Raw genomic sequence first — 223,615 nt, forward strand, 5'->3', positions numbered from 1 at the left:
ATGGCGGCTCGAGCGTCAGCAGCGAGTACTTCTCGGTCAGGTCGAAGGCCGCCGTGTGCGCCTTTGGCTCCGGCATGCCGAGTTCTTCTCGGCTCATCAAATGCAGGATCTGGCGACCGAAGCGCTTGTCGCGGAGCAGGGCGCTCACATCCTTGAAGCCGGCGAAGCACCAGTGGCCGTAATTCTCCCAGAAGAAGGCCGGGGAGGTGGCATGGACCGCGTCGTAGAAGGCGTAGGGATCGCGGTAGAAGGCAGCCTCGCGCGGCTTTGCCTCGGCGTGCCGGGTCTCGGGGGTCAGTCGGAAAGCGGTGGTAATGGGAGTCGTCCTCAGCAGGCCACGTCGTGCGGTGGAAGACCGCCGGTCATCCTTGCCCTACTGCCTGCCGGAGGTAAAGTCCGGCCCCAAGCGGCGGTTTGGCACTTGTCCGGCCGCAAAATCCGGGTAGTGCATAGCGCCGACGATTTCCAACGGAGCGGACCAGTGGCCGACCTGACGCTGAACGAAGCCATCGAGAACATCTATGCCTCGCTCAAGGCCAACAATGCCGATATCGACGAGCACATCGCAGGGCTGAAGGCGGCCATGGCGCGCGAGGGCGTCAAGGAGGCAACCTTCGATCCCGGCAAGCTGGCGCAGAACAACCGCCAGGGCCGCAAGATGATGCAGGCCTACTTCCGCCAGCGCGGAGTTTCGATCGGATTCTCGGGCTGAGCAGCGGCCTCCCCATCCGGGTAGCTTCCGCGACTCCACGGGATTGCGCGAAACTGTGAGTATTGCGGCCTGCCACACTGGTGCCTATCTGTCGCTTTACCCGCCCTTAACGGGGCATCGCCTGAAGTCGGCCGCGAAGCGCTGATTCTTCCTACATTCCCAGGGGCAAATCTCGAAATGAGAGATCCGGTCGATACCTTCACCAACTACCTTGTGCCCACGGTCATCGAGCAGACCAACCGTGGCGAACGCGCGTTCGACATCTATTCGCGCCTGCTCAAGGAACGCATCATCTTCGTGACCGGTCAGGTCGAGGACACCATGGCCTCCCTGATCGTGGCGCAGCTTCTCTTCCTCGAGTCCGAGAACCCGAAGAAAGAGATCTCGATGTACATCAATTCGCCGGGCGGCGTGGTGACGTCGGGCCTTGCGATCTACGACACCATGCAGTTCATCCGTCCGCCGGTTGCGACGCTCTGCACCGGGCAGGCCGCCTCGATGGGCTCGCTCCTGCTCGCCGGCGGCGCCGCGGGCATGCGCGGCTCACTGCCCAATTCCTCGATCATGGTTCATCAGCCTTCCGGCGGCTACCAGGGCCAGGCGACGGACATCCTGATCCACGCCCAGTTCACCGAGAAGCTGAAGCGCCGTCTCAACGAGATCTACGTCAAGCACACCGGCAAGGACTACGAGGCCATTCACAACGCGCTTGAGCGTGACCGCTTCCTGAGCCCTGAAGAGGCTAAGGAATTCGGCATCATCGACTCCATCTTCGAGAAGCGCTCTGAACCTGAAGCGTCGTGAGCCTTTTACGCATTAACGTGAACGGCAAAGCCACGCTTCAGTGTGACACTTGTGTGATTGTGTGGGTCCCGGCTGGCCGCTAAGGTCGGTCGGGCTTACATTTTGTTTAGCTATGCGGGGCTAGCGTTCTACTCTAGCCGGGCATGGGAGCCCACCCTCCCAGGAGTGACAGGATGTCCAAGGACACGACCAGCGGCGAATCCAGCAAGAACACGCTTTACTGCTCGTTCTGTGGAAAGTCGCAGCACGAGGTCAGGAAGCTGATCGCGGGCCCCACGGTATTCATCTGTGATGAATGCGTGGAGCTGTGCATGGACATCATCCGCGAGGAAAACAAAACCTCGATGGTGAAGTCCTCGGACGGCGTCCCGACGCCTGCCGAAATCTGCAAGGTGCTGGATGACTATGTCATCGGCCAGTTCCGCGCCAAGCGCGTGCTGTCGGTCGCCGTGCATAACCACTACAAGCGCCTGCACCACGCCACCAAGAACCAGGACATCGAGCTCTCGAAGTCCAATATCCTGCTGATCGGTCCGACCGGTACCGGCAAGACGCTGCTCGCGCAGACGCTGGCCCGTATCCTCGACGTGCCGTTCACCATGGCCGACGCGACGACGCTGACCGAAGCCGGTTACGTCGGCGAGGACGTCGAGAACATCATCCTCAAGCTGTTGCAGGCCGCCGACTACAACGTCGAGAAGGCCCAGCGCGGCATCGTCTACATCGACGAAGTCGACAAGATCAGCCGCAAGTCGGACAACCCGTCCATAACCCGCGACGTGTCGGGCGAGGGCGTGCAGCAGGCTCTGCTGAAGATCATGGAAGGCACCGTGGCTTCGGTTCCGCCGCAGGGCGGCCGCAAGCACCCGCAGCAGGAATTCCTGCAGGTGGACACGACCAACATCCTGTTCATCTGCGGTGGTGCCTTTGCCGGCCTCGAGAAGATCATCGCCGCGCGCTCGGAAGGCTCGGGCATCGGCTTTGCGGCAACCGTGAAGGATCCCAAGGATCGTCGCGTCGGTGACCTCCTGAAGGAAGTCGCGCCGGAAGACCTGGTGAGGTTCGGTCTTATCCCCGAGTTCATTGGCCGTCTGCCGATCCTCGCCACGCTCGAGGACCTCGACGAGGCGGCCCTGATCCAGATCCTCACCGAGCCCAAGAACGCCCTGGTGCGCCAGTACCAGCGTCTGTTCTCGATGGAAGAGGTCGAACTGACCTTCCACGAGGACGCGCTCAAGGCGATCGTCCGGCATGCCATCGAGCGCAAGACCGGCGCCCGCGGCCTCCGTTCGATCATGGAGGGCATCCTGCTCGACACCATGTACGACCTCCCGTCGCTCGACGGCGTGGAAGAAGTGGTGATCAGCGAGGAAGTGGTGAACGGCAAGGACGCGCGTCCGCTGTACATCTACGCCGAGCGCAAGAAGGAAGAGGCGCCGGCCAGCGCCTGATCCTCGCATCAGCGACGAGACACGAAGGCCCTGCCATCCGGCGGGGCCTTTGCTTTGGTGGGGCCGCCATCGCATAAACGGGATCGACCAGGAGAGACGGCATATGCGGATTGGGGTGGCTTTGGGCAGCGGCGCGGCGCGCGGGCTTGCGCACATCCCCTATATCGAGGCCATGGACGAACTCGGCCTCAGCCCTTCGGTGATCGCCGGCTCGTCGATCGGCGCCCTGATCGGTTCGGGCTGGGCGAACGGCATGACTGGCGCGGAGCTGAGGGAGCACGCCTATTCGGTGCTCGGCAGCCTCAAGCAGATCGCCAACACGCTGTGGACCCGCAACCGGCCCGACTTCAAGCAGGTGCTTGCGACGGGACTATCGGTGCAGGTGCGGTCCGAGGGCATCGCCAATGCCTTCCTTCCCGAGGGTTTCCCGGACGATTTCGCTGAGCTGAAGGTGCCCTTCCTTGTCGCCGCGACCGATTTCTATGGCTGGAGCGAAGTGATGTTCGAATCCGGCCCGCTCCGCTCGGCAATCGCAGCTTCGATGGCGATCCCGAGCCTCTTCCGGCCGGTTCTGATCGATGGCAGCTACTACATCGACGGCGGCGTCACCAATCCGCTGCCGCTGGGCTACATCCAGGATCGCTGCGATGTTCTGATCGGCATCGACGTTCATCGCACCCCGGACCCGACGCTGGAGCGGACGGAGCCCAGCATCGTCGACGCCGCGGTTATTTCGACCGAGATCATGTCTCAGAAGCTCGTCGACGCGACCGTGCTGCGCTATCCGCCCGATGTCTATGTTCGCGCCGAAGTTGGCCCGTTCGGCGGGCGCGAGTTCTGGCGGGTGCGGGAGATCGTCGAGAACGCGACGGCGGACAAGGATCGGTTCAAGCGCGCCGTGAGCGACGCGCTCCTCGCCAACAGCCTCAAGCGGGCGGCCCGGTGAGCGACCTGCCGCGTGCCCTGGCGGAAGCGATCCGCCGTCTCGCCGACGAGCGCGGCCGCAAGGGCCTCGCCGAAAGCGCGTCGCAGATGTCGGCGCACTATCGCCAGCGCGGCACCTCGCGGCAGGTGATCGGCGCCGCCGGCGACGCGCTCGCCTATGCCCTGAGCCGGATGCCGGCGACCTACGCCGCCGTCTCTGCAGTGCTGGAGGAACTGCAGCGCCGGGCACCGAACTTCGCCCCGGGCAGCGTTCTAGATGTCGGGTGCGGACCGGGGACGGCGTCCTGGGCGGCCGCGGAGGCCTATCCCGGCGCGGCGCTGACTCTGGTCGACCACAACCGGGAGTTCCTGACGCTCGCCGAGGCCCTCGCGGCAGACGGCGCGGCCGGACCGGTGGATCTGAGGCTCGGCGACCTCGCCGGCCTCGATCTAGGCAAGCCGAGCGACGTCGTGGTCTGCGCCTACGCCCTCACGGAACTGGCGGATACCCAGCTGACGCAGGCCGTGGAGCGGCTGTGGCGCCACTGTGCGGGTGTGCTGGTGATCGTCGAGCCGGGGCGGCCGCGGGACTACCAGCGGCTGATGCAGGTGCGGCGACACCTGATCGAGGCCGGGGGCAGGGTGCTGGCGCCCTGTCCGCATGAACGCGAGTGCCCGCTGGTTGAGCCCGACTGGTGCCATTTCTCGGTGCGCCTCAGCCGCTCGCGCGATCATATCCGCATGAAGGGCGCCTCGCTGGGCTACGAGGACGAGAAGTACAGCTATCTCGTCATGGCGCGGCCCGGCATCGGAGCCGCCGCCCCCGGCCGAATCCTGCGGCGGCCGGAGGAGAACAAGTTCTCGGTCACGCTCTCGGTCTGCGGGGAGGCCGGGCTCGAGACCCGCGTTGTCGCCAGCCGCGACAAGCCGGCCTTCAAGGCCGCGCGGAAACTGGAATGGGGCAACCCGGTCGAGAACTGAGTCATATGCTGAATTCTGCACCATAGGTTCACTTGTCGCCTCGTGAGCCCGGGAGTACCTTTTGCGCCCAGCGGGGTACACAGAGGACGAACCATGAAGTTCAACGACATACTCGGCACGATCGGCAACACGCCCATCGTTCGGATCAACAAGCTGGGTCCGAAGAATGTGAAGCTCTACGTCAAGATCGAGGCCTTCAACCCGTTGGGGTCGGTCAAGGACCGTCTCGCCCTGGGCGTGATCGAGGCCGCCGAGCGCTCGGGCCAGTTGAAGCCGGGCCAGACCGTCATCGAGGCGACCAGCGGCAACACGGGCATCGGCCTCGCCATGGTCTGCGCGGCGAAGGGCTACCCGCTCGTCGTCACCATGGCCGAGAGCTTCTCGGTCGAGCGGCGCAAGCTGATGCGCTTCCTCGGCGCCAAGGTCGTGCTGACGCCTGCCTCCGAGCGTGCCAACGGCATGATCCGCAAGGCGGAATCGCTGGCGGCGGCCAATGGCTGGTTCCAGACCCGCCAGTTCGAGAACGAGGCCAATCCCGACATACACTCAAAGACGACCGCCCAGGAGATCCTGCGCGACTTCGCCGACGAGAAGCTCGACTACTGGGTCACCGGATTCGGCACCGGCGGCACGCTGACCGGCGTAGGCCGCGTGCTGCGCGACAAGAGCCCGAACACCAAGGTCATCGTGGCGGAGCCCGAGGGCGCGCCGATGTTGACGAGCGGCGAAGGACAGGAACGTCGCGCAGACCATGCGGCTACAGGCAGCCATTCTGCCTGGAAGCCACACCCGTTCCAGGGCTGGAGCCCGGACTTCATTCCGTGGATCACCGACGAAGCGGTGCGTGAGAAGCTGTTCGACCAGGTGCTGACCGTTGCGCCGCCGGACGCGATGAAGGGCTCGATGGAGCTGGCGCAGAAGGAAGGCATCTTCGTCGGCATCACCGCAGGCGCCACCTTTGCCGCCGCGCTCAAGGTGGCCGAGACGGCGCCGGATGGCTCGACGATCCTCGCCATGCTGCCGGATACGGGCGAGCGCTACCTCTCGACCCCGCTCTTCGCCGACGTGCCGGCCGACATGACGCAGGAGGAAGAGGCAATCTCCGCCTCGACGCCGGGCCAGCAGCTACCCCCGAAGGTAGCCGCCTGACAAAAAAAGGCCCCGGCAAGTGCGGGGCCTTCTCATTTTCGGCGATCACCGGCGTCGAGACGCGCCTAGGCGGCCTTGCGCGGCATCGGCCCGACATAGCGCGACTTCGGCCGGATCAGTCGCCCTTGACCCGCCTCCTTGGCATGGGCGATCCAGCCTCCGACACGGCCGGCGGCGAACACCGCGGTGAAGGCGTCGCGCGGGAACCCCAGCGCCTCGAGGAGAAGCGCGGTATAGAACTCCACATTGGTATCGAGCTGCCGATCCGGCTTGTGGCGCCGCAGGGCCGCGAGCGCCGTGGTCTCGACCGCGTCGGCAAGTGCCATTCGATCGGCATTGACGGCACCGACCTTGTGGATGCGACCGAGCGCTGCCTTCAGGGCGTCGGCACGCGGATCGCGGACGCGATAGATGCGGTGACCGAAGCCCATGAGCCGACCACCGCGAGCCAATTCTGCGTCGATCCAGCTCTCGGCATTCGACGGAGCGCCGATGGCATCGAGCATGTCGAGCACGGGCCCGGGCGCGCCGCCGTGGAGGGCGCCTTTGAGCGCGCCAAGGGCGCCGAGTACGGCGGAGTTCAGCCCGGCCTGGGTCGAGGCGATGACCCGTGCCGCAAAGGTCGAGGCATTGAGGCCATGGTCGGCCACGGTGACGAGATACGTGTCCAACGCGGCTGCCGCCTCAGGCCGGGGTACAACGCCGGTCGCCATCCGTAACATATCGGTTGCATGTCCGAGGGCGGCGTCCGGGGCGATTGGAGCGGCTCCAGCCCTGAGACGGGGCAGGGCGGGCAGGAGCACGGCAGGCGCCGCGGCAAGAAGCAGGGCGCTGTCCAGGTCCGTCTCGTCGGGCAGCCGCGCTATCAGGGCCCGCATGCCGTCATAGACGGGACGATCGGCCAGCAGGGGCAATTCGCGCTCGGTGAGCGCGTAGACGCGCTGACGAGCCTCCCCGAGAGGGAGGGAGAGATCAGCTGGCAGTGCTGGAAAGAAGCCATCCCAGAGCAGCGACAGCACCTGCGCGTAGGTGCTGTGTCCTGCCAGCGCCTCGAGTGGCTGACCACGGACAATCAGCCTGCCTGCCAATCCATCGACATCGGAAAGCACGGTTTCGGCGGCGACGACGTCTTCGAGACCATCGGTCATTTGAGCCTCCTTGGCTGTTCCCTGCAGAAGGTAGGCGCGCTAACATTGACGTCAATCTTGATCATTTCGATCAATGTGAGGCTCAACATGTGGCTCAGTGCGACGGAGGCGCTTGCCCGGCTCGGCAGCAAGCCGCAGTCGCTCTACGCAAATGTCAGCCGCGGCCGCATCAGGGCCAAGCCGGACCCTGCCGACAGCCGCCGCAGCCTCTATCGCGAGGACGATGTCGATCGCGTCGCTGCGCGTTCTCGCGGTCGGCGGAGTGTTGCGGCCACCGCTTCAGAGGCGATCAGTTGGGGCGAGCCCGTGCTGACCTCGTCCATTTCGACGGTTGCCCGGGGCCACCTGATCTACCGAGGTGTGGACGTGGCCACACTGGCGGCAACGGCCACACTTGAGGATATTGCGGCCCTGTTGTGGGATGGGTCGGTCAGCACGCCTGCCTCCTTCGAGCCTGTCGCCAATCCCTCGGTTGGCGCGGCCCTCGCTGCCCTGGCCGGGCGTGCTGCAGTCGATCCACCCAGCGCCGGACGAGGAGCCGCGGCGTTACGGATCGAGGCCGCGGAGGTCCACGCGAGGATAGGGGAATCGCTTGTTGGCGGGGGCGATGGGCAGCTCCACGAGCGGCTGGCCCAGTCGTTCGGCCGACCCGATGCAGCAGACGCGCTGCGACGTGCCCTCGTCGTCCTCGCAGACCACGAACTCAACGCCTCGACTTTCGCCGCCCGCGTGGCTGTATCGACCGGTGCCTCGCTGGCCGCAGGCGCCTTGGCCGGTCTGGCGACGCTCGGTGGCCCGCGGCATGGCAATGCCGCACCCGCCGTCCTGGCTCTCGCCGAGGATATCGGCTCCGGTCACGATGCGCTCGAAGCTCTGCGCGACTGGCTCGGGGAGGGAAGGGCGGTCCCGGGCTTCGGTCATCCCCTCTACCCGCGCGGCGATGTCCGTTGTCCTATCCTGCTCGCTGCGTTCGAGATCCCGCCAGCCTTCGCCCGGCTCCAGCAAGCCGGCGAGATCATGCTGGACGAGGCGCCCAATATCGACTTCGCCCTTGCGGCGCTGACGTCGGCCTATGGCTTGCCGCGGCATGCGCCGGCCACCATCTTTGCCCTGGCGCGTTCGGTGGGCTGGCTCGCGCACGGGATCGAGCAGGCGACCTCGGGACAGCTCATCCGCCCACGGGCGCGCTACGTCGGGCCTCCGCTCCAAACCGCACCCTGATGCACCCGCAGCACACACTGGTGCCGCATTGCAGGCATACCCACCATAACGGGCAGGTAGACTTGCCCTTTGATGCTGAGGCCCTATGTAATCAGCAGAATCAGGCTTGCCGCCCGTCTCGGGGGCTAGTCCGGTTGCTAGACGGACGCGGGCTCGCAAAAACTCCTCCCAGAGCCCGGCGTCCAGGAAAGGACCAAATATGTCGGATACGACCCAAGGTAGCGCCGGTTTCGATCGCGATCGGGTTTACCCGGTGCTGCCGCTCCGCGATATCGTTGTCTTTCCGGGCATGATCGTGCCCCTCTTCGTCGGCCGCGAGAAATCGGTGAAGGCCCTCGAGGAGGTGATGCGCGACGACAAGCACATTCTCGTCGTCACGCAGAAGAATGCCCAGGACGACGATCCGTCGCCTGACGAGATCTATTCCACCGGCACCATCGCTTCGGTGCTGCAGCTGCTCAAGCTCCCCGATGGCACCGTGAAGGTGCTGGTCGAGGGCCTGCGCCGCGCCAAGATCGACAAGTACCTGCAGACCGTCGACTACTTCGAAGCCGAGGCGAGCAACCTCGACGAGCCGAAGGAAGACGAGACCGAGCTCGAGGCCCTGGCCCGCTCGGCGCAGAGCGAGTTCGAGAACTACGTCAAGCTCAACAAGAAGATTTCGGCTGAGGTGGTCAACGCCGTCAGCCAGATCACGCATTACTCCAAGCTCGCCGACACCATTGCGAGCCACCTGGTGATCAAGATCGAGCAGAAGGAAGACCTGCTGGCGACCGTGTCGGTCAGCGAGCGGCTCCAGAAGATCCTCGGCCTCATGGAGGGCGAGATCGGTGTTCTGCAGGTCGAAAAGCGCATCCGCTCGCGCGTCAAGCGCCAGATGGAGAAGACACAGCGCGAGTACTATCTCAACGAGCAGATGAAGGCGATCCAGCGCGAGCTGGGCGACGGCGAGGAAGGCTCGAACGAGCTGACCGAGCTCGAAGAGAAGATCAAGAAGACCAGGCTTTCCAAGGAAGCCCGCATCAAGGCTGATGCTGAGCTCAAGAAGCTCAAGACGATGAGCCCGATGTCGGCGGAAGCGACGGTTGTCCGCAACTATCTGGACTGGCTGCTGACGCTCCCCTGGGGCAAGAAGAGCAAGGTCAAGCGCGACCTGGTCTACGCCGAACAGGTGCTGGACGAGGATCACTATGGCCTCGAGAAGGTCAAGGAGCGCATCCTCGAGTACCTCGCGGTGCAGTCGCGCACCGGTAAGCTCAAGGGCCCGATCCTCTGCCTCGTCGGCCCTCCGGGCGTCGGCAAGACCTCGCTCGGCAAGTCGATCGCCAAGGCGACCGGCCGTGAGTTCGTGCGCATGGCGCTCGGCGGCGTCCGTGACGAAGCCGAGATCCGCGGCCACCGCCGGACCTATATCGGCTCCATGCCGGGCAAGGTGATCCAGTCGCTCAAGAAGGCGGGCAAGTCCAATCCGCTCTTCCTGCTCGATGAGATCGACAAGATGGGCCAGGACTTCCGTGGCGATCCGTCTTCGGCGCTGCTCGAAGTGCTGGATCCGGAGCAGAACGCGACGTTCAACGATCACTACCTCGAGGTCGACTATGACCTCTCGGACGTGATGTTCGTGACCACCTCGAACACGCTGAACATCCCGGCGCCGCTGATGGACCGCATGGAGATCATCCGTCTGTCGGGTTACACCGAGGACGAGAAGTTCGAGATCGCGCGTCGTCACCTGATCCCGGAGACGCTTAAGGAAAACGGCCTCCAGGCTAAGGAATTCGTCCTTGGCGACGAGGAACTGCGTTCGGTCGTCCGCGACTACACGCGGGAAGCCGGCGTCCGTAACCTCAAGCGCGAGATTTCCAAGCTGATGCGCAAGGCGGTTCGCGACATCATGACCAAGAAGGTCCTGAAGGTCGAAATCACGCCCGAGCTGATCGAGGAGTATCTCGGCCCGGCATTCTTCCGGAACGACAAGATCGACGCCGAGCCGCAGATCGGCGCGGTGACGGGCCTCGCCTGGACTTCGGTCGGCGGCGAGATCCTGACGATCGAAGGCGTGATGACGCACGGCAAGGGCCGTATGACGGTGACCGGCAACCTCAAGGAAGTGATGAAGGAATCCATCACTGCCGCCTCGGGTTACGTCCGCTCGCAGGCCGTCGAACTCGGCATCAAGCCGCCGCTGTTCGACACCCGCGACATCCACCTGCACGTGCCGGAAGGCGCGACGCCGAAGGATGGTCCGTCCGCTGGTATCGCCATGGCCACCGCCATTGTCTCGCTGATGACGGGTATTCCGGTCCGCAACGACGTCGCCATGACTGGTGAAGTCACGCTGCGGGGCAGGGTGCTGCCGATCGGCGGCCTCAAGGAGAAGCTGCTCGCGGCCCTCCGTTCTGGCATCAAGACGGTGCTCATTCCCGAGGAGAACACCCGCGATCTCAAGGAGATTCCGGAGAACGTGACCCAGGGGATGGAGATCATCCCGGTGAGCCGGATGAACGAGGTGCTTAGCCGCGCCCTGGTGCGCCAGCCCGAGCCGATCGAGTGGCAGTTCGACGACGACAAGCCGGCGGCGCCGGCCACGGCGATCGAAACGCCGGAAGGCGACGAGGCGGGCGCAAGCCTGCCGCACTGACCGGTCGACGCAAACTGAACTAGGAAACGGCGCCTTCGGGCGCCGTTTTCTTTTCGAGCGTCTCTGGTGACCGCCGTGGGCGCCTCCCATCTGGGTTTTTCGCGTTTGCTTCCTGGCATGGGAACGAATATAGAACGCGTCCCGCGTAAAGCCGGCCGGAGGGAACCGACTTGAACCGTGCACTTGCCGTAATACTGGCCGCCGTGACGCTTGATGCGATCGGCATCGGCCTCATCTTTCCGATCCTGCCGCGCCTGCTCGAGGATGTGAGCCACTCCCACGAGGTGGCGACGCTCATGGGACTGATGCTGGCCATCTATTCGGCCATGCAATTCCTGTTCTCGCCAATTCTGGGCGTGCTCAGCGATCGCTTCGGACGCCGGCCGGTACTGCTCATCTCGCTTGCCGGCGCGGCCATCGACTACGTGGTCATGGCGTTCGCGCCCGAACTCTGGATGCTCGTCGTCGGCCGCGCCATCGCCGGCATCACCAGCGCCAACATGGCCGTGGCGACTGCATACATCACCGACATCTCGGCTGAGGAAGAGCGCGCCAAGCGCTTCGGCTACTTCCACGCCATGTTCGGCATCGGCTTCATCATCGGCCCGGTGCTGGGAGGGATCATCGGCGACATCTGGGTGCGCGCTCCGTTCCTCGTCGCCGCTGCCCTCAACGCGCTCAACTTCGCCCTCGCGCTGTTCGTGCTGCCCGAGTCGCGGCGCGGCGATGCGGGCACGCGCTTCAGCTTCGATACGCTCAATCCCTTCAAGCCGCTGGGCTGGGCGCTGTCATTCGCCTCCCTGCTGCCGCTGATGGTCATCTTCGTCATCATGAACTTCGTGGGCACTATGTACGGCACCGTGTGGGCGCTGTTCGGCCAGGACACGTTCGAGTGGAACGGCCTGATGATCGGCCTGTCGCTGGGCGCGTTCGGCCTTTTCCACGCCGGAGCACAGGCGCTCCTGACGGGACCGGCCGCGGCGCGGCTCGGGGAACGATGGGCGCTCGTCGTCGGCATGGCCTGCGAACTGACCGCACTGGTGATTCTCGGATTCGCAACGCAGGGCTGGATACTCTTCGCCCTCGCGCCGCTCTTCGCCCTTGGCGGAATCGGCATGCCGGCGCTGCAATCGCTCACCACCCGGCAGGTCGATGCCGACAACCAGGGCAAGCTGCAGGGCGTGCTCGCGAGTCTTGTCAGCCTGTCGGCCATATTCGGCCCGATCTTCTTCTCCTGGGTCTATTTTGTGCTGAAACCGACCTGGCCCGGCCTGGTGTGGATCGTCGGCGGAGCCGTGTATTTGCTGGCTTTACCGCTGCTTTTGGGGATTCGCAGAACACGTTCCGCCACAGTCGTGCCCGACGTCGGCCAAAGTTGAGCCAAAATTGAGGGTTCATTAACAAAATTGCTGTGCCTCACCTCTGGAGAAGCCCGGAATTCCTTGCGTTTCGGTCAGAATCGAAGAAGGGTCACGGCGTTTTGGTTCGCCACCGCAGGCGGGCATCCCACAGTGAGGAAACGCTATGTCTAATAAGAACGATCTGATCGGCGTGGTCGCCGACAAGGCGGAACTGACCAAGGCCCAGGCCGGGGAGGCCGTTGATGCCGTGTTTGAGGCGATCACTGCTTCCCTGAAGAAGGGTGAAGAGGTCCGTCTCGTTGGCTTCGGCACCTTCGCCGTGTCCAAGCGTAAGGCTTCCATCGGCCGCAATCCGGCCACCGGCGCCGAGATCAAGATTCCGGCCTCAAACCAGGCCAAGTTCAAGCCCGGCAAGGGCCTCAAGGACGCCATCAACTAAGACCGGCTTCCAGGTCGGCTCGACCACAATGGCCCCGCGCGCCTGTCGCCGGGGCCATTGTTGTTCCCAGGTGGGGCAGGGCGTTCCGCAACGGGTTGACGCGTCCGGGCCGAAATCCTAGTTAGTGCGCCTCATCGGGCGCACGACGCCCGGCGGGCGGTTAGCTCAGTTGGTAGAGCATCTCGTTTACACCGAGAGGGTCGGCGGTTCGAGACCGTCACCGCCCACCAGCCTTCACAAGCGGAGCGCCGCGAAGGCTGCAGCCTACGCGCTCCCCGGGGCTGTGCCCCAACATCATCCCCCTGTAGGATAGCCCCGCTACGCTGACGGTTCGTCGGACCAAGGCCAGGGAGGGCTTGATGTCGATTGCCGAGGTAAGTCGCTTCGATCTGCCCGGTTTTTCCGGCACTCTCATTCACCCGAGTCACGCCGACTATGACGACGCGCGCCGCGTCTACAACGGTATGATCGACCGCCGGCCGGCGGTTATCGCCCGCTGCAGCAGCGCCGACGACGTGGTGCTGGCGCTCGGCCTCGCCCGCCGCGAGGGGCTTCCGGTCTCGGTATTCGGCGGTGGCCACTCTGTCACCGGGTCCGCCGTTTGCGAGGACGGGGTGTGCATCGACCTGCGCGGCATGAAGGCCATGCGAATCGACCCGGCTGCGCGGACCTGTCGCGCTGAAGCCGGGCTCAACTGGGGCGAGTTCGACGCAGCGACGGGCGCGCACGGGCTTGTGCTCACCGGTGGTCGCAACCCCACCACGGGAATCGCCGGCCTGTCGCTCGGCAGCGGTAGTGGCTGGCTGGAGCGCAAATACGGCTATGTCTGCGACAACCTGATCTCGGCCGAGGTGGTCACAGCCGACGGCCGCAAGGTGATTGCCTCCGAAAGCGAGAATCCCGACCTGTTCTGGGGCCTGCGCGGCGGCGGCGGCAATTTCGGCATCGTCACGGCGTTTCATTTCCAGCTGCACCGGCTGGGCCCGATCGTCCTCGGCGGCGCGCTGATGTACCCCGCTCCGATGGCGGGGGCGGTGATGCGCAACATGCGCGACTTCATCCGCACGGCGCCCGACGAGGTCGGAACCGGCATGGTTTTCACCGTCGCCCCCGACGCGCCGTTCGTGCCGGAGCCCGCGCGCGGCAAGCCTGTCGTTCTCGTGCAGTTGGTCTATGCCGGCGACATGGAGGAGGGGGCCCGGGTACTGGCGCCGTTCCGCGCCTTCGGCCCGCCGGTGGCCGACCTGGTGCAGCCGATGCCCTACACCGAGTTCCAGAAGATGGGCGGCAACTTCCCGGGCTCGCAGAACTACTGGACCGCCGACTTCCTCGACGAGCTGCCCGACGAGGCGATCGATGCCTACGCGGCGCTGGCGCTGACGCCGCTGTCCCCGCAATCGGCGCTCATCATGGTGCCGGGTGGCGGTGCGCCGTCGCGTGTCGATGAAGAGGCTACGGCCTTCGGCATGCGCACTGCGCCGTGGAACGTCCACTACATTTGCGGCTGGACCGACCCGGCCGACAACGATGCCAACATCGCCCGGGTGAAGCAGATCGCCTCGGTGCTGAAGCCGTGGTCGACCGGCCGAGTCTATCTCAACTACATCGGCAACGAGGGGCAGGAACGTGTCGATGCAGCGTTCGGCGCCACGAAGCTCGCGCGGCTGCGGGCCCTCAAGGCCAAGTGGGACCCCGACAACGTGTTTCGGCACAACCACAACATCCGTCCGGCAGTTGTGGACGGATAAGCGGGCCGTCCGCGCACGGGAAAAAACGCCAGTCCGCAAAGGCATTTGCAGGCGGACGTGGAAAAGTCGGAAGAAAGTATGCCGGCGACGCGCTTTCGACGCTTGACACTCTCCGACCCGCCCTCTAAACGGACGCCACGTTGCGCGGACGACTTGTTCGCCAAGCGCTGCGGGAGTAGCTCAGTTGGTTAGAGCGCCGGCCTGTCACGCCGGAGGTCGCGGGTTCGAGCCCCGTCTCTCGCGCCACCCTTCCCTTTGATATCATTGGTAGATTACGGGTGGCGCGTGTCGCTTCGAGCGACGTTCGCATTGCTGTAGCCGACGTGTTCGAGCTCTGCGCCGATGGCAGCAGTTGCTGCCACCAACGCGTGCTTGTGTCCTACTTCTCTTCTTCGGAAACCGGAGTTTTCGTCTTGGACAGACGGGCAGCCGGAAGCCCGTTGATCCGGCGTTCGATGGCGCTGGCAGCGCCGATGGCGAACTCCCTGGAGCGGTAGGGGCCCCATTCCACCTGCTGCCCATTTACATAGGCGTAAAAGTACCATTTCCCGTCCCGTTGGTCGGGTCCGAATATCTGCTGAGTCAAGGCAATGCCCTCCGTAACCAAACCCGGTAGGAGATTCGCCGGCAGGTGGGCGTTCAACTTTGGCATAGGATCGACGGAATGCTTGTCCGTGGTGGCCTTCCGGCATCTCCGCAGAGGGCTGGCTGCGGAGCAACCCTGCAGTCGACGAGCCGTTCCATCAAATGCTGTGGAACAGACGGGCGAGCCCGAGGAAGCATCGCATTCGCGGCGTTCCTGTCAGCCCTCGTTCAGGAAGAGCCAGGTACCCTCACCATGTGGCGGTCTTGCATCAATGTGCTAGATTGCACATCTCAGACTGGCGCGAGGCGGAACTGTCGGCGCTGACTGTACATTGGGACGCTGGGAGGCGACCCCGGAGAAGCTGCATGCGGATGTCACGACGTCTGCTGATCGTCGGAATTGTGCTGGCTTGCGGGACCGGCGCCGGAATGGCGTCGGACCTGATGTCCGTGCCTGTGCAATCGAGCGCGGTGGCCATCCCGGTGGGCGGCGAAGGCTACAACTGGAACGGCTTCTACGCCGGCCTGTACGGTGTGGTGCAATCTAGCGCCGAGCGCGATGTCGAAACGGGCGTCGGCGTCGAGGCCGGCGTCAACGCCCAGTTCGACTTCTTCCTCGTCGGCGGCGAGGTCGCCCTGCAGGGGCTGACCGGCGACACCATCGACACCGCCTACGGACAGGTGACCGGCCGCGGCGGTGTGCTCATTACCAATGACCTCCTGGCATATGCCTCGGCCGGCTATGGCATGGAACTGACCGGAACCGGCGAAAGCGACCTGCTGGCCGGCGGCGGCATCGAGTACGCGATCAACGACGCCCTCTCGGTCAATGCCGAGTACACCCGCAGCTTCTCGATCGAAGGCGACAACGACAAGAACCAGTTCACGCTGGGCGCGCGTTTCCACTTCTGATCCGGTTCTTCGACGTTCTCCACCGGTGGCGTTGCGAGGCATCAAATGCCAGGCCCGGGCAGGGTGCTCGAACAGCCTTGCGCGCCGGGCCTCTCAGGTACAAAACGCGCACTAACTTGAGCGTAATAATCAACATTAGTTTTCCTTGAAACGGGTCAAGGCGTGGGCTAAGCCCGTGCCACAAGAATTCGCGTCGTCTCGCGGGCCCAAAATCGCCCGCTTGGCCGCGCGGAGGGCCGGCACCTCCCGCCGGCGTGACCATTAGGCTGCACAATGAACGAGTTGCTCAGCAACTACCTGCCGATCCTCATCTTCGTCGGCCTGGCTGCCGTCATCGGCCTGGCTCTCATGATTGCCCCCTTCGTTATCGCCTACAAGAAGCCGGATCCCGAGAAGGTGTCCGCTTTCGAGGCGGGATTCGACGCCTTCGACGATGCGCGCATGAAGTTCGACGTCCGGTTCTACCTGGTGTCGATCCTCTTCATCGTGTTCGACCTCGAAGTGGCGCTGCTGTTCCCGTGGGCTGTGGCATTCCGTGAAGTCGGGTGGTTCGGCTTCTGGTCGGTCATGATCTTCCTCGGGGTTCTGACCATCGGCTTCATCTATGAATGGAAGAAAGGCGCGCTGGAATGGGATTGACCGAAGGCACGCTCGTCGCACCGCAGCCCAAGGGCGTCATCGATCCGCGCACCAACAAGCTGGTCGGCGCCGACGATCCGTTCATGGCGGACGTCAACGCCGAACTCGCGGACAAGGGCTTCCTCGCGACCACGGCCTCCCAGCTCATCACCTGGGCTCGCACCGGCTCCCTGATGTGGATGCAGACGGGTCTCGCCTGCTGCGCCGTCGAAATGATCCAGATGTCGATGCCCCGCTACGACATCGAGCGATTCGGCACCGCCCCGCGCGCCTCGCCGCGCCAGGCCGACGTGCTGATCGTCGCCGGCACGCTGACCAACAAGATGGCTCCCGCGCTCCGCAAGGTCTACGACCAGATGCCGGAGCCTCGTTACGTCATCTCGATGGGCAGCTGCGCCAACGGCGGCGGCTACTATCACTACTCCTATTCGGTGGTGCGCGGTTGCGACCGCGTCATGCCGGTGGACATCTACGTCCCCGGTTGCCCGCCCACGGCTGAGGCGCTGTTGTACGGAATTCTGCTGCTGCAGAAGAAGATCCGCCGCACCGGCACGATCGAACGTTAGGACCGGCCATGACCGACGGCCCCACTCCTTCACCGCTTGCGGCGCTTGCCGAACGTGCGCGCAACGCACTCGGCGACAAGATCATCGACCATGTGTTCGCCTTCGATGAGCTGACGCTGCTGGTCGAGCGCGAGGCCATCGTCGATGTCGCGACGTTCCTGCACGACCACGAAGCGTTCATCTCGATCACCAGCGTGTGTGGTGCCGACTATCCGGATCGCGAGCAGCGCTTCGACGTCGTCTACCAGCTGCTGAGCCCGCGCCAGAACCTGCGTGTGCGGCTCAAGGTGAGGACCGACGAAGAGACGCCGGTTGCCTCGATCACGGGCATCTACCCCGGCGCCGACTGGTTCGAGCGCGAGACCTACGACCTGTTCGGCATCCTGTTCACCGGGCATCCGGATCTGCGTCGCCTGCTGACCGACTACGGCTTCGACGGCTACCCGCTGCGCAAGGACTTCCCGACCACGGGCTATGTCCAGGTGCGCTACGACGAGGAGCGCAAGCGTGTCGTCTACGAGCCGGTGAAGCTCGTGCAGGAATTCCGCCAGTTTGACTACCTGTCGCCCTGGGAAGGCACCGACTACGTGCTGCCCGGCGACGAGAAAGCGAAGAACTGATGTCCGAAGTCGACGTAAGAAACTTCACGATCAACTTCGGGCCGATCCACCCCTCCGCGCACGGCGTGCTGCGGCTCATCCTCGAGCTCGACGGCGAGGTGGTGGAACGTGTCGATCCGCATATCGGCCTGCTGCACCGCGGCACCGAGAAGCTGATTGAGACCAAGACCTACCTGCAGGCGATCCCATACTTCGACCGGCTCGACTACGTGTCGCCGATGAACCAGGAGCACGCGTTTTGCCTCGCGGTGGAAAAGCTGCTCGGGCTGGAAGTGCCGATGCGCGGCCAGTTGATCCGCGTGCTCTATGCCGAGATCGGTCGCCTGCTGTCGCACATCCTCAACGCCACGACGCAGGCCATGGACGTGGGCGCGCTGACGCCGCCGCTCTGGGGCTTCGACGAGCGCGAAAAGCTCATGATCTTCTACGAGCGCGCCTCGGGCAGCCGCATGCATGCGGCCTATTTCCGTCCCGGCGGCGTGCATCAGGACCTGCCGCAGGCTCTGGTCAACGACATCGAGGCCTTCTGTGACCCGTTCCTCAAGGTTCTCGACGACCTCGAGAAGCTCCTGACCGGAAACCGCATCTATATGCAGCGCAACGCCGATATCGGCGTGGTGACCGAAGCGGAAGCGTGGAAGTGGGGCTTTTCGGGCGTAATGGTGCGTGGTTCGGGCGCCGCTTGGGACCTGCGCAAGGCGCAGCCCTACGAGTGCTACGACCGCTTCGATTTCGACGTGCCCGTCGGCAAGAACGGCGACTGCTACGACCGCTACCTCGTCCGCATGGATGAGATGCGTCAGTCGATCCGCATCATGAAGCAGGCGATCGCCTTGCTGAATTCGCCGGAAGGGCAGGGCCCCGTGTCGTCGACCGACGGCAAGGTGGTGCCGCCCAAGCGGGGCGAGATGAAGCAGTCGATGGAAGCGCTGATCCATCACTTCAAGCTCTACACCGAAGGCTACAAGGTGCCCGCCGGCGAGGTCTACGCCGCGGTCGAGGCGCCCAAGGGCGAGTTCGGCGTCTACCTCGTGAGCGACGGCACCAACAAGCCGTACCGCTGCTACATCCGCGCTCCTGGCTTCGCACACCTGCAGGCTATGGATTTCCTTTGCCGGGGGCACATGCTGGCTGACGTCGCCGCCATCCTCGGTTCGCTCGATATCGTGTTCGGTGAGGTCGATCGGTAATGTCCGTCCGCCGTCTAGCAGATGAGGCCCTCCAGCCGGCTACCTTCGCCTTCACGAAGGAAAACCAGGCCTGGGCCGAGAAGAAGATGGCGGAGTACCCGCCTGGCCGGCAGCAGTCCGCCGTGATTCCCGTGCTCTTCCGCGCGCAGCAGCAGCAGGGCTGGGTCAGCCGTGCCGCGATCGAGACTGTCGCGCGGCTCCTCGACATGCCGTACATCCGCGTTCTCGAGGTCGCGACCTTCTACACGCAGTTCCTGCTGAGGCCCGTCGGCACGGTCGCCCACATCCAGGTGTGCGGCACGACCCCCTGCATGCTGCGTGGCGCCGAGGACCTTCGCCACGTCTGCGAGCGCCGCATCAATCATGAGGCGTTCGAGACCAACGCGGACGGCACGCTGAGCTGGGAAGAGGTCGAGTGCCTCGGCGCTTGCGTGAACGCGCCGCTCGTCATGATCGGCAGCGACACCTACGAGGACCTGACCCCCGAGAGCTTCGAGGCCATCCTCGAGGAGTTCGCGGCGGGCAAGGGCTCCAGCGTGAAGCCGGGCCCGCAGATCGTGCGCCAGTTCGCCGCGGCCGAGGGCGGCCAGACGACGCTGCTCGAGAAGCCGACCGCCACGCGCACCTACAAGCCGTTCCCGCCGCCGCCGGCCCCGGCCGATGCGCCGGCTGCTGCTCCGGCTCCCGCCGCGGCGCCGGCCGCCGCCAAGGTCGAGGAAGCTGCTCCGACCAAGCCGGGCCGCAAGCGCGGTGACGTGCCTGAGGAAGCCGCGCCGGCTCTCAAGGAGCCCAGGCTTGCGCCCAAGGCCTCGGTCGAAAAGGCTGAGTCCGAGCGATCGAAGGCGGACGCCGAGGCCAAGGCCGACGGCAAACCGAACAAGGCCATGCGCGACGACGCCACCGGGGCTGAATCCCCGGCCGGCAAGATCGATGCAGGCAAGGCGCCGGGCAAGCCGCGCGGCAAGAAGGGCAGTGTGTGATGCTCGAAGACAAAGACCGCATCTTCACCAATCTCTACGGCAACGGCGACTGGGGCCTCGAAGGCGCCCGGGCCCGCGGCGGCTGGGTGGACACCAAGAAGTTCATCGACAACGGTCGCGACTGGATCGTCAACGAGGTCAAGGGCTCTGGCCTGCGTGGCCGCGGCGGCGCCGGTTTCCCGACCGCGCTGAAGTGGACGTTCATGCCCAAGGAAGGCGTCAATGACGGCCGTCCGAGCCAGCTCCTCGTCAACGCCGACGAGTCCGAGCCCGGCACCTGCAAGGACCGCGAGATCCTGCGCCACGATCCGCACCACCTGATCGAGGGGTGCCTGCTCGCCGGCCGCGCCATGGGCGCTCACATCGCCTACGTTTACATCCGCGGCGAGTTCATCCGCGAGCGGCAGAACTTCGAAGCCGCCGTCCAGCAGGCTTATGACGCCAGGCTGATCGGCAAGAACAACGTCCACGGCTGGGACTTCGAGATCGTCGTCCACCACGGCGCCGGCGCCTACATCTGCGGCGAAGAGACCGCGCTGATGGAGTCGCTCGAGGGCAAGAAGGGCCAGCCGCGCCTGAAGCCGCCGTTCCCGGCGGCGATGGGCGTCTACGGCAACCCGACGACCGTCAACAACGTCGAGTCGATCGCGGTCGTCCCGGAAATCCTGCGTCGTGGCGGCGCCTGGTTCGCCGGCATCGGCCGCCCCAACAACACCGGCACCAAGCTGTTCATGGCCTCGGGCCACGTCAACAGGCCGGCCGTGTTCGAGGACGCGCTCGGCTGCACCTTCGAAGAACTGATCGAGAAGCATTGCGGTGGCATCCGTGGCGGCTGGGACAACCTGCTTGCCGTGATCCCGGGTGGGGCCTCGTGCCCCGTCGTGCGCGGTGAAGACATACGGACCGCCATCATGGATTTCGACGGGCTGCGCGAGAAGAAATCCTCGTTCGGCACGGGCGGCATGATCGTGCTCGACAAGTCGACCGACATCATCAAGGCGATCTGGCGCATCGCGGCTTTCTTCAAGCATGAGAGCTGCGGCCAGTGCACGCCGTGCCGCGAAGGCACCGGCTGGATGATGCGCGTCATGGAACGCATGGTGCAGGGCCGCGCCCAGAAGCGCGAGATCGACATGCTGTTCGAAGTGACCAAGCAGATCGAGGGTCACACCATCTGCGCCCTGGGCGATGCGGCCGCCTGGCCGATCCAGGGCCTGATCCGCAACTTCCGCGACGTCATCGAGGCGCGCATCGACCAATATACCTGGTCGTCGACCTCGGAAGGCGCCGTTCCCTCGATCGCGGCAGAGTAAGGCAAATGGCGAATATCAAAGTCGACGGCCAACTCGTCGAGGTCCCGGACTACTACACGCTGATGCAGGCCGCCGAGGCCGCCGGCGCCGAGATCCCGCGCTTCTGCTACCACGAGCGCCTGAGCGTGGCCGGCAACTGCCGCATGTGCCTCGTCGAGGTGAAGGGCGGGCCGCCGAAGCCTCAGGCCAGCTGCGCCATGGGCGTCAAGGACCTGCGTCCCGGCCCGAACGGCGAGCCGCCCGAGATCTTCACCAACACGCCGATGGTCAAGAAGGCCCGCGAAGGCGTGATGGAGTTCCTGCTGATCAACCACCCGCTGGATTGCCCGATCTGCGATCAGGGCGGCGAGTGCGACCTGCAGGACCAGGCCATGGCGTACGGCGTGGACAAGAACCGCTTCGCCGAGAACAAGCGCGCCGTCGAGGACAAGTACCTCGGGCCGCTCGTGAAGACGTCGATGAACCGCTGCATTCACTGCACGCGCTGCGTCCGCTTCACCACCGAAGTCGCGGGCATCACCGAGATGGGCCTCACCGGCCGCGGCGAGGATGCCGAGATCACCTCCTATCTCGAGCGCGCGCTCTCGAGCGAGCTGCAGGGCAACGTCATCGACCTCTGCCCGGTCGGCGCGCTCACCTCCAAGCCCTATGCCTTCCACGCCCGCCCGTGGGAACTGGTCAAGACCGAGACCATCGACGTTATGGACGCCGTCGGCTCCAACATCCGCGTCGACAGCCGTGGTCGCGAAGTGATGCGCATCCTGCCGCGCGTCAACGAGGCCATCAACGAGGAGTGGATCAGTGACAAGACCCGCTTCATCTGGGACGGACTCAAGTCGCAGCGCCTCGATCGCCCCTATGTCCGCTCCGGCGGCAAGCTGAAGCCGGCTTCGTGGGACGAGGCCTTCTCGGCCATCGCCAAGGCGATCAAGGCCTCGGGCGGCGGCAACAGGGTCGGTGCCATCGCCGGTGATCTCGCCTCGGTCGAGGACATGTATGCGCTCAAGGCGCTGATGACCTCACTGGGCTCGGGCATGACCGACAGCCGTCCCGCCATGTCGGGCATCGACCCCTCGATGCCGCGCTCGGCCTACATCTTCAACCCGACCATTGCCGGGATCGAGGAAGCCGACGCCATCCTCATCGTGGGCGCCAACCCGCGCAAGGAAGCGGCGCTCGTCAACGCCCGCATCCGCAAGGCCTGGCGCGCCAAGTCGACCCCGATCGCCGTGATCGGCGACCAGGCCGACCTGACGTACGATTACGAGTACCTGGGCAACGGCTTTGCCACGCTCGCCGACCTCGCGACCGGCAAGGGCGCCTTCGCCGAAGTCCTCGCCAAGGCCACCAAGCCGCTGATCATCGTGGGCGAGGGGGCCGTGTCGCACGGCGCCGCCAAGTCCAAGCAGATCGGCCGCGACACCATCGCGCTCGCTGCCAGGCTCGCGACCGGCGCGAACGTCGCCGAAGGCTGGAACGGCTTTGCGCTGCTCCACAACGCCGCCGGCCGCGTCGGCGGCCTCGACATCGGCTTCGTGCCGCACAATGGCGGCGTCTGCTCGGCCGATCAGATCGGTCTCGCCGGAGACGGCAAGCTCGACGTGCTGTTCCTCTTGGGCGCCGACGAGTACGACATGTCGGCCATGGGCAAGGCGTTCGTTGTCTATGTCGGCACGCATGGCGATGCCGGTGCCCACCGCGCCGACGTCATCCTGCCGTCGGCCACCTACACCGAGAAGTCCGGCACCTACGTCAACACCGAGGGTCGCGTGCAGATGGCCGAGCGGGCCGTATTCCCGCCGGGCGATGCCAAGGAAGACTGGGCCATTTTCCGGGCCCTGTCGTCCGTCCTCGCCAGGCCGCTGCCGTTCAACTCGCTGAGCCAGCTCCGCGCCGCGATCTACGCCGAGTTCCCGCACCTGGGCCGGATCGACCAGATCGCCGCGCGCTCGGTCGACGACGTTAGGAAGCTGGCGGGCGCCACGGTCAAGACCAAGACCGCGACCTTCGCCTCGCCGGTCAGCGACTTCTACCTCACCAATCCCATCGCCCGCGCTTCCGCGACGATGGGTGAATGCGCCGCGCTGCAGGCCGGTCTCCGGCAGGCAGCAGAGTAAGGGGCCCAGATGGATTTCGTCGTTTCAGCGCTGGACTACCTGCTCGGTATCCCGATCTTCGGATGGGGTACGCAGGTGGGCTTCATCTACAAGGGGTTGCTGCTCCTCGTCGCGCTGCTGATCTTCACCGCCTATATCCTCCTGGCCGACCGCAAGATCTGGGCGGCTGTGCAGGTCCGTCGCGGCCCCAACGTGGTCGGCCCCTTCGGCCTGCTGCAGAGCTTTGCCGACCTGCTCAAGTTCGTGTTCAAGGAGCCGGTGATCCCGGCGAGTTCGGACAAGGTCCTGTTCCTGCTCGCGCCGCTCGTCACCTCGATCCTGGCGCTCTCGGCTTACGCTGTCATCCCGTTCGACAAGGGCTGGGCGCTCGCCGACATCAATATCGGCGTGCTCTACATCTTCGCCATCTCGTCGCTTGGCGTGTACGGCGTGATCATCGGTGGCTGGTCGTCCAACAGCAAGTACGCCTTCCTCGGCGCGCTGCGTTCGGCCGCGCAGATGGTCTCGTATGAAGTCTCGATCGGCCTCGTGATCATCACGGTGCTGCTGGTCGCGGGCTCGCTGAACCTCACCGACATCGTCACCGCGCAGCAATCGGGCGGCATTGCCCACATGCTGGGCGTCCCTTGGCTCAGCATCCTCAACTGGTACTGGCTGCCGCTCTTCCCGATGTTCGTAGTGTTCTACATCTCGGCTCTCGCGGAAACCAACCGCCCGCCGTTCGACCTGCCGGAAGGCGAGTCCGAGCTCGTGGCTGGCTACATGGTCGAGTATTCCTCGACCCCGTACCTGCTGTTCATGCTGGGTGAGTACATCGCCATCATCCTGATGTGCTCGATGACCACGATCCTGTTCCTCGGGGGCTGGGCGTCGCCGCTCGACATCGCGCCGTTCAACTGGATTCCCGGCGTCGTCTGGTTCGGGCTCAAGCTGTGCCTGGTGTTCTTCATGTTCGCGATGGCCAAGGCCATGGTGCCGCGCTACCGCTACGACCAGCTGATGCGCATCGGCTGGAAGGTCTTCCTGCCGATCTCCCTCGCCATGGTGGTCATCGTCGCGTTTGTTCTCCAGCTCACCGGCTGGGGCTGGCACGGAGGTGCTGTCTGATGCGGTTCACCCAGTTCCTCAACGGCCTGTTCCTGCGGGAGTTCGTGGGCGCCTTCTTCCTGGCGATGAAGTACTTCTTCGCCCCCAAGAAGACGATCAACTACCCGTTCGAGAAGATCCCGTACTCGCCGCGCTTCCGAGGGGAGCACGCGCTGCGCCGCTATCCCAACGGGGAAGAGCGCTGCATCGCCTGCAAGCTGTGCGAAGCGATCTGCCCGGCCCAGGCCATCACCATCGAGGCCGGCCCGCGCCAGAACGACGGCACCCGCCGTACGGTCCGCTACGACATCGACATGGTGAAGTGCATCTATTGCGGCTTCTGCCAGGAAGCGTGCCCGGTCGACGCCATCGTCGAGGGGCCGAACTTCGAATTCGCGACCGAAACCCGCGAGGAGCTCTATTTCTCGAAAGAGAAGCTGCTCGCCAACGGTGATCGTTGGGAGCGCGAGATCGCGGCCAACCTCGCCGCTGACGCGCCTTACCGCTAAGGGGCCACCATGACCCTCCCGCTTTTCTTCTTCTACGTGTTCTCGGTCATCACCGTCGCTTCGGCGCTCATGGTGATTGCGGCGCGTAACCCGGTCCACTCGGTCCTGTTCCTGATCCTCGCGTTCGTGAACTCGGCTGGCCTGTTCATGCTGGCCGGCGCCGAGTTCCTCGCGCTGATCCTGATCGTCGTCTATGTCGGCGCGGTCGCGGTGCTGTTCCTGTTCGTCACCATGATGCTCGACGTCGATTTCGCGTCGCTGCGCCAGGGGATGCTCCAGTATGCCCCCGTGGGCGTGGTGGTCGGCGTGATCCTCCTGCTGGAACTCCTGCTGGTGGGCGGCAGCTTCGTGCTCCCGACAGGCGTCGAGGCGACGGCCATGGTGCCGATCGAGCAGGGTGTCCAGAACACCAAGGCAATCGGCCAGCTGCTCTACACGCGCTACGTCTTCCTGTTCCAGGGAGCCGCCGGGATCCTCTTGGTCGCCATGATCGGCGCCATCGTCCTGACGCTGCGCCACAAGTCGAACGTCAAGCGACAGGACGTGTTCCGCCAGACCGGGCGCAAGCGCTCGGAAGGCGTCGAACTGGTCAAGGTCAAATCGGGGCAGGGGCTCTAAATGCTGGCAGCAACAGGCATCGGCATCGGCCACTATCTCGCAGTTGGCGCGATCCTCTTCACGCTGGGCGTGTTCGGTATCTTCCTCAACCGCAAGAACATCATCGTCATCCTGATGTCCGTCGAGCTCATCCTGCTCGCCGTCAACATCAACTTCGTGGCGTTCTCGGCGCAACTGGGGGATCTCGCCGGGCAGATCTTTGCCCTCCTGATCCTCACCGTCGCCGCCGCGGAGGCCGCCATCGGCCTCGCCATTCTCGTTATCTTCTACCGCAACCGCGGCACGATCGCCGTGGAAGACGTCAACCAGCTGAAGGGCTGATCGCAAGTGATCCAGGCGATTGTATTTCTCCCGCTGGTCGGGGCGTTGATTGCAGGCCTGCTCGGCCGTGTGATCGGTCACAGGACCAGCGAGTACATCACGACCGGTCTGCTGATCATTGCCGCGGTCCTGAGCTGGGTCGTCTTCGCGCAGTATTGGCTGGCGCCGGCTGCGGCCGAGGGTGCCCATGGGGCCGCCACCAAGGTCGAAGTCTTCCGCTGGATTACCTCGGGCGCGCTCGACCTGCGCTGGGTGCTGCGCGTCGACACGCTGACTGCGGTGATGCTGGTCGTGGTGACGACGGTCTCGAGCCTCGTTCACGTCTACTCGATCGGCTACATGTCGGACGATCCGCACCGGGCGCGCTTCTTCAGCTACCTGTCGCTCTTCACCTTCGCCATGCTGATGCTGGTGACCGCCGACAACTTCCTGCAGATGTTCTTCGGCTGGGAAGGCGTGGGCCTGGCCTCGTACCTGCTGATCGGCTTCTGGTACAAGAAGCCCTCGGCCAATGCGGCCGCCATGAAGGCATTCGTGGTCAACCGCGTCGGCGATTTCGGCTTCGTGCTCGGTATCTTCGCCGCCTTCATGGTGCTGGGGCAGCTCGATTTCGACAGCGCCTTCCACGCTGTGCCCGAGCACGCCGACGCGACGATGCGGTTCCTCAGCTGGGACCTGCATGCCATGACCGTGGTGTGCCTGTTGCTGTTCATGGGCGCCATGGGCAAGTCGGCCCAGTTCCTGCTCCACACCTGGTTGCCGGACGCCATGGAAGGCCCGACACCGGTTTCCGCGCTGATCCACGCCGCCACCATGGTGACCGCGGGCGTCTTCATGGTCGCGCGCCTGTCTCCGCTGTTCGAGGCTTCGGACATCGCGATGATGGTGGTGATGCTGGTTGGCGCGATGACGGCGTTCTTCGCCGCCACGGTCGGCCTCGTGCAGAACGACATCAAGCGCGTCATCGCCTACTCGACCTGTTCGCAGCTCGGCTACATGTTCGTGGCGCTGGGGGCGGGGGCTTACTCGGTGGGCATCTTCCACCTGTTCACCCACGCCTTCTTCAAGGCGCTGCTGTTCCTTGGCGCCGGCTCGGTCATCCATGCGATGCACCATGAGCAGGACATGCGGAACATGGGTGGGCTCCGGCACAAGATCCCGGTCACCTACTGGATGATGATCATCGGCACGCTGGCGCTCACCGGCGTCGGTATCCCGGGCACGCCGCTTGGCTTCGCCGGATTCTTCTCCAAGGACGGCATCATCGAAGTCGCTTACGCGGCGGGCGCCTCCACCGGCTACATCGCCTTCTGGGCACTCGTCATCTCGGCCATGTTCACGAGCTTTTACTCGTGGCGCCTGATCCACCTGACGTTCCACGGCAAGCCGCGCGAGGCTAACCACGGCCACGACGCGCATGCCGCCCACGATGACCACGGTCATGGCCACGGCAGTGCTTACGACAACGCCCACGAGAGCCCCAACGTGATGCTGGTGCCGCTCTACATCCTCGCGGCTGGCGCCGTGCTGGCGGGCGTCGTCTTCAACGACGTGTTCTTTGGCCACGCCGAGCATATCGAGCACTTCTTCCAGGGTTCGCTCGTCGTCTCGGCGGATCTGCTCGACGCGGCGCATCACGTGCCGTGGCAGGTGAAGTGGTCGGCCACCGGTGCGATGCTGATTGGCTTCGTTGCGGCGTTCCAGATGTACATCCGGGATACGGAGGCGCCCAGGCGCCTGGCTCACGCCAATCCGGGCCTGTACCTCTTCCTGCTCAACAAGTGGTACTTCGACGAGCTCTATGACCGCATCTTCGTCAAGCCGGCCCTGTGGCTCGGCAACGCGCTCTGGAAGGGTTTTGACGACCAGTTGATCGACAAGGCCCTGACTGAAGGCCTCGGCGCGCGGGTCAAGGCAATCACCGGCCGGGTGGTCAAGCTCCAGTCCGGCTACCTCTATCACTACGCATTCGCCATGCTGATCGGCATTGCGGCGCTGCTCACCTGGGCCATCGCCGCCGGGGGACTTCTGGGATGATCTTCAGCGACCACCTTCTGACGGTCATTACCTTCCTGCCGACGCTGGGCGCGCTCGTGCTGCTGTTCGTCGGCGGCCGGGACGAAGCGTCGGAGAACCTCTCACGCTGGATCGCGCTCGGCTTCACGCTGGCGACGGCGGGGCTCAGCCTCTGGCTGTGGGCTCTGTTCGACCCGGCTAACACCGGGTTCCAGTTCGTTGAGGACTACAACTGGATCGGCGACTCCATCGGCTACCGCATGGGCGTCGACGGCATCTCGGTGCTGTTTATCCCGCTGACGGCGGTGCTGATGCCGGCAGTGGTGCTGACGAGCTGGGGCTCGATCACCAAGCGGGTCAAGGAATACCTGATCGTCTTCCTCGTCCTCGAGACGTTCATGATCGGCGCCTTCGCGACGCTCGATCTCGCCATGTTCTACGTCTTCTTCGAAGGCACCCTGATCCCGATGTTCCTGATCATCGGCATCTGGGGCGGTTCGCGGCGCATCCAGGCGACCTACAAGTTCTTCTTTTACAGCTTCACCGGCACCGTGCTGATGCTCATCGCCATCATGGCGATGTTCTGGCAGGCCGGCACGCTCGACATCAAGCAGCTGCTGACGTTCAAGTTCCCGCCGGAAGTGCAGACCTGGCTGTGGATCGCGTTCTTCGCCTCGTTCGCGGTGAAGATGCCGATGTGGCCGTTCCACCGCTGGCTGCCGGAAGCACACGTCGAGGCGCCGACCGGTGGCTCGGTGATCCTGGCTGCGATCCTGCTCAAGCTTGGCGGCTACGGTTTCATCCGCTTCTCGATCTCGATGTTCCCCGATGCCTCGCACCAGTTCGCGAACTTCGTGTTCGTGCTGTCGATCGCGGCGATCATCATCACCTCGCTGATCGCTCTGGTGCAGACCGACATCAAGAAGCTGATCGCCTATTCGTCGGTGGCCCACATGGGCTTCGTGACCATGGGCATCTTCGCCGGCAACATCTACGGCATCCACGGCGCGATCTTCCAGATGATCTCGCACGGCATCGTCTCGGCCGCGCTCTTCCTCTGCGTGGGCGTGATCTACGACCGGATGCATACGCGTGACATCGAGGCCTATGGCGGTCTCGTCGAGCGCATGCCGCGCTATGCCGTGGCCTTCATGGTCTTCACCATGGCCAATGTCGGCCTGCCGGGGACGTCCGGGTTCGTGGGCGAGTTCCTCACCATGTTCTCGGTGTTCCAGGTCAACACCTGGGTGGCCTTCTTCGCCGCCTTCGGCGTGATCCTGTCGGCGGCCTATGCGCTGTGGCTCTATCGCCGCGTGATCTTCGGGGCGCTGACCAAGGAGTCCCTCAAGGGCATCCTCGATCTCGACAAGCGCGAGGCCTTCGTGCTGGTCCCGCTGATCATCCTCACGATCCTGTTCGGGTTCTATCCGGCGCCGATCCTCGATGCGACAGCCGCATCGGCGAACGTCGTCGCTGAAAACTTCGCCAACGCCATCGGCGCCGCCCCCGCGGCTGTTGCCGCGGCGACCGGCCACTAGGAGACGGGCATGCAGTCCGACGTCACGAGCTTCGCTTCGCTCGCCCCCGCCTATCCCGAGCTCCTGATGGCCGTTGGAGCGGTCGTGGTGCTGCTGCTGGCCCTGTTCTGGAAGAACGTGCGCCCCGGCGTCATCGCGGTCGTCGCGATCGTCCTGCTGCTCGCCACCCTGGCGGTCCTTGTGCTGCAGCCGGCTTCGGGCGTGCTGTTCAACGGCATCGTCATCGTCGATGGCTTCGCTCGCTACATGAAGGCGCTCGTCCTCGGCGCCGCTGCGGCAACCGTGATGATCTCGCTGTCGAACAGCAAGGAGCACGGCATCGACAAGTTCGAGTACTCGGTGCTCGTACTGCTCGCGACGCTCGGCATGATGATCATGGTCTCGGCCAATGATCTCATGAGCCTCTACATCGGCCTCGAACTGCAGAGCCTTGCGCTCTACGTCGTCGCCGCCATGAAGCGCGAGGACCCACGGGCAGCGGAAGCCGGCATCAAGTACTTCGTGCTCGGTGCGCTGAGCTCGGGCATGCTGCTTTACGGCGCCTCCCTGGTCTACGGCTTCACCGGCACGACCCAGCTCGACCAGATCGTCGCCGCCATCACGCTCGAGACCCGCTCGATCGGGCTGATCTTCGGCATGGTGTTCCTCCTCGCCGGTATTGCCTTCAAGATTTCGGCCGTGCCGTTCCACATGTGGACGCCGGACGTCTACGAGGGCGCGCCAACCCCGGTCACCGCCTTCTTCGCGGCCGCCCCGAAGGTCGCCGCCATGGCGCTCTTCATTCGCGTGACGACGGTAAGCTTTGGTCCGATCACCAAGGACTGGCAGCAGATCGTCATCTTCCTCTCGATCGCGTCGATGGTGCTCGCCTCGTTCGCTGCCATCGGGCAGGACAACCTCAAGCGCCTCCTCGCCTATTCGTCGATCGGCCATGTCGGCTTCGCCCTGGTGGGGCTCTCGGCCGGTACGGCAGTGGGTGTCGAAGGCGTTGCCGTCTACATGGCGATCTACGTCGCCATGACCGTCGGCATCTTCGCCTGCGTGCTCGCGCTGAGGACCGAGGATGGCCGTCCGGTCGAGACGATCACGGCACTGGCGGGGCTCGCCCAGCGCAAGCCCTTCGTCGCCGCAATCATCGCGATCCTGATGTTCTCGCTGATCGGCCTGCCGCCGCTGGCCGGGTTCTTCGCCAAGTGGCAGGTGTTCCTCGCCGCGGTGGAGCAGAACCTCTTCGTCCTTGCGGTGATCGGCGTCCTCGCCTCCGCGGTGAGCGCGTTCTATTACTTGCGCATCATCAAGGTGATGTACTTCGACGAGCCGGTGGCCAAGTTCGCCGCCGTGCCCGGCGAGCTCACTGCCGTGATGGCCGGTGTCGGCTTCCTTATCGTCACCTATTTCTTCACGGTGGCCCGGCCGCTGACCGACGCCGCCCACGCCGCGGCCGGAAGCCTGTTCTAGTGGCCAACTTCTGGCTCGGGCCGAAGGCAACATCACGCGGTTACCGCCTCCACGGCTTCGATAGCGTTGGCTCCACCTCGAACGAGGCGGCCAACGCTGCCCAGTCCGGGGATGTCGGCGATGTCTGGTTCTGCGCATTGCAGCAGACGGCCGGACGGGGCCGCCGCGGCCGCCACTGGGCGACCGCCCATGGCAACATGGCGGCAAGCCTGCTGATCGTGCCTGAAGCCGATCCGGCGATCTCGGCCACGCTCGGCTTCGTTGCCGGCGTTGCGCTCAACCGCGCGCTCGCCACCGTGGTCCCCGAAGCGCAGCTCAAGACCGGCATCGACGGGGCGGATACCGCCAACGGCAGGATTGCGCTCAAGTGGCCCAATGACGTCCTCGCGGACGGCGCCAAGCTCGCCGGCATCCTGCTCGAGGCACAGAAGCGCCCGGATGGCGGCATGGCCGTCGTCATCGGCTTCGGCGTCAACGTCGTCGCCGCCCCGGAAGGCCTGCCGTACCCGGCCACCTGCCTGCGCGACCTCGGCCTCGATACCAGCGCCGAGACTGTTTTCGGGGCGCTGTCCGACGCCTGGGTCGACGCGGTTGAAACATGGGATCGGGGCAGGGGCGTCAGCTCTATCCTCGAACAGTGGCGTCATGCCGCAGCGGGAATCGGCGCAGAAGTGGCAGTGAACCGCGATGGCGACGTGGTGCGCGGCATCTTCGAAACCATCGACGAAGCCGGACGCTTGATCGTCCGCGCCAACGACAATAGCCGCATCGCCATTACCGCCGGCGACGTTCATTTTGGTACAACTGCGAGCGTCAGGAGCTGACCATGGCCAAACCAGGACTCGACGAACTGGTCTTCGTGCCGCTTGGCGGCGTCGGCGAGATCGGCATGAACATGGCTGCGTACGGCTTCGGCCCGGCGCGCAGCCGCAAATGGATCGTCGTCGATTGCGGCGTTACCTTCGCCGGCCCCCAGGAGCCGGGCGTCGAGCTGATCCTGCCGGATCCCGCCTTCCTCGAGGAGAACGCCGACGACATCCTGGCGCTGATCCTCACGCACAGCCACGAAGACCACTACGGTGCGGTGCTCGACCTGTGGCCGGCCTTCGATCGACCGGTCTATGCCACCGATTTCACGACATTGATGCTGAGCGCCAAGCGCGAGTCCGAGGGCATCGTCGAGAGCGTCGACGTGAAGCGCATGGTGGTCGGCAAGCCCTTTGCCGTCGGGCCGTTCACCATCGAGGCCATCAACGTCACGCACTCCATTCCCGAAAGCTGCGCGCTGCTGATCACGACTTCGGCCGGCCGCGTCATCCATACCGGCGACTGGAAGCTCGATCCGCATCCGGTGGGCGGGGCTCCGACCGACCTCGCGCGCTTTGCGAAGATCGGCGAGGACCGTTCGGGCCCGATCGCGCTCATCTGCGACTCCACCAACGCCATGAAGGACGGCACCAGCCCGTCCGAAGACGAGGTCGCTTCAACGCTGGAAGCGCTCATCGCCGAGGCGCCGCATCGCGTCGCCATAACCACCTTCGCCTCCAATGTCGGCCGCGTGATCTCGGTTGCACGGGCCGCGCAAAAGGCCGGTCGCAAGGTGGTGATGTCGGGCAGGGCGCTCCACCGCATCACGGGCATCGCGCGCGAACTCGGCATGCTCGAGGGGATCGAGCCTTTCCTCGATCAGAACGAGTACAAGACGCTGCCGCGCAAGGATGTCGTGCTGCTCTGCACCGGCAGCCAGGGCGAGGCCCGCGCCGCCATCGCGCGCATCGCCCGCGAGGAGCATCCCGAGATCTCGCTCAATGCCGGCGACCGCATGATCTTCTCGTCCTGGGCCATCCCGGGCAACGAGCGCGAAGTCATCGACATCCAGAACCTGCTGATCGATCGCGGTATCGAAGTCATCACCCGCGACCATGCCATGGTCCACACCACCGGCCATCCGCGTCGCGAGGAGCTCAAGCAGCTCTATGACCTGGTGAAGCCGGATGTCCTGGTGCCTGTTCATGGCGAGGCCGCCCATCTCGAGGCCCACGCGCTGCTCGGCCGCCAGCACGGCATCGACACGGTCGTTCATGCCCGCAACGGCGACATGGTCCGCCTGTTCCCGGAAACGACCCAGTTCCCCGGCGAAGTCCGCGTCGGCCAGCTCTATCTCGATGGCAACGTGCTCTGCACGCCCGAGGAGAGCGGTGTGAAGGGCCGCCGCCGGCTGAGCTTTGGTGGCCACATCGTCGTCAGCCTCTGCGTGAACTCGAGCGGGCAGATCATGGCCGGGCCGGAACTCGTCATCGAGGGCCTGCCGGATGTCGAGGACGACGAGGAGTCGCTGCCCGACGTAGTGCGGCGCGCCGTCACCGGCACGCTGAAGTCGATCCCGCCCAAGCGCCGGAGCGACTCCGAGATGGTGAACAACGCGCTTCATCGTGCAGTGCGCAGCGAGGTCACGTCCTACTGGGGCCGCAAACCTAACGTAACCATCTTCGTCCACCGCGTCTGAGTTGGGGCCATGCAAGTCGGTACCTACATCGCCATCTACTTCATCGTCTGGTGGCTCTGCCTCTTCGTCGTCCTGCCCTTCAAGGTCCGCAACCAGATCGACGAGGGCAAGTGGCAGGAAGGTACCGAGCGCGGCGCCCCGGCCGGGGTCTTCCGCTTCTGGCCCAAGCTGCTGATCACCACGGTGCTTGCCGCCGTGGTCACCGCGCTGCTGCTCTGGCTGCTGAGCAACCCGGCACTGCAGGAATACTGGCGCTAGTCAGCCCGTTATGTCGGGAGCGGTCCGCAATCACCGCGCCCGCTTGGCCACCGCATGCGCGTGCGCCATCTCCAGCGCGGCGCGCAGTTCAGCTTCATCGGCCCGATCCAGTTCGACGGTGGTCCACCCCTGCCGGCCCCAGGCATTGTCGATACGGTGGAAGACCTCGGGCGCCATCATCGTCTTGAACTCCTGCTCGTCGGGCGTGAGCTTGAGGTTCGCGCTGACACCGTCCGCCGCAAGCGTGGCGTAGATGCGGACAACCTTGAAGGCGTGACGGTCGAAATGCGGCGCCTCGGTCGTGCCGGCGAGTGAGAGTGCAATTGCCCTGAACTCAGAACTATTTGTCATCGTTTCTTCACCCGCAAATGAAAAAAGCAGGGCCAAGGGCCCTGCTTGATGAGTTTCTCGACAATACGCTGGTCTTAGGCACACGGTTAGGTGGCTGCCAACGCTCCTCCCTTGACGTTGTCGACGTCCGGCAACTTGCGGTTGCCTGTGTTCTTATGGCGTCGGAAACTAACAACAGTTTCTGAGGCTGCCAAGCGGATTCTGCATGGCAGGCCTCGCAATCTTGCATAGTATTCAAGTCATCAATTGGTAGCGCCCCAGGGCTGCGCAAAAGCGCCGCAGAGCCAAGCGTTTGCCTAAGTTTCGCGCGCTTTTGCGGGCTCCACTTTGCCGCGCTTTGCGCTATAGGGATCGCAATCCGAATCCGGCGCCATCGAGGACCGTCCATGCGTTTGAGCCGCTACTTCCTGCCCCTCCTGAAGGAGACGCCGAAAGAAGCTGAGATCGTCTCGCACCAGCTGATGCTGCGTGCGGGCATGATCAAGCAGCAGGCTGCGGGGAGCTATTCCTGGCTGCCGCTCGGCTTCAAGGTCCTCAACAAGATCATCCGGATCATCGAGGAAGAGCAGAACCGCTCGGGTGCGATCCAGCTGCTCATGCCGACCATCCAGTCGGCCGACCTCTGGAAAGAGTCGGGCCGCTACGACGCGTACGGCAAGGAGATGCTCCGCATCGAGGACCGGCACGAGCGCGACATGCTGTTCGGTCCGACCAACGAGGAGGTGATCACCGACATCTTCCGGACCTACGTGAAGTCCTACAAGGAACTGCCGCTGAACCTCTACCACATCCAGTGGAAGTTCCGTGACGAGGTACGTCCGCGCTTCGGCACCATGCGTTCGCGCGAGTTCCTGATGAAGGACGCCTATTCGTTCGATCTCGACGAGGCCGGCGCCATCCAGGCCTTCTATCGCATGTTCGTCGCCTACCTCCGCACCTTCCACCGCATGGGCCTCGTCGGTGTGCCGATGCGCGCCGACACCGGCCCGATTGGTGGCGACCTGAGCTACGAGTTCCACGTCTTGGCCGATACCGGCGAGAGCGGCGTGTTCCTCGACAAGCGCCTCGTCGACAAGCCGATTCCGGCAATCGACACCGACTATCGCAGCGACCTCACGGCCATCTTCAAGGACTGGACCTCGCTCTTCGCCGCCACCGACGAGATGACCGACGAGGAAAAGTTCAAGGCCGCCGTCGAGCCTGAGCACCAGCTCGCGGCCCGAGGCATCGAGGTCGGCCACATCTTCTACTTCGGTACCAGGTACTCCAAGCCCATGAAGGCCACCGTCACCGCTCCCCAGGGGCAGGTGGAAGTGCACATGGGCAGCTACGGCATCGGCCCGACCCGCCTCGTGCCGGCCATCATCGAGGCCAGCCACGACGACGCCGGCATCATCTGGCCGGTGAGCGTCGCCCCGTTCGAGGCCGTGGTGATCAACCTCAAGGTCGGCGACGCTGAGAGCGATGCGGCCGCCGAGCGCCTCTATGATGAGCTGACCGGTGAGGGCATCGACGTCGCCTACGACGATCGCGACCAGCCGGCCGGCGCCAAGTTCGCCGCCGCCGACCTGATCGGTATCCCGTACCAGTTGATCGTCGGCCCCCGTGGCCTCAAGGAAGGCACGGTTGAGATCAAGCACCGCAAGTCCGGCGAGCGCGAAGCGCTGTCGGTCGACGAAGCTGTCGGCCGCCTCAAGGGCCTGATCGTTCCGCAGCGTCGGGACACCGTTTGAGCGACACAGCGCCCATCGCCGCCAAGGCTCCGGGCCCGTTCTCGCGCTTCGAGTTCCTCGTCGCCGGGCGCTACCTGCGCGCCCGGCGCAAGGAGCGGTTCGTTTCGGTGATCGCCGTCCTCACGCTCGTGGGCGTTGTCCTCGGTGTCGCGACGCTCATCGTCGTGATGTCCGTGATGAACGGCTTCCGCACCGAACTGCTTGGCAAGATCCTCGGCCTCAACGGGCACTTCGTGGTCCAGCCGGTCAATGGCGGCTTTGCCGACTACAACGATGCAGCGGTACGGCTCGAAAGCGTCGACGGCGTGCTCTACGCCATCCCCTATGTCGAGGGCCAGGCGCTCGCCTCGGGCACGTCGAGCGCCACCGGCGTCGTGGTGCGCGGCATCAACGAGGCCTCCCTTGCCAAGCTCGAGTCCCTGCGTGACGCAGCCGTGCTTGGCGGCTGGGACCAGTGGGACGTGGGGCAGGGGCTTGCCATCGGCCAGCGCCTCGCCAACCGGCTCGGCGTGACCATCGGCGACAACGTCACCATCATCAACCCGAACGGCACCATGACGCCCTTCGGCCGAACCCCGGCCGAACGGACCATGCCGGTCAACGTCATCTTCGATCTCGGCATGCCCGAATATGACAGCTTCTACGTCTACCTGCCGATGCAGGAGGCCCAGGTCTACTTCAAGCTCTACGAGGACCGCCTGAAGCCGGGCCTCGAGATGCCCAGCGTGATGGCCACCGATGAAGAGATCGACGCCGCCTACGAGCGCGCCTACCAGGCCTCGGGTGTCGAGGTGTTCGTGCGCGATCCCGACGACATCGGCGGCATGCGCGATCGGCTCCAGGCTTCCCTGGACCGCCCCTTCACGATCACCGACTGGCAGCAGCGCAACGCCACCTTCTTCTCGGCCCTGCAGGTCGAGCGCGTGGTGATGTTCGTCATCCTGTCGCTGATCATCCTCGTCGCCGCCTTCAACATCATCGCCAGCCTCGTGATGCTGGTGAAGGACAAGGGCCCCGATATCGCGATCCTCCGCACCATGGGCGCGACCAGCGGCTCGATCCTGCGCATCTTTTCGATGACCGGCTTCGCCATCGGTCTCGTGGGTACGCTGCTCGGGCTGGGGCTGGGGCTGCTCGTCGCGACCTATGTGGAGCCCATTCGCGCCACGGTGTCGGGCCTGCTCAACATCCCGATCTTTCCGCCCGAACTGTTCCTGATGGCCGGCCTGCCGTCCCGCATCGACCCGTCCGAGGTGACACTCGTCGTCCTCCTGTCTCTCGGACTCACGTTCCTCGCCACGCTCTACCCGGCCTGGCGCGCGGCACGGCTCGACCCGATCGAGGGCCTGCATCAATGAGTACCCAGCAGCCGGCGGCCGATCCCGGACCGTTTTCCCGCTTCGAGTTCCTGGTGGCCTGGCGCTACCTGCGCGCCCGCCGCCGCGATCGCTTCGTCTCGGTGATCGCCGGGCTGACCCTCACCGGCATCGCGCTCGGTGTCGCGGCGCTGATCGTCGTGACCTCGGTGATGAACGGCTTCAACTCGGAGATCGTCTCCAAGCTCCTCGGGCTCAACGGCCATTTCTCGGCCTATCCGATCGAGGCGCGCTTCACCGACTACGAGAAGTCGGCACAGCAAATCCAGGGCGTCGACGGCGTCGTGGCGGCCATTCCCTTTGTCGAAGGGCAGGCGCTCGCCTCGGGCGTGCGGGCCGACGCGACCGGCGTCATCGTACGCGGCGTGTCGCTGGCTTCGATCGAAAAGCTGAAGCTGCTGCATGACGGCGCGATTCTCGGCCACTGGGATGGCTGGGACGCCGGCAACGGTGTCGCCATCGGCCGTCGGCTGGCCGAAAAGCTCAAGGTCAACATCGGCGATTCCGTCACGCTGCTGAGCCCCGACCCTGCGGGCATGCAAGGCGATACAAGGCCGCGGACGCGCTCCTTCCCGGTCCAGGTGATCTTCGACTTGGGGATGACCGAGTTCGACAGCTTCTACCTCTACATGCCGCTGCAGCCCGCCCAGGACTATCTCGACATGTTCGACCGGGTGCTCAAACCCGGGGCCTCGGTACCGCCGCTAGATGCCACGGAGGACGTCCGCGAGGCGGCCTATGACCGGATCTATCGGGCCACCGCCGTCGAAGTCTTCATCGACGACCCCAACGCCGTCGATGCGATGCGGCTCAAGATCGGCCAGGAGATCGAGCGGCCGCTGATCCTCTCGGACTGGCGCCAGCAGCACCAGAACTTCTTCGATGCCCTGCAGACGCAGGGCTCCGTGATGTTCGTGATCCTCTCGATGATCATCGTCGTGGCGGCCTTCAACATCATCTCCAGCCTCATCATGCTGGTGAAGGACAAGGGCACCGACATCGCCGTGCTCCGCACCATGGGGGCGACGCGTGGCTCGATCATGCGCATCTTCGGCATCGCCGGCGTCGCCATCGGCGTGGGCGGAACGCTGATCGGGCTGGTGCTCGGGCTGATTATCGCCGCCAATGCCGAGCCCATCCGGGCCTTCCTGTCCAGCCTCCTCGGCGTCACGATCTTCCCGCCCGAGGTGTTCTTCCTTTCCTCGCTGCCCAGCCGGACCAACCCGTCGGAGGTCGCGGCCATCGTCGCGGTGGCGATGGGCCTGAGCTTCCTCGCGACGCTCTATCCGGCCTGGCGCGCCGCCCAGTACGATCCCGTCGAGGCTCTCCGCTATGAGTGACGTCCACCTGCAACTCTCCAAGGTGCATCGCCACTTCGGCGAAGGAGAGACGCGCGTCCGGGTGCTCGAGGCGGCCGACCTCGAGGTGCGCGGCGGTGAACTCGTCGCCATCGTCGCCCCGTCGGGCGCCGGCAAGTCGACGCTGCTGCACATTTCCGGCCTGCTCGAGCGGCCCCAGGGCGGTGAGGTGACGATCACAGGCACCCCGACCAGCAAGCTCAGCGAGCGCGGCCGCACTCTCCTGCGCCGCAACACGATCGGCTACGTCTACCAGTTCCACCATCTGCTGCCGGAGTTCTCGGCGCTCGAGAACGTGGCCATGCCGCAGCTCATCTCCGGTCACGACCAGGCGGCAGCCGACAAGCGCGCCATGATGCTACTCGACCTGCTCGGCGTCGGGCCACGAGCCCATCACCGGCCGGCGGAGCTCTCCGGCGGCGAGCAGCAGCGCGTCGCCATTGCCCGCGCCGCGGCCAACAATCCGCGCATCATCCTCGCCGACGAGCCGACCGGCAATCTCGACCCCACGACCAGCGACGTGGTGTTCGAGGCCCTCGCCAACCTGATCCGCGAGGAAGGGGCCGCCGCACTGATCGCGACGCACAATTTCGACCTCGCACGCCGAGCCAACCGCATCGTCACGCTGCGCAACGGCCTCATCGAGGATACGACGCTCTAGGTGTCGAAGCGGTAGACGCTGAACAGCTCCGTCTGCGTCGTCAGCACGTGAGCGGCCCGGCTGAAGCCGGCCTCGTGGCCGAGGCGATGCCAGGTCTCCGTCGTCTCCGGATAGTCGGCCGCATGGACATGGCCGGTGACGGTGTCCCACTCCGGCTCGCTGAAGGCCGTCCAGCTCGGTCGCTGCTCGTCCCAGCGGCGCATCCAGCCGTCGCGATCCTCGTCCGGACGCAGTGAGTTCTCGTAGATGAGGAAACTGCCGCCGGGCGCGAGGGCCGACCGGACATGGCGCATGAACGCGAGCTTGTCGGGCTGCTGCAGGTGGTGGAGCGAGAGCCCCATCCAGACGACATCGGCGATGTCCCGCCGGTTCGGCACAAGATCGAGGAAATCGCCTTCCTCCAGCACCACGTGGCAACCGAGCCCGGCGAGCGCCGCGGCCGCCAGTTCCAGGGCCTGCGTCGAGAAGTCCATGCCGCGATAGTGCGCGACGGCCGTGCCCTGCAACGCATCGGCACTGGCCGTGGCGTCGCCGCAGGCAATGTCGAGGAAGCGGAAGGGGGATCGACCGCGGCCGGTCAGCGCGTCGTGGAGCGCGCCATAGGCTTCGCGGTGGCAGAGGTAGTTGTTCTCGACGACCTTGCGATACAGCGTCCAGGTGTCCTGGAACACCGCCACCGTGGATGCATCCGCAGCAGGATGCGCCGCCGGACCGGATTTCCGTGTCGCCATGTGCAAGACCTCGATCCGTTGTTCGAGACTGCCGCCCGCAGCCACAGAATAACACGGAGCGAATACTGCCGACAGGCGGCAATCAACTGTCCGAAGTGCTGTCTTCGGTCTCGGCCTGCTGCCGTCGCTGCCGTTCGCGCTCGGTCAGCGTGTTGACGCGAGTGCGCAGCGCCTTGATCTGGCGCTCCTGCCGCTCGGTGGTAGCCTTGAGCTGGCGGATGCGGGCCTCGGCCGCATCCTGATGATTGATGTCCCACTCCCGTACGCGCTGGACGACGACCTTGGGCGCGGCGCGCTCGGCGAGCAGTTCGTCCCAGTTGAGCCCCAGCGTTTCGACCAGCTTGTGGGCGGCAAGCGCCGCCGACGCCCGCTCCCCGGGCTGGTCGGAGCCGAGGAGCTTCAGGATGCGGGTGAGCTTGGCGCGGTTACGGGCGGAGAGTGACATCGAGGAGGCCTGACCGTGGAGTGGGGCGAATTGCAGCTCAGTTCCGCCCGCGCATGTACGGGTTGACCTCGGCCGTGGTCATGATGTCGTTGAGGTAGGTCAGTGTGCCGGGGCCGAGCACCTCTGCGGCCGCGTTGCGCAACCCAGTGAGGGCGGCGCGGGCAAAAGAACCGCCGGCACTGACGCGCTGCACGCCGGCTGCCGCCAGATCGGGGATCGTGTAGGGCGAGCGCTTCTGCCACAGCACGACATTGAGCGGCTTGCTGACCGCGGCGACCACCTTTCGGATGGCCTCGAGATTGGGCAGCCCTGGTGCGAACAGCACGTCCGCCCCGGCGGCCTCGAAAGCCTGGAGCCTGCGGATCGTGTCATCCAGATCCGGCCGGCCGTGGAGGTAGTTCTCGGCCCGCGCCACGAAGGTGAAGGGGAAGGGCAGGGCGTGCGCCGCCTGGGCCGCGGCTGCCACCCGTTCGACGGCAAGTTCGAGTTCGTAGATCGGTTGATCCGGGTTGCCCGTCGCGTCCTCGATCGAACCACCGACCAGTCCCGCCTCGCCGGCGAGCCGGATGGTCTCGGCGGCGTGGTCGGGGGCATCCCCATAGCCGTTCTCCAGGTCGCCGCTGACCGGCACATCGACCGCGGCCGCGATCGCCGCCGCGTTCTGCAGCGCCTCATCGCGCGTTACCGCCCCGTCCTTGCGCCCCATGGTCCAGGCGAACCCGGCACTCGTGGTCGCCAGCGCCTTGAAGCCCATTCCCCCCAGAATTCGGGCACTTCCGACGTCCCAGGGATTGGGCATGACGAAGAGCGGTCCACGGTGCAGTTCGCGGAAGCGCTCGCCCTTCTGCTGCTGGTTCATCATGTGTTCTCCTCTGGGTCCGGATTCTGAAATTAACCAACGATTCACTGCCAGGCGACCTGTAGTAGACAGGAACGAAATAGGAACATATAAGAACATAACCGAAACCGGAGGTTCTGATGCTCATTTTCGTCAAAGATCTGCTCGCCTTTGTCACCATCTGCGGCTTCTTCGTGGCGTCGCTCACCTGGATGGATATCGCCTCCCGACTCGTGTGACGAGTTTGTGGATAGAGCACCTGCCGGGTGGCCGCGGCGCCGTCGCGGCGTTAGGAACGACTTATGGCTGGTCCAGGCTTCATCCACCTTCACGTTCACTCCGCATATTCCCTGCTCGAGGGAGCGCTGCCGCTCGGTAAGCTGCTCGATCTTGCCAAGGCGGACAAGCAGCCCGCCCTGGGTATCGCAGATACGAACAACCTGTTCGGCGCTCTCGAGTTCTCCGAGAAGGCGGCAGGCAAGGGAATCCAGCCGCTTGTCGGCGTAGAACTGGCCGTCGACTTCTCCGCCGTTGAGGACAGCCAGGACCGCATGCAGGAGCGTGGCCACGACCGTGGCCGCCTCGGCAAGAGCGCCGTAGTCCTCCTTGCCGCCACCTCCGAAGGGTTCTCCAACCTATCCACCCTCGTAAGCCGCGCCCACATCGAAGGCGAGAACGGCCGCGCCGCGGCCAAGCTGGCCTGGATGGAGCGTGAGCGCCTCGAAGGGATCATCTGCCTCACCGGCGGCCCGGAAGGGGCGATCGACCCGCTCTTCGGTAACAACATGGATACGCTTGCGCTGGCCAGGTTGGACCGGCTGCGCGACATGTTTGGCGACCGGTTCTATGTCGAGCTGCAGCGCCACGGCCGCCCGCAGGAGGCTGCCAACGAAGCCCGGCTGATCGACTACGCCTACGAGCACGGGGTGCCGCTGGTCGCAACCAACGAGCCCTTCTATCCCGCGCCGGCCGACTACGAGGCGCATGATGCGCTTCTCGCCATCGCCGGTGGCACCGTGCTGGCCCAGACCGAGCGGCGCAAACTCAGCGACCAGCACTACTTCAAGACCCGCGAGGAGATGCAGGCGCTCTTCGCCGATCTGCCCGAAGCGATCGAGAACACGGTCGAGATCGCGCAACGCATCAGTTACCGGCCCAGGAAGCGCAACCCGGTGCTGCCTACCTTCGCGGCCACGCCCGACCAGACGCCGGAAGACGCCGTCGCAGCCGAAGCCCAGGCTCTCGCGCACATGGCGCGCACCGGGCTCGACGAGCGACTGAAGACCGTCGGCATCGCGGCCGGCAAGACCGAAGAGATCTATCGCGAGCGCCTCGAGTACGAGCTCGGCATCATCGAGCGCATGAAGTACCCCGGCTACTTCCTCATCGTGGCCGACTTCATCCAGTGGGCCAAGGCGCACGACATTCCGGTCGGGCCGGGCCGCGGTTCGGGCGCCGGCTCGCTGGTCGCCTACGCGACCACCATCACCGACCTCGATCCGCTCCGCTACAACCTGCTGTTCGAGCGCTTCCTCAACCCCGAACGTGTTTCGATGCCGGACTTCGACATCGACTTCTGCCAGGACCGGCGCGAGGAAGTGATCCGCTACGTCCAGCAGAAGTATGGCGAGGCCCAGGTCGCCCAGATCATCACCTTCGGTACGCTCCAGGCGCGCGCCGTGCTGCGCGACGTCGGCCGCGTGCTGCAGATGCCCTATGGCCAGGTCGACCGCCTCGCCAAGCTCGTGCCGGCCAACCCGGCCGACCCCTGGACCCTCGAGCGCTCGCTCAAGGAAGTGCCGCAGCTCCAGCAGATGGCCGACGAGGACGAGCAGGTTCGCGAGCTTCTCGCCATCGGCCAGAAGCTCGAGGGGCTCTATCGCCACGCCTCGACCCACGCCGCCGGTATCGTCATCGGCGACCGGCCACTACAGGAACTCGCGCCGCTCTACCGAGACCCGCGCTCGGACATGCCGGTCAGCCAGTACAACATGAAGTGGTCGGAAACGGCCGGGCTGGTGAAGTTCGACTTCCTTGGCCTCAAGACGCTGACCACCATCAAGCGCGCCGTCGACATGATCAATCGCGGTGGCGACGGCACATTCCGCATCGAAGACATCCCGATCGACGACGAGAAGACCTACAAGCTCTACTCGATCGGCGACACCGCCGGGGTGTTTCAGGTGGAAGGCGCCGGCATGCGCCGGGCCCTGGTCGACATGAAGCCCGACCGCTTCGAAGACATCATCGCGCTCGTCGCGCTCTATCGCCCGGGCCCGATGGAGAACATCCCGCTGTTCAACGCCCGCAAGCGCGGCGACGAGGACATCGAATATCCGCATGACGCACTGAGCGAAGTGCTCGACGAGACTTACGGCATCATCGTCTACCAGGAACAGGTGATGCAGATCGCGCAGATCCTCAGCGGGTACTCGCTGGGTGAAGCCGACATGCTGCGCCGCGCCATGGGCAAGAAGATCAAGGCCGAGATGGACGCGCAGCGAGCGCGCTTCCAGGAAGGCGCGATCAAGTACGGCCTGAAGAAGGGCCTCGCCGACACCATCTTCGACCTGCTCGCCAAGTTCGCAAACTACGGCTTCAACAAGTCGCACGCCGCGACCTACGCTCTGGTCAGCTACCAGACGGCCTATCTCAAGGCGCATTACCCGCACGAGTTCTTCGCGGCGACCATGACGCTCGACATGGGCAACACCGACAAGCTCAACGAATTCCGCCAGGACGCCAAGAAGCACGGCATCGAGATCGTGCCGCCCTGCGTCAACCGCTCGGACGCGGTGTTCAACACTCACGACGGCAAGGTGTTCTACGCCATCGGCGCGGTGAAGGGCGTCGGGCAGGCGGTGGCCGAGCACATCATGGAAGCGCGCGGCAACCAGCCCTTCTCCGACCTGGGCGACTTTGCCTCGCGCGTCGATGCGAGGATCATCAACCGGCGGACGCTGGAAGCGCTGATCAACGCCGGCGCTTTCGACCAGCTCGTGCCGCGTCGAGAGCAAGCCTTCGCGGCCATCGATGCGATCGTCGCCACGGCGCAGCGCACCAATGCGAATGCCGCCGACGGCATCATGGACATGTTCGCGGCCGATCGGCCCGAGCCGATCCTGCTCAATCAAAGCGTAACGAACTGGCTTCCGGCAGAGCGGCTGTCCAGAGAGCACAGCGCCATCGGTTTCCACCTCAGCGGCCACCCGCTCGACCAGTATGCCGAGCTGTTCGACCGCCTGCGCGTGACGCCCTATGCCGATTTCGAGCGGGCGGTGAAGGAAGCCGACGCGCGGGCAGGGCGCCTCGCCGGCACCATCGCAACCCGTAACGACCGGCGCACCAAAAAGGGCACGCCGATGGCGATCATCTCGCTGTCCGATGCCAGCGGCGGCTATGAGGTGATCGCCTTCTCCGAGCAGGTCAGCCAGTTTTCCGAGGTCCTTCAGCCCGGCAAGTCGGTCGTCCTCACCATCGAGGCCGATGAACGCCCGGATGGCATCAGCATCAGGCTCATCAAAGCTGAACCGATCGAGGGACTGGCCGAAAAGATCGGGCGCCGCCTCACCGTTTTCGCCGGGTCGGAGAAATGCCTCGCTCCGATCCACTCGCAGCTCAAGCCCGGCGGCGAGGGGCAGGTGAGCTTCATCGTCATCCGCGACGCCGGGGCGAAGGAATACGAGATCGAACTCAAGGGCGGCTACCGGCTGAGTGCCGAACTCGCCGGCAGCATCAAGGCGATGGAAGGCGTGGTGGACGTACGGCTGAACTAGGGCCGCTGCGTCACCTCAGCGCCTCCGCCGGATCAGGCCGGCGGGATATTGTGGTTGAGGTGGAAGACGTTCTGCGGATCGTATGCGCGCTTGACCTTCGCCAGCCTCTGGATGTGGTCTTCGCCAAAGCCTGATACGACGCGCTCGGTGCCCTCATCCCCGATGAAGTTGAGGTAGACGTTCCCGCTCGACCACGGCTCGAGGTCGGCCACGATGCTCTGGGCCCACTTTCGCCCGCGCGCGTCATCGCCCTGATTGGACCATAGGCCGAACGGGTGGGCACACCACGGGGCACTGCGCCACGGCACCGGCCAGTCAGCTGATGACCGGGAGACCTGTCCTCCGGCGGGGAACAGCACGTGCTGCGAGGCCGAGGGGACGATCATGTCGCCGGCGCGTGCGCAGAACAGGTCGACCGCTTCGTCGGGGAGGGATCTGAGGTGCTGCGCCGACCAGTAATTGCGATAGCCCGGAGGATCGTCGAGCATGCACTGGAACTCGGCATAGGGCATCTCGGCGATCATGCCGCCGGCATGGCCCAGCGACAGCATAGGCGCAATGGCCTGCCGGGCCTCGGTCTCTCCGCCGGCGAACACGATGAGGGTGGCGAAAGCCAGCTTGCCGACCAGCGGCTCCGGGACGAACTCCGCTTCTGGCCCCGTCAGGTAGATCACGCCACCGCCCACATCGTCGGGGGCACCTGCAATGAAGTCGCGGAATATCCTGACGATCCCCGGGCCACGCTCCGGCGGCCACAAGAGTAACGCAGCGGTTACGGAAGCCAGCGGGTAGAGGCGGAGCGTGAGCGACGTCACCACCCCGAAATTGCCTCCTCCGCCATGCAGGGCCCAGAACAGGTCGCTGTTCTCGGTCTCGGACGCAACGAGCCGGCTGCCATCGGCCGTGATGATGTCCACCGACAGCAGGTTGTCACAGGCAAGGCCGAACTTGCGGTCGAGCCAGCCCGTGCCGCCACCCAGCGTGAAGCCGCCGACACCCGTCGTCGAGACGCGCCCACCGGTCGTGGCCAGCCCGAACGGCTGGGTCGCCCGATCGAGGTGGCTCATGGTAGCGCCCCCGCCGACGCGGGCCGTCTTGCGGTCCGGGTCGACCGATACGGAGTTCATCCGCCTCAGGTCGATGACCAGCCCGCCGTCGGTCACTCCCTTGCCGGCGACACTGTGCCCGCCACCTCGGACCGCGATCTCCAGGGCGTTCCGTCGCGCGAATTCCAGTGCCGCAACAACGTCTTCGGGCGACGCGCATTGGGCGAGGGCTGCCGGGCGCCGGTCGATCATGGCGTTGAAAACGGCGCGAGCGTCCTCGTAGGACGCACTTGCCGGGGTCACGACATCCCCTGCGAAGCGGTCGCGCAGGGGTTCGAAAGCCTGTTCAGGAAGTAAGCTCATGCCAAGCCTCACCAGAAGTGGTGCGCCGAGCGTCGAGGGTCCGTTGCCCATCGAAGCGATCGGCATAGACAGAGCGGAGGAACTTACAGCCGGGGAAGCATGCAGTCGAGGTCAGGCAGCCCTCGGAGGACAGAGCGAACCCGTACCGGCTTTGAAGGCGCTTGGATGGACGGCGCTGCCAGTGGGCATGGCAGAGCGCGTGATTGCGGGCTAGTCGGTGATGAGTGCGCCCACCCTTGCCTATGACGCCAAAACCCCCTATATGCGCGACGCGTCCGGACAACCGGGCGTAATTCACACGCGAAGCGCGGCCGTCCCAAAATGACTTGGGCGTCCATCCGGTGGCAGGTTTCCTGCCAACATCCTTCGCGGAGGCAATAACCGGTAAAGGAAGCCTTCCATGGCATTGCCCGAATTTTCTATGCGCCAGCTGCTCGAAGCAGGTGTTCACTTCGGCCACCAGAAGCACCGCTGGAACCCGAAGATGGAACGCCACATCTTCGGCGTGCGCAACGACATCCACATTCTCGATCTGTCGCAGACCGTCCCGGCCCTGCAGCGCGCCCTCCAGCTGATCTCGGACACCGTCGCTGACGGCGGCCGCGTCCTGCTCGTCGGCACCAAGCGCCAGGCCGCTCCGGTCGTCGCCGAGGCTGCCCGTCAGTCCGCGCAGTATTACGTGAACTCCCGCTGGCTCGGCGGCACGCTGACCAACTGGCAGACGATCTCGAACTCGATCAACCGCCTGCGTGAGCTCGACTCCCAGCTCGGCGAAGGCGCTACTGGCCTCACCAAGAAGGAAGCGCTGCTTCTTTCGCGTGAGAAGGAGCGTCTCGAGCGCGACCTCGGCGGTATCAAGGACATGGGCAACCTGCCCAACCTGCTGTTCGTGATCGACACTAACAAGGAAGCGAACGCCATCAAGGAAGCCAAGCGTCTTGGTATTCCGGTGATCGCGATCGTCGACTCCAACTCGGATCCGGATCTGGTCGACTACGCCATTCCGGGCAACGACGACGCCGCCCGCGCGCTCGAGCTCTACTGCTCGCTGGTGTCGAGGGCCGCGATCGACGGCATCGGTCGTTCGGCCGCAGGGCGTGGCGCCGACCTTGGCGCGTCTGCTGAGGCTCCCGAGGAGCCGGCGCTGGGCGCCGAAGGCGCCGACGAGACGTCCGCCGCCAACTAATCCGGCTCGTCCGGGTTTTCCTTCCGAACAAAGGCGCGGCTCCCAGGTGGGGCCGCGGAAAGGTGATATCAAATGGCTGTTTCCGCTCAGCAGGTTAAAGAGCTCCGCGAACTTACCGGCGTGGGGATGATGGACTGCAAGAAGGCGCTCGAGGAGACCGGCGGCGACATGGAAGCCGCCATCGACTGGCTGCGCACTCGTGGTCTCGCCAAGGCTGCCAAGAAGGCTGGCCGCATCGCGGCTGAAGGCCTCGTCGGCGTTGCCATCGACGGCACCCGCGCTGCCATCGTCGAGGTCAACTCCGAGACCGACTTCGTTGCCCGCAACGAGCAGTTCCAGACGATCGTCGACAACGCTGCCAAGCTGGCGCTCGATGCCGGCGGCGATGTGGGCAAGCTCTCCGAGATGCCGTATCCCGGCACCGGCCGTTCGGTTTCGGCCGAGCTGACCGACGCGATCGCCAAGATCGGCGAGAACATGAACCTGCGCCGCACCGGCACCCTGTCGGTAAACGACGGCGTCATCGGCACCTACGTGCACAACTCGGTCAAGCCGGGCCTGGGCAAGCTGGGCGTCATCGTCGGCCTCGAGTCGACCGGTGACAAGGCCGCGCTCACCGCGCTGGGCAAGCAGCTCGCCATGCACATCGCCAACACCAAGCCCCTGAGCGTGTCGCCCGACGACATCGACCAGGAAGTGGTGGCTCGCGAGCGTGTCATCTTCGCCGAGCAGGCCAAGGAATCCGGCAAGCCGGCTGAGATCGTCGAGAAGATGGTCGAGGGCCGTGTGCGCAAGTTCTACGAGGAAGTCACGCTCCTTTCGCAGGTGTTCGTGATCGACGGCGAGACCAAGGTCGCCGACGTCGTCAAGAACGCCGAAAAGGAAGTCGGCGCTCCGATCAAGGTGACGGGTTTCGTCGCCTACTCGCTCGGCGAGGGCATCGAGAAGCAGGAAACTGACTTCGCGGCCGAAGTTGCTGCCACTGCCGGCGTCAACTAAGACCTCGGGATAATTCCTGGACGGGCTGGTCACCAGCCCGTCCAAATATGCCATAACCGCCCGCGGTGCCTGAGAATCGGCGCCGCGTTGCGCACTTTCGGGGAGACTGACGGATGGCCAAATCCGCCTACAAACGGATTCTGCTCAAAGTCTCTGGCGAGGTGCTCGCAGGCGACCAGTCCTTCGGCATCGAGCCGAAATTCCTGCATGCCATGGCCGATCAGATCGCCGAGGTCGCCAGGAGCGGCGTCCAGGTGGCGATCGTCATCGGTGCCGGCAACATCTTCCGCGGCATGGCTGTGGCCGCCAAAGGCGGCGATCGCGTCACCAGCGACCTGATGGGCATGCTGGGTACCGTGATCAATTCCCTCGCGCTTGGCGATGCGATCGAGCAGAAGGGCCTCAAGGTCAAGGTCTACTCAAACGTGCCGATGGAGACCGTGGCCGACACTTTCACGGCCCGCGACGCCAACCTGGCGCTGGCCGATGGCTACGTCGTCGTTTGTGCCGGCGGTACCGGCAGCCCGTTCTTCACCACCGACACCGCTGCGGCCCTCAAGGCGATCGAGCTGCGCTGCGACGTGCTGCTCAAGGGCACCAAGGTGGACGGGGTCTACTCCGAGGATCCCAAGAAGAACCCCAAGGCCCAGCGTTACGAGACCATCACCCACGAAGAGGTCCTCGCACGTGACCTCCGGGTCATGGACACGGCGGCCTTCGCGCTTGCCCGCGACAACGGCTTGCCCATAATTGTCTATGCGCTCGACGACAAGGAAGGCCTCAAGGGCGTTCTTGCCGGCAAGGCGCGGAGTACCCGCGTCGGTTAGGACGCGGCATTACAAGGAGAAGTCCCATGGCCGAGGCGTTTTCGCTCCCCGCCCTCAAGGAACGCATGCAGAAGTCGATCGCGTCGCTGCGCGATGAACTGGCGGGTCTGAGGACCGGCCGTGCCAGCGCCAGCCTTCTGGAGCCGGTCCAGGTCGAGGCCTATGGTGGGCGCATGCCGCTCAACCAGGTGGCGACGGTGACGGTCCCCGAGTCACGCATGCTCAGCGTCCAGGTCTGGGACCGGACGCTTGCCGGCGCCGTCGAGAAGGCCATCCGCAACTCGGGCCTGGGCCTCAATCCTGCCGCCGAAGGCCAGGTAATCCGCGTGCCGCTTCCCGAGCTGAACGAGGAACGCCGGCGCGATCTGACCAAGGTGGCGCACAACTATGCCGAGCAGGCGCGCGTGGCCGTTCGGCACATCCGCCGCGACGGCATGGACCTGCTCAAGAAGCTTGAGAAGGACGGCGACATCAGCCAGGACGACAGCCGCAAGCAGAGCGATCTGGTGCAGCAGGCGACCGACGCCGCGGTTGCTGATATCGACAAGGTTCTTGCCGTCAAGGAACAGGAAATCATGCAGGTCTAGGATAGACCTGCTTCGCATCGCCCCTGGAGGGCTCAATGTCCGTCGATACCGCCGTCGCAACTGCGCCCAGCATCCGGTCGGGGCTGAAGATTCCCGACCATCTGGCGGTGATCATGGACGGCAACGGCCGCTGGGCCCAGGCCCGCGGCAAGGTGCGGACCGAAGGCCATGTCGAGGGCGTCAAGGCCCTCCGCCGGCTCGTCGACCTCGCTATACGCTACGGCGTCAAGCACCTGACGGTCTTCAGCTTTTCGTCGGAGAACTGGCGGCGGCCGCGCGACGAGGTCAACTTCATCTTCGGGCTGCTGCATCGTTTCGTGGCCTCGGATCTGGCGACGCTGATTCAGAACAACGTGCGCGTGCGCATCATCGGCACCCGCGATGGCCTCGATGACCCCATGAGCCGTCTCATCGAGGATGTGCAGAAGAAGACCGCTGCAAACACGGGCCTCGAGCTGATCGTGGCGTTCAACTACGGCGGCAAGAGCGAGATCACTGATGCCGCCCGGCGCATCGCCGCGAGGGTTGCCGCCGGCAAGCTCAGCGTCGAGGACATCACCGAGGAGACGCTCGAGCGCGAGCTCTATACCTTCGGCATCCCCGATCCGGACCTGATCCTGCGCACCAGCGGCGAGCAGCGCGTGTCCAACTTCCTCCTCTGGCAGGGTGCCTACTCGGAACTGGTGTTCGTCGAAGAGAACTGGCCGGATTTTGGCGAGCAGGTCTTCCTGAAGGCCCTCGCTGAGTATTCCGCCCGCTCCAGACGCTTCGGCGGCATCGAGTCGAGAAGCAAGTGAGCACGCCCGAGGGCCCGCGTCCCCAGTTTGACCCGTTCGCCAAAAGGTCATGGACTGACCTCGGCCCTCGTGTTGCTTCCGCCATCGTCCTCCTGCTGATGGCGGCCTTCGGCCTCTACTTCGGTAGCTATGTGTTCGCTGCCCTGGTCGGCGCCGTATTCGCCGGCTGCTACCGCGAATGGGAGCGGATGGTGACGCTCAGGCCGCTGACCACCACCGGCGGCATCCTCATCGGCATCCTTGCCGTGTCTGCCCTGATCTTTCCTGCCCTGGGCGCACTGGCCTCGCTCGCGCTCGTCGCGGTGGGCGCCCTTGTCGCCGGGGTCACCGGCGCGCCGGAAGCGCGGGCGTGGAGGGCAGGGGGGATGCTGTTCTACGGCATCGTGATCGTGCTTCTCCTCATGATCCGGGGGGACGCGACCTGGAACGTTCCTGGCGCATTCGACACCGGCCTCTGGGCCGGCCTGATCCTCGGTTGCGTCATCTGGGCGACTGATACGGGAGCCTATTTCACTGGCCGTCAGGTGGGCGGAGAAAAGCTCGCGCCCGATATCTCGCCGGGCAAGACATGGTCCGGCGCCATTGGCGGCTTCGCTTTCGGCACCCTGGTCGGCCTCGTCCTGTGGCTGCTCGTCGTGCCGCAGTCACCCTGGTGGATCGGCCTCGTGCTCGCGGCAACGCTGAGCATCGTGGGGCAGGTGGGTGATCTGGCCGAGAGCGCCATCAAGCGCCGGTTCCGCATCAAGGATTCGGGCGACATCATTCCCGGGCACGGTGGCCTCATGGATCGGCTCGACAGCCTCACCTTCGGGACGATCTTCGTCTTTCTCGTCGGGGCCCTGCACTCCGGTCTAGGCAGCGTGGCCGCAGGCTTCCTATATTGGTAAGTATGGCCACTAGGCCATATCGCAATCTCAACGCATTCCGCTCCTAGGCTCAACGAGTTAGGGGCGCCACGGAACCGACGACATGGACTTCTTGCTCTGGCTGCTTTCCTACGTGGTTCCGTTCCTCGTAGTGCTGACGATCATCGTGTTTGTGCACGAGATGGGGCACTACCTCGTCGCCCGCTGGAACGGCATCGCCGTCCAGGCCTTCTCCATCGGCTTCGGGCCCGAGCTCATCGGTTTCAACGATCGCAGCGGCACCCGCTGGCGCCTCTCGGCGATTCCCCTGGGCGGCTACGTCCGCTTCGTCGGCGACATGAACGCCGCCAGCGTTCCCGATCCCGAGGTCATCGAGCGGGCAGGGCCAGAGCTGCGCGAGCAGCTCTTCGTCAACAAGAACGTCTGGCAGCGTATCGCCGTCGTCGTGGCCGGGCCGATCGCCAACATCATCTTCACCCTGCTCGTGCTCTACGCGCTGCTTCTGGGCTATGGCCGCTACACGTTGCCGCCCGTCGTGGGGAATATCGGCCCGTGGTCCCCGGCCATGGCCGCCGGTCTCTCGGAGGGTGATCGCATCCTCTCCGTCGACGGCTACAAGGTTCGCGGCTTCGAGGATTTCCAGCGTCTCGTGGCCACCGCGCCGGAGCGCACGATATCGATCGTGCTGGATCGCGATGGCGAGACCCGATCCATCGCCGCAACCCCTGATGCCGTCGAATCGACCGACCGCTTCGGCAACACCCACCGCATCGGCCGGCTTGGGGTGACCAACCAGGTCGGCCAGCAGGATGTCGAGCTCTACCGCCCCGATCCGGTCGAGGCCATCGGCATGACCTTCGAGGAAGTCCGGTTCATCATCGATCGCACCGTGGCGTTCCTCGGCGATTTCTTCGTCGGCCGCGGCGACGTTGAGCAGCTCGGCGGCCCGATCAAGGTCGCGACCGTCTCGCAGCAGGTGGCGACGCTCGGAATCATCCCGTTGATCAACCTGATGGCGCTGCTGTCGCTCAACATCGGCATCTTCAACCTGTTGCCGATCCCGATGCTGGATGGCGGGCACCTCGTCTACTATCTGGCCGAGGCCATCCGCGGGCGGCCGCTGCCGCAGCGGGTTCAGGACATCGGCTACCGGTTCGGACTCGCGATCGTCTTCACGCTCATGATTTTCACGATCATCAACGACCTGTTCTGAGCGATTCCACGCGACAAACGTCTGTGGACAGCCCGGTGGCGCCATATTAGCGCCCCCGCTGCGCCCCATTTTGAATACCGAGCATTCTGGGTGTTAACCCTTGGATAAGCTTGGTTTTCTAGGTGTTGCAGGAATGCACGGCGGCCAATCTTTCGCTAACCTCGAGGGGTGTCGCGGCTTGTCCGTGGTTAAAAATCCAGTAAAAGCACTCAATGGAGTGAACTGGGGTGCTGTGCATGGCGATTCCCCGGCTTAGGTCGCAAGAGGCAACAAGAATCATGACGAACCCGAAAAAGCTGATGCGCGGTATGTATCTGGCGCTCGCCCTCGCGGTAGCGGCCCCACTCGCCGGCATCGGTGTCTCCTTCATCGGGGTCGACGCTGTTCAGGCCCAGCAAGCACGGCTGGTTTCTGCCGTGCTGTTCGAGGGCAATAGCGGCTTCTCGGATTCCCAGCTCCTCGCGATGGTCAACGTCGGCGCGCAAAGCACGTTCACCGAGAGCAGCCTCGCGTCCGACGCCGAGTCCATCCGCCTGGCCTATGTGGGCAAGGGCTACACGGGAGTGACCGTTGCCCCCCGCGTCGAGCAATCCGAGAATGGTCGCGCCCGCGTCACCTTCGTGGTGAATGAGGGGCAGCGCACTGGCATTGCCGCGATCAACTTCACCGGCAATAATTCGATTGGCGCCGGTACGCTGAAGTCGGTCATCCGCACCCGTGAGACGGGCCTGCTCAGCTGGCTGTTCCGCGACGACGCGTTCAGCGAGGACATGCTGCAGATCGATAAGGGTCTGATCGAGCTCTATTACATGAACCACGGCTACCCGGACGCGCAGGTTACCTCCGCCGTCGGCGAGTTTGATGCGGCTCGCAACGCGTATTTCGTGAACTTCACCATCAGCGAGGGCGAGCGCTACCGCTTCGGCGAGATCGGCGTCGAGACCTCGATTGCAGGCCTTAATCCCAACGCACTGAATGCCAGCATCCGCACCGGCAAGGGCGGCATCTACTCGCTGGCAGATCTGCAGAAGACGCAGGAAGCGATGGCCTTCGAGGCCACGGCCCAGGGTTACGCCTTCGCCGACGTGCGTCCGCGTGTCGATCGCGACGTCACCAACAGCACGTTCAACGTGACTTACCTGGTGGACGAGGGCGCGCGCATCTATGTCGAGCGCATCAACATCGCTGGTAACACCAAGACCCGCGACGCCGTGATCCGCCGCGAGCTGGATTTTGGTGAAGGCGACCCCTTCAACCGTTCGATGATGACGCGCGGCAAGGCCAATATCGAGCGGCTCGGCTTCTTCAAGCTGGTCAATATCGACCTGCAGCCCGGCAGTGCACCCGACAAGGTCACGATCAACATCCTCGTCGAGGAGCAGTCGACCGGTGACTATGGTCTCACCGCTGGCTACGACTCGAGCGCCGGTATCCTGGGCGAAGTGTCGATCACCGAGCGCAACTTCCTCGGTCGCGGCCAGTATGTCCGCGCTGCCGTGAGCGCCTCGCAGAACGGCCAGAGCTACGACTTCTCGTTCACCGAGCCCCGCTTCATGGGCCTGCGCGTGTCGTCCGGCTTCGACGTCTATCATCGCGTCGTCAATGAGACCGACAGCAACGTCTATGGTTCGACTGCAACCGGTGGCCAGGTTCGCTTCGGCGCCCCGATCACCACTGACCTGTCGGCCTCGGTGTTTACCGGTCTCGAGACCAAGAAGATCGAAGACGCGAAGGGCGACCCTTCGGTGATCGTTGTGGATGGCCAAGATTACAACAAGGCTTGGCTCGGTTACTCGTTGGTTTACAACACCCTCGACGACACGAAGCGTCCGAGCGAGGGCTTCTACGGCACGTTCAGTCAGCAGTATATCGGCTGGGACTTCAACCTTCTGAAGACGGAGGTCAAGGGCCGGTACTTCATGCCCCTCCTCTCCGACTGGAATGTCATCGGCAGCGTGAAGGGTCAGGCTGGCTATATTACCTCGCTTGACGATGATGCGGTGTTCCCGCTCGAGGCGTTCCGTAGCGCTGGTTCGCTGGTGCGCGGCTTCCAGAGCGGCGGGATGGGCCCGAGGGCGAACACTGCTTCCGATGAACTGCTCGGCTACACAACCTATGCGGGCCTGTCGGCCGAAATCGAGTTCCCGATCCCGATCCTGCCGGAGACCTACGGCGTGCGCGGCGCGGTCTGGGCGGATGCAGCCTGGATCGATGGCAGCGGCAACAGCACCCCGGCCGTTCCGATCGCCCCGGGCAGCATCGACGAGAACTTCAAGTCGTCGGTTGGTGCGTCGATCATCTGGGACAGCCCGTTTGGCCCGCTGCGTGGCGACTTCGCCCACGTGCTGAGCAAGGCGACGGACGACGAGACCCAGGTCTTCACGCTCACCCTGCAGCAGCTGCTGTAATCAGTCGGGCCGGCGGAAACGCCGGCCCTTTCCTTTGCGCCAAGGCCGCGGGGCGGTTGCCCAGCGGCCTTGTTGTTTGTAAACACACGCCCATGGTCGATACGCGTTTCCATTCTTCGTCGGAGCCGATCTCGCTTGGTGTCGTGCTCTCGACACTCGGCCGCGACACGGGCTACGACAGCAGCCGGGCAGCCGGCATGATGATTTCCGGCGCCGAGGAGCTGCATCTCGCGGGGAGCGACCACATCGCCTTCGCCGCTCAGGCCGAGTATCGCCCGGTGCTCGCTGAAACCAAGGCAGGGGCTGTCATCGTCCACCCGTCGCTGGCTGCCGACGTCCCGTCAGGTAGCTTCGCCATCGTGGATGTCCGGCCGCATGACCTGTTCGTGGATCTGCTCGACCGGCTCTACCCGATGGGCACCCGCGATGTCGCCAAGGGCTTGCTCGAGATCGGTGGCCCCGCGCCTTACCTCGAGGAGGGTGTGCGCCTCGGCGCCAACGTCGTGCTCGGCCCCGGCGTCGAGATCGGGCGCAACACCATCATCGGCCCCAACACGGTGATCGGCCGCGGCGTCGCCATCGGGCGCAACGCCGTCATCGGGCCCAACGTCACCATCGAGTGCGCCTATCTTGGCAACAATGTCGTGGTCCACACCGGCGCCCGCATAGGCACCGAGGGATTCGGCTGGCTCGGCCATGGCCGCACCAACCGCAAGGTTCCCCAGCTCGGCCGTGCCATCATCCAGGATGGCGTCGAGATCGGCGCCAATACTACGATCGACAGGGGCGCTCTGGGCGATACGGTGATCGGTGAAGGCACCAAGATCGACAATCTCGTGCAGATTGGCCACAATTGTCACATTGGACGCTATTGCCTGATCGCCGCGCATTGCGGTCTCTCGGGATCGACGGTACTTGAGGATTCCGTCCTAATGGGCGGCCGGGCCTCGACTGTTGGTCATCTGACAGTAGGCAAGGGCACCGTGATCATGGGGGCAGGGGTCGCTACCAAGGACATCCCTCCCGGCTCCAAGGTGGGCGGCTATCCGGCTCAGGACGTGCGAAAATGGTGGCGCGAGGTCGCCACGTTGCGGCGACTGAATCAAAGGGGACTAGAGTGACGGTTACGAATGAGGCACCAGCGACCGAGACGAGGGAACTTTCCTCGATGGATATCCAGGATATCCTCAGGGTCCTGCCGCACCGCTACCCGTTCCTGTTGATCGACAAGATCATTGACGTGGATGCGGACAATTCCGGCATCGGCATCAAGAACGTGACGTTCAACGAGCCGATCTTCCAGGGGCACTTCCCGGGTGAGCCAGTGTTCCCCGGCGTGCTCATCATCGAGGGAATGGCGCAGACCGCCGGCGCGATGGCCATTGCAGCCGGCGCGGCCGCTGGCGTCGATCACATCGTCTATTTGCTGACGGTCGACAAATGCAAGTTCCGCAAGCCGGCCAAGCCGGGTGACCGGATCGAATACCACATCAGGAAGTTGCGCCGGCGCATGAGCATGGGCTGGTTTGAAGCCAAGGCCATCGTCGACGGCGTGGTCATCGCCGAGGCCGAGGTCGGCGCCATGGTCAGCCCCAGCGAGAAGTAACTTGCCAGCATCCGTTCATCCCTCGGCCATCGTCGAACCGGGTGCCCAACTCGCCGACGGCGTAAAGGTCGGCCCGTTCTGCCACGTCGGTGCGAATGTCCAGCTTGGCGCCAATGTCGAGCTCATCTCGCATGTCGTGGTGGCTGGCCATACCAGCATCGGTGCCGACACCCGGGTCTATCCGTTCGCCTCGCTTGGCCAGCCACCGCAGGACCTCAAGTACCACGGCGAGCAGAGCCGCCTCATCATCGGCGAGCGGTGCCAGATCCGCGAGAGCGCGACGGTCCATCTCGGCACCGAGGGTGGCGGCATGGAAACCCGCATCGGCGATGACTGCCTTCTGATGACGGCGTGTCACATCGCGCACGATTGCATCGTCGGCAACAACGTCATCATCGCAGCGTATGTCGGGCTCGCCGGCCACTGTCACATCGGCAACTACGTGGCCTTCGGCGGCATGACCGGTGTCCACCAGTTCGTTCGCATCGGCGACCACGCCTTCATCGGCGGCTATTCCATGATCCACGCCGACGTGATCCCCTACGGCATGGCGCTGGGCAACCGGGCACGGCTCGCCGGCCTGAACCTCGTCGGCCTCAAGCGCCGCAAGTTCGACCGCGAAGCCATCCACGCCCTCCGCGCCGCCTATCGCATGATCTTTGCTTCCGAGGGCACCCTGAAGGAGCGCGTCGAGGACGCCGCCGAGCTCTTTGCCAATGAGCCGCTCGTCCAGGACGTCGTTTCCTTCATCACCGCCGCCAACGACAGGCCGATCTGTCTGCCGGCCGACGTCGCGACCGAAGAGTAATGTCGCGCCGGCTGGCGATCATTGCTGGCGCCGGCGTGCTTGCTCCGGCGGTTGCCAGAGCCGCGCTCGCGACCGGGGACACGGTGCAGATCGTCGCCCTTGCCGACATCGACGCCCCCGAAGGGGCCGTTGCAATCAGGGCAACGCTGGCGGAGCCGCAACTGGTCATCGGGGCGGTCCGGCAGTTCGGCGCTTCGCACCTCGTCCTCGCCGGCGCCGTCAGTCTCGATGATGCCGCGCGCGTGCGCCTCGCAGGCGCGCTTGGCAGCGCCGACGGGGAAGGGCGCGGCGACGCTGCCCTCTCGGGCCTCGCAGGCCAGCTCGAGAAGCTGACCGGCGCTAAGCTGATCGGTGCGCATGAGGTGGTGGGCAGCCTGCTCGCGCCGGAAGGCCTGATAGCCGGTCCTGACCTCTCCGCCGAGACGACTGGGACGGCCCGCCTCGCCCTCGAAGCGGCGCGCGCCATTGGCCGGCTCGACCTCGGCCAAGCCGCTGTCGCACAAGGCCGCCGGATCCTCGCCGCGGAAGATGCAGCCGGCACCGACGAGCTCATCGCGCGGATCGCCACCTATCGCCAGCGCGGGCTCATTGCCGGCACCGCTCCACTGGTCCTCGCCAAGGCCAGCAAGCCCGACCAGCCACTACAGATCGATCTGCCCGCCATTGGCCCCACCACGGTAGCCAACGCGGCCGCCGCCGGCATCGCGGTTATCGCCGTGGAAGCCGGACGTACCCTCGTCCTCGATCGTGCCGACCTTGAACAAGCTGCTATCGCCGCCGGCGTGACGGTCATCGGCCTCGCCACCAATGGCTGAACCGCTACGCCTGTTCATCCTCTCCGGCGAAGCGTCGGGCGACATCATCGGTGCCGACCTGATCCGGCGGCTACGCACCCGCACCGAGCTGGAACTCGTGGGTGTCGGCGGCCAGGAGATGCAGGGCGAGGGTCTCCGCAGTCTCTACCCGATGGAGAACCTGTCGGTGATGGGCTGGAGCGACGTTCTGAAGCGCCTGCCGCTCCTCCTGTGGCGGGTCCGACAGACAGCCGCCGCCATTCTCCGCATGCGGCCGGACGCGGTCGTCCTCGTCGATTCCCAGGTCTTTGCCAAGGCGGTGGCCGAACGCGTGCGGCGCGTCGCGCCCGACCTGCCCATGGTGCTCTACGTCTCCCCGACCGTGTGGGCATGGAAACCAGAGCGGGCCGCCGAACTCAGGCCGATCTTCAACGAAGTCCTGGCCATCCTGCCCTTCGAACCCAGGGTAATGGCGGATCTCGGTGGTCCGCCGACCTCGTTCGTCGGGCATCCTGCGCTCGGCCGCTATACCACGCGCGCCACCCAGCCGGAGCGCGGTCCGCTGCTCCTGCTGCCCGGCAGCCGTATCGGCGAAGTCCGCCGCCACCTCGGCCTGATGCGGCAAGCCGCCGAGAGCCTCCGATCGCACCCGCGGATAAGCGGCTTCGTCATCCCAACGTTGCCCTCGCTGATGGATCGGCTGAAGCGCGAAACGGCCACCTGGAGCGTTCCAGTCGAGATCGTGACCGGCCCTGCGCGCCGTACGGCCTTCGAAACTGCCTATGCGGCCTTTGCCGTCAGCGGTACGATCACCCTCGAGCTGGCGCTATCCGGTGTGCCGATGGTCGCCGCCTACGTGGCCGACCCCCACCAGGCCAAACGCGCCAAGAAGCTCCCGCATCCGATCGTGATGAGCCTGCCTAACCTGATCCTGGGCCAGCCGGCCGTGCCCGAGCTGCAGTTCGCCGATCCCGATGCCCCGCGCTCCATCGAGCCGCTGGTCCAACTGCTCGACGATTCTTCGGCAGTCGCCGCTCAGTTGGCGGCCTTCCGCGAGATGCGCACCCTGATGCAAAAAGGGGCGCCCGAGGCGCCCCTTGTCGATCCCGCCGAGCGGGTCTTGGCCGTTGCCGATCAGCGGTTGGCGATCGGCTCGTAATCGCGGACCGGCGCGCCATTGTAGAGCTGGCGCGGGCGTCCGATCTTCTTCTGCGGATCGCCGATCATCTCTTTCCACTGCGCGATCCAGCCCACGGTGCGGCTGAGCGCGAAGATGGCGGTGAACATCGAGGTCGGGAAGCCGATCGCGTCGAGGATGATGCCCGAGTAGAAGTCGACGTTCGGGTAGAGCTTGCGATCGATGAAGTACTGGTCCGAGAGCGCGATCCGCTCCAGTTCCTTGGCCACCTGCAGCGTCGGCGACAGGTTGTCGGCGCCGAGCTGGGCCAGCACCTCGTTGGCCGCCTGCTGCATCACCTTGGCGCGCGGATCGTAGTTCTTGTAGACGCGGTGGCCGAAGCCCATCAGGCGGAAGCCCGAGTTCTTGTCCTTGGCCTTCTCGATGAACTCCGGGATCCGATCCACGGTGCCGATCTGCTTGAGCATGTTCAGCGCCGCTTCGTTGGCGCCGCCATGGGCCGGGCCCCAAAGGCATGCAACGCCCGCTGCGATACAGGCAAACGGGTTCGCATCGGACGAGCCGGCGAGGCGCACGGTCGAGGTCGAGGCGTTCTGCTCGTGGTCGGCGTGCAGCGTGAAGATCAGGTCCATGGCGCGCGCCACGACCGGGTTCACGACATAGTCCTCGGCCGGGACCGAGAAGCACATGCGCAGGAAGTTCGAGGCGTAGTCGAGGTCGTTCCGCGGGTACACGAAGGGCTGGCCCACCGAGTATTTGTAGGCCATCGCAACGATGGTCGGGATCTTGGCGATCATGCGGATCGAGGCGATCTCGCGCTGCTGCGGATCGTTGATGTCGATCGAGTCGTGGTAGAACGCCGCCATGGCGCCGACGACGCCGCAGACGATCGCCATCGGGTGCGCGTCGCGCCGGAAGCCACGATAGAAATAGTGCATCTGCTCATGCACCATCGTGTGGCGGGTAACGCGCTGCTCGAAATCGGCCATCTGCGCCTTGTTGGGCAGCTCGCCGTACAGCAGCAGGTAGCACACCTCGAGATAGTTCGATTTCTCGGCCAGCTGCTCGATCGGGTAGCCCCGATACATCAGCTCGCCCTTGTCACCGTCGATATAGGTGATCGAGCTGTCCGTCGCCGCGGTGGAGGTGAAGCCCGGGTCATAAGTAAACATGCCGGTCTTGGCATAGAGCGATCGGATATCGATGACGTCCGGCCCAACCGAACCCGAGAGCACCGGGAACTCGTAAGTCTGGTCCCCGATGGTAAGTTTGGCGACGGTATCGCTCATGTATCGCTCTCCTTTTGGGCCGTTTGCGCCCGCGCGTAGGAAAGGAGCGGGCAGGCCGGATCGTCGTTAAGGGGCAGTTCGGTGTGGGGTATCCCATATACCCCACACCACGCAACAGGTGGGTGAATAGGGCTGACCTAATTACAGAACCCAATACATATCAGGCCACCTGGTCCCCCAGGCGGGCCAGGGTTTCCTCGCGTCCGATCAGCACCATAACCTCGAAAATGCCGGGCGAGACCGTCCGGCCGGTGAGCGCGGCGCGCAGCGGCTGGGCCACCTTGCCGAGCTTCAGCCCCCTGGCTTCGGCGAAGGCGCGGGCAGCGGCGTCGATCGCATCCACGGACCAGTCGTTGAGCCCTTTCAGGATCTCGGCGAAGGCGCCGACATTGGCCCGCGCATCCGTGGTGAGCTGGTCCGCGGCGGCCTGGTCGATGGCCAGCGGACGCACCGCGTAGATGAACTGCGCGAGGTCGATGAGCTCGAGCACGGTCTTGGCGCGCGGCTGCAGCTCGGGCAGGGCGGCCAGCACCGTGTCCTTGTTGGCGGCAAGGCCGGTGGCGTCGATGTCGCGGCCGACTTCGGCCGCCGTCGACAGCATCACGTCATACAGCCGCTCGGGCCTGGCCTCGCGGATGTAGTGGCCGTTGATGCTCTCGAGCTTGACGAAATCGAAGCGCGCGGCGCCCTTGTTGAGCGCGTCGAGGCTGAACCACTCGACCATCTGCTCGGTCGAGAAGATCTCGTCGTCGCCATGGCTCCAGCCGAGGCGCGCCAGGTAGTTGCGTAGCGCCTCCGGCAGGTAGCCCATCTGCCGGTAGGCCTCGACGCCGAGCGCCCCGTGGCGCTTGCTCAGCTTCGCCCCGTCGGGCCCATGGATCAGCGGGATATGGGACATTTCCGGCACGGACCAGCCCATGCCGTTGTAGATGACGATCTGCCGGGCCGCGTTGGTCAGGTGGTCGTCGCCGCGAATGATATGGGTGACGTCCATGTCGTGGTCATCGACGACGACCGCCAGCATGTAGGTCGGCGTGCCGTCCGAGCGCAGGATGATGAAGTCGTCGAGGTTCTCGGCCTTAAACACGACCTCGCCCTGCACGTGATCCTGCACGCGGATCTCGCCCGATTGCGGCGCCTTGATGCGGATCACGGGAGCGACGCCCTGCGGCGCCTCGGACGGGTCGCGATCGCGCCAGTAGCCGTTGTAGCGCGGCGGCAGGCCATTGGCCCGGGCGGTCTCCCGCATCTCTGCAAGTTCCTCGGGCGAGCAGTAACAGTAGTACGCCTGGCCGCGCTTCAGCAGCTCATTGGCCACCTCAGCATGGCGAGCGGCGCGCGAGAACTGCATGACGGGCTCGCCGTCCCAGTCCAGTCCGAGCCACTTGAGCCCGTCGAAGATGGCTTGCACCGCAGCTTCGGTCGAACGTTCGCGATCGGTGTCCTCGATGCGCAGCAGCATCTTGCCGCCGGTGTGGCGCGCGAATGCCCAGTTGAACAGGGCAGTGCGCGCTCCACCGATATGCAGGTAGCCGGTGGGCGAGGGGGCGAAACGGGTGACGACAGGGGTGCTGGCCATGGGTCGATGAAATGTCCCGGTGTATTGGCGTTTCGCGGTGTGTAAGCACCCCCGCACCCGAACGCAAGGGCGGCGGTTGGCAGGCTCGTCCGGCCCCGCTAGCATCGCAAGGATCACGCGAGGGTTGGGGGCTCTCCGCATGTCCGTGACGGCTGACGAGACGACAGTCGAGACGCGACCGCCAGCGGTCGTGGCTAAGCTGCCTGCACCCGTGCTGCCGCCGCCCCGGCGTGCCACGCGCAGCTGGGCGTCCGGCCTCGCCCAGGGCCTGCAGACTGCCCTCGATCACCGCCGCACATTCCTGCTCTGGCCCTATGCCATGGTCGCCGGCCTCATCGCCTGGGCCGCCAGCCCGTTCGAGCCGGACTGGCTTGCCCTGGTCGCGGCCGGCGCCCTTCTTGCCCTGATTGCCCTGCTATCCGTGCACAGGCTCGGCCGTCTTCGCTTGGTCGGGATCGCCATCGCGTTCTGGCTCGGCCTCGCCCTGTTGCCACTTCACTCGGCACTCTTCGGTACACCCATGCTCGCCCGTGCCACCTACGGCACTTATGAGATGCGCGTCGACGAGATCCTGTCGGAGGTCGAAAGTGGCCTGAGGGTCATCGTCTCCGCCATCGCACCGCAGGGGCAGGCTCGTGATCCCGGCGTGCGGCGAGCCCGGCTGGTGGTCGCGGATGCAGGTGATCTCGCGCCGGGCGATATCGTGCGCGCGCCAGTCCGTTTCTATCCTGTGCCCGGACCGGTGGTGCCCAACGGCCATGACACGCAGTTCCATGCCTTCTTCGACGGCATCGGCGCCTACGGCAACACGACCGACACGGTCGAGCGCGTCGCCACCGGAGCAGCGGGTGCCCCAGATCGCGTGATCGACGGCATACGCCGCGGCATCGCCGATCGCATTGAGACCCATCTCCAGCCGCCGGCGGCCGGGATCGCCCGCGCGCTGATCACCGGCGACCAGAGCGCGGTGCCCGAACAGGCCCGTGAGACCATGGCGACGGCCGGGCTGGCGCATGTGCTCTCCGTCTCGGGGCTGCACCTCACCATCGTGGCCGGGCTGGTACTGGTCACCCTTCGCGTCGGGCTGGCGCCATTCTCCGCTCTCCACGGCATCGTGTCGGTGAAGCGGATCGCCGCTGCAGGCGCAGTTCTCGCCGCACTGGCATACTTTGCCATCTCGGGTGGCAATGTCGCGGCGCTGCGTTCGACCATCATGCTGGTGCTCATCCTCGGCGCCGTCATCTTCGGCCGCCGCGCCCTCACCATGCGGAACGTCGCCATCGCAGCGCTCATTGTCATCTCAACCGATCCGGCGAGCGTCTTCCGGCCGAGCTTCCAGCTCTCCTTCGCCGCCGTCGTCGCGCTGATCGCCGCGTGGGAGCTGATGCGCCCGCCCGACGACGGCAAGCGGTCGATCCCAAGCAGGATCCTCGGCTACCTCTGGGGCATCGTGCTCACGAGCCTGGTCGCCGGCGCCGCCACCCTTCTGTTCTCGATCTACCACTTCCAGCAGACATCGCCGCTCGGCGTGCTCGGCAACCTGTTCTCGCTCCCGCTGGTCGGCTTCGTGATGATGCCGGCCGCAGTGATCGGCACGCTGCTCATGCCGCTTGGTTGGGAGGGCCCGGCGCTCGCCGTGATGGGGTGGTCGATCGACCGGATGCTCGACCTCGGCCAACTGGTCGCCGGCTGGAGCGGCGGGCTCGACTACAGCCCGCTGCTGGCCCCATTGGCCCTCGGCATCGGGCTAATCGCGTTCGCCTGGTTCACCTTCGTTCCAACCTGGCACCGGCTGCTCGCGCCCGCGCTGGCGATCCCAGCCGTCCTGCTGCTCGCCCTCGATCACCCGCCTGACGTGCTGATCGCGGACACGACACAGGCCGTGGCCATGCGAACGGACAACGGCCTCGCCCTGGTCGCGGGAAAGAGCGACAGCTTCGCCGTCGACGTCTGGCGGGAGACCTATTCGGACCCGATCGAGGCCGGCTCGCCGATGCGCTGCGACAGCCTCGGCTGCTTCGGTGGCAGCCCACGCGGCTTCACCGTCGCCATCGTGCGCGACACCGCTGCGTTCCACGAAGATTGCGCCGCTGCCGACCTCGTCATCATGCGAGCTCGAGCGCCCGGCACCTGTGCCGCGACGGCCATCGACGCCGACACCCTGACCGCTGGCGGTGTACATTGGCTCCGCTGGGATGCGGGCAGGGCGGACTTCGAAGTCCGCCCCGCAATCCCCGCTGTCAGGCGTCCGTGGCGAGCAGAGCCACCGTGACGCCCGCAGGCCCGATCTGCGCGCCGCCGAGGACATAGCCCTTCTCGTCCTGCGCCGGGGCGAGGTTTGCCGCAGTGTCGCCGTAATTGAAGTAAACGCGCCATTTACCACGCACCCGGCAACGCACGCCGGCGGGCAGGTCGAGCGTCGGGACGTCGGCCTCCTCGATCAGGTGGTCGATGACACGCTGCATCAGCGCCCGGTCGCCGCTCGCCGCGAGATAGTTCAACTTGCCCTGCGCCACGAGCACCGGAAAGTCCTCCTCGTCCTCGAGGACGACCTGCGCCCGGGTGTCGAGCCGTTCGCGCCAGTGGCCGACCGCGCCGCCACCCTTCACCGAAACCGCGCGACGCGGATCGGTGCTGTCGACGCGCGTGACCTTGGCATCGAGCAGGTTCTGAGGGAGGTCCGGCCCAAGGGCTTGCGGGATCGAGAAGTTCTCCGTCTTCGATCCCGATCGCGGGCCGATCAGCAGGTGCCCCTCGAAGTTGGCGATCGCCGTCCGCAGCGCATCGTTCCACGAGAACAGCGCCGGGATGATCACCAGGTCGTAGCCCGGGAAATCGGTCGTCGACGGCGGCAGGATGTCGACATCCACACCGCGCTTGCGCAGCGGCACGTAGCAGTTGCGCACATGCTGGTGGTGCGAGAAGCCCTTGGCCTGCGGCTGGATCTGCCACGCCCATTCGCTCAGATAGTCATAGACGATGGCCACACGGCCCTTCCGCGCCGCGCCACCGATGCCCAGTTCCTTGAGCTCGCGCGCCACCTGCGAGGCCTCGTGATAAGCCGGTGCGGGCTCGCTGTCCGGCCGCAGAAGACCGGCATGCATCTGCTCCTGCGAAAACGGCGCCTGGCGCCAGCGGAAGTAGCTCACCACCTCGGCCCCGTGGGCAAATGCCTCCCAGGCCCAGAGCCGGGCCATGCCGGGCAGCGGATCGGGGTTGTACTCGGCCCAGTTCACCGGACCGGGCTGCTGCTCCATGATCCACCAGCGGCCGTGCCCGACGGCGCGGTAGATATCGTGCTGCAGGCCCTGCGCATCCGGCTCGCCCTGCCGGAAGTAGGTCGCCTTGACCTCGTCGCTCTCGTTGGAAACGGCGAGGTGACCGATCGGGTAGGAATCCCAGCTCGCCACATCGAGTGTCCTGGCGACGTCGTAGTGATCGAAGTCGGTGAAGCGCCCCATGAAATTGTGGATCACCGGCAGGTCCGGCCGGGCCGCCTTCATCAGGTCGAACTGCACCTTGTTGAAGGCCGCCACCTGGTCCGAGGAATAGCGCCGGAAGTCGAGCCAATGGGCTGGCGCCGCTTCCGTGACCGTGAGGTTGGGCAGGTCGATCTGGTCGAAGCGGTTGTAGTCCATCGACCAGAACACGGCGCCCCAGGCCTCGTTGAGCGCCTCGATCGTGCCGTATCGCGCCTCGAGCCACTTGCGGAAACCCTGCCGCGCCGCCTCGGAGTACGACAGGATCGTGTCGTGGCAGCCGTACTCATTGTCGGTCTGCCAGCCGGCGAGGGCAGGGTGCTTGCCGATCTTCTCGATCAGCAGCCGCGTGATGCGCGCGCATTCCTCGCGATAGCCGAGGTGCGAGAAATCGTAGTGCCGGCGTGAGCCGAAGCCGCGGGCCTGCCCGTGCTTGTCGACCGCCAGCATGTCCGGGTGCTTGTCGATCATCCACCGCGGCGGCGTCGCCGTGGGCGTGCCGACGATGACCTTGAGCCCGTGCCGGCCCAGCGTGTCCATGGATTGGACCAGCCAGTCGAAGCGGAGGTCACCCGGCGAGGGCTCTAGCCGCGACCAGGCGAACTCGCCGATCCGGACATACTGGATGCCGACCTCGGCCATCCGGTGGGCGTCTTCTTCCCACCATTCGACCGGCCAGTGTTCAGGGTAGTAGCAGACGCCGACAGCGGGAAAAGGCACGAGCCGATACTCACAGCTTGAGGAAGGGTTCCGCGAGGCCGGGAACGTCGACATCGATGGCGAAGACGCTGCCCGCATGGGGCTCGCGCTCTGCCTCCTCGTCCGTCATGCCCTCCCGGGCAGTGGTGAGGAAGAGCGTCTTGTAGTCCTTGCCGCCAAAGGCCGGGCAGCTCACGCGGGTGACGCCCGGCACCTCGATCACGCGGTCGAGCTTCCCGTCGGGCGAGATGCGGATCACCTTGCTTCCGCCCCAGCGGGCATTCCAGACAAAGCCCTCGGAGTCGACGACCGACCCGTCGGCGCCGCCCGGTCCGTCCATGGTGAAGAAGTCCTCCCACGGGGTGATCGGCAGCCCCGTCTCGGGATCGAGGCTGCATTTCACGATCATCCGGCCGGAATCCGTGAAGTAGGCAGTGCGGCCATCCGGAGAGAAGCAGATCGAATTGGGTATGCGGATATTCTCGATCACCTTGGTGACCTTGCCGGCCCGGTACTGGTAGACGCCACCGACGCCGGGCTCAGCCTTCCGCCCCATCGTGCCGATCCAGAACCCGCCTGAGCGGTCGACGCGGCTGTCGTTGGTGCGATTGCCGGGCACGTCATCCTCGATACCGACGATGGTCGTCGAACTGTCGGAGGCGAGATCGTAGCGGAGCAGGGCGCCGGACTGGGCGACGGCAAGCGTGTCCTTGTCGATGACGGCCGCGGCACTGACCGTGTCCTTGAACACGATGCGGTCGACGATGTGCCCGTCGTCGCCCGCGCTCAGCATGGTGCGGTTCAGGATGTCGAACCAGAACAGGCGCCCGAGCAGCGGATGCCAGAACGGCCCTTCGCCGAGTTCACAGCGGCTGTCGGCGAAGAGTTCGGCTTTCTGGTTCATTCAGACTTTCCCTGATCATAGGCGGACACGGCGGTAGCAGCCCGCTGCGCGACCTCGTTGACGCTCATGCCGGGCTTGTAGATGTACGTGCCCAGCCCGAACCCGGCGCAGCCGGCGGCGAAGTACTCCCCGAAATTGTCCGGGTTTGCGCCCCCGACCGCATAAAGCGGAATGGTCGGCGGCAGCACCGCCTTCATTGCCTTGATACCCTTGGGGCCCAGCACCTCGGCCGGGAAGAATTTGAGCCCGGTCGCGCCCGAACGGATGGCAGTGAACGCCTCGCTCGGCGAGAACACACCGGGATACGACGCGAGCCCACGCTCGACGGTGGCCTCGATGACCTCAGGATTGGCATCCGGCGAGACGATGAACTTGCCGCCGGCATCGGCAACCTCATCCACGTCAGAGCGCGAGAGGACGGTGCCGGCGCCGATCATGGCCTGCCCATCGAACGCCCTCGCCGCGTCGCCGATCGAACGCAGCGGTTCCGGCGAGTTGAGCGGCACTTCGATCATGGTGATGCCGGCCGAGATCAGCGCCTCGCAGACGGCAATGGTCTCGGGAGGGGTGATCCCGCGCAGGATTGCGATGATATGGCGATGGTTCATGGTCTTACCCCTGTCTTGCCGCCTTGAGGCCGGCCAGCGTTGCGTCCGTCGCGTCGACGACGCGGGTCAGCGCACCAAGCCGGTTGAAGGCGATCTGATACAATCCACATAGTCCGACGCTGCCGATCAGCGGGATCTCGGCATTGCCGATCCAGTCGCGCTGGCCGCCGATCTCGGCACCGATCAAGAGCCCCGAGAGGAAGCCGGCGCACCACGGTGCGCTCCGGCCCGAGAGCAGCGAACCTGCCCGAACCTTGAACAGCGTCGCCGTGAGGCGTTCCGGGTGCTCCAGCCCCTGGTCGAGGCCGGCATCGAACCCGAGATCGCGATCCTCGCCCTCGAGTTCGCCGCCCAGCGAATGGCGCAGCACCGAATGAGTGCGCAGGAGTTCGAACACCTCGCCGGTCATGGCGCTGGAGAAACGCGTGAGCCGAGTTCCGTCGAGCAGGGCCCACTTGCTGTGGGTACCCGGCATGACGACGAGGCCCGAGAAGCCTGGGATCATCGCTGAGAGACCGAGGAGCTGGGTCTCTTCGCCGCGCATCACATCTTCTGCACCGACGTCGCGCAGGCAGACGCCCGGCAGGATGCGCGGATCGAGTGGACCCGGCATCTCCGGTGTCACGGCGCCCGCTGCAAGGCGGCCGAGTTCGGCCGGGGCATCCAGATAGGGCGCCTCCATCCAGCCTTGTCGCGCGCCCGCCATCCCGCAGATCAGCACATCGCTGACCTCGTCGGCGACGCCGCTCAGCAGGGCCGTCAGCACATCGGGGTACTGCTCGCGGCTCAGCCGCCCCATCCCGTCGGGTGAGGAACGCGCGAACGCGACGTCCCCCTCGGAATCGATGCCCCAGGCGCGCAGATTGGACGTGCCCCAATCGACGGCGACCCACTCGACCTGTCCTGCCAACATTCTCTCCCGGGGCCGCGAGCCCGCATACTAACCACGCCGCCTAGAGCGCAAACGGAAAGGTTGTCCACTCTTCCAGTACGATCCAAGTGCCGGAAACGCCGCAGCTATTGCGCCGCTGCACATCGGCGGCGCGGACCCTACCGTCTTTGCAGCACGCGCCCTAGAGCAAATTGCCGCGGGCGGACTCCGGTTTCATAAGAAAAAGGGCCGGCGCAATGCCGGCCCAGGGACCCGATTGGCAACAGGTCGGAGGTCAGTACTTGCGGAGCAGGCCGACGAGGCGACCCTGCACCTTCACCCGGTCGGGTGGGAAGATCCGTGTCTCGTACGCGGGATTGGCGGCCTCGAGGGCCACCGAATTACCCCGGCGGCGCAGCCGCTTGAGCGTCGCTTCCTCATCGTCGACCAGCGCAACCACGATTTCGCCGGTCGAAGCCGCGTCCTGCTTTTTGATCAGCACGGTATCGCCATCGAAGATACCTGCCTCGATCATCGAGTCGCCGCGGACCTCGAGGGCGAAGTGCTCGCCTGGCCCGAGCATCTCGGGCGGCACGCTGATGGTGTGGCTGTGCGACTGGATGGCCTCGATCGGCGTGCCCGCAGCAATACGGCCCATCACAGGCACTGTCACCGAGCGCGACGAGTCGATGCTGGATACCGTCGCCGACCGGGCAGGGGGCGCCGCCACCTTGCCGAGATTGCCCTCGATGACGGACGGCTCGAAGCGCGCCTTGCGGCCGCCGAGCGACGGATTCATCGAGTCTGGCAGCTTGATCACTTCGAGCGCCCGCGCTCGGTTGGGCAGGCGGCGGATGAAGCCGCGCTCCTCCAGCGCCGTGATCAGCCGGTGGATGCCGGATTTGCTCCGTAGGTCGAGCGCATCCTTCATCTCGTCGAACGACGGCGGGATGCCGGATTCCTTCATCCGTTCGTGGATGAACATCAGCAGTTCGTGTTGCTTGCGCGTCAGCATGGCCGTCCCCATGAGAATCGGAACAAAGACTGAACGTTCTTGTATCCGTTCCAGTTATGTTCTGCAACATCCGGGTAAAGATCGGGTTATCACCCGTGCCGGCGGGGGAGGAGCGACGATGCATCGATCACATCCCGCCCTGTGCCAACGATTGGATTTAGCTAAAATTGCGCGGAAATTGGAGCAATCACCGCAAGCGACAGCTGGAATGATGCCCCCAGGTCCAGGACGGGACCGTTTGGGGGCTGGAAAATGAACAAGGCCGGTTTTCTCTGCGCGATTGCTCTGGTGGCTGGCGGTGTGACGTTCGGCGCACCTGCCCTGGCCGAGGCGTCGGCGTCGCTGTCGCCTCTCGGGTTCAAGGTCTTCTGCATCCGCAATCCCAACCAGTGCACCGGCGGCGGAGCGGCTTCCATCAACCTCGATGACGCCGGCCTCAGCAAGCTCAAGCGGGTCAACTCGGAGGTCAATCGGTCGATTCGCCCGCGGAACGACGCGAAGCGCGACACCTGGACGCTGAACCCAGCCTCCGGCGATTGCGAGGACTACGTCGTGACCAAGCGTGCGCGCCTGATAAAGATGGGCTTTCCGCCCAGCGCCCTGCGGATTGCCTCCGCCAAGACACGCTCGGGCGTCGGGCACGCGGTCCTGATCGTTCGCACGTCGGAGGGGAATTTCGTGCTCGACAACCTGACCAACGCCATCAAGCCGATGGCGCAGGCGAACCTGCGCTTCCTGGCGATGTCCGGCGCAAACCCGAAGAGCTGGTCGGCGATCTGAGTACGGCTCAGGCGTCGCTGGCCGGTGTCACCACGATCGCGGCGGTCCCGCCGATATCGCAGTCGGTGATCTGCTCGCCGATCAGGATGTACTCGGCCTTGATCACTTCCTCGAAGACGCCGCCGGCCGCCGTCGCAATGGCAAGCGGCAGCTCGGTCTCCCTAATCTTGCACTGGTCGTCATCGCGATAAAGCTCGGCGAGAGCTGCGACCAGTTCGCCGATGAGCGGATCGGCGCTCGGGCCAACTGCACCGACGACGGCGAGGAAGCCCTCGACTGCACCTACGCACTCAAGCCAGCGGGGCAGGGGATCCTCACTGCTCTCGTACTGCTCGGCGATCACCGAGGTACACACGGCCATGGTGTCGTCGACAGCCGAAGACTGCGCAAAAGCATTGGTGCTCGCCATCATGGAGAGCGCCACCGCGCCTGCTACGATCCATCTCATATCGCGTACCCCTGCTAACCTTTTGTTAATCCTACAACTGGTGGGGCGACGGAGTCAATCGAGACTGTCTCAGAATGACACGCAACTAAAGTAAGCGTCCAAGAATATCGTCGCCGATCATGGGCGTGTGTCTCGGAGGCCGCGTGATCTATTGGCCATGCGGCGGTGAAAAACGAGTAAATCGGCTGAACGCGACAGCACGACAGCTCGTGTGAGGTTGCACGGAGGAGCAAACCAGGTCAGTTGTTCTGCAGGCGTGATGGCCCGTTCGGGTGTTGCGTCCATGTTACTCTTGAACGAACGGGTGTTCACACGGAACGTGGAATCGCAAAATCCTGTTGGCGCGTCATTAACTTGATGTTAATTATCACACTGCGGTAACAACTCACGATGGCCACCCGTGAGAGTCGACCACTCACGGTGGAACAATGAGCATCGAATTCGCATCCGGAGGTCGCGCTGCCGCTCATTCGCGGTCCGGATTGCCTCGTTCGAGGCTCCTCCCGACAGTCCCGTCGCCCGACGCTGTCGTTTCCGTCAGCGGTCTTTCGCTGGCTTTCCGCGACGGCGTGCCCGACGTTTCGAAGGTGCGGCCCGGTTCGGCTTACCGCGTCAAGCGAGCAGTGGATATCGTCGTTGCCACGGCGGCGATCGTGGCCCTCTCGCCGCTTCTGGTCGGCGTCGCGCTCGCCATCAAGCTGACGAGCAGGGGGCCTGTCCTGTTTCGCCAGTCGCGCGTCGGCTTCCGTGGCGTCCCGTTCGATATCCTCAAGTTCCGCAGCCTGCGGGTGGATCAATGCGATGCTTCAGGCGTCGACCAGGTGAGGGAGCGCGACGACCGGTGCACCCCCGTTGGGCGCTTCCTGCGTCAATCGAGTCTCGATGAGCTCCCGCAGCTGATCAACATCCTTCGTGGCGACATGTCGCTCGTCGGTCCGCGGCCGCACGTGCCGGGCCAGCTGGCGGCCGGTGCGCCCTACGAGGAGCTCGTGCCCTACTATGGCCTGCGCACCCTGGTGCGCCCAGGCCTCACCGGCTGGGCCCAGGCGAACGCGCTGCGGGGACCGACCAGGGACGCCGACAAGGCGACCGCCCGGATCCAGCACGACCTCGCCTACCTGCAGAACATGTCGCTGGCGCTCGACCTGAGGATCATCCTCAAGACGGTCCGCCAGGAAGCCCTGCGCCGAACCGGCTCCTGATCGGAGCTACCCCCGTCAACGGGGTTTCCGCGCGTCCATCGCCCCCAGTCCAACGATCAGCAGGAACAGGATGGTGTTGGCCTGGATCTCGAGGCTGAAGTCGACGAGCGAGTGGACTGCCGCAACGATGATCACGCCCAGTGCCGCGGCACGCGCCGGCCACTCGGCCCGTGCCTTGGCCAGCCGCGACAGCACGCGGACGAGAGCCAGACCAAGTAACACCAGCACCGCGCCCCCTGCCACCACGCCGAGTTCGGCGAACAGCGCCAGATAGCTGTTGTGTGCCCTGTCCCAGACGAGGTCCGGGCTCACCGGCAACTGGTGGAACAGCGGATAGGCGAGCTCGAAGCTGCCGCCGCCATAACCGATCCATGGACGCGCCATGATCATCTCGATCACCTGCGCGTAGAGGTCGAGCCGCACGTCCGCGCTCGATTCCAGCGAGCCGAGCCGGTCGACGAGGTTCTGCCCGAAGACGTAGACGGCGAGCCCGAGCACCCCGACGAGCAGCGGCAGCAGCAACAGCGCCCGCGCCCACAAGCCGCGCATGCGGCTGATACCTGTCAGCGCCACCACGACGCATCCTACCGTTGCCGCGAACGTTCCCATGCGTGATTGCGTCGCGAGCAGGGCGGCCACGATGGCCGCGAGCGCCACGAGATAGAGAAGCACCACCGGGTCGAACCGGCGCCCCGAGAGGCTGCCTGTCTCATCGGTGCGGCTCACGAAGCTGCCGCAGATCAGCGACACCGCGACCACAGCGCCGAAGGCGAGGAAAGTCGCGAAGGAGTTGCGGTTGACGAAGGTTGCCGTTGCCGATCCCTCGTAGGTCCACTTCTTCAGCCCCAGGATCGTATCCCCGAACTGCAGCAGCGAGCCGAGCCCGAACATGGCGTAGAACGTCGCGATCGCCAGTACCGCATGGAGGATGAGTTCGCGCCGCCGCTCGTTGCTCGCGATCTGCAGCACGAGAAAATAGAACATGCCGTAGGTTGCCCAGCGCAGCAGCATCAGCAGCGTCGCGTCGGGTGCGACGCTGATCGACCCGACTGCGATCGATGCCCCGGAACGAGTGACCACGGCGAGATAGGGTCTCACCCCATCGGCAAGTGGACCAAGGATGCCGGCTGGAAGGGCCTGGATCACCAGCCACAGTCCGATGCCGACATAGAGCACCGCCGACGGCCAGTACGACGCAAGGCGCCGATGCGGCTGCTCGCCTAGCCGCCCAAGCCGCCACAGGTAGATCGACCCGATCGCTCCTACGATCGCGGCGTTCACGGCCCAGAAGAACGGGCGGTGGCTGCCGAAGGGCACCGGCGCCAGCGCGACGAAGACGATCAGCGCATAGGCCAGTACGTTGTTCAGCTGCGATTGCCGGCTCCACGCCCGCGGGCTGGGGGTGCTCGAAATGGCCGGCCGCGTCTCTACCAGGATGGTCATCTAGGCACCTGCAGCGCGCTGCACGTTGGAAAGGAACCGCTGCTGGGACCGCTGCGGCATCTGCTCGACGATCGTCGTGATGCGGTCGCGGAAGTCCGGGTCGCGGACATAGCGGGCCGCAATCGCCCGCACGCCGCGATCGCTGGCCACGAGCAGCGCAAGATCCCGATCGTGCTGCGTCCTCACATCGACCGGCAGGTCGGCCAGGTAGGTCTCGGCAAGGCCGACGCGGAGCTCGGCGATCCATTGTTCGGTGGGGCCCGTGACCTGCGACTGGCGCAGCCGGTCGACGACTCCCTTGGTGTCGCCCAGCCGCGACGCGGCCACCGCCCCGACATACCAGGCGTAGGAATAGGCCGGGGTCCGCGCGACGATCTCGTCGACGACGCTCCGGCACTCCTCGGCGACCCTGTCCCGCTTCTCCGGCGGCTGCGTGCGCGCGTGGACGGCAACCACCCCGTCCAGACAATTGTCCAGCACCAGCCGCTTGGACGTCGTCGACATGCCGATGGTCTGGGTTCCCTTCGCCAGCGCTTCGAAGCGCTCAAGCGGCAGGTCGCCGCCCGAGAAGTAGGACTTCGCTTCGACATAGGCAATCCAGACGCCTGCCAGCAGAAGCACCAGCGACAACAGTAGAGCGATGCGTGGTGGCGAGCGAAATGCGGCCATTCAACAATTCCACCAAGTCATCGGTGGTTCCCCCAACCCCTGAACTGCCGCGTTGCAACCCTGACAGGCCGGTATCCAATAGGCAAGCCTGGTCGCCTGCGCCAGTCTCCGGCGGCACCATTCGCATTTACCTTGCCCCCTAACCTTAACGCACGGAAGTAACTCTGCTGCCGGATCAGCGCGTAACTCCGGCGTCCCGGTTGTGCTAGGCGTCGTCCGTTCATTTGAGGGGAATACTCATGGCCGGGGCGTTGCGATCTCTCATGCTGGTGGCAGCAATGATGTTGCCGACGGTTCTCCCGGCCACCGCGGCGGATGCTCGTTCGCAGACCTATGAGCGGGCCGACGACGCACCGGCCGCGACGAGCGAGGCATATCTCGAGCGCCGCGCCACACTCCTGCTTCTGAGAGCGCGGTTCGACGTCATTTCGGACGAGGACGTCCCGCGCATGTTGGCGGCCGACGCCGCTACACTCTCCACGCGGGGCCCGAGCGACGAAGCGCTCGATGCACTGGCAAGCGATTTGCTGGCCGAGGGCAGCTACTACATCGTGTCCCTGCGCTATCTGATCGAGAGCGGCGGCTCGCTGTGGCCCGCGGACAAGGCGGAGACCACCTACGTCAACGATGCGCTGTCCAGCCTGCGCGCCCTGCAGGTGGAGTTACAGGAGGTCGTGGCCGGTGCTGGCGATCCGCTCCCCATCTTCGTCCGCGTCGACAGGATCAACGCCTGGACCGAGGGCTTCGCCGAGTCCCCCGCCGAGCTCGACCACTTCCGCGATCGCGATGCCCTGGTCGAGGCGGCATTGGCCGGGGCCGCGCCGGTCTCCCTCTAGGAGAAAGCCTGTTCCGGCGCAGAGTTGACGAAAACTAGGCCAGTATCTGCCGCAAAAGCCGCGTGAGCCGTTAAGCGCCGGCTTGGAAGCGCGGCTCTACTGTGCGCAGCAGACGGCGGGGCGGACTGTGCCGTCCATCAGGTCCTCACCACCGGCGGTATCCGCCGGTGACCATCCAGCGAGCCTTGGCTCGGTGCGTTCGGGAGGACAAGCAATGCGCAACCTACGGTCGATGATTGCCGTCGCTGCAGCGATAGCCTTGCCGGTGACCTATTTCGAGGTCCCCAGGTTCTATTCCTACGCCCAGGAGGTAGCGGCGGTTCCCCCTCCTTCCGCGCCGGATGAGGATGCGGCCGAGCCGGCGGCGCTGACCGAGGAGCAGCTTCAGGAACTGGTGGCGCCCATCGCGCTCTATCCGGACGAGCTGCTCGCGCTGATCGGCGCGGCCTCCCTCTTTCCGCTGCAGGTCGTCGAGGCCGAGCGCTTCCTCGAAAAGAAGAAGAGCGACAGCAGTCTGGAGCCGGACAAGGATTGGGATGGCAGCGTCATCGCGCTGCTCAACTATCCCGAAATCGTCAAGATGATGAGCGACGACCTCGAGTGGACCCAGAACCTGGGTACCGCGCTCGCCTACCAGCAGAAGGACGTGCTCGTCGCCATCCAGCAGCTGCGCGACGAGGCGGTGGCGGACAACGTCCTCAAGTCAGACGACAAGATGACGGTGAGCGAGAAGGGCGACAATGTCGTGATCGAGCCGGCCAGCTCGAGCGTGATCTACATCCCGCAGTATCCACCCGAGATGCTTTACGAGCCCGACTACGCCGCGGTTCCGATCACCTACTACGAGGACCCGTACCCCTACTACTACGACTATGACGACGCTCCCTACTTCCCCGGCTTCTGGACCGGCGCGTTCTGGGGGGCGGTCATCGACTGGAACGACTGGGGCATCTGGGGCGGCGACATCAACAGCGGCATCGACATCGACTGCAACCGCTGCATGAACGACATCGACATCAACGGAAAGGTCGACATTGGCGACATCGACTGGCGCAACGTCGACCGCGACAAGATCAGTCACTTCGACCGCAACCAGTTCAGCGCGATCGAGAACAGCAACATCCGCAACAACATCATGGACAACAACGCGAATAACATTCGCGACCGGGCCCAGGGCGTCAAACGCAACGAAATGTCCAAGGTCGACCGCGCGGCCAAGGCCAAGGACGTACGAGCTGGTGGCGAGGGCAGGGGAGCGGCCGCCGCAGCGGGTATTGCCGCAGGCGGCGCTGCCGCTGGGGCAGCCAAGCTGGCCGGATCAAGGGCTGCAGGAGCCAACCCCAAGGCAACAGCGGCCAGGGCCAAGGCCGCAGGGGCCAACCCCAAGGCCACCGCAGCGAAGTCGAAGGCAGCAGCTGCCAAGGGCAGCGGAACCAAGGCAAAGGCGAAGGCCAAGGCGGGAAAGCCAAAGGCCGGGAAGCCCAAGGCCAGTACCCGCAGCAAGAAGCCGTCGAGCCTGGGCGAAGTGAGGGGCGGCAAGTCCTCCAAGGTCTATTCGAACCGCGGCAAGAAATCGATGAGCCGTAGCGGCGGATCGAACCGCTCGTACAGCCGCGGCGGCGGTGGCCGCTCCATGAGCCGTGGCGGCGGTGGTCGCGGTGGTGGTGGCCGCGGCGGTGGTGGCCGTGGTGGCGGGCGTCGCTGAAGAGAGGAGCAGACAAATGAGCACGACAAACCGGATGACGTTCACCTGCTCCCTCCTCGGAGCCAGCCTGCTGGCGCTCGCCCTGGCGAGCCCCGGCCTCGCCCAGACCGACCAGCCCGCCCAGACCGACCAGACGGGATCGACCGACCAGTCTGGACCGGCCGACCAGCCCGGACTGGCCGACTTCGCGGCCGACGAGGATCCACCGGCATTCGATCAGCCCGCGCAGGCCGTCGATGCCTTCAAGGCGGCCCTTGCCAGCAACGATTTCGACGGGTTGGCAAAGCTGCTGGGTCTCGATGCGGCGAAGCTTCGGACCCAGGACGGGGCAATGGACACCTTCAACCAGATGCGCGACGCGGCAGCCAAGCGCGTCCATGTCGACGATAAGCCCAACCTGCAGATCATCGAGCTCGGCAAGCAGCTCTGGCCGCTGCCCTTCCCGCTGGTGAAGGGTGATGACGGCAAGTGGGCCTTCGACACCTATGCCGGCATCGACGAGATCATCGACCGGCGCGTCGGCGAGAACGAGATCGAGACCGTTGCCACGCTCCGCGCCCTCGCCGATGCCGAGGATGAGTACATGACGCTCGATCGCGACGGCGACGGTGTCCTCGAATATGCCCAGAAGCTCATCAGTACCCCGGGAACGATGGACGGCCTCTACTGGCCCGAGGATCAGGGTGACGGCGAGAGCCCGGCCGCCGAGATCCCGGATGAGTCGGAGATGGCGAAGGCCCGCAATGACGAGGGCTATTACGGCTATCGCTACCGCATCCTGACCGGGCAGGGCGCCAACATCATCGGCGGCAAGCAGGACTATCTCGTCAACGGCAACCTGACGGGCGGCTTCGCCATCGTCGCCTGGCCGGTCACCTATGCCGAGACCGGCGTCAGCACCTTCCTCGTCAACAAGGACGGCATCGTCTACGAGACCGACCTCGGGCCTCAGACGGCGGAGAAGGTCAAGGGCATCAATGACTTCAACCCCGACGACACCTGGGAACTGGCCAAGGACTGAGCCTCAGCTCCAGTTGAGGGGAATGACCTCGACGATCTCGCCCGGTGGCACACCGGGCGAGTCCTCCGGCAGCACAATCAGGGCATCGGCCAGTGCCAGCGACATCGAGTGGCTCGAATCCGTCTCGAACATCGGCGTCACCTGCAGGAAGCCGATATCGTTGCGGGTGAGCGTCGCGCGCATGTAGTGACGCCGCGGCCCGTTCGCCGGCAGCCCGAGCAGTGTCGGCGCCCCGATCCGCGGCCAGAAGGGATCGGCAAAGCCGGTCATGGCCCTCAGGGTCGGCTTGAGGATGATCGTGGCGGTGACCAGCGCCGAGACCGGGTTTCCCGGCAGCCCGAAAACGAGCGTGCGCCCGCGTGTTCCGAACATCAGCGGCTTGCCCGGCCGCATCCTGAGCTTCCAGAAGTCGAGTTCCACGCCCAGGTCGCGCAGCACTTCCTGCACGTAGTCGCGCTCGCCGACGCTTGCGCCGCCGGTCGTCACCAGCATGTCGACGCCCTGGTCGAACGCCGACAGCAGGGCGGCCTCGATCCGCGGCTTGTCGTCCGGCACGATGCCGAGGTCGAGGACTTCGGCTGCATAGGGAGCGAACAAAGGCACGAGGCCATAGGAATTGGAGGCTATGATCTGGTCCGGCCCCAACGTCGACCCGGGGGGAACCAGTTCGTCCCCGGTCGCGATCACGGCAATCCGTGGGCGCTTCGTGACCACCAGTTCCGGCCGGTTCGCCGACGCCGCGAGGTTCAGCATCGCCGGCGTGAGTCCGACACCGGCGGGCAGCAACTCGGTGCCGCGCAGGAACTCGAAACCCTGCTTGCGCACGCTCTGGCCGGTCGGCGGCGTCTTCTCGAAGCTGATCTGGTTGCCCTTGGCCGTCGCCTCTTCCTGCATGATCACCGCATCGGCCCCGATCGGCATTGGGGCGCCGGTGAAGATGCGCACGCACTGGCCGTGCTCCATCATGCCCACGAAACGGGCGCCGGCCTGCGAGGTGCCCGCAAGCTTCAGCGGGCGGCCGGGGACGACCTCCGCCGCGCGCACGGCATAGCCGTCCATCGCGCTGGCGTCGAACGGCGGCTGGCTATGGGTGGCGACGAGCGGCTTTGCCAGCACGCGGCCATGAGCAGCGGTGAGCGGCACGGTCTCGCTGCCAAGCGCCGGCAGCTTGCGGAATATGCGATCAATCGCCTCGTCGACCGGCATCATCGGTGGAAATCACCCGATTTCCCGCCCGACTTCTCCTCGAGCTGCACCGAGGCGATCCGCACCGCCCGGTCGTGCGACTTGGCCATGTCGTAGAGTGTCAGGGCGGCCACCGATGCGGCCGTCATAGCTTCCATCTCGACGCCGGTCTGGGCCGTCGTTTCGGCCGTGGCGGTGATGAGCAGGGCAGGGCCATCGCCCGCGATCTCGACGCTAACCTTGGTGAGCGGGATCGGGTGGCAAAGCGGAATGAGTTCGGCCGTCTTCTTGGCCGCCATGATCCCGGCGACGCGGGCCACAGCGAGCGCATCGCCCTTCTTGAGCTCGCCGCCGAGGATGAGCGCCACCGTCTCGGGCTTGGCCTCGAGGCGCGCCGTCGCCACGGCGCGGCGTCGGGTCACCGCCTTGTCGCCGATATCGACGATATGCGCTTCCCCACGCTGGTTGAGGTGGGTGAGAGCCATCGTCAACCCCTGAGGAGCTTGGTCGTGGCGCCGGTCACGTCGTCCTGCCGCATCAGGCTCTCGCCGACGAGGAACGTGCCGATGCCCGCCTGCTCGAGCTTCAGCAGGTCGGCGTGCGTGTTGACACCGCTCTCGGACACGAGGTGCACGCCCTGCGGCACGCCGCCGGCCAGCTGGACCGACGTGGTGAGCGTCGTTTCGAACGTCCTGAGGTTGCGGTTGTTGATACCGATGAACTCGGCACTGAGACCAAGCGCCCGATCGAGCTCGATTTGGTCGTGGACCTCGACCAGTGCATCCATCCGCCACTCCTCGGCGGCATCGAGCAGGTACCGGGCCGTGTCGTCGCTCACCGCGGCAAGGATGATGAGGATGCAGTCGGCACCCCAGGCGCGGCTTTCGGCGACCTGGTAGGTCTCGAACAGGAAGTCCTTCCGCAGCACCGGCAGCTGCGTGGCGTTGCGGGCCTCGATCAGGTAGCCCGGCGCGCCCTGGAAACTCGGCCGATCCGTGAGGACCGACAGGCAGGCCGCTCCACCCATCTCGTAGGCTCGCGCGATCTCGGCCGGGTTGAAGTCCTCCCGGATCACGCCCTTGGACGGGCTCGCCTTCTTGACCTCGGCGATGAGCGCGAACTGCTGCTCGGCCCGCTTCTTCTTCAGCGCCGACAGGAAGCGGCGCACCGGCGGGGCATCATGCGCCTCCGCCACCACCTCGTTCCAGGGCCGCAAGGTCTTCGCCGCAGCGATCTCTTCGCGCTTGTAGGTTTCGATCTTGGACAGGATGTCGGACATGGTCACCGTAGGATTTCGACGAGGAGTACCCAGCCATTGAGCAGGGCCGCGATCATACAGAAGATCACCGCTGTGGCGACCCAATAGAGCCCGGAGGCGTCGCCCGCAATGAGGAAGACCGCGCCGACCAGCATGGGCAGCGTCGCGACCGCCACCAGCGTCAGCGGCGTCAGCGTCCAGGTCAGCGGCTCACCGCGTTTCAGGCCCGCGAGGGCGCGCGGCAGATGAACCAGCCCGGAGGCGCCGATCGCCCCTCCGACGGCAAGGACCTCCCAGCCAAACACCCAGAGCGGCTGCCCGGGAAACAGCGCAAAGCTGGAGATGACGAGCGCGCCGCCAATGACGATCAGCGTCTGCGCGGCGCGCCGCGGCAGGCTCGGCGTCGCGAGGATTCGCTCGATGTTGATCGACATGGCCACGACCAGCAGGCCGGCAAGCGCTCCGGCGGCGCCCAGTTCACCAAGGAAGAAGTCCGACCACGCTTCCACGACCGGACCGGGCTGCTCAGGAGTTGCTGATTGCGATCAGTCGGTCGAGTGTCGCCCTGGCGCGGCCGGAATCGATCTCCCGTGCCGCCATCTCCACACCGAGCTTCAGCGTATCGGCCCGGCCCGCCACGATGAACGCCGCCGCCGAGTTGAACAGCACGATGTCGCGGTAGGGATCTTTCACCCCGTCCAGCAGTCCGCGCAGGCGCGAGGCATTGTAGGCCGGGTCGGCGCCCTTGAGGTCCGCCATGGTGGCGCGAGGCAGGCCGGCGTCTTCCGGCGTGATCTCGAAGCTGCGCAGATCCCCGCCCTTGATCGAGGCGACGAAGTTCGTGCCGGTGGTCGAGAGTTCGTCGATCCCGTCGGCGCCGTGCACGACCCAGGCCGAGATGGCGCGGTTGGCGAGCAGCGCCGCCGCGACCGGTTCAACCCATTTCTTGTCGTAGACGCCCAGCATATAGCGGCGCGCGCCGGCCGGGTTCGACTGGGGACCGAGCAGGTTGAACATCGTGCGCGTGCCCATCTCCATGCGGGTGGGCCCGACATGCTTCATCGCCGGATGGTGCGCCGGGGCGAACATGAAGCCGATCCCCGCTTCTCGGATGCACTGGCTGATCTTGTCCGGCCCGATGTCGATCTTGATGCCGAGCGCCTGGAGCACGTCCGAGGCGCCGGATTTCGAGCTCAGTGCGCGATTGCCATGCTTTGCCACGGGGATACCCGCTGCAGCGGTGACGAAGGCCGTCGTTGTCGAGATATTGAGCGTTTCTGCCCCATCGCCACCCGTGCCCACGATGTCGATCACGCTGTCCGGCGCGTCGACCTCGACCGGCACCATCTTCAGGCGCAGGATCGACACCGCCGCGGCGATCTCGCCCACGGTCTCACCCTTGACACGCATGCCCATGAGGAAGGCCCCGATCTGGCTCGGCGTCGCGCCGCCATCCATGATCGTGGTCATCACCGACCGCATCTCTTCGCCGGTGAGGTCCTGGCGCGAAGCGATCTTGTTGAGTGCCCCCTTGATGTCCATCACGCGGCCGTCCTGAGGTTGAAGTCACGGGCAAGGTTCAGGAAATTCTGCAGGAGCGCGTGGCCGTTCTCGGACGCGATGCTCTCGGGATGGAACTGCACCCCGTGGCTTGGGTAGCGGCGGTGCTGCATGCCCATGATCAGCCCGTCGTCGGTGGACGCCGTCACCTCCAGCACGTCCGGCAGCGTATCCTGCTTGACGATCAGCGAGTGGTACCGCGTCGCCTCGAAGCCGGAATTGAGGCCACGGAACAGGCCGCGATTGGTGTGGTTGATCTTGCTGGTCTTGCCGTGCATCAGCTCCGGCGCCCGGATCACCTCGCCGCCCATCGCCTGTCCAAGCGCCTGGTGCCCGAGGCAGACCCCCAGGATCGGCGTCGTCGGCGCGAACCGGTCGATCAGCGTGAGGCAGATACCGGCCGTATCGGGCGTCGCCGGGCCCGGCGACAGCACGATGGCCTCGGGGGCCATGCTGGCGATTTCGTCCAGGGTGATCTTGTCGTTGCGCCGGACATCGGAGTCGGCGCCGAGTTCGCCCAGGAAGTGGACGAGGTTGTAGGTAAAGCTGTCGTAGTTATCGATGACGAGGAGACGCATGTCTGAGGTTCCCAGCTCGGAAAGCTTTGTAACACCGGGCCATTCCCGCAAAAGCGGGAATCACTGTTTCAGAGCCAGCGTCGCCATCGTCTCGTCATGCTCATTGTCCGACCCTGGCTTCGCCCGCATAACGTAGAGCTTCTTCGGCCGCGCTGAAAAGGGCGCGAGCCTTGTTCTCGCACTCGAGCTGCTCGAGCTCCGCCTTGCTGTCGGCGACGATGCCGGCGCCCGACTGCACGTAGATCTTGCCGTTCGACACGATCGCCGTGCGCAGCACGATACAGGTATCCATCACCCCGTCGGCGCCGAAATAGCCCACGCAGCCGCCATAGATGCCGCGGCGCGATTTCTCGAGTTCGTCGATGATCTCCATCGCCCGCACCTTCGGCGCGCCCGACACGGTGCCGGCCGGGAAACCGGCGGCAAGCGCATCGACGAAATCGTTCTTCGGATCGAGCTCGCCCACCACGTTCGAGACGATGTGCATGACGTGCGAGTAGTACTCGAGGAAGAACTTGTCCGTAACCTTGACGCTACCGATCTTGGCCACCCGGCCCACGTCGTTGCGGCCAAGGTCGAGCAGCATCAGGTGCTCGGCGAGTTCCTTGGGATCGCTCAGCAGCTCGTCGGCCAGTTCCTTGTCGCGCGTCGGCGTCGCGCCGCGCTTGCGGGTGCCGGCGATCGGCCGGATCGTGACCTGGCCCTTCTCGACCTTGACGAGGATTTCCGGGCTCGAGCCCGCAACGGCGAAGTCGCCGAAATCCAGCATGTACATGTAGGGCGAGGGATTGGTGCGGCGGAGCGCCCGGTAGAGCGCCGTCGGCGGTAGCGTGAAGTCGGCCTCGAAACGCTGGCTCAGCACTACCTGGAAGATGTCGCCCGCCCGGATGTACTCCTTGGCGTCCTCGACCATGCGGGCATATTCCGCCTTGGTCGTGTTCGACCGAACCTCGATCTTGTCCAGTTCCGGTGGTGCCGCCGTGTAGGGCAGGGTGCGCCCCAGTCGGGCCACGGCATCGTCGATGCGCGACTGCGCCGCTTCCCATGCCTGCCGGGCGGTGACACCCTCGCGCACGTAGACCGGCGCCGTCAGATAGAGCTCGTCCTTGAGCGTATCGAACACGGCCAGGACGGTTGGCCGCATCAGGATCGATTCCGGGAACCCCAGCGGGTCCTCGTGCCGATCCGGCAGCACTTCCATCAGCCGGACCATGTCGTAGCCGAGATAGCCGTAGATGCCCGCCGCCGTGGACGGCAGCCCCGGCGGCACGTCCGCCTGGCTCTCCGCCACCAGCGCGCGCAGCGCCTCGAGTGGCGGCTGCTCGACGGGGGAGTAGGCCTCGGGTGTCAGTCCGGCATTGCGATTGATGCTCGCCTTGCCCTTCTCGATCTTGAGGATGACGTCGGGATCGAACCCGATCATCGAGTAGCGGCCGCGGGTTGCTCCGTCCTGCACACTCTCGAGCAGGAAGGTATTCTTCCGGCCTTCGGCAAGCTTCAGGTAGGCGCCGATCGGCGTCTCGAGGTCGGCGACGACGCGGCGGAAAACAATCTGCGCGCGTCCGCCCTCGTAGCCGGCGGCAAAGCTGCCAAACTGATCGTCGGTTGTCATTGCAGCGCGCCGGTTTCCAGCAGCTGCGTCAGGACCTGCTGGTTGACGCGCAACGCGGCCTCGCCCTTCAGCCCCTGCAGCAGGTCGGAATAGACGCTCTCGCGCGTCCCATCCTCGACATACTGCTTGGCCTGCGGAGTGGCGTCGGCTGCGGCCTCGTTCACCTCGGCCACCTGGAAGACCACGTGATCCCCGTCGCCATTGACCGCCGAACCGAAATGCCCCGGCCCGCCGTTGAAGACCTCGTTGGCCACCGCCTGGTTGAGGACGGTGGAACCGTCGCCCGACCGCTTCAGCGGCTGGCTGAGATTGGGGAACTGGCCGTTCGCGGCAGCGACATCGGCGAAAGGCTTGCCGGCCTTGAGCTCGTCGGTGATCCGCGTCACTTCCGCCGCCAGGGCTTCCTGCGTCTTGGCGTCTGTCCACGCGGTCACGACAGCGTCGCGAACCTCATCCAGCGTCTGGTCGCGCGCCGGCTCCACCTTCGTGAGGTCGAAGAACACGTTGCGGTTCGACGCGAGGCCGACCGTCGGCGACAGCTCGCCCTGCGTGGCGTTGAAGACCGCCGTGCCGATCCGCGTGACTTCCTCGGGCGTGACTTCGGGCGAGCTCAGTTCCGGCGCGCCGGGCGTGAGCGCCACGGTCGCGACATTGAGCCCGAACCGCTCGCCGATCTGCTTGAGCGGCTGGAAGGCGGCCCGCAGCTCTTCCACCTGGTCGAGAATGTCGCCGTACTCGTTGCGGGCCTGAGCCATCGCAAGCTGCTGCCGGATGGTTTCCTTGGACTCTTCGAGGCTGATCTGGCCGCCGGGTTCGATCGCGCTCACCGTGATGGCGCGCTTGGAGCCGATCCCCGGGATAATCGCGAAGTCGTTGAGCGCGAGGCCGAAGGCCGTGTCGGCGAGCGTGGAATCGGTCACCTCGGACTTGGCGAGGTTGCCCAGGTCCTGCACCGTCGCGCCGGTCGAGGCGATCAGGTCGGCGATCGGCGTGCCTGCCGCCTTGCCGTCGGTGAAGGCCTTCTCCATCTCGGGCGTCGTCAGCGCGATCTGCTTGATCGTGCGCCGCTCGATCTTCACCCGGCTATCTTTGGTCCGCTCGTATTCGGCCGCGACCTCGTCGTCGGAAATCGTCTTGGTGGCGGCAATCGCTTCGGGCGAAAGCCCCAGCAGGTCGATCGTCCGCGTCTCCTTTGTCCGGAAGTCGGACTGCCGCTCCTTGAGATAGGCGGTCAGGTCCTCTTCCGTCGGCTCTGCAACCGGCGGCAGTGTCTGAGCATTCAGCACGAAGTAGTCGATGGTGCGGGTGTCGCCCGCATAGCGATTGATCAGCTCGACTGCGGTCGAGGAAACCGGAACGCCACCAAGCAGGCCGCTGATCAGTTGCTGACGGCGTGCTGCATTGGTCTGGAGGTCGAAATACTCAGCTTCGGTGAAACCGCTCTGCTGCAGGATCCGCACGAAGTTGTCGCGGTCGAATCCGCCCAGCGCCGTCGCGAAGGTCGGGTCCTCGCGCACCAGGCGGCCGAGCCGGTCCTCCGACACGCCGAGCCCCATGTCCTTGCCCAGTTTGTTGACCGCAGCCTCGCCGGCGAGCCGGTCGAGCACGGCACCGGGCACGCCCAGGGCGATCGCCTCTTCCTGCGTCGGCAGGCGTCCGAACTGCTGGGCCAGCGCATTGACCTGCGAGTTGTAGGCCCGCTGGAAGTCGCGCACCGAGATGTCCTGTCCGGCCGCTGTGGCCACCGTGTTGGTACCGAACTGGAAGATCACGTTCGAAATACCGAACCCGGCCAGGCCGATCAGGAGCAGAACGCCCATGATCTTGCCGAACCAGGTCTTGGAGAGGTTGCGAAAACCTTCGAGCATCGAGACAAATCCAACAACGTCCGCCAACCCGGCGGGCGGCGGATACTAGACAGGGTCGAGTTTGTGCCGCAAGGCACATCGGGACGGGGGTTATGGGAAACTCCCGCAATAGGCAAGTAGAAGGAGCGTCAAGTGACGGCAGAGATCACGCCGCTGATCGCGGGAAACTGGAAGATGAACGGCACCAGCGTGGCGTTGGCTGAAGTCCGGAACCTCGCCGCCAGGCTCGCTGAAGGCGGGCCGCCCCGCTGCACCATCGTCATCTGCCCGCCCGCGACCCTGCTCGAGCGCCTCAGCGAGTTCGCCGCTCCCGCCGGCATCGTCACCGGCGGCCAGGATTGCCACCCGGCCCTGAGTGGCGCCCATACCGGCGATATCAGCGCCCAGATGCTGGCCGATGCCGGTGCCCAGTACACCATCGTCGGCCATTCCGAACGGCGCACGAACCATCGGGAAACCGACGAACTCGTGCGCCTGAAAGCACTTGCGGCCATGGCGGCGAACCTCATCCCGATCATCTGCGTCGGCGAAACCGAGGCCGATCGTGACGCCGGCCGGGCGGAAAGCGTCGTCGCCAGCCAGCTCGCCGGCTCGATACCCGACGAGTGGGCAGGGCAGGGGATCGTCATCGCCTATGAGCCCGTCTGGGCCATCGGCACCGGCCGCACGCCTACTGCCGCCGACATCGAACAAATGCACAATGCCATCCGGCGCGACCTCGTTACCCGCTTCGGCGATCGCGGCGCCGCCACGCGGATTCTTTACGGTGGCTCGATGAAGCCGTCCAATGCCGCCGAGATCCTGCGCATCGAGAACGTCAATGGCGGGCTGGTCGGGGGCGCAAGCCTCTTGGCAAATGACTTCCACGCCATTATCTCGGCGGTCTGAAAGACGCTTCCGCTGCCATGCGAATGGTGGCGGATGGCGCTGGCATTTGTGTTTGGGCGCGTGTAGAAGCGCGCCAAACCGAAATCGAAAGCCTAGGGTTCCATGGCCAACGTACTGATCGTCGCCTACCTCCTGATCGTGCTCGCGCTGATAGCAGTCATCCTGCTCCAGCGGTCCGAGGGCGGCGGGCTTGGCATGGGTAGCTCGAACTCGAACGGCCTGATCTCCGTCCGCGGTTCGGCCAACCTCCTGACCCGGACGACGGCTATTCTCGCCGCGCTTTTCTTCGCCTCGGCCATCGGCCTCACCATCCTGTCCGAACTCGACCGCGGTACGAGCTCCATCCTCGATCGCGCGAGCCAGGGCGGCCAGACTCCGACCACGGTGCTCGATGCCATCCAGCAGATGCAGCAGCAGTCGGGTGGGGACCTGCCGGTCCCCGGCGCCGAGACCACGACGCCTGCCGCTCCCGCCACCACCGATGGCGCAGCGACTCCCGCAGCGCCCGCTGGTTCGGATCTCCCGGTCCCGCAGCAGACGGCTCCGGCGGCACCCGCCACCGAAGCGCCCGCGGCCGATGCTCCGGCAACGACAGAACAGCCTGCGGCGCCCGCCAACTGAGGCCGCCGCGACAGCGAACCGGGGAAGGGGATGGCAACATCCCCTTCTTCTTTTTGTGTGGGGGCGTGCCTGATCGTGATCGGTGACGCCCTTGAGAATCAGAACTTCGACCGAATAGGATAAAGGCCCATGGCTCGGTACGTTTTCATCACCGGTGGCGTGGTATCCTCTTTGGGTAAAGGCCTTGCATCCGCTGCTCTCGGCGCGGTTCTGCAGGCACGCGGATACAAGGTCCGCCTGAGGAAGCTCGACCCCTACCTCAACGTTGATCCGGGCACGATGTCGCCCACCCAGCACGGCGAGGTGTTCGTCACCGACGACGGCGCTGAGACGGACCTCGACCTCGGTCACTATGAGCGCTTCACCGGCCGTCACGCCAACAAGCGCGACAACATCACCACCGGCCGCATCTATTCCGACCTGATCGCCAAGGAACGCAAGGGCGAGTTCCTGGGCGCCACCGTCCAGGTCATCCCGCACGTGACGGATGCCATCAAGGACTTCATCCGCGAGGGCAACGAGGACTTCGACTTCGTTCTCGTCGAGGTCGGCGGCACCGTCGGTGACATCGAGGGCCTGCCGTTCTTCGAGGCCATCCGCCAGTTCGGCAACGACCTGCCGCGCGGCCACGCGGTCTACATGCACCTGACGCTGATGCCCTTCATCCCGTCGGCGGGCGAGCTGAAGACCAAGCCGACCCAGCACTCGGTCGCGACCCTGCGCTCGATCGGCATCTCGCCCGACATCCTGCTGGTCCGCTGTGACCGCCCGATCCCGCAGTCCGAGCGCAAGAAGCTCGCCCTGTTCTGCAACGTGCGCGAAAGCGCCGTGATTCAGGGCCTCGACGTCAGCTCGATCTACGACGTGCCGCTCGCCTACCACAAGGAAGGGCTGGATACCGAGGTTCTCGCCGCCTTCGGCATCACCGATGCGCCCGTGCCGGACCTGAGCTCGTGGGAGGAGGTTTCGACGCGCCTCCACAACCCCGAGGGCGAGGTCAACATCGCCATCGTGGGCAAGTACACAGGCCTCAAGGACGCCTACAAGTCGCTCTCGGAAGCGCTCGTCCATGGCGGTATCGCCAACCGGGTGAAGGTCAATCTCAACTGGATCGACAGCGAGATATTCGAGCGCGAGGACCCCGCGCCCTATCTCGAGCACATCCACGGCATCCTCGTCCCCGGCGGCTTCGGCGAACGCGGTTCGGCCGGCAAGATCCAGGCGGCGCGCTTCGCCCGCATCAAGGACGTGCCCTATTTCGGCATCTGCTTCGGCATGCAGATGGCCTGCATCGAGGCCGCGCGGAACACCGCCGGCATCAAGAACGCCAATTCCACCGAGTTCGGCCCGACCAAGGAACCGATCGTCGGCATCATGACCGAGTGGACCAAGGGCAATGATCGGGAAACCCGCTCGTCCGAGGGTGATCTCGGCGGCACCATGCGCCTCGGCTCCTATCCGGCCCAGCTCAGCAAGGGCAGCCGCGTCGCCGACATCTACGGCACCACCCGCATCAGCGAGCGGCACCGCCATCGCTACGAAGTGAACATGAACTACCGCAAGGTGCTCGAGGCCAACGGCTTGCTCTTCTCCGGCGTCTCGCCCGACGGCAAGCTGCCCGAGATCGTCGAGCGCACCGACCACCCGTGGTTCATCGGCGTCCAGTTCCACCCGGAACTCAAATCCAAGCCCTTCGAACCGCATCCGCTCTTCGCCAGCTTCATCGAAGCCGCGAAAGCCCAAAGCCGGCTCGTGTAGTGGAGCTGCGCACGGCGCGACTGGTGTTGCGCCGCGCCCGCCCGGGCGACCTTGACGACGTCCACGCGATCCTGTCGGACCCGCGCGCCATGCGCTACTGGTCCACGCTGCCCCACGAAACGCTCGCAGAATCCGCTGCCTATCTCGACGACATGCTCGTTGCCGCAACCGATCGCGACCTCTTCATCGTCGAGCAGGCGGGCAGGGTCATCGGCCGCGTCGGCATGTGGAAGCAACCGGAGGTCGGGTTCATCCTCCACCCCGACAGCTGGGGCAGAGGCTTCGGCTACGAGGCGATGCAGGCCTTCATCGCGCACGCCTTCGCCACTCATGACATTCCGGAACTGACGGCGGACGCCGATCCCCGCAACGAGGCCTCGCTGGGCCTCCTGCGCAAGCTCGGCTTCGTCGAAACCGGCCGCGCCGAACGCACCTTCTTGATCGGCGGGGAGTGGTTTGACAGTGTCTACCTGGCGCTCCGGCGCCCCAGCTAGCGAGGAAGCCGTGGCCGAAATCCTGTCCTTCTCCAAGGCCCGCAAGGCCAAGGCGCGCGCCGACAAGGAACAGCTTGCGGCGGAGAATCGCGTCAAGTTCGGCCGCACCAAGTCCGACAAGCAGCGCGAAACGGCGCAGCAGGCGCTCGACGCCAGGAAGATCGACGCCCATCTCAGGGACACGGACGACACCGGCAAATAGCCGTCGGGCCCTACGGTTACACACCTGACCCTTGAAACGGCGGCTGGCCCGCTCAAGCTATGACGAACAGGGGCAGCGATATTGCCCAGGCTGGAGCCCCGCTTTGACCACGCTCTTTGATTTTTCCGCGCCGCTCATCGACGGCCGCGAGCAACCACTTTCCACGTACCGCGATCAGGTCGTGCTGTCGGTGAACGTCGCCAGCAAGTGCGGCTTCACCCCGCAATACACCGGGCTCGAGAAGCTCTACGAGACCTACAAGGACCGCGGCTTCATCATCCTCGGCTTCCCCTGCAACCAGTTCGGCGAGCAGGAACCGGGCACGGAAGCCGAGATCGCAGCCTTCTGCGACCTCAACTACAACGTCACGTTCCCGCTCTTCGCCAAGGTCAGCGTCAACGGCCGCGGTTCGCTGCCGCTCTACAGCTGGCTGAAGCGCAAGGCACCGGGGCTGCTCGGCGTGCAGCTCATCCCGTGGAATTTCACCAAGTTCCTCGTCGATCGTACCGGCACCAGGGTCAAGCGCTTCGGCTCGTCGGTCGAGCCGGCGGACCTCGCATCCGAGATCGAGAAGCTGCTCTAGCTCTTGTGGTGCAACCGGCGGCGCTCGCCGCGCGTCTCATGCCGTTCCTCGCGGTCGATGATCCTGCCGCGCCAGAACAGCGACGCGCCCCATAACGCGAACCCGAGCAGCACGATGACGCCGAACCATACCCCTAGGTGCATCTGACCCTCCTCAAGGGCTGACGACGCAGTCTAGTCCTGTTGCGGGCGCCTATCCAGCCGCAGCGAAGGCCAGAATCAAAACGACCCGGAAGCGCCGGCCACCGGGTCGTCTCGTCATAAATGCAGTCGCAGCGCCTATTCCGGCTGCAGTTCCTTGCCCGTGTAGACATCGTCGACCCGGTACTGGTCGCGACGCCAGAAGCCGTTGAACGGCGTCAGCGAGGCCTGGGTGTAGGCCCCCATCAGGCCGAACTCGACCCAGTCGTCCTCATCCACGTCCGAGGGCAGGGTGAAGATCTGCGGCAGCACGTCGTAGCTGTCGCAGGTCGGGCCCCAGACGGTGAACTCGGAGAACTCGCCGTTGTTGTCGTGCAGCCGCGGGCCGCGCCAGACGCGCGACGGCGGGGTGAAGTGCATGAACTTCACTTCCATCAGCGAGCCATAGGCGCCGTCGTTGAGATAGACCGACTGCCCGCCGCGCTGGTGCTTGACGCGCAGCAGCAGCGAGGTCGAGGACGTCACCAGCGCCCGGCCCGGCTCGATGATGAGCTCGGGTTTGTGGCCGCCGAAATTGTCCTTCACCGCCTGGCCGATGGTCTCGAAATAGTAGTCCATCGGCGGTGCTTCGCTGGTCGGGTAGGGGGCCGGATAGCCACCGCCGATATTGAGGCGCTTCAGCGTGATGCCGCTCTCCTCGGCGATCTTTGCCGCCGCCGCGATATGCCGCTCGTAGGCGTACACGTCCTCGCACTGCGAACCGACGTGGAAGCAGAGCGACGGCGTGTAGCCCATCTGCTGGACCAGCTTCACGATCTCGGCCGCGCCGTCCTGCATCACGCCGAACTTGATGCCGAAATCGTAGGATTTCAGCGCCTTGCCGGCCTTGAAGCGGGTCGTCACCTCGATGTCGCGGCTGGGCGACACCACGGCTGCCAGCTGGTCGAGCTGCTGCGGATGGTCGATCGTGAACGAGCGGACCCCGAACTCCTCGTAGGCGCGCTCGATCTCGCGCTTGTTCTTGATCGGGTTGTTGTAGTGCATCACCGCGCCCGGAGCGTGGTCGCGGACGAGTTCCATCTCCATGTTGGAGGCGACGTCGAAGGCCTTCAGCCCTTCGTCGTGCAACTGCTTGATGATGTGCGGCGAAGGATTGCACTTCACCGCGTAGGTCAGCAGGCCGTCGAACCCCTTCTTGAACACCTTCACGGACCGGTGCAGCTCCTTTGTGGAGAACAGGAAGCTCGGAAAATCCGGCTCCTCGGCCGCAATCAGTGCGCTGGTGTTACTGTAGACCGTGGTCGGCTCAGTCATTGGCGGCTAACCTTTCAGGGGGTCTGAGGGGATGAAACCTCGGTGCGTTGAAAAACGCGCTGCATATAGGGGCGATTGCCCCTTGGGGCAACGTCATAATTCGAGATTGCCAAAGCGTAATGCAGGCACCAAAAAGACGCCGGATTCACGGAGTTTCTCGCCAACTCGACAGGTACGATTCTCACCAGGGAAAGAGGATGTCGAAGCAGAACTGGTTTTTGGCGCTCGGAGCCTTCGCCGCGGGAGCCGCACTGATCGTCGGCTATGCCGAAATATCGAGCCGCACGGCGACCCCGACCCCGCGGGTCGCGGCCGCCATCACACCCGCGCCGGTCGAGACCCGGACCCCGCCCACATCGCGCGCCGAGCTGCAGATGAGCTATGCGCCGATCGTGAAGCAGGTGACGCCCTCGGTGGTCAACGTCTACGCCACCACCATCAGCCAGAACTCGAGGTCGCCCTTCGTCGGCGATCCCTTCTTCCGCCGCTTCTTCGGCGACGGCCCCTTCATGGACAGTCGCCCGCGGACGTCGCAGTCGCTCGGGTCGGGCGTCATCGTCGATGCCGCCGGCGTGGTGCTGACTAACCATCACGTCATCGAAGGCGCCACCGACATTCGCATCTCGACCACCGACGGGCAGGAGTACCCGGTCGACCTGGTCCTCGACGATCCCAAGACCGATCTCGCCGTCCTCAAGGTCAGGGATCCCAAGGGCACCTCGTTCCCGGCCCTCCAGTTCGCCGATTCCGACCAGCTCGAGGTCGGCGACCTCGTCCTCGCCATCGGCAACCCGTTCGGCGTCGGCCAGACCGTCACCTCCGGCATCGTCTCGGCGCTCGCGCGGACAGGCGTCGAGAGCGACAACTACGAATTCTTCATCCAGACCGATGCCGCCATCAACCCGGGCAATTCCGGCGGCGCCCTCGTCGATATCGAGGGCCGGCTGATAGGCATCAATACCGCCATCGTCTCGCGCTCGGGCGGCTCGGTGGGCATCGGCTTCGCCATTCCCGCCAACATGGCCAAGCTGGTCGCCGAGACCGGCATCGCCGGTGGCGCGCTCGTGCGGCCATGGTTCGGCGCCCGCCTGCAGTCGGTGACGACCGATCTCGCCGACAGCCTCGGCCTCGGCCATGCCCGCGGCGCGCTGATCAGCGACATCGCGCCCGGCGGTCCCGCCGAAAAGACCGGGTTCCGCGACGGCGACGTTATCCTTTCGGTCGACGGCTTCGCCATCGAGCAGCCCAGTGCCTTCGACTTCCGGCTCGCCACCAAGCCCGTCGGGGCCACGGCCGAGATCGAGTATTTCCGCGGCGGCAAGTCCGAGAAGAAGGTCGTCAGCCTCGAGGCGCCGCCCCAGGCCGGCGCCCCGGTCACCGTTTCGGGCAACACCCGGTTCTCCGGCACTACGGTCGAGACCATTACCCCCGCCGTGGCGCAGGAACTGGGCCTGTCCTACACCGCCAAGGGCGTTCTGGTGCGCACCGTCGAGCGCGACTCGCCCGCCGACGACATGGGCCTCAGGGCCGGCGATCTCATCCTCAACCTCAACGGCCGGGACATCGCCGACGCCGAAACCTTCGGCAAGGTCGCCAATGATCGCCCACGCAGCTGGCGCGTCGTGCTACAGCGGGGCGGCCGGATCTTCCGCGCCGAGGTCGGTGGTTGAATGCAGTCCTTGTTCGATGAAGCGGCGCCGCGCCCGCTCGCCGAGGCCCTGAGGCCGCAGCGCCTGTCCGAGGTCATCGGGCAGGACCACCTGCTCGGGCCCAACGGCCCGATCGGCCGCATGGTCGCCGCTGGCCGCGTCTCGTCCTTCATCCTCTGGGGCCCGCCGGGCGTGGGCAAGACGACCATCGCACGCCTTGTCGCCAAGGAAGTCGGCCTCGATTTCGTGCAGCTCTCCGCCGTGCTCTCAGGCGTCGCCGACCTCCGCAAGGTCGTGGCCGACGCCAAGGCGTTGCGGGCCGGGGCAGGGCGGCAGACGGTGATGTTCGTCGACGAACTCCACCGCTTCAACCGCACCACGCAGGACGCGCTGCTGCCCCATGTCGAGGATGGTACCGTCATCCTCATCGGCGCTACCACAGAGAACCCGAGCTTCTCGATGGTCGCGGCGCTGCTCTCGCGGACCAAGGTCTACACCCTCCGCCGCTTCGAGAAGGCCGACCTCGCCATCCTCGCCGATCGGGCCGAGGCCCATGTCGGCAGGAAGCTCCCGGTCACCGACGAGGCCCGCGATGCCCTGCTCGATATGGCCGACGGCGATGGCCGTTACCTGATCGGGCTCTGCGAGGAACTGCTCGCCCTGCCGGAGGGCACGGCGCTCGACGTCGCCGGCCTCGCCGAGACGGTCCAGAAGCGCGCTCCCGTCTACGACAAGGGGCAGGAGGAGCACTACAACCTGCTCAGCTGCTTCCATAAGAGCCTGCGCGGATCCGACGTGCAGGCCGCCATGTACTGGGCTCAGCGCATGCTGGTCGGCGGCGAGCATCCAGACACCATCTTCCGCCGCCTCGCCTGCGCCGCCTCCGAGGATGTCGGCATGGCCGACCCGCAGGCCATGGTTCAGGTCATCACCGCCTGGAACGCCTTCGAGCGCACCGGCCTGCCCGAGGGCGAGCTGTTCATGGCCCAGGCCATCGCCTACGTCGCGACTGCGCCCAAGTCGAACGCCGCCCATGTCGGCTTCAACAACGCCAAGGCGCTGGCGATGCAGACCGGCTCGCTGCCGCCGCCCAAGCACATCCTCAACGCCCCGACGCGGCTCATGAAGGAACTCGGCTACAACAAGGGCTACCGTTACGACCACGATTGGCCCGATGCCTTCTCCGGCCAGGAGTTCTTCCCGGACGAAATGGCCGGCGACAGGCGGCCTGAGTTCTATCAGCCCAATGAGCGTGGCTTCGAACGCGAAGTGAAAAAGCGTCTCGAATTCTGGGCCGGCCGCCGCGAAATGCGACGGCAAGAGGAAGACGACAGCTAGAGACTGGCCGTTGCTTGGTCGATCCGTCGACCGCCAGTATTAGCGCAATGACCAGGAGCACGAGGAAGGGCACCCGGCCGACGGAGAACCAGGTGAGGACCTGGGAGAACGGGCCGACTTCGGCTCCGCTCAACTCTGGGGCCGTCATGCTGGCGATCGGAGCGATCGAGCTGTTGTCGCAGCTTGCTGCCGGTTGCCCCGAAGGTGGCCCACTGCACGGCGTAGCCGCAGATGGAGAAGGCGGTCAGCGAGGCGAAGCAGGGTCAGCCTGCCGAATCCAAGATGCCGCCCTCCGCGGCCGCAGCCAGGCCCCGCTGATCGACGCGCTCCTCGCTGAACTCGGCCTCAAGGGCGGCTCGCTCAACGGCCTCGTCTCGTCCGCCGTGGCTCCCGCCCTCGACATCGACGAGGGTGAGGTTGACGGCGTCGCGGTGTCGCCCGCCGCCCGGTAGCCGATCCAGCCTTCGTCCCTTCCCGCCGATGGTGGAGGGGACCGATGCTGCGGGGGCTAGCGCAACCAGGGCCCGCCCCGTATTACACGCCGATGCAAGCTTATCTCCTTGTCGGTATTGGCGGCGCCATTGGCGCCATGGCGCGCTACGGCGCGCAGGTGCTGATCGGCTCCCTGCCGAACGGCTTTCCGGTCTCGACCTTCCTCATCAACATCGTTGGATCGATCGCCATGGGTGTCCTCGTGGGCGTGCTCGCCAAGTACACGCCGAACTACCAGAACGAGATCCGGCTGTTCGTCGCCGTCGGTATCTTCGGCGGCTTCACCACCTTCTCGAGCTTCTCGCTCGACGCCATTGCGCTGATCGAGCGCGGCGACGTCCTCCTCGCCGGCGTCTACATCGTCGGCTCGGTGCTGCTCTCGATCGCCGGGCTGTGGATGGGCATGCTGGCCATGCGGGTGATCGCATGAGCGGGGTACGTCAGCAGGTCGTCGCCCGCGACGAGGACGGCATGCGGCTCGACCGCTGGTTCCAGACGCATTTCCCTCAGGTGACCTTCGGGCACCTCCAGAAGCTCCTGCGATCAGGCCAGGTGCGCGTCGATTCCGGCCGCGTGAAGACCAATACCCGCCTCGCGACCGGCCAGGTCGTGCGCGTCCCGCCCATCGAGGCCGCGCCGGACAAGCCCGAAGGCGCCGTGAACAGCAAGGACGCCGAGTTCCTCCGCTCGATCATCCTCTACGAGGACGACGACCTTTACGTCTTCAACAAGCCGCACGGCCTCGCTTCGCAAGGCGGCAGCGGCACCAAGCGGCACATGGATGGGCTCCTGAAGAGCCTGCCCAACAAGAAGGGCGAGGCCCCGCGCCTGGTCCACCGCCTCGACCGCGACACCTCCGGCTGCCTCGTCGTCGCCAAGACCAAGGCCGCGGCCACGCATTTCGGGACGGTGTTTTCCTCGCGCCAGGCCCGCAAGATCTACTGGGCCGTCGTCTGGGGCAACCCGCACCCCAAGCAGGGCTCCATCTCGTGCTTCCTCGCCAAGCAGGCGACGACCGACGGCGAGCAGATGGTCGTCGTCCCGCAGGGCACGCCCCACGCCCAGCACTCGATGAGCTACTATTCCACCACCGACACCGCTGCCCGGCGCTTCGCCTGGGTGACGCTGAAGCCGGTGACCGGCCGCACGCACCAGTTGCGCGTCCACATGGCTCAGCTCGGCAACCCCATCATGGGCGATCCGCGCTACTTCAACATCCAGAACTGGGAAGCGCCCGAGCAGATTTCGAAGGGCCTTCACCTCCACGCCCGCCGCATCCGCCTGCCGCTCCGCAACGGCCAGTTCCTCGATATCTCGGCGCCGCTGCCCCCGCACATGCAGGCAACCTTCGACGTGCTCGGCTTCGATGCCGATCGCTACGACGCGCAGGATCAGGACCCCGAGGACGCCTGATCAAAACCGCGCGAGCGGCGGACGTATTCGCGTTGTCACGTGTTCCTCTCCTGGCGCCCGTGGTGGGCCCATAGGGAGATGACAATGCACACGTTCGTATTCGCCGCCGCCACCGCGGTCGGCCTCGCATTTGCCGCCGCACCCGCACTTGCCCAGGATGCCTCCACTATGACGTTCTTCGTCACCTCGGTCGGGGCCGGTGACGGGGCCAATCTCGGCGGCCTCGCGGGCGCCGATGCCCACTGCCAGAAGTTGGCCGAGGCAGCCGGCTCCACCGGCAAGACCTGGCACGCCTACCTCAGCGCCGAAGGCACGAACGCCAAGGACCGCATCGGCGCCGGACCCTGGCAGAACTTCAAGGGCGAGGTGATCGCCACCGACGTCGCCAACCTCCACTCCGCCGACAACAAGCTCACCAAGGCCACTGCGCTCGATGAGAAGGGCATGGAGATCAAGGGCCGCGGCGACCAGCCCAACCAGCACGACATCCTCACCGGCTCCAATCCGGATGGCACCCTCGCTGCCGGGCAGACCTGCGGCGACTGGACGCTCAACGGCGAAGGCAGCGCCATCGTCGGCCATTCCGACCGCATGGGCCTCGACGATTCCGACGCCGCCAAGTCGTGGAACTCCTCGCACCCGTCGCGCGGCTGCGGTCAGGAAGCCCTCGTCGGAACCGGCGGGGCGGGCCTGTTGTACTGCTTCGCCGCGATGTAGAATCGCCCCACGGCGCGGGGCGTGTCACGCCCCGCGACCTGTGGCTCTCAACGGGCCGGAGAAGGGATCATCCCGTGCGGCTCATCGTCTTCGACATGGACGGAACTCTGATCGACACCGAGGCGCTCATCTCCGAGCACATGGGGTCGGCATTCGCCTCGCTCGACCTGCCGGCGCCCACGCCGGCCGAGGTCCGCCAGATCATCGGCCTCTCGCTCCCCGTCGCCGTCGGCCAGCTGGCCCGCACCGACGACATCGACCTGATCGAGGGGATCGTCGGCCAGTACAAGCAGTTCTACCGGGCCTCGCTGGCCGACGACATCGATCGCGAGCCGCTCTATCCCGGCGCCCGCGACGCGCTCGACCGGCTACGCGCCCAGCGCGGCACCATTCTCGGTGTCGCGACAGGCAAGGGCCTCACCGGCGTCGCCCGCATTCTCGGCAAGCACGGCATTGCCGGCCATTTCGTCACGCTGCAGACGCCGGACCACAATCCGAGCAAGCCGCACCCCGGCATGCTGTTAAGCGCCATGGCCGAGACCGGCGCGCCGCCGGAGCAGACCGTGATGATCGGCGATTCCGTCTACGACATGGAGCTCGCCCGCGCCGCCAACGTTCGCGCCATCGGCGTCACCTGGGGCTACCACGACGCCGCCGACCTCCTGAAAGCCGGGGCAGGGGCCCTGATCCACAACTATTCCGAGCTCGAAGCCGCGATCGAGCGGGTCCTGGAGTAGCACCACGTCGGTGCAACTCCTCGCGAATGAGCTATGCCTTTGCAGGGCGTGACACATCGGGGAAATTGTGGTTCTGAGCGGGCCTAACAGGAGTTCTCCCGATGCGGCTCGTCGTCTTCGATCTCGATGGTACCCTGATCAATTCCGAAGCGCTCATCATCGAGACGGTCCGCGAGTCCTTCGCCTCGGTGGGCCAGGCGATCCCCACCGACGACGCCATCCGCTCCATCTCCGGCATCACCGCGCGCGACGCCATGGGCATCCTCGCGCCCGGTGTCGACAGCGACCGGATCGACGTGATTCTCAACGCCTACCGCGCTACGTACCTGCAGAAGGCCGGTCTCGCTCGCGAGCCCATGTTCGACGGCGCCCTCGAGGCCCTCGATCGCCTGCAGGCCGATCCCGAAACGATCCTCGCCGTGGCCACGGGCAAGGGCCACGCCGGCGCCATCACGCTGCTCGAGCGCCACGAGATCATCGGCCGCTTCAGCTCGATCCAGACACCCGCTCACAACCGGGGCAAGCCCGATCCGCAGATGATCGAGACGGCGATGGACAAGGCCGGCATCGGCCGCGAAGCCACCGTAATGATCGGCGACACTTCCCACGACATGAAGATGGCCCGAAACGCCGGCGTCAAAGCCCTTGGCGTCAGCTGGGGCTATCACTCGGTAGCCGATCTCGAGGCCGCAGGCGCCCACCTCGTCATCCATCGGATGGAAGAACTGGTCGACGCCGTCGACAAGCTGCTGGAGGCCTGATGCGCGAGTTCCTCGAAGACGCCGACAAGCACCGCGACGACGGCTACGGCCGGGCGCAACACCTCAACAAGGTCGAGCTGCCCAAGCGCTTCTATAAGGAAGTTGGCGTCGGCTCCGCCAGCGGTGGCTTCGCGGTCACTCTCGACGGCAAGACGCCGCGCACCCCTTCGCAGAAGCCGGTGGTGGTGCCGCACCAACCTGTGGCCGCCGCCATGGCCGAGGAGTGGGCGGCGCAGCAGGAATTCATCGATCCCAAGACCATGCCAGTGGTCCGCCTGATCAACTCGGCGGTCGAGGCCGGCGACGAGCGCCTCGAGGCGCTGCGCGAGGAGATCGTCAAATACTCCGGCAACGACCTGCTGCTCTATCGCGCCGATACGCCGCGCGAGCTGGTCGCCGAACAGGAACGGGTTTGGGACGCGGTGCTGGTGAAGCTCGCCCGCCATTTCGAGATCGGCTTCCAGCCCACCACCGGCATCCTGCACCAGCCACAGCCCGCCCCGACTCTGGAGCGCCTCCGCGCTTCGCTGGCCGACGCTGCACTGATCGAGGCCGTAGCGCTGAACTCGCTCACCGGCATCACCGGCTCGGGCCTCCTCAGCATCGCGCTTCGCGAAAGCCTGCTGACCCCGGAAGAAGTCTGGACCGCCGCCCACGTCGACGAAGACCACAACATCCGCCTCTGGGGCGAAGTTGAAGAAGCCACCGAACGCCGCACGAAGCGCCGGCTGGATTTCGACGCCGCTGTGCGCGTGCTGGAGATGGTGAGGGGCTAGAGGCATGCGCCCCTCTCCCCCTGAGGGGAGAGGGTAGTGCAGCTAGGACCTTCAGGTCCGCAGCGAAACTAGGGTGAGGGGCTCAGCTTCTCGGCGAGCGCGTGTTGTGTGCGCCGGCAGTCGTAGTCGGGTGTTCTTCTCCCCGTCGGGGAGAAGGTGGACCGGCGAAGCCGGGACGGGTGAGGGGCGCAGGCCCGTGAACAACGAAATCTAGGTGCATGCGGCGGCCGAGCGGATGGCGGCCCCTAGGTGCCGGTCGCACGCCCCACAATCCACTCCGCCACCTCGGGCGCAATCTCCCGCAGCGGCTCCAGCACGAAATCGCGTTCATGCGCATACCGGTGCGGCACGTGCAGGCGCTCCTCGTCGAGCTCCAGTCGCTCATAGGCCACAACGTCGATATCGATCCGCCGCGGGCCCCAGCGGATGTCGCGCACCCGGCCCATCCCGCGCTCGATGCCGAGACACGCGTCCAGCAGCTCAAGCGGTGCGAGGCTGGTTTCGACCTCTACCACCATGTTCGAAAAGTCCGGCTGGTCCGTCTTGCCCCACGGCTTGGTCAGCAACATCCCGGATTGCCGGACGACCCGGATGCCGGGCCACCTGTCCAGCCGCTCGACCGCCTCACGCACCTGCGCCGGCGGATCGCCGATATTGGCCCCCAGCCCAAGCCACGCGCGCGCCATCAGCGGTCGTCCCGGTGACGGTGCAGCTCGATCGCCGCCTCGCCCGAAGCCATGGGAATCGGCGCCGAGGGCTTCCGCACCCTGATCTGGATCCACTGGATCGGCCCGAAAGCCTCGAACAGGCGATCGACGACATGCTGCGCCACGGCCTCGATCAGCTTGAACCGCCGCCCCTCGAAGGCTGCCTTCGCCACCTCGTAGATCTCGGCATAGGAGACGCTGGCGGAAAGCTCGTCGGTCCGCCCGGCCGCCAGGAGGTCGATTCCACACACGAGATCGACATGGAACCGCTGGCCGAGCACGGCCTCCTCGGGCATCACCCCGTGATAGGCGTAGAACCCCAGATCGCTGAGGGTGATGCGGTCGCCGGCAAAGTCTCTGGTCACGTCAAAGTCCTGGTTGCGCGGGCCCATACAGGGCCGCTTCGGCCACGCGCAGGGCGTCGCGGTTGGGCCGCACGTCATGCACGCGAAAAATCTGGGCGCCCGCGGCATAGCCGAGCACCGACGTCGCCACGGTTCCCGCCACGCGCTGGTCCGCCGGCACATCCAGCAACCGCCCGATCATCGACTTCCGCGACGTCCCGACGAGCACCGGAAAGCCCAGCGCCACCAGCTCCGGCAGTCGCCGCAGCAGCTCGTAGTTCTCCTCGAGCGACTTGGCGAACCCGAAGCCCGGATCGAGCGCGATCTGGCTCCGCACCACGCCGGCATCTTCCGCGATCCCGAGCGTGCGCTCGAAATAGCGGCGCATCTCATCGATGAGATCGCGGCTGCTGTCCCGGTCCTTGTCCCAGTGCATCGCGATGATCGGGGCACCGCGATCCGCTGCAACCGTCGCCAGCTCAGGGTCGCGCTGCAGCCCGTAGACGTCGTTGACGATGTCGGCGCCCGCATCGAGCGCCCGTGCCGCAACGGCGGCCTTGTAGCTGTCGATCGAGATCGGCAGCTGCACGCCATCGCCCCGCAGCGCCTCGATCACCGGGAGGACGCGGCCGATCTCATCGTCCGCCCCCACCTCGTCGGCGCCCGGCCTTGTGCTCTCGCCGCCCACGTCGATGATATCTGCGCCTTCCGCGGCCAGCACCTGGGCATGAGATCGCGCCGCCGGCACGGCATCGAACCGGCCGCCATCGGAAAAGCTGTCCGGCGTCACATTGAGGATGCCCATCACCCGGGCGGTCCGCCCGAGCGCCATGGTGCCGCCGCCGGGCAGCGTCAGCACATGCTCACGATGGAGAAGCATCACTTCGACGCGGTGACCGCGGCCTTCTGCTCGTCCCGGGCAGCAACGTCCGCCGGCACGCCGAAGAGGTCGTACTCGTCCGAATCCGTCACGGTCACCGACACCATGTCGCCCGGCTTGATGCCGTCGGCTTCGTGGATGATCACCGTGCCGTCGATCTCGGGCGCATCCCACTGGCTGCGGCCGATAGCGCGGCCCATCTCGGGCTGCACGTCGTCCACCAGCACGTCGATGGTGCGGCCGACCTTCTTGGACAGCACATGCGCCGAAATGTCCTGCGCCACTTCCATCAGCCGCTCGTAGCGCTCGCGCTTCAGCTCATCGGGCACAATGCCCTCGATGTCGTTGGCGGGCGCGCCCGTCACCGGCTCGTATTCGAAGCAGCCGATCCGGTCGATCTCGGCCTCTTCCAGCCAGTCGAGCAGGAACTCGAAGTCCTCCTCGGTCTCGCCCGGGAAGCCGACGATGAAGTTGGAGCGGATCGCGAGGTCCGGCGCCACTGCACGCCAGGCCTTGATCCGGTCGAGCGTCTTCACCTGGTTGGCCGGGCGGCGCATCGACTTCAGCACCGACGGCGCGGCGTGCTGGAACGGGATATCGAGATAGGGGAGGATCTTGCCCTCGGCCATCAGCGGGATGACGCTGTCGACGTGGGGGTAGGGATAGACGTAGTGGAGCCGGGTCCACACGTCCATCTTGCCCAGTTCCTCAGCCAGCGTCTGGAAGCGCGCCTCGACGTCGCGGCCGCGGAACTTCGAACTCTGGTACTTGATATCGAGCCCGTAGGCCGAGGTGTCCTGGGAGATCACCATGATCTCCTTGACGCCCGTCGCCACCAGCCGCTCCGCCTCGTACAGCACCGACGCGATCGGGCGCGACACCAGGTCGCCGCGGATCTGCGGGATGATGCAGAAGGTGCAGCGGTTGTTGCAGCCCTCGGAAATCTTCATGTACGCGTAGTGCCGCGGCGTCAGCTTCAGGCCGGCTTCCGGCACCAGGTCGACGAACTTGTTCGGCACCGGCGGCACATGGGTGTTCACCGCGTTGACCACATCCTCGTACTGGTGCGGGCCGGTGACGGCGAGCACGCTCGGATGCGTGGCGCGGATCATCTCTTCCTCGACGCCAAGGCAGCCGGTGACGATGACGCGCCCGTTGGCGCCGACGGCTTCGCCGATCGCCTCGAGGCTTTCCTTCTTGGCGCTGTCGAGGAAGCCGCAGGTGTTCACCAGCACGACGTCCGCGCCCTCGTAGTCGCGCGAGAACGAGTAACCCTGCGAGCGCAGGGTCGTCATGATGCGTTCGGAGTCGACGAGCGCCTTGGGGCAGCCGAGGCTGACCAGGCCAATCTTTGGAGCTTGTGTCATTGGCGCGCGGATATAAGCCAAACTGTGGAAAAAGCAATGATCGGCACTCTGCGATAGAAGCAGGGCAGCCCTGATCACGCCCGATCACTAACCGTTTAGTTGACCAGAATCTTGATAGCGGGGCTCTCCTTTCGGGCGCCCACCTCCCAGGGCGTCAACTGAAAGACCACTTATGAACTTCGACTCCCTCTCCAGGTACCGTCCTCAGGCTCTCGCAGTGCTCCGCATCGTCACGGCATTGCTCTTCATCGCGCATGGCACGCAGAAGCTGTTCGCCCTCCCGGCCGGCGGCATGCCGGGCCCGGTCGACTATTTCTCGCTGATGGGGCTCGCGGGCTTCCTCGAAGCCTTCGGCGGCCTTGCGATCCTCGTGGGTATCTTCACCCGCCCGGTGGCCTTCGTGCTCTCCGGCCTGATGGCCGCCGCCTACTGGATGGCGCACGCTCCGAACAGCATCTTCCCGGTGAACAACGGTGGCGACGCCGCCATCATGTTCTGCTTCGCCTTCCTCTACCTCGTCTTCTCCGGCCCCGGGGCCTGGAGCATCGACGAAGCGCGCGCCAGGAGCGCCTGATCCGCGAGACCTCCCCTGCAACGCGGGGGAGGATCCTCCTCCCGACCCTGCAACCGGCACCACGGGCAGGACAGTCCCGGATCACGGGCAATCACAAACATGTCAGGTACGAAACCTTCAGTTGCTCCGAATCTTGAGCGTTGTCCTCTTCAATTGCGCCCACATCCGAGGCGTCAGCAGGACAACACCGATGAATTTCGAGGCCACACTCAACAGATACCAGCCCTATGCGCTGGCGGTACTTCGCATCGTTACAGCTCTCTGCTTCATGACTCACGGCACGCAGAAGATGTTCGGCTTTCCCGCCTCGCAGGGTGGCGGCGGCGGTTTCGAGCTCTTCAGCCTGATGGGTCTTGCCGCCATCCTAGAAGTCTTCGGCGGCCTCGCCATCCTTCTTGGCCTCTTCACCCGTCCCGTCGCCTTCGTGCTGGCTGGGCAGATGGCCTACGCCTTCTGGTTCGTCCACGTGCCGTTGATGGGGCAGGGCAACATCATCCCGATCGCCAACGGCGGCGAAAGTGCAGTGCTCTTCTGCTTCATCTTCCTGTTTCTCGTCTTCGCCGGCCCCGGTGCCTGGAGCGTCGATGGAGCGCTCAAGTCCCGCAGCCGCGTCACTGCTTGATCGGGTGGGCGACAAAAACCCAGCCCGGAAACGAAAAGGCCGCCCCAGGGCGGCCTTCTTGCTTTCAGATGTCCGGCTTGCTGCTTGGCGGCGACCGTCGCGCCGTGCGGCGCGGTGTCGTGGGGGCAGGGGGCACAACCTCTTCGCTGGTCTCGATGTCCTCGTCGGGCGCATCCTCGGCGATATCGTGGATGGCGTCCCGAACCTCGTCGATCAGCGACGTCGGCACGCGGCTGAGGCTCACCGCGCGCGTCACGCCCTCGTTGGCCTTGAAGAAGACCAGGAGAACCTCGCACACCACGCGCAGCACGATCAGGAACAGCGCGCCGTACACCGCGATCTCGAGCAGGCCCCAGAGCCCGTCCCCGAAATTGCGACCGAAGCTCGCGAACAGGTGGCCCACCGACCACAGCAGCAGGGCCGCAAGGCCCGTCACATACAGCACCGGCACCAGCCGCGGCGACAGGATCGTCTCCAGCCGGAACAGGGTGGGCGAAAGGAAGATTTTCTTGAGATCGTCCAGCGTCATGGCCAAAGCCCCAGAACGGAATCGGTCAGGCGTGAAAATGGCGATATCAGGCCGCCGAAACAAGTGCTTCCGGCGCCAGGTCCTTGGCCGCGCCGAACCTCCGCTCGAAAGCGGCGCGCAGGGCACCGTCCACCTCCGCCATGGAAACGATCTGGCCGAGGTCCTCGAAGCTGGTCACACCCTGGTCGGTGATCCCGCACGGCACGATGCCGTCGAAATGGCCGAGCGTGGGAGACACGTTGATGGCGATGCCGTGGAAGGTCACCCACCGGCTGACCCGCACGCCGATCGCCGCGATCTTGTCCTCGCGACCCGGCCCCTTGTCCGGCCGCGCCACCCAGACACCGATCCGCCCGTCACGCCGCTCGCCCTTGATGTTGAAGGCGGCCAGCGTGTCGATCACCAGCCCCTCCAGCCCCTGCACGAGGCAGCGCACGTCGCGCCCGCGCTGGCGCAGGTCGAGCATGAAGTAGACCACCCGCTGTCCCGGCCCGTGATAGGTGTACTGCCCGCCTCGCCCGGCGTCGTAGACGGGGAATCGGTTGGGCGCCAAGAGGTCATCGGGCGCCGCCGACGTGCCGGCCGTATAGAGCGGCGGATGCTCCAGCAACCACACCTGCTCGCCGGCCGTACCCTCTGCGATGGCCGCAGCACGGGCGCGCATCGCCTCGAGCGCCGCAGGGTAGGCCACGAGCTCGTCCGAGATTCGCCATTCGACCGGCAGCCCATCGGCACGCATCAGTTTGGCGCCGGTGTCGCAAATTGGCTCAGTCGTTAACGCTTCGGTAAGCAAGGGCATCGGATGCTCCGATCCATCGGGCCCGGCATGATTCAGGCGGGCGGTCGTTCGTGGTCTATGTATGAACACTCTAGACACAATTGAAGTCGATATCACGGTGGAACTGGGTGCGGCGACCATGCCCATCCATCACCTGCTGCGCATGGGCCGTGGCGCAGTGATCGAACTCGACACGACCGAGAACGACCCGTTCCGCGTCTATGCCAACAACACCCTCATCGCCCGTGGCGAAGTGAAGGTGGAAGACGGCCGTCTCAGCGTCGAGCTGACCGAAAAGGTCCGCCGCCCCGCCTGATCGGGGGCTGCGCACGGCTTCCAACCGGCTATTCCCCGGACCACTTTCCCACTTGTGGCAAAAGCGGAATTAATCGCTTGCACCATCCGCCGGGCGTTGCTACACGCTGCCTCGCTTCGCCGAAAGGTGTTGCTTCTACCTCGGCGTGCGGTCGTGGCGGAATTGGTAGACGCGCAGCGTTGAGGTCGCTGTGCCGCAAGGCGTGGAAGTTCGAGTCTTCTCGACCGCACCAGGGTCCCTCCCGATCCTGCAGTCCAAAACAAGCGGCTCCCCTTGGGGAGCCGTTGTTGTTTCGGCGCCCGGTTTCCTCGCGCAACAACTCACCCGCCGCCAGCCCAAGCGCGCACCACTCGAAATCTGCCTATTGACCCGACTCAATGCCGCAGACACTGCGCCCGGCTCGGTCTCGCCCCGGTGTTCGCCGAGACCGAGAACCCGTTCCCCTGGATGAGCGAGGCGATGAACCTCAGGAAAGAGAAGAACTTCTTCGAAACCCGCGTCATCGAATATCAGAACGGCGGCGCCCTGAACTGGGACTGAGGCTTGAGATACCATTCACCGGCAAGCAAGCGGCTCCTCAGGCGAGCCGCCGCCCCCGCGCCAGGCGATCGAGTCAATCCGCTGAAATTCGGGCGATACTGCACCGAGAGTGGCAGAAGTCGTTGACTGAAATCACAATTTCAGTATCGCCGAAATGTGAGAATGTGGTTGTTGTTTTACGACTTTCACGGCCAGAAATATCGGTGGTAATTTAAGCTTCCTCTGCTGAACGACCTTACGTCGTTGCCCGGCGCCAATCCCGCCGGACGCAGGAACGTTGTTTGCTTGAAGTTCGCCAGGGGCGCACGGGAGAAATCCCTCTCCGTGCGAACAAGGGAGGAGTACCAAATGAAGCTCAAGCTCATCGCAGCAACGATAGTTCTCAGTGCCGCTTCTCTCGCCGCCGGGCCGGCGTTCGCCCAGCAACAGGCCACAAACGCAACGGCTCCGGTTGCGCAGGGACAGTCGCAGGCGGCGGCGCCCACCAACCGGGGAGGCTTCGGCAATTTCGGTTCGACATCGCTGATGTGCCTCGAGTGGCATTGCCAGGGAAGTGAATGCATCTGCATCCGCTTCACGACCGCGCAGGTCGTCCAGAACTAGACTTCCCAAACCGGTCTGACCGGAACGCGAGGGGGGGCAATGCGGTCGGCGCTCCGCCCCTTCGGTCGAAATGTCCCCTTGGTATCGTCGCCGTCCCGGCCTACATACCTTTAGTCACTAGAGGAATGTCGGACGGATTGGCGATGAATCTCCCCATTGGCGAACTGGCGCGGCGCACCGGCGTGAAGGTGCCAACCATCCGGTTCTACGAGCAGATCGGCTTGCTGCCGCAGCCCCCGCGCACCGAGGGCAACCAGCGCCGCTACGGCAAGGCCGAGGTCAACCGGCTGAACTTCATCCGCCACTCGCGCGAACTCGGCTTCGACGTCGACGACATTCGCGGGCTGCTCGAAATGTCATCCCAGCCGCAGGCCTCGTGCCATCAGGCCGACAGCATCGCCCGCAACCACCTGGCCGAGATCGACCGCCGCATCGCCAGCCTCAGGGCGCTGCGCGGCGAACTCTCCCGCATGGTCGAGGAATGCACCCACGGCCGCATCTGCGATTGCCGGATCATCGAGGTGCTGGCCGATCACAGCCAGTGCAAGGCCGAGCACGCCCACTAGAGGTCGGGGTATTTCCTCTTGGCATAGGTGAGGAAGATGCCGGCGATCACGCCGAACACGATCCCGGCAAGGAGCAGGGCGATCCCCGGAACGACAGCCCCGATGACACTCGCCGGCGTCGCCCCCGGCGCCATTATCGACATCACCGGCATCAGGATGGTCGCCAGCACGCCGAACACCATCAGCAGAATGGCCACCAGCAGCAGCTTGCTGCCAACATCGATCGAGAACGGTTCGTGTGTCGTAGCCAAGTGTCGCCCCCTCAAGCGCCCGCCCGCCGACACGCCGGCGGACGATTGCCGTGAGTCTGGCAGGGCTTAACCGCTAGCGCAACCCGCTACACCACCTCGGCGAGGTGGAAGTTCCGCGCAACCGCATGGTCGCGCAGCCCGAACGCCGGCAGCCGCCCCGGCACCAGCGCATCGGCCACCGCGTCCTTGTCCGCCGCCTCCGTGGCATCGACCACCACGCGGACGAACGGCTCCGCCATCCCGAGCCGCACCTTCTCCTGCAGCTCGAACAGCAGCACCCGCACATTCCCGCGGCTCTCGCACGCGATGCACTCCGTTCCCGGCGCATGCGCATGCAGCGGCGGATCAAGCTTGACCACCGCCGTATCCCGCCCCCCGAACCGCGCAAGCGCCGCCTTGTCGGTGACCACGATCACCGGCACGGAGCGATCGCGGCGCGCAAAGGGGGCAGGGGAGGTCACCGTGGGATCCCCCCGTGGCGCTGCCGGTGCAGAACGCGTCCCCTCGCCCCTCCGGGGAGAGGGCTGGGGTGAGGGGCAGCCAGGTGAACCAGACGAGCCATCACCCCTCCCCACCGGAGCTCGGCGTGTAGTTGAGGATCGGCCCGAGCCAGCGCTCGACCTCGCGGATGGCCATGCCCTTGCGCCGGGCATAGTCCTCGACCTGGTCGCGCTCCACCTTGGCGACGCCGAAATAGAAGCTCTCCGGGTGGCTCAGGTAGATGCCCGACACCGACGAGCCCGGCCACATGGCATAGCTCTCCGTCAGCTCCACCCCGATCCGCTGCTTGGCGTTGAGCAGGTGGAACAGCGTCGTCTTCTCGGTATGGTCCGGCTGCGCCGGATAGCCCGGGGCAGGGCGGATGCCCGCGTAGGGCTCGCCGACCAGCTCGGTCGGGGCGAAGGTTTCGGAGGCGCCATAGCCCCAGAACTCCTTGCGCACCCGCTCGTGCATCAGCTCGGCGAACGCCTCGGCGAAGCGATCGGCCAGCGCCTTGATCAGGATCGACGAATAGTCGTCGTTCCGCCGCTCGAAGCGCTCGGCGATCACGTTCTCCTCGAGTCCCGCAGTCACGACAAAGCCGCCGAGATAGTCCGGCGTGCCCTCCGGCGCCACGAAGTCGGCCAGCGCCATGTGCGGCTTGCCGCCGGTCTTCGACAACTGCTGGCGCAGCGTGAAGAACGTCGCGAGCTGGTCCTTCCGGTCCTCGTCCGTATAGAGCCGGATATCGTCGCCGACCTGGTTGGCGTGCCAGAACCCGACCACCGCCTTGGGTCGGAACCAGTTCTTCTGGATCACTTCCTTCAGCATCTTCTGGGCATCGTCCCACAGCTGCCGCGCCGCCGGCCCCTGCGCGGGATCATCCAGCACCGCCGGGAAGCGGCCCTTGAGCTCCCAGGCCTGGAAGAACGGCGTCCAGTCGATGTACTTGGCGATCTCGGCCAGGTCGTAGCTCTCGAACACCCGCGTGCCGAGGAAGGACGGCTTGGGCGGCACATAGCCGTCCCAGTTCGGCTTGAACCGGTTGGCGCGCGCCGCTGCCAGCGAGGTCCGCTGCTTCTCGGCCTCCGATTGCCGGTGCTTCTCCGCCAGCCGCTCGTACTCGGCGCGGACATCCGCCACATAGGTCGGGCGCTGTTCGTTCGAGAGCAGCGACGACACCACGCCCACGGCACGGCTCGCGTCATGCACATGCACGGTTGGCCCGCCATGATACTGCGGGTGGATCTTCACCGCCGTGTGCACGCGCGATGTCGTCGCTCCGCCGATCAGCAGCGGCAAGGTGAAGCCCTCGCGCTCCATCTCGGAGGCGACGTGCACCATCTCGTCGAGCGACGGCGTGATGAGGCCGCTCAGCCCGATCACGTCCACGTTCTCCGCCTTGGCCGTCTCGAGGATCTTTGCCGTCGGCACCATCACGCCGAGGTCGATGATCTCATAGTTGTTGCAGCTCAAAACCACGCCGACGATGTTCTTGCCGATGTCGTGCACATCGCCCTTCACCGTCGCCATCAGGATCTTGCCGGCTGACTTGCGGCCCGCCGCCTCGCCGTTGGCCTCTTTCTCGGCCTCCATGTAGGGCAGGAGATGCGCCACCGCCTGCTTCATCACGCGGGCGGATTTCACCACCTGCGGCAGGAACATCTTGCCCGAGCCGAACAGGTCGCCGACCACGCTCATTCCGGCCATCAGTGGCCCCTCGATGACGTGCAGCGGCCGCTCGGAGGCCAGCCGGGCCTCCTCGGTGTCCTCGTCGATGAACTCGGTGATGCCGTTGACCAGCGCATGCGAGATGCGCTCTCCGACCGGCTTGGTGCGCCATGCCAGATCCTTGGCCTTCTGCTCGCCGCCGGCTTGTCCCTTGAACTGCTCGGCGATCTCCAGCAGCCGCTCGGTAGCATCGTCCCGGCGGTTGAAGATCACGTCCTCGCAGGCCTCGCGCAGTCCTGGCTCCAGCGTGTCGTACACCGCCAGCTGGCCGGCATTGACGATGCCCATGTCCATGCCCGCCTGGATGGCGTGGTAGAGGAACACCGAGTGCATCGCCTCGCGCACCGGCTCGTTGCCGCGGAACGAGAAGCTGAGGTTGCTGACGCCGCCGGAAATATGCGCGTGCGGAAGGGTTTCCCGGATCTTCCTCGTCGCTTCGATGAAGGCGATGCCGTACCCCGCGTGCTCTTCGATGCCCGTCGCGACCGCGAAGATATTCGGGTCGAACACGATGTCCTCGGGCGGGAAGCCGACCTCTTCGGTCAACAGCTTGTAGGCCTTGGTGCAGATCCCGACCTTGCGCTCGAACGTATCCGCCTGGCCCTGTTCGTCGAAGGCCATCACGACGACTGCTGCGCCATAGCTGCGCACCAGCCGGGCCGTCTCGAGGAACTTCTCGACGCCTTCCTTCATGGAGATCGAGTTGACCAGCGGCTTGCCCTGCACGCACTTGAGCCCCGCCTCGATCACCTCGAACTTCGAGCTGTCGATCATCAGCGGCACCCGCGCGATGTCGGGCTCTGCCGCGAGCAGGTTCAGGAACTCGGTCATCACCTTGACCGAGTCGATCAGGCCCTCGTCCATGTTGATGTCGATCACCTGCGCGCCGTTCTGCACCTGGTCGCGCGCCACATCGAGCGCCGCGGTGTAGTCGCCGGCGGTGATGAGCTTGCGGAACTTGGCCGAGCCCGTGACGTTGGTCCGCTCGCCAACGTTCACGAACGGAATGTCCTCGGTCAGCGTGAAGGGCTCGAGGCCCGAGAGCCGGAGCAAGGTCGGCACCTCGGGGATCCTGCGCGGCTTGTACTTGCCCACCGCTTCCTTGATCGCCCGGATGTGATCCGGGGTCGAACCGCAGCAGCCGCCGACAATGTTCAGGAACCCGTCGCGCGCAAAGCCCTCGAGCTGCCGCGCCATGAACTCCGGCGTCTCGTCATAGCCGCCGAACTCGTTGGGCAGTCCGGCGTTCGGATAGGCGCAGATCAGCGTGTCGGCGACGTCGCTCAGTTCATTGACGTGAGCGCGCATCGCGTTCGCACCCAGCGCGCAGTTCAGCCCGATCGTGAACGGCTTGGCATGTCGCACCGAGTACCAGAACGCCGTCGGCGTCTGGCCCGACAGAGTGCGGCCCGACAGGTCCGTGATCGTCCCCGAGATCATCACCGGCAGCTCGTAGCCGCGCTCCGCGAAGATGCGCTGCGCCGCGAAGATGCCGGCCTTGGTGTTGAGCGTATCGGTGATCGTCTCGAACAGCAGCACGTCTGCGCCACCATCGATCAGCCCGTTGATCGCCTCGGAATAGCCGACGACGATCTGGTCGAAGGTGATCGAACGGTGCCCGGGCGAAGTCACGTCGGTGGACATCGAGGCCGTCTTGTTCAGCGGCCCGAGCGCGCCGGCGACGAACCGGCGCTTCCCGTCCTTCTCGAACGCCAGCTGCGCCGCCTCGCGGGCGAGCCGGGCGCCGGCGACGTTGAGTTCGTAGGCGAGCTCCTGCATCCCGTAGTCGGCCATCACGACGTCGGTCGAGGAGAACGTGTTCGTCTCGACAATGTCGGCGCCCGCCAGAAAATACTGCAGATGGATCGAGCGGATCGCGTCCGGCTGCGTCAGGTTGAGCAGGTCGTTGTTGCCCCGCACGTCCTTGTGCCAGTCCTTGAACCGCTCACCGCGATAGGCCGCCTCATCCAGCTTCAGCTGCTGAATCATTGTACCCATGGCGCCATCGAGGATCAGGATACGTTCGGAAGCCGCCTTGGTAAGCGCGGCTCGCACCTCCTCGCCGTCCGGCAAGGAATTTCTATCGATCTCAATGGTTTGAGCAGAGGTCATAGCTCGACTTTCCAGCGTCAGTAACGCCACTATGCGGCAGGTCCCGCCTGTCTTCGCATGCGGGATATAAAGATATCTTTATATGACTGTCCGTTCGCGGGCAAGCAAGGGGGTTTCGGCCAGCCGGCCGGAACCGAAACATTCACGCGAGACGTTCCCGTTCATGGCAATCCCGATCCTGCTCATACCCGGCCTCAGCTGCACCGCCCAGATCTATGCCCGACAGGTGCCGGCACTGTGGCGGTTCGGGCCAGTGACGGTCGCCAACCACACCGAGGGTGGCAGCATGACCGAGATCGCCGCCGCGATCCTGAGCGACGCACCGCCAGGATTCGCGCTGGCCGGCTTCTCCATGGGCGGCTACCTCGCCTTCGAGATCATGCGGCAGGCGAGGGACCGCGTCCTGGGCCTCGCCCTGCTGGACACCTCGGCCCGTCCTGACAGCCCGGAAGCCACCGAAAAGCGCCGCTCCGCCATCGCGCTGGCGGAGCAGGGGAAGTTCACCCTGGCCGTGCAGCAGTCCTTCCCCAACACCGTCCACCCCGACCACCTGGACAATGCCGCGCTCAAGGCCCTCCATTCCGGCATGGCCAAATCCGTCGGGCCACAAACCTACATCCGCCATCAGAACGCGATCATCGCCCGCCCCGATTCCCGACCCGACCTCGCGGCGATCGCGGTCCCCACGCTTGTCGTCGTGGGCGAGGCCGACGCCATCACCCTCCCGGACGCCGCCCGCGAAATGGCAACAGGCATCCCCGACGCGAATCTCGTGATCGTTCCAAAAGCAGGCCACATGGCCCTCGCCGAACAACCCGAAGTGGTGACCGAAGCAATGGTGCAGTGGCTGGAAACCGTCGCCGCGGCCTAGTTCTGCTGGGAGGCCGCAGCTACGAGAGAATCTACGAACCCACCCTTCGCACCCACCGCCACCACACTTGCATTCCCCCCACCGTCATCCCCGGGCTTGACCCGGGGACCCAGCGGAGCGCCCCTCAAGCTCGAAGCTGGCAGCACCATCCATGGGTCCCCGGGTCAAGCCCGGGGATGACGGCCGATAGAGGCGCCCCATCAGGTACGTCACAGCCGAATCCCCAGCATTTGAAGCAAATTAACTCCCGCTCAACCACGTTCCGTTTCCCCCGCAGCATGCGGGAAAGGGTTTGGCTAGAATCCACGCCAAACAGGCTTGGGTTGACTTCGACTTGCTCTTCTCGTCTCGCAAATTCCGTGCAGCCACCCGGCTGCTTGTGCTCGCCACGCTCGTGGCGCCGATTCTGGCTGCCTGCGGCGGAGCAGGGGGCTCCGTCCCGCATGTGAAGCGTGGCGCGTTCACCTCCAAGGAGTTTGGCGTCGCCGTCAGCCCGCGCCTCTCCAACGCCAGGAACCCGCCCAAGGGCGGCGGCCGCAACATGGTCGGCAAGCCCTACACGGTGCGCGGCGAGGTCTACACACCGCTCGAGAACCCGGTTGGCTACGTCGCCTCCGGTAGCGCCTCCTGGTACGGCAACGACTTCCACGGCCGCCAGACCGCCAATGGCGAGATCTTCTCGGCCACTGGCATCTCCTGTGCCAGCCCGGTCCTTCCGCTCCCGAGCTACGTCCGCGTCACCAACGTCGAGAACGGCCGCTCGGTCGTCTGTCGCGTCAACGACCGCGGTCCGTATCTGCATGGTCGGGTCATGGACCTGAGCTATCGCACCGCCGAAATCCTCGGCTACGCCAACAAGGGCGTCGGCCAGATGCAGGTCCAGTACATCGGCCCCGCGCCGCTCAATGGCGACGACACTCGCATGCTGCTCGCCAGCGTCGATCGTGCGACCCATATGGAGCAGCAGACGACGCGCCTCGCCATGCTCGACAGGCCCGTCGCCGCCGGCACCACCGGCGGTCGGGTCAACTTCGGCTCCATGAACACCGCGGCTCCCGTGCCGACCGATCGGCCCGACCTCCTCGGCGACTTCATCGGCCTCTTCGGCTATGCCGAGAACGGTAGCGCGGACCGCGACATCACCGGCGCCCACGCGGCCGTCAACGCCATGGCGACCCAATCCGGCGCGCTCGAGGGCTGGGTAGCCTCCGTCGACGAGGACAAGCGGGCTATCAGGCTCCAGCTCGGGGTCTTCACCGATGCAACCGCGGCCGACGAAATCGCCCGCCGCTTCGCCTTCCTCGGTGCAGTTGACCAGGAAGCCGTGCGAATCCCTGGCGCCGATGCGACTCGGCTCACGCTGACGCACCTCAAGCCCGGTGTTGCCCGGAATGACGCAATGGTGCTCGCACAGGAACTTGGCCTGAACGACCTCGTGCTCTATTAGTCGGATACGGCCGTGTGGAGGCCGCGATGGGGTTGAATCGTGCGGACTTTCAGCCTGAAGCTTTTGGCGCTCTTTCTGGCTGTCTTCACGGCAGCCATCGGCGTGGCCAGTGCCCAGGATTTCGACACCAAGGCGAAGTTCGCCGTGCTGATGGACTACGAGTCCGGCACCATCCTTTTCCACAAGGCGGCTGACGATCAGCTCGAGCCGGCCAGCATGGCCAAGCTCATGACGCTGGCCGTGGTCTTCGACCAGCTCCAGACCAAGAAGCTCCAGCCGACCGACGAGTTCTTCATCTCCGAGCACGCCTGGCGCGACGGCGGCGCCTCCTCGGGCGGTTCCACCATGTTCGCCGAGCTCAACTCCAAGATCCAGGTGATGGACCTCGTTCGCTCCGTCATCATCCAGTCCGGCAACGACGCCGCCATTGCGCTGGCCGAAGGCATCGCCGGCAGCGAGCCGGCCTTCGCCCACATGATGAACCAGCTCGGCACCGAGATCGGGCTCACCAACTCCAACTTCACCAACGCCACGGGCCTGCCGGATCCGGCGCAGTACTCGTCGGCGCGGGACCTCGCGACGATCGCGCGCTTTATCATCGCGCAGTTCCCCGAGTACTACCCGATCTTCGCCGAGAAGGAGTTCACCTGGAACAAGATCCGGCAGACGAACCGCAATTCGCTGCTCGAGATCGGTATCGGCGTTGACGGCCTGAAGACCGGCCACACCGAGGCCGCCGGGTATGGCGAGGTGGTTTCCACCGCATCGTCCGGCCGCCGCCTCATCGCCGTACTCCACGGCCTCAAGTCGATGAATGAACGCACCGAGGAAGCCCGCAAGCTCGTCACCTGGGGCACCCGCGGGTTCGAGCTGATCCCGGTCTATCCGGAGGGCCAGGTCGTCTCCCACGCCGACGTCTATGGCGGCAGCTCCGCGCAGGTTCCGCTGGTGGGCAAGGGCAGCATCGACCTGTTCCTGCCCAAGGGCGCCCAGAACTGCCCGCAGGCGACTGTCACCTACAAGGCGCCCATTCGCCCGCCTGTGAAGAAGGGCGACCAGATCGCCCAGCTCAATGTCATGTGCAATGGTGCTGTGGTACAGGTCACGCCGCTCTTTGCCGCTGAGGACGTCGGCGAGGGCGACATTGTCCGCAAGGCAGCCGACGCGTTCAAGGAACTGGCGCTCGGCTGGCTCTAGCTCTAAAGGACCGGCGGAAGTTCCCGGACTTCGACCGGACGAAAGATAGAGGAAAGCACGGCGAATGCTCGATGTTCCGGGTAAGCCCGCGGCCAGATTCATCACCTTTGAAGGCGGCGAGGGCGTCGGCAAGTCCACGCAGGTCAAGCGCCTGCTCGTCCGGCTCAACCGCATGGACATCGAAGCCGTCCGCACCCGTGAACCCGGCGGAACCCCCAAAGCCGAGGCCGTTCGGGCCTTCCTCCTGCAGGGCCGCTCCGAGAGCTGGGGCGCCGGCGCCGAAGCCGTCCTCTTCGCCGCAGCCCGCTACGACCACGTCAGCACACTGATCGCCCCCAGCCTCAACAGCGGCAAATGGGTCATCTCCGACCGCTTCCACGATTCCACCCGCGCCTATCAGGGCCTGACGGGCGGCGTCGACGAGAAGCTGATCCGCGGCCTCGAGGAACTCGCGCTCGACGGCCACCAGCCCGACATCACCTTCATTCTCGACATGGACCCCGCCGCCGCGTTCGCCCGCGTGCGCACCCGCGCCATCGAGAAGACGCTCGCCCAGACCGGGGATCGTTTCGAGAAGGAAGATCTCGAGTGGCACCGCCGCCTGCGGCAGGCCTTCCTCGCCATCGCCGACGCCAATCCCGACCGCTGCGTGGTCCTGCCGGCCGGCCAGTCCGAGGATGCGCTCGAGCAGGAGATCTGGGACACGCTGACCCGGCGCTACCCCGAACTCGAGGCAAGGAAGGCCGGGTAATTGGACTTCCCCCAGCGCGAACCCGACCAGCTTGAGGGCGTCCCGCCCCCCGAGTACCAGCAGGCCGTCTACGGTCATGCCCAGGCCAGTGCCGCATTGCTGGAGCGGCTCAATGCCGGCCGGATGCCCGGTGGCGTCCTGATCCACGGTCCGCGCGGCATCGGCAAAGCCACGCTCGCCTTCGACCTCGCCCGGCGCATCTTCGAAGCGACCGGCGATGAATCGCCCCAGCACATCGCCGCCCAGGTCGCGGCCGGCGCCTATCCGAACCTGTTCGTGATGCGGAAGGCCCCGCGCGACACGGGCAAGGGCTACTACACCGTCATCCGAGTCGAGGAAGTCCGCGGCTTCATCGAGGAGATGCGCATGACGCGCGGCCGGGCCGGACATCGCATCGCGATCGTCGATCCGATCGACGACTGCAACGCCTCCTCGGCCAACGCGCTTCTGAAAATCCTCGAGGAACCGCCGGCGGATACGACCTTCCTGCTCGTCTCGCACCGACCGGGCTCGCTCCTGCCGACCATCAAGTCCCGCTGCTTCCAGGTAGCGCTGCGCCCCGTGTCCGATGCCGACGTCCGCACCGTCCTGGAGCAGAACAGCGCCGACCCGGCGCTCGTCGACCGTGCTGTCTCCCTTGCCGGTGGCAAGCCGCGCCGGGCCTTCGAGGCCATGCTGCTGGGGGAGGGCGGCACGCTCACGCTGCTTCAGTCCTGGCTTGCCAATCCGTCCGGCTCGGCCGCTCCGCGCCTGGCGCTGGCCGACGCACTGGGCGGCGACCGGGAGTCGGCCGAACTGCGCTTCGCGCGCGACATCATTGCCGACTGGATCGCCGATGAAGCGAAGGCCGCGGCCTTCGCCGCTGATGGTGCCCGGCTTGCCTCGGCCAACGAGCTATGGGACAAGGCCCAGCTTTCACTCGCCGATGCCGATGAATACAACCTCGACATGCGGCAGACCCTGGTCGCCATTTTCGACGCGATCCGGAAACACCATCAGTTGAGCGTCGCCCCGTCCGCCCCATGACCGATTCATTCTACGTCACCACCGCCATCGCTTATCCCAACGGCGAGCCCCATATCGGCCACGCCTACGAGATGATCACGACCGACGCGATTGCCCGCTGGGCCCGGCTGCAGGGGAAGGACACCTTCTTCCTCACCGGCACCGACGAGCACGGCATCAAGATGGTGCAGACAGCCGCCGCACAGGGCATCACCGCCCGCGAGCTGGCCGACCGCAACGCCGCCCGCTTCCGCGACCTCGCGGCGCGCCTCGACGTCTCGAACGACGATTTCATCCGCACCACCGAGCCGCGCCACTACGAGGCGAGCCAGGAGATCTGGCGCAAGATGGCCGCCAGCAACAATGGCGACATCTACCAGTCGACCTACAAGGGCTGGTACTCGGTCCGCGACGAAGCCTATTTCGACGAGGACGAGCTTACGGACGGCGAAGGCGGCAAGAAGTTCGCGCCAACAGGGGCCGAGGTGAAGTGGGTCGAGGAAGACAGCTACTTCTTCCGCCTCTCCGCCTATCAGGACCGGCTTTTGAAGCTGTACGAGGACCGGCCGGATTTCATCGCACCTGAAGAGCGCCGCAACGAGATCGTCTCGTTCGTGAAGGCCGGCCTGCGCGACATCTCGATCAGTCGCACCACCTTCGACTGGGGCATTCCGGTGCCGGGCGCGCCAGGGCACGTGATGTACGTGTGGGTCGACGCGCTCACCAACTACATCACCGGCGTCGGCTATCCGGATGCCAGCTCAGAGCAGTTCAAGAAGTTCTGGCCGGCAAACCTGCACGTCATCGGCAAGGACATCATCCGCTTCCACACCGTCTACTGGCCGGCCTTCCTGATGAGCGCCGGCATCGATGTGCCGCACCGCGTCTTCGCTCACGGCTTCCTGACTTCGGAAGGGAAGAAGATGTCGAAGTCGGTCGGCAACATCGTCGATCCGCACGAGCAGCTCGACCTCTACGGCACCGATCCGGTCCGCTGGTACTGCGTGCGCGAGGTCAGCTTCGGCCAGGACGGCGACTGGGGCCGCGAGAAGTTCATCAACCGGAACAACTCCGACCTCGCCAACAACTTCGGCAACCTGGCGCAGCGCTCGCTGTCGATGATCCAGAAGAACTTTGGCGGCGCGCTCCCTGAGGCGCAGCCGACCGAGGCCGAGCGCGCCATCGTCGCCACGGCCATGGAGACCATCGGCAGGATGGATCTCGCCATGAAGACCCAGCAGATCCACGAGGCCGCCGGCGAGCTCACGACACTCCTCAACGCCGCCAACCTCTACTTCGCCGACCAGGCGCCGTGGGGACTGAAGGCCGACCTGCCGCGCATGGGCACGATCCTCGCAACCACGGCCGATATCGTCCGCCGCGCCGCCATCGCGGCGCAGGCGTTCGTCCCGGGCTCCGCGGCGAAGTTCCTCGATGCCCTGGCGGTACCGGCGGATCAGCGCCTGCTGAGCCACGCGCTCGGCGCGTCCGGCGTTCCCGCGGGAACCGTCTTGCCGCCGCCCGAGCCTGTGTTCAAGAAGTTCGAGCACGCAAAGACGGCATAGGCCAATGCTGATCGACTCGCACTGCCATCTCGATTTCCCCGAACTCGCCGCCGATCGCGCCGGCGTGCTCGCCCGTGCCAAGGCAGCCGGGATCGACGGCATGGTCACCATCTCGACGCGCGTAAAGCGCTTCGACGAGATCAGGGCCATCGCCGAGGAGAATGCCGAGGTCTGGTGCTCGGTCGGCACGCATCCGCACCATGCGGACGAGGAGCTCGACATCTTCACCGAGGACCTGGTCCGCCTCAGCGAGCATCCCAAGTGCGTCGCCATCGGCGAAGCGGGTCTCGATTACTTCTACGACAACGCGCCCAAGGAGGCGCAGGAGACCGGTCTGCGCCGACACATCGCCGCGTCGCGCCTCACCGGTCTGCCTTTGGTCATCCATTCCCGTTCAGCTGACGTTCATATGGGGGCGGTTCTGGCTGAAGAAATGGGGCAGGGGACCTTCCCTTTCGTGCTCCACTGCTTCACCGGCGGTGCCGATCTCGCCCGCCAGGCGCTGGACCTGGGCGGCTACATTTCCTTCTCCGGCATCATCACCTTCAAGAACGCCGAGGAGATCCGCGAGGTCGCGAAATTCGTTCCGGCTGACCGCTATCTCGTTGAGACAGATGCACCTTATCTGGCTCCCGTGCCGCATCGCGGCGGCACGAACGAACCGAGTTTCGTAGCCCACACCGCCGCCAAGGTCGCCGAAGTCCGGGGCGTCGGCCTCGATCAGGTCGGCACTGAGACGACCGACAACTTTTTCCGTTTGTTCTCAAAGGCTAAGGCGTAATGCCTGAAGCACAGCGCATCGTCGCGACGATCATGGGATGCGGCTCGTCGGGTGGCGTGCCGCGCATCGGCGGCCACTGGGGCGTCTGCGATCCGGACAATCCCAAGAACCGCCGCAGCCGCTGCTCGCTGCTGATCGAGGGCTATTCGGCCGGCTCGGACGAACCCACGCGCATCATCGTCGATACCGGCTGCGACCTGCGCGAGCAGTTGCTGCGCGCCGAGGTGGATCGCGTCGAAGCCGTGCTCTACACGCACGAGCACGCCGACCACACGCACGGCATCGACGACCTGCGCGTCCTGGCGCTTAACAACCGCAGGCGCGTCGACGTCTACTTCAGCGCCGAAGCCGCCAACCGGATCGTGCCGAGCTTTGCCTACTGCTTCACGGCGCCGCCGGGCTCCGGCTATCCGCCGATCCTCAACCAGCACCTGATCGAAGCCGGCCACCCGCTGACCGTAGACGGGCCGGGCGGTTCGATCACCGTCCTGCCGTTCCGCCAGGATCACGGCGACATCAACTCGTTGGGTTTCCGGGTGCAGGATTTCGCGTACTCGTGCGACCTAAGCGGCATTCCAGACGCCTCGCGCGGGGCCGTCAGCGGGCTCCACACCTGGGTGCTCGATGCACTGCGGCCCACGCCGCATCCGAGCCACCTGAGCCTCTCCGAAGCGCTTGATCTGGTCGAGGAACTGCGCCCACGCCACGCAGTGCTCACCAACCTCCATATCGACCTCGACTACGCCCAGACCGACGCAATGACGCCGGACCACGTCCGGCCGGCGTTCGATGGCCTGCAGATCGACGTCACCGCAGGCGAGATCATCAGTCCTCGCTAGCCACAGCTGGCGCTACTATCGCCGCCACACCACGGAGCCACGCCACCAATGATTGAAGTCATCAACACCGGCATCGCGCCGTCCAGCGGTCCTATCAACGACTGCGTGCGCGCCGGCAATCACGTCTGGCTCGTTGTGCTGGCCGAAGATCCGAAGACCGGCAAGATCACCGACGGCGACATCGAGGCACAGACGCGTCAGGCGCTGTCGAACCTCAAGCAAGCGATCAACGCCGCCGGTGGCGAGCTCACCAACATCGTCCAGGTGCAGATCTTCCTCGTCGACAGCGCCGACGCGGCGGGCATGAACCGTGTGTATGTCGAGTTCTTCAACACCAAGCCATATCCGATCCGTGCCACAGTGGTGGTCAAGGAACTGCTGGCCAAGGGGCTGAGGATCGAGATCACCGCAACAGCGGTACTGGAGTAGAGCTGTACGGACAACCGCCAGCCGTTCAGTTCGCTCAACGAGATAGTTCCATAATATATCTTATGCGAATGGAGGATTGTCAGATATGCCGACCGAAGCCGACCTCACCCAGCAGCTCATTGAGGCCCAGCGTGCCGGCCGGCACGACGTCGACGCCGCCCCCTATGCTGCGCTCGATCGTGCAGCCGCTCTCCGCATCCAGTCCGCGACGATGAGCGCGCTCGGCGAGACGCCGGCGCTGCTCAAGACGATCGTCACGCCGGACGGCCTTGGTGCCTGTGCGCCGATCTACCGTTCCCGCGTCGGCAACAGTGGCGCGCTGCAACTGTCGTCGCCGACGATCACCGGGCTCGAGGTCGAGGTCGGCCTGGTGCTGGCCAGCGACCTCAGCACCGAGGCCGCCAACCGCGACGAGATCGACATCATCGAGGCGATCAGCCACTACTTCGTCGGCATTGAGATCTGCGGTACGCGCTACACCGATCGCTCGCTGTCTGGCGTCAATGGCGGCCTCGCAGACAACGCCTCGGCGTATGGCTACGTCTTCGACCCATCTCACCGCGACGCCGGCGCCGAGATCGAGAACTACGACGTGCACCTCGAGTTCGCCGGCAACGAGATCTGGTCTGCGCCGGCCAAGCACTCGTTTGGCACGGTGCTCAACTCGTTCATCGCCTACGCCAAGAACCAGAACCCGGCATTCCCGCTGAAGGCAGGCACCGTGGTGACTACCGGTTCGCTGTGCGGCCTCGTGCCCGTCTCCGGCACCGGTCATGTGGTCGGCCGCCTGGGCAACCACGCCGTCAGCTTTGATATCACCTGAGGCACCGATGCAGCCCTCGCGCGACATTTCCCGTCTCATCGAGATCATGGCCGCCCTTCGCAACCCGGATGGCGGCTGTCCGTGGGATCTGGAGCAGGATTTCGCCAGCATCCGCCACTACACCATCGAGGAGGCCTACGAGGTCGCCGACGCTATCGAGCGCGAGGACTATGCGGACCTGCGCGATGAACTTGGCGACCTCCTGCTCCAGCCCGTCTACCACGCGCAGATGGCCTCCGAACGTGGGTTGTTCGACATCGGCGACGTCGTCTACGCCATCACCGAGAAGCTGATCCGGCGTCATCCCCATGTTTTCGGTGAGGAAGCCGCACGTAGTGCTGGCGGCGCCAAGGCCAAGTGGGACGAGGTGAAGGCCGACGAACGGGCGAAGAAGGCTGAACGGAAGCAGGTGCCCTCCTCCATCCTCGACGACGTTCCGCACGCCCTGCCCGCCCTCGCTCGCGCCGAAAAACTCAGCCGCCGCGCCGCCTCCGTGCAGTTCGACTGGCCGGACTGGCGCCAGACGCTGGCGAAGGTCCGCGAGGAGCTCGACGAAGTCGCGGAGGCCGCGGAGGCGGGCAACACCGCGGAGGTCCAGGAGGAGCTGGGCGACCTGCTGTTCGCAGTCGCCAACCTGGCCCGCAAGCTTGGTGTCGAAGGCGAATCCGCGCTGCGCGACGCCAACGTCAAGTTCGACCGTCGCTTCCGCTACGTCGAAGCCCGCGCCAACGAAGACGCTGTCCCTCTCGCCGAAGCCGGCCTCGACCGGCTCGACGGGTATTGGAACGAGATCCGGGCCAAGGAGCGCTCAGGCGGCGTCTGACCCCTCGATACGGCCGGCGAACCGCTCGGTGAAGGCCATCTTGTGCCGTGCCTCGACCCGCACCTCGTAGACCTGCCCGTTCTCGTCGGGCTCTTCCTTCTTGAGGATTTCGGCGTGGCCATAGAGCCAGCCCACATCGGCGCCGGCCGTGTGGGGAACCAGCACGCGGTAGGTGCGTCCCTGCCCGGCCAGCACCTGTTCGATCGTGGCGAGCAGCTTGTCGAGTCCCTCACCCGTCTGCGCGGAAACCGGCACCGAAGCCGCGACCTTACCGGCAGGCGTCAGCGTCGCGAGAGCCGGCATGGAGCCGTCCGGGTCCCGCGGCAGCAGGTCGACCTTGTTCCAGACCTCGATCATGGGGGTAGCCTCAGCGGAGACGCCAAGTTCCTCCAGTACCTTGAGCACATCGTTGGCCTGGGCGGCATGATCCGGATTGGCGACGTCGCGAACGTGCAGGATCACATCGGCCTCCAGCACCTCCTCAAGCGTCGCCCGGAATGCGGCGATGAGATCGGTCGGCAGGTCGGAAACGAACCCCACAGTGTCGGACAGCATGACCTGGCGGCCATGTGGCAGTTCGATCTTGCGGACCGTCGTGTCGAGGGTTGCGAACAGCAGGTCCTTGGCGAACACCCCTGCCCCTGTCAACGCGTTGAATATGCTGGATTTTCCGGCGTTGGTATAGCCTACCAGGGCCACGACCTGGAACGGCACGGCGTCGCGACGACCCTTCTGCTGGCCACGCGTTTGCCTAACCTTTTCAATGCGTTCTTCCAGGAGCTTGATTCGATCCTGGAGCTGTCGGCGGTCGCTTTCCAGCTGGGTTTCACCTGGGCCGCCCATGAAGCCGAAGCCACCTGAGCCGCGTTGCCGCTCGAGGTGGGTCCAACTGCGAACGAGCCGGCTCTTCTGGTAGTTTAGGTGCGCCAGTTCGACCTGCAGCACACCTTCTCGAGTGGCCGCTCGCTCGCCAAAAATCTCGAGGATCAGCCCGGTGCGGTCAAGCACCTTGCTGCCGGTCTCCTTCTCGAGGTTGCGCTGCTGTATGGGATGCAAGGCCGCGTCGACGAGCAGAAGCTCGATCTCGTCGGCCTTCACCCGCTTGGCAATCTCGTCGACATGCCCGCCGCCGATGAACGTGGCCGGCTTCACCTCGCGTACCTTGGCGATCTCGGAGAACACGATGTCGACGTTGATCGCGCTCGCCAGCCCCTCGAACTCGGCCTTGCGGGCCTCGATCGTATGGTTGGCGGCGCGCCCACGCACGTCCGGAATCACGAGGCCGACCCGGGTCGGCGCCAAACGGTGATCTATGAATGCCTGCGGGCCGCCCTTTTGGGCGGCCTCATCGTCGTACTCGTCGCCCATCGGCTTGCGTCAGTCCTCTGACGGGGTCTCCGGATCGAACAACTGGATCGGAGCTCCCGGCATGATTGTGGAAATCGCGTGCTTGTATACCAGCTGCGATTGCGCGTCGCGTCTGAGGAGCAGGCAGAAGTTGTCGAACCAGGTGATCACGCCCTGCAGCTTGACCCCGTTCACGAGAAAGATCGTGACCGGGACCTTCTGCTTGCGAACGTGGTTGAGGAAGGCGTCCTGGAGGTTCTGGGTCTTTTCGCTGGGCATTCTGAGGCCTCTTCTCGCATTGTTGGGCGGGCGCGCCCTGTTGTTCGGACAGCGGCCGCCACCGCCCTGCCCTCTCACATGCCGTCACATCCCAATCGCAGGGAAACTATGGCACAGAAGATACCGAGTGCCTACCCGGCCGGGCAAGCCCCGCTATAGTCCGAGGGACTTGATCTTGCGGTGCAGCGCACTACGCTCCATCCCTACGAACTCGGCGGTTTTTGAGATGTTCCCGCCGAACCGTTCGATTTGCGCCATGAGGTACTGACGCTCGAACACTTCCCGCGCATCGCGCAGCGGCAGGCTCATCAGGTGCGCCGAAGAATCGCCGTCGCCAACGGTGGGCAGGACCTCGCCGATATCCGGAGGCAGCAACGCCGCGGTGATAACCCCGTCCGCCGGCGCCTGATCCTTCACCAGGATCAGCAGGCGCTCGATCGAGTTCCTCAGCTGGCGGGCATTGCCCGGCCAGTCCTGCGCCTGCAGAACCGCCACGGCATCATCGCCGATCGACATGCTGCGCAGGTTGTGCAGCCGGCAAACCTGCTCGATGAACACCTCCACCAGCGGTGGAATGTCCTCGCGGCGCTCCTTCAACGATGTCAGTTGGATGGGCACGATGGACAGCCGGTGGAAGAGGTCCGAGCGGAGCTGCCCCGTCTCGATCAGCGATGCCACGTTCTGCGAGCTGGATGAAATCACGCGGACGTCGATGGGCACCGCCACGGCGCCGCCAACCCGGTTGAACTTGCTCTCGACCAGCGTCCGCAGGAGCGACTGTTGCACTGGGGGCGGCAGCGTCGCCACCTCCGACAGGTACAGCGTACCGCCATGTGCCCTCTCGAGCGCCCCGACTTCGGTCCTCAGGATGCCCGACTTCTCGCGCGTCTCCCGCCCGAACAGCACGACCCCGACTTCCTCGGGCGAGTACAGCGAGCAGTTGATTTCGATGAACGGCGAGTCTGCACGCGCGCTCCTTTGGTGGATCAGTCGCGCTGACAGCCCCTTGCCCGTCCCCGACGAGCCGGAAATGAAGATGCGCGAGTTGGTGGGTGCAGATTTCTCGATGACCGCCCGCACGCCCTGCAGTGTCGGAGAGTTGCCGACCAGTTCGACGGTCTTGCTGGAGCGCTCCCGCAGGTCCGCGACTTCGTTCTTGAGCCGCGCCGACTCCATCGCTCGCTGGGTAATCAGCAGCAACCGGTCCACCTTGAACGGCTTCTCGATGTAGTCGTAGGCCCCTCGCTTGATGGCGCTGACGGCCGTCTCGACGTTGCCGTGGCCCGAGATCATCACCACCGGCATGTCGGGGTGCTGGCTCTGGAACTCGTCCAGCAGCTGCAGGCCGTCGAGCCGGCTGCCTTGCATCCAGATATCGAGGAAAACAAGGCTCGGGCGCCGTCGCGCAATTTCGTTGAGCCCCGAGTCTGCGTCATGCGCCTGACGGGTCTGGTACCCTTCGTCCTCGAGGATGCCAGCGATCAGATCGCGGATGTCGTCCTCGTCGTCGATGATCAGAATGTCGAGCGCCATCAGGTATTGTCCACCGCTTGCAACTGCGGCTCCTCTTGCTGTCCGCTATCGGGCCCTGCCCCGGCCGTAGCGCCGCTCCCAGTCTCGGTGGCGGTCTGCTGTTCCGCCACGGTTTCGGGAGCCGCAGGCCCCCCTTCGTCAGCCTCACCGGGCCGATTCCGCGGCAGGGTGAAGGTAAAGCAAGCGCCGATACGCCCGTTCTCGTCCGGCTCGGCGTCGATCAGGTCGACCTTGCCGCCGTGTTGTTCGATGATCTTGGCGACGATCGCGAGCCCCAGTCCCGTGCCCTTGTCGCGGGTCGTGACGTAAGGTTCGAGCAGCCGCTGCCGGTTGTCTTTCGGCCACCCTTTGCCATTGTCGGTAACCGAAATGCGCACCTTCTCGCCTTCCGGTGCGGCAGAAACCGTGATCACCGGGTTCTTGATCGCCTCAAGCCCGGCGCCCTCGATGGCCTCCACAGCGTTCTTGATGAGGTTCGTCAGCACCTGGCTCACCAGCCGGTTGTCGAACCAAGCGACGATCGGCTGCTCCGGCAGTTCCATGTTGATGGCGACTTCCGGAAGCCGCACGCTTTCGAGGAACACCGCCTGACGGATCGAATCCGTCAGGTTCCCCTTCTCAAGCTTGGCCTCGGGCATCCGCGCGAACGACGAGAACTCGTCGACCATACGCCCGATATCGCCGACCTGCCGAATGATCGTGTTGATGCACTTGTCGAAGATGTCGAAATCGTCGGCGAGCTTGCTGGCATAGCGTCGGCGCAGACGTTCGGCGCTAAGCTGGATCGGCGTCAGCGGGTTCTTGATCTCGTGCGCAATGCGTCGCGCCACATCGGCCCAAGCACCGGTGCGCTGCGCCGAGAGAAGGTCGGTGATGTCGTCGAGGGTCACGACGAAGCCCTTGCTCTCCGTCATCGTGCCTTCGCGAGTCAGCTGCACCTGGTAAGTGCGGTAGTCCGGCCCCGAGCCGATCTCGATCTGGTCGCGGATGGTGCCGCGCCGCGCCGACTTGGCGCGCTCGATGACGGGGGCCAAGGCCGGGATCACCTCGTCGATCCGCTTGCCTACCAGCGCAATTTCGTCCGCCCCAACCATCTCGGCCGCGCGCAGGTTCACCAGTGTGATGGCACCGAACGGATCGAGCCCGACGATGCCGGCCGACACGCCCTCCACCACAGCTTCAGTGAACTGGCGGCGCTTCTCGTTGGTCTCGTTGGCCTCGACAAGCGCAAGACGCTGCGACTTCAGCTGCTGCGTCATCGTGTTGAAGCGATTGGTGAGGTCGCGCAGGTCGCCCCTGCCCTCCTGCACCGGAACCCGAACGTCGAGATCGCCATCCGACACTCGGTTGGAGGCAATCATCAGGTTTCGGATCGGGTCGACGAAGCGGTTGGCGAGCGCAATGCCGATCCAGACGGCGGCGAGCAGCAGCACAAGCGCCAGGCCGACATACATGATGGCCGACGTGATCTGGAAGACCACGCGATTGCTCTCGTAGTTCCGGTATTCCGTGATGTTCTGGTCGGTGAGCCGTGTGAACTCCAGAACCTCAGGATCAACTGGCCGCGCCACGAACAGGTACGTGTCGTCGTAGCCCCGAAGCTTGACCACCGAGCCGACCAGGTTGGTGCGCCCCGGCGCGATCTCGGTGGGCCGCCCCTCGATGACGCCCTGGGTCAGACCGGCCGGTACCCGTGGGGCCGTACCCGGCGCGTTGATCTGTGCCTTCATCAGCGTGTCGCCGTCCGCCGAGATCAGTGAAGTGAAAGGCAGCGACCGTGTCACAGCCAGCGCTGTCAGAATGCGCTGGAACTTCACCCGATCTGTTTCGAACGTCCCGCGCGCCTGCTCCAGTTCATTGGCGACCCATATGATGTCGTCGCGCAGCACCTGCGAGTGCTCGAGCAGGTAGGAGCGCGCCACAAGCCGCGAGCTTTCCACCATTGTCCGCGTGCGTTCCGAGAACCATTGATCGAGCCCCTGGTTCAGCGAGAACATGGCGACGACAGCCACCAGCAGCGCTGGCACCGCCGCGATGCTGGCGAACATGCCGACCATTCGGATCTGCAGATTTGCGCCGGGTTGCCCCTGCATCTTTGCCTGGAACAGCAGCATCGCCTCGGTGAGAACGAGCGCAACCACCGACAGCACCAGCAGGCCGTTGACCAGCCAGATGATGGTCCAGACTTCCGGTGTCGGCTCGATATCCGAGGCGCCGGTCAGGATCAGGAACGAGCCGGTCGTCACGAAGACCGACAGCAGCACGATGATCAGCCCGATCGTGCGCACCGCTTTGCGGCCCGTATCGCCAAACAGAACCGGGCGCATCCGCTTTGTCGCGGACGCGAGCGTCGGCTCAGGCATTGCATCGCTCGGGAGCGTGGCTTCGTGCATCAAGGGCCGGTTTCGGGAACTCGGCGGGCAACCCTAGCCCGAGAGCTCAGCCTTCAGTCTAATTGGTGCAAAAATGTGACACCCGCGAGAGGTGTCCCCTGGAACCTCCGTAGGCCCTATGATGCAGAATTGCAACAGCTAAGGGGACTGCCCTCCACCTTGTGAAGGATCAGCCCTGCCGGCGGGACTGCTTCACGATCTCGATCGAGTGCGCCCGGATCTTCTTGCGCAATGTGTTTCGGTTGAGGCCCAGGAGGTCAGCCGCGCGAATCTGGTTTCCGCCACAAGCATTTAGAACCATCGCGATGAGCGGAGCCTCGACCTTGTCGATGACCCGTTGATAGAGGCCAGCGGGCGGCAGGTTCGGTTCGTACTCCCTGAGCACTTGCGCGACGTGGGTTTCCACTGCCGTCGAGACATCGACCGGCCCGGAGGCAACAGCCGCAGGCTGTCGGTCCGCGAGGTTCAACTCGCTCTGCACGATCTCCAGCGAGATGTTCTCGTCGGCGTAGAGCGCCGAAAGGCGCCGAACGAGGTTCCCCAACTCGCGGATGTTCCCGGGCCAGGAGTAGTTCTGGAGCAGCCGGATGGCATCGGGCGAGATGGTCTTGACCGGCTCACCTTCGCGCTGCGCCGAGCGCAGGAAGTGCTGCACCAGGTCGTTGATATCGTCGATGCGCTCGCGCAGGGGCGGCAGCCGGATCGGCACCACGTTGAGGCGGTAGTACAGATCCTCGCGGAAGAGCCCCTGCCGGATCATCTGGCTGAGGTCGCGGTGCGTCGCCGCCACGATGCGCACGTTGGACTTGATCGGGGTCCGACCGCCGACCATCGTGTACTCACCCTCCTGCAACACGCGCAGCAGGCGGGTCTGGGCGTCCATCGGCATGTCGCCGATCTCGTCGAGGAACAGCGTGCCGCCCTCGGCCTGCTCGAACCGGCCGGACGAGCGCGAGGTAGCGCCGGTGAACGCGCCCTTCTCATGGCCGAACAGTTCTGCCTCGATCAGGTCGCGCGGGATGGCAGCCATGTTGATGGCGACGAACGGCCCGTTGCGGCGCTTGCCGAAATTATGGAGCGCGCGCGCTACCAGTTCCTTGCCGGTGCCGCTCTCGCCGGTGATCATCACCGTAAGGTCGGTCTGCATCAGGCGCGCCAGTGCCCGGTAGATGTCCTGCATGGCCGGGGAGCGGCCCACGAGGGGCATGTTCTCGCCCGGCTCATCGGCCTTCTTCTCGGACGCGGATGACTTCTTGGCGTCCGCCAAGGCCCGCGCCACCACCGACAGAACTTCGGCAATGTCGAACGGCTTCGGCAGGTACTCGTAGGCGCCGACCTCGTTGGCCCGTATCGCCGTCATGAACGTGTTCTGGGCGCTCATCACGACCATCGGCAGGTCGGGCCTGAGCTTCTTGATCTTGGGCATGATGTCGAACGCGTTGCCGTCCGGCATCGAAACGTCGGTGATCAGGAGATCCCCTTCCCCGCGGCTCACCCAGTTCCACATCGTGGACATGTTGCCGGTGGGACGGACTTCGTAACCCGCTCGCGTCAGCGCCTGGTTCAGCACCATGCGGATCGCGGCATCGTCGTCGGCGAGCAGCACAGTGTGGCTCATCTGGCCAGAACCTCTTCGGTCTCAGTCTCAGTGATGGTCGCCTTGGCGGCGACGGGCAGAAGAATGCGGAAGCGGGTGCGGCCAGGACGGCTGTCCATGTCGACCACGCCACCATGATCGCCGATGATCTTGGCGACGAGCGCCAGCCCCAGACCCGACCCGTTCGACTTGGTCGTGACGAACGGATCGAACAGGATCGGCACCAGGTCGGCAGGCACCCCGGGACCATTGTCCTCGATCACGATCTCGATCGGCAGCGAGATGCGCTCCGACACGCCCTGCACTGAAATGCGGATACCCGGCCGAAATGCCGTCGAGAACCGGATCTCGGGCTTCGGTGTGCGCTCAAGGGCTTCTGCGGCGTTCTTCACAAGGTTGAGGAACACCTGAATGAGTTGGTCCCGGTTGCCGGCAACGGGTGGGAGCGAAGGGTCGTACTCCTCATGAAAGCTGATGCCCCTCGCCACGCCGTTCCGCGCGAGCAGCTTCACCCTGTCGAGGATCACGTGGATGTTGATCGGCTCACGTTCGATCGGCCGGTCGTCGCCGAACACCTCGACGCGGTCGATGAGGTTGACGATCCGGTCCACCTCGTCGCGCACGAGGCGAGCCAGCGGCAGTTCATCCGGCGTTACGCTCTGTTCGAGCAGTTGGGCGGCGCCGCGGATGCCCGACAGCGGGTTCTTGATCTCGTGCGCCAGCATGGCGGCGAGCCCGGTAACGGAGCGCGCAGCGCCTCTGCTCACGAGTTGTCGATCGATCTTGTCAGCCATCGTCCGCTCCTGGAAGAGGAGCGCGATGCGGCCGTCGCCTTCGGACAGGGGCGAGGCAAACACATCGACGATGCGATCGTCATCGGCTTCCGAGAAGCGCGACGAGCCGACGCGCACGCGGTACTCGGTCATCGGGCCCCGACGGTCGGCGACGGCTTGCATCAGGCCGATGATGGGCGAACCGAAGGCAATGAGGTCGTCGAGCCGCTGCCGCGTTAGAACGCTCAGTGAAGCGCCGAAGAAGGCTTCCGCGGCGTAGTTGACGAAGATGATGCTCCGGTCCTCGCTGCACACGATCACGGGCTGTGGCAGCGCCTGCAGCACAGCCGTACTGAGCGCTGGCGGTGGGACTTTGGTCATGCTGCGAGCCTCCGGTCGCTCGCGTATATGTCAGGTATCATCGCCTGGACCTCCTGTGGGTCCTCGGCATTGAGCAGGCTCTTGCGCACAGGCTTCTCCAGCTCGATCCCGGCGGCCTCGAGATACCAGTCGAGATGCTTGCGTGCCGCGCGGACACCGATATGGGTGCCGTAGGCGAGCAGCATGGCCTCGTAGTGCTCGGAGACGATGTCAACCAGTTCGCCGTCGCTCGGCGATGCGGCCGCTTCCCCGCCGTCGAGCTCAACCCCGATCTGTCCGACTTTCCACGGCTGCCCCTGCGCACCGCGCCCGATCATCACGGCGGCGGCACCGGATTGCTTCAGGGCCTCGCGGGCAGCGACGAAGTCGACGATGTCGCCGTTGACCACCACCGGGACCGCGACCGCCTCGACGACCGGGCGCACCAGATGCCAGCGAGCCTCGCCTTTGTAGAACTGCTGGCGCGTGCGGCCGTGCACCGTGATCATCTGCGCCCCCGCATCGACCGCCCGCCGGGCCAGGTCGGGCGCATTCATATTGTCCTCGTCCCAGCCCAACCGCATCTTCACCGTGACCGGCAGTGGTGTTGCCGCCACCACCGCATCGATCAGCTTCAGGGCCTCGTCGGGCACCCGCATCAGCGCCGAACCGGCATAGCCGTTGGTGACGCGCTTGGAGGGGCAGCCCATGTTGATGTCGATGATGTCGGCGCCGGCGGCGTGGGCAATCTCCGCCCCGCGCTTCATCCATTCGGCCTCGCAGCCGGCCAGTTGCACGACGTGCGGCAGCGAGCCCGAGGTCTTCCCCAGCTTGCGGACCATGTCGTCCATGCCGGTCGCCAAAGCGTTGCTGGCGATCATCTCGGAGACGACCAGGCCTGCCCCGAACCGCTCGGCCAGCCGCCGCATCGGTTCGTCCGTAATACCCGCCATGGGAGCGAGGAAGGCACGGTTGGGCAGTTCGTGACCAGCAATGCTCAATGCGCAGGCAAACTCAGACAATCGCTGCCCCAGATTTGCTCATTTCCAGGAAATGCCCGCAGAATAGTCAAAAAACGCGCGCGTGCAACCACGTATCGTGGCCTGCGGCTCAGTGTCCAACATCCGTGCTTGCTGGGTAGGTGAGCCGCCGCTAGGACTGGCGGCGCCAGTAAGGGGCTCCATGTACCACCTATGACAGCCGAGAAGACCATCGCCGTAGTCGTGGTCGCCGCGGGCCGCGGCGAACGCGCCTTTGCTAACGGAGGCACGAGCCCGAAGCAATACCGGGAACTCGCCGGCAGACCTGTCATCAGCCGAACCATCGCGGCCTTCCTCACCCGCAAGGACGTGTCCTGGGTCGTCCCGGTGATTCATCCCGACCATGCCGAACTCTTTGCAGCACTTGGTCTAGCCGACCCACGCCTTCTGTCTCCCGTCTCCGGCGGTGCGCAGCGGCAGGCATCAGTGCTGGCCGGGTTGACGGCGCTGAGCCCCCGGCGCCCCGACTACGTCCTGATTCAGGACGCCGCCCGTCCGCTGGTTGACGACGACATCATCGACGGGGTGATCGCAGCCCTCCGCGAGCACGATGGCGCGCTGCCAGTCGTACCCGTGATTGACACGATCAAGCGCTCAACCGACGGACGAACCGTCACCGCAACGGAAGATCGCAACACCCTTTTCGCCGCCCAGACGCCGCAGGGATTTCGCTTCCCGCAGATTCTCGGCGCGCACCTGCGCGCTGGCCGAATGCCGCGCGAGTTCACGGACGACGCGGCCATCGCAGAGTGGGCGGGCCTGACCGTGGCGCTGACGCCGGGCAGCACCCGCAATATCAAGATTACGCATCCAGAGGATTTCGCACGTGCGGAACGCCTCCTCGGTGGGGAGAAAGCCATGGAAACCCGCGTCGGCACTGGCTTTGACGTCCACCAGTTCGACACCGGCGACGCGGTCTCGCTGGGAGGCGTGGAAATCCCGCACACTGCAAAGCTCAAGGGCCACTCCGATGCCGACGTCGCCCTCCACGCCCTGACTGACGCGATCTACGGCGCCATGGGTGAAGGCGACATCGGCAAGCACTTCCCGCCCTCGGATCCGCAGTGGAAAGGCGCCGCCTCGACCATCTTCCTCGCCCACGCCGCCGGTCTTGTGATTGAGCGTGGCGGCCGCATCGTGAACCTGGACGTGACCATCGTCTGCGAAGCCCCGCGGATCGGACCGCATGTCGAAGCCATGAAGACCGTCATCGGCAAGACCTGCGGCATTGGTACGGGGCGCATCGCCATCAAGGCAACAACCAGCGAGCAACTGGGTTTCACCGGCCGCGGCGAAGGCATCGTCGCCATGGCCTCGGCTTCGATCGAGCTGCCCAGGGAGGATTGAGATGACACTGCCCGAAGACATCGCCGCCCTCGCCGTCGAAACGATCGAGGCCCTGAAGGCTGCCGGCCTCACCATCGCGACCGCGGAAAGCTGCACCGGCGGCCTCATTGCCGGCGCCCTGACCTCAGTCTCCGGCTCCTCCGACGTCGTCTATGGCGGCTACGTGACCTATGCCAACGAAGCCAAGATCGCGATGATCGGCGTGCCGTTCGGCCTGCTGAGGCAATATGGGGCAGTCTCTGAGGAAGTGGCCATGGCCATGGCCGATGGCGCCCTGACGGCGGCCGGAACGCATATCGCCGTTGCTGTGACCGGAATCGCCGGTCCGACCGGCGGTACCGCCGACAAACCTGTCGGGCTGGTGCATTTCGCCGTCGCGACCGAGGACGGCACCACGCACTTCCGGAAGATCTTTTCCGGCAACCGCGACGAAGTCCGGCACGCGACGGTCGTGCAGGCGCTCAAGCTCGTGCTGAAAGCCGCGAAAGCCTAGCCGAAGCGGCGGTCCGCTTCGTCCTCGAAGGCATCGATGATCTCGGTCTGCTTGGCCGCAAAGGCCGGCTCGGCGACCGCGGCGATCAGCGGATTGGCGATCTTGAAGTCGATGTGGAAGCGGATGCGGGTCCCCTCGCCTTCCGCTTCAAAGCTCCACTTGCTGTCGAGATAAGCGAAAGGGCCGTCGACCGCCTTTGCGGTGATGGTCATCGTCTCGGGGTCGGCGACCACGCGGCTGGTATAGGCTTGGGTGATCGGGCCAAACTGAATGGTCATCTTGGCCAGGACAGCACCACCAGCGGCGTCCTCGCGAACCTCCATCCCCTTGCAGTTGGGGATGAAGCGCGGATAGGCCTCGAGGTCGGAGACCAGATCGAACATGCGCTGCGGCAGATGCGGCGAGTGCCGCTCGAGAAAGAGATCAGCCATGGGCGAGTTTGGCCATACGGTTGGCGCGGAGCTGTTCGAAGTCTTCACCCGCGTGGTGCGACGAGCGAGTCAGCGGGCTCGATGACACCAGCAGGAACCCCTTGGTCATCGCCACGGTCGCAAACGACTTGAACTCCTCGGGGGTCACAAACCGCTGCACTGGATGGTGCTTCTTGGTCGGCGCAAGGTACTGGCCGATGGTCAGGAAATCGACGTCGGCCGAACGGAGGTCGTCCATCAGCTGAAGGACTTCGTTCCGCTCCTCACCGAGCCCGACCATGATGCCGGACTTGGTGAACATGGTCGGATCGAGTTCCTTCACGCGCTGCAGCAGGCGAATGGAATGGAAGTAGCGGGCGCCCGGACGGACCTTTAGGTACTTCGAGGGCACCGTCTCGAGGTTGTGGTTGAAAACATCGGGCTTGGCAGCCACGACGATCTCGAGCGCCCCGTCCTTGCGCAGGAAGTCCGGCGTCAGAATCTCGATAGTGGTCTTGGGCGTGCGGACACGGATGGCGCGGATGACCTGGGCGAAGTGCTCGGCGCCGCCATCCGGCAGGTCATCGCGGTCCACCGAGGTGATCACCACGTGCGCGAGGCCGAGTTTCTCGACGGCGATAGCGACGTTCTCGGGCTCATTGGGATCGAGCGCGGTCGGCAACCCGGTTCGCACGTTGCAGAACGCGCAGGCACGGGTGCAGATCTCGCCCATGATCATCATGGTCGCGTGCTTCTTCGACCAGCACTCGCCGATGTTCGGACAGCCGGCTTCCTCGCAGACGGTGACGAGGCCGTTCTCGCGCACGATCTGCTGGGTCTCCTTGTAAATGGGAGACCCCGGCGCCTTGACCCGGATCCAGTCCGGCTTTCGCAGCATCTCGTTCTCAGGCCGATTGGCCTTTTCCGGGTGCCGCGGGCGGGTGTCTAAACTGTCGATCAGGGTGACCAAGAGGCGTTCCTAGCCGGCAATGAGCCTGGCAATGATGACAACGATGATAGCACCAACCGTCGAGGTAATGATCTGCGTGACGATCGGGCTCTTGATGCCGAGGTTGATATTGAGGGCGGTGAACAGGTAGCCGCCCACGAACGAACCGATGACGCCGCTCACGAGGTAGGTGATCAGCCCGCCGCCGCCGACCACGAGACTGGCGAGGAAGCCGGCCACGAGTCCGATGACGAGAAAGATGACCAGTGAGCGAGTATCCATACGACCCATTTGAACTTCTCCCCCAAACTGCTTTTCCGGCAGACCCATTGTTGTGACCCCAGGTTGACCCGCTAGGGATATCGCGTTGCGATATCGCCGGTTCAACCCTCGGAAGCTACTTGGCCACCACCCTTGCCACGGCGATGACCAGCAGCGCGCCAATGGTCGCCGTAGCGATGCTGCTGACCCAGACATTGTCGATCGGCAGGCGAATACCGGCAAGGTCAGCACGTAGCCACCAACGAACGATCCGATCACACCGACGATCAGGTTCCGTAGCAGGCCACCGCCACCGAGCACGAGGCTCGCCAGCCAGCCGGCCAGGAGGCCGATGGCAAGAAACACGATTAACGGCGTGATGTCGTTGGGCAATCCCGGAATGTCGGCGGGCGGCACCATGACGGCCTCCTCAGAGGTTCAGCGCGCGGCCATAAGCGTCGAGGACCGACTCTTTCATGGTCTCAGAAAGCGTCGGGTGCGGGAAGATGGTGTGCATCAACTCTTCCTCGGTGGTCTCGAGGCCCATGGCCACAACGAAGCCCTGGATCAGCTCAGTGACTTCCGCACCCACCATGTGGGCGCCGAGCAGCTCGCCGGTCTTGGCGTCGAAGATGGTCTTCACCAGGCCCTCAGGCTCGCCAAGCGCAATGGCCTTGCCATTGCCGACAAACGGGAAGCGGCCAACCTTGATCTCGCGCCCGGCCTCCTTGGCCTTGGCCTCAGTCAGCCCGACACTCGCCACCTGCGGCTCGCAATAGGTGCAGCCCGGAACCTGCAGCTTGTTGAGGCCGTGCACGCCCTTGAGGCCGGCAATGGTCTCGACCGTGATCACCGCTTCATGCTCGGCCTTGTGGGCCAGCATCGGCGGACCAGCGACGTCGCCAATCGCCCAGACGCCCGGAACATTGGTGCGGCCGTAGTTGTCGATGACGATGGCGCCGCGATCGATCTTCACGCCGAGCTTCTCGAGGCCGAGATTCTCAGTGTTGCACTGCACACCCACGGCGGAGATCAGCGCATCGGCCGAGATGGTGAGCTTGTCACCGGTCTTGGGCTCGATGTGCGCGGTGATCCCGTCCTTGGTCTTGTCGACCTTCGACACCTTCGCGTCGGTGATGATCTTGATGCCGCGCTTCTCGAAGCGCTTTTTCACATGCGCCGCGATCTCGGCGTCCTCGACTGGGAGAATGGTTGGCAGCAGTTCGACCACGGTCACTTCGGCACCGAGCGACCGGTAGAACGAAGCGAACTCCATACCGATGGCGCCGGAGCCCATGATCACCAAAGACTTCGGGAACTTCGCCGGCTTCATCGCCTCGAAATACGTCCAGATCTTTTCGCCATCGGGCTCGATGCCGGGCAGCACGCGCGGCCGGGCGCCGGTGGCGATGATGATGTTCTTGGCCTTGTAGGTACCCTCGGGCAGCACGGTCTTGGGCTGCGGCCACTGCGGCTCGACCGGCTTCTTGGTCATCTTCTTGACCACGATCTCGCCCGGCGCCGTCAGCTGCGCCTCGCCCCAGATGATGTCGACCTTGTTCTTCTTCATGAGGAACTGGACGCCGTTGTTCATCTGGCCGGCGATCTTGCGCGAGCGATCTACGATGGCGGCGATATCGAAGCCGAACTTCTCGGCGCTCAGGCCGTAGTCCTTGGCGTGGCCCATATGGCCGTAGATCTCGGCCGAGCGCAGCAGCGCCTTGGTCGGAATGCAGCCCCAGTTGGAGCAGATGCCGGCCATGTGCTCACGCTCGACGATGGCGGTCTTCAGGCCCAGCTGCGCAGCGCGGATGGCGGCAACGTAGCCGCCCGGACCGGCGCCGATGACGATGAGATCGTATGAGTCAGCCATGTTGTTGGTCCTTCATCATCAATAGCCAGTCGCTGCCCGGGGCCGTACCGTTGGGGTACTTGCGCATCGGGCGCGACGCGGAAACCTTGAAACCTTCGCGCTCGTAGAGCTCTCGTGCCCGCACGTTCACGTCCTCGGTGATCAGTGCCAGGCCGTTGCAGCCGGCTTCGGCACGCTTCGTCTCGGCCAGCTCGAGCAACAGCCCGCCGACGCCATGCCCGCGCCACGGTGCGTGTACCGCCAGCATCGAAATGAACCAATGCCCCGCAGACAGCCATTCGAGTTCAACGATCGGAACGAGAAAATCCGGGAGGTCGTCCGGCATCGGCGGCATCACGTCGGGTTCGGGATAGCCGAGCAAGAGCCCAACCACCTCGCCGTCGCTCTCGGCGATGCTGGAGTTGCGCCAGTTCAGGCCATCCTCCTCGTCGAGCATGTCCAGCCGGCCAACTTCAACCGGGTTGTAGGTGCCCTTGGCGCGCTCGTCGTGCGCCCAGCTCATGCCGATGCCGCCATGCGTTGCGATGTTGACCAGCAGCGCGATTTCACCCGCATCTGCCTTGGTCGCCGCGCGAATGGCGATCGGGGCGGTCACAGGCCCAGTACCTGCTTTACCAGCGGTGCGAGACCCTCGCCGATGGCCCGGGTGTTAGCAGCATCCAGATGTACGCCATCGGCCGGATGCGCTTCGGCGACGGTGGCGGCATCGAAGAAGCCGGTGCCGTATTCGTCGGCGCGCAGCTTGTACCACTGAGCGAACAGCTTGGACTGGCCGATCGCCTCGTCGCCGAAGTGCAGCAGCATCTCGGGGTGATCGGTGTCGCGGATGTGCGGCGGCGCCACGAGGATGATCTTCGCAGCCACGTCGCCGGGCTTCTGGTAGTGCCCCCGGGTGATCTGCACCAGCCGGCGCATGCCGTTGGCCGCTTCCTGCGCCGTGCGGCCATGGAACGGCTTCAGGTCGTTGGTGCCGAGCATGATGACGACAAGATCGAGCGGCGAATGCGACTCGAGCAGTGTGGGCAGCAGCCGCGCTCCGTTCCGATCAGCGCCAGCCCAGCCGTCGTCATGCACGGTGGTACGGCCACCGAGACCCTCGGCAATCACCCGCGCCTTACCATCGAGCGCACGCTCTAGCGCGGTCGGCCAGCGATCCTCATAGGGGTGACGCGGCCCACCCGGGACTGGATTGGCGCCGAAGGTGAGGCTGTCGCCAAAGGCGAGGATAGTCTTCATCAAGGACCCCTGCCCTTATGCCAGCATCATCACCGGGTTTTCGATCAGGGCCTTGAAGGCGGACAGCACTTCAGCGCCGAGCGCACCGTCGACGGCGCGGTGGTCGCAGCTGAGCGTGACCGTCATGAAGGTCGCCGTCTTGATCTGGCCCTTCTCGGCATAGACGCGCTCCTCGCCGACACCGACCGCGAGGATGGTTCCGTGCGGCGGGTTGATGACGGCCTGGAAGTTCTTGATACCGTACATGCCGAGGTTCGACACCGACGAGGTGCCGCCCTGGTATTCCTGCGGCATCAGCTTCTTCGAACGGGCGCGGCCGGCGAGGTCCTTCACCTCCTCGGAGATCTGGCGCAGCGACTTGGTATCGCAGGCCTTGACCACCGGGGTGAAGAGGCCTCCCGGCACGGCCACGGCAACCGCCACGTCCGCGTGCTTGTGGTAGAGGATCGAGTCGCCAGCCCAGGTGGCGTTGGCCGTCGGCACCTTCATCAGTGCCGCTGCCCAGGCCTTCATGACGAAGTCGTTGACCGAGAGCTTGTAGGCCGGTTTGCCGTCCTTCACCGGAGCGGCGGCGTTGATCTGCTCGCGGGCTTCCAGCAGCGCATCGATCTTGCAGTCGAGCGACAGGTAGAAGTGCGGAATGGTCTGCTTGGCCTCGGTGAGGCGCGCGGCGACGACCTTGCGCATGCCGTCGTTCGGGACGAGCTCGTAGCTGCCCTCGGGATACAGGGCGAGCACCTGCGCCTTGGTCATGCCGCCGGCGAGAGTCGCGCCGCCCGATGCGGCAGTTGCGGCGGGTGCCGGGGCGGCCTTTAGCGGCGCCTTGCCGGAGCGGGCAGCTTCAACGTCGGACTTCACCACACGACCGTGCGGACCAGAGCCGGAGATGGCGCCGAGCTCGATGCCGGCCTCCTTGGCGAGACGCTTGGCAAGCGGCGATGCGAAGACGCGGGCACCATTGCTTGCAGCAGCTGCTGCTGGCTTGGCGGGCGCTGGAGCCGGAGAAGCGGCAGGTGCCGGCGCTGCAACTGGAGCCGGAGCCTCCGCCTTCGCAGGCTCAGGCGCCTTGGCCGCGGGAGCCGGAGCTGCCTCCTTCACGTCCGCGGCAGTCTCGCCGTCCTGCAGGATCACGGCGATCACGGCGTTCACCTTCACGCCCTCGGTGCCCTCGGGCACCACGATCTTGCCGATCTTGCCCTCGTCCACTGCTTCGACTTCCATCGTCGCCTTGTCGGTCTCGATCTCGGCAATGACATCGCCCGAGGAGACGGTATCGCCTTCCTTGACGTGCCACTTGGCGAGCTTGCCCTCTTCCATGGTGGGAGAGAGCGCGGGCATGGTGATGTTGATGCTCATGGTGCCTTACTCGCCGATATCTTCGTTCCAGAGTTGCGGATGCTTCTCGATGAAATCCGCCATCATGTGCTCGCAGCGTGCGTCGTGGTAGTCCACCACGTCAACGCCGGCCAATGACAGAACATCCTGGAAGCCTTTGAAATTCTTCGATTCTGCCACGACCACGCGGGAGATGCCGAACTGGATGATCGTGCCGGTGCACATCATGCAGGGGCTGAGCGTGGTGTAGCAGGTCACATCCTTGTAGGTGCGCTGCCGGCCGGCATTCTGGATCGCATCCATCTCGCCATGCAGGATCGGATCACCCTTCTGCACGCGCCGGTTGTGGCCGCGCCCGATGATCTCGCCATCGCGCACGAGCACCGAGCCGATCGGGATGCCGCCTTCGGAGAGGCCAAGCTGGGCCTCCTCGTAGGCTGCATCGAGGAACTTCCGATCGAGTTCGGTCTGCGCGACCATCCGGTCAGCTCCGATAGGTCACGGCGTTCACCGCCGCGATGACCTCGTCGACATTGGGGAGTGCCAGCTTCTCGAGGTTGGCGGCGTACGGCATGGGAACGTCCTTGCCGGTGACGCGGGTCGGCGGAGCGTCGAGATAGTCGAACGCCTCGGCCACCACCACCGCGGCCAGCTCGGCACCGATGCCGCCCTGCGGCCAGCCTTCCTCGACCGTGACGAGACGGCCGGTCTTCTTGACTGACTCGACTACGGTCTTGGTGTCCATTGGACGCAGGGTGCGGAGATCGATCAATTCGACATCGACACCGGCAGCGACCAGCTTCTCCGTGGCCTGGGTAGCGTAGCGCATGCCCATCGAGAACGAGACGATCGTCACATCCTTGCCCTGACGGGCGATGCGCGCCTTGCCGATCGGCAGCACGTAGTCATCGACCTTCGGCACGAGGCCGGTCGAGCCGTAGAGGATTTCGTTCTCGAGGAAGACCACCGGCGTATTGGACCGGATGGCGGCCTTGAGCAGCCCTTTGGCGTCGGCGGCGCTGAACGGCGCGACGACGTGGAGACCGGGAACGTGGCTGTACCAGGCCGAATAGTCCTGGCTGTGCTGGGCGCCGACACGCGCCGCAGCACCGTTCGGGCCGCGGAACACTATGGGCGCTGTCACCTGGCCGCCGGACATGTAGAGCTGCTTGGCGGCCGAGTTGATGATCTGGTCGATCGCCTGCATGGCGAAGTTCCACGTCATGAACTCGATGATGGGGCGCAGCCCCGCAAAGGCAGCGCCGACGCCGAGGCCGGCGAAGCCGTGCTCGGTGATCGGCGTGTCGATCACGCGCTGCGAGCCGAACTCCTGCAACAGGCCCTGGGTCACCTTGTACGCGCCCTGGTACTCGGCGACTTCCTCGCCCATTACGAAGATGTCCTTGTCGCGGCGCATCTCCTCGGCCATGGCCTCGTTGAGAGCCTGGCGGACGGTCATCTCGACCATCTCGACGCCAGCCGGAAGATCGGGATCGGATGCTACCTCGAGAATGGCGACAGGCGGGACGCCCGCGGGCGCAGCCGGAATGGTGTTCGGCGCATCGACTTTCACCGGCGCGATGTCGACCGGCTTCAGCTGGGCACTGCTGGGCTCGGCATCACCGGGGACTTCGCCCTCGCCAAGCACCATGGCGATGGGAGCATTCACCTTCACGCCTTCGGTGCCTTCCGGCACGATGATCTTCTGGACCACGCCGCTATCGACGCTCTCGACTTCCATCGTCGCCTTGTCGGTCTCGATCTCGGCCAATACGTCACCGGGCTTTACCGTGTCGCCTTCCTTGACGAGCCATTTGGAGAGTTTCCCCTCCTCCATCGTCGGCGAGAGTGCGGGCATCAAAATCGTGGGCATCTAGGTCTCCAGCGGGAGATCGAATGGGAAAAGTGGCAGTGCCGATCAGGCGGGAGCGTAGACGTCGGTCCAAAGTTCCGACGCGGGGGGCTCAGGATCGGTCGTGGCGAAATCGGCAGCCTCGGTGACGATGGCGCGGATCTCGGTCTCGATGTCCTTGAGGCTCTCCTCGGTGCCGTAGCGCTTCTCGATGATGCGCTGCTTCACCTGCTCGATCGGATCGTGCTCGGCGCGCATGGTCGAAACCTCGTCCTTCGACCGGTACTTTGCCGGGTCGGACATGGAGTGGCCGCGATAGCGGTAGGTCAGCATTTCGAGGATGTACGGCCCCTTGCCGGAGCGGGCGTGCTCAATGGCGCGCTTGGCGGCGTCGTAGGTCATGCGGACATCCATGCCGTCGACCTGCTCGCCCTCGATGCCAAAGGAGATGCCGCGCTTCGAGAAGTCCGGCTGGCCGGAAGCGCGCTCCACGGAGGTGCCCATGCCGTAGCGGTTGTTCTCGACGATGTAGACCGCAGGCAGGTTCCAGAGCTTGGCCATGTTGAAGCTCTCGTAGACCTGGCCCTGGTTGGCCGCGCCATCACCGAAATAGGAGATCGATACGGTGTTGTCGCCGCGATACTTGCTGGCGAACGCCAGGCCCGTGCCGAGCGAAACCTGGGCGCCAACGATGCCGTTGCCACCGTAGAAGCGGTGTTCGTTGCTGAACATGTGCATCGAGCCGCCCTTGCCCTTCGACAGCCCGCCCTGCCGGCCGGTCAGCTCGGCCATGACGCCCTTGGGGTCGAGGCCCATCACCAGCATGTGGCCATGATCACGGTAGCCGGTGATCTGGGCGTCTTCGCCCTTCCTGGACGCCATGGTCACGCCAGTCACCACGGCTTCCTGGCCGATATAGAGATGGCAGAAGCCGCCGATGAGGCCCATGCCGTACATCTGCCCGGCCTTCTCTTCGAAGCGGCGGATAAGCAGCATCTCGCGGTAAGCGGAAAGTTCCTGTTCCTTGGTGAATTCGGGGACGTTGGACTGGGCCGTCTTGGTGGCCACCGCTTTACGCGCCATGGGCGAAGCTCCGGAAGATGGGTATGCCGCATCGTCGTCACGCGGCGACAGGCCGCGAACCGCAAGAGCTTATCGCAAGATTGTGTCGGAAGCGAATCCGCCTGTTACATAAAGAAACAGGTCTATCAGTCTGAACTCTCGTCGATAATCGACGTTAACTCATTCTGAGTTGACAACGAAGATGAACCGGACTGCGGTTTACCTGTCGCCGGATCGACCATGACGACGATATCGCCCGCCTCGGCCATCGACAACAGCGCCCGTGCCCGCTCCGACACGAGGTCGGGGTCGAGACGCGTGGTCTGGAACAGGTCGATCCGGTGCCGGTAGGAATCGATCTCTGCCTGCAAGGCAGCCGACTTGGCTTCCAGTTCGCCGATCTCGCCCTCGAGCGCATCCTGGCTCTCGATGCCGAACTGCCCCGTCACAACGCTGTAGCCCAGATATCCCTGAAAAGCCACGAGCCCCAGTGCGACCAAGACATGGCGCCAGAAAGGAGGACGTTTGAGGCGAGTCGGCATGGTGTTCGGAAACCCGGTTTCGTGCCCTCCAACATAGTTCACCGCAGCTTAACGGGTCGTTGCGCAGCGGGGATATCAAGGGTGCGGAGAGGCCGCCATCCGTCACCAGGGCTCGAAGACGATCTCCGGCCAAACCGAACGGGCCCGTTCACCCTTCTTCGTGTGGGTCACGCGATTGTCCAGGGTCCGGTTCGGGGCGAGGCGGAAGCTGAACACATCATCGAGCCCGAACGGTGCGTAGAGCTCGATATCCCCCGCCCCGCCAAGCCGCGCCGCCACCGAATGGGCCACCGTCGCGAAACGATCCACAGCCTCGCACGATGAGCGGAGCGGCGGATAGGAACCGCCGAAGCGCTCGGGGTACCACAGGTGCACCCGCGCCTGGTTGCGCAACTGCGCGGGCAGAGGCAGATCCGCAAAGACCGCCTCGGCATTCTTCATGGTCCGGTCCTCGGCCTCATAGCTGAGGTCCGTCGCATCGAAATAGAACAGGTCGATGTCGTTGATGCCCGTCAGTGGGGACCGGCCGGTGAGGTGGTTCCACACCGTGTTGTAGATCGCGCCGGAAACCAGCCAGCAGTCCGGCAGGTTGAGCGCCCGTGCCCGCACCAGCACGTCAGACAGCAGATCCGAACTCCTGATGATCTCGCGGAGCGCGTCGGCCTGGGCCGCAGCCGATAGTCCGGACAGGCGAAGGTGGTTGCTCATGACGCGAAGGCTAGCTGATTCCCCTGCCCGCAACCGTCAGGGTTTGCCGCCTGCCAGCACGGCCAGGGGCGCGGCCGGGGCACCTGCTCCAGCCGCAAAACTTGCTCGGGCGGGCCGTCTCGTTCGTAAACGGGGCCCGCATCGCCGAGTGAGCCTCAGCCCTTCAGGACGCTGCGGCCGGCATACTTGGCCGTCGAACCGAGCTGCTCCTCGATGCGGATCAGCTGGTTGTACTTGGCCAGCCGGTCGGAGCGGCTCAACGAGCCCGTCTTGATCTGACCGCAGTTGCAGGCGACCGCGAGGTCGGCAATCGTCGAGTCCTCGGTTTCGCCCGAACGATGCGACATGACGGAGGTATAGCCGGCACGGTGAGCGGTATCGACGGCGTCGAGCGTCTCCGACAGCGAGCCGATCTGATTGACCTTCACCAGGATCGAGTTGGCGACGCCCATCTTGATGCCGGACCGGAGGCGCTCGGTGTTGGTAACGAACAGGTCGTCGCCAACGAGCTGCACCTTCTTGCCGACGAGATCGGTGAGCGCCTTCCAGCCATCCCAGTCGTCCTCGGCCATGCCGTCCTCGATCGAGATGATCGGGAACTTGGAGACGAGATCGGCGAGGAACTGGGCGTTCTGCTCGGAGGTGAGCGACTTGCCCTCGCCCTCCATCTCGTACTTGCCGCCCTTGAAATACTCGGTCGAGGCGCAGTCGAGGCCGAGATAGACGTCCTTGCCGGCCGTGTAGCCGGCCTTCTCGATCGACTTCACGATATACTCGAGCGCCGCCTCGGCGGACTTGAGGTTCGGTGCGAAGCCGCCCTCGTCGCCCACATTGGTGTTGTGGCCGTCGGCCGCGAGGCCCTTCTTCAGGGTGTGGAAGATCTCGGCGCCGATCTGCACGGCATGCGCGATGCTCTCCGCACCAACCGGCATGATCATGAATTCCTGCATGTCGATCGGATTGTCGGCATGCGCACCGCCGTTGATGATGTTCATCATCGGGACCGGCAGCACGTGGGCGTTCGGCCCGCCGACATATTTGTAGAGCGGCAGCGAGCTCGAATCGGCGGCGGCTTTGGCGACTGCCAGCGAGACGCCGAGGATGGCGTTGGCGCCGAGGCGCGACTTGTTCGGCGTGCCATCGAGCTCGATCAGCGCGCGGTCGACCCCGATCTGGTCGAGCGCGTCGAGGCCCTGGATCTCCGCGAAGATCTCGGTGTTGACGAAGTCGACCGCCTTGGTCACGCCCTTGCCGAGGAAGGGCTTGCCACCGTCACGCAGCTCGACGGCCTCGTGCGCGCCGGTCGAGGCGCCCGAGGGGACCGCAGCGCGACCGAAGCTGCCGTCGTCCAGAACCACGTCGACTTCAACGGTCGGGTTGCCGCGGCTGTCGAAAATCTGCCGGCCGGTGACGTCGATAATGGTGGACATGTGCGCTGACCCTTCTGCAATCGATTGCTCAGGCCCTTGTTAGACAAGGCACATGACACAGTGAAGGGGGACGGGAGAATATTTCGCGAGTCTGCCGCCCCGCCGTCACTCCTGGCTGTGCCGAATGCCCTCAACGCTCGGCAGCCCGTCGCGCCGCAACGAAGGCGACGCCGTCGGGAAGGCGGCTTGTAGTGGGGCTATCCTCGTCGAGCACACGCCAGAACGGGGTGATGGCTTCACTTGGCAGGCCCGCTGCGTGGGCTTCAAGAGCGGCTTCAGCGACAGTTCGCAGGTGGTAGCCGGTATAGATCGGACAGGTGACCTCGGCATCGTGGCGCTCCGCCAATGCGCGCCGCATAGCCTTGGTGTCGACGGTCTGGCCAGGCGGGATCGACGACATGAAGTCGGCAATCATCCGCGCGGTAGGGACCAGCGTGATCTGGCCGGCACGCATGCCGGCGATGCTGATGGGAGCCGGCTTCACTACCGGTTCGGCTGGTGCGTTGAGCTTCTCGGTCCAAGACTTGGCCATGATCACACCAGCGGCAGGTAGAGAACGGTGAGCAATTCCGACGGCGCCGTGTCGCGCGGACTGTTCAGGTATTCCTCCAGCACCGGGGCATCGGCGATGTCGCGGCCGGACTGCGGCAGCCAGGTGCCGAACATCCAGTTGTACTCGGCGAGCATGTCGGGGTACGGGCCCTTGTGGCGCAGCACGGCGTAGTCGCCGGCGCGGGTCGTGGTGACCGGCAGGCCCGGGGGCGGCGAACTCAACGTGGCGGCCGCGGCCGAGCGGAGTTCGTCCACCGGCACAGCACTCGGATCGTCGCCGTAGACCCCGAACATGCGGGTATTCTGGTCGATCAACCCAGCCGTGGCGAGGCGGCCGAACAGCTGATCGAAGGCCATGCCGATGTTCATGTAGTCGCCGACATGCGGCTCGGTGGCGATGGTCATCGCCGGCAGATGCCGGACCTCCACCGCATAGTGTGGGGTCGGGGCGCCGTTTCGCGCCGGGTTGAACACGGTGTGGCTGCCTTCTCGGCGATATCGCGCCGGCGGCATGCCATAGGCGTCGGCGAAGATACGTGTGAACGACTGCAGATTGTCGTAGCCGGAACGCTTCGCGATGGCCTCGACCGGCGCATCGGTGTTGGCCAGCTCGTTGGCCGCGCGCATCAGCCGGAGGCGGCGGACTGCAGCGGCAACGGTCTCGCCGCGCATCGCCGAATAGACGCGGTGCCAATGCCACGGCGACATGGCGGCGACGTCGGCGAGGCGCTCGAGATCGAGCGGCTCATCGAGGTGATCGTAGATGTAGGCGGTGACGCGGTTGATGCGGTCTTCGTAGCTGTGGGTCATGGGCATACCTCGTGATGACGATGGTGTGCCATGAGCCGATTTCACTAGTCTTGCGGACCTTGCACGCGACCATTGGCGATCAACCAGGTCACGGCCTCTTGCACCGCCTCGAGCGACGAGTAGCGCGGAGTGAAGCCGAGCAGGCGCTTTGCCTTCTCCATGGAGTGGCTGGGGCTTCGCACGATGTGTTCCCACGTCGCTTCAGCCTCCTCGGGCACCTGATGCGTGCGCCACTCGTCGAACGGCAGGTAGCGCAGTTTCGGCTCATGCCCGAACCAGCGGTACATCGCCTCGGCATAGCCCCGCAGGTTCACCGCCTGCGGCGAGACGGCGTTGAAGGTCTCGCCAACCGAGGCCGACCGGTTGGCGATGATCGCCATGATCAGCCCCGCGATGTCGTCCGCATGCACGTGATGGACCGTCTCGAGTCCGAAGTTCGGCAGCGTCAGCTCCTCACCACGCGCGATCCGCGAGAAGACCTCGGAGTTGAAATGTCCGGCCGGATTGAGCGGATCCCAGCCCGGGCCGACGATGTGCCCCGGGCGAAACAGGGTCGCGGGAAAACCCGTGCGGCTCGCCTGGTCCAGTAACCAGGTCTCCATTGCCGCCTTCTGTATCCCGTACTCGCCGAACGGGTTGAGCGGCTGGTCTTCGGTCGCCGGCACCGCAGCGTTGTGCCCGTAGACCCAGATCGTTCCGCAATGGAGGAAATGCTGGACGCGGCCGCGCAGCGCTTCGACCAGATGCTGGGTGCGCGGCAGCACGAAGCTGATCATGTCGATGACGATATCGCCACCCAGCCCCGCGACGGTGGAGCCAAACGTCCCCTCGTGCTCGGCGGCGTCGCGATCGATCAGCACCGTTTCTACACGATCCCACGCTCTGTGCGGACGATAGGGCTTGTGTCGCCCCCGGGTCACATTGACGACCTGGTGGCCGGCATCGACCAGCCGTGGCACCAGATAGGTCCCCACGTGGCCGCTGCCGCCAATGATCACGACCTTCGACATGCTGTCCTCCCGTTTGCTACTGGTCTAGCTCAGCCTGCCCGGCGAGGCGACAGGGATGTGCAGAAGCGCCCGAATGACCGGAGCCATCGGGTTGATCACCTGTCTCGCCGCCTTCAGGAGAATGCGGCATGGGCGGGACTTCGTCCCGTGGCGGTAGTCCGCCAAATCTAGAAGGTGGGACTGTCGCCCCGCCCATTGCGAACGGTCTTTTGGCCCTCCGGCACCACGAAGCGATGCAGGAACCGGCTGACCCCAGGGGGGGCGGCCTCCCCCTGGCCCGAACCCTCAACGCAGTGCCCCGTCGGCACCTCGCATCGATGAGGTGAGTGCAGTATAAGGCTCGCCCCGGGTGCGGGGATTGATTTCACGAGAAAGTCCATGTCCATCCTGCCGCTCGCCGCTCTGGGCGACCGCATCGTAATCAGCGGCCCCTCCAATTCCGGCAAATCCACCCTTGCGGTCGCGCTGGCGCGCAAGCTGGATGTGCCGGCCGTGCATCTCGACCTTCTGCGCCACAAGCCGAACACCAATTGGGAAGTAAGGCCGGCCGAGGAGTTCCAGCAGGCCCACGCCGACGCTGTCGCCGGCGAAGGCTGGATCATCGAAGGCAACTACACGAGCCTGTTCCCGCCCCGGCTCGCCAGGGCCACCGGCGTCATCTACTTGGGCAGCGAGCCGGTCCGCGGCGCGCTGCGCTACTTCCGCCGCACGCTGTTCGAGAAAGGTCGACGCGCCGGGCAGCTCGAGGGCAACATCGACCGCATCAACTTCCGGATGCTGCACTGGATACTCGTTGCCCAGCCACCCAAGCACAGCCGCGACCGCGACGTGCTGCGGGCCGCCGGGCTGCCCATGGTCGAACTCGCATCCATGAGCGAACTGAGCAGCCTCTACGAGGCCTGGAACTTCAGCCGATAGGCGTCAGTGAGTATGCTCCGGCTCGCCGGCATAGTGCCGGTGCTTGGTGTCGCCGCCGATACCGGGGTTGAAGCTGTTGGTCGGGTCGAGCGAGCGGTAGAAATCGCGCTGTTCGGCCTTGGCCTCGTAGACATGCCCGACATTGTGCTCGGCCGGGTACTGGGCGCCGCGCCGGTCGAGCTGCTCCAGCATCGCATGCTTCACCGCATGCGCGTCGGCACCTTTCTTGAGCACGTAGTCCTGGTGCAGCACGTGGCAGAGGAAGTGCCCGTAGTAGAGCTTGAGCGCCAGCTTGTCGTCGATCTCGGCCGGCAGGTGCTCGTACCAGTCGGGATCGTTGCGCCGTAGCGCAATGTCGAGCGCCAGCAGGCCTCCGGTGTCCTTCTCGTGCAGCAGGCTATAGCGGATCGCCGCACCCGCAGCGGCGAAGCGGTGGAGGAAGGCCTGTGCCCCTTCCCTGGGCGTGCAGCGGAAGTAACCGCCCTCGGCCGTCGCAAACAGCCGCTCGAGCAGGCTCTCCGCCTCGGCGATGCCGTCCCCCGACATGCGGAGCATCAAATGGTGCTCGTAGCGGTCGCGATACTCGAGCATTCGCTTGGGCAGATGCTCCGGAAAGAACCGGCTCAGGCCCTGCAACACCCGGTCGCTGAACTGTTGAGGCAAGAGGGGCAGCTTGTTGAGCGTCGCATCCGCCCTGCCCTTCATGTTGAAGAAGGTCGGCATCACGTCGGTGCCGAACCGCTGGATGACGAGGAACGTATCCTTGCCGTAGCGGCGGGCCACATCGAACATGTCGCGGTGCATGTACTCGCCGGCGACGGGAAGCGACTCGAGCGCCAACAACTCGCGCCGCAGCTGAGTCAGCACCGCCACGTCGTTGGTACCTATGTAGAACACCTGCTCGGCGCCGGCCTTCTCGAACGTATCGAGCCGTACGGCAAAGACTGCAAGCTTGCCCCCACACCCCGCCGCCTCGTGCAGGCGCCGTGGATCGGCATTGAACCGCGCCGCGGTAGGCTCATCGACCTGCCGCACGCGCTGGGCGTACTCGCTGTCCGACGCGAGGCCCACATTGTGCCGGACGTCCTCCGGGGCGTAGCTGCCCGACTGCAGCCGATCCAGGATCTCTTCCGGTGTGGTGCCGAGATCGATACCGAGGTGATTGACGAGCTCGAGCTGGCCGTCGGCGCCGATCTGGGCAAAGAGCGAGAGCTCTGTATAGGCTGGCCCCCGCTGCACCAGCGAGCCGCCGGAATTGTTGCAGACGCCGCCTACGATCGAGGCGCCGAGGCAGGATGAGCCGATCACCGAATGGGGCAGCCGGCCAAGGGGCTTCAGGAGGCGCTCCAGACGGTCCAGCGTACCGCCCGGGAAACTGACAATCTGTTTGCCCCCATCCAGCAACTGGATGCCCGAGAGCCGCAGAGTGTTCACGACAACGACAGGCCGATCGTAGTGGCCGCTGGGCGTCGAGCCCTCGGTAAGGCCGGTGTTGGCGGCCTGCATGATGACGATGGCGTCGTGCCGTACCGTTGCCTCAAGCACGCGCCAGAGCTCCAGCAGCGTGCCGGGCTTGGCGACCGCCACTGCGTCACCCTCGCCCGAGCGGAAACCCCGCCGGTAACGCTCGGTGCTCTTGCTGCCTGTCAGGAGATAGCGCCGCCCGACGGCAGCGCGGAGTTCGTCGACGAGTTGGTTTTCGGGCACGTCAGGTGGTCTTCTGCTTGATCAGCCCCAGCTTGATGACGCTATCAGCAGTAGCAAGGATGGCGTCCTTGGCCGGGATGAACTTCCGCCCTAGCAGCTTTTCGCCCTTGGAACCATCGAAGACCTTCTCGTTGCCGATGTCGTTGATGATCTGGCGGGCCGGCCCGCCGAACCGGGCGATCAGCTTGATGATCCAGTCGGGCACGTGCTTCTCGGTGACGTGCCAGTCCGGGTGCGCGGTGCGCAGAATCTTGCCGATCTCCGGGAACGGCACATACTCGGCAGTCGCCAGGTAGCGCTGCCCCACCGTCTCCGGGTTCTCGAGCGCCGCCACATGCAGCGCAGCAACATCGCGCACGTCGATGATCGAGAAGCCGTTGGAGGGCATGGCCGGCGTCGAACCGTCCAGCAGACCCGACACCATCCTGAGCGAGATGCTGGCATGCGTGTCGAGCGCCGGCCCGATGATCGCGCCCGGATGGATCGTCGTCAGCTCGATGCCGTGGTCCTTGGCAAAGGCCCAGGAGAACTGCTCGGCCTTGGTCTTGCCCACGCAATAGGCCCAGGTCCACCGCATGTTGTCGAGGTTGGTGAAGTAGGTCTCGTCATAGACCCGCCGGCCGCTCGTCTGCCCGTGACCGTAGCCGACCGTCGCAATCGACGATGTCATGATGATTCGCTTGATGCCCGCCTGGTTGGCGAACCGGAACACCCGCGTCGTGCCTTCAAGCGCCGGCCGAACAACGACATCCTGGTCCTTAGGCTCATCGGCGCGAATAACCGTCGCCACGTGCATCACCGTGGAGACGCCGCGCATGGCCTCTGCCCAGCCCTTGTCATCCAGCAGGTCGGCCTCGACGAGTTCGAGGTTGGCGAGAGGCCCCTGCCCCAGGTTCTCCCCGAGCGGCGCGGTGACTTCCCCCGCACGAGCCAGCGACCGCACGGTTCCCCGCACCCGGTAGCCCTTCCGCAGCAGTTCGAGGATCGTCCACTTGCCCACGAACCCGGTCGCGCCGGTGACAAGGATAAGGCCCTGCTCAGTCATGTCACTCTCCCCAAGACGAGTGTCCCATTACCGCAGACCTTAAGTTCCGCGGTCAAACGAAAAAGGCGGCCCGGAATTCCGGACCGCCTTCTAACTCTGTGACCTAGACCACCGGCTTATGCCGCGGCGGCTTCGTCCTGCTCGACGTTCACCGGGCCGGAATCCAGACCCTTGGCATCGACGTCGCGATCGACGAACTCGATCACCGCGAGCGGGGCATTGTCGCCGTAGCGGAAGCCAGCCTTCAGGATGCGGATGTACCCACCCTGACGCTCCTTGTAGCGCGGGCCGAGAACGCCGAAGAGCTTCTGCACCTGCGTCTCGTCGCGCATCTGAGCGATCGCCTGGCGGCGGGCATGCAGGTCGCCGCGCTTGCCCAGCGTGATCAGCTTCTCGACGATCGGACGCAGTTCCTTGGCCTTGGGCAAGGTGGTCACGATCTGCTCGTGCTTGATCAGCGAGGCAGACATGTTGGCGAACATGGCCTTGCGATGGGCCGAGGTCCGGTTGAGCTTACGGTTCGCGTTACCGTGGCGCATTTTGTTACTCCCTAAGGCCCGGGCGTCTCACGACGGGCGGTTAGCGGCTGTGTTGGCCGGCTTAATAATGATCTTCGTAGCGCTTGGCCAGATCGTCGATGTTCTCAGGCGGCCAGTTCGGCACGTCCATCCCGAGGTGCAGGCCCATCTGGGCGAGCACTTCCTTGATCTCGTTGAGCGACTTGCGGCCGAAGTTCGGCGTACGCAGCATCTCGGCTTCGGTCTTCTGGATCAGATCGCCGATGTAGACGATGTTGTCGTTCTTCAGGCAGTTCGCCGAACGGACCGACAGCTCGAGCTCGTCGACCTTCTTGAGCAGCGCCGGGTTGAAGGCGAGCTCCGGAACAGCTTCCGGCCCCTTCTCCTTGGTGGGCTCTTCGAAGTTGACGAACACCGACAGCTGATCCTGCAGGATACGCGCGGCGTAGGCCACGGCGTCATCCGGCGAGATCGCGCCGTTGGTTTCGACGGTCAGCGTCAGCTTGTCCTTGTCGAGGCTCTCGCCGGCACGCGTCGCATCAACCTTGTAGGAGACGCGGCGGACGGGCGAGAAGAGCGCGTCGACCGGGATGTAGCCGATCGGAGCGTCGTCCGGACGGTTCTTCACGGCCGGGACGTAACCCTTGCCGGTGTTGACCGTGAACTCGATGTTGATCTCGGCGCCGTCGTCGAGGTGGCAGATCACCAGCTCGGGGTTCAGCACTTCGATATCGCCGGAAACCTTGATGTCGCCGGCGGTAACGGCCGCCGGGCCCTGCTTGGTCAGCGTCAGCCGCTTCGGGCCCTCGCCGCCCATCTTCAGGGCGATCTCCTTGACGTTCAGCACGAGGTCGGTAATGTCCTCGCGCACGCCCGGCAGAGACGAGAACTCGTGCAGGATGCCGTCGATCTGGATGGCAGTGACAGCCGCACCCTGAAGCGAGGAAAGCAGAACACGACGCAGCGCATTGCCCAGGGTAAGGCCGTAGCCGCGCTCGAGCGGCTCAGCCACAACCGAGGCGATGCGTACGTTACCGCTGTCCGAAACGATGTCCAGTTTGGTCGGCTTGATCAGTTCCTGCCAGTTCCGCTGGATGGTCACGGTATTGTCCTTTCAAATGGGCGGTCCGCCTAACCGCCTGTCCAAAGCGATGTCCTATCCCGGCGCGAGAGCGCGCGCCGGGAGATCTACCGTGACAAATCAGACGCGGCGGCGCTTGCGCGGCCGGCAACCGTTGTGCGGGATCGAGGTGACATCGCGGATGCTGGTGACGTTGAAGCCAGCAGCCTGCAGCGCACGAAGCGCCGACTCGCGACCCGAACCGGGACCACGGACCTCGACCTCGAGGGTCTTCATGCCGTGTTCCTGGGCCTTCTTGGCCGCGTCTTCCGCCGCAACCTGGGCGGCATAAGGGGTCGACTTGCGCGAACCCTTGAAACCCATCACGCCCGAGGACGACCAGGAGATCGTGTTACCCTGCACGTCGGTGATGGTGACCATGGTGTTGTTGAACGACGCATTCACGTGCGCCACACCATTGGTAATGTTCTTGCGCTCCTTACGACGGACGCGCGCGACTTCAGCTTTTGCCAATTTGCTTCCTCAGTTCGATATCGACGCTGCCGTAGTTCCAGCAGCTACATCGGGATGGCGGAGAGGTACTCCGCAACCCCAGTTACTTCTTCTTGCCGGCGATCGGCTTGGCCGGACCCTTGCGGGTGCGGGCATTGGTGTGGGTGCGCTGGCCACGGACCGGCAAACCCTTGCGGTGACGAAGGCCACGGTAGTTACCGAGGTCCATCAGCCGCTTGATGTTCATGGCGACGTTACGGCGGAGGTCACCCTCCACGACGTAGTCGCGGTCGATCGCCTCACGGATCTGGATGACCTCGGCGTCAGTCAGATCATTCACGCGACGCTCAGTCGGGATCCCCACCTTCTCGGTGATGTCCTGGGCGAACTTCGGACCGATGCCGTGGATGTACTGAAGCGCGATGACAACGCGCTTATTGGTCGGGATATTGACGCCAGCAATACGAGCCACGTCCGCTCTCCTTTAGTCGGCGGCCGAAGCCACCCGTTTGATAACGACAAGGGACCGGAGTCCGACCCCTCACTCTGCGAGGAACCGAATCCAGCCCAATAATCCATGAGACTGGCGCGGTTCATAAGGACATGGCCCGGCAGAGTCAACTGCCGAGGGCCCTGCCCCGGTCATACTAGTTATGCAGCGACCGGCGGATGGCCGCCGTGACTTCCTCGACCGGCTGCATGCCGTCGACAGTCTTCAGAATGCTCTTGCCACGGTAGTACTCGACCAGCGGTGCGGTCTGTTCGCGATAGACGTTGAGGCGGTTACGCAGCACTTCCTCATTGTCGTCGCCACGGGCAACCCCCGATTCCTTGGCACGCTTGGCAATGCGCTGCACCAGGATGTCGGGCTCGGCCGTGATCTCGACCACGGCGTCGAGCTGCATCCCCTTGTCGGTCAGCATCTCGTCGAGCGCCTCGGCCTGCGGAATGGTCCGCGGGAAGCCGTCCAGCACGAAACCGGCCTTGCAGTCTTCCTGGTCCAGGCGTTCGGAGACGATCCCGTTCACGATCTCGTCAGAGACGAGGTCGCCACGATCCATGATCTCCTTGGCCGCCAGGCCCATCGGGGTCTTCGCCGCAATCGCGGAGCGAAGGATGTCTCCGGTCGACAGCTGCGGAATACCGTAGCTGTCGATCAGCACCTTCGCCTGGGTACCCTTCCCCGCCCCCGGGGGCCCAAGCAGAATCAACCTCATTTACGCTTGCTCCCAAGCCGCGAACGCTTCACCAGACCCTCGTACTGCTGCGCGATCAGATGGCTCTGGATCTGCGTCACGGTATCGAGGGTGACAGTCACGATAATCAGCAGCGAAGTGCCGCCGATGAACTGGCTGACGTTCAACTGGCTGTGGATCAGCTCCGGAATAAGCGCGACGACCGTGAGGTAGAGCGCGCCGATCACCGTGATGCGGGTCAGCACATAGTCGATGTACTGGGCCGTCCGCTCGCCCGGACGGATGCCCGGGATGAAGCCGCCGGAGCGCTTCAGATTGTCCGCGGTATCGGTCGGGTTGAAGACGATCGAGGTGTAGAAGAACGCGAAGAAGATGATCAGGACGGCGAACAGGATCAGGTAGAGCGGCTGGCCACGGCCGAGCAGCGCTGCGGTCACCTGCAGCCACTGGGGCGCATCGCCCTGGCTGGCAAACGACGCAATGGTCGCCGGCAGCAGCAGGAGCGAAGAACCGAAGATCACCGGGATAACGCCCGCGGTGTTGAGCTTGAGCGGCAGGTGCGACGTGTCGCCCTGGAACATCTTGTTGCCCACCTGGCGCTTCGGATACTGGATCAGAAGCCGTCGCTGGGCCCGCTCGAAGAACACGATCACTGCGATCACCAGGATGGCGATCAACGGCAGCAGGATGCTCCAGAAGCCGGCAATACCACCCGTACGGGTCAGTTCCAGGGTCTGGACGATCGTTGCCGGCAGGTTCGCCACGATACCGGCGAAGATGATCAGCGAGATGCCGTTACCGATGCCGCGCGAGGTGATCTGCTCACCCAGCCACATCAGGAACATCGTACCGCCCACGAGCGTGATCACGGTCGAGACACGGAAGAACCAGCCCGGATTGATCACCACGCCCTGGCTGCTCTCGAGACCGATCGCAATGCCGTAGGCCTGGACCGCACAGAACAGCACCGCGAGATAACGCGTGTACTGGTTCAGCTTGCGGCGCCCGCTCTCGCCTTCCTTGCGGAGGGCTTCGAGGCGTGGGGACGCCGTCGTGATGACCTGCACCACGATCGAGGCGGTAATGTACGGGATGAGGTTGAGCGCAAAGATCGCCATGCGCTGCACGGCACCGCCGGCAAACATGTCGAACATCCCGAAAATGCCCTGCGAGGCATTCTGGAACGTCTGCGCATAGGCATCAGGATCGATGCCCGGCACCGGGATGTAAGTCCCGAGCCGATAAACGAGAAGCGCACCCAGCGTGAACCAGATGCGCTGCTGGAGGGCCTTCGCTTTCGCGAAGGTCCCGAAGTTGAGATTTCTGGCCAGCTGTTCGGCTGCGGACGCCATAGTCGCTCCCTTTAGAATGGGGCCAGGCGCTCTTAGGCGTCAGCCTTCACTTCTGCCTGAGGCATATCGACCTTGCCACCGGCTGCTTCAATAGCAGCAAGCGCACCCTTGGTCGCGTGAGCAACCTTGAAGGTCACCTTCTTGGCAGTGAAACCCGAGCTGCCGATCAGGCGGACGCCGTCGAGCTCGCGACGGATCACACCGGCCTGCACGAGCGCCGCCGCATCGACCACGCCCTTGATGTCCAGCTTGCCGCTGTCGATGTAGGCCTGGATACGATCGATACGCAGCTGGTTCCACTTCTTGGGATTGGGAACGTTGAAGCCGCGCTTCGGCATACGCATGTGAAGGGGCATCTGGCCGCCTTCGAAGCCGTTGATGGCAACGCCGGAGCGCGCCGTCTGGCCCTTGCCGCCACGGCCGCCGGTCTTGCCGACGCCCGAGCCGATACCACGACCGACGCGTACGCGCTTCTTGTTGGCGCCCGGGTTGTCCCGGAGTTCGTTCAAACGAGTCATTGTTCTCGTCCTTATTTGGCGTCGACGACGCGCACGAGGTGCGGGATCTTACGGATCATGCCGCGGACCTCGGGGGTGTCCTTGAGGGTCGACTGCTTGCGGATCTTGTTCAGCCCCAAACCGATGAGGGTGGCGCGCTGGTCCTGCGGACGGCGCGTCGGGCTGGCGATCTGCTCGATGGTGACGGTCTTGTCGGCCATAGTACTAACTCCCAAGCCCTAATCAGGCTTCGACGGTCTCGCCACGGCGAGCCTGCAGGTCGGAGACCTTCAGGCCACGGCGGGCGGCGACCGAGCGCGGGCTATCAACGCGCTTCAGCGCATCGAAGGTGGCCCGGACCATGTTGTAGGGATTGGCGGTGCCCTGCGACTTCGCCACGATGTCGTTGACCCCGAGGGTCTCGAACACAGCGCGCATCGGGCCGCCGGCGATGATGCCGGTGCCGGGGACAGCTGCACGCAGGATGACCTTGCCGGCGCCGTGGTGGCCGACCACATCGTGGTGCAGCGTACGGGCTTCGCGCAGCGGAACGCGGATCATCTGGCGCTTGGCCTGCTCGGTGGCCTTGCGGATGGCCTCAGGCACTTCACGCGCCTTGCCATGACCGAAGCCAACGCGGCCCTTCTGATCACCAACCACGACCAGGGCGGCGAAGCCGAAGCGACGGCCACCCTTCACAACCTTGGCGACGCGGTTGATGTGAACCAGCCGGTCGACGAATTCGCTTTCGCGCTCTTGAACGTCTCTCATCGAAATTTCCTTTGTCGCCGGATCAGAACTTCAGGCCGCCTTCGCGGGCCGCCTCGGCAAGGGCCTTCACCCTGCCGTGATAGAGGTAGGCGCCACGGTCGAACACGACCTCGCCAACCTTGGCAGCAACACCGCGCTCGGCGATCAGCTTGCCGACGGTGGCCGCAGCCTCCGCAGTCGAGCCGCTCTTGAGCTTGGCCTTCACATCCTTGTCGATCGTCGAAGCCGCCGCGAGCGTACGGCCCGAAGCATCGTCGATGATCTGCGCATAAATGTTCTTGTCGGTGCGGTGCACGGACAGGCGCGGCTGGCCACTGGAGTTGGCCTTGAGCGCCTTGCGGACGCGGGCCTTGCGGCGATCCGCACCTTTGAGCTTGGTCTGCATCTGGCGCTTCCTTACTTCTTCTTGCCTTCTTTGCGGGCGATGAACTCGCCCACATAGCGCACACCCTTGCCCTTGTAGGGCTCCGGCGGACGCCAGCCGCGAATGTCAGCGGCAACCTGGCCAACCTGCTGCTTGTCGATCCCGGTGACGACGACTTCCGTCTGGGTCGGGGTCGCAATGGTGATACCCGCGGGGGTCTCGAACACCACGTCGTGGCTGAAACCGAGCGAGAGCTTCAGATCCTTGCCCTGCATGGCAGCGCGGTAACCCACGCCCTGGATCGCCAGCTTCCGCTCGAACCCGTCCTTCACGCCGACCACGAGATTGTTGATCAACGCGCGGGTCGTCCCCCAGGCAGCGCGGGCTTCCTTGCTGTCATCGATGGGCTCGATGACGATACCGTCATCGGTCTGCTTGGCGTTCACGATATCCATGAGCGTCAGCGACTGCTCGCCCTTCGGTCCCTTCGCGGTGACCGTGCGATCGGCGATCGTGACGGTAACGCCACTGACCGGTGCGATCGGCTTTTTGCCTGTACGGGACATTCTGTTCTAACTTCCTTCGGAGTAATCGTCACACCGACGGCTTCAAGGCGTTAGCCTTAGAAGACGCGGCAGAGTACCTCGCCACCCAGGTTCTGGGCTTTAGCTTCGTGGTCGGCCATCACGCCCTTCGGGGTCGACAGGATCGACACACCGAGACCGTTCGCGACGGACGGGATATTCTTCACCGACGCATAGACGCGGCGGCCGGGACGCGAGACACGCTCGATCGTCCGGATAACCGGCTGGTTGTCGGAGTACTTCAGCTCGATGTCGTACTGAAGCACGCCGTTGTCCATGTGCGACTCCGAGTACCCGCGGATGAAGCCTTCCGACTTCAGCACGTCGAGCACACGGCCACGCAGGGTGGACGCGGGAGTGGTCACCACATCGCGCCGGCGAAGCTGCGCGTTGCGGATACGGGTCAGCATATCGCCGATGGGATCAGAAAAGCTCATGTCGCCTTCTCCTTACCAGCTCGACTTGACCAGGCCCGGGATGAGCCCGAGGCTACCCAGCTGGCGCAGTGCGATACGGCTCAACTTGAGCTTGCGGTAGTAGCCGCGAGGACGGCCGCTGACTTCGCAACGGTTGTGAACGCGGTTCTCAGCCGAATTGCGCGGCAGCGCGGCGAGCTTGAGCTGCGCCGAGAAGCGCTCCTCGAGCGACACGCTCTGATTCATGACAATTGCCTTGAGCTTCGCACGCTTGGGAGCGAGCTGCTTGGAAAGGCGCTTGCGCTTGTTGTTCTTCTCGATGGAGCTGGTCTTTGCCATGTCCTACCTCGTCTCTTCCGTTACTGCCGGAAGGGGAAATTGAAAGCCTTGAGCAGCGCCCGGGCTTCGTCGTCCGTGCGGGCCGTCGTGCACACGATGATATCCATGCCCCAGGTCTGATCGATCTGATCGAAATTGATCTCGGGGAAGATGATGTGCTCTTTGATGCCCATGGCGTAGTTGCCGCGACCATCGAAAGAATTCGGGTTCAGCCCGCGGAAGTCACGAACGCGCGGCAGCGCGATGTTCACCAGGCGGTCCATGAACTCGTACATACGAGCCTTGCGCAGCGTGACCTTCACGCCGAGCGGCATGTTCTCGCGCACCTTGAAGCCGGCGATCGACTTGCGGGCATAGGTGATGACGGGCTTCTGGCCGGAGATCCTCTCGAGATCGCCCGCAGCAGCCTTCACCTTCTTGGAGTCGTTCACGGCCTCGCCGACACCCATGTTCAGCACGATCTTGTCGAGCTTGGGGGCCTGCATGACGTTCTTGTAGCCGAACTCCTTGATGAGCTCCGGCTTGATCGTCTCGTCGTACTGCGTACGGAGACGCGGAATATAGATGGTATCAGCCATCGATCGTGTCTCCGGTCGACTTGGCGACGCGCACCTTGGTGCCGTCATCGTTGATCTTGAACCCGACGCGGGTCGGCTTGCCGTCCTTGTCGGCGACCGCCAGGTTGCTCAGGTGAATCGGGGCTTCCTTGGTGAAGATGCCCGCATCCTGGCTAGCAGTCTGCTTGGTGTGGCGACGAACGAGGTTCAGGCCCTGGACCACGGCGCGGGTCTCGGTCGGAATGACCTGCAGAACCTGACCGGTCTTGCCCTTGTCCTTGCCGGCCAGAACGACGACGCGATCGCCCTTCTTGATCTTGGCAGACATCACAGCACCTCCGGCGCAAGCGAAATGATCTTCATGTGGTTCTTCGAACGCAGCTCGCGCGGAACTGGCCCGAAGATACGGGTACCGATCGGCTCGGCCTGGTTATTGATCAGGACGGCGGCGTTGCGGTCGAAGCGGATGACGGTGCCATCGGCGCGGCGAACCGGGAATGCGGTGCGCACAACGACGGCCTTCATCACCTGGCCCTTCTTGACGCGGCCACGCGGGATCGCGTCCTTGACCGAGACAACAATGATATCGCCCACCGAGGCGTACTTGCGGTGCGAACCGCCGAGTACCTTGATGCACATGACACGACGCGCGCCGGAATTATCGGCGACATCGAGATTGGACTGCATCTGGATCATGGCTTGATGCCTTCTTCAGTTTCGGGGTCTGCCCACACGGCGAGCCCTAAATTCCGGTTACGCCGAGGGCTTGAGGACCCAGCGCTTGTTTTTCGAAATCGGCGCCGACTCTTCGATCCAGACGACATCCCCGACCTTGGCCACATTGGCTTCGTCATGGGCGTGGTACTTCTTGGACCGGCGCACGGTCTTCTTCATCACCGGGTGGGTGAACGCACGGTCGACCCGCACCACCACAGTCTTGTCGTTCGTGTCGGAGACCACGGTCCCCTGCAGTACGCGCTTGGGCATCTCGGTCTCCTTACTTCGCCACGGCCTTCTCGCCGAGGATGGTCTTGACCCGCGCGATTTCGCGGCGGACCTCACGCACCCGGGCGGGCTTCTCCAGCTGCTGGGTAGCGCGCTGGAACCGCAGGTTGAACTGCTCTTTCTTCAGCCCCAGGAGCTGATCCTTCAGCTCGTCGGGGGTCTTGGCGCGCAGGTCGGCGGTTTCGCCGATCTTGGCCTCGGATTTCTTCTTGGCTGCCATGGCTATCAATCCGCGATGCGGGTGACGACCCGCGTGGTGACCGGAAGCTTCATGGCGCCGAGGCGCAGGGCTTCCTTGGCAACGTCCTCGGGGACGCCGTCGATTTCGAACAGGATGCGGCCCGGCTTCACACGGGCGGCCCAGAACTCAACCGAGCCCTTGCCCTTACCCATACGAACTTCGGTCGGCTTCTTCGAAACCGGCAGGTCCGGGAAGACGCGGATCCAGACGCGGCCGGCGCGCTTCATCTCGCGGGTGATCGCGCGGCGGGCCGCCTCGATCTGACGAGCAGTGACGCGCTCGGGCTCCTGGGACTTCAGGCCGAACTGACCGAAAGCCAGCTCCGTGCCACCCTTGGCATTGCCATGGATGCGGCCCTTATGCGCCTTGCGGAACTTGGTACGTTTTGGCTGCAGCATTTCTGTCTATGCCTTCTCAGTTCGCGCTTTCGCGATCGCGACGGCTCGGACGATCGCCACGATCGTCACGGTCCCCGCGCTCGCGGCGCTGGCCTTCGCTCGGCGCGGCTTCCGTTGCACGGCGCTCATGCGCCGACGGATCGTGCTCGAGCACTTCGCCCTTGAACACCCACACCTTGATGCCGATGATGCCGTAGGTCGTACGGGCTTCGGCAGTGCCGTAGTCGATATCGGCACGCAGCGTGTGCAGCGGAACGCGACCTTCGCGGTACCACTCGGTACGAGCGATGTCGGCGCCGCCGAGACGGCCACCAACGTTCACGCGGATGCCGCCGGCGCCCATGCGGATCGCCGTCTGCACTGCACGCTTCATCGCACGGCGGAACGCCACGCGACGCTCGAGCTGCTGGGCAATGCCCTGGGCGACGAGGTTCGCATCGGTCTCCGGCTTGCGCACTTCAACGATGTTGATGTGCACTTCGCTGTCGGTGAACTTCTTCACCTTGGCGCGGATCTTGTCGATGTCAGCGCCCTTCTTGCCGATCACGATGCCCGGACGGGCAGTGTGGATCGACACGCGGCACTTGCGGTGCGGACGCTCGATGACGATCTTGGACACCGCGGCCTGCTTGAGGTCTTCGAGCAGCGTCTCACGGATCTTCAGGTCTTCCTGCAGCAGGTTACCGTACTCACCCTTGTTGGCGTACCAACGCGAGTCCCAGGTGCGGTTGATGCCGAGGCGCAGACCGATCGGGTTGATCTTCTGACCCATTATGCGGTCTCCTCAACTTGGCGAACCACAATGGTGAGGTTCGAGAACGTGTGCTCCAGGCGAGCCGCGTGGCCACGACCGCGGGCCATGAACCGCTTCATGATCAGGCCGTCGCCCACATAGGCTTCGGCAACGATCAGGCTGTCCGGGTCCAGGCCGTGGTTGTTCTCGGCGTTGGCGATGGCGCTCTCGAGCGTCTTCTTCACCGGACCGGCGACACGCTTGCGCGAGAACTCGAGCTCGGCCAGGGCCTTGTCGACCTTCTTGCCGCGGATCATCGAGGCCACGAGGTTGAGCTTCTGGCCCGAGGTGCGAAGCATGCGGAGTACCGCCTTTGCCTCGTTGTCCTTGAGCGACCGCTGGGTTTTCGGCTTGCCCATGTTACTTCCTCTTGGCCTTCTTGTCGGCCGCGTGACCGTAGTACGTACGGGTCGGCGCGAACTCGCCGAACTTGTGGCCGATCATCTCTTCCTGAACCATTACCGGCACATGCTTTTGGCCGTTATGGACACCAAAGGTCAGACCGACGAACTGCGGCAGGATCGTGGAGCGACGGCTCCAGATCTTGATGACTTCGTTGCGGCCACTCGAACGAGAAGTCTCTGCCTTCTTGAGCAGATAACCGTCGACGAACGGGCCCTTCCAGACTGAACGCGACATGGCTTAGCGGCCCTTCTTCACGTGACGCGAGCGGACGATAAACTTGTCCGTCGACTTGTTGCTGCGGGTCTTCTTACCCTTGGTCGGCTTGCCCCACGGGGACACCGGGTGACGGCCACCAGACGTACGACCTTCACCACCACCGTGCGGGTGATCGACCGGGTTCATGGTCACGCCGCGGTTTACCGGCTTGCGGCCGAGCCAGCGGTTGCGACCAGCCTTGCCGATCGAGGTGTTGGCGTGGTCCTGGTTCGATACCGCGCCGACAGTGGCGAGGCACGAGCCGTGGACACGGCGCTGTTCACCCGAGTTCAGGCGAAGGATCGCCCAACCAGCGTCACGGCCCACATACTGGGCATAGGCACCGGCCGAACGTGCGATCTGACCGCCCTTGCGGGGCTTCATCTCGACGTTGTGCACGATCGTGCCCACCGGCATGCGCTCCAGCGGCATCGCGTTGCCCGGCTTCACGTCGGCCGAACCGAGCGTGGAGATCACCTTGTCGCCGGCAGCCAAACGCTGCGGCGCGATGATGTAGGCAAGCTCGCCGTCGGCGTACTTGATCAGCGCGATCCAGGCCGTACGGTTCGGATCGTACTCGAGGCGCTCAACGGTAGCCACTTCCTCGAACCGCACGCGGCGGAAATCGACGACGCGGTAGGTCCGCTTGTGACCGCCACCGCGATGGTAGGCAGTGATGCGACCGGCGTTGTTACGGCCGCCCGACTTGTTGAGACCTTCGGTCAGCGCCTTGACCGGCTTGCCCTTCCACAGCTCCGACCGATCGGTCGTGATGAGCTGGCGACGGCCAGGAGAGGTCGGATTGTAAGTTTTCAAACCCATGTTCTTCTCTCCCCTTAGATACCGGTCGAAATGTCGATCGACTGGCCGTCAACGAGGGTGACGATAGCCTTCTTGACGTCCTTGCGGGTGCCAAGTTCCTGACGGAAGCGCTTCACCTTGCCCTTGCGGACCAGCGTGTTGACCGCCTTCACCTTGACCGAAAAGAGAGCCTCTACGGCTTCCTTGATCTGCGTCTTGGTGGCGTCGATCGCGACGTCAAACACGACCTGGCCGTGCTCGGACGCCATCGTCGACTTCTCGGTGACGACCGGGTTCCGGATCACGTCGTAGTTGGTGAACTTGCTCATGCGAACCGTGCCTCGAGCGCCTCAAGCGCTGCTTTGGTCAGAACGAGCTTATGGCGACGGAGAATGTCAGCGACATTGATCCCCTGCACCGGCAGCACGTCGATCTGCGGAATGTTGCGAGCCGCGTGGGCGAAGTTCTTGTCCACCTCGGCGCCGTCGATGATCAGAGCGCTCGTCCACTCCAGCTTGCCAAACTGCTTGGCAAGCGCCGCGGTCTTGGGCTCCGTCGTCGCAACGGTCGGAACGACGACCAGCTCGCCGGCCTTGGCCTTGGCCGAAAGCGCATGCTTCAGGGCCAGGGCGCGGACCTTCTTGGGCAGCTCGATCGCATGGCTGCGGGGCTCGGGGCCGAACGCACGGCCACCGCCGCGGAACTGCGGAGCCGCCTTGTTGCCGTGACGGGCGCCGCCGGAGCCCTTCTGCTTCACCGACTTCTTGCTGGTGTAAGCGATCTCGGAGCGGTGCTTCACCTTGTGGGTGCCGGCCATCGCCTTGAGCTGCTGGTAGCGGACCATGCGGTGCAGGATGTCCTGACGGACTTCAAGACCGAAGATCTCGTCCTTCAGGGTGACCGAACCGTCGGCCTTGCCGTCCAGAGTAGTGACCTGGAGTTCCATTATTTCGCCTCCTCGGCCACGGCTGCGACAGCCGCCTTGAACGAACCGGGCACCGAAGCGCCCTTCGGAGCGGGCTTCTTGACCGCGTCCTTGATCTGGATCCAGGCACCCTTGGAGCCCGGCACAGCACCCTCAACCATGATCAGGCCGCGCTCCACGTCGGTGCGGACGACCTTCAGGTTCTGGGTGGTTACGCGACGGTCGCCCATGTGGCCGGCCATCTTCTTGCCCTTGAACACACGGCCGGGATCCTGGCGCTGACCAGTCGAACCGTGCGAACGGTGCGAAACCGACACACCGTGCGTGGCGCGCAGGCCGCCGAAATTCCAGCGCTTCATGCCGCCGGCGAAACCCTTACCGATGGACGTTCCGGTCACGTCGACCAGCTGGCCCTCGACAAAGTGGTCGGCCTGCATGGTGGCGCCCACTTCGATGAGGTTCGCAGGATCGACACGAAACTCGGTTAGCTGACGCTTCGGCTCGACCTTGGCGACGGCGAACTGGCCGCGGTCAGCCTTGGTGATGTTCTTTGCCTTCACGGCACCGGCGCCGAGCTGGAGGGCGGTGTAGCCGTCCTTCTCCTGCGTGCGCTGGCCCACGACCTGGCAATTCTCGAGGCTGAGCACGGTCACGGGGACGTGCGTGCCGTCCTCCATGAACAGCCGGGTCATCCCCACCTTCTGTGCGATCAAACCAGAACGCATCGGTTGTTACCTCTTCTCTTTGGCGGCTGACCGGGTCATTTTTCAAGAGGACCCTTTGGATGATCAGCGCGAAAACTCGTTTAGAGCTTGATTTCGACGTCGACGCCGGCGGCGAGATCGAGCTTCATAAGAGCATCGACGGTCTGCGGCGTCGGATCCACGATGTCCAGGAGACGCTTGTGGGTCCGGATCTCGAACTGCTCGCGCGACTTCTTGTCGATGTGCGGCGAACGGTTGACCGTAAACTTCTCAATCTGTGTGGGCAGCGGGATCGGCCCGCGCACCTGCGCACCCGTGCGCTTGGCCGTGTTCACGATCTCCCGGGTGGAAGTGTCGAGCACACGGTGGTCAAAGGCTTTGAGCCGGATGCGAATGTTTTGACCGTTCATCTTGCTTTCCCAGCGAAAAATGGAACGCGGCGCGCTGTTAAGCGGCGCGCCGCGCCCTGGATTACCAGGTCTTACTTCAGGATCTTGGCGACGACGCCAGAACCGACGGTGCGACCACCCTCACGGATAGCGAAGCGGAGCTTCTCTTCCATGGCGATCGGCACGATCAGCGAAACCGAGATATTCACGTTGTCGCCCGGCATCACCATTTCGGTGCCTTCCGGCAGCGTAACAACGCCGGTCACGTCGGTGGTCCGGAAGTAGAACTGCGGACGATAGTTCGCGAAGAACGGCGTGTGACGGCCACCCTCTTCCTTGGTGAGGATATAAGCCTCAGCCACGAAGTCGGTGTGCGGGGTCACGGAACCGGGCTTGCAGAGCACCTGGCCGCGCTCGACCTGCGTACGGTCGATACCACGGATCAGCGCGCCGATGTTGTCGCCAGCCTGGCCCTGATCGAGCAGCTTGCGGAACATTTCAACGCCGGTCACGGTCGTCGACTGGGTCGCCTTGATGCCGACGATCTCGACGGTCTCACCAACCTTGACGATGCCGCGCTCGACACGACCGGTGACGACAGTGCCACGGCCGGAGATCGAGAACACGTCTTCGATCGGCATCAGGAACGGCTGGTCGATCGGACGAGCCGGCTGCGGGATGTACTCGTCAACGGCAGCCATCAGCTTGATAACGGCGTCGTGACCGAGGTCCTTGTTGCCGTCATTGAGCGCTTCGGTGGCCGAACCGCGGATGATCGGAACGTCGTCGCCCGGGAATTCGTAGGACGACAGCAGCTCACGGACTTCGAGTTCCACGAGCTCGAGGAGCTCCGGATCGTCGACCATGTCGCACTTGTTCAGGAAGACGACGAGCGCCGGCACACCGACCTGACGGGCGAGCAGGATGTGCTCGCGGGTCTGCGGCATCGGGCCGTCGGCAGCCGACACGACCAGGATCGCGCCGTCCATCTGGGCAGCGCCGGTGATCATGTTCTTCACATAGTCGGCGTGGCCCGGGCAGTCGACGTGAGCGTAGTGACGGTTAGCCGTCTCGTACTCGACGTGCGACGTGTTGATCGTGATCCCGCGTGCCTTCTCTTCCGGCGCGTTGTCGATCTGATCATACGCGCGGGCGGTCGCGCCGCCGGTCTCGGCCAGAACCTTGGTGATCGCTGCGGTCAGCGAGGTCTTGCCGTGGTCAACGTGACCAATGGTGCCGATGTTGCAATGCGGCTTATTGCGGGAAAACTTTTCCTTAGCCATCACTATTCTCCGTATTCAGCCAGAGCGGCTGGAGTTGGGTTCTTCTACTTACCGAAAGGATCAGGCGTACTTCGCCTGAACCTCCTGAGCGACCGCCTGCGGCACCTGCTCGTAGTGATCAAACGTCATGGTGTACTGCGCGCGCCCCTGGCTCATGGAACGCAGCGAGTTCACGTAGCCGAACATGTTGGCTAGCGGGACCATCGCGTCGATCACCTGGGCAATACCCCTGGCCTCGGTGCCGCGGATCTGACCGCGGCGAGAGTTCAGATCGCCGATGACGTCGCCGACATAGTCTTCCGGGGTGAGAACTTCAACCCGCATGATCGGCTCCAAGATCTTCGGAGCTGCCTTCTCGATAGCCTCACGGAAGCCCGCGCGGCCGGCGATTTCGAACGCCAGGACCGACGAGTCGACGTCGTGATAGGCGCCATCGGTCAGTACGAACTTCACGTCCACGATCGGGAAGCCGATGATCGGACCGGCACCCATGACGGAAGCCACGCCCTTCTCGACGCCCGGCACGTATTCCTTCGGCACGTTGCCGCCGACGACTTCCGAAGCGAACTGGAAGCCGGCGCCCGGCTCATTGGGCTCGATACGGAACTTGATGCGCGCGAACTGACCCGAACCACCCGACTGCTTCTTGTGGGTGTAGTCGTGCTCGACGGTGCGGGTGATCGCCTCGCGGTATGCCACCTGCGGCGCACCGATGTTGGCTTCCACCTTGAACTCGCGCTTCATGCGGTCGACGAGAATGTCGAGGTGAAGTTCGCCCATACCCGAAATGATGGTCTGGCCGGACTCTTCGTCGGTCTTGACGCGGAAGCTCGGGTCTTCGGCAGCCAGGCGAGCGAGGGCGAGGCCCATCTTCTCCTGGTCGGCCTTGGACTTCGGCTCGACGGCGATATCGATAACCGGCTCCGGAAACTCCATGCGCTCGAGGATGACCTTGTGGGCCGGATCCGAAAGCGTATCACCCGTCGTCGTGTCCTTGAGACCGACGATGGCGACGATGTCGCCGGCGTAGGCCTCATTGATCTGCTCGCGCGAATTCGCGTGCATCTGGAACATGCGACCGACGCGTTCCTTCTTTTCCTTCACCGTGTTCTCGAGCGACGCGCCGGCTTCGAGGTGACCCGAGTAGATGCGGCAGAAGGTCAGCGAGCCCATGTGCGGGTCGTTGGCAATCTTGAACGCCAGCATCGACAGCGGCTCGTCATCGGTCGCGTGGCGCTCGACTTCGGCCCCGGTCTTGACGTCGATACCCTTGATCGCGGGAATGTCGGTCGGAGCAGGAAGGAAGTCGATGACGCCGTCCAGCAGAGGCTGCACGCCCTTGTTCTTGAAGGACGAACCGCAGAACACCGGGTACAGCTTCACGTCGCAGGTGCCCTTGCGGATCAGCCGGCGCAGCGTGTCGTTGTCCGGCATCTCGCCGTTGAGGTAGGCCTCGGTGGCCGCATCGTCCATCTCGACGGCGGTCTCGATCATCTTCTCGCGGTACTCAACGGCCTTGGCCTTGAGGTCCTCGGGAATCTCGACCACGTCCCACTGCGCGCCCAACTCTTCGTTGCGCCACACGATGGCGTTCATCTCGATGAGATCGACGACACCGCGGAAATCGCTCTCCGAGCCGATCGGCAGCTGCATCACCACCGGCTTGATGCCGAGGCGCTTATCAAGCGTGTCGAGGCAGAAGTAGAAATCGGCACCGATCTTGTCCATCTTGTTGACGAAGATCAGACGCGGAACGTTGTACTTGTCGGCCTGGCGCCAGACGGTTTCCGTCTGCGGCTCGACGCCCTGGTTGCCGTCAAGCAGCGCGATGGCGCCGTCGAGCACACGGAGCGAACGCTCGACTTCAATGGTGAAGTCCACGTGTCCGGGAGTGTCGATGATATTGAAGCGGAACTGGGTGCCGTCACGGCCCTTCCAGAACGTGGTGGTCGCGGCGGACGTGATCGTGATGCCGCGCTCCTGCTCCTGCTCCATCCAGTCCATGGTCGCGGCGCCGTCGTGAACTTCGCCGATCTTATGGGACTTGCCGGTGTAGTAGAGGATACGCTCGGTCGTAGTCGTCTTGCCGGCATCAATGTGGGCCATGATGCCGAAGTTGCGGTAGTGATTGATCGGGTATTCGCGGGCCATCTGAGCGAGCCTTCCGTTACCAGCGGTAGTGCGAGAAGGCACGGTTGGCGTCAGCCATACGGTGCGTGTCTTCGCGTTTCTTGACGGCCTGACCGCGGCCATTGACGGCATCCATGAGCTCGCCGGAGAGGCGCTCCTTCATGGTGTGCTCGCCACGCTTGCGGGCGGATTCGATGAGCCAGCGGATGGCGAGAGCCTGCTGACGATCGGTACGGACCTCAACCGGGACCTGGTACGTCGCACCACCGACGCGGCGCGAACGGACTTCGACGGCCGGACGGATGTTGTCGAGCGCACCGTGGAACACGGTGACCGGATCCTGCTTCAGCTTGGCCTGCACGATGTCGAAGGCACCGTAGACGATCGACTCTGCGACCGACTTCTTGCCGTCTTCCATCAGCGAGTTCATGAACTTCGAAACGACGAGATCGCCGAACTTCGGATCGGGATTGACTTCGCGCTTCTCAGCAGCGTGACGACGGGACATTGGATCTGCTCCTTACTTCGGCCGCTTCGCGCCGTACTTCGAACGGCGCTGCCTACGATCCTTCACCGACTGGGTGTCGAGAACGCCGCGCAGCACGTGGTAACGCACACCCGGAAGGTCACGCACACGACCGCCACGGATAAGCACAACCGAGTGCTCCTGGAGGTTGTGGCCTTCGCCGGGGATGTAGGAAATGACTTCGCGAGACGTGGTCAGCCGGACCTTGGCGACCTTACGCAGAGCCGAGTTCGGCTTCTTCGGGGTAGTCGTATAGACGCGAGAGCACACGCCGCGCTTCTGCGGGTTTGCTTCCATCGCCGGTACTTTGTTCCGCTTGGGCTTGGAAACCCGAGGCTTGCGGATCAACTGATTAATGGTCGGCATTGCGCTCTTTCCATCGGTCCGAAATCGTTGCGGAAGACGCAAACAAACCAAAGGGGCGCCATTCCCACCCATACTTGGGCAGCGGCGCCTCTCATTGCAGCGGACCACCGGGGCTACCGGCGTTCATGCGCACAAAGATTTGTCGTCGTCTCGTGCCTTTGGCAGTGTGTTTGAGGTTCCTGGATGCCCGCTCTAGTTGGCAGATACCCGCGTGAACTTCACGACCGACCGCTAAGGTTGCGCCTCTATATGGGGAGCGAGTCTCCCCGTCAAGGATTCTTTGCTGGGAAAGAGATGCCAAGCAGCCCGCAAAACCGGGCATCTCGGCCCGCTGGGCACTTCTTGGTCGGAAGGCAGACCTTGTTTGCCCCGAGCGCATGGCTATTGCCAGCCTAGAGTCGTGGTTTTCCTCGACTTTTGAGAATCGGGCCGGCCGATGCATTGGCCGGCGCAAGTCCAACGTGTAGTGTCCGGCCGCTCAGGAGACATGTCATGAAGCTCGCCGCTGCCGTTCTTGCCGCCGCCCTCCTCGCGTCCCCTGCCCTGTCCCAGGAGATCGTGGACGGCAGCAAGGTCGACGAGGTCGTGGCCATCGCCAAGGGATACGGCACTGCCACGCTGGAATCGCAGCCCGACGGCGCCCCCCGTATCGCCGGCAGCATCGGGGACATGACCTACTACGTGTTCTTCATGAACTGCGCCGCCGACAAGGCCTGCGAGGACCTCAACTTCTACGCCGCATTCGCCGACATCAAACCGACCCTGGATGCGCTCAACGCCTGGAACCGGGACAAGCGCTTCGGGAACGCCTACCTGGACTCCGACCTGGATGCGGCCATCGAGTACGACGTGAACCTCGAGCACGGTGTCACCCGGGACAACCTGGATGCCGCCTTCAGCCTCTGGTCGGTGCTACTTCAGCAGTATGCCGACTATGTCGGGTTCACCCCGGCCCGGTAGCTCAGTCGAGGATGGCTATCGCGAAGCCGTCGTAGCCCTTGGCGCCGACGGTCTGGAGGGCTGTCGCTGATAGTCGGGAGTTGGCGGCTATCAGGTCGAAGGCGCCCCGGCTTCCCAGCACATTGGGATCAGAGCTGGCCGCATTCACCAGTTGGCCGTCGCGTACGACGTTGTCCAGGACGATCACCGTTCCCGGCCGCCCGAGCTTGATGGCCCAGTCGAGATAGACCGTGTTGCTGGGCTTGTCGGCATCGATGAACACGAGGTCGAAGGGCTCCGGGTTCTCTGCTGCCAGCAGGGGCAGCGTTTCGGCGGCCGCGCCGACACGAACGGTGATCCGGTCGGACAGCCCTGCCCGCTTGATGTTCTGCCGCGCAACCTCGGCGTGATGCGGATCGTACTCGAGCGTCACGACGGCACCGTCCGCCGGCAGCGCCTTGGCCATCCAGATCGTGGAGTAGGCTCCCAGTGTTCCGATCTCGAGCACCCGTTTTGCGCCGCTCATCCGGACCAGCAGGTTCAGGAACTTGCCCTGGGCAGGCGATACGTCGATCGGCCGGAGGCCAGCCTCGGCGTTGGCGCGAAGAGCTTGGCTGTTGGCCCGGTCCTGCTTCACCAGCTTGAGCTCGATGTACTCGTCGACCTTGCTCCAAACCGCTGCGGTCATTGGCCTTCTCCTCGTCGCACATCTTCTAGGACCGCCGTGATGACGGATCAATGACACGATCGCCAATGAGAAAGGGCCCCGAGGGGCCCTTTCGAAGTCACTTGCCTGAGCCCGCTTACTCGGCGGGTTCGGACGGCACGGCGTCCGGGGCCGGGATGGCGGCCGTTTCGGCCTGGCGGCGGCGCTCGTCGAGGATCATCTCGTCGCGACGGCCGGCAATGGCCTTGGCCTTGGAGGTACCGGCACCGGTGCCCGCCGGGATGAGGCGGCCGACGATGACGTTTTCCTTGAGGCCTTCGAGCAGGTCGGCCTTGCCGGAAACGGCCGCCTCGGTGAGGACGCGGGTGGTTTCCTGGAAGGACGCGGCCGACACGAACGAGCGGGTCTGCAGCGACGCCTTGGTGATGCCGAGCAGTACCGGGTTGGCAGTCGCCGGCTTCTTGCCGTCGGCCACCAGCTGGTCGTTGAGCTCGTCGAAGTCCAGCTTGTCGAGCTGCTCGTCCTTGAGCATGCCCGAGTCACCCGGGTTCACGATCTCGACCTTCTGCAGCATCTGGCGAACGATCACCTCGATGTGCTTGTCGTTGATCAGCACGCCCTGGAGCCGGTAGACCTCCTGGATCTCGTTGACGAGGTAACGAGCAAGCTCTTCCACGCCCTTGATCGCCAGGATGTCGTGCGGTGCCGGGTTGCCGTCGAGGATGTACTCACCCTTCTCGATGGTGTCGCCTTCCTGCAGGTGGAACGGCTTCCCCTTCGGGATCAGGTACTCGACGGGCTCGCCACCCTCTTCGGCCGGCTCGATGATGATCCGGCGCTTGTTCTTGTAGTCGCGACCGAATTTGATCGTGCCGGTGATCTCCGCGATGATCGCGTGATCCTTGGGACGACGTGCCTCGAACAGCTCGGCCACACGCGGCAGACCGCCGGTGATGTCCTTGGTCTTGGCGCTTTCCAGCGGGATACGGGCCAGCACGTCACCCGGCGACACCTTCTCGCCCGGCTCGACGGCAATGACCGCATCCACCGAGAGCAGGTACCGGGCTTCGCCGCCGCGATCGAGCTTGACGACGGCGTCGCCCCGCTTGACCGTCAGCGCCGGCTTCAGCGCATCGTTACGCTGGCTACCGCGCCAGTCCATGACGACACGCTTGGTGAAGCCGGTGGTCTCGTCGGTGTTTTCCGCCACGGACGCACCGTCCACGAGGTCCTCGAAGCCAACTTCGCCGTCGACTTCCGCAAGGATCGGACGGGTGTACGGATCCCATTCGGCGATACGCTGGCCACGCTTGACCTCGGAACCGTCGTCCACGCGGAGCTTGGCACCGTAGGTGACGCGGTGGGTGGTCCGCTCCTTGCCATCGGGATCAAGGATCGCGATGGTCACGTTGCGGCCCATGGCGATCAACTGCCCGCCGGCGATCTTGGCGACGTTGCGGTTGCGGATCTCGACCTTACCCTCGGCACCAGCCTCCAGGTACGAGGAGTCCACCACCTGCGCCGTGCCACCGATGTGGAACGTGCGCATGGTGAGCTGGGTGCCCGGCTCACCGATCGACTGGGCGGCGATAACGCCGACAGCCTCACCGATGTTGACCGGCGTACCGCGAGCGAGGTCGCGACCGTAGCACGCGGCGCAGCAGCCCTGGCGGAGATCGCAGGTCAGCGGCGAACGGATGCGCATCGACTGGACCTTGTAGCTCTCGATGAGCTCCACGTCCTTTTCGGTGAGCAGCGTGCCCTTGGGAACGATGACTTCGCCGTTCTCCGGGTTCACCACATCGTCAGCCGCAGTACGACCGAGGATGCGCTGGCCCAGCGAGGCTACGACCTGGCCGGCGTCGACGATGGGTTCCATCGTCAGGCCGCGCTCGGTGCCGCAATCGAGCTCGGTGATGATCGAGTCCTGGGCGACGTCAACCAGACGACGCGTCAGGTAACCCGAGTTCGCGGTCTTCAGCGCGGTGTCCGCGAGACCCTTACGGGCGCCGTGGGTCGAGTTGAAGTACTCGAGAACGTTCAGGCCTTCCTTGAAGTTGGCCGTGATCGGGGTCTCAATGATCGAGCCGTCCGGACGCGCCATCAGGCCGCGCATACCGGCGAGCTGCTTCATCTGCGCCGGCGAACCGCGGGCGCCCGAGTGGCTCATCATGTAGACCGAGTTGATCGGCAGCTGACGACCGGTCTCCGGGTCAAACTTGACCGCGGCGATACCCTTCATCATCTCCTCGGCGACCTTGTCACCGCACTTGGCCCAGGCATCGACAACCTTGTTGTACTTCTCGCCCTGGGTGATGAGGCCGTCGTTGTACTGCTGCTCGAACTCCTCGACCAGCTTCCGGGTCTCCTCCACGATCGTGTACTTGGAGGCCGGGATGACCATGTCGTCCTTGCCGAACGAGATGCCGGCGCGGGCCGCGTGCTTGAAGCCCAGGTCCATGATGCGGTCACAGAAGATGACCGTCTCCTTCTGACCGCAACCGCGATACACGGTGTCGATCATCTTGGAGATCATCTTCTTGGTCATCAGCTGGTTGGCCGTCGCGTACGGCACCTTGATGCTCTTGGGAAGAAGCTTGCCCAGGATCATGCGGCCCGGGGTCGTCTCGACGACCTCGGTGGTGCGGTTCCCGTCCTCGTCATAGACGTCGACGCGACCCTTGATCTTGGAGTGCATGGTCACCACGCCCGAAACGAGCGCGTGCTCCAGCTCGCCCATGTCCGAGAAGGCCATGCCCTGCCCGGGCTCGCCCTCGTTCATGAGGCTGAGGTGGTACAGACCCAGCACGATGTCCTGGCTCGGCACGATGATCGGCTGGCCGTTGGCCGGGTGCAGGATGTTGTTGGTCGACATCATCAGCACGCGGGCTTCGAGCTGCGCCTCGAGCGAGAGCGGCACGTGAACGGCCATCTGGTCGCCGTCGAAGTCGGCGTTGAAAGCCGCGCAGACGAGCGGATGCAGCTGGATGGCCTTGCCTTCGATCAGGTGCGGCTCGAACGCCTGGATGCCCAGACGGTGAAGCGTGGGCGCACGGTTCAGCAGAACCGGGTGCTCGCGGATCACTTCGTCGAGGATATCCCAGACCTCGGGCTTCTCCTTCTCGACCAGCTTCTTGGCCTGCTTCACCGTCGACGAGAGGCCCTTGGCCTCAAGGCGCGAGTAGATGAACGGCTTGAACAGCTCGAGCGCCATCTTCTTGGGCAGGCCGCACTGGTGGAGCTTGAGCTCCGGACCCACGGTGATCACCGAACGGCCGGAATAGTCCACGCGCTTGCCGAGCAGGTTCTGGCGGAACCGGCCCTGCTTGCCCTTGAGCATGTCGGACAGCGACTTCAGCGGACGCTTGTTCGCACCGGTGATGGTGCGGCCACGGCGGCCGTTGTCGAACAGCGCATCGACCGCTTCCTGAAGCATGCGCTTCTCGTTGCGGATGATGATATCGGGTGCCCGCAGTTCGATAAGCCGCTTCAGGCGGTTGTTACGGTTGATCACGCGACGATAGAGGTCGTTCAGATCGGACGTGGCGAAGCGGCCGCCGTCCAGCGGGACGAGCGGGCGGAGCTCCGGCGGAATGACCGGAACGACAGTCATGATCATCCACTCGGGCTTGTTGCCCGAGACAATGAACTGCTCGACGATCTTCAGGCGCTTGGCCAGCTTCTTCGGCTTCAGCTCGGTGGTCGCCTCGGCGATCTCGACGCGGAGGTCCGCAGCGATCTTCTCGAGGTCAAGCGAGAGCAGCAGGTCGCGGATGGCTTCAGCGCCGATCTTGGCGGTGAAGGTGTCGGCCCCATACTGGTCCTGCGCGTCGAGGTACTGTTCCTCGGTCACGAGCTCGTTCACGCCGAACGGGGTCAGACCCGGGTCCAGCACGACGTACTGCTCGAAGTAGAGGATGCGCTCGATATCCTTCAGCGTCATGTCGAGCAGCAGTGCGATGCGGCTCGGCAGCGACTTCAGGAACCAGATGTGAGCGACCGGAGCGGCGAGCTCGATGTGGCCCATGCGCTCGCGACGGACGCGCGACAGCGTGACTTCAACGCCGCACTTCTCGCAGATGACGCCCTTGAACTTCATGCGCTTGTACTTGCCGCACAGGCACTCGTAGTCCTTCACGGGCCCGAAGATGCGCGCGCAGAACAGGCCGTCGCGCTCGGGCTTGAACGTGCGGTAGTTGATCGTCTCCGGCTTCTTGATCTCGCCGTAGGACCAGCTGAGGATCTTCTCCGGGCTGGCGATCGAGATTTTCATCTGATCGAACAACTGCACCGGGGCCTGAGCGTTGAACGGGTCCATGACGTGGTGATGAGTAGACATCGGTATTTAGCTCCTCTTCTCGATGGCTCCGGGTCTCAGGCCCGGAGCGCACCGAAGTGGTGTGTGGGTGAACGTGGCAGCCTTATTCCGCCGCGTTCTGAGGAGGTGCGAGCTGGTTGTCGGCGGGGCCGCCCTGGGGCAGCGCATCGCCTTCAAACGTATCCAGCTCGACATTGAGGCCCAGCGAACGGATTTCCTTGACGAGAACGTTGAAGCTCTCGGGGATCCCCGCCTCGAAGGTGTCGTCACCGCGGACGATCGCTTCGTAGACCTTGGTACGACCGGCAACGTCGTCCGACTTGATCGTGAGCATTTCCTGGAGGGTGTATGCAGCGCCGTAAGCTTCGAGCGCCCACACCTCCATTTCGCCGAAACGCTGGCCGCCGAACTGCGCCTTGCCACCCAGCGGCTGCTGGGTAACGAGCGAGTACGGGCCGATCGAGCGCGCGTGGATCTTGTCGTCCACGAGGTGGTGGAGCTTCAGCATATAGATGTAGCCCACGGTCACCTGGCGATCGAACTGCTCACCGGTACGGCCGTCGAAGACGCTCGACTGGCCGGTGGCCTTGAGGCCGGCCCGGTTCAGCATGTCGACGATGTCGCTCTCCTTGGCGCCGTCGAACACCGGCGTGGCGATCGGGACGCCCTTGGAGAGATGCTCGCCCAGCCGTGCGATCGAGTCGTCGTCCAGGTTGGAGACGTAATCGTCGCCCTCGTAGAGCGCGCTGATCTCCTTCTTGAGCGGCGTCAGATCACCCTTCTGCTGGTAGATCCTCATCATCTCGTCGATCTTCTTGCCCACGCCACGGCATGCCCAGCCGAGGTGCGTCTCGAGGATCTGGCCCACGTTCATGCGCGACGGCACACCGAGCGGGTTCAGCACGATGTCGACGTGCGTACCGTCTTCCAGGTACGGCATGTCTTCGATCGGCACGATGCGCGAAACCACACCCTTGTTGCCGTGACGGCCGGCCATCTTGTCGCCCGGCTGGATCTTGCGCTTGGTCGCAACGAAGACCTTGACCATCTTCATCACGCCCGGCGGAAGTTCGTCACCGCGCTGCAGCTTGTCGACCTTGTCGATGAAGCGCTGCTCGAGCAGCTTGCGGCTCTCCTCGTACTGAGCGTGGAGGGCCTCCATCTCAGCCATGACCTTGTCGTCTTCGAGGGCGAACTGCCACCACTTCGACCGCGGCTGGGCGTCGAAGGTCGCGTCGTTCAGCTTGGTGCCCGCGACATAGCCCTTCGGGCCGGTCGTGGCGGTCTTGCCGAACAGCATTTCCTTCAGGCGCGCATAGACGTTGCGGTCGAGGATCGACTGCTCGTCGTCACGGTCCTTGGCCAGGCGCTCGATTTCCTCGCGCTCGATGGCCATGGCGCGCTCGTCCTTGTCGATGCCGTGGCGGTTGAACACGCGCACTTCAACGACAGTACCAGCATCGCCCGGCGGAACGCGGAGCGAGGTATCACGGACGTCCGAGGCCTTCTCGCCGAAGATGGCGCGGAGGAGCTTCTCTTCCGGCGTCATCGGGCTTTCGCCCTTCGGCGTGATCTTGCCGACCAGGATGTCACCAGCCGCGACCTCGGCACCGATATGAACGATACCGGCTTCGTCGAGGTTCTTGAGCGCCTCTTCCGAGACGTTCGGGATGTCGCGGGTGATTTCCTCGGGACCGAGCTTGGTATCACGGGCCATCACTTCGTATTCCTCGATATGGATCGAGGTGAACACGTCCTGCATGGCGATCTTCTCGCTGAGCAGGATCGAGTCTTCGAAGTTGTAGCCGTTCCACGGCATGAACGCGACGAGCACGTTCCGGCCGAGGGCGAGATCGCCCAGTTCGGTCGACGGACCATCCGCAACGATGTCGCCGGCCTCGACGTGGTCGCCCACCACAACCAGCGGACGCTGGTTGATGCAGGTCGACTGGTTCGAACGCTGGAACTTCATCAGGTTGTAGATGTCGACGCCCGGCTTGCCCGGATCGGTCTCTTCGGTGGCGCGGATAACGATACGGGTCGCATCCACCTGGTCGACGATGCCCTTGCGCTTGGCGACGATCGCGGCGCCCGAGTCACGGGCCACGACCGACTCCATGCCGGTGCCCACGAACGGGGCCTCGGCGCGCAGCAGCGGCACAGCCTGACGCTGCATGTTCGAGCCCATGAGCGCGCGGTTGGCGTCGTCGTTCTCGAGGAACGGGATGAGCGCCGCGGCCACCGAAACGATCTGCTTCGGAGACACGTCCATCAGGTCGATGGTCTCTTTCGGCGTCAGGCCGTTGTCGCCAGCGTGGCGGGCAACGATCAGGTCGTTCTTGAACTCGCGCTTGTCGGTCAGCTCGGCATTGGCCTGGGCAACGAAGTGCTTGGCCTCTTCCATAGCCGACAGATAGACGACGTCGTCAGTGACCTTGCCGTCCACGACCTTGCGGTACGGGGTCTCGATGAAGCCGTACTTGTTCACGCGAGCAAACGTCGCGAGGCTGTTGATCAGGCCGATGTTCGGGCCTTCCGGCGTCTCGATCGGGCAGATACGGCCATAGTGGGTCGGGTGCACGTCACGGACTTCAAAGCCGGCACGCTCACGGGTGAGACCGCCCGGCCCAAGCGCCGAGAGACGACGCTTGTGCGTGATCTCGGAGAGCGGGTTGGTCTGGTCCATGAACTGCGAAAGCTGGCTCGAGCCGAAGAACTCGCGCACGGCGGCCGCCGCCGGCTTGGCATTGATCAGGTCCTGCGGCATGACGGTGTCGATCTCGACCGACGACATGCGCTCCTTGATCGCGCGCTCCATACGGAGCAGCCCGAGCCGGTAGTGGTTCTCCATGAGCTCGCCGACCGAACGCACCCGGCGGTTGCCGAGGTTGTCGATGTCGTCGATCTCGCCCTTGCCGTCACGCAGTTCGACGAGCGTACGAACGACCTCGACGATGTCCTCCTTGCGAAGGATGCGCACGCTGTCCTCGACCTCGAGGTCGAGGCGCATGTTCATCTTCACGCGGCCGACGGCCGAGAGGTCATAGCGCTCGCTGTCGAAGAACAGCGACTTGAACATCGCTTCGGCGGTTTCGACGGTCGGCGGCTCGCCCGGACGCATGACGCGGTAGATGTCGAACAGCGCGTCCTCGCGGGACTCGTTCTTGTCGACGGCCAGCGTATTGCGGATGTAGGCACCGACGGTCACGTGGTCGATGTCGAGGATCGGCAGCTCGTCGAAGCCCTTGTCCTTGAGCTTGGTCAGCAGCTTCTCGTCGATCTCGTCGCCCGCCTCGGCAAAGATCTCGCCGGTCCGGAGGTCGACCAGATCCTGCGCGATGAACTGACCGTAGAGGTCCTCTTCCACCACTGCGAGGTGCGTCAGACCGCCCTCGGCGAGCTTCTTGGCCTGCCGCGGGGAGAGCTTCTTGCCGCCTTCGTGGACGACGTCGCCGGTGTTCGCGTCGATGAGGTCGAACGTCGGCTTGGCGTTCTTCATCTTCTCGGCGTCGAACGGCTTGCGCCAGCCGGTCTTGGTCTTCTCGAACGAGACGGTGTCGTAATAGGTCGCGAGGATTTCCTCGGCGTCCATGCCGAGCGCCTTGAGCAGCGACGTCACCGGGATCTTACGGCGACGGTCGATACGGGCGTAGACGATGTCCTTGGCGTCGAATTCGATGTCGAGCCAGGAACCGCGGTACGGGATGATGCGCGCGGCGAAGAGCAGCTTGCCCGAAGAGTGGGTCTTGCCCTTGTCGTGATCGAAGAACACGCCCGGCGAGCGGTGCATCTGCGAGACGATAACGCGCTCGGTACCGTTCACGATGAACGTGCCGTTCGACGTCATGAAGGGCATGTCGCCCATGTAGACGTCCTGCTCCTTGATGTCCTTGACGGAGCGGGCGCCGGTCTCTTCATCAACTTCGAACACGATCAGGCGAAGCGTGACCTTGAGCGGCGCTGCGAACGTCATGTCGCGCTGACGGCACTCGTCGACGTCATACTTCGGCTGCTCGAACTCGTACTTCACGAATTCGAGGGATGCCGTGTTGGAAAAGTCGGTGATCGGAAAGACCGACCGGAAAACGGATTGAAGCCCCTCATCGGGACGCCCGCCCTTGGGCTCGGCCACGAGGAGGAACTGATCATAGGAGGCCTTCTGGACCTCGATCAGATTGGGCATCTCCGTGACTTCGCGAATGCTGCCGAAAGACTTGCGTACCTTGCGGCGGCCGTTGAACGTGGTAGCCATACCAGCTCCTCAATTTTCTCGATGTCTCGGAGGCAGATGTCCAAAGGCCCGACTATCAGCCGTCGGGCATCAGGACATCGGCCTTGTTCTGTATTCGTCCGGGCCTCGATGGGAGGGAGACCCTAAGTTCCGCAACTCAATATCGTCGCGGGTTATTCCCGCTATGAGCGCCCTGCCCGACCATCCATTCGTCGGGTGGCGACCGTCCCTATAGTCAACACTGGGACGGGAATGAGGCAGCGCCGGTGGCGCTGCCCCGTAGATCGATAGGCGAACTTACTTGAGTTCGACCTTGGCGCCGGCAGCTTCCAGCTTCTTCTTGATGTCTTCGGCCTCGGCCTTCGAAGCGCCTTCCTTGACGGCCTTCGGAGCACCTTCGACCAGAGCCTTGGCTTCGCCGAGACCCAGACCGGTGATGGCGCGGACTTCCTTGATGACGTTGATCTTGTTGTCGCCGAACGAGGCGAGGATCACGTCGAATTCGGTCTTCTCTTCAGCCGGGGCAGCAGCGGCAGCGGCCGGGCCGGCAGCGACGGCGACCGGAGCGGCAGCCGAGACGCCCCACTTCTCTTCGAGAAGCTTCGACAGCTCGGAAGCCTCGATCACGGTGAGGGCAGACAGGTCGTCTACGAGTTTGGCGAGATCAGCCATTTGATTTCACTCTCTTTGATGTTTCAGTTCGAACCGTGGAGGGCCAGATCGGCCCCACGTGGGTAGTTTGCCTATGCTGCATTGCTCTTCTCGGCGTGCGCCGAGATGACCCGTGCAACCGCACCGCCAGGGGCCTGCAGGACAGACGCGATACGCGTGCCGGGCTGCTTGAGCATCCCTGCGAGCGTGGCGCGGAGCTGGTCCAGCGAGGGCATCGTGGCGAGCGCCTTGACGTTGTTCGCGTCGAGCCCGGTCTTCCCCATTGCGCCACCGAGAACCACGAACTTCTGGTTCTTGTCGGCGAAAGCGGCCGCGACTTTCGGCGCGGTCATGGGATCCTCGGCGAAGGCGACGACGGTCGGACCTGTGAACAGGGCCGAGATGTCCGCGTTGTCGGTTTCCTTCAGAGCAAGCTTGGCAAGGCGGTTCTTGGCCACCTTGATCGTCCCACCGGCCTGCTTCATCTGCCTGCGCAGATTTTCCAGGTCGGCAACGGTCAAGCCGGCGTTCTGGGCGACCACGATCGACCCGGCCGTCGCAAACGACGACTGGAGCGAGGTGATGAGCTCAGCCTTTTCCGCTCTTTCCACTGCTAGTCTCCACATATGGCCCGGAGATAGGTCCCGGACCGTTTGCCAATTGCTGCCCTCCGTTTCGGGAGTACAGCGGTTGATGCCTGTCAACCGGCTGACCGTCGGAGGGCGAAATGCCCCTTGGCGGCAACTGGCCTGGTTCGAACCGGAACGAATTCCGGTCTTCACCCCATCTATGCAGGCCCCTTTTCCTTTGATCGCGCGCTGCGCGTCTCTGGGCCGGGATTAGGCGCCTGTTGGCGCACCCGCAGTCTCGGACAGGACTTCTGCCAATCTCACGATCGGCATCTCCGGCGGCCGAAGCCGCCGGAAACTGGATTCGCCGGTCTTAGTGGACCGACGACGGGTCGACATGGACGCCCGGGCCCATGGTCGACGAAACGGCGACGCGCTTCACGTAGGTGCCCTTGGCACCAGCCGGCTTCGCCTTGTTCACGGCGTCCGCAAACGCCTTGATGTTCTCGAGCAGGGCCTGCTCGCTGAACGAGGCCTTGCCAACGCCGGCGTGCAGGATACCGGCCTTCTCGACGCGGAACTCCACGGCACCGCCCTTGGCGGCCTTGACCGCACCGGCGACGTCCGGAGTCACGGTACCAACCTTCGGGTTCGGCATCAGGTTGCGCGGGCCGAGGATCTTACCAAGACGGCCAACCAGCGGCATCATGTCCGGGGTCGCGATAACGCGATCGAACTCGATCTTGCCCGACTGGACGATCTCGACGAGATCTTCCGCACCGACGATGTCGGCGCCGGCCTTCTTGGCCTCTTCAGCCTTGGCGTCCTTGGCGAACACGGCGACGCGAACGGTCCTGCCGGTGCCATTGGGGAGGTTCACCACGCCGCGGACCATCTGGTCGGCGTGACGCGGGTCGACACCCAGGTTGAACGCAACTTCGACGGTCTCGTCGAACTTGGCCTTGGCGCGTTCCTTGACCAGCTTGATGGCCTCTTCGACGCCATAGAGCTTCTTGCGGTCGATGCCTTCGCGGATCGCGACAGTACGCTTACCGAGCTTCGTCATCGCTTAGCCCTCCACCTGCAGGCCCATAGACCGGGCGGAACCAGCGATCATGCTCATCGCCTGCTCGACGTCATAGGCGTTGAGATCCTTCATCTTCGCTTCGGCGATCGCACGGATCTGCTTCTGCGAGATGGTGCCGGCAGATTCCTTGCCCGGAAGCTTAGAACCGGACTTCAGGTTCACGGCCTTCTTGATCAGGTAGGTCACGGGCGGCAGGCGGGTCTCGAACGTGAAGCTCTTGTCCGCATAGATGGTGATCACGACCGGGGTCGGAGCGCCCTTTTCCTGCTCGGCGGTCTTCGCATTGAAGGCCTTGCAAAATTCCATGATGTTGAGGCCGCGCTGGCCGAGCGCGGGGCCGATCGGGGGCGACGGGGTCGCCGAGCCGGCCGGGACCTGAAGCTTCAGGTAGCCAGTAATCTTTTTTGCCATGATCTATCTCCATGTTCGCCCACGATTGGGCAGGCGATCCGCGTCACCGGATCAGTGAGACGCCGTGGTCCGGGACTTATGAGCGCTTGGCGAGCGCCCGACCCTCCCACGATTTCGGGCAGCCTTGCAGCCACCCCATCGGCTTGCGCCGAATTCTTCAACCAGCCCGAGAAGACTAGACCTTCTCGACCTGGCCGTATTCCAGTTCGACGGGCGTCGGACGCCCGAAGATCGAAACTTCCACCTTGAGGCGCGAACGCTCCTCGTCGACCTCTTCCACCACGCCATTGAAGCTGGCGAAGGGGCCATCCGAAACGCGCACCTGCTCGCCGACCTCGAACGAGACCGACGGCTTGGGGTGCTCCACGCCTTCCTGCACCTGCTGCAGGATGGCCATGGCTTCCTTCTCGGAGATCGGCATGGGCTTGTCGCCCGAGCCGAGGAATCCGGTAACCTTGGGCGTGTTCTTGATCAGATGGAACGCCTGGTCGGTCATCTCCATCTTCACCAGCACGTAGCCCGGGAAGAACTTGCGCTCGGCATCGACCTTGCGGCCGCGACGCATCTCGACGACCTTCTCGGTCGGCACGATCACGTCGTCGAACAGCTCCTCGAGCTTCTTCTGAGCAACCTTCTGCTTGATATCCTCAGCGACCTTGCGCTCGAAGTTCGAATACGCCTGAACGATGTACCAGCGTTTGGCCATGCCGCGCCGTAGCTCCTAAGAAATCCGTTTGCCGCTCAGCGGATCGACAGCATCAGCTGCACGAGCCATGCAATAAGCTGGTCCGCAGCCAGGAAGAACAGGCTCGCGATCACCACCATGATCAGCACCATCACCGTGGAGATCAGCGTCTCCTGCCGTGTGGGCCAGGTCACCTTGCCAACTTCCTGACGAACCTCTTGCAGAAACTTCAGGGGGTTAACGCCAGCCATCAGCCATACTTTCCGTAGCGGCCTTGCGGCCAAAAACCAAGAACCGCGCGAGTCACCTCGGGCGGCTGGGGATGCGGTATCTAATGGCTTGCCTCCACCATTGCAACCCCCGATGACGCTTCCGTGTCAACTCCTCGCGATCCGGCTCGGCCACACCGGGCCTGGACGTCCGCACCCAGGAGGAACTCTCGAAGGGCACAACGAGCGCGCTCTGGCCGATCGTCAGAGATGTCGGGAGATGCAGGTGGCAGGGGCAGCAGGACTTGAACCCGCGACCCTCGGTTTTGGAGACCGATGCTCTACCAACTGAGCTATACCCCTAAACCTGCGGCCCTCCCTCTACTGAAAAGGTGGGAGCTTCGCAAGTGGCAAGCGTGCACAGTTGAGTGCCTGTCGAAAAGCCAAGCCCGGCAGCAGGGCCGGGCCAGTCTCAGTTCCCCTCTCGCAGTCGGCGCCGCTGGTCACCCTCAGGATCGACAGGGATAGCTCCCGCCCGGCGCGCCAATATCGGCACGAAGGTACGGGCTGAGGTCGCGTATGTCGGTGAGTTGGTGGGCGGGGCGGCCGGCGGGCACGAGGCGCGCCAGCCATTGCCAGCGTGCGCGGTGGGCCGGGCCGGTATCTCGATAGAGCATCTCAATCTCCATTCGCTTTCGATGCGTTGAAGCAGAGATGCGTCACCAAGGCTTTGAATTCCAACCAAAGGTCGAGTATCGTGCATAAGGAGGCCTTATGCCAGATTACCTTCCCCCGCTCGCCGCGATCCGCGTGTTCGAAGCTGCGGCCCGTCACCTGAGCTTTACGCGGGCGGCTGCGGAACTGGGGATGACCCAGGCCGCCGTGAGCTACCAGATCAAGGTGCTGGAAGAACGCGTCGGCGCGCCCCTGTTCCTGAGGCGCCCGCGCGAGGTTGTACTGACGGCCGCCGGACTTCGCCTTGCTCCCGAGGTCACCCGTTCCTTCGAGATCCTGCGGGGAGCTTTCGAGGAGTTGGGAGAGCGCGAGGGCGGCATGCTCATCGTCAACACCATGCACACCTTCGCCTCGCAATGGCTGGCGCCGAGGCTGGGCGTGTTCCAGATGCAGCATCCCGATATCGCCGTGCGGCTCGAGGTCATGCAGCGCCTCGTCGATTTCTCGCGCGAGGAGGTCGATATCGTCGTTCGGGCCGGCAAGGGCAACTGGCCGGGTCTCGTCGCCATCAAGCTCATCGATGTCCGGTTCACGCCGATGCTCTCGCCCGAACTGGCAGCCTCCATCGGTGGCGTGCACGAACCGGCCGATATCCTGAAGCTGCCCCTGCTCGATTCGAAGGACCCCTGGTGGATTACCTGGCTGACCGCCAACAACCTGCCCACCGATGTGCTCGAGCGCCAAACGCTCCCCTCGATGAACATGCAGACCCTCGACGCCGCCGCCGCGATGGCCGGCCAGGGCGTAACCCTGCTCACCCCAGAGTACTTCCGGCGTGAAGTCGCCGACGGTCGCCTCATCCAGCCATTCGACCAGGTTATCGACGAGGGAAACGCCTACTGGCTGGCCTACCCGGAAAGCCGCCGCAACGTGCCCAAGATCAGGGCCTTCCGTGACTGGATCGTGAAGGAAGCCGCCGGCGCTTGAGTGATATACATACGCTCCGCCCCCCAACCTCGTATGCTGGGCGGGAAGGAATGTCGTAGCCGGAAGGGCATCAACACGCCTCGCTGAGGATCGCACATGAGGAAAGGCGCAGAACGTCGAAGCTGGTTTGCCCGCCGCGAATCCACCAGGCGCAGCGCGGCCCGTCATCTCATTATCTGCGCGGTGTGGGTGGCACCGCTGCTGGGCATCGGCGCGGCAGGTGCAGTTGACACCTTCTCCCTGCGCTCCTCGCTCTACTACTCGGCTGTCGAAGCTGACTACCACCCAGGCGAGGACGCCCAGTTTCGCGACATCAAGGGGAACGTGCTCGCTGCCGGCTCGCGGCAGTTCGTCGAGGCTGCGTCGATCGAAGGTACCGCGGAGCTCGCGGATGGCACGATCCTCAACTTCGACCGGATCATCCGCGGCGAAGTCCGCTGGCGCCGCGTCAGTGCCCCCCACGGAATAGATGCGCGCGGCTGTGCCCTCGTGCCGTTCCGGTCCGCCGCGGTCGATCCTGACCTCGTCCCCCTCGGCTCCCGGCTGCTCATTGCCGAGACCCGCGGCATCCGCCTTCCCGGCGGCGGAACCCACGACGGCATCTGGGTTGCCACCGATACGGGCGAAAAGATCAAGGGACGCAGAATCGACCTGTTCACGGGGCGCGGGAAAGCCTCGATGGCCACCATCGAGAAAGTCGGGATAGACTATCTGGACCCCGTCCAGGTCCGTGTCGTTGGCCGCGGCGCAAGCTGTCCGCAAAGGCACTGAAGGGGGAAACTGGAGCGGGTGAAGGGAATCGAACCCTCGTATTCAGCTTGGAAGGCTGCTGCTCTACCATTGAGCTACACCCGCGCCGGGCGGATCGCTTTTAGTGGCTGATGCGCCGGACTGGCAAGCCTCTTCAATCCCGCTATTGTGCATTGTCAGCAAGCTTGTGCCGGAGTCACCCTCCCGTATGCGTGCCGTGGCTACCCTCGCGCTCCTGCCGCTCCTCGCGGCTCCCGCCCCGGCCGTTGCCGAGGAGGCCGGCTTCATGCTCTGCGAGGCCCTGCCCCACATCACCTGCGTGCTCTCGGGCGACAGCTTCTACCTGCGCGGCGAGTTGATCGTGCTGTCGGACGCGGAGGCACCGGCCCGCTACACTTCGGCCTGCCCCGCCGCCTCCAATCGCTCCTGGCTCGCTGCCCTTAAACTGCGCGACCTCCTGAATGCCGGCCCCTTCGACCTGGGCGAAGCAAACGAGGCCGATCTCCGCCTGGTAACCCGCCACGGACGATCGATCGGCGAGCAACTGATCGAAGCCGGCCTCGCAAAGGCCCGAAGCACCGAGCGTGCGAGTTGGTGTGAGTAGCCGCCCCATCGCTATCGGTCGCCGGGCCCCGTGCCTCGCGGCGAACAAGCCCAGTCGCGGGCCTACACCGAACAGAAAGAGAGCATGAGCCAGCCAGCCCAGAGGTCGGCGGGCAACTTTCCGCAAGGCTCTGTAACGACTACCAATTTCAGGGAGTGGTGGAGGGGACTGGATTCGAACCAGTGTACGCTAAGCGAGCAGATTTACAGTCTGCCGGATTTAACCACTCTCCCACCCCTCCACAGAGCCGGAGAAACGATCGGCGCCCGTCCCCGGGCGCGTCGTCGGGGCGGTATATGTAGGGGCGCCGCCCGCCTGTCAACACCCAATCGGCGCTTTGCCCAGGAGCTGGCTTGTCTTGCTGCGGGACATCAAAACCGCTAGGGCATCCCTATGAGCCGCAACAAATTCCCGCCCAAGCCGAAGTACGACCCGGATACCGGTCCGGTCTATCTCTACGGCCTTCACACCGTGCGCGCGGCGCTCGACAATCCACTCCGGGAGAAGCGGGCCCTGCTGGTCACGCCGAACGCGCTCATGCGCCTCCAGGAAGGCGGCGCGCCGGTCACGATGAGGTACACCGAAACCACGCCGAAGGAGCTCGATCGGCTGCTTGGCGCCGATGCGGTGCACCAGGGCGTGGCGCTGGAGGTCGACCCGGTGAGCCGGTTCGGGCTTGCCGACATCCGGGACATGCGCCTCGTCGTCGTGCTCGATCAGCTCACCGATCCGCATAATGTCGGTGCAATCCTCCGCACCGCCTGCGCGTTCGGCGCAGATGCCGTGGTGACGACCGCCCGCCATTCTCCCCGCGAGACCGGTGTCATGGCCAAGGCCGCCTCGGGCGCCCTCGACCTCGTGCCGATGATCGAGGTCAGGAACCTGGGCGACGCCATCGAGACGCTCAAGCAGCGCGGCCTCACCGTGCTCGGATTCGATTCCGAGGCCCCTGCTCCGCTTCGGCCACGTACCGGCAACGATCCAATTGCGATCGTGCTCGGAGCCGAGGGCAAGGGCCTGAGGCAACGCACCCGCGAACTCTGCGACGAGATGGTGCGCCTCGACATGCCGGGGCCGATCAAGTCGCTGAACGTGTCGAATGCCGCGGCGATCGCGCTCTTCGCCGCCACGGCCGGCCGCAGCGAGTAAGGGCCGGGACTAGCCCGGCCCCTTCGTTCAGGGCAGCGTGCAACGCACCATCGCGGTGCCGTTGATGCTGATGGCATCCGGACCCGCCTGGACGATCTCCACGCTCTTGTCGCCCGCCTTCAGCGTCGCCTTGTCGCCGGTAGCCGGAACGGCATCGACGAGGAGGATGTCGCTCCCCTGCCGCAGGCTGATCTTCGTGATCACGGCGTAGCCGCTGCTGCCGGGCTGGTCCACGGCGCCGCACGCAGCGTAGTCAGGCGCCCACACACCCAGGTAGCCGATCTCATCGGTCTTGGCCCCGACGGCGAGGCGCGTATCGGGCTTGAGCCCGCTGGCGGGCAGGATGCCCATTGCCGGGGTCGTCATCACCGGCTCGGTGGCCGCAGTAGCCGCAGCCGCGGCATCGGCTGCACCCTTGCTTTCGGCCTCGCTCGCCGCGGGTTTTGCTTCTGCCGCGGTAACTGCACCGGCAGCGTCCGCGCCCCCCTTGGCCTCGGCGGCCGCCGCGCTGGCAGCGGCCTCCTCTGTCGTGGATGTGGCCGTAGAAGCGGCGACTTCGGCCGACGATTCGATCTGGGCAGCGGCAATAGCCGCAGCAGCATCGGCAGCACCCTTGGCTCCCGCAGCCGTGACAGGCTTGGCGGCAGCCGCAGCCTCAGCTGCCTTCTTCTCTTCCGCTGCCTTGGCGGCAGCAGCAGCCTCGGCTGCCTTCTTCTCTTCCGCTGCCTTGGCGGCAGCAGCAGCCTCGGCTGCCTTCTTCTCCTCCGCAGCCTTGGCGGCAGCGGCGGCCTCGGCTGCCTTCTTCTCTTCCGCAGCCTTGGCGGCGGCGGCAGCCTCAGCTGCCTTCTTCTCTTCCGCTGCCTTGGCGGCAGCGGCAGCCTCAACTGCCTTCTTCTCTTCCGCTGCCTTGGCGGCGGCGGCAGCATCAGCCGCCTTCTTCTCTTCCGCAGCCTTGGCGGCGGCAGCGGCCTCAGCCGCCTTCTTCTCCTCCGCAGCCTTGGCAGCAGCGGCAGCCTCGGCTGCCTTCTTCTCCTCCGCAGCCTTGGCGGCGGCGGCAGCCTCAGCCGCCTTCTTCTCTTCCGCAGCCTTGGCGGCGGCGGCAGCCTCAGCCGCCCTCTTCTCCTCCGCAGCCTTGGCGGCGGCAGCGGCATCGGCCGCCTTCTTCTCTTTTGCAGCCTTGGCAGCAGCTGCCTCAGCCGCCTTGGCGTCGGCGGCGGCCTTGTCCGCAGCAGCCTTTTCCTCAGCAGCCTTCTTCTCCGCCGCCGCCTTCTCGGCCGCTGCGGTGTCGGTGGCTGCGGCCGGAGCCGCAGGCGACTCTGCCGCCGGCGTCGTCGCGGCGGGAGGCGGTGGTGGTGGCGCTGAGTTGTTGCCGCAAGCAGCGAGCAACAGCCCCAGCGATAGTGCTGCGGAAACAGCCAGAAGGCGGATTTTTCTCATCTTTTGCTTTTCCTCAAGACAAGCCGTCGGGCGACTTGGGATACCCTCCATCACGCCCGATCCCCAAGCGAAGTCAACTGCCCGCCACCGCGACGACGACATTCACCGTCGCTGCGACGATCACCGTATTGAAAAAGAACGCGAAAACCCCGTGCAGGGTGACAAGCCTGCGCATTCTGGCCGACGAGACCGCAACGTCAGCGACCTGCGCTGTCATCCCGAGCACATAGGCGAAGTAGAGAAAGGCTTGGCCGTCCGGCCGCTCATCGCCAGGAAACTCCAACCCGCCGAGCACCTTGGAGGTCTCCTGCGTGTCATCCAGGTAGTACACGTGAGCGTAGTGAAGTGCAGCCATGGTGTGCACTGTGAACCAGCCGAGCAACACCGACACGACGCTGATTGTAATCGCGAGCTGGTCCCTGCCCTCACCGCTGTTGAGGGTGAGAAACAGCGTCGCCACCGCGACGATCACCACCAGCACGACAATTCCGAAGATCGCCGCAACGGGCACATCGGCTTCATCCGGTCGCTGGTAGAGGAAGTCGGCCGTCAGCCGCGGAAACTCTATCGCGACAAGCGTCAGGTAGGTGACGAACATGGCATTCGCGCCGACTGCCACCGCGTAGCGAGGCAGCACCAGCAGAGTAGCCGCAAACACAGCTATGCCCACAACCGCTGCCCACGCGAAGGCTGCGTGCCGCGGCAGACCAGCGATAGCCGACTTGGTCCTCTGTCGCCTAGCCAAATGGCTCTCCGAGGAATCACTGCCTGCCGAACATTGGCATCTCGCTCGGCCGGCATCCAGTCCACGCATAACCTCGCCACTCATAGCCTAAAGTGGGACGCCACGATGCCGGCACCAGCATTGACACATCTCTTCCGCAGACTGAATACTTGAAGCATTGGAACGCAATGTTCCAGATATGGGACGCTGTACTGCCCATTGAAACAAGTATAGCGCCTCCGGAGGAGGAGGCGGTTGTGCGCGGCGACAAACAACAAGTCGACCCGCTCTGGAGGAGAAGCTAGCTATGAGCATATTTGGCGGTCGCCCTGGCAGCGGCCTGTTCAAACTCGCCCTTACGACACTGTTCTTGGCGGCGGCAGGACTGTCGCCAGCCGCTGCGCAGAGCGCATCCGAGGGCGGTACGATGGTGTTCGCGCACGAGCAGGAGCCGGGCAGCCTCAACATCCTGCACCCGAGCGCTGGCGGCGGCGCCGCCTCGGCGACCGGCGGTCTGTTCAACGTCGGGACCTACCGCTTCCCGCCCGGCGGCGAGCCGGTGCCGTTCATCATCTCCAAGGAAGCCGAGATCACCAACGACCCGTTCACGGTGACCTACACCATCCGCGACGACGCGGTGTGGAACGACGGCACGCCGATCACGGCAGCGGACTACGCCTTCACCTACGAGACGATCGTCAACCCGGACTGGACCATCTCCAACCGGCGGCCGTACGACCTGATCACGGGCTACGAGATCATCAGCGACAAGGTGATCCGCTTCGACTTCAGCCAGCCTTACGCCTACTACCAGCAGATGTTCCCGCTGCTGCTGCCCAAGCACGACCTCGAGGGCAAGGATTGGGATACCGCCTGGCGCGACGGCCCGGGCGTCACCAACGGCGCCTTCAAGTTCGAGGCCTGGGAGAAGGGCCAGCAGATCTCGTTCGTCAAGAACGAGCACTACTGGGCCGACGGCCCCAAGCTCGACCGCATCGTCATCCGCTTCGTGCCGGAGACCAACACGCTGCTCGAACTGCTGCGCAGCGGCGAGATCGATGCCTCAGATCCGCAGCCGCAGCCGCAGATCATCAGCGCGGTGGCCAATCTCGATGGCATGAAGGTGAACGCCCGCTCCGGCCTCGTCACCGAGTTCATGCGCTTCAACCTGAAGACTCCGGGCCTCGACAAGCCGTTCGTCCGCCAGGCCATTGGCATGGGCATCGACCGCGTCGCGCTGGTCGAGAACCTGATGGGCCCCATCGACCCCGAGGCCAAGCCGACGCAGAGCCTGTTCTTCGAGACGACCAGCCCCTACTACAAGCCGAACTTCTCCAGCCTCGACTATGATCCGGCGGGCGCGATCGCCCTGCTGGAGCAGAACGGCTGCGTGCGCGGCGCCGACACGGTGTTCGAGTGCGACGGGGTGCGGCTGGAGTTCGGCTACCTCAGCACCTCGGGCAACGAGCGGCGCGAGCTCACCTTCGAGATCGTGCAGTCGTTCCTCGCCGAAGTCGGCATCAAGGTGAACGCCGACTTCGCGCCGGCGGCGATCCAGTTCGGCACCCGCCTGCCCGAAGGCGACTTCCAGATCATCAGCCATGGCGGCCCCTATAACGACGCCAAGGAAATCCTGACGGTCTATGGCTGCGACTCGCCGACCAACACCACCGGCTACTGCAACCCGGAAGCCGACGCCCTCGCCAACGAGGCGCTGAAGACTCCGGATCCGGCGGCGCGTGCCGACCTGATGAACCAGTACGAGGCGATCATCGCCAAGGACGTTGCGCTGATCCCCTACTTCGGCCTGCCCCGTATGGTGGTCTACAACTCCAAGCGTGTCGAAGGCTTCAACGTCAGCCCGGCTCAGGACGGCAGCGTCTCGATCGGCGGCTGGTACTGGAACTGGAACTCGCACGAGATCCACCGGGTGCAGTAACGCCCGCCCCACCGCAACGCTTCGTCCCGGCGGCACCACGCCGCTGGGACGAACGACTCCCGACGCAGCGCGCCCCGAGCTTGATCCATGCGGTTTGTCTTCCAGCGTCTCGCGTTCAGCATGGCTGTGCTGTTCGTCGCGACCATCATCATCTTCTTCGGGATATCCGCCATCGGCGATCCCCTGGGCGAGATCCGCTCGCAGCCCGGCATCAGCCAGGAAGCGCTGCAGCGGCTCATCGACAAGAAGCACCTCGATGACCCGCTGATCATCCAGTACGGCTACTGGCTGCGCGACCTGGTGTTCAACCAGTTCGGCACGGACCTGCTCTACGACCGGCCGATCTGGCCGGAACTGAGCCGGGCGCTCGGCACGACGCTGCAGGTCGTGCTGGCGGCCGAGGTGCTCGCCATCGTCGTCGCCATCGTCATCGGCACCCTCGCTGCCCGCTACCAGTATTCGCTGTTCGACTACGGCACGACGCTCGCGAGCTTTATCGGCTACGCCATCCCGGTGTTCTGGCTGGCGCTGATCCTGCAAATCCTGACGGTCAACTTCTACGAGGCAACAGGCATCCGGATCTTCTACATCTCCGGCCTCAGCTCCGACAATGCGGGCAGCGGCTTTGCCTGGCTGGTCGACCGCATCCAGCACCTGGTGCTGCCGGTGCTGGTCCTGTCGATCGCCTCGATCGCCTCCCACAGCCGCTATGTCCGCGCCTCGATGCTCGAGGTGATCAACTCCGACTATGTGCGCACGGCCCGGGCCAAGGGCGTCGACGAGCGAACCGTGCTGATACGGCACAGCCTCAGGAACGCGACGCTGCCGCTGGTGACGGTGATCGGGGTCAGCATCGGCCACCTGTTCAACGGCACCATCCTGATCGAGACAATCTTCTCGATGCCGGGGATGGGCCTCTACTTCTTCAACGCCCTCAACACCCGCGACACCTACTCGCTGATGGCGTGGCTGGTGGTCACCTCGGCCGTGATGCTGCTGATGAACTTGATCACCGACCTGCTCTATGGCGTGCTCGACCCGAGGATCAACAAATGACCGACCACGGCATAGCGGCTGCGGCCGGCGATCGCGAAGGGCTCGACGTCAAAGTGCGCTCGCAGTTCCGGCTGGCGCTGGGGCGCTTCGTGCGCCACCGCGTGGCCATGGCGAGCCTCGTGATTCTCGCCGCCATAATCATCGTCGCGTTCAGCGCCGAGTACGTGACGCCGTACAGCTTTGACGGGATGAACCTGCGCGCCGCGCGGCTCGCGCCGACGCTTGAGGGCGGGCACCTGTTCGGCACCGACAAGCTCGGCCGGGACTACTTCACCCGCGTCCTCTATGGCGCCCGCACCTCGATCTTCGTGGCGCTGGTTGTGGCGTTGCTCTCGACGCTCATCGGCACCCTGATCGGCGCCACCGCCGGCTATTTCGGCGGCTGGGTCGACGACCTCTTCATGCGCTTCACCGACCTTGTGCTGATCCTCCCCGGCCTGGCGCTGCTGATGATCCTCATCGCCTTCATCGGCGAGGGCTCGCCGCTGCAGATCGCCATCATCCTTTCGTCGCTCATGTGGACCCTGATCGCCCGCGTGGTGCGGGCGCAGGTGCTCTCGATGCGTACCCGCGAGTTCGTCGAGGCCGCAACGCTGTCCGGCGCCTCGCCGTGGCGGGTGATCTGGCGGCACATGCTGCCCAACATGATGGGGCCGATCATCGTCAACGCCACGCTGACCGTGTCGTCGGCCATCCTGATCGAATCGGCGCTGTCGTTCATCGGCTTCGGCGTGAAGCCCCCTACTCCTGCACTGGGCCAGCTCATCTCGGACGGCCGCGGGGCGATGCAGACGCAATGGTGGCTGGTGACGTTCCCCGGACTGGTGATCATCGCCATCTGCCTCACCATCAACTTCATCGGCGACGGGCTGCGCGATGCGCTCGACGCGCGGCAGGCGCAACGGAACTGATCGATGGTCCATGAAAACTCCGGCCAGCCGCTGCTTTCGGTGGAAGGCCTCATCACCGAGTTCCGCAGCGCCGAAGGCATGGTCCGCGCCGTCGACGAGGTGTCGTACCAGATCTGGCCGGGCGAGACCCTGGCTGTGGTGGGCGAGTCCGGCTCGGGCAAGAGCGTCACCGCCATGTCGGTGCTCGGCCTCATCCCCCGGCCGCCTGGCCGGATCGCGGGCGGGCGCATCCTGTTCGAGGGACGCGACCTGCTGACGGTGACACCGGGCGAGATGCGCGCCATCCGCGGCAAGGCCATCTCGATGATTTTCCAGGATCCGATGACCTCGCTCAATCCGGTGCTAACCGTCGGCTTCCAGATCGCCGAGGCGATGCTGGCGCATGGCGACATGGGCCGGACCGAAGCGGCCGAGCGGGCGGTCGAACTGCTAAAGACGGTGGGCGTCCCCAACGCCCCAGAGCGCTACCATCAGTTCCCGCACCAGTTTTCCGGCGGCATGCGGCAGCGCGCGCTGATCGCCATGGCAATCGCCAACCGGCCGCGACTGGTGATCGCAGACGAGCCGACTACCGCACTCGACGTGACCATCCAGGCGCAGGTGTTCGAAGCGCTGCGACTGGCGCAGGCCGAAACGCAGGCGGCGATGGTCCTGATCACCCACGACATGGGGCTGGTGGCGGAACTGGCCGACCGGGTGGTGGTGATGTACGGCGGCCGGGTGGTCGAAACCGCCGACGTGCGGACGCTGTTCCACGCACCGCGCCATCCCTACACCAAGGGGCTGCTGGCAAGCCTGCCGCGCATGCATGAGCGGTCCGAACGGCTGACCCCGATCCCGGGCGCGCCGCCGAGCCTCGTCAACCGTCCCTCTGGCTGTGCCTTCCACCCGCGCTGCGCGCATTCCGCCGGCCGCCTGCCGTGCCGGACGGACGTGCCGGTCATGCGTGAGATCGAAGCCGCCCACTGGTCGGCCTGCCACTATGCCGAGGAACTCCGCCAGAGCCAGGAAAGGGTTGAAGCATGACCGCCGAGGCAAGACCGGCGCCATCGGGGTCGCCCCTGCTGCAGATCGACAACCTGGTCAAGCACTACGGCGCACGCGGCGGCGCGCGGAAGCCGGCCATCCGGGCGGTGAACGACATCAGCCTGACGCTACGTGCCGGCGAAACGCTCGGGCTGGTCGGCGAATCCGGCTGCGGAAAGTCGACCACCGGGCGCTGCATCATCGGGCTCGAACAGCCAACCGGTGGCCGGATCGTGTTCGACGGCAAACCTGTCGTGCATGGCAAGCGCACAGCACTCACCGCCATGTGGCGCGACATGCAGTACGTGTTCCAGGACCCGTTCGCCTCGCTCAACCCGCTGATGACGGTGTTCGCGATCCTCTCCGAACCCCTGCGGCTTTCCGGCATGAGTGCGGCCGAGGCGCAGGCCCGGGTAGCCGAACTGATGCGGCTTGTGGGGCTGGCGCCGGAGCACGGCAACCGTTTCCCGCACGAGTTCTCGGGCGGACAACGGCAGCGCATCGGCATCGCCCGCGCGCTGGCGCTCAATCCCAAGCTGCTGATCCTCGATGAGCCGGTCTCGGCGCTGGACGTCTCGATCCAGGCGCAGGTGATCAACCTGCTCGAAGACCTGCAGGAGCGGTTCGGACTCGCCTACCTGTTCATCGCGCACGACCTGTCGGTGGTGAGCCACATCTGCGACCGCATCGCGGTGATGTACCTGGGGCGGATCGTCGAGATCGGCACCCGCGAGGAAATCTTCGAGCACCCGCAGCATCCCTACACCCAGGCGCTGCTCAGCGCCGTACCGATCGACGACCCCGACCTCCGCGGCAAGCGCAAGCGCATCGTACTGCAGGGAGATCCGCCCAGCCCCGCCAACCCGCCCTCGGGCTGCTCGTTCCGCACCCGCTGCTGGAAAACGACTGAGGTGTGCGCTGCCGAAGCGCCGGCGCTGGAGCCGAAGCCGCATGCCCGGCAGGCAGTTGCCTGCCACCATGCGGGGGTGTTGACCGCTGAACCGGCGTAGCTCCTGACCAAGCTGCAGTAAAAAAGAGCCGCCCGGCATCACCGGGCGGCTCCTGAGTTGGAATAGAGGCTCACGTTCTTGCGGGCGTTGTACCTTGCCCTCCGAACGGCCTCTGCCTGCAAAAGGTTCCACCGATGGCTAGGGCCTGCACCGCTTGGGCATGCCGTTGCTGCCGATATAGGTGCCCTTCCTCCGGTCATAGCTGACGTATCGGGCCTGGCAGCGCGCGTGGTAGCTCTTGAACGCGCTGTAGTCGCCGCGCTCCATCTGGTCGATCAGGCTGAAATCGATCGGACTGGAGTAGCCGCCCCGCCGATGACCATACATCGCGTTCAGCGAGTTGATCGCCGCCGCAGCCGGATCGAAATTCGGGTTGTTGGGGTTCTGCGGCCAGCCGTAGTTGTAGTCGTCGTTCCAGAACTGCGCCTGCGCGGGCGACGCCAACGCGATCACGCCGGCGAAAGCCGACGCTAGAAGCAGGAGCCTCATCTCAGACCTCCTATCCTCCCACCGGACATCCTGCCGACGGAAACTGGATCAGAGGTTCAGGCTCCAACCATCATTGGCTTCAAATGAGCGCACACTTCGCCACGAATGCAGGCAAACACCGCCCGGATTCCAGGACGACTCGATCGGGGCTTCGGGGAGGCTGGTGCCGGCAGCAGGATTTGAACCCGCGACCCACTGATTACAAATCAGTTGCTCTACCAACTGAGCTATACCGGCGCGACGCGGTCGATAACACCGGGGAGCAGCGTGTGCAAGGCTTGCCGCGCGGCTGGTCCCGGGCCGCCGATAGTGGCGGCTCGGGGAAGCTGTCAGTGCCGGAATACGGCGTCGAGGCTTAGCACCTGCCCCGCGGGCGCAACGCAGACATCTGCCGGAGACTGGCTCTCGGCAAGCGCGAAGTGGATAGCTGCGGAGCGATCGTTGAAGATCCCGCCGGCAAGGCCCTTCGCGTCGGTGACAACCCAGTTGCCCCGCACGTCGCGGCCCACGGTGAAGCGCGGGGCGCGAACGTTCGCGCGCGGTCGTTGCCGATGCATGGTCAGGCTCCTGCCGCCACCGCCAGCAGAACGATCACAAAGCCGCCGATAGCCACGGCCGCGACGATCGACAGCGCGCGTTCGAGCGATCTGGCCTCGTCGGCCGATGGAATGAAGGTCCTGGCGCGAGCCCGCTCGTGCTCGCGCTTCAGGACCCCGCTGCGTGCTGTCGCCGAAGCCTGGGACACATGGCCAAGGCCGGAACGGGGGAAATACATGGTCTTCTTCCTTTCAACCGCCGGGCCGATGATCACGTCACCGGCCGGCGATCGAAAGCTAGAAGCCCCCGCATAGGCGTTCGATTGCGACTTGGGCGACCCGGCGTAAGGAAGCCGTAAGCGCTGGCGGGCCTAGAACAGCCCGCCGCGTCCCAGTGTCATGTCGGTCGCCGCAGGGTCCTGCCCGGTCTGGATGGCCTGGAACGCATTGGAATCGACGCCGATCACCGAGGTCACGAGATTGGGGCCCGTGCCGGGCTTGAACGCCTCGTAGATCGCCATGTCGCCGCCATTGGCTTTCACCCCGGTGCTGGGGTCGATCCAGACCTGTGCCATGCCGCCCGGCATGTTGAACGGCGTCGGCGGCTTGCCCTTCAGGGCATCGGCCACGAACTCGGTGAAGATCGGCACCGACAGCTCACCGCCGGTCGCCTGCCGGCCCATGTTGCGCGGCGTATCGAAGCCGACATAGACGCCCACGGCCAGCTCGGGCGTGAAGCCAATGAACCAGGCGTCCTTGTAGTCGTTCGAGGTCCCGGTCTTGCCGGCCACGGGACGATTCAGCGACTTGGCCGACGTGCCGGTACCGCGCTGCACCACGCCTTCCATCATCGAGGTGATCTGGTAGGCCGTCATCGGATCGAGCACCTGCTCGCGATTGTCGATGATCAGCGGCTCGCCCTGCTGGTGCCAGCCATCGGCGACACAGCCATCACAGACGCGCTCGTCATGCCGGTAGATGGTCTTGCCGTAGCGATCCTGGATACGGTCGATGAGCGTCGGCACGATCCGACGGCCGCCATTGGCAATCGTCGCATAGGCCGCGGTCATGCGCATGTCCGTCGTCTCGCCAGCGCCGAGCGCCATGGCCAGCACCGGGTTGAGGTCGTCGTAAATGCCGAACATCTTGGCGTAGTCGGAGATGAGCGGCATGCCCAGGTCCTGCGCCAGGCGCACGGTCATCACGTTTCGGCTGCGCTCGATGCCGCGCCGCAGCGTCTGCGGGCCATAGAACTGCTGCGCGTAGTTCTCCGGCCGCCAGACCGAGCCGTCGGCATTGACCACCTCGATGGGCGCGTCGAGCACCACCGAGGCCGGGGTGTAGCCGTTGTCGAGCGCCGCCGAGTAGACGATCGGCTTGAACGACGAGCCGGGCTGCCGCATGGCCTGCGTGGCGCGATTGAACTCGGACTCCGCATAGGAGAACCCGCCCACCATGGCCAGCACACGCCCGGTACGAGGGTCCATCGCCACCAGGGCGCCCTCGAGCTCGGGTATCTGCTCGAGCGTATAGGCGCCCTCCTTGTCGGGGACCTTGGACACGTAGATCACGTCACCCGGCGCGAGGATTGTCCCGAGCTTCTTGCTCACCCACTTGATGTCAGGGCCCGCGAGCGTGCCGGTCGCGCGCTCTTCCGAGACCTTGCCTTCAACGTCGGTGGCCGGACGTAGACCGATCCGCCCCTCGTTGGCGCCCATCTCGAGCACAACGGCGAGCTGCCATTCCGGAACGTCGTTGAGCGGCTTGATCGCGTTGACTGCGATACCCCAGTCATCCGTGATGTCCACCGATGCTACAGGCCCGCGGAACCCTTCGTTGTGGTCATATCGGATGAGCCCGTTCATCAGGGCCTTGCGGGCATATTCCTGCAGGTGCGGGTCGAGCGTCGTACGGACCGACAGGCCGCCGCCATAGAGCTCGGATTCGCCGTAGAGCTTGCCGAGCTGCCGGCGCACTTCCTCGGTGAAGTACTCGGCCGAATAAAGCTGGCTGCCCGAGGTGCGCGGCTTGACGTTCAGCGGCTCCGCCTTCGAGGCGGCCGCATCTTCCGCCGTCACGTAGCCGTTCTCGACCATGCGATCGATCACCCAGTTGCGGCGCTCGACGGCCTGCTGGGCCCGGCGGAACGGGTGATAGTTGTTCGGCCCCTTGGGCAGGGCCGCCAGATAGGCCGCCTCGCTGAGCGTCAGCTCGTACAGCGCCTTGTCGAAATAGTTGAGCGCGGCCGCGGCCACGCCATATGAGTTCAGCCCCAGGAATATCTCGTTGAGGTAGAGCTCGAGGATCTTGTTCTTGGAAAAGGTCGACTCGATCCTGAGCGACAGGATCGCTTCCTGGATCTTGCGGTCCCAGGTCTGCTCCGAGGTCAGCAGGAAGTTCTTGGCCACCTGCTGGGTGATGGTCGAGCCGCCGCCCTGGATGGCATCATTGCCCTCGACGCGCGCCATGATGTTGTCGCGCAACGCACGAACCACGCCGTCCACTGCGATGCCGGAATGCTTGTAGAAGTCCTTGTCTTCCGCCGAGATGAACGCATTGGTGATCAGCGGCGGGATGGTCTCGATCGGCTGGAACAACCGGCGCTCCCGCGCATATTCGGCGAGCAGCGTGCCGTCGGCCGCGTGAACGCGCGTCGTCACCGGCGGCTGGTAGTCCTTGAGAACCGTGTAGTCCGGCAGGTTGTCATTCAACTGGTTGAGATAGACCGCGCCCACCGCAACGGCACCCAGGGCGCAGAACACGCCAAAACCAAACAGCCAGCCGAGAAGTCTGAGCATTAGTACCTGAACCTTGGAGCGGGCGCCTCCGGGGAGGCCGGATCAGGCGCGATAGAACGCGGAATCATACCAGACAAGGGCGGAAATGTGGACGAGCCCGCCTTTTCAATAACTTGCGACGAACGGCTCTCGCATTGCGGCGGTTCCGTCACGGAGCGACCGCTGCCGATTTCTGCGTCTGGTCGAAATAGTCGGCGATACCGCGGGCCAGCGCATTGACCACCCGGTCCCGCCAGTCCGACTGCTGCAGGTTGGCGATATCGGCGGCATTCGAGAGGAACCCGAGCTCGACGAGGACGGAGGGAACATCCGGCGCCTGCAGCACGAAAAAGTCTGCCTGACGCACAGGGAAGCGCCTCAGGGCGACGCTAGGCTCGAGCTGGTGGACAATGGCCTCGGCGGCGAGGAAGCTCGACTTGCGCATCTCCCGACGCATCAGGTCGACGAGGATATCCATCACCGCCGGGGTGGCCTGCGGCAGGGCGAAGCCGGCAACGATGTCGTATCGATTCTCGCCATCCGCCAGCACCTTGTCGAGCACGTCCGTGGCGTTCTCGTCGCGCGTATAGACGCTGGCGCCGCGAATCTCCGGTTCCTGGAAGCTGTCGGCGTGGAGCGAAATGAACAGGTCCGCCTTGTTCTGGCGAGCGAGGTCCACGCGCTGGTTGAGCGTGAGATAGGCATCGTCCTCGCGCGTCAGAGCGACATCGAAGTGCCCGGTCTCCATCAGCACCTTCTGCAACTGCAGGGCGAAGGTGAGCGTGATGTCCTTTTCGTGCACCCCGTTGGGTGCACTGGCGCCATTGTCGATACCGCCATGTCCGGGATCGAGCACGACGAGCGGACGCGTCTCCGCGACGGGGGCGGCGTGCGTGCCTGGATCGGTGGACGTCGTTTCCGGAACTGCGCCCTGGTTGGCAACCGAAGCGGCGAGGTCGGCGGCCACCTTGGCATTGAAGGTCATCTCGTCCGTCGGAATCAGGTCCACCACGAGCCGCGCCGGCTGATCGGCCACCGCTTCCATCATGTAGGCCTGCTGCACCAATGCGGGCTTGGCGAGCGTCAGGAGCGTCCGCGCCCTGCCCTTCTCGGCCATCTCCACAGAGTAGCTGCTGACGAGGCCGTCGCCGGCCACGTCGGCCGGCGCCAGGATCTTCACCTCGAACGCCTTGACGTCGATGGCGATGCGGTTTGGGTTGTCCAGCGTCGCGATGGCGAACTCGGTCGGCCCCGACAAGTCGATGATGAGGCGCGCGCGCTCAGCCGTCGCAGAGACGCGAGCATCCATTACATCGGGGTAATCCTCAACGGACACGATCTGCGCCAGCGCAGGCGTCACCCCGAGTAGACACAATGTCGCGACCAGGAATACGGCCAAAAACTCGAAAAATCCGCCGGAATTACCGCCGGAACCGGCAGACTTCAGCAATCAGCAATGCTCCCGTGAATCGCGCGCTAACCAACAGATCACTCGGGCGATTCTGCGGCGTTATCTATGGCGAGTCGATAACACAACACAGCGCCTCTCTTGGAACCCTAGCGTACCTGCGGGTTTTGAGTTTCCTGTTGCCAATTTGCGGCAACAACCCTAAAGCCATCTTGAGGCGGCCTGCTGCCCCCACCATATGCCGGAGCGGCGCAATTGGCGCCTCGGGCCTCGGATGATGGCAGCGGCGGACCAGCGTTTTCCGGTCCGAAGTGCGGCACATTTGGCGTCTCACGATAGAATCTCGGTCCTTTGAGGACCGAAGAACAGGCGGCGAAAGCTGGCACGTTCTCAAGGAAGAGGTCTGATGGCGACCGGACGGACAAAGATTGACGCGATCCCGAATAGCGGTTGCGCTTTTGTCGACGAGGTCCCGTTTGCCTTCGCTCTCCAGTCTCGTGGCGGCGCCTGCGCCGTCGCTCTCGTCGGCGCCAATCGCGCCACTTTCCTAGAACCATTCGCCTCGCATGGCGCCACCGCAGGAGGACCGGTTCGCCGGTCTCCCAGTGTCGGCGCGCGACGGCGCGGAGACTTAGTTTATGGCTACAAAGCGTATGCTGGTGGATGCCATCCACCCGGAAGAGACACGGATCGTCGTTACCAACGGTAACAAGCTCGAAGAATTCGATTTCGAATCCGCCACGAGGCGGCAGCTCAGGGGTAATATCTATCTCGCCAAGGTGACGCGCGTGGAGCCCTCGCTCCAGGCAGCCTTCATCGAGTACGGCGGGAACCGCCACGGCTTCCTGGCCTTCTCGGAAATCCATCCCGACTACTACCAGATCCCGATCGCCGATCGCGAAGCCCTGCTGCGCGACGAAGAAGATCACGACGACGATGATCACGATCAGGCCTCTGCGCCGGCCGAGGCTGGTGCCGAGGACGATTCGCAGTCGACCGACGCCGAAGAAGGCGACGAGGCCAGTCACATCGAGCAGGCGCCCGCCAACAACGAGCCGGTCGAGAGCATCGGTGGTGGTGACGCGCTCGAGGACGCGCAGGAACGCCGCCGTCCAGCGCCCCGGCGTCACGACTACAAGATCCAGGAAGTGATCAAGCGCCGGCAGGTCATGCTGGTGCAGGTCGTCAAGGAAGAGCGCGGCAACAAGGGCGCGGCTCTCACCACCTACCTGTCGCTCGCCGGTCGCTATTCCGTGCTGATGCCGAACACCGCCCGTGGCGGCGGCATCTCGCGCAAGATCACGAACGCCGCGGACCGCAAGCGCCTCAAGGAGATCGTCGGAGACCTCGAAGTCCCCCAGGGTCAGGGCATCATCCTGCGTACCGCGGGCGCCTCGCGCACCAAGGCCGAGGTCAAGCGCGACTTCGAGTACCTGCAGCGCCTGTGGGAGAACGTCCGCACCCTGACTCTCAAGTCGCAGGCGCCCTGCCTCGTCTATGAGGAAGGCTCACTCATCAAGCGCACCATCCGCGATCTCTATTCAAAGGAGATCGACGAGCTGCTCGTGGCCGGCGACGACGCCTACCGCGAGGCCAAGGACTTCATGCGCATGATCATGCCGAGCCACGCCAAGAACGTGCAGCTCTACAAGGAAGATGCTCCGCTCTTCTCCAAGTATGGCGCGGAGAACCAGCTCGACCAGATGTTCTCGCCGCAGGTCACGTTGCCTTCCGGTGGCTACCTTGTGATCAACCCCACCGAAGCACTCGTCTCCATCGACGTGAACTCCGGCCGGGCGACCAAGGAGCACAACATCGAGGACACGGCGCTCCAGACCAACCTCGAGGCGGCGGAGGAAGTCTCCCGCCAGCTGAGGTTGCGCGACCTCGCCGGCCTGATCGTCATCGACTTTATCGACATGGTCGAGAACCGCTCCAACCGCGCGGTCGAGCGCAAGCTCAAGGAATGCCTGAAGAACGATCGCGCCCGCATCCAGGTGGGCCGCATCTCGCACTTCGGCCTGCTCGAAATGAGCCGCCAGCGAATCCGCTTCGGTGTCGTCGAGAGTTCGACGCACAAGTGCCCGACCTGTAGCGGCACCGGCCTCGTTCGCTCGGTCGAGAGCCTTGCGCTCATGGTCATGCGCAATGTGGAGGATCACGTCCTCCGCAAGCCTGGCCAGTCGATCAACGTCCGCGTCCCGACCGACGTCGCGCTCTACATCCTTAACTCCAAGCGCGGCACGCTGAACGCGCTCGAAGCCAAGTACAACCTCTCCGTCACCATCGTCGCCGACGATCACGTCGGTCCGTCCCACTACGCTATCGAGCGCGGCGAAACCCGCGTCATCGACCGCGTCGAAACTGCCGGCACCCACGTCCGCGTCGACACTGCGACGCTGGCCGAGGACGCCGAGCTCGACGCCGCGATCGAGGATGAAGAGGAAGAGGACGAGGCCCAGGGCGAACGCCCGGCGCGCGCCGAGGATGGCGAGCGCGGAGGTCGTCGTCGCCGTCGCCGCCGTCGTGGTGGCGAGCGCGGCGAGGAACGTCCCCAGCAACAGCAGCGCAAGCCTGCCGAAGCCGCAGCCCCCTCTGACGAGGAAAGCGATGAGGACGAGGACGAGGCTGCCGATCGTTCGACCGCCGAAGTCGGCGCCGATGGCGAACCCCGCCGCCGCCGCCGTCGCGGCCGTCGCGGTGGTCGCCGCAACCGCCGCAACGAGGATGGCACGCCGCAGTCCGAGACGGCCGAGGCCGATGCACCCGCCGCTGAGGTGGTCGCCGAGGTCGCCGTCGTCGCTCCGGTCGAGGTCGTCACCGAGGCTGCAGAAGTCCCGGCCGAGGTCGCCGAAGCCCCTGCCGAGAAGCCCAAGCGTGGCCGCCGGAAGAAGGCAGAGCCCGTAGCCAAGGAGGCTCCGCCGGCGGTAGCCGAAGCCGCACCGGCAGTTGTCGAGGCTGCTCCGGCGCCCGAGGCAGAAGCTCCGGCCGAGGCTCCCGCCGAAAAGCCCAAGCGCACCCGCGCCCGCAAGCCCAAGGCCGCTCCGGCCGAGGAAACGGCGGCGGCCCCAGCCCCCACGGCAGAGGAAGCTGCTCCTGCGGCGGTGGAAGCTGCCCCCGCTGCCGAGCCGGCAGCCGCGAAGGCCCCGAGCCGTCGCGCCAAGAAGCAGATCCCCGAGGGCGAGATCCTCGTGAGTTCGACCGCTGCGGACGAAGAGAAGCCGGCCGAAGAGGCCAAGCCCAAGAAGGCCGGCTGGTGGCAGCGCCGCCTCGGCCTCGGCGGCTAAGGCAGAAAACAAGGGCGGGATCAGATCCCGCCCTTCTTCTTTCCGGGTCTAGAGTCTCCGCCTGTGCCGATAGACCAGATCCTCGGGATCCTGCTTGGCTGCCCCGGGGTCCCGCACCGCCCCGAGCCGCTCCGCCACGGCGATTGACCGGACGTTGGCCGGATCGAAATAGCTGACCAGCGTCGGCAACCCCAGCGTTCCGAACGCCCAGTCGCGCAATGCAGCTGCCGCTTCCGTGGCGTAGCCGAGCCCCTCGAACCCATCGTAAAGCAGCCAGCCCAGTTCTTTTTCGGGAAAGAGCGGACCGTGGTTGATCCCCACTTGTCCGACACAGACACCGTCGGCCACCCGCTCGATCATCAGCGCCCCGTGGCCGAACAGCTCCCAGCACGCGATATCGTGGCAGAACACCCCCCATGCCGCCCGCGTGTCGAACGGCCCACCCATCCCCGCCGATCGCGGCGAAGCCATCAGCACGCGATAGGCCTCGAAATCCGCCTCGACCGGCGGCCGCAACACCAGTCGGTCGGTACGGAGCGTGGGGAGGCTGCCGCTCACCGCCGCCTCAGGAAATCGCCGATCCGGTTCAGGCCCTCGTCGATCGTCGCGCGCGTTCCGGCATAGGAGAACCGCACGAAGCGATTGCCGTTCAGCCGGTCGAAGTCGATCCCCGGCGTCGCGGCAACCCCGACCTCGTCCAGCATCTGGATGCAGAAGCTCAGCGAGTCGTTGGTGTAGCGGGAGAAATCGACATAGGCGTAGAAAGCCCCGTCGCCCTCGCTCGCCGCCGCCAGCCCGAACTGCGCCAGCCCCTCGGCCAGTGCGTGCCGGTTGATCGCATACTGCGCCTTCTGCGCCTCGGAATAGTCGCGCTCACCCAACGCCACGCGTCCCGCCACCTGGCTTAGCGTCGGCGCCGCGATGAACAGGTTCTGCTGCAGGATATTGGTGCGCCGGTTCAGTTCCTCCGGCAGCACCATCCAGCCGATGCGCCAGCCGGTCATGCAGTAGTACTTGGAGAAGCTGTTGATGATGATGGCATCGCGCGTGAACTCGAGCGCCGACACCGAGGGCGCCCGATAGTCGAGCCCGTGATAGATCTCATCCGAGATGAACCGCACGCCCAGCCGCGCACAAGTCTCGACAATCTCGCGCAGCGCTTCCCTTGTCACCGCAGCCCCGGTCGGGTTCGCTGGCGAGGCGAACAGCAGCCCGTCGAATTTCTCCCGGGCGTAGGCAGCCTCGATGTCGGCCGCGCTCAGCCGCCAGCCGGCCGCCGCGGTGACGGGGATCTCCACCGCCTCCATGCCCAGCCCGTCGAGCGTGTTGAGATAGGCAGGATAGCCCGGCCGCGTCACTGCGATCTTCGCCCCGCGCCCGAATGCCGCAAGAAACGCGAGGATGAAGCCCGACGACGAACCCATTGTCACGACGACGCTTTCCGGGTCCGCCTCGACTGAATGCTGGCCCTGGTAGTAGTCCGCCAGCGCCCGTCGCAGCTCGATCTGCCCGGCCGAATGCGTGTAGTGCTGCGGCAGCTCGAGCGCCGCCGCCACCGCCTCCCGCACCTTCGGCGCGGGCGGTGCACCCGGCTCGCCCGACTCCATGTGCATGATGCTGCGCCCCGCGGCTTCCGCTGCCTTGGAGCGCGCCGTGATCTCCATCACGTAGAAGGGCCTGAGGCCCGTGAGTTTCTCGTCGCCTTGCATGCCGCCTTGGCTACGGGAAACGCTTCCGCCGCTCAACTAGAATTGAACCAGCGCCTGCCGTCTCAATGGCAAATTCACTCCAGTCTGCTAAGCAGGCACGAAACCGCGCCGCCTCACGGAGTATCTATGTCTCGCCTCACCACCGTCCTCGTCCTGCTCGCTGGCGCCCTTGCCGGGGGGCTTGCCGTCTCGGTGGCAACACGGCCGTCCGTCGATGAGGCCAGGGTCCGCAGCATCGCTGAGGAGGTGGCGGCCAAGTCGGCTCCCGCCGGCGGCCTGACCCAGACGGCGGTCGAAACGATCGTCGCCGACCTCATCGCGCGCCAGCCCCGGCAGGATCTTCCCCCGTCTGCCGCCGGTGTGGACGCCGCGACCATCAATCCGATGATCGAAGACTACCTGCTCGGCAATCCCAAGATCCTGCAGCGCGTCTCCGCGGCCCTCGACGCCGAACTCAAGTCCGAGCGGACTGCCGAGAACAAGGTCGCGCTCACCGAACTCCAGCCGGTCCTCTACGAGGCCGAGAACCAGATCGTCCTGGGCAATCCCGAGGGTGATGTCACGCTCGTCGAACTGTTCGACTACAACTGCGGCTATTGCCGCCAGTCGCTGCCCGACATCGCCGCCCTGCTCGACGAGGACAAGAACCTCAGGATCATCCTCAAGGAATTCCCGATCCTCTCGCAGGCCTCCATCGATGCAGCCCGCATCGCGGTGCAGGTCGCCGACACCGATGTCGACTACTGGGAGTTCCATCACGCGCTGTTCACCGGTCGTGGCCAGGTCGACAAGGCCGCCGCGCTCAAGGCCGCCAGCGACCTCGGCCTCAACCCGATCACGCTCGAGCTTGGCATGAAGTCCCCCCGGGTCGATGAAGTACTCCAGCAGAGCTACCGGATCGCCGACCGCCTCGGCATCTCGGGAACCCCCACCTTCATCATCGGCGACGAGATCATCCCGGGTGCCATCGGCATCGACGGCCTCAGGGAGCGCATCACCAATATGCGCGCCTGCGGTGCTTCCTCCTGCCCCGCGCCGGGCCAGCCCGGATAGTCCCGGAGCGCCCTGCATCATTCTCTCTCCCCACGGCCGCTGGCCTCGTGTCGGGGGGAGAGGCCAAGTCGCCGTAAATCCGCCCTTTTTCGTGCATTACTCCGCGCCGCGCTTGCGCCCGCTGGGGGGGCGGTGCAAAAGGCACGGACCATGGCTCACCGCGTACTGCTCCTCAACGGCCCGAACCTCAACATGCTCGGCATCCGCGAGCCTGCAACCTACGGTTCGCAGACCCTCGCCGACATCGAGAAACAGGTAATCGACGAAGGCAAGTCCCTCGGCATCGAGGTCACCTGCAAGCAGTCGAACATCGAAGGCGAGCTCGTTACCTACATCCAGCAGGCGCTGGGCAACTTCGACGCCATCGTTATCAATCCCGGCGCCTACACGCACACGTCGGTCGCCATTCACGACGCCTTCCGGGCCGTCGGTTTGCCGGTGATCGAAGTCCACCTTTCCAACATCTATACCCGTGAGGCCTTCCGCCATCACTCCTACGTCTCACCGGTGGCGATGGGGGTGATTTGCGGTCTGGGTGCTACCGGATATAGGCTGGCCCTCCGCGCACTGGCCGAAAAACTATAAGAGGCAGAACATGACCAAGGCGTCCCCGAATGCCGATCAGGAACTGATCGAGGCCATTGCCAAGCTGCTCAACGAGCAGAACCTGGCGGAGATCGAGATCGAGCGCGACGACCTCCGCGTCCGCGTCACCCGTTCGTACGCCACCCAGGCCGTGCAGCAGGTCGCCGTTCCTGCCTACGCCCCGGCCGCGCCCATGCCGCCGACTCCGACCGTTCCAGCCGGCGCAGCGGCAACCGCTGCCCCCACGGCCGATGACCTCGCCTCCAACCCGGGCACGCTCACGTCCCCCATGGTCGGGACTGCCTATCTGTCCCCCGAGCCCGGCAAGCCCCCGTTCATCAGCGTCGGCGCCCGCGTCTCGGAAGGCCAGACCGTCCTCATCATCGAAGCGATGAAGACCATGAACCAGATTCCGGCGCATCGCTCGGGGACCATCACCCGCATCCTCGTCGAGGACGCATCGCCGGTCGAATACGGCCAGCCGCTCGTCGTTATCGAGTAATCAGGCATGTTCCAGAAGGTCCTCATCGCCAATCGCGGCGAGATCGCGCTCCGCATCCTCAGGGCCTGCAAGGAGCTCGGCATCCAGACGGTCGCCGTTCACTCGACGGCCGACTCCAACGCCATGCATGTCCGCCTCGCCGACGAGAGCGTCTGCATCGGCCCGCCGCCCGCCAAGGACAGCTATCTCAACATTCCGTCGATCATGGCGGCCTGTGAGATCACCGGCGCCGATGCGGTTCATCCCGGCTATGGCTTCCTCAGCGAGAATGCGCGCTTTGCCCGCATCCTCAGCGAGCACAAGATCACCTTCATCGGCCCCTCGTCGCACCATATCGAGATCATGGGCGACAAGATCACCGCCAAGAAGACGGCGGTGGAACTCGGCATCCCGGTCGTTCCCGGCTCCGCCGGTGAGGTGAAGACCGATGCCGAAGCCAAGTCGACCGCAGCCGAGATCGGCTATCCCGTGCTCATCAAGGCCACCGCCGGCGGTGGCGGGCGCGGCATGAAGGTCGCCCACTCCGAAGCCGACGTGCTGCTCGCCTGGTCGACGGCCCGTTCCGAGGCGAAGGCCGCCTTCGGCAACGATTCCGTCTATATGGAGAAGTATCTCGGCCAGCCCCGGCACATCGAAGTGCAGGTGTTGGGTGACGGCCAGGGCAACGCCGTCCACCTGGGCACGCGCGATTGCTCGCTGCAGCGCCGCCACCAGAAAGTCTGGGAAGAGGCGCCCGCGCCGACCGTCCCGCTCAACGAGCAGCTCGCGATCGGTGAGGTCTGCGCTGCTGCCATGCGCAAGCTCCGGTACTCCGGCGCCGGCACGATCGAGTTCCTGTACGAGAACGGCGAGTTTTACTTCATCGAGATGAACACGCGCCTCCAGGTGGAGCACCCGGTCACCGAGCGCATCACCGGCGTCGACATCGTCTACGAGCAGATCCGCGTCGCCTCGGGTGAGCAGCTCTCGCTGCAGCAGGACAAGATCCAGTTCAACGGCCACGCCATCGAAGTGCGCATCAATGCCGAGGATCCGCAGACCTTTGCCCCCTCGCCCGGCAAGATCCAGTTCTACCACCCGGCCGGTGGCGTGGGCGTGCGCGTCGACAGCGCCGTCTACCAGGGCTATTCGATCCCGCCCTACTACGACTCCCTTATCGGCAAGCTGATCGTCTACGGCCGCACCCGCGACGAGTGCCTGCAGCGCCTTCGCCGCGCCGTCGACGAGTTCGTAGTCGACGGGGTGAAGACCACCCTGCCCTTGTTCCAGCGTCTCATCCAGAACCAGGATATCGCCAAGGCGAACTACGACATCCACTGGCTTGAGAAGTTCCTCAAGGACAACAAGGCCTGATCAGGGCCTGAATAGTAAACGAATTCTGAATGGGCGTCCCAGCGCCCGTTCAGACGACTTCTGGCATGGTCCCCGCAACAGTAGGGGTTTGCCATGACACACTTCATCGATTACCTCGACGCCATCGTCATCATGCTGCCGGTCGTGCTCGCTGCCATCAGCCTGCCGCTTCTGGTGCGCTTCGTCGTCCGCTGACTTCAGCCACCCAGGCTATTGAGCCAACCCAGCATCTCACCCCGATAGCGCTCGGGGTTCTCCTTGAACGACCGCAAATGCTGCGCATTCGTTCGGACATAGGTGGTCGGCGCGGTCCGCTTGGCCGCCAACCGGTCGCTGATGGTCACCGGCACAAGGCTGTCAGTCGCTCCATGGGCGAGGAACAGCGGTCCTGGGAAATCCGCCACCGCACCCAGGCTGACCGCTCCACTCAGGCTTGCTCCCCGATAGGCATCGAATACCGCCACGCCTGCACTTGCGAGCGTGTGGGCGAACGGCAGCGCCCGTGCGCCCAGCTTGTCCGCTACCAGTTCCACGAAGTCGAGCGCCGGGGCATCGAGGGCGAGCGCCACGACCTTGTCGGCCTTCTCCGAATGCATGAGGAACTGCCCGGCGATCGCCCCTCCCATCGACTCCGCGACGAGGATGATGCCCGGCGCTCCGCGATCGACCATCCAGCCTACCGCTGCATCGACGTCGCGCCACTCGTTCATCCCGAAGCTGTAGAGGGCGCGCTCCTCACCCGGTGCACCGCGATCGTTGCGATAGGTGATCATCAGCGTCGGCACGTCGGCCTCATGGAGGATCGCCAACTGCCTGTAGCCATTCTCCCGGATGCCACCGATGCCGTGCACGTAGACGGCCCAGGGCCCATCCATGTTCGCCGCCGGCACGAACCAGGCCTCGGCGGGGCCAAGTTCCGTATCGATGCTCACAGTCTCGAACGGCAGCCCGAGTGCCGCCTGCGGATCACCGCGATAGCCCAGCTCGAACGGATCCTGCGGCGGGTCCGGATTGTTGTAGCCGGCCCAGTCGACCCCGCCCGGTGTCAGCAGGTGGTTGAGCACCGCCGACGTCCCGATTGCGCCGGCCGCGACATAGACAGCCACCAGCACCACGACGCCAATGCCGATCCACCTGACCCATTCATTCATCGGAGGTCCCCTTGGCCCGACCATGACCCGAACAGCACGGGGACGACAAGCACCCGGCCGTTGTTTCGCCGGACGCGGAGGCTCATATTCACCCCATGTCCCGCAAGACCGACCCGTTCGCTATCGACCTGACGCCTGAGCTCATTGTCCGGGCCTACCAGGCGGGCATTTTTCCCATGGCGGAGGACGCAGACTCGCCGGACCTGTTCTGGGTCAGTCCGCAGAAGCGCGGCGTCATTCCGCTGGACAAGTTCCACATCTCGCGCACCCTCAGGAAAACCCTGCGCACCCACCCCTATCAGATCAAGGTCGACACCGATCTCGCCGCGGTCATCGAGGGCTGCGCCACCTCAGGCGTCGATCGCGAGACGACCTGGATCAACCCCGAGATCCGCCGCCTCTACGGCGCGCTGTTCGATCGGGGCATGGTGCATACCGTCGAGGTCTGGGACGGCCCAGACCTCGTTGGCGGCCTCTACGGAGTGTCTCTCGGCGCCGCCTTCTTCGGCGAGTCGATGTTCCACCGGAAGACCGACTGCTCCAAGATTGCCATGGCGCATTTGCTGCAGCGCCTCGTCGCCGGCGGCTACCGCCTGCTCGACACCCAATTCGTCACGGATCACCTGCGCACCTTCGGCGGCATCGAGATTGCGCGCGAGGAGTATGAGGCGCGCCTGGCCGAAGCTCTGAAACACAAGGGCGATTATTTCGCATGCGACCGCTAGAGCTGCCGCCCGGCTGGGTGAAGGGCCTGACGCTGACACCGCAGACGGTCGGCAAGTCCGGTGCCTTGGTGTACCGGGCGGGCGACAGCCTCTTCATCAAGTCGGAGCCGATCTCGCACCTCACAGAGCTGCCGGGCGAGATCGATCGGCTGCGCTGGCTGCATGGCACCGGGCTGCCCTGCCCCGAGGTCATCGATGTCGCCGACCATGCCGGCCGGCATTGGCTGTTGATGACTGCGGTGCCGGGTCGCGACCTCTCCTCGACTTCGGGGGTGCCGGCCGAAGTCGCCGTCCCGCTCGTCGCTGGGGCGCTGCGACAACTGCATGCTCTGGACCCGGCGCGTTGCCCGTTCGACCACCGGGCCAGCATCCGCGTCGCCAGCGCCTCTGCCCGCTACGAGGCAGGCCTCTATGATGGTGAAGACCCCGAAAACGGCCCGACAGCCCACGCGAGGCTCATCGGCAACGTGCCGACGACCGAGGACCTCGTAGTCACGCATGGAGACGCGTGCTTTCCGAACTTCATGGCCGATGGCAACCGATTCACCGGCTTCATCGATTGCGGCCGGCTCGGGGTAGCCGACCGCCACCAGGACCTGGCCCTGGCCTGCCGCAGCCTCGAGCGGAACTATGGCGCGGCATCGATCCCGGCGTTCCTTGCCGCCTACGAGATCACGGAACCCGACGAGACGAAGCTCGACTGGTACAGGCTGCTCGACGAGTTCTTCTAGTCGACCTGCGCGCCACCGGTGGCGTTGGCGACCGTCGCCGTCATCGAGGCCGCGAGGTCCGAGGACAGCAGCACCGCCACATCGGCGATCTGTGCCAGCGGTGTCAGCCGTCGCAGCGGCGTACGCTCGCCGGCCCGCCGTTCCATCTCTTCGAGTGAAATCCCCTCTTCCCGCGCATGGAGCATGAACGCCTCGCGTACACCGGGCGCGTCGGGAGAGCCCGGCGAGCGCACGCAGACGCAGCGTACTCCGGCGGGGCCGTTCTCGACCGCCAGGTGCCGGATGAAATGCTCGATCGCGGCCTGCGACACACCGAACCCGCCCATGATGTCATAGGCTTCGCGCGCCGCGTTGGCGGAAATGCCGACAATGACGCCGCCGCCATTCGCCGCCATGTGACGGGCGTTGGCCGTCCCGGTCGAGAACCACGTCTTCATCCCCGTGACGATAGGTGCCAGGAATTTCTCGCGTGGAGTGTCAACGAGCTTCTGTCCCTGCGTGTCGTCGACGCCAACCGCGTTGAACATGATCTTGATCGGCCCCGCCCCGGCGACAATGGCCGCAAGGTGCGCGTCGACCGCCTCGTGGTCGGTGGCGTCCACGGCAGCGGCCTCCGCCCGGCCGCCGGCGCCGACGATCTCCGCGGCCAGCGCCTCGAGCTTGTCGCGGTTGCGCGCCGCGAGAAACACCCGGGCGCCTTCACGAGCGTAGGCCTTGGCAACCGCGCTGCCCACAGCACCCGATGCGCCATAGACGATCGCGTTCCTCCCCTCGAGCAGCATCTCGCCTACTCCCTGATCTTGATCTGGACGATGGTCTCCCACTTGCCCGGGTCTGGCTCGTCGTCAGGTCCGTTCAGGTAGGTCTCGAGTCGGGCAACGAACGTGTCGCCCTCCGGCGTCTCGATGGCATCCCAGCGGATACCGTTGTCGCGGGCCCAGCCGATCAGCGCGGCGTTCGCATCGATGAGACCGTCATAGTGTCCGGTGTAGGTCACCTCCGCATAGCGCCCCGCCGGCAGCACGCCGGTAACCACGCCCCCGCCGATCGGGCCGTTGGTCGCGACCGGCACCGAGAAGTCGATCTCGAGCTCTGGCATGTTGATGAAGTTGTACTTGAAGAAAACCGGCCCTCTCGGCTCAATTCCTTTGCTTTCCAGCGTCTGGAACAGCTTGCCAAGTGCTCCGGGGATCGCCTCGCCGAAGGGGATGGTCAGGCTCGTGCGCACGGCCGCATAGGGCTGCGCCTGGCGCTCAATGATCCTGGGTTGCGTCAGCATTCTTGTGTTCCCTCTCCTCTTCGGCCCGACGGCGCGCCGCAATGATGTCCTCCGCCACACCGTCGCTGCGCGGCCTGCCCTTGGGGCTCCAGTCACTGTCGGTGAACTGCGCGAGGTACCGCGCGAACACCTCGAATCCGCTGTTCCAGCCCCAGCCGTGGCCGTCGCGCTCCTCACGGCTGATGAAGGGCGTCTGCCGGAACAGCATCCGCGTCCGCCCGCCCTCGAACTCGAGAAAGTCCATGCTCACCACGGTTTCGAAGCCGTCGTACTCGTTGATGTAGGTGAAGCTCAGCCGGCTCGGCTCGGCGATCTCGAGATACTCGCCGCTGATCCAGTGCTGATGTCCCGGCCCGTTGCTCATGCAGCGGCGCCACTGCCCACCCACGCGAAAGTCGATGTCGCAGTGGAGCAGCGCATAGCCTTCCGGCCCGTGCCAGCGCACCATGTGCTCGGGGTCCCGCCAAAGGCGCCACACCAGTTCTCGCGGCGCATCGAATATCCGATCGATCTCGAGCACCAGCTCGCGCTGCTCGGCCGTAGCGCTACTGTTTCGCATCGGGGTCTCCCTTCTGAAGCTCGGCAAGATAGGCATCCATGCGCGAGAAATTCTGTTCCCAGTGCCGGCGGTAGCGCTCGACCCAGTCGGAAACTTCCGCCAGCGGCGCTGCGTTCAGCTGGACCGGACGCCATTGCGCCTGCCGCGTCCGCACCACCAGCCCGGCCTGCTCCAGCACCTTGAGGTGCCGCGATACCGCGGGCATCGAGATGTCAAAGGGTTCCGTCAGTTCGCTCACCGAGGCCTCGCCTCGGCTCAACCGCTGCAGGATGGCGCGCCGTGTCGGATCGGCCAGGGCCGCAAACGTCTGGGACAGATGATCGGCATTCATATTTCGCGAGTCCGTTACATAACACATCTGTTAAATACCGGACGCGGCAATGAGTCAAGACGATGGGTCCCCGACGACGCCGGGAACCCAACTGAGGGCTATGCCAGCACCTTGTCGCCGGGCAGCACCGTCGTCACGAACTTGTAGCCGGGGTTTGCCTTGTAGCGCGCGTCCGTCTTGACCAGCGCCATGAACTCGCGATGCCCGTCCTTGGTCCGGCCCACGAGGCAGCCTGCGCTCGTCTGTCCCAGGTCATCCTTGGGCGCGTTGTAGCCCCAGTGCTGGTTGATGCCGAACAGCCCGACATCGAGCCTGTCGTCGATCCGCTGGTAGTCCTTGTTGAGGTCCCGGTGCACCGTGACCGGCTCCACCTGCACAAGCGCCTCGTGCGACGCGGAGGGCTTTCCCGGCAGGTGCGTGCCGACGCGCCAGGCCTTGTACTGGTTGAACGCAATCCGCGCCGCCCCGCCCGGGTTCATCGGGTTCACGGTCCAGAACGTGCCGGGCTCGGTCGTGCCCTCCCACGTCGTAAGCTGTGGGACGCCGTGCGGATCGACGCTGAAGACGATGCGCAGATCGTTGAAGACGTTGGGCTTGTCGTCGTTCGACTTTCCGTCGGCGTCCATACCCTCGACATAGACGATGTTCTGGCAGTCGCTGTGCCGGCAGATGAAGTAGCGCTGCGCCTGCATGTAGTCGACCACCCTGTCGAACCAGCCTCCGGTTCGCGCAACCTCCGGCAGCTTCCGTCTCGGGGCCCTGAGCGCCGCAGCGATCTCCGCAGTGAAGCCGTCGCTGGTGCTGAGGCCATTCATCCGGCAGAACTCGTCGAGCGCCCAGCGCGTGACGTCGCCGAACTTCCCGTCCGAAGGTGGATCGAGGTAGCCCAACCCAGTCAGGGCGTCCTGCACTGACAGCACCAGGTCCTTGTGGCCGCCCAGCAGGGACATCGGAATCGGCCCGCCGTTGAACTGCACTTCGCTAACGACGACCTCCGGCTCGGCCGAGGGTGAGACCTCCATCCGGATCGATTCGAGCTCGACCGGCTGGCTCAGGAACAGTTCGCGCTCCGCTTTGCGGCGGCGCTCCAGGCCCGGCAGCCTTACGCGTTCGCCATCCGGGGTCGTTCCATACACCCAGCGCAGCAACTCGTCGGCGGCGCCCGCCACGTCGTTGGCATTGAGCTTGCGCAGCAGGGTCGAGCTGCCGAAGTTGCCGTTCCCGACATTGAACGCGAAGGACACGAGGGCCGCGCGCTGGTTCTCGGTGAGTGTCGCCGTCACCTTGGCGTCGACGAAGTTCTCGTGCTTCTTGAGATCGTCCTTCAGGAGCTTCTCGGCCTGATCGACGGTGATCCTCAGGCCCTCGTACACGTCGCCCCCTGTATGGCCCCACCCGATGGTCCAGATGTCCACCGGGTCGAGATAGGCCTCGAGCCTCAGGCCCTCGAAATGCTTGATCAGTTCCAGTCCCGCCTTGTTGATGGCCATCTCGCGCTCCCTCCAGCCCCACCAGGGACCGCCGCGCAGTGGATGCTCGACGGCCTCCGGTATTTTAGCCGGCGCTGGGCGCACGGGGATCGAACTAGAAATCCCGTCAGTAGGACTCGGTACGGAGGCGCGCGGAGCTCATTGGCCCAGCCGGAAGGCGACCTCGGTCACCCACCGTTGCGGGTCGGGCTCCTGCTGGGGATCCGTCCAGTAGATCTCGAGATGCGAATGGTCGTACTGCCCCCTCGACTGGCTCGCCATCGGGCGCGGCTCGTCCTGCTTTTCCAGCCACGCGCCAAGCGCATGATTGGCCTCGTAGAGCCCGTCATAGGGTCCGGTATGGCTCAGCGTCGCAAACCTGCCGGCAGGGATCGTGCCGGTGCGCACGCGGCCATCACCGACGAGTTCCGTGTCAGTAGGGAACCCGACCTCCATGACCATCGGCCTGCCGTCGGTCATCTCGATATAGTTGAAGAACGGGGCGCCGGCCGGCGCGACACCCTTCGACCCCAGCCAGCCGGCAACCTCGCCGATCAGCGGTGGTGCCCTGGCGGCAATCTCCTCGCGATCGAGAGAAATGCGGATCGCGGCGAAGGGCTGGTCCGGGCGAGAGACAATCTTCGGTTCGCTGAGCATCGGGCTCTCCTCTGGTTCGGAGATAACCTAGGCCCTGCACAACGCGCTTGGTTTGATCGTCGTTGCGGATCAGCCCGCCGTGGGCGGCGGTACGTCCGAGCCCTGCTTACAGTCGAGCAGCCAGATATCGTACACGGCGTGGTCGATGGCGTTGAGCGCCGGGCTGTCGGCGAACATCCAGCCGGTGAAGATGCGCTCGATCTTGCCGCTGAGGTTCACCTGGTCGACTTCGACGAACACGGTCGTGCGCTGCGTCTCGGTCGGCGGCCGGGTGTAGCAGGCGCGCGGCGTGATCTGCAGCGCACCGAACTGGACGGTCTCGTTGATATAGACGTCGAACGTCGTGATCCGGCCGGTGATCTTGTCGAGCCCGGAGAACTGCGCCACGGGATTGGCAATCGTCTCGGCCGTCGCGGGCGCGACGAGAGCAAGCATGGCGACGAAGACGGCAAGTCCCTTGCGGACCATATGCATGGGCTTCCCGGCGATGGTTGGGCTTACTCGGGCGACCAGGCGTCGTAGTCACCGCTGACGCGCGGGCGCTCGCCCTTCTTCAGCAGGCTTCCGTCCGGACGATAGGCAGCGACCGACCCTGTGAGGTTGGGCTGATGCGGCTTCTCCCACTCGCGGGCCCGGTACTCGGTCTCGGTCGGCGGAGTGTTGGTGCGGTAGTGCATCCAGCCATACCAGCCGGGCGGGATCGTCGTCGGCTCGGCATAGCCGCCGGCATAGGACACCATGCGGCGCTCGTAGCCGTTCGGACCGGGCTTCGCGCCCTTGCGCGAGCGGTAGTAGCGGTTGCCGGACTCGTCCGAGCCCACATACTCGCCCTGGGTCGCGATCCAGAGGCGCGTGCCCCAGGTGTTGCCCCGCCACCAGGTAAGGATCTCGAGCAGGAAGTCCTTCCAGCTGAACCCGTCGCGATCGTCGCGTGCCATGCCGTCCGTCCATTGCCGGCGGGTCGTCGCCCGCCTCTAGAAAATCAGCCTGCGTCTAGCATGTGGCGGCGCCAAGGACTAGGCCCCGGCCACATCAGATTTGCCAGTCCCGCCATCTACCTATGGTGTGCGAGACACCCCCAGGGGGCCGGCTATGGTCTACGCTATTGTGACGGAAATAATGCGCTTGACAGGTTTCGCACGGAAAACGGCACCCGACTTAGCCCCTTTCGCTAACCCTCGCGCGCCGCTCAAACAAGGCGAAAGAGTGGCGGGTTTCCCGTGGTTTAGAGCCGGTTTCCGTAGCGGAATCAGAGGCCCGAACAGAGAAAATTGACCATCGGCTTGCGCGAATCGAGCTTGGAACTTTTCCCCGGAATCCACATATGAGATACTGGATTTAGCCGTCGGATGCAGGCGATGCCACTACCGGTTGTATGTTGTGATGGTGCCTCGGCATTGACCGACTCGGTGAGAAGGGCCAACCCTTTGGAGGTTGCGCCGAGCTCATGGAGTCGGTGCGGCAACGACTGGGACCAAGCGGTGGCTGTAGTTCGCCGGAGGTCTCGAACGGGGCTCGATAGGTCGTTTTGTGCGGCCGTTAGACAGCGTCATACAAAGAGGCAGAGACTGTCATTGGCGGTCCGCGGGCTTTCCTGTCCGCTATTTTTGGGGAATCTATAGAGAATGCGCATCGAACGCCGGTATACCAAAGCCAACGAGAGCGCCTATTCCGGGATCGAATTCCGCTCGGTAACGAGCGAAATCCGCAATCCCGACGGCTCGGTTGTCTTCAAGCTCGAGGACATCCAGGTCCCCAATTCGTGGTCGCAGGTCGCGGCCGACATCATCGCGCAGAAGTACTTCCGCAAGGCCGGCGTCGCCAGGATCCTCAAGAAGGTCGAAGAGAACGACGTCCCGTCGTGGCTCTGGCGCTCGGTTCCCGACGAAAAGGCGCTCGCCAAGCTCCCCGAGGCTGAGCGCTATGGTTCGGAAACCGACAGCCGCCAGGTCTTCGAGCGCCTCGCCGGCACATGGACCTACTGGGGCTGGAAGGGCAAGTACTTCGCCACCGAGGAAGATGCGCGCGCCTTCTTCGACGAACTCTGCTTCATGCTGGCCACGCAGCGGGTCGCCCCCAACTCCCCGCAGTGGTTCAACACGGGCCTGCACTGGGCCTATGGCATCGACGGCCCCGGCCAGGGCCACTTCTATGTCGACCCCTTCACCCACAAGCTCGTCTCGTCCAAGTCCGCCTACGAGCATCCGCAGCCGCATGCCTGCTTCATCCAGTCCGTGAGCGACGACCTCGTCAACGAGGGCGGCATCATGGACCTGTGGGTGCGCGAGGCGCGCCTGTTCAAGTACGGTTCGGGCACCGGTTCGAACTTCTCGGCCCTGCGCGGCGAAGGCGAGCGTCTCTCGGGCGGCGGCAAGTCCTCCGGCCTGATGAGCTTCCTCAAGATCGGCGACCGCGCTGCCGGCGCCATCAAGTCGGGCGGCACCACCCGCCGCGCCGCCAAGATGGTCGTGGTCGACATCGACCACCCCGATATCGAGGAATACATCAACTGGAAGGTGAAGGAGGAGCAGAAGGTCGCCGCCCTCGTCACCGGCTCCAAGGTCGTCTCCAAGCACCTCAAGGCCATCATGAAGGCCGCGGTGAACTGCGACGGCACCGGCGATGACTGCTTCGACGTCACCAAGAACCCGGCCCTGAAGCGCGAGGTCCGCGCCGCCAAGAAGGCGCTGGTGCCCGAGAACTACATCGGCCGCGTCATCCAGTTCGCGCGCCAGGGCTACACGGACCTCGAGTTCCCGATCTACGACACCGACTGGGACAGCGAGGCCTACCTCACCGTCGCCGGCCAGAACTCGAACAACTCCGTCCGCGTCACCGACGATTTCCTCAAGGCCGTCGAGACCGATGGCACCTGGGACCTCAAGGCCCGCATCACCGGCAAGGTCACCAAGTCGCTCAAGGCCCGCGATCTGTGGGAGTCGATCGGCTACGCCGCCTGGGCCTCGGCCGATCCGGGCCTGCATTTCCACACCACCATCAACGAGTGGCACACCAGCCCCGAAGCCGGTCCGATCGTCGCGTCGAACCCGTGCTCGGAGTACATGTTCCTCGACGACACCGCCTGTAACCTGGCATCGGTGAACCTGCTCCCCTACCGCAACGCGGACTCGACCTTCGACGCCGCCGCCTTCGAGCACACCTGCCGTCTGTGGACGATCGTGCTCGAAGTGTCGGTGATGATGGCGCAGTTCCCATCCAAGGCCATCGCCGAGCGCAGCTTCGTCTACCGCACCCTCGGCATCGGCTACGCCAATATCGGCGGCCTGCTGATGACCTCGGGCATCCCCTATGACTCGGCCGAAGGCCGCGCCATTGCCGGCGCCATCACCGCCGTCATGACCGGCGTCTCCTACGCCACTTCGGCCGAGATGGCCGGTGAGCTCGGCGCCTTCCAGGATTACCCGCGCAACGCCCAGCACATGCTGCGCGTCATCCGCAACCACCGCACCGCCGCCTACGGCAAGACCGACGGCTACGAGGGCCTCTCGATCCTCCCCGTCGCGCTCGACCACAAGAACATCACGGACGCGCAGCTCTCCGCCCGCGCCAAGGCGGTGTGGGACGACGCCCTCGCCCTCGGCGAGAAGCACGGCTACCGCAATGCCCAGGTCTCGGTGATCGCGCCCACCGGCACGATCGGCCTCGTGATGGATTGCGACACCACCGGCATCGAACCCGACTTCGCTCTCGTGAAGTTCAAGAAGCTCGCCGGCGGCGGCTACTTCAAGATCATCAACAACGCCGTGCCCCCGGCCCTGCGCACCCTCGGCTACTCCGAGGCGCAGATCGCCGAGATCGAGGCCTATGCCGTCGGCCACGGCAACCTGAACCAGGCGCCGGGCATCAACCCCTCGACGCTGCGCGCCAAGGGCTTCACCGACGACAAGATCGACGCGCTGAACAAGGCGACCAAGTCCGCCTTCGACATCAAGTTCATCTTTAACCAGTGGACGCTGGGCGCTGATTTCCTGAAGAGCCTCGGCGTCACCGATGCCCAGCTCTCCGACATCAGCTTCGACCTCCTCGCCTTCCTTGGCTTCTCAAAGAAGGACATCGAGGCCGCCAACGTCCACGTCTGCGGATCGATGACCCTCGAAGGCGCGCCCTTCCTCAAGGACGAGCACCTGCCCGTCTTCGATTGCGCCAACCCCTGCGGCAAGATCGGCAAGCGCTACCTCTCGGTCGAGAGCCACATCCTGATGATGGCCGCCGCGCAGCCCTTCATCTCGGGCGCTATCTCCAAGACCATCAACATGCCCAACGACGCGACGGTCGCGGACGCCAAGGAAGCCTACATGCTGTCCTGGCGCCTCGCGCTCAAGGCCAACGCGCTCTATCGCGATGGCTCCAAGCTGTCGCAGCCGCTCAACGCCTCGATCGTCGCCGATGACGAAGAGGACGAGGACGACGCCGTCGAGCTGCTGAACGCCGCCAACCAGATGGCGCGCGTGCCGGCCGTCACCGAGAAGATCGTCGAGCGGATCGTCGAGCGGGTCACCCGCGAGCGCGAGAAGCTGCCGAACCGTCGCAAGGGCTACACCCAGAAGGCCAATATCGGCGGCCACAAGGTGTACCTGCGCACCGGCGAGTTCGACGACGGGCGCCTGGGCGAGATCTTCATCGACATGCACAAGGAAGGCGCCGCCTTCCGTGCCATGATGAACAACTTCGCCATCTCGATCTCGCTCGGCCTGCAGTATGGCGTGCCGCTCGACGAATACGTGGAGGCCTTCACCTTCACCCGGTTCGAGCCGGCCGGCATGGTGCTCGGCAACGACCGGATCAAGAACGCCACCTCGATCCTCGACTACATCTTCCGCGAGCTCGCCGTCTCCTATCTGGACCGCGAGGACCTGGCCCACGTCCACACCGACACGCCGACCGCGCTGTCGAAGTCCGACGAAGGCCAGCGCCCTGCCCCGATCCCGGCGCAGAACCTCGTCTCCCGCGGCATGACCCGCGGCAAGGTGAAGGACCAGAACCTGATGCTCGTCTCGGGCGGCCTCACCGCCGCCGCGGCCTACAACCCCGTCGCCTCGATGCAGACCTCAACCGTCACGGCCCTCAAGGCCGCCACGGCCCTGAAGATCGAGACGAGCCCGACGGTGCTGAACGAAGCCGAACTCAACCCCATCCCCAGCCCCCCGACCCAACAGGACGCAGGCCAGCTCCGCGCCCAGGCCCTGATGCAGGGCTATACGGGCGACCAGTGCAGCAACTGTAACTCGATGCGGATGAAGGTCAGCGGCCACTGCATGGTCTGTGAGGACTGTGGGACTACGACTGGGTGCAGCTGAGATTGCGGTGAGTTCGTGTGACCTGCTAGTTTCTAAATGATCTTTCCTGATGCCTAGCAAAAAGCCCGGAATTCCGGGCTTTTTCGCATCTACGCTCTCGGTTGGGAATTTCCTGATCGACCGAAACCGCCAACATGGGCGTGCAAGAGAGTTGCCGAGGCTGCGCGATCCACGCGGAGGTCCTTACCGTGATCGCCCACAAAGGATAGACACATCCCCAACCCGAACGTGTCTCATTGCCAACAAGCAGTGTGGCTTAGGTCGGAGGAAGAACAAACAGCCCCCGGAACCCGGGGCCTTTCGTTTTCGACGACCGCTTTGCGCCGATATCGTTGATTTAGTCGGCGATTTGGCTGCGTTCGGTCCTTCTGAGAAGCCCGTTCGTGCTCGGTGAGCTTGGCTCGGCGGCGCGGAAGGCCGCCGGATACCTGCTTAACCTATGCGAGCGCGGTCATCGGTCTGAGCTTGGCGAGCTTTCTGAGGTTCTGGGCGGTGGCGGCGAGCAGGAACTCGTCACGGGCGCCGCTTGGACCTCGCAGTCGGAGCCGACCGAGCCGGAGGATGCGCTTGAGGTGGGCGAACAGCATCTCGATCTTCTTGCGCCGGTGCCGGGAACGTTCATAGGCGGGGGTGTTGGTCAAGGCGCGGGCGACGTCGCGGGCATCCTCGTCGATGTCGCGCGGGATTTTGCGGGCTGGGGTGTTGGGACAGCATCTAGGCTTGAGCGCACAAGCATCGCAGTCGCGCTTGCTGGCGCGATAGATCCGTGTCCCCTCCTTGGTGGTGCCGGAGCGCGGTGTGGCGTAGGTGCGGTGGAACTGCACCAGGTGCTTGCCCTCCGGGCAGGTATAGCGGTCCTGCTCGGCATCGAAGGCGAAGTCGGAGCGCGAGAAGGTGCCGTCGGTGCGGTTGGACTTGTCGAACACCGGGATATGCGGAGCGATCCCGCGCTGCTTGACCAGCCAGGCCAGGTTCTCGGCTGAGCCATAGGCGCTGTCGGCAACCAGGCTCTGGGGCGTCAGGCCGAAGCGCTCGGTCGTCCGGTCGAGCATGGTGCGCGAGGCGCCGACCTCAGCCTGGCGGATGGCGCGGCTCGCCTCGACATCGAGGATGACCGCGTGCTCGGTGTCGATGAGATAGTTGGTGGCATAGGCGAAGAAGGCATGACCCTTATGGGCACCGGTCCACTGCGCTGCCGGATCAGCCCGCGAGATGAACTTCGGTGTGACCGGGCTCGCTGCGCCGAAGGCCGCATCGTCGAGGGTGGCCA

Annotated in this window: 225 protein-coding genes, 7 tRNA genes and 2 pseudogenes (2 of these 234 cut by a window edge); 108 read left to right on the top strand and 126 right to left on the bottom strand. The window is 64.9% G+C overall.

Going from position 1 to position 223,615, the window contains the following annotated elements; translation table 11 throughout:
* Positions 1-316 carry the beginning of a cytochrome P450 gene (locus PRN20_RS12655; RefSeq protein ID WP_443112569.1) on the bottom strand. 926 nt of this gene lie to the left of the window's left edge, so only the first 316 of its 1,242 coding nucleotides appear in the window; it begins with the start codon at positions 314-316; its stop codon lies beyond the left edge, outside the window.
* Positions 317-481: 165 nt separating this feature from the next.
* Between PRN20_RS12655 and PRN20_RS12660 the strand changes: the two genes are divergently transcribed.
* The 6 genes from PRN20_RS12660 to cysK all read left to right on the top strand — a co-directional run bounded on the left by PRN20_RS12660 (position 482) and on the right by cysK (position 6,021).
* Entirely contained in the window at positions 482-712 is a 231-nt protein-coding gene (locus PRN20_RS12660; RefSeq protein ID WP_273957738.1) for a hypothetical protein, read from the top strand.
* A 177-nt stretch (positions 713-889) separates the two neighbouring features.
* Positions 890-1,516, top strand: a complete 627-nt coding sequence (locus tag PRN20_RS12665) for an ATP-dependent Clp protease proteolytic subunit (protein ID WP_273957739.1) — start codon at positions 890-892, stop codon at positions 1,514-1,516.
* A 173-nt stretch (positions 1,517-1,689) separates the two neighbouring features.
* Positions 1,690-2,967, top strand: coding sequence for an ATP-dependent Clp protease ATP-binding subunit ClpX (gene clpX / locus PRN20_RS12670; protein WP_273957740.1), 1,278 nt, complete (start codon positions 1,690-1,692; stop codon positions 2,965-2,967).
* A 103-nt stretch (positions 2,968-3,070) separates the two neighbouring features.
* Positions 3,071-3,913 carry a patatin-like phospholipase family protein gene (locus PRN20_RS12675; protein ID WP_273957741.1) on the top strand — a complete coding sequence of 281 codons (843 nt, stop codon included), beginning with the start codon at positions 3,071-3,073 and terminating at the stop codon, positions 3,911-3,913.
* A complete protein-coding gene (locus PRN20_RS12680; protein ID WP_273957742.1) occupies positions 3,910-4,872 on the top strand; it encodes a small ribosomal subunit Rsm22 family protein in 963 nt (320 codons plus the stop codon). The genes PRN20_RS12675 and PRN20_RS12680 overlap by 4 nt, the downstream gene beginning before the upstream one ends.
* Before the next feature lie 93 nt (positions 4,873-4,965).
* Positions 4,966-6,021, top strand: a complete 1,056-nt coding sequence (cysK, locus tag PRN20_RS12685) for a cysteine synthase A (protein ID WP_273957743.1) — start codon at positions 4,966-4,968, stop codon at positions 6,019-6,021.
* 65 nt (positions 6,022-6,086) lie between these two features.
* On the opposite strand, the gene PRN20_RS12690 is transcribed toward cysK, so the two are convergent.
* Positions 6,087-7,169, bottom strand: coding sequence for a citrate synthase/methylcitrate synthase (locus tag PRN20_RS12690; RefSeq protein ID WP_273957744.1), 1,083 nt, complete (start codon positions 7,167-7,169; stop codon positions 6,087-6,089).
* 87 nt (positions 7,170-7,256) lie between these two features.
* Here PRN20_RS12690 and PRN20_RS12695 point away from each other — a divergent pair, with 87 nt between their 5' ends.
* From PRN20_RS12695 to PRN20_RS12725, 7 genes are all read left to right on the top strand, one after another.
* On the top strand, positions 7,257-8,390 hold the full coding sequence (locus PRN20_RS12695; RefSeq protein WP_273958089.1) for a citrate synthase: 1,134 nt from the start codon (positions 7,257-7,259) through the stop codon (positions 8,388-8,390).
* 199 nt (positions 8,391-8,589) lie between these two features.
* Positions 8,590-11,031, top strand: a complete 2,442-nt coding sequence (gene lon, locus PRN20_RS12700; protein ID WP_273957745.1) for an endopeptidase La — start codon at positions 8,590-8,592, stop codon at positions 11,029-11,031.
* A 170-nt stretch (positions 11,032-11,201) separates the two neighbouring features.
* Positions 11,202-12,410 carry a Tet(A)/Tet(B)/Tet(C) family tetracycline efflux MFS transporter gene (gene tet, locus PRN20_RS12705; protein WP_273957746.1) on the top strand — a complete coding sequence of 403 codons (1,209 nt, stop codon included), beginning with the start codon at positions 11,202-11,204 and terminating at the stop codon, positions 12,408-12,410.
* Positions 12,411-12,555: 145 nt separating this feature from the next.
* Positions 12,556-12,831 (top strand): HU family DNA-binding protein, encoded by a 276-nt coding sequence (locus PRN20_RS12710; protein WP_273957747.1) that lies wholly within the window; start codon positions 12,556-12,558, stop codon positions 12,829-12,831.
* Between the two features lie 154 nt (positions 12,832-12,985).
* Positions 12,986-13,061: transfer RNA gene (locus PRN20_RS12715), tRNA-Val, on the top strand.
* 129 nt (positions 13,062-13,190) lie between these two features.
* Positions 13,191-14,579 (top strand): FAD-binding oxidoreductase, encoded by a 1,389-nt coding sequence (locus tag PRN20_RS12720; RefSeq protein WP_273957748.1) that lies wholly within the window; start codon positions 13,191-13,193, stop codon positions 14,577-14,579.
* Positions 14,580-14,748: 169 nt separating this feature from the next.
* A tRNA-Asp gene (locus PRN20_RS12725) sits at positions 14,749-14,825 on the top strand.
* A 133-nt stretch (positions 14,826-14,958) separates the two neighbouring features.
* Here the strand turns inward: PRN20_RS12725 and PRN20_RS12730 are convergent.
* Positions 14,959-15,165, bottom strand: a complete 207-nt coding sequence (locus tag PRN20_RS12730; protein WP_273957749.1) for a hypothetical protein — start codon at positions 15,163-15,165, stop codon at positions 14,959-14,961.
* A 371-nt stretch (positions 15,166-15,536) separates the two neighbouring features.
* Here PRN20_RS12730 and PRN20_RS12735 point away from each other — a divergent pair, with 371 nt between their 5' ends.
* The 18 genes from PRN20_RS12735 to PRN20_RS12820 all read left to right on the top strand — a co-directional run bounded on the left by PRN20_RS12735 (position 15,537) and on the right by PRN20_RS12820 (position 33,811).
* Entirely contained in the window at positions 15,537-16,076 is a 540-nt protein-coding gene (locus PRN20_RS12735) for an outer membrane protein (protein WP_273957750.1), read from the top strand.
* Positions 16,077-16,349: 273 nt separating this feature from the next.
* Complete coding sequence (locus PRN20_RS12740; RefSeq protein ID WP_273957751.1) at positions 16,350-16,715, top strand: NADH-quinone oxidoreductase subunit A; 366 nt, start codon at positions 16,350-16,352, stop codon at positions 16,713-16,715.
* Positions 16,706-17,281 carry a NuoB/complex I 20 kDa subunit family protein gene (locus PRN20_RS12745; RefSeq protein WP_273957752.1) on the top strand — a complete coding sequence of 192 codons (576 nt, stop codon included), beginning with the start codon at positions 16,706-16,708 and terminating at the stop codon, positions 17,279-17,281. The genes PRN20_RS12740 and PRN20_RS12745 overlap by 10 nt, the downstream gene beginning before the upstream one ends.
* 8 nt (positions 17,282-17,289) lie before the next feature.
* Positions 17,290-17,901: an NADH-quinone oxidoreductase subunit C gene (locus PRN20_RS12750; protein ID WP_273957753.1), complete on the top strand. Its 612-nt coding sequence runs from the start codon at positions 17,290-17,292 to the stop codon at positions 17,899-17,901.
* Entirely contained in the window at positions 17,901-19,091 is a 1,191-nt protein-coding gene (locus PRN20_RS12755) for an NADH-quinone oxidoreductase subunit D (protein WP_273957754.1), read from the top strand. Before PRN20_RS12750 ends, PRN20_RS12755 begins: the two co-directional genes overlap by 1 nt.
* The gene (nuoE, locus tag PRN20_RS12760) at positions 19,091-20,071 is read left to right on the top strand and encodes an NADH-quinone oxidoreductase subunit NuoE (RefSeq protein ID WP_443112559.1); all 981 of its coding nucleotides are present in this window, start codon (positions 19,091-19,093) and stop codon (positions 20,069-20,071) included. The genes PRN20_RS12755 and nuoE overlap by 1 nt, the downstream gene beginning before the upstream one ends.
* Positions 20,071-21,384: an NADH-quinone oxidoreductase subunit NuoF gene (gene nuoF, locus PRN20_RS12765; RefSeq protein WP_273957755.1), complete on the top strand. Its 1,314-nt coding sequence runs from the start codon at positions 20,071-20,073 to the stop codon at positions 21,382-21,384. The genes nuoE and nuoF overlap by 1 nt, the downstream gene beginning before the upstream one ends.
* A 5-nt stretch (positions 21,385-21,389) precedes the next feature.
* Positions 21,390-23,501 (top strand): NADH-quinone oxidoreductase subunit NuoG, encoded by a 2,112-nt coding sequence (gene nuoG / locus PRN20_RS12770; RefSeq protein WP_273957756.1) that lies wholly within the window; start codon positions 21,390-21,392, stop codon positions 23,499-23,501.
* 9 nt (positions 23,502-23,510) lie between these two features.
* Positions 23,511-24,608, top strand: coding sequence for an NADH-quinone oxidoreductase subunit NuoH (gene nuoH, locus PRN20_RS12775; protein WP_273957758.1), 1,098 nt, complete (start codon positions 23,511-23,513; stop codon positions 24,606-24,608).
* Positions 24,608-25,096, top strand: coding sequence for an NADH-quinone oxidoreductase subunit NuoI (gene nuoI, locus PRN20_RS12780; protein ID WP_273957759.1), 489 nt, complete (start codon positions 24,608-24,610; stop codon positions 25,094-25,096). Before nuoH ends, nuoI begins: the two co-directional genes overlap by 1 nt.
* 9 nt (positions 25,097-25,105) lie before the next feature.
* Positions 25,106-25,714, top strand: coding sequence for an NADH-quinone oxidoreductase subunit J (locus PRN20_RS12785; RefSeq protein WP_273957760.1), 609 nt, complete (start codon positions 25,106-25,108; stop codon positions 25,712-25,714).
* The gene (nuoK, locus tag PRN20_RS12790; protein ID WP_273957768.1) at positions 25,715-26,035 is read left to right on the top strand and encodes an NADH-quinone oxidoreductase subunit NuoK; all 321 of its coding nucleotides are present in this window, start codon (positions 25,715-25,717) and stop codon (positions 26,033-26,035) included.
* 6 nt (positions 26,036-26,041) lie between these two features.
* Complete coding sequence (gene nuoL, locus PRN20_RS12795; protein ID WP_273957769.1) at positions 26,042-28,072, top strand: NADH-quinone oxidoreductase subunit L; 2,031 nt, start codon at positions 26,042-26,044, stop codon at positions 28,070-28,072.
* Positions 28,069-29,589 carry an NADH-quinone oxidoreductase subunit M gene (locus tag PRN20_RS12800; protein WP_273957771.1) on the top strand — a complete coding sequence of 507 codons (1,521 nt, stop codon included), beginning with the start codon at positions 28,069-28,071 and terminating at the stop codon, positions 29,587-29,589. Before nuoL ends, PRN20_RS12800 begins: the two co-directional genes overlap by 4 nt.
* Positions 29,590-29,598: 9 nt before the next feature.
* Positions 29,599-31,047, top strand: a complete 1,449-nt coding sequence (gene nuoN / locus PRN20_RS12805; RefSeq protein WP_273957773.1) for an NADH-quinone oxidoreductase subunit NuoN — start codon at positions 29,599-29,601, stop codon at positions 31,045-31,047.
* Positions 31,047-31,871 carry a biotin--[acetyl-CoA-carboxylase] ligase gene (locus PRN20_RS12810; protein WP_273957774.1) on the top strand — a complete coding sequence of 275 codons (825 nt, stop codon included), beginning with the start codon at positions 31,047-31,049 and terminating at the stop codon, positions 31,869-31,871. The genes nuoN and PRN20_RS12810 overlap by 1 nt, the downstream gene beginning before the upstream one ends.
* A gap of 2 nt (positions 31,872-31,873) precedes the next feature.
* Positions 31,874-33,553, top strand: a complete 1,680-nt coding sequence (locus PRN20_RS12815; RefSeq protein WP_273957776.1) for a ribonuclease J — start codon at positions 31,874-31,876, stop codon at positions 33,551-33,553.
* 9 nt (positions 33,554-33,562) lie between these two features.
* Positions 33,563-33,811, top strand: a complete 249-nt coding sequence (locus PRN20_RS12820; RefSeq protein ID WP_273957778.1) for a DUF1467 family protein — start codon at positions 33,563-33,565, stop codon at positions 33,809-33,811.
* A 30-nt stretch (positions 33,812-33,841) separates the two neighbouring features.
* Here PRN20_RS12820 and PRN20_RS12825 read toward each other — a convergent pair whose 3' ends face one another.
* Positions 33,842-34,162 (bottom strand): MmcQ/YjbR family DNA-binding protein, encoded by a 321-nt coding sequence (locus PRN20_RS12825; protein ID WP_273957781.1) that lies wholly within the window; start codon positions 34,160-34,162, stop codon positions 33,842-33,844.
* A gap of 386 nt (positions 34,163-34,548) precedes the next feature.
* On the opposite strand from PRN20_RS12825, the gene proS reads away from it, so the two are divergent.
* The 4 genes from proS to PRN20_RS12845 are packed head-to-tail and all read left to right on the top strand — an operon-like array spanning position 34,549 to position 39,290.
* Positions 34,549-35,895 carry a proline--tRNA ligase gene (gene proS, locus PRN20_RS12830; RefSeq protein WP_273957782.1) on the top strand — a complete coding sequence of 449 codons (1,347 nt, stop codon included), beginning with the start codon at positions 34,549-34,551 and terminating at the stop codon, positions 35,893-35,895.
* Positions 35,892-37,253 carry an FtsX-like permease family protein gene (locus PRN20_RS12835; RefSeq protein ID WP_273957783.1) on the top strand — a complete coding sequence of 454 codons (1,362 nt, stop codon included), beginning with the start codon at positions 35,892-35,894 and terminating at the stop codon, positions 37,251-37,253. Before proS ends, PRN20_RS12835 begins: the two co-directional genes overlap by 4 nt.
* A complete protein-coding gene (locus tag PRN20_RS12840; RefSeq protein ID WP_273957784.1) occupies positions 37,250-38,611 on the top strand; it encodes an ABC transporter permease in 1,362 nt (453 codons plus the stop codon). The genes PRN20_RS12835 and PRN20_RS12840 overlap by 4 nt, the downstream gene beginning before the upstream one ends.
* Positions 38,604-39,290 carry an ABC transporter ATP-binding protein gene (locus PRN20_RS12845; RefSeq protein WP_273957786.1) on the top strand — a complete coding sequence of 229 codons (687 nt, stop codon included), beginning with the start codon at positions 38,604-38,606 and terminating at the stop codon, positions 39,288-39,290. Before PRN20_RS12840 ends, PRN20_RS12845 begins: the two co-directional genes overlap by 8 nt.
* On the opposite strand, the gene PRN20_RS12850 is transcribed toward PRN20_RS12845, so the two are convergent.
* From PRN20_RS12850 to PRN20_RS12860, 3 genes are all read right to left on the bottom strand, one after another.
* Positions 39,287-40,021, bottom strand: a complete 735-nt coding sequence (locus tag PRN20_RS12850; RefSeq protein ID WP_273957788.1) for a class I SAM-dependent methyltransferase — start codon at positions 40,019-40,021, stop codon at positions 39,287-39,289. The two genes, PRN20_RS12845 and PRN20_RS12850, sit on opposite strands and share 4 nt — an antisense overlap.
* An 82-nt stretch (positions 40,022-40,103) precedes the next feature.
* Positions 40,104-40,466 carry a hypothetical protein gene (locus tag PRN20_RS12855; protein WP_273957789.1) on the bottom strand — a complete coding sequence of 121 codons (363 nt, stop codon included), beginning with the start codon at positions 40,464-40,466 and terminating at the stop codon, positions 40,104-40,106.
* Between the two features lie 37 nt (positions 40,467-40,503).
* Positions 40,504-41,328 (bottom strand): isocitrate lyase/PEP mutase family protein, encoded by an 825-nt coding sequence (locus PRN20_RS12860; protein ID WP_273957790.1) that lies wholly within the window; start codon positions 41,326-41,328, stop codon positions 40,504-40,506.
* 278 nt (positions 41,329-41,606) lie between these two features.
* Here PRN20_RS12860 and dnaE point away from each other — a divergent pair, with 278 nt between their 5' ends.
* Positions 41,607-45,080: a DNA polymerase III subunit alpha gene (gene dnaE, locus PRN20_RS12865; RefSeq protein WP_273957791.1), complete on the top strand. Its 3,474-nt coding sequence runs from the start codon at positions 41,607-41,609 to the stop codon at positions 45,078-45,080.
* Between the two features lie 32 nt (positions 45,081-45,112).
* Here dnaE and PRN20_RS12870 read toward each other — a convergent pair whose 3' ends face one another.
* Positions 45,113-46,489 carry an FAD-binding oxidoreductase gene (locus tag PRN20_RS12870; RefSeq protein WP_273957792.1) on the bottom strand — a complete coding sequence of 459 codons (1,377 nt, stop codon included), beginning with the start codon at positions 46,487-46,489 and terminating at the stop codon, positions 45,113-45,115.
* 400 nt (positions 46,490-46,889) lie between these two features.
* Here PRN20_RS12870 and rpsB point away from each other — a divergent pair, with 400 nt between their 5' ends.
* From rpsB to lpxB, 13 genes are all read left to right on the top strand, one after another.
* On the top strand, positions 46,890-47,675 hold the full coding sequence (gene rpsB, locus PRN20_RS12875) for a 30S ribosomal protein S2 (protein WP_273957793.1): 786 nt from the start codon (positions 46,890-46,892) through the stop codon (positions 47,673-47,675).
* 72 nt (positions 47,676-47,747) lie between these two features.
* Entirely contained in the window at positions 47,748-48,674 is a 927-nt protein-coding gene (gene tsf / locus PRN20_RS12880) for a translation elongation factor Ts (RefSeq protein ID WP_273957794.1), read from the top strand.
* 113 nt (positions 48,675-48,787) lie between these two features.
* Positions 48,788-49,501 carry a UMP kinase gene (gene pyrH / locus PRN20_RS12885; RefSeq protein WP_273957796.1) on the top strand — a complete coding sequence of 238 codons (714 nt, stop codon included), beginning with the start codon at positions 48,788-48,790 and terminating at the stop codon, positions 49,499-49,501.
* Positions 49,502-49,527: 26 nt separating this feature from the next.
* On the top strand, positions 49,528-50,088 hold the full coding sequence (gene frr / locus PRN20_RS12890) for a ribosome recycling factor (protein WP_273957797.1): 561 nt from the start codon (positions 49,528-49,530) through the stop codon (positions 50,086-50,088).
* A 35-nt stretch (positions 50,089-50,123) separates the two neighbouring features.
* Complete coding sequence (locus PRN20_RS12895; RefSeq protein ID WP_273957798.1) at positions 50,124-50,885, top strand: isoprenyl transferase; 762 nt, start codon at positions 50,124-50,126, stop codon at positions 50,883-50,885.
* Positions 50,882-51,772, top strand: a complete 891-nt coding sequence (locus PRN20_RS12900; protein ID WP_273957799.1) for a phosphatidate cytidylyltransferase — start codon at positions 50,882-50,884, stop codon at positions 51,770-51,772. The genes PRN20_RS12895 and PRN20_RS12900 overlap by 4 nt, the downstream gene beginning before the upstream one ends.
* Before the next feature lie 82 nt (positions 51,773-51,854).
* A complete protein-coding gene (gene rseP / locus PRN20_RS12905; RefSeq protein WP_273957800.1) occupies positions 51,855-52,964 on the top strand; it encodes an RIP metalloprotease RseP in 1,110 nt (369 codons plus the stop codon).
* A gap of 278 nt (positions 52,965-53,242) precedes the next feature.
* Positions 53,243-55,372, top strand: a complete 2,130-nt coding sequence (gene bamA, locus PRN20_RS12910; RefSeq protein WP_273957802.1) for an outer membrane protein assembly factor BamA — start codon at positions 53,243-53,245, stop codon at positions 55,370-55,372.
* Between the two features lie 92 nt (positions 55,373-55,464).
* Positions 55,465-56,493: a UDP-3-O-(3-hydroxymyristoyl)glucosamine N-acyltransferase gene (lpxD, locus tag PRN20_RS12915; RefSeq protein ID WP_273957804.1), complete on the top strand. Its 1,029-nt coding sequence runs from the start codon at positions 55,465-55,467 to the stop codon at positions 56,491-56,493.
* A 47-nt stretch (positions 56,494-56,540) separates the two neighbouring features.
* Positions 56,541-56,978 carry a 3-hydroxyacyl-ACP dehydratase FabZ gene (gene fabZ, locus PRN20_RS12920; protein ID WP_273958090.1) on the top strand — a complete coding sequence of 146 codons (438 nt, stop codon included), beginning with the start codon at positions 56,541-56,543 and terminating at the stop codon, positions 56,976-56,978.
* Position 56,979: 1 nt separating this feature from the next.
* The gene (gene lpxA, locus PRN20_RS12925) at positions 56,980-57,786 is read left to right on the top strand and encodes an acyl-ACP--UDP-N-acetylglucosamine O-acyltransferase (protein ID WP_273957805.1); all 807 of its coding nucleotides are present in this window, start codon (positions 56,980-56,982) and stop codon (positions 57,784-57,786) included.
* Positions 57,786-58,601 (top strand): UDP-2,3-diacylglucosamine diphosphatase LpxI domain-containing protein, encoded by an 816-nt coding sequence (lpxI, locus tag PRN20_RS12930; RefSeq protein WP_273957806.1) that lies wholly within the window; start codon positions 57,786-57,788, stop codon positions 58,599-58,601. The genes lpxA and lpxI overlap by 1 nt, the downstream gene beginning before the upstream one ends.
* Entirely contained in the window at positions 58,594-59,739 is a 1,146-nt protein-coding gene (lpxB, locus tag PRN20_RS12935; protein WP_273957807.1) for a lipid-A-disaccharide synthase, read from the top strand. Before lpxI ends, lpxB begins: the two co-directional genes overlap by 8 nt.
* Here lpxB and PRN20_RS12940 read toward each other — a convergent pair.
* The gene (locus PRN20_RS12940) at positions 59,715-61,007 is read right to left on the bottom strand and encodes a citrate synthase (protein WP_273957810.1); all 1,293 of its coding nucleotides are present in this window, start codon (positions 61,005-61,007) and stop codon (positions 59,715-59,717) included. The genes lpxB and PRN20_RS12940 overlap by 25 nt on opposite strands.
* A 160-nt stretch (positions 61,008-61,167) precedes the next feature.
* Positions 61,168-62,586: a glutamate--tRNA ligase gene (gltX, locus tag PRN20_RS12945; protein WP_273957811.1), complete on the bottom strand. Its 1,419-nt coding sequence runs from the start codon at positions 62,584-62,586 to the stop codon at positions 61,168-61,170.
* Positions 62,587-62,725: 139 nt separating this feature from the next.
* On the opposite strand from gltX, the gene PRN20_RS12950 reads away from it, so the two are divergent.
* Positions 62,726-64,858, top strand: a complete 2,133-nt coding sequence (locus PRN20_RS12950) for a ComEC/Rec2 family competence protein (RefSeq protein WP_273957813.1) — start codon at positions 62,726-62,728, stop codon at positions 64,856-64,858.
* Here PRN20_RS12950 and PRN20_RS12955 read toward each other — a convergent pair.
* The 5 genes from PRN20_RS12955 to lexA form a co-directional block, all read right to left on the bottom strand.
* Positions 64,827-66,785 (bottom strand): beta-galactosidase, encoded by a 1,959-nt coding sequence (locus tag PRN20_RS12955; protein ID WP_273957814.1) that lies wholly within the window; start codon positions 66,783-66,785, stop codon positions 64,827-64,829. The genes PRN20_RS12950 and PRN20_RS12955 overlap by 32 nt on opposite strands.
* 10 nt (positions 66,786-66,795) lie before the next feature.
* On the bottom strand, positions 66,796-67,668 hold the full coding sequence (locus PRN20_RS12960; protein WP_273957815.1) for an SMP-30/gluconolactonase/LRE family protein: 873 nt from the start codon (positions 67,666-67,668) through the stop codon (positions 66,796-66,798).
* Positions 67,665-68,276: a 2-dehydro-3-deoxy-6-phosphogalactonate aldolase gene (locus tag PRN20_RS12965; protein WP_273957816.1), complete on the bottom strand. Its 612-nt coding sequence runs from the start codon at positions 68,274-68,276 to the stop codon at positions 67,665-67,667. Before PRN20_RS12965 ends, PRN20_RS12960 begins: the two co-directional genes overlap by 4 nt.
* A 4-nt stretch (positions 68,277-68,280) precedes the next feature.
* Positions 68,281-69,189 (bottom strand): 2-dehydro-3-deoxygalactonokinase, encoded by a 909-nt coding sequence (locus PRN20_RS12970; protein WP_273957817.1) that lies wholly within the window; start codon positions 69,187-69,189, stop codon positions 68,281-68,283.
* Between the two features lie 253 nt (positions 69,190-69,442).
* Positions 69,443-70,162 (bottom strand): transcriptional repressor LexA, encoded by a 720-nt coding sequence (lexA, locus tag PRN20_RS12975; RefSeq protein WP_273957819.1) that lies wholly within the window; start codon positions 70,160-70,162, stop codon positions 69,443-69,445.
* A 252-nt stretch (positions 70,163-70,414) separates the two neighbouring features.
* Between lexA and PRN20_RS12980 the strand changes: the two genes are divergently transcribed.
* Entirely contained in the window at positions 70,415-70,942 is a 528-nt protein-coding gene (locus PRN20_RS12980; RefSeq protein WP_273957820.1) for a transglutaminase-like cysteine peptidase, read from the top strand.
* A 7-nt stretch (positions 70,943-70,949) separates the two neighbouring features.
* On the opposite strand, the gene PRN20_RS12985 is transcribed toward PRN20_RS12980, so the two are convergent.
* The gene (locus PRN20_RS12985) at positions 70,950-71,390 is read right to left on the bottom strand and encodes a hypothetical protein (RefSeq protein ID WP_273957822.1); all 441 of its coding nucleotides are present in this window, start codon (positions 71,388-71,390) and stop codon (positions 70,950-70,952) included.
* A 482-nt stretch (positions 71,391-71,872) separates the two neighbouring features.
* Here PRN20_RS12985 and PRN20_RS12990 point away from each other — a divergent pair, with 482 nt between their 5' ends.
* Positions 71,873-72,592 (top strand): sugar transferase, encoded by a 720-nt coding sequence (locus PRN20_RS12990; protein WP_273957823.1) that lies wholly within the window; start codon positions 71,873-71,875, stop codon positions 72,590-72,592.
* 15 nt (positions 72,593-72,607) lie between these two features.
* Here the strand turns inward: PRN20_RS12990 and PRN20_RS12995 are convergent, their stop codons facing one another.
* On the bottom strand, positions 72,608-74,035 hold the full coding sequence (locus PRN20_RS12995) for an O-antigen ligase family protein (RefSeq protein ID WP_273957824.1): 1,428 nt from the start codon (positions 74,033-74,035) through the stop codon (positions 72,608-72,610).
* Positions 74,036-74,704 (bottom strand): hypothetical protein, encoded by a 669-nt coding sequence (locus PRN20_RS13000; RefSeq protein ID WP_273957825.1) that lies wholly within the window; start codon positions 74,702-74,704, stop codon positions 74,036-74,038.
* A 239-nt stretch (positions 74,705-74,943) separates the two neighbouring features.
* Between PRN20_RS13000 and PRN20_RS13005 the strand changes: the two genes are divergently transcribed.
* The 3 genes from PRN20_RS13005 (at position 74,944) to PRN20_RS13015 (ending at position 78,266) form a co-directional block, all read left to right on the top strand.
* Positions 74,944-75,540 carry a hypothetical protein gene (locus PRN20_RS13005; protein WP_273957827.1) on the top strand — a complete coding sequence of 199 codons (597 nt, stop codon included), beginning with the start codon at positions 74,944-74,946 and terminating at the stop codon, positions 75,538-75,540.
* 214 nt (positions 75,541-75,754) lie between these two features.
* On the top strand, positions 75,755-77,245 hold the full coding sequence (locus tag PRN20_RS13010; RefSeq protein ID WP_273957828.1) for a DUF3300 domain-containing protein: 1,491 nt from the start codon (positions 75,755-75,757) through the stop codon (positions 77,243-77,245).
* A 16-nt stretch (positions 77,246-77,261) separates the two neighbouring features.
* Positions 77,262-78,266, top strand: a complete 1,005-nt coding sequence (locus tag PRN20_RS13015; protein WP_273957829.1) for a DUF2950 family protein — start codon at positions 77,262-77,264, stop codon at positions 78,264-78,266.
* A gap of 3 nt (positions 78,267-78,269) precedes the next feature.
* Here PRN20_RS13015 and PRN20_RS13020 read toward each other — a convergent pair whose 3' ends face one another.
* From PRN20_RS13020 to PRN20_RS13055, 8 genes are all read right to left on the bottom strand, one after another.
* Entirely contained in the window at positions 78,270-79,475 is a 1,206-nt protein-coding gene (locus tag PRN20_RS13020; protein WP_273957830.1) for a molybdopterin molybdotransferase MoeA, read from the bottom strand.
* The gene (moaC, locus tag PRN20_RS13025) at positions 79,472-79,942 is read right to left on the bottom strand and encodes a cyclic pyranopterin monophosphate synthase MoaC (protein ID WP_273957831.1); all 471 of its coding nucleotides are present in this window, start codon (positions 79,940-79,942) and stop codon (positions 79,472-79,474) included. Before moaC ends, PRN20_RS13020 begins: the two co-directional genes overlap by 4 nt.
* Complete coding sequence (gene trpC, locus PRN20_RS13030) at positions 79,939-80,730, bottom strand: indole-3-glycerol phosphate synthase TrpC (RefSeq protein WP_273958091.1); 792 nt, start codon at positions 80,728-80,730, stop codon at positions 79,939-79,941. The genes moaC and trpC overlap by 4 nt, the downstream gene beginning before the upstream one ends.
* Positions 80,731-80,732: 2 nt before the next feature.
* Positions 80,733-81,218: a hypothetical protein gene (locus tag PRN20_RS13035; protein WP_273957832.1), complete on the bottom strand. Its 486-nt coding sequence runs from the start codon at positions 81,216-81,218 to the stop codon at positions 80,733-80,735.
* Positions 81,219-81,234: 16 nt separating this feature from the next.
* On the bottom strand, positions 81,235-82,254 hold the full coding sequence (gene trpD / locus PRN20_RS13040; protein ID WP_273957833.1) for an anthranilate phosphoribosyltransferase: 1,020 nt from the start codon (positions 82,252-82,254) through the stop codon (positions 81,235-81,237).
* The gene (locus PRN20_RS13045) at positions 82,251-82,847 is read right to left on the bottom strand and encodes an anthranilate synthase component II (protein WP_273957834.1); all 597 of its coding nucleotides are present in this window, start codon (positions 82,845-82,847) and stop codon (positions 82,251-82,253) included. Before PRN20_RS13045 ends, trpD begins: the two co-directional genes overlap by 4 nt.
* 100 nt (positions 82,848-82,947) lie before the next feature.
* Positions 82,948-84,459 (bottom strand): anthranilate synthase component I, encoded by a 1,512-nt coding sequence (gene trpE, locus PRN20_RS13050; RefSeq protein WP_273957835.1) that lies wholly within the window; start codon positions 84,457-84,459, stop codon positions 82,948-82,950.
* Positions 84,456-86,327, bottom strand: a complete 1,872-nt coding sequence (locus tag PRN20_RS13055; RefSeq protein WP_273957836.1) for a peptidylprolyl isomerase — start codon at positions 86,325-86,327, stop codon at positions 84,456-84,458. The genes trpE and PRN20_RS13055 overlap by 4 nt, the downstream gene beginning before the upstream one ends.
* Positions 86,328-86,459: 132 nt before the next feature.
* Here PRN20_RS13055 and tpiA point away from each other — a divergent pair, with 132 nt between their 5' ends.
* The 6 genes from tpiA to PRN20_RS13085 all read left to right on the top strand — a co-directional run bounded on the left by tpiA (position 86,460) and on the right by PRN20_RS13085 (position 90,873).
* Positions 86,460-87,215: a triose-phosphate isomerase gene (gene tpiA / locus PRN20_RS13060; protein WP_273957837.1), complete on the top strand. Its 756-nt coding sequence runs from the start codon at positions 86,460-86,462 to the stop codon at positions 87,213-87,215.
* 102 nt (positions 87,216-87,317) lie between these two features.
* Positions 87,318-87,836: a preprotein translocase subunit SecG gene (gene secG, locus PRN20_RS13065; RefSeq protein ID WP_273957838.1), complete on the top strand. Its 519-nt coding sequence runs from the start codon at positions 87,318-87,320 to the stop codon at positions 87,834-87,836.
* A gap of 129 nt (positions 87,837-87,965) precedes the next feature.
* A complete protein-coding gene (locus tag PRN20_RS13070; RefSeq protein ID WP_273957839.1) occupies positions 87,966-89,594 on the top strand; it encodes a CTP synthase in 1,629 nt (542 codons plus the stop codon).
* Positions 89,594-90,088 (top strand): GNAT family N-acetyltransferase, encoded by a 495-nt coding sequence (locus PRN20_RS13075; RefSeq protein WP_273957841.1) that lies wholly within the window; start codon positions 89,594-89,596, stop codon positions 90,086-90,088. Before PRN20_RS13070 ends, PRN20_RS13075 begins: the two co-directional genes overlap by 1 nt.
* Before the next feature lie 10 nt (positions 90,089-90,098).
* Complete coding sequence (locus PRN20_RS13080) at positions 90,099-90,290, top strand: DUF4169 family protein (protein ID WP_273957842.1); 192 nt, start codon at positions 90,099-90,101, stop codon at positions 90,288-90,290.
* A gap of 103 nt (positions 90,291-90,393) precedes the next feature.
* Positions 90,394-90,873: a glutathione peroxidase gene (locus tag PRN20_RS13085; RefSeq protein WP_273957843.1), complete on the top strand. Its 480-nt coding sequence runs from the start codon at positions 90,394-90,396 to the stop codon at positions 90,871-90,873.
* Here the strand turns inward: PRN20_RS13085 and PRN20_RS13090 are convergent.
* On the bottom strand, positions 90,870-91,016 hold the full coding sequence (locus PRN20_RS13090; RefSeq protein WP_273957844.1) for a hypothetical protein: 147 nt from the start codon (positions 91,014-91,016) through the stop codon (positions 90,870-90,872). The two genes, PRN20_RS13085 and PRN20_RS13090, sit on opposite strands and share 4 nt — an antisense overlap.
* 135 nt (positions 91,017-91,151) lie before the next feature.
* Complete coding sequence (locus PRN20_RS13095) at positions 91,152-92,327, bottom strand: hypothetical protein (RefSeq protein ID WP_273957845.1); 1,176 nt, start codon at positions 92,325-92,327, stop codon at positions 91,152-91,154.
* A 197-nt stretch (positions 92,328-92,524) separates the two neighbouring features.
* On the opposite strand from PRN20_RS13095, the gene PRN20_RS13100 reads away from it, so the two are divergent.
* Both PRN20_RS13100 and PRN20_RS13105 read left to right on the top strand, forming a co-directional pair.
* Positions 92,525-93,997, top strand: coding sequence for a DegQ family serine endoprotease (locus PRN20_RS13100; RefSeq protein ID WP_273957846.1), 1,473 nt, complete (start codon positions 92,525-92,527; stop codon positions 93,995-93,997).
* Positions 93,998-95,314, top strand: coding sequence for a replication-associated recombination protein A (locus PRN20_RS13105; protein ID WP_273957848.1), 1,317 nt, complete (start codon positions 93,998-94,000; stop codon positions 95,312-95,314).
* Positions 95,315-95,387: 73 nt separating this feature from the next.
* On the opposite strand, the pseudogene PRN20_RS22875 reads toward PRN20_RS13105, so the two are convergent.
* Positions 95,388-95,462: pseudogene (locus PRN20_RS22875) on the bottom strand (hypothetical protein); the annotation flags it as partial.
* 396 nt (positions 95,463-95,858) lie between these two features.
* Between PRN20_RS22875 and crcB the strand changes: the two are divergent.
* The 6 genes from crcB to PRN20_RS13140 all read left to right on the top strand — a co-directional run bounded on the left by crcB (position 95,859) and on the right by PRN20_RS13140 (position 100,210).
* Positions 95,859-96,236 (top strand): fluoride efflux transporter CrcB, encoded by a 378-nt coding sequence (gene crcB / locus PRN20_RS13115; RefSeq protein WP_273957850.1) that lies wholly within the window; start codon positions 95,859-95,861, stop codon positions 96,234-96,236.
* A complete protein-coding gene (locus PRN20_RS13120) occupies positions 96,233-97,219 on the top strand; it encodes an RluA family pseudouridine synthase (RefSeq protein ID WP_273957851.1) in 987 nt (328 codons plus the stop codon). The genes crcB and PRN20_RS13120 overlap by 4 nt, the downstream gene beginning before the upstream one ends.
* A gap of 84 nt (positions 97,220-97,303) precedes the next feature.
* Positions 97,304-97,936 carry a hypothetical protein gene (locus tag PRN20_RS13125; RefSeq protein WP_273957852.1) on the top strand — a complete coding sequence of 211 codons (633 nt, stop codon included), beginning with the start codon at positions 97,304-97,306 and terminating at the stop codon, positions 97,934-97,936.
* A 74-nt stretch (positions 97,937-98,010) separates the two neighbouring features.
* Positions 98,011-98,673, top strand: coding sequence for an HAD-IA family hydrolase (locus tag PRN20_RS13130; RefSeq protein ID WP_273957853.1), 663 nt, complete (start codon positions 98,011-98,013; stop codon positions 98,671-98,673).
* Positions 98,674-98,774: 101 nt separating this feature from the next.
* A complete protein-coding gene (locus tag PRN20_RS13135) occupies positions 98,775-99,434 on the top strand; it encodes an HAD family hydrolase (RefSeq protein ID WP_273957854.1) in 660 nt (219 codons plus the stop codon).
* The gene (locus PRN20_RS13140) at positions 99,434-100,210 is read left to right on the top strand and encodes an ATP12 family chaperone protein (RefSeq protein ID WP_273957855.1); all 777 of its coding nucleotides are present in this window, start codon (positions 99,434-99,436) and stop codon (positions 100,208-100,210) included. The genes PRN20_RS13135 and PRN20_RS13140 overlap by 1 nt, the downstream gene beginning before the upstream one ends.
* 245 nt (positions 100,211-100,455) lie before the next feature.
* On the opposite strand, the gene folK is transcribed toward PRN20_RS13140, so the two are convergent.
* From folK to rimO, 4 genes are read right to left on the bottom strand one after another with little or no spacing between them, the layout of a single operon-like run.
* Positions 100,456-100,896, bottom strand: a complete 441-nt coding sequence (gene folK, locus PRN20_RS13145) for a 2-amino-4-hydroxy-6-hydroxymethyldihydropteridine diphosphokinase (protein WP_273957857.1) — start codon at positions 100,894-100,896, stop codon at positions 100,456-100,458.
* Positions 100,896-101,282, bottom strand: a complete 387-nt coding sequence (gene folB / locus PRN20_RS13150; RefSeq protein ID WP_273957858.1) for a dihydroneopterin aldolase — start codon at positions 101,280-101,282, stop codon at positions 100,896-100,898. Before folB ends, folK begins: the two co-directional genes overlap by 1 nt.
* Position 101,283: 1 nt before the next feature.
* On the bottom strand, positions 101,284-102,141 hold the full coding sequence (folP, locus tag PRN20_RS13155) for a dihydropteroate synthase (RefSeq protein ID WP_273957859.1): 858 nt from the start codon (positions 102,139-102,141) through the stop codon (positions 101,284-101,286).
* Positions 102,141-103,508: a 30S ribosomal protein S12 methylthiotransferase RimO gene (gene rimO, locus PRN20_RS13160; RefSeq protein ID WP_273957860.1), complete on the bottom strand. Its 1,368-nt coding sequence runs from the start codon at positions 103,506-103,508 to the stop codon at positions 102,141-102,143. Before rimO ends, folP begins: the two co-directional genes overlap by 1 nt.
* Before the next feature lie 172 nt (positions 103,509-103,680).
* Here rimO and PRN20_RS13165 point away from each other — a divergent pair, with 172 nt between their 5' ends.
* On the top strand, positions 103,681-104,082 hold the full coding sequence (locus PRN20_RS13165) for a DoxX family protein (protein WP_273957861.1): 402 nt from the start codon (positions 103,681-103,683) through the stop codon (positions 104,080-104,082).
* 190 nt (positions 104,083-104,272) lie between these two features.
* Complete coding sequence (locus PRN20_RS13170; RefSeq protein ID WP_273957862.1) at positions 104,273-104,704, top strand: DoxX family protein; 432 nt, start codon at positions 104,273-104,275, stop codon at positions 104,702-104,704.
* A 64-nt stretch (positions 104,705-104,768) separates the two neighbouring features.
* On the opposite strand, the gene PRN20_RS13175 is transcribed toward PRN20_RS13170, so the two are convergent.
* Positions 104,769-105,233, bottom strand: a complete 465-nt coding sequence (locus PRN20_RS13175; RefSeq protein WP_273957863.1) for a DUF4282 domain-containing protein — start codon at positions 105,231-105,233, stop codon at positions 104,769-104,771.
* 46 nt (positions 105,234-105,279) lie between these two features.
* Entirely contained in the window at positions 105,280-105,972 is a 693-nt protein-coding gene (gene lipB / locus PRN20_RS13180; RefSeq protein WP_273958092.1) for a lipoyl(octanoyl) transferase LipB, read from the bottom strand.
* 121 nt (positions 105,973-106,093) lie between these two features.
* Between lipB and PRN20_RS13185 the strand changes: the two genes are divergently transcribed.
* From PRN20_RS13185 to PRN20_RS13205, 5 genes and pseudogenes are all read left to right on the top strand, one after another.
* Positions 106,094-106,327, top strand: coding sequence for a FliM/FliN family flagellar motor switch protein (locus PRN20_RS13185; RefSeq protein ID WP_273957864.1), 234 nt, complete (start codon positions 106,094-106,096; stop codon positions 106,325-106,327).
* Between the two features lie 147 nt (positions 106,328-106,474).
* A tRNA-Leu gene (locus PRN20_RS13190) sits at positions 106,475-106,559 on the top strand.
* 152 nt (positions 106,560-106,711) lie between these two features.
* Positions 106,712-106,867: pseudogene (locus PRN20_RS13195) on the top strand (ribonucleotide-diphosphate reductase subunit beta); the annotation flags it as partial.
* 348 nt (positions 106,868-107,215) lie between these two features.
* A complete protein-coding gene (locus tag PRN20_RS13200; RefSeq protein WP_273957865.1) occupies positions 107,216-107,470 on the top strand; it encodes a hypothetical protein in 255 nt (84 codons plus the stop codon).
* 143 nt (positions 107,471-107,613) lie between these two features.
* Entirely contained in the window at positions 107,614-108,036 is a 423-nt protein-coding gene (locus PRN20_RS13205; protein ID WP_273957866.1) for a MerR family transcriptional regulator, read from the top strand.
* Here PRN20_RS13205 and PRN20_RS13210 read toward each other — a convergent pair.
* The 3 genes from PRN20_RS13210 to metH form a co-directional block, all read right to left on the bottom strand.
* On the bottom strand, positions 108,033-108,287 hold the full coding sequence (locus tag PRN20_RS13210; RefSeq protein WP_273957867.1) for a hypothetical protein: 255 nt from the start codon (positions 108,285-108,287) through the stop codon (positions 108,033-108,035). The genes PRN20_RS13205 and PRN20_RS13210 overlap by 4 nt on opposite strands.
* Before the next feature lie 86 nt (positions 108,288-108,373).
* Positions 108,374-108,748 carry a hypothetical protein gene (locus PRN20_RS13215; protein WP_273957868.1) on the bottom strand — a complete coding sequence of 125 codons (375 nt, stop codon included), beginning with the start codon at positions 108,746-108,748 and terminating at the stop codon, positions 108,374-108,376.
* A gap of 100 nt (positions 108,749-108,848) precedes the next feature.
* Entirely contained in the window at positions 108,849-112,610 is a 3,762-nt protein-coding gene (metH, locus tag PRN20_RS13220; protein WP_273957869.1) for a methionine synthase, read from the bottom strand.
* 163 nt (positions 112,611-112,773) lie between these two features.
* Between metH and PRN20_RS13225 the strand changes: the two genes are divergently transcribed.
* From PRN20_RS13225 to mazG, 11 genes are all read left to right on the top strand, one after another.
* A complete protein-coding gene (locus PRN20_RS13225; protein ID WP_273957870.1) occupies positions 112,774-113,481 on the top strand; it encodes an alpha/beta fold hydrolase in 708 nt (235 codons plus the stop codon).
* Positions 113,482-113,815: 334 nt separating this feature from the next.
* Positions 113,816-114,928, top strand: coding sequence for a septal ring lytic transglycosylase RlpA family protein (locus tag PRN20_RS13230; protein WP_273957871.1), 1,113 nt, complete (start codon positions 113,816-113,818; stop codon positions 114,926-114,928).
* A gap of 39 nt (positions 114,929-114,967) precedes the next feature.
* Entirely contained in the window at positions 114,968-116,125 is a 1,158-nt protein-coding gene (locus PRN20_RS13235) for a D-alanyl-D-alanine carboxypeptidase family protein (RefSeq protein ID WP_273957872.1), read from the top strand.
* A 64-nt stretch (positions 116,126-116,189) separates the two neighbouring features.
* The gene (gene tmk, locus PRN20_RS13240) at positions 116,190-116,876 is read left to right on the top strand and encodes a dTMP kinase (protein WP_273957873.1); all 687 of its coding nucleotides are present in this window, start codon (positions 116,190-116,192) and stop codon (positions 116,874-116,876) included.
* Positions 116,877-117,902: an AAA family ATPase gene (locus tag PRN20_RS13245; protein WP_273957874.1), complete on the top strand. Its 1,026-nt coding sequence runs from the start codon at positions 116,877-116,879 to the stop codon at positions 117,900-117,902.
* On the top strand, positions 117,899-119,446 hold the full coding sequence (metG, locus tag PRN20_RS13250; RefSeq protein ID WP_273957875.1) for a methionine--tRNA ligase: 1,548 nt from the start codon (positions 117,899-117,901) through the stop codon (positions 119,444-119,446). The genes PRN20_RS13245 and metG overlap by 4 nt, the downstream gene beginning before the upstream one ends.
* Positions 119,447-119,450: 4 nt before the next feature.
* The gene (locus PRN20_RS13255; RefSeq protein ID WP_273957876.1) at positions 119,451-120,227 is read left to right on the top strand and encodes a TatD family hydrolase; all 777 of its coding nucleotides are present in this window, start codon (positions 119,451-119,453) and stop codon (positions 120,225-120,227) included.
* Positions 120,227-121,066: an MBL fold metallo-hydrolase gene (locus PRN20_RS13260; protein WP_273957877.1), complete on the top strand. Its 840-nt coding sequence runs from the start codon at positions 120,227-120,229 to the stop codon at positions 121,064-121,066. The genes PRN20_RS13255 and PRN20_RS13260 overlap by 1 nt, the downstream gene beginning before the upstream one ends.
* 48 nt (positions 121,067-121,114) lie before the next feature.
* Positions 121,115-121,495 carry a RidA family protein gene (locus PRN20_RS13265; protein WP_273957878.1) on the top strand — a complete coding sequence of 127 codons (381 nt, stop codon included), beginning with the start codon at positions 121,115-121,117 and terminating at the stop codon, positions 121,493-121,495.
* Between the two features lie 85 nt (positions 121,496-121,580).
* Positions 121,581-122,318 carry a hypothetical protein gene (locus PRN20_RS13270; protein WP_273957880.1) on the top strand — a complete coding sequence of 246 codons (738 nt, stop codon included), beginning with the start codon at positions 121,581-121,583 and terminating at the stop codon, positions 122,316-122,318.
* Between the two features lie 7 nt (positions 122,319-122,325).
* Entirely contained in the window at positions 122,326-123,141 is an 816-nt protein-coding gene (mazG, locus tag PRN20_RS13275) for a nucleoside triphosphate pyrophosphohydrolase (protein WP_273957881.1), read from the top strand.
* On the opposite strand, the gene hflX is transcribed toward mazG, so the two are convergent.
* The 7 genes from hflX to dusB form a co-directional block, all read right to left on the bottom strand.
* The gene (hflX, locus tag PRN20_RS13280) at positions 123,127-124,509 is read right to left on the bottom strand and encodes a GTPase HflX (protein ID WP_273957883.1); all 1,383 of its coding nucleotides are present in this window, start codon (positions 124,507-124,509) and stop codon (positions 123,127-123,129) included. The two genes, mazG and hflX, sit on opposite strands and share 15 nt — an antisense overlap.
* Before the next feature lie 9 nt (positions 124,510-124,518).
* Positions 124,519-124,767, bottom strand: a complete 249-nt coding sequence (hfq, locus tag PRN20_RS13285; protein WP_273957884.1) for an RNA chaperone Hfq — start codon at positions 124,765-124,767, stop codon at positions 124,519-124,521.
* A gap of 153 nt (positions 124,768-124,920) precedes the next feature.
* Positions 124,921-126,300 carry a nitrogen assimilation response regulator NtrX gene (ntrX, locus tag PRN20_RS13290; protein WP_273957885.1) on the bottom strand — a complete coding sequence of 460 codons (1,380 nt, stop codon included), beginning with the start codon at positions 126,298-126,300 and terminating at the stop codon, positions 124,921-124,923.
* Positions 126,300-128,627 (bottom strand): sensor histidine kinase NtrY-like, encoded by a 2,328-nt coding sequence (locus PRN20_RS13295; protein WP_273957886.1) that lies wholly within the window; start codon positions 128,625-128,627, stop codon positions 126,300-126,302. Before PRN20_RS13295 ends, ntrX begins: the two co-directional genes overlap by 1 nt.
* 235 nt (positions 128,628-128,862) lie before the next feature.
* On the bottom strand, positions 128,863-130,311 hold the full coding sequence (ntrC, locus tag PRN20_RS13300) for a nitrogen regulation protein NR(I) (RefSeq protein WP_273957887.1): 1,449 nt from the start codon (positions 130,309-130,311) through the stop codon (positions 128,863-128,865).
* On the bottom strand, positions 130,308-131,444 hold the full coding sequence (locus PRN20_RS13305; RefSeq protein ID WP_273957888.1) for a two-component system sensor histidine kinase NtrB: 1,137 nt from the start codon (positions 131,442-131,444) through the stop codon (positions 130,308-130,310). Before PRN20_RS13305 ends, ntrC begins: the two co-directional genes overlap by 4 nt.
* On the bottom strand, positions 131,441-132,445 hold the full coding sequence (gene dusB, locus PRN20_RS13310) for a tRNA dihydrouridine synthase DusB (RefSeq protein ID WP_273957889.1): 1,005 nt from the start codon (positions 132,443-132,445) through the stop codon (positions 131,441-131,443). Before dusB ends, PRN20_RS13305 begins: the two co-directional genes overlap by 4 nt.
* Before the next feature lie 171 nt (positions 132,446-132,616).
* On the opposite strand from dusB, the gene PRN20_RS13315 reads away from it, so the two are divergent.
* Together PRN20_RS13315 and PRN20_RS13320 are read left to right on the top strand one after the other, a co-directional pair.
* On the top strand, positions 132,617-133,810 hold the full coding sequence (locus PRN20_RS13315) for a bifunctional 2-C-methyl-D-erythritol 4-phosphate cytidylyltransferase/2-C-methyl-D-erythritol 2,4-cyclodiphosphate synthase (protein ID WP_273957890.1): 1,194 nt from the start codon (positions 132,617-132,619) through the stop codon (positions 133,808-133,810).
* Position 133,811: 1 nt separating this feature from the next.
* A complete protein-coding gene (locus PRN20_RS13320) occupies positions 133,812-134,303 on the top strand; it encodes a CinA family protein (protein ID WP_273957891.1) in 492 nt (163 codons plus the stop codon).
* Here PRN20_RS13320 and PRN20_RS13325 read toward each other — a convergent pair.
* The 16 genes from PRN20_RS13325 to PRN20_RS13405 all read right to left on the bottom strand — a co-directional run bounded on the left by PRN20_RS13325 (position 134,300) and on the right by PRN20_RS13405 (position 148,333).
* Complete coding sequence (locus PRN20_RS13325) at positions 134,300-134,734, bottom strand: type II toxin-antitoxin system RatA family toxin (RefSeq protein WP_273957892.1); 435 nt, start codon at positions 134,732-134,734, stop codon at positions 134,300-134,302. The genes PRN20_RS13320 and PRN20_RS13325 overlap by 4 nt on opposite strands.
* Positions 134,727-135,683, bottom strand: coding sequence for a lipoyl synthase (gene lipA / locus PRN20_RS13330; RefSeq protein WP_273957893.1), 957 nt, complete (start codon positions 135,681-135,683; stop codon positions 134,727-134,729). Before lipA ends, PRN20_RS13325 begins: the two co-directional genes overlap by 8 nt.
* Before the next feature lie 9 nt (positions 135,684-135,692).
* Complete coding sequence (locus PRN20_RS13335; protein ID WP_273958093.1) at positions 135,693-135,944, bottom strand: GlsB/YeaQ/YmgE family stress response membrane protein; 252 nt, start codon at positions 135,942-135,944, stop codon at positions 135,693-135,695.
* Positions 135,945-136,353: 409 nt separating this feature from the next.
* Complete coding sequence (gene lpdA / locus PRN20_RS13345; RefSeq protein ID WP_273957894.1) at positions 136,354-137,796, bottom strand: dihydrolipoyl dehydrogenase; 1,443 nt, start codon at positions 137,794-137,796, stop codon at positions 136,354-136,356.
* Positions 137,789-138,391, bottom strand: a complete 603-nt coding sequence (locus tag PRN20_RS13350; protein ID WP_273957895.1) for a GNAT family N-acetyltransferase — start codon at positions 138,389-138,391, stop codon at positions 137,789-137,791. The genes lpdA and PRN20_RS13350 overlap by 8 nt, the downstream gene beginning before the upstream one ends.
* Positions 138,388-139,032 carry an SGNH/GDSL hydrolase family protein gene (locus tag PRN20_RS13355; protein WP_273957896.1) on the bottom strand — a complete coding sequence of 215 codons (645 nt, stop codon included), beginning with the start codon at positions 139,030-139,032 and terminating at the stop codon, positions 138,388-138,390. Before PRN20_RS13355 ends, PRN20_RS13350 begins: the two co-directional genes overlap by 4 nt.
* A gap of 15 nt (positions 139,033-139,047) precedes the next feature.
* Positions 139,048-140,388, bottom strand: a complete 1,341-nt coding sequence (locus PRN20_RS13360; protein ID WP_273957897.1) for a pyruvate dehydrogenase complex dihydrolipoamide acetyltransferase — start codon at positions 140,386-140,388, stop codon at positions 139,048-139,050.
* Between the two features lie 6 nt (positions 140,389-140,394).
* The gene (locus tag PRN20_RS13365; protein ID WP_273957898.1) at positions 140,395-140,847 is read right to left on the bottom strand and encodes a nucleoside deaminase; all 453 of its coding nucleotides are present in this window, start codon (positions 140,845-140,847) and stop codon (positions 140,395-140,397) included.
* 4 nt (positions 140,848-140,851) lie between these two features.
* Positions 140,852-142,240, bottom strand: coding sequence for a pyruvate dehydrogenase complex E1 component subunit beta (locus PRN20_RS13370; RefSeq protein WP_273957899.1), 1,389 nt, complete (start codon positions 142,238-142,240; stop codon positions 140,852-140,854).
* Positions 142,241-142,285: 45 nt separating this feature from the next.
* Positions 142,286-143,353 (bottom strand): pyruvate dehydrogenase (acetyl-transferring) E1 component subunit alpha, encoded by a 1,068-nt coding sequence (pdhA, locus tag PRN20_RS13375; protein ID WP_443112570.1) that lies wholly within the window; start codon positions 143,351-143,353, stop codon positions 142,286-142,288.
* Positions 143,354-143,427: 74 nt separating this feature from the next.
* Positions 143,428-143,823, bottom strand: coding sequence for an FtsB family cell division protein (locus PRN20_RS13380; protein WP_273957902.1), 396 nt, complete (start codon positions 143,821-143,823; stop codon positions 143,428-143,430).
* Positions 143,824-143,925: 102 nt separating this feature from the next.
* On the bottom strand, positions 143,926-144,531 hold the full coding sequence (locus tag PRN20_RS13385) for a nucleotidyltransferase family protein (protein ID WP_273957903.1): 606 nt from the start codon (positions 144,529-144,531) through the stop codon (positions 143,926-143,928).
* A gap of 155 nt (positions 144,532-144,686) precedes the next feature.
* A complete protein-coding gene (gene eno, locus PRN20_RS13390) occupies positions 144,687-145,961 on the bottom strand; it encodes a phosphopyruvate hydratase (protein WP_273957904.1) in 1,275 nt (424 codons plus the stop codon).
* 130 nt (positions 145,962-146,091) lie between these two features.
* Complete coding sequence (locus PRN20_RS13395; protein ID WP_273957905.1) at positions 146,092-146,493, bottom strand: hypothetical protein; 402 nt, start codon at positions 146,491-146,493, stop codon at positions 146,092-146,094.
* Between the two features lie 2 nt (positions 146,494-146,495).
* Entirely contained in the window at positions 146,496-147,323 is an 828-nt protein-coding gene (locus tag PRN20_RS13400; protein ID WP_273957907.1) for an AraC family transcriptional regulator, read from the bottom strand.
* 44 nt (positions 147,324-147,367) lie between these two features.
* Positions 147,368-148,333 (bottom strand): NAD-dependent epimerase/dehydratase family protein, encoded by a 966-nt coding sequence (locus tag PRN20_RS13405; RefSeq protein ID WP_273957908.1) that lies wholly within the window; start codon positions 148,331-148,333, stop codon positions 147,368-147,370.
* 378 nt (positions 148,334-148,711) lie between these two features.
* Between PRN20_RS13405 and PRN20_RS13410 the strand changes: the two genes are divergently transcribed.
* Positions 148,712-149,251: an AAA family ATPase gene (locus PRN20_RS13410; RefSeq protein WP_273957910.1), complete on the top strand. Its 540-nt coding sequence runs from the start codon at positions 148,712-148,714 to the stop codon at positions 149,249-149,251.
* Positions 149,252-149,254: 3 nt separating this feature from the next.
* Here PRN20_RS13410 and dld read toward each other — a convergent pair whose 3' ends face one another.
* The 33 genes from dld to rpsL form a co-directional block, all read right to left on the bottom strand.
* On the bottom strand, positions 149,255-150,958 hold the full coding sequence (dld, locus tag PRN20_RS13415; protein WP_273957911.1) for a D-lactate dehydrogenase: 1,704 nt from the start codon (positions 150,956-150,958) through the stop codon (positions 149,255-149,257).
* Position 150,959: 1 nt separating this feature from the next.
* Positions 150,960-152,003 carry an NAD-dependent epimerase/dehydratase family protein gene (locus PRN20_RS13420; RefSeq protein WP_273957912.1) on the bottom strand — a complete coding sequence of 348 codons (1,044 nt, stop codon included), beginning with the start codon at positions 152,001-152,003 and terminating at the stop codon, positions 150,960-150,962.
* A 116-nt stretch (positions 152,004-152,119) separates the two neighbouring features.
* Positions 152,120-152,542: a 50S ribosomal protein L17 gene (rplQ, locus tag PRN20_RS13425; RefSeq protein WP_273957913.1), complete on the bottom strand. Its 423-nt coding sequence runs from the start codon at positions 152,540-152,542 to the stop codon at positions 152,120-152,122.
* Positions 152,543-152,603: 61 nt separating this feature from the next.
* Complete coding sequence (locus tag PRN20_RS13430) at positions 152,604-153,623, bottom strand: DNA-directed RNA polymerase subunit alpha (RefSeq protein ID WP_273957914.1); 1,020 nt, start codon at positions 153,621-153,623, stop codon at positions 152,604-152,606.
* A gap of 99 nt (positions 153,624-153,722) precedes the next feature.
* Entirely contained in the window at positions 153,723-154,115 is a 393-nt protein-coding gene (gene rpsK, locus PRN20_RS13435) for a 30S ribosomal protein S11 (protein ID WP_055049094.1), read from the bottom strand.
* A gap of 82 nt (positions 154,116-154,197) precedes the next feature.
* On the bottom strand, positions 154,198-154,566 hold the full coding sequence (gene rpsM / locus PRN20_RS13440; protein WP_273957916.1) for a 30S ribosomal protein S13: 369 nt from the start codon (positions 154,564-154,566) through the stop codon (positions 154,198-154,200).
* Positions 154,567-154,741: 175 nt separating this feature from the next.
* The gene (locus PRN20_RS13445; protein WP_273957917.1) at positions 154,742-155,311 is read right to left on the bottom strand and encodes an adenylate kinase; all 570 of its coding nucleotides are present in this window, start codon (positions 155,309-155,311) and stop codon (positions 154,742-154,744) included.
* Positions 155,308-156,642 (bottom strand): preprotein translocase subunit SecY, encoded by a 1,335-nt coding sequence (secY, locus tag PRN20_RS13450; protein ID WP_273957918.1) that lies wholly within the window; start codon positions 156,640-156,642, stop codon positions 155,308-155,310. Before secY ends, PRN20_RS13445 begins: the two co-directional genes overlap by 4 nt.
* A gap of 32 nt (positions 156,643-156,674) precedes the next feature.
* Positions 156,675-157,160, bottom strand: coding sequence for a 50S ribosomal protein L15 (rplO, locus tag PRN20_RS13455; protein ID WP_273957919.1), 486 nt, complete (start codon positions 157,158-157,160; stop codon positions 156,675-156,677).
* Positions 157,161-157,171: 11 nt separating this feature from the next.
* Entirely contained in the window at positions 157,172-157,360 is a 189-nt protein-coding gene (rpmD, locus tag PRN20_RS13460; RefSeq protein ID WP_055877885.1) for a 50S ribosomal protein L30, read from the bottom strand.
* 22 nt (positions 157,361-157,382) lie between these two features.
* A complete protein-coding gene (gene rpsE, locus PRN20_RS13465; RefSeq protein ID WP_273957922.1) occupies positions 157,383-157,910 on the bottom strand; it encodes a 30S ribosomal protein S5 in 528 nt (175 codons plus the stop codon).
* 22 nt (positions 157,911-157,932) lie between these two features.
* Positions 157,933-158,295, bottom strand: coding sequence for a 50S ribosomal protein L18 (rplR, locus tag PRN20_RS13470; RefSeq protein WP_273957923.1), 363 nt, complete (start codon positions 158,293-158,295; stop codon positions 157,933-157,935).
* 11 nt (positions 158,296-158,306) lie between these two features.
* Positions 158,307-158,840, bottom strand: coding sequence for a 50S ribosomal protein L6 (gene rplF, locus PRN20_RS13475; RefSeq protein ID WP_273957924.1), 534 nt, complete (start codon positions 158,838-158,840; stop codon positions 158,307-158,309).
* Positions 158,841-158,896: 56 nt separating this feature from the next.
* Complete coding sequence (gene rpsH, locus PRN20_RS13480; protein ID WP_273957925.1) at positions 158,897-159,295, bottom strand: 30S ribosomal protein S8; 399 nt, start codon at positions 159,293-159,295, stop codon at positions 158,897-158,899.
* Between the two features lie 12 nt (positions 159,296-159,307).
* The gene (gene rpsN, locus PRN20_RS13485; protein WP_273957926.1) at positions 159,308-159,613 is read right to left on the bottom strand and encodes a 30S ribosomal protein S14; all 306 of its coding nucleotides are present in this window, start codon (positions 159,611-159,613) and stop codon (positions 159,308-159,310) included.
* 20 nt (positions 159,614-159,633) lie between these two features.
* Complete coding sequence (rplE, locus tag PRN20_RS13490) at positions 159,634-160,191, bottom strand: 50S ribosomal protein L5 (RefSeq protein WP_273957927.1); 558 nt, start codon at positions 160,189-160,191, stop codon at positions 159,634-159,636.
* Positions 160,184-160,498, bottom strand: coding sequence for a 50S ribosomal protein L24 (gene rplX, locus PRN20_RS13495; RefSeq protein WP_273957928.1), 315 nt, complete (start codon positions 160,496-160,498; stop codon positions 160,184-160,186). The genes rplE and rplX overlap by 8 nt, the downstream gene beginning before the upstream one ends.
* Positions 160,498-160,866, bottom strand: a complete 369-nt coding sequence (gene rplN / locus PRN20_RS13500; RefSeq protein ID WP_055877905.1) for a 50S ribosomal protein L14 — start codon at positions 160,864-160,866, stop codon at positions 160,498-160,500. The genes rplX and rplN overlap by 1 nt, the downstream gene beginning before the upstream one ends.
* 57 nt (positions 160,867-160,923) lie before the next feature.
* Positions 160,924-161,157: a 30S ribosomal protein S17 gene (rpsQ, locus tag PRN20_RS13505; RefSeq protein ID WP_055877908.1), complete on the bottom strand. Its 234-nt coding sequence runs from the start codon at positions 161,155-161,157 to the stop codon at positions 160,924-160,926.
* 10 nt (positions 161,158-161,167) lie between these two features.
* Positions 161,168-161,395 (bottom strand): 50S ribosomal protein L29, encoded by a 228-nt coding sequence (gene rpmC / locus PRN20_RS13510; protein ID WP_273957929.1) that lies wholly within the window; start codon positions 161,393-161,395, stop codon positions 161,168-161,170.
* A gap of 5 nt (positions 161,396-161,400) precedes the next feature.
* The gene (gene rplP, locus PRN20_RS13515; protein WP_273957930.1) at positions 161,401-161,814 is read right to left on the bottom strand and encodes a 50S ribosomal protein L16; all 414 of its coding nucleotides are present in this window, start codon (positions 161,812-161,814) and stop codon (positions 161,401-161,403) included.
* A 16-nt stretch (positions 161,815-161,830) separates the two neighbouring features.
* Positions 161,831-162,586 carry a 30S ribosomal protein S3 gene (gene rpsC, locus PRN20_RS13520; RefSeq protein WP_273957931.1) on the bottom strand — a complete coding sequence of 252 codons (756 nt, stop codon included), beginning with the start codon at positions 162,584-162,586 and terminating at the stop codon, positions 161,831-161,833.
* Positions 162,586-162,966 (bottom strand): 50S ribosomal protein L22, encoded by a 381-nt coding sequence (rplV, locus tag PRN20_RS13525; RefSeq protein ID WP_273957932.1) that lies wholly within the window; start codon positions 162,964-162,966, stop codon positions 162,586-162,588. The genes rpsC and rplV overlap by 1 nt, the downstream gene beginning before the upstream one ends.
* 1 nt (position 162,967) lies before the next feature.
* Entirely contained in the window at positions 162,968-163,246 is a 279-nt protein-coding gene (rpsS, locus tag PRN20_RS13530) for a 30S ribosomal protein S19 (RefSeq protein ID WP_273957933.1), read from the bottom strand.
* A gap of 3 nt (positions 163,247-163,249) precedes the next feature.
* Complete coding sequence (gene rplB / locus PRN20_RS13535; protein WP_273957934.1) at positions 163,250-164,089, bottom strand: 50S ribosomal protein L2; 840 nt, start codon at positions 164,087-164,089, stop codon at positions 163,250-163,252.
* Positions 164,090-164,103: 14 nt separating this feature from the next.
* Positions 164,104-164,397 carry a 50S ribosomal protein L23 gene (locus PRN20_RS13540; RefSeq protein ID WP_273957935.1) on the bottom strand — a complete coding sequence of 98 codons (294 nt, stop codon included), beginning with the start codon at positions 164,395-164,397 and terminating at the stop codon, positions 164,104-164,106.
* On the bottom strand, positions 164,394-165,014 hold the full coding sequence (gene rplD / locus PRN20_RS13545; RefSeq protein ID WP_273957936.1) for a 50S ribosomal protein L4: 621 nt from the start codon (positions 165,012-165,014) through the stop codon (positions 164,394-164,396). The genes PRN20_RS13540 and rplD overlap by 4 nt, the downstream gene beginning before the upstream one ends.
* Positions 165,014-165,718 (bottom strand): 50S ribosomal protein L3, encoded by a 705-nt coding sequence (gene rplC, locus PRN20_RS13550; protein WP_273957937.1) that lies wholly within the window; start codon positions 165,716-165,718, stop codon positions 165,014-165,016. Before rplC ends, rplD begins: the two co-directional genes overlap by 1 nt.
* 80 nt (positions 165,719-165,798) lie before the next feature.
* Complete coding sequence (gene rpsJ / locus PRN20_RS13555) at positions 165,799-166,107, bottom strand: 30S ribosomal protein S10 (RefSeq protein ID WP_055049780.1); 309 nt, start codon at positions 166,105-166,107, stop codon at positions 165,799-165,801.
* 71 nt (positions 166,108-166,178) lie between these two features.
* Positions 166,179-167,369, bottom strand: a complete 1,191-nt coding sequence (gene tuf / locus PRN20_RS13560; RefSeq protein WP_273957938.1) for an elongation factor Tu — start codon at positions 167,367-167,369, stop codon at positions 166,179-166,181.
* 60 nt (positions 167,370-167,429) lie between these two features.
* Positions 167,430-169,520 carry an elongation factor G gene (fusA, locus tag PRN20_RS13565; RefSeq protein WP_273957939.1) on the bottom strand — a complete coding sequence of 697 codons (2,091 nt, stop codon included), beginning with the start codon at positions 169,518-169,520 and terminating at the stop codon, positions 167,430-167,432.
* Between the two features lie 16 nt (positions 169,521-169,536).
* Positions 169,537-170,007: a 30S ribosomal protein S7 gene (gene rpsG, locus PRN20_RS13570; RefSeq protein ID WP_273957940.1), complete on the bottom strand. Its 471-nt coding sequence runs from the start codon at positions 170,005-170,007 to the stop codon at positions 169,537-169,539.
* Positions 170,008-170,019: 12 nt separating this feature from the next.
* A complete protein-coding gene (gene rpsL, locus PRN20_RS13575) occupies positions 170,020-170,391 on the bottom strand; it encodes a 30S ribosomal protein S12 (RefSeq protein WP_273957941.1) in 372 nt (123 codons plus the stop codon).
* A 492-nt stretch (positions 170,392-170,883) separates the two neighbouring features.
* On the opposite strand from rpsL, the gene PRN20_RS13580 reads away from it, so the two are divergent.
* Positions 170,884-171,351, top strand: coding sequence for a YbjN domain-containing protein (locus PRN20_RS13580; protein WP_273957942.1), 468 nt, complete (start codon positions 170,884-170,886; stop codon positions 171,349-171,351).
* 1 nt (position 171,352) lies between these two features.
* On the opposite strand, the gene PRN20_RS13585 is transcribed toward PRN20_RS13580, so the two are convergent.
* From PRN20_RS13585 to PRN20_RS13630, 10 genes are all read right to left on the bottom strand, one after another.
* On the bottom strand, positions 171,353-172,018 hold the full coding sequence (locus PRN20_RS13585; RefSeq protein ID WP_273957943.1) for an O-methyltransferase: 666 nt from the start codon (positions 172,016-172,018) through the stop codon (positions 171,353-171,355).
* Between the two features lie 115 nt (positions 172,019-172,133).
* Positions 172,134-176,336: a DNA-directed RNA polymerase subunit beta' gene (gene rpoC, locus PRN20_RS13590; RefSeq protein WP_273957944.1), complete on the bottom strand. Its 4,203-nt coding sequence runs from the start codon at positions 176,334-176,336 to the stop codon at positions 172,134-172,136.
* 82 nt (positions 176,337-176,418) lie between these two features.
* Positions 176,419-180,567, bottom strand: a complete 4,149-nt coding sequence (gene rpoB / locus PRN20_RS13595) for a DNA-directed RNA polymerase subunit beta (protein ID WP_273957945.1) — start codon at positions 180,565-180,567, stop codon at positions 176,419-176,421.
* Between the two features lie 276 nt (positions 180,568-180,843).
* Positions 180,844-181,218: a 50S ribosomal protein L7/L12 gene (gene rplL, locus PRN20_RS13600; RefSeq protein ID WP_273957946.1), complete on the bottom strand. Its 375-nt coding sequence runs from the start codon at positions 181,216-181,218 to the stop codon at positions 180,844-180,846.
* 71 nt (positions 181,219-181,289) lie between these two features.
* The gene (gene rplJ, locus PRN20_RS13605; protein WP_273957947.1) at positions 181,290-181,808 is read right to left on the bottom strand and encodes a 50S ribosomal protein L10; all 519 of its coding nucleotides are present in this window, start codon (positions 181,806-181,808) and stop codon (positions 181,290-181,292) included.
* A gap of 331 nt (positions 181,809-182,139) precedes the next feature.
* Entirely contained in the window at positions 182,140-182,832 is a 693-nt protein-coding gene (rplA, locus tag PRN20_RS13610; protein ID WP_273957948.1) for a 50S ribosomal protein L1, read from the bottom strand.
* A 3-nt stretch (positions 182,833-182,835) separates the two neighbouring features.
* Positions 182,836-183,264 (bottom strand): 50S ribosomal protein L11, encoded by a 429-nt coding sequence (rplK, locus tag PRN20_RS13615; protein ID WP_273957949.1) that lies wholly within the window; start codon positions 183,262-183,264, stop codon positions 182,836-182,838.
* A 175-nt stretch (positions 183,265-183,439) separates the two neighbouring features.
* On the bottom strand, positions 183,440-183,970 hold the full coding sequence (gene nusG, locus PRN20_RS13620) for a transcription termination/antitermination protein NusG (protein WP_273957950.1): 531 nt from the start codon (positions 183,968-183,970) through the stop codon (positions 183,440-183,442).
* A gap of 35 nt (positions 183,971-184,005) precedes the next feature.
* Positions 184,006-184,200, bottom strand: coding sequence for a preprotein translocase subunit SecE (secE, locus tag PRN20_RS13625; protein WP_443112560.1), 195 nt, complete (start codon positions 184,198-184,200; stop codon positions 184,006-184,008).
* 245 nt (positions 184,201-184,445) lie between these two features.
* A tRNA-Trp gene (locus tag PRN20_RS13630) sits at positions 184,446-184,521 on the bottom strand.
* A 411-nt stretch (positions 184,522-184,932) separates the two neighbouring features.
* Between PRN20_RS13630 and gcvA the strand changes: the two genes are divergently transcribed.
* A complete protein-coding gene (gcvA, locus tag PRN20_RS13635) occupies positions 184,933-185,820 on the top strand; it encodes a transcriptional regulator GcvA (RefSeq protein ID WP_273957952.1) in 888 nt (295 codons plus the stop codon).
* A 96-nt stretch (positions 185,821-185,916) separates the two neighbouring features.
* Positions 185,917-186,591 (top strand): 3D domain-containing protein, encoded by a 675-nt coding sequence (locus tag PRN20_RS13640; protein WP_273957954.1) that lies wholly within the window; start codon positions 185,917-185,919, stop codon positions 186,589-186,591.
* 10 nt (positions 186,592-186,601) lie between these two features.
* Here PRN20_RS13640 and PRN20_RS13645 read toward each other — a convergent pair.
* Positions 186,602-186,675 (bottom strand) — tRNA-Gly (locus PRN20_RS13645).
* 103 nt (positions 186,676-186,778) lie between these two features.
* Here PRN20_RS13645 and PRN20_RS13650 point away from each other — a divergent pair.
* A complete protein-coding gene (locus PRN20_RS13650) occupies positions 186,779-187,174 on the top strand; it encodes a hypothetical protein (RefSeq protein WP_273957955.1) in 396 nt (131 codons plus the stop codon).
* 156 nt (positions 187,175-187,330) lie between these two features.
* On the opposite strand, the gene PRN20_RS13655 is transcribed toward PRN20_RS13650, so the two are convergent.
* Positions 187,331-187,415 (bottom strand) — tRNA-Tyr (locus tag PRN20_RS13655).
* A gap of 152 nt (positions 187,416-187,567) precedes the next feature.
* Here PRN20_RS13655 and rlmB point away from each other — a divergent pair.
* On the top strand, positions 187,568-188,323 hold the full coding sequence (gene rlmB, locus PRN20_RS13660) for a 23S rRNA (guanosine(2251)-2'-O)-methyltransferase RlmB (protein ID WP_273957956.1): 756 nt from the start codon (positions 187,568-187,570) through the stop codon (positions 188,321-188,323).
* A 27-nt stretch (positions 188,324-188,350) separates the two neighbouring features.
* On the opposite strand, the gene PRN20_RS13665 is transcribed toward rlmB, so the two are convergent.
* Positions 188,351-189,760: a hypothetical protein gene (locus PRN20_RS13665; protein ID WP_273957958.1), complete on the bottom strand. Its 1,410-nt coding sequence runs from the start codon at positions 189,758-189,760 to the stop codon at positions 188,351-188,353.
* 73 nt (positions 189,761-189,833) lie between these two features.
* Positions 189,834-190,418: a DUF1345 domain-containing protein gene (locus tag PRN20_RS13670; protein ID WP_273957960.1), complete on the bottom strand. Its 585-nt coding sequence runs from the start codon at positions 190,416-190,418 to the stop codon at positions 189,834-189,836.
* Positions 190,419-190,791: 373 nt separating this feature from the next.
* On the opposite strand from PRN20_RS13670, the gene PRN20_RS13675 reads away from it, so the two are divergent.
* From PRN20_RS13675 to PRN20_RS13695, 5 genes are all read left to right on the top strand, one after another.
* Positions 190,792-192,423, top strand: a complete 1,632-nt coding sequence (locus PRN20_RS13675) for an ABC transporter substrate-binding protein (RefSeq protein WP_273957962.1) — start codon at positions 190,792-190,794, stop codon at positions 192,421-192,423.
* A gap of 87 nt (positions 192,424-192,510) precedes the next feature.
* Positions 192,511-193,479: an ABC transporter permease gene (locus PRN20_RS13680; protein ID WP_273957963.1), complete on the top strand. Its 969-nt coding sequence runs from the start codon at positions 192,511-192,513 to the stop codon at positions 193,477-193,479.
* The gene (locus tag PRN20_RS13685; RefSeq protein WP_273957964.1) at positions 193,476-194,390 is read left to right on the top strand and encodes an ABC transporter permease; all 915 of its coding nucleotides are present in this window, start codon (positions 193,476-193,478) and stop codon (positions 194,388-194,390) included. The genes PRN20_RS13680 and PRN20_RS13685 overlap by 4 nt, the downstream gene beginning before the upstream one ends.
* 3 nt (positions 194,391-194,393) lie before the next feature.
* Positions 194,394-195,416: an ABC transporter ATP-binding protein gene (locus PRN20_RS13690; protein ID WP_273957965.1), complete on the top strand. Its 1,023-nt coding sequence runs from the start codon at positions 194,394-194,396 to the stop codon at positions 195,414-195,416.
* On the top strand, positions 195,413-196,426 hold the full coding sequence (locus PRN20_RS13695; protein WP_273957966.1) for an ABC transporter ATP-binding protein: 1,014 nt from the start codon (positions 195,413-195,415) through the stop codon (positions 196,424-196,426). The genes PRN20_RS13690 and PRN20_RS13695 overlap by 4 nt, the downstream gene beginning before the upstream one ends.
* A 138-nt stretch (positions 196,427-196,564) precedes the next feature.
* Here the strand turns inward: PRN20_RS13695 and PRN20_RS13700 are convergent, their stop codons facing one another.
* The 6 genes from PRN20_RS13700 to PRN20_RS13725 all read right to left on the bottom strand — a co-directional run bounded on the left by PRN20_RS13700 (position 196,565) and on the right by PRN20_RS13725 (position 201,627).
* Entirely contained in the window at positions 196,565-196,915 is a 351-nt protein-coding gene (locus tag PRN20_RS13700; protein WP_273957967.1) for a BA14K family protein, read from the bottom strand.
* A gap of 161 nt (positions 196,916-197,076) precedes the next feature.
* Positions 197,077-197,152 (bottom strand) — tRNA-Thr (locus PRN20_RS13705).
* Positions 197,153-197,244: 92 nt separating this feature from the next.
* On the bottom strand, positions 197,245-197,472 hold the full coding sequence (locus tag PRN20_RS13710) for a hypothetical protein (RefSeq protein ID WP_273957968.1): 228 nt from the start codon (positions 197,470-197,472) through the stop codon (positions 197,245-197,247).
* 2 nt (positions 197,473-197,474) lie between these two features.
* Positions 197,475-197,690, bottom strand: coding sequence for a hypothetical protein (locus PRN20_RS13715; protein WP_273957970.1), 216 nt, complete (start codon positions 197,688-197,690; stop codon positions 197,475-197,477).
* 132 nt (positions 197,691-197,822) lie between these two features.
* The gene (locus PRN20_RS13720) at positions 197,823-200,249 is read right to left on the bottom strand and encodes a penicillin-binding protein 1A (RefSeq protein WP_273957971.1); all 2,427 of its coding nucleotides are present in this window, start codon (positions 200,247-200,249) and stop codon (positions 197,823-197,825) included.
* Between the two features lie 148 nt (positions 200,250-200,397).
* Positions 200,398-201,627: an N-acetylmuramoyl-L-alanine amidase gene (locus PRN20_RS13725; RefSeq protein WP_273957973.1), complete on the bottom strand. Its 1,230-nt coding sequence runs from the start codon at positions 201,625-201,627 to the stop codon at positions 200,398-200,400.
* 647 nt (positions 201,628-202,274) lie between these two features.
* Between PRN20_RS13725 and PRN20_RS13730 the strand changes: the two genes are divergently transcribed.
* Positions 202,275-204,923: an Rne/Rng family ribonuclease gene (locus tag PRN20_RS13730; protein ID WP_273957974.1), complete on the top strand. Its 2,649-nt coding sequence runs from the start codon at positions 202,275-202,277 to the stop codon at positions 204,921-204,923.
* Positions 204,924-204,971: 48 nt separating this feature from the next.
* Here the strand turns inward: PRN20_RS13730 and PRN20_RS13735 are convergent, their stop codons facing one another.
* On the bottom strand, positions 204,972-205,481 hold the full coding sequence (locus PRN20_RS13735; protein WP_273957975.1) for a GNAT family N-acetyltransferase: 510 nt from the start codon (positions 205,479-205,481) through the stop codon (positions 204,972-204,974).
* Positions 205,478-206,632: a pyridoxal phosphate-dependent aminotransferase gene (locus tag PRN20_RS13740; protein ID WP_273957976.1), complete on the bottom strand. Its 1,155-nt coding sequence runs from the start codon at positions 206,630-206,632 to the stop codon at positions 205,478-205,480. The genes PRN20_RS13735 and PRN20_RS13740 overlap by 4 nt, the downstream gene beginning before the upstream one ends.
* Positions 206,633-206,758: 126 nt before the next feature.
* On the opposite strand from PRN20_RS13740, the gene PRN20_RS13745 reads away from it, so the two are divergent.
* The 4 genes from PRN20_RS13745 (at position 206,759) to accC (ending at position 210,125) form a co-directional block, all read left to right on the top strand.
* Positions 206,759-207,685 (top strand): DsbA family protein, encoded by a 927-nt coding sequence (locus PRN20_RS13745; RefSeq protein ID WP_273957978.1) that lies wholly within the window; start codon positions 206,759-206,761, stop codon positions 207,683-207,685.
* Positions 207,686-207,835: 150 nt separating this feature from the next.
* Positions 207,836-208,270, top strand: coding sequence for a type II 3-dehydroquinate dehydratase (gene aroQ, locus PRN20_RS13750; RefSeq protein WP_273957979.1), 435 nt, complete (start codon positions 207,836-207,838; stop codon positions 208,268-208,270).
* Between the two features lie 10 nt (positions 208,271-208,280).
* Positions 208,281-208,772: an acetyl-CoA carboxylase biotin carboxyl carrier protein gene (gene accB, locus PRN20_RS13755; RefSeq protein ID WP_273957980.1), complete on the top strand. Its 492-nt coding sequence runs from the start codon at positions 208,281-208,283 to the stop codon at positions 208,770-208,772.
* A 6-nt stretch (positions 208,773-208,778) separates the two neighbouring features.
* Positions 208,779-210,125 (top strand): acetyl-CoA carboxylase biotin carboxylase subunit, encoded by a 1,347-nt coding sequence (accC, locus tag PRN20_RS13760; RefSeq protein WP_273957982.1) that lies wholly within the window; start codon positions 208,779-208,781, stop codon positions 210,123-210,125.
* 197 nt (positions 210,126-210,322) lie between these two features.
* Here accC and PRN20_RS13765 read toward each other — a convergent pair whose 3' ends face one another.
* A complete protein-coding gene (locus tag PRN20_RS13765; RefSeq protein ID WP_273957983.1) occupies positions 210,323-211,276 on the bottom strand; it encodes an alpha/beta hydrolase in 954 nt (317 codons plus the stop codon).
* A 95-nt stretch (positions 211,277-211,371) separates the two neighbouring features.
* Between PRN20_RS13765 and aat the strand changes: the two genes are divergently transcribed.
* Both aat and PRN20_RS13775 read left to right on the top strand, forming a co-directional pair.
* On the top strand, positions 211,372-212,001 hold the full coding sequence (gene aat / locus PRN20_RS13770) for a leucyl/phenylalanyl-tRNA--protein transferase (RefSeq protein ID WP_273957984.1): 630 nt from the start codon (positions 211,372-211,374) through the stop codon (positions 211,999-212,001).
* A complete protein-coding gene (locus tag PRN20_RS13775; RefSeq protein ID WP_273957985.1) occupies positions 211,989-212,732 on the top strand; it encodes an APH(3') family aminoglycoside O-phosphotransferase in 744 nt (247 codons plus the stop codon). The genes aat and PRN20_RS13775 overlap by 13 nt, the downstream gene beginning before the upstream one ends.
* On the opposite strand, the gene PRN20_RS13780 is transcribed toward PRN20_RS13775, so the two are convergent.
* The 8 genes from PRN20_RS13780 to PRN20_RS13815 form a co-directional block, all read right to left on the bottom strand.
* On the bottom strand, positions 212,729-213,514 hold the full coding sequence (locus PRN20_RS13780; RefSeq protein WP_273957987.1) for an SDR family NAD(P)-dependent oxidoreductase: 786 nt from the start codon (positions 213,512-213,514) through the stop codon (positions 212,729-212,731). The genes PRN20_RS13775 and PRN20_RS13780 overlap by 4 nt on opposite strands.
* A 5-nt stretch (positions 213,515-213,519) precedes the next feature.
* The gene (locus PRN20_RS13785) at positions 213,520-214,011 is read right to left on the bottom strand and encodes a GyrI-like domain-containing protein (RefSeq protein ID WP_273957989.1); all 492 of its coding nucleotides are present in this window, start codon (positions 214,009-214,011) and stop codon (positions 213,520-213,522) included.
* Positions 213,986-214,570 (bottom strand): SRPBCC family protein, encoded by a 585-nt coding sequence (locus tag PRN20_RS13790; RefSeq protein WP_273957990.1) that lies wholly within the window; start codon positions 214,568-214,570, stop codon positions 213,986-213,988. The genes PRN20_RS13785 and PRN20_RS13790 overlap by 26 nt, the downstream gene beginning before the upstream one ends.
* Positions 214,557-214,901, bottom strand: a complete 345-nt coding sequence (locus tag PRN20_RS13795) for an ArsR/SmtB family transcription factor (RefSeq protein WP_273957991.1) — start codon at positions 214,899-214,901, stop codon at positions 214,557-214,559. Before PRN20_RS13795 ends, PRN20_RS13790 begins: the two co-directional genes overlap by 14 nt.
* A 98-nt stretch (positions 214,902-214,999) precedes the next feature.
* On the bottom strand, positions 215,000-216,391 hold the full coding sequence (locus PRN20_RS13800; RefSeq protein WP_273957992.1) for a glycoside hydrolase family protein: 1,392 nt from the start codon (positions 216,389-216,391) through the stop codon (positions 215,000-215,002).
* Positions 216,392-216,529: 138 nt separating this feature from the next.
* Entirely contained in the window at positions 216,530-217,027 is a 498-nt protein-coding gene (locus PRN20_RS13805) for a GyrI-like domain-containing protein (protein WP_273957993.1), read from the bottom strand.
* A 69-nt stretch (positions 217,028-217,096) separates the two neighbouring features.
* Positions 217,097-217,501, bottom strand: a complete 405-nt coding sequence (locus PRN20_RS13810) for a DUF2155 domain-containing protein (protein WP_443112561.1) — start codon at positions 217,499-217,501, stop codon at positions 217,097-217,099.
* A 23-nt stretch (positions 217,502-217,524) separates the two neighbouring features.
* The gene (locus tag PRN20_RS13815; RefSeq protein WP_273957994.1) at positions 217,525-217,965 is read right to left on the bottom strand and encodes an NADH:ubiquinone oxidoreductase subunit NDUFA12; all 441 of its coding nucleotides are present in this window, start codon (positions 217,963-217,965) and stop codon (positions 217,525-217,527) included.
* Positions 217,966-218,652: 687 nt separating this feature from the next.
* Between PRN20_RS13815 and PRN20_RS13820 the strand changes: the two genes are divergently transcribed.
* Positions 218,653-222,345: a vitamin B12-dependent ribonucleotide reductase gene (locus tag PRN20_RS13820; protein ID WP_273957995.1), complete on the top strand. Its 3,693-nt coding sequence runs from the start codon at positions 218,653-218,655 to the stop codon at positions 222,343-222,345.
* A gap of 437 nt (positions 222,346-222,782) precedes the next feature.
* On the opposite strand, the gene PRN20_RS13825 is transcribed toward PRN20_RS13820, so the two are convergent.
* Positions 222,783-223,615: the 3' portion of an IS1182 family transposase gene (locus tag PRN20_RS13825; protein WP_273957996.1), read on the bottom strand. 532 nt of this gene lie beyond the right edge of the window; only the last 833 of its 1,365 coding nucleotides appear in the window; the start codon falls outside the window, past its right edge — the gene reads right to left on this strand; the stop codon is at positions 222,783-222,785.

The sequence above is a fragment of the Devosia sp. ZB163 genome (genome assembly GCF_028613635.1).
Taxonomy (GTDB): Bacteria; Pseudomonadota; Alphaproteobacteria; order Rhizobiales; family Devosiaceae; genus Devosia_A.

Excerpts from the sequence above, each read along its gene's own strand:
- fabZ (WP_273958090.1), top strand. The coding sequence starts at position 56,541 with ATGGATATCCAGGATATCCTCAGGGTCCTGCCGCACCGCTACCCGTTC.
- rpsB (WP_273957793.1), top strand. The coding sequence starts at position 46,890 with ATGGCATTGCCCGAATTTTCTATGCGCCAGCTGCTCGAAGCAGGTGTT.
- rplC (WP_273957937.1), bottom strand. The coding sequence starts at position 165,718 with ATGCGTTCTGGTTTGATCGCACAGAAGGTGGGGATGACCCGGCTGTTC.
- PRN20_RS13730 (WP_273957974.1), top strand. The coding sequence starts at position 202,275 with ATGGCTACAAAGCGTATGCTGGTGGATGCCATCCACCCGGAAGAGACA.
- PRN20_RS13445 (WP_273957917.1), bottom strand. The coding sequence starts at position 155,311 with ATGAGGTTGATTCTGCTTGGGCCCCCGGGGGCGGGGAAGGGTACCCAG.
- PRN20_RS12800 (WP_273957771.1), top strand. The coding sequence starts at position 28,069 with ATGATCTTCAGCGACCACCTTCTGACGGTCATTACCTTCCTGCCGACG.
- cysK (WP_273957743.1), top strand. The coding sequence starts at position 4,966 with ATGAAGTTCAACGACATACTCGGCACGATCGGCAACACGCCCATCGTT.
- PRN20_RS13120 (WP_273957851.1), top strand. The coding sequence starts at position 96,233 with ATGAGCGGGGTACGTCAGCAGGTCGTCGCCCGCGACGAGGACGGCATG.
- hfq (WP_273957884.1), bottom strand. The coding sequence starts at position 124,767 with ATGCCCAGCGAAAAGACCCAGAACCTCCAGGACGCCTTCCTCAACCAC.
- PRN20_RS13175 (WP_273957863.1), bottom strand. The coding sequence starts at position 105,233 with ATGACGCTGGACGATCTCAAGAAAATCTTCCTTTCGCCCACCCTGTTC.
- rpsH (WP_273957925.1), bottom strand. The coding sequence starts at position 159,295 with ATGAGCTTTTCTGATCCCATCGGCGATATGCTGACCCGTATCCGCAAC.
- PRN20_RS13070 (WP_273957839.1), top strand. The coding sequence starts at position 87,966 with ATGGCTCGGTACGTTTTCATCACCGGTGGCGTGGTATCCTCTTTGGGT.
- rplR (WP_273957923.1), bottom strand. The coding sequence starts at position 158,295 with ATGCAGACCAAGCTCAAAGGTGCGGATCGCCGCAAGGCCCGCGTCCGC.
- PRN20_RS13260 (WP_273957877.1), top strand. The coding sequence starts at position 120,227 with ATGCCTGAAGCACAGCGCATCGTCGCGACGATCATGGGATGCGGCTCG.
- gcvA (WP_273957952.1), top strand. The coding sequence starts at position 184,933 with ATGCCAGATTACCTTCCCCCGCTCGCCGCGATCCGCGTGTTCGAAGCT.
- PRN20_RS13680 (WP_273957963.1), top strand. The coding sequence starts at position 192,511 with ATGCGGTTTGTCTTCCAGCGTCTCGCGTTCAGCATGGCTGTGCTGTTC.
- hflX (WP_273957883.1), bottom strand. The coding sequence starts at position 124,509 with ATGGGCGACGAGTACGACGATGAGGCCGCCCAAAAGGGCGGCCCGCAG.
- PRN20_RS13795 (WP_273957991.1), bottom strand. The coding sequence starts at position 214,901 with ATGAATGCCGATCATCTGTCCCAGACGTTTGCGGCCCTGGCCGATCCG.
- rpsQ (WP_055877908.1), bottom strand. The coding sequence starts at position 161,157 with ATGCCCAAGCGCGTACTGCAGGGGACCGTGGTCTCCGACACGAACGAC.
- PRN20_RS13690 (WP_273957965.1), top strand. The coding sequence starts at position 194,394 with ATGGTCCATGAAAACTCCGGCCAGCCGCTGCTTTCGGTGGAAGGCCTC.
- nuoN (WP_273957773.1), top strand. The coding sequence starts at position 29,599 with ATGCAGTCCGACGTCACGAGCTTCGCTTCGCTCGCCCCCGCCTATCCC.
- nuoE (WP_443112559.1), top strand. The coding sequence starts at position 19,091 with ATGTCCGTCCGCCGTCTAGCAGATGAGGCCCTCCAGCCGGCTACCTTC.
- PRN20_RS13395 (WP_273957905.1), bottom strand. The coding sequence starts at position 146,493 with ATGGCCAAGTCTTGGACCGAGAAGCTCAACGCACCAGCCGAACCGGTA.
- PRN20_RS13665 (WP_273957958.1), bottom strand. The coding sequence starts at position 189,760 with ATGAGAAAAATCCGCCTTCTGGCTGTTTCCGCAGCACTATCGCTGGGG.
- PRN20_RS13800 (WP_273957992.1), bottom strand. The coding sequence starts at position 216,391 with ATGGCCATCAACAAGGCGGGACTGGAACTGATCAAGCATTTCGAGGGC.
- rpsN (WP_273957926.1), bottom strand. The coding sequence starts at position 159,613 with ATGGCAAAGACCAGCTCCATCGAGAAGAACAACAAGCGCAAGCGCCTT.
- PRN20_RS13055 (WP_273957836.1), bottom strand. The coding sequence starts at position 86,327 with ATGCTCGAAGGTTTTCGCAACCTCTCCAAGACCTGGTTCGGCAAGATC.
- rplF (WP_273957924.1), bottom strand. The coding sequence starts at position 158,840 with ATGTCCCGTACAGGCAAAAAGCCGATCGCACCGGTCAGTGGCGTTACC.
- PRN20_RS13135 (WP_273957854.1), top strand. The coding sequence starts at position 98,775 with ATGCGGCTCGTCGTCTTCGATCTCGATGGTACCCTGATCAATTCCGAA.
- folK (WP_273957857.1), bottom strand. The coding sequence starts at position 100,896 with ATGGCGCGCGCGTGGCTTGGGCTGGGGGCCAATATCGGCGATCCGCCG.
- PRN20_RS13295 (WP_273957886.1), bottom strand. The coding sequence starts at position 128,627 with ATGCGCCCGGTTCTGTTTGGCGATACGGGCCGCAAAGCGGTGCGCACG.
- rpsG (WP_273957940.1), bottom strand. The coding sequence starts at position 170,007 with ATGTCCCGTCGTCACGCTGCTGAGAAGCGCGAAGTCAATCCCGATCCG.
- rimO (WP_273957860.1), bottom strand. The coding sequence starts at position 103,508 with ATGACACAAGCTCCAAAGATTGGCCTGGTCAGCCTCGGCTGCCCCAAG.
- PRN20_RS13100 (WP_273957846.1), top strand. The coding sequence starts at position 92,525 with ATGTCGAAGCAGAACTGGTTTTTGGCGCTCGGAGCCTTCGCCGCGGGA.
- PRN20_RS12815 (WP_273957776.1), top strand. The coding sequence starts at position 31,874 with ATGGCCAAACCAGGACTCGACGAACTGGTCTTCGTGCCGCTTGGCGGC.
- proS (WP_273957782.1), top strand. The coding sequence starts at position 34,549 with ATGCGTTTGAGCCGCTACTTCCTGCCCCTCCTGAAGGAGACGCCGAAA.
- PRN20_RS12840 (WP_273957784.1), top strand. The coding sequence starts at position 37,250 with ATGAGTACCCAGCAGCCGGCGGCCGATCCCGGACCGTTTTCCCGCTTC.
- rpmC (WP_273957929.1), bottom strand. The coding sequence starts at position 161,395 with ATGGCAGCCAAGAAGAAATCCGAGGCCAAGATCGGCGAAACCGCCGAC.
- aroQ (WP_273957979.1), top strand. The coding sequence starts at position 207,836 with ATGGCTCACCGCGTACTGCTCCTCAACGGCCCGAACCTCAACATGCTC.
- PRN20_RS13715 (WP_273957970.1), bottom strand. The coding sequence starts at position 197,690 with ATGTATTTCCCCCGTTCCGGCCTTGGCCATGTGTCCCAGGCTTCGGCG.
- ntrX (WP_273957885.1), bottom strand. The coding sequence starts at position 126,300 with ATGGCGCTCGACATTCTGATCATCGACGACGAGGACGACATCCGCGAT.
- PRN20_RS13380 (WP_273957902.1), bottom strand. The coding sequence starts at position 143,823 with ATGCCGACTCGCCTCAAACGTCCTCCTTTCTGGCGCCATGTCTTGGTC.
- PRN20_RS13815 (WP_273957994.1), bottom strand. The coding sequence starts at position 217,965 with ATGGCACGCGACGATCGCGACGGGTTCAGCTGGAAGGACTTCCTGCTC.
- PRN20_RS12735 (WP_273957750.1), top strand. The coding sequence starts at position 15,537 with ATGTCACGACGTCTGCTGATCGTCGGAATTGTGCTGGCTTGCGGGACC.
- PRN20_RS12675 (WP_273957741.1), top strand. The coding sequence starts at position 3,071 with ATGCGGATTGGGGTGGCTTTGGGCAGCGGCGCGGCGCGCGGGCTTGCG.
- pyrH (WP_273957796.1), top strand. The coding sequence starts at position 48,788 with ATGGCCAAATCCGCCTACAAACGGATTCTGCTCAAAGTCTCTGGCGAG.
- rplO (WP_273957919.1), bottom strand. The coding sequence starts at position 157,160 with ATGACTCGTTTGAACGAACTCCGGGACAACCCGGGCGCCAACAAGAAG.
- PRN20_RS12785 (WP_273957760.1), top strand. The coding sequence starts at position 25,106 with ATGACCCTCCCGCTTTTCTTCTTCTACGTGTTCTCGGTCATCACCGTC.
- PRN20_RS12690 (WP_273957744.1), bottom strand. The coding sequence starts at position 7,169 with ATGACCGATGGTCTCGAAGACGTCGTCGCCGCCGAAACCGTGCTTTCC.
- rplL (WP_273957946.1), bottom strand. The coding sequence starts at position 181,218 with ATGGCTGATCTCGCCAAACTCGTAGACGACCTGTCTGCCCTCACCGTG.
- PRN20_RS13580 (WP_273957942.1), top strand. The coding sequence starts at position 170,884 with ATGAAGCTCGCCGCTGCCGTTCTTGCCGCCGCCCTCCTCGCGTCCCCT.
- trpE (WP_273957835.1), bottom strand. The coding sequence starts at position 84,459 with ATGACAACCGACGATCAGTTTGGCAGCTTTGCCGCCGGCTACGAGGGC.
- secY (WP_273957918.1), bottom strand. The coding sequence starts at position 156,642 with ATGGCGTCCGCAGCCGAACAGCTGGCCAGAAATCTCAACTTCGGGACC.
- PRN20_RS12960 (WP_273957815.1), bottom strand. The coding sequence starts at position 67,668 with ATGAACCAGAAAGCCGAACTCTTCGCCGACAGCCGCTGTGAACTCGGC.
- rplV (WP_273957932.1), bottom strand. The coding sequence starts at position 162,966 with ATGGGCAAGCCGAAAACCCAGCGGTCGCTCAAGGACAACGAGGCAAAG.
- PRN20_RS12980 (WP_273957820.1), top strand. The coding sequence starts at position 70,415 with ATGAACAAGGCCGGTTTTCTCTGCGCGATTGCTCTGGTGGCTGGCGGT.
- rplQ (WP_273957913.1), bottom strand. The coding sequence starts at position 152,542 with ATGCGCCACGGTAACGCGAACCGTAAGCTCAACCGGACCTCGGCCCAT.
- PRN20_RS13365 (WP_273957898.1), bottom strand. The coding sequence starts at position 140,847 with ATGGTCGCGCAGACCGAACTCGATCGGAAGTTCCTCGATGCAGCCTAC.
- PRN20_RS13325 (WP_273957892.1), bottom strand. The coding sequence starts at position 134,734 with ATGGCTGATCTCTTTCTCGAGCGGCACTCGCCGCATCTGCCGCAGCGC.
- nuoH (WP_273957758.1), top strand. The coding sequence starts at position 23,511 with ATGGATTTCGTCGTTTCAGCGCTGGACTACCTGCTCGGTATCCCGATC.
- lexA (WP_273957819.1), bottom strand. The coding sequence starts at position 70,162 with ATGCTGACGCGCAAGCAACACGAACTGCTGATGTTCATCCACGAACGG.
- rplX (WP_273957928.1), bottom strand. The coding sequence starts at position 160,498 with ATGTCTGCCAAGATCAAGAAGGGCGATCGCGTCGTCGTTCTGGCCGGC.
- tmk (WP_273957873.1), top strand. The coding sequence starts at position 116,190 with ATGCTCGATGTTCCGGGTAAGCCCGCGGCCAGATTCATCACCTTTGAA.
- PRN20_RS13685 (WP_273957964.1), top strand. The coding sequence starts at position 193,476 with ATGACCGACCACGGCATAGCGGCTGCGGCCGGCGATCGCGAAGGGCTC.
- PRN20_RS13095 (WP_273957845.1), bottom strand. The coding sequence starts at position 92,327 with ATGACTGAGCCGACCACGGTCTACAGTAACACCAGCGCACTGATTGCG.
- PRN20_RS13385 (WP_273957903.1), bottom strand. The coding sequence starts at position 144,531 with ATGAGCAACCACCTTCGCCTGTCCGGACTATCGGCTGCGGCCCAGGCC.
- rplP (WP_273957930.1), bottom strand. The coding sequence starts at position 161,814 with ATGCTGCAGCCAAAACGTACCAAGTTCCGCAAGGCGCATAAGGGCCGC.
- PRN20_RS13745 (WP_273957978.1), top strand. The coding sequence starts at position 206,759 with ATGTCTCGCCTCACCACCGTCCTCGTCCTGCTCGCTGGCGCCCTTGCC.
- rplD (WP_273957936.1), bottom strand. The coding sequence starts at position 165,014 with ATGGAACTCCAGGTCACTACTCTGGACGGCAAGGCCGACGGTTCGGTC.
- PRN20_RS13170 (WP_273957862.1), top strand. The coding sequence starts at position 104,273 with ATGAATTTCGAGGCCACACTCAACAGATACCAGCCCTATGCGCTGGCG.
- PRN20_RS13420 (WP_273957912.1), bottom strand. The coding sequence starts at position 152,003 with ATGACTGAGCAGGGCCTTATCCTTGTCACCGGCGCGACCGGGTTCGTG.
- lpdA (WP_273957894.1), bottom strand. The coding sequence starts at position 137,796 with ATGGCTGACTCATACGATCTCATCGTCATCGGCGCCGGTCCGGGCGGC.
- PRN20_RS13820 (WP_273957995.1), top strand. The coding sequence starts at position 218,653 with ATGCGCATCGAACGCCGGTATACCAAAGCCAACGAGAGCGCCTATTCC.
- rpsC (WP_273957931.1), bottom strand. The coding sequence starts at position 162,586 with ATGGGTCAGAAGATCAACCCGATCGGTCTGCGCCTCGGCATCAACCGC.
- PRN20_RS13105 (WP_273957848.1), top strand. The coding sequence starts at position 93,998 with ATGCAGTCCTTGTTCGATGAAGCGGCGCCGCGCCCGCTCGCCGAGGCC.
- PRN20_RS13320 (WP_273957891.1), top strand. The coding sequence starts at position 133,812 with ATGACACTGCCCGAAGACATCGCCGCCCTCGCCGTCGAAACGATCGAG.
- aat (WP_273957984.1), top strand. The coding sequence starts at position 211,372 with ATGTCCCGCAAGACCGACCCGTTCGCTATCGACCTGACGCCTGAGCTC.
- rplN (WP_055877905.1), bottom strand. The coding sequence starts at position 160,866 with ATGATCCAGATGCAGTCCAATCTCGATGTCGCCGATAATTCCGGCGCG.
- rpsL (WP_273957941.1), bottom strand. The coding sequence starts at position 170,391 with ATGCCGACCATTAATCAGTTGATCCGCAAGCCTCGGGTTTCCAAGCCC.
- PRN20_RS13010 (WP_273957828.1), top strand. The coding sequence starts at position 75,755 with ATGCGCAACCTACGGTCGATGATTGCCGTCGCTGCAGCGATAGCCTTG.
- PRN20_RS13185 (WP_273957864.1), top strand. The coding sequence starts at position 106,094 with ATGAACACTCTAGACACAATTGAAGTCGATATCACGGTGGAACTGGGT.
- PRN20_RS13585 (WP_273957943.1), bottom strand. The coding sequence starts at position 172,018 with ATGACCGCAGCGGTTTGGAGCAAGGTCGACGAGTACATCGAGCTCAAG.
- rseP (WP_273957800.1), top strand. The coding sequence starts at position 51,855 with ATGGACTTCTTGCTCTGGCTGCTTTCCTACGTGGTTCCGTTCCTCGTA.
- PRN20_RS12825 (WP_273957781.1), bottom strand. The coding sequence starts at position 34,162 with ATGACAAATAGTTCTGAGTTCAGGGCAATTGCACTCTCACTCGCCGGC.
- PRN20_RS13015 (WP_273957829.1), top strand. The coding sequence starts at position 77,262 with ATGAGCACGACAAACCGGATGACGTTCACCTGCTCCCTCCTCGGAGCC.
- rplB (WP_273957934.1), bottom strand. The coding sequence starts at position 164,089 with ATGGGTTTGAAAACTTACAATCCGACCTCTCCTGGCCGTCGCCAGCTC.
- rpoC (WP_273957944.1), bottom strand. The coding sequence starts at position 176,336 with ATGTCTACTCATCACCACGTCATGGACCCGTTCAACGCTCAGGCCCCG.
- PRN20_RS13405 (WP_273957908.1), bottom strand. The coding sequence starts at position 148,333 with ATGTCGAAGGTCGTGATCATTGGCGGCAGCGGCCACGTGGGGACCTAT.
- tuf (WP_273957938.1), bottom strand. The coding sequence starts at position 167,369 with ATGGCTAAGGAAAAGTTTTCCCGCAATAAGCCGCATTGCAACATCGGC.
- PRN20_RS12820 (WP_273957778.1), top strand. The coding sequence starts at position 33,563 with ATGCAAGTCGGTACCTACATCGCCATCTACTTCATCGTCTGGTGGCTC.
- PRN20_RS12750 (WP_273957753.1), top strand. The coding sequence starts at position 17,290 with ATGACCGACGGCCCCACTCCTTCACCGCTTGCGGCGCTTGCCGAACGT.
- clpX (WP_273957740.1), top strand. The coding sequence starts at position 1,690 with ATGTCCAAGGACACGACCAGCGGCGAATCCAGCAAGAACACGCTTTAC.
- rpsJ (WP_055049780.1), bottom strand. The coding sequence starts at position 166,107 with ATGAACGGTCAAAACATTCGCATCCGGCTCAAAGCCTTTGACCACCGT.
- PRN20_RS13140 (WP_273957855.1), top strand. The coding sequence starts at position 99,434 with ATGCGCGAGTTCCTCGAAGACGCCGACAAGCACCGCGACGACGGCTAC.
- frr (WP_273957797.1), top strand. The coding sequence starts at position 49,528 with ATGGCCGAGGCGTTTTCGCTCCCCGCCCTCAAGGAACGCATGCAGAAG.
- PRN20_RS13710 (WP_273957968.1), bottom strand. The coding sequence starts at position 197,472 with ATGCATCGGCAACGACCGCGCGCGAACGTTCGCGCCCCGCGCTTCACC.
- rplK (WP_273957949.1), bottom strand. The coding sequence starts at position 183,264 with ATGGCAAAAAAGATTACTGGCTACCTGAAGCTTCAGGTCCCGGCCGGC.
- PRN20_RS13740 (WP_273957976.1), bottom strand. The coding sequence starts at position 206,632 with ATGCAAGGCGACGAGAAACTCACGGGCCTCAGGCCCTTCTACGTGATG.
- PRN20_RS13165 (WP_273957861.1), top strand. The coding sequence starts at position 103,681 with ATGAACTTCGACTCCCTCTCCAGGTACCGTCCTCAGGCTCTCGCAGTG.
- PRN20_RS13640 (WP_273957954.1), top strand. The coding sequence starts at position 185,917 with ATGAGGAAAGGCGCAGAACGTCGAAGCTGGTTTGCCCGCCGCGAATCC.
- bamA (WP_273957802.1), top strand. The coding sequence starts at position 53,243 with ATGACGAACCCGAAAAAGCTGATGCGCGGTATGTATCTGGCGCTCGCC.
- PRN20_RS12870 (WP_273957792.1), bottom strand. The coding sequence starts at position 46,489 with ATGAGCTTACTTCCTGAACAGGCTTTCGAACCCCTGCGCGACCGCTTC.
- PRN20_RS13000 (WP_273957825.1), bottom strand. The coding sequence starts at position 74,704 with ATGGCCGCATTTCGCTCGCCACCACGCATCGCTCTACTGTTGTCGCTG.
- PRN20_RS12965 (WP_273957816.1), bottom strand. The coding sequence starts at position 68,276 with ATGAACCATCGCCATATCATCGCAATCCTGCGCGGGATCACCCCTCCC.
- fusA (WP_273957939.1), bottom strand. The coding sequence starts at position 169,520 with ATGGCCCGCGAATACCCGATCAATCACTACCGCAACTTCGGCATCATG.
- PRN20_RS13695 (WP_273957966.1), top strand. The coding sequence starts at position 195,413 with ATGACCGCCGAGGCAAGACCGGCGCCATCGGGGTCGCCCCTGCTGCAG.
- PRN20_RS12710 (WP_273957747.1), top strand. The coding sequence starts at position 12,556 with ATGTCTAATAAGAACGATCTGATCGGCGTGGTCGCCGACAAGGCGGAA.
- PRN20_RS13305 (WP_273957888.1), bottom strand. The coding sequence starts at position 131,444 with ATGACCAAAGTCCCACCGCCAGCGCTCAGTACGGCTGTGCTGCAGGCG.
- PRN20_RS12720 (WP_273957748.1), top strand. The coding sequence starts at position 13,191 with ATGTCGATTGCCGAGGTAAGTCGCTTCGATCTGCCCGGTTTTTCCGGC.
- PRN20_RS13540 (WP_273957935.1), bottom strand. The coding sequence starts at position 164,397 with ATGAGCAAGTTCACCAACTACGACGTGATCCGGAACCCGGTCGTCACC.
- rlmB (WP_273957956.1), top strand. The coding sequence starts at position 187,568 with ATGAGCCGCAACAAATTCCCGCCCAAGCCGAAGTACGACCCGGATACC.
- lpxD (WP_273957804.1), top strand. The coding sequence starts at position 55,465 with ATGGTCGATACGCGTTTCCATTCTTCGTCGGAGCCGATCTCGCTTGGT.
- PRN20_RS12845 (WP_273957786.1), top strand. The coding sequence starts at position 38,604 with ATGAGTGACGTCCACCTGCAACTCTCCAAGGTGCATCGCCACTTCGGC.
- accB (WP_273957980.1), top strand. The coding sequence starts at position 208,281 with ATGACCAAGGCGTCCCCGAATGCCGATCAGGAACTGATCGAGGCCATT.
- lipB (WP_273958092.1), bottom strand. The coding sequence starts at position 105,972 with ATGCGTGCCGATGGGCTGCCGGTCGAATGGCGAATCTCGGACGAGCTC.
- crcB (WP_273957850.1), top strand. The coding sequence starts at position 95,859 with ATGCAAGCTTATCTCCTTGTCGGTATTGGCGGCGCCATTGGCGCCATG.
- PRN20_RS13720 (WP_273957971.1), bottom strand. The coding sequence starts at position 200,249 with ATGCTCAGACTTCTCGGCTGGCTGTTTGGTTTTGGCGTGTTCTGCGCC.
- tsf (WP_273957794.1), top strand. The coding sequence starts at position 47,748 with ATGGCTGTTTCCGCTCAGCAGGTTAAAGAGCTCCGCGAACTTACCGGC.
- PRN20_RS12970 (WP_273957817.1), bottom strand. The coding sequence starts at position 69,189 with ATGTTGGCAGGACAGGTCGAGTGGGTCGCCGTCGATTGGGGCACGTCC.
- dnaE (WP_273957791.1), top strand. The coding sequence starts at position 41,607 with ATGGCTGGTCCAGGCTTCATCCACCTTCACGTTCACTCCGCATATTCC.
- PRN20_RS13410 (WP_273957910.1), top strand. The coding sequence starts at position 148,712 with ATGTCCATCCTGCCGCTCGCCGCTCTGGGCGACCGCATCGTAATCAGC.
- rpsE (WP_273957922.1), bottom strand. The coding sequence starts at position 157,910 with ATGAGAGACGTTCAAGAGCGCGAAAGCGAATTCGTCGACCGGCTGGTT.
- mazG (WP_273957881.1), top strand. The coding sequence starts at position 122,326 with ATGCAGCCCTCGCGCGACATTTCCCGTCTCATCGAGATCATGGCCGCC.
- PRN20_RS13265 (WP_273957878.1), top strand. The coding sequence starts at position 121,115 with ATGATTGAAGTCATCAACACCGGCATCGCGCCGTCCAGCGGTCCTATC.
- PRN20_RS12995 (WP_273957824.1), bottom strand. The coding sequence starts at position 74,035 with ATGACCATCCTGGTAGAGACGCGGCCGGCCATTTCGAGCACCCCCAGC.
- PRN20_RS13335 (WP_273958093.1), bottom strand. The coding sequence starts at position 135,944 with ATGGATACTCGCTCACTGGTCATCTTTCTCGTCATCGGACTCGTGGCC.
- PRN20_RS13780 (WP_273957987.1), bottom strand. The coding sequence starts at position 213,514 with ATGCTGCTCGAGGGGAGGAACGCGATCGTCTATGGCGCATCGGGTGCT.
- trpC (WP_273958091.1), bottom strand. The coding sequence starts at position 80,730 with ATGTCCGACATCCTGTCCAAGATCGAAACCTACAAGCGCGAAGAGATC.
- rplE (WP_273957927.1), bottom strand. The coding sequence starts at position 160,191 with ATGGCTGATACCATCTATATTCCGCGTCTCCGTACGCAGTACGACGAG.
- rpmD (WP_055877885.1), bottom strand. The coding sequence starts at position 157,360 with ATGGCCGACAAGACCGTCACCATCGAGCAGATCGCCAGCCCGACGCGC.
- accC (WP_273957982.1), top strand. The coding sequence starts at position 208,779 with ATGTTCCAGAAGGTCCTCATCGCCAATCGCGGCGAGATCGCGCTCCGC.
- PRN20_RS12695 (WP_273958089.1), top strand. The coding sequence starts at position 7,257 with ATGTGGCTCAGTGCGACGGAGGCGCTTGCCCGGCTCGGCAGCAAGCCG.
- nuoK (WP_273957768.1), top strand. The coding sequence starts at position 25,715 with ATGCTGGCAGCAACAGGCATCGGCATCGGCCACTATCTCGCAGTTGGC.
- PRN20_RS13270 (WP_273957880.1), top strand. The coding sequence starts at position 121,581 with ATGCCGACCGAAGCCGACCTCACCCAGCAGCTCATTGAGGCCCAGCGT.
- PRN20_RS12985 (WP_273957822.1), bottom strand. The coding sequence starts at position 71,390 with ATGAGATGGATCGTAGCAGGCGCGGTGGCGCTCTCCATGATGGCGAGC.
- PRN20_RS12860 (WP_273957790.1), bottom strand. The coding sequence starts at position 41,328 with ATGATGAACCAGCAGCAGAAGGGCGAGCGCTTCCGCGAACTGCACCGT.
- rplA (WP_273957948.1), bottom strand. The coding sequence starts at position 182,832 with ATGACGAAGCTCGGTAAGCGTACTGTCGCGATCCGCGAAGGCATCGAC.
- nusG (WP_273957950.1), bottom strand. The coding sequence starts at position 183,970 with ATGGCCAAACGCTGGTACATCGTTCAGGCGTATTCGAACTTCGAGCGC.
- PRN20_RS13005 (WP_273957827.1), top strand. The coding sequence starts at position 74,944 with ATGGCCGGGGCGTTGCGATCTCTCATGCTGGTGGCAGCAATGATGTTG.
- lon (WP_273957745.1), top strand. The coding sequence starts at position 8,590 with ATGTCGGATACGACCCAAGGTAGCGCCGGTTTCGATCGCGATCGGGTT.
- lpxB (WP_273957807.1), top strand. The coding sequence starts at position 58,594 with ATGGCTGAACCGCTACGCCTGTTCATCCTCTCCGGCGAAGCGTCGGGC.
- rpsS (WP_273957933.1), bottom strand. The coding sequence starts at position 163,246 with ATGTCGCGTTCAGTCTGGAAGGGCCCGTTCGTCGACGGTTATCTGCTC.
- PRN20_RS12940 (WP_273957810.1), bottom strand. The coding sequence starts at position 61,007 with ATGAGCGATACCGTCGCCAAACTTACCATCGGGGACCAGACTTACGAG.
- secE (WP_443112560.1), bottom strand. The coding sequence starts at position 184,200 with ATGGCTGGCGTTAACCCCCTGAAGTTTCTGCAAGAGGTTCGTCAGGAA.
- PRN20_RS13225 (WP_273957870.1), top strand. The coding sequence starts at position 112,774 with ATGGCAATCCCGATCCTGCTCATACCCGGCCTCAGCTGCACCGCCCAG.
- PRN20_RS13790 (WP_273957990.1), bottom strand. The coding sequence starts at position 214,570 with ATGCGAAACAGTAGCGCTACGGCCGAGCAGCGCGAGCTGGTGCTCGAG.
- ntrC (WP_273957887.1), bottom strand. The coding sequence starts at position 130,311 with ATGAGCCACACTGTGCTGCTCGCCGACGACGATGCCGCGATCCGCATG.
- PRN20_RS12740 (WP_273957751.1), top strand. The coding sequence starts at position 16,350 with ATGAACGAGTTGCTCAGCAACTACCTGCCGATCCTCATCTTCGTCGGC.
- PRN20_RS12665 (WP_273957739.1), top strand. The coding sequence starts at position 890 with ATGAGAGATCCGGTCGATACCTTCACCAACTACCTTGTGCCCACGGTC.
- nuoI (WP_273957759.1), top strand. The coding sequence starts at position 24,608 with ATGCGGTTCACCCAGTTCCTCAACGGCCTGTTCCTGCGGGAGTTCGTG.
- PRN20_RS13775 (WP_273957985.1), top strand. The coding sequence starts at position 211,989 with ATGCGACCGCTAGAGCTGCCGCCCGGCTGGGTGAAGGGCCTGACGCTG.
- PRN20_RS12950 (WP_273957813.1), top strand. The coding sequence starts at position 62,726 with ATGTCCGTGACGGCTGACGAGACGACAGTCGAGACGCGACCGCCAGCG.
- PRN20_RS12755 (WP_273957754.1), top strand. The coding sequence starts at position 17,901 with ATGTCCGAAGTCGACGTAAGAAACTTCACGATCAACTTCGGGCCGATC.
- PRN20_RS13020 (WP_273957830.1), bottom strand. The coding sequence starts at position 79,475 with ATGATGCCGGTCGACGAGGCGATTGATCGCATATTCCGCAAGCTGCCG.
- PRN20_RS13810 (WP_443112561.1), bottom strand. The coding sequence starts at position 217,501 with ATGCATATGGTCCGCAAGGGACTTGCCGTCTTCGTCGCCATGCTTGCT.
- PRN20_RS12855 (WP_273957789.1), bottom strand. The coding sequence starts at position 40,466 with ATGTCACTCTCCGCCCGTAACCGCGCCAAGCTCACCCGCATCCTGAAG.
- PRN20_RS13045 (WP_273957834.1), bottom strand. The coding sequence starts at position 82,847 with ATGCGTCTCCTCGTCATCGATAACTACGACAGCTTTACCTACAACCTC.
- PRN20_RS13315 (WP_273957890.1), top strand. The coding sequence starts at position 132,617 with ATGACAGCCGAGAAGACCATCGCCGTAGTCGTGGTCGCCGCGGGCCGC.
- nuoF (WP_273957755.1), top strand. The coding sequence starts at position 20,071 with ATGCTCGAAGACAAAGACCGCATCTTCACCAATCTCTACGGCAACGGC.
- PRN20_RS13360 (WP_273957897.1), bottom strand. The coding sequence starts at position 140,388 with ATGAGCATCAACATCACCATGCCCGCGCTCTCTCCCACCATGGAAGAG.
- PRN20_RS12895 (WP_273957798.1), top strand. The coding sequence starts at position 50,124 with ATGTCCGTCGATACCGCCGTCGCAACTGCGCCCAGCATCCGGTCGGGG.
- metH (WP_273957869.1), bottom strand. The coding sequence starts at position 112,610 with ATGACCTCTGCTCAAACCATTGAGATCGATAGAAATTCCTTGCCGGAC.
- PRN20_RS13125 (WP_273957852.1), top strand. The coding sequence starts at position 97,304 with ATGCACACGTTCGTATTCGCCGCCGCCACCGCGGTCGGCCTCGCATTT.
- PRN20_RS13205 (WP_273957866.1), top strand. The coding sequence starts at position 107,614 with ATGAATCTCCCCATTGGCGAACTGGCGCGGCGCACCGGCGTGAAGGTG.
- PRN20_RS12850 (WP_273957788.1), bottom strand. The coding sequence starts at position 40,021 with ATGGCGACACGGAAATCCGGTCCGGCGGCGCATCCTGCTGCGGATGCA.
- PRN20_RS13370 (WP_273957899.1), bottom strand. The coding sequence starts at position 142,240 with ATGCCCACGATTTTGATGCCCGCACTCTCGCCGACGATGGAGGAGGGG.
- gltX (WP_273957811.1), bottom strand. The coding sequence starts at position 62,586 with ATGGCCAGCACCCCTGTCGTCACCCGTTTCGCCCCCTCGCCCACCGGC.
- PRN20_RS13355 (WP_273957896.1), bottom strand. The coding sequence starts at position 139,032 with ATGAAGACTATCCTCGCCTTTGGCGACAGCCTCACCTTCGGCGCCAAT.
- PRN20_RS13400 (WP_273957907.1), bottom strand. The coding sequence starts at position 147,323 with ATGACCCACAGCTACGAAGACCGCATCAACCGCGTCACCGCCTACATC.
- folP (WP_273957859.1), bottom strand. The coding sequence starts at position 102,141 with ATGCTTCTCCATCGTGAGCATGTGCTGACGCTGCCCGGCGGCGGCACC.
- metG (WP_273957875.1), top strand. The coding sequence starts at position 117,899 with ATGACCGATTCATTCTACGTCACCACCGCCATCGCTTATCCCAACGGC.
- PRN20_RS13650 (WP_273957955.1), top strand. The coding sequence starts at position 186,779 with ATGCGTGCCGTGGCTACCCTCGCGCTCCTGCCGCTCCTCGCGGCTCCC.
- PRN20_RS13200 (WP_273957865.1), top strand. The coding sequence starts at position 107,216 with ATGAAGCTCAAGCTCATCGCAGCAACGATAGTTCTCAGTGCCGCTTCT.
- secG (WP_273957838.1), top strand. The coding sequence starts at position 87,318 with ATGGCCAACGTACTGATCGTCGCCTACCTCCTGATCGTGCTCGCGCTG.
- PRN20_RS13765 (WP_273957983.1), bottom strand. The coding sequence starts at position 211,276 with ATGAATGAATGGGTCAGGTGGATCGGCATTGGCGTCGTGGTGCTGGTG.
- PRN20_RS12745 (WP_273957752.1), top strand. The coding sequence starts at position 16,706 with ATGGGATTGACCGAAGGCACGCTCGTCGCACCGCAGCCCAAGGGCGTC.
- PRN20_RS13255 (WP_273957876.1), top strand. The coding sequence starts at position 119,451 with ATGCTGATCGACTCGCACTGCCATCTCGATTTCCCCGAACTCGCCGCC.
- nuoG (WP_273957756.1), top strand. The coding sequence starts at position 21,390 with ATGGCGAATATCAAAGTCGACGGCCAACTCGTCGAGGTCCCGGACTAC.
- PRN20_RS13700 (WP_273957967.1), bottom strand. The coding sequence starts at position 196,915 with ATGAGGCTCCTGCTTCTAGCGTCGGCTTTCGCCGGCGTGATCGCGTTG.
- eno (WP_273957904.1), bottom strand. The coding sequence starts at position 145,961 with ATGTCCACCATTATCGACGTCACCGGCCGGCAGATTTTCGACAGCCGC.
- PRN20_RS13090 (WP_273957844.1), bottom strand. The coding sequence starts at position 91,016 with ATGCACCTAGGGGTATGGTTCGGCGTCATCGTGCTGCTCGGGTTCGCG.
- lpxI (WP_273957806.1), top strand. The coding sequence starts at position 57,786 with ATGTCGCGCCGGCTGGCGATCATTGCTGGCGCCGGCGTGCTTGCTCCG.
- PRN20_RS13785 (WP_273957989.1), bottom strand. The coding sequence starts at position 214,011 with ATGCTGACGCAACCCAGGATCATTGAGCGCCAGGCGCAGCCCTATGCG.
- rpoB (WP_273957945.1), bottom strand. The coding sequence starts at position 180,567 with ATGGCTACCACGTTCAACGGCCGCCGCAAGGTACGCAAGTCTTTCGGC.
- PRN20_RS13675 (WP_273957962.1), top strand. The coding sequence starts at position 190,792 with ATGAGCATATTTGGCGGTCGCCCTGGCAGCGGCCTGTTCAAACTCGCC.
- PRN20_RS13805 (WP_273957993.1), bottom strand. The coding sequence starts at position 217,027 with ATGCTCAGCGAACCGAAGATTGTCTCTCGCCCGGACCAGCCCTTCGCC.